Annotated in this window: 224 protein-coding genes, 2 tRNA genes and 1 riboswitch (2 of these 227 running past the window's edge); of the genes, 128 read left to right on the forward strand and 98 right to left on the reverse strand. The window is 48.4% G+C overall.

The annotated features are described in order from the left end of the window. The 29 genes from rplC to ACO05Z_RS05570 form a co-directional block, all read left to right on the forward strand. On the forward strand, positions 1–463 hold the 3' portion of the coding sequence (gene rplC / locus ACO05Z_RS05430; protein WP_421901146.1) for a 50S ribosomal protein L3. Its footprint begins 170 nt before the window's first position; 463 of the gene's 633 nt are visible here — the last part of the coding sequence; the start codon falls outside the window, past its left edge; its stop codon occupies positions 461–463. 12 nt (positions 464–475) lie between these two features. Next, a complete protein-coding gene (rplD, locus tag ACO05Z_RS05435; protein WP_421901147.1) occupies positions 476–1,096 on the forward strand; it encodes a 50S ribosomal protein L4 in 621 nt (206 codons plus the stop codon). 2 nt (positions 1,097–1,098) lie between these two features. After that, entirely contained in the window at positions 1,099–1,389 is a 291-nt protein-coding gene (gene rplW, locus ACO05Z_RS05440) for a 50S ribosomal protein L23 (protein ID WP_015851069.1), read from the forward strand. Between the two features lie 3 nt (positions 1,390–1,392). Next, positions 1,393–2,223 (forward strand): 50S ribosomal protein L2, encoded by an 831-nt coding sequence (rplB, locus tag ACO05Z_RS05445; RefSeq protein WP_421901148.1) that lies wholly within the window; start codon positions 1,393–1,395, stop codon positions 2,221–2,223. Between the two features lie 9 nt (positions 2,224–2,232). Further along, positions 2,233–2,514 carry a 30S ribosomal protein S19 gene (gene rpsS / locus ACO05Z_RS05450; RefSeq protein WP_015851071.1) on the forward strand — a complete coding sequence of 94 codons (282 nt, stop codon included), beginning with the start codon at positions 2,233–2,235 and terminating at the stop codon, positions 2,512–2,514. A 13-nt stretch (positions 2,515–2,527) separates the two neighbouring features. Beyond that, positions 2,528–2,860: a 50S ribosomal protein L22 gene (gene rplV / locus ACO05Z_RS05455; protein WP_015851072.1), complete on the forward strand. Its 333-nt coding sequence runs from the start codon at positions 2,528–2,530 to the stop codon at positions 2,858–2,860. A gap of 9 nt (positions 2,861–2,869) precedes the next feature. Further along, positions 2,870–3,511: a 30S ribosomal protein S3 gene (gene rpsC, locus ACO05Z_RS05460; RefSeq protein ID WP_015851073.1), complete on the forward strand. Its 642-nt coding sequence runs from the start codon at positions 2,870–2,872 to the stop codon at positions 3,509–3,511. Beyond that, complete coding sequence (gene rplP / locus ACO05Z_RS05465) at positions 3,511–3,924, forward strand: 50S ribosomal protein L16 (RefSeq protein WP_163352555.1); 414 nt, start codon at positions 3,511–3,513, stop codon at positions 3,922–3,924. The genes rpsC and rplP overlap by 1 nt, the downstream gene beginning before the upstream one ends. 1 nt (position 3,925) lies before the next feature. Further along, a complete protein-coding gene (gene rpmC, locus ACO05Z_RS05470) occupies positions 3,926–4,120 on the forward strand; it encodes a 50S ribosomal protein L29 (RefSeq protein ID WP_015851075.1) in 195 nt (64 codons plus the stop codon). A 3-nt stretch (positions 4,121–4,123) separates the two neighbouring features. Continuing rightward, complete coding sequence (gene rpsQ, locus ACO05Z_RS05475) at positions 4,124–4,390, forward strand: 30S ribosomal protein S17 (RefSeq protein WP_015851076.1); 267 nt, start codon at positions 4,124–4,126, stop codon at positions 4,388–4,390. Positions 4,391–4,401: 11 nt separating this feature from the next. Further along, positions 4,402–4,770, forward strand: a complete 369-nt coding sequence (gene rplN / locus ACO05Z_RS05480) for a 50S ribosomal protein L14 (protein WP_015851077.1) — start codon at positions 4,402–4,404, stop codon at positions 4,768–4,770. A gap of 25 nt (positions 4,771–4,795) precedes the next feature. Beyond that, positions 4,796–5,113: a 50S ribosomal protein L24 gene (rplX, locus tag ACO05Z_RS05485; protein ID WP_015851078.1), complete on the forward strand. Its 318-nt coding sequence runs from the start codon at positions 4,796–4,798 to the stop codon at positions 5,111–5,113. Between the two features lie 9 nt (positions 5,114–5,122). Then, complete coding sequence (gene rplE / locus ACO05Z_RS05490; protein ID WP_421901149.1) at positions 5,123–5,662, forward strand: 50S ribosomal protein L5; 540 nt, start codon at positions 5,123–5,125, stop codon at positions 5,660–5,662. A gap of 12 nt (positions 5,663–5,674) precedes the next feature. Then, positions 5,675–5,860: a type Z 30S ribosomal protein S14 gene (locus ACO05Z_RS05495; RefSeq protein ID WP_015337847.1), complete on the forward strand. Its 186-nt coding sequence runs from the start codon at positions 5,675–5,677 to the stop codon at positions 5,858–5,860. A gap of 15 nt (positions 5,861–5,875) precedes the next feature. Next, positions 5,876–6,259: a 30S ribosomal protein S8 gene (rpsH, locus tag ACO05Z_RS05500; protein WP_421901150.1), complete on the forward strand. Its 384-nt coding sequence runs from the start codon at positions 5,876–5,878 to the stop codon at positions 6,257–6,259. Between the two features lie 12 nt (positions 6,260–6,271). Beyond that, positions 6,272–6,808, forward strand: a complete 537-nt coding sequence (gene rplF / locus ACO05Z_RS05505; protein WP_421901151.1) for a 50S ribosomal protein L6 — start codon at positions 6,272–6,274, stop codon at positions 6,806–6,808. 12 nt (positions 6,809–6,820) lie between these two features. Continuing rightward, positions 6,821–7,180 carry a 50S ribosomal protein L18 gene (gene rplR, locus ACO05Z_RS05510; protein ID WP_015851082.1) on the forward strand — a complete coding sequence of 120 codons (360 nt, stop codon included), beginning with the start codon at positions 6,821–6,823 and terminating at the stop codon, positions 7,178–7,180. A 16-nt stretch (positions 7,181–7,196) separates the two neighbouring features. Then, positions 7,197–7,688: a 30S ribosomal protein S5 gene (gene rpsE / locus ACO05Z_RS05515; protein WP_015851083.1), complete on the forward strand. Its 492-nt coding sequence runs from the start codon at positions 7,197–7,199 to the stop codon at positions 7,686–7,688. A gap of 12 nt (positions 7,689–7,700) precedes the next feature. Beyond that, positions 7,701–7,874 carry a 50S ribosomal protein L30 gene (gene rpmD, locus ACO05Z_RS05520; RefSeq protein WP_421901152.1) on the forward strand — a complete coding sequence of 58 codons (174 nt, stop codon included), beginning with the start codon at positions 7,701–7,703 and terminating at the stop codon, positions 7,872–7,874. Beyond that, positions 7,871–8,317, forward strand: coding sequence for a 50S ribosomal protein L15 (gene rplO, locus ACO05Z_RS05525; protein ID WP_421901153.1), 447 nt, complete (start codon positions 7,871–7,873; stop codon positions 8,315–8,317). The genes rpmD and rplO overlap by 4 nt, the downstream gene beginning before the upstream one ends. Positions 8,318–8,320: 3 nt before the next feature. Next, the gene (gene secY / locus ACO05Z_RS05530; protein WP_421901154.1) at positions 8,321–9,631 is read left to right on the forward strand and encodes a preprotein translocase subunit SecY; all 1,311 of its coding nucleotides are present in this window, start codon (positions 8,321–8,323) and stop codon (positions 9,629–9,631) included. A gap of 5 nt (positions 9,632–9,636) precedes the next feature. Beyond that, the gene (gene map / locus ACO05Z_RS05535) at positions 9,637–10,404 is read left to right on the forward strand and encodes a type I methionyl aminopeptidase (RefSeq protein WP_421901155.1); all 768 of its coding nucleotides are present in this window, start codon (positions 9,637–9,639) and stop codon (positions 10,402–10,404) included. A 190-nt stretch (positions 10,405–10,594) separates the two neighbouring features. Continuing rightward, complete coding sequence (gene rpmJ / locus ACO05Z_RS05540; RefSeq protein WP_015851088.1) at positions 10,595–10,708, forward strand: 50S ribosomal protein L36; 114 nt, start codon at positions 10,595–10,597, stop codon at positions 10,706–10,708. Positions 10,709–10,720: 12 nt separating this feature from the next. Beyond that, the gene (gene rpsM / locus ACO05Z_RS05545; protein WP_421901156.1) at positions 10,721–11,092 is read left to right on the forward strand and encodes a 30S ribosomal protein S13; all 372 of its coding nucleotides are present in this window, start codon (positions 10,721–10,723) and stop codon (positions 11,090–11,092) included. 73 nt (positions 11,093–11,165) lie between these two features. After that, a complete protein-coding gene (gene rpsK, locus ACO05Z_RS05550) occupies positions 11,166–11,555 on the forward strand; it encodes a 30S ribosomal protein S11 (protein WP_015851090.1) in 390 nt (129 codons plus the stop codon). A 19-nt stretch (positions 11,556–11,574) separates the two neighbouring features. After that, positions 11,575–12,201, forward strand: a complete 627-nt coding sequence (rpsD, locus tag ACO05Z_RS05555; RefSeq protein ID WP_015851091.1) for a 30S ribosomal protein S4 — start codon at positions 11,575–11,577, stop codon at positions 12,199–12,201. Positions 12,202–12,214: 13 nt separating this feature from the next. Next, complete coding sequence (locus ACO05Z_RS05560) at positions 12,215–13,255, forward strand: DNA-directed RNA polymerase subunit alpha (protein WP_421901157.1); 1,041 nt, start codon at positions 12,215–12,217, stop codon at positions 13,253–13,255. Further along, complete coding sequence (rplQ, locus tag ACO05Z_RS05565) at positions 13,245–13,670, forward strand: 50S ribosomal protein L17 (RefSeq protein WP_015851093.1); 426 nt, start codon at positions 13,245–13,247, stop codon at positions 13,668–13,670. The genes ACO05Z_RS05560 and rplQ overlap by 11 nt, the downstream gene beginning before the upstream one ends. Before the next feature lie 84 nt (positions 13,671–13,754). Beyond that, positions 13,755–14,648 carry a selenium metabolism-associated LysR family transcriptional regulator gene (locus tag ACO05Z_RS05570; protein ID WP_421901158.1) on the forward strand — a complete coding sequence of 298 codons (894 nt, stop codon included), beginning with the start codon at positions 13,755–13,757 and terminating at the stop codon, positions 14,646–14,648. Between the two features lie 71 nt (positions 14,649–14,719). Here the strand turns inward: ACO05Z_RS05570 and ACO05Z_RS05575 are convergent, their stop codons facing one another. Genes ACO05Z_RS05575 through mqnE form a run of 3 tightly spaced genes read right to left on the reverse strand, consistent with a single transcriptional unit; the run spans position 14,720 to position 17,724 of the window. After that, positions 14,720–15,544 (reverse strand): menaquinone biosynthesis protein, encoded by an 825-nt coding sequence (locus tag ACO05Z_RS05575; RefSeq protein WP_421901159.1) that lies wholly within the window; start codon positions 15,542–15,544, stop codon positions 14,720–14,722. Further along, positions 15,537–16,634, reverse strand: coding sequence for a cyclic dehypoxanthinyl futalosine synthase (gene mqnC / locus ACO05Z_RS05580; RefSeq protein ID WP_421901160.1), 1,098 nt, complete (start codon positions 16,632–16,634; stop codon positions 15,537–15,539). The genes ACO05Z_RS05575 and mqnC overlap by 8 nt, the downstream gene beginning before the upstream one ends. Position 16,635: 1 nt before the next feature. Beyond that, positions 16,636–17,724 (reverse strand): aminofutalosine synthase MqnE, encoded by a 1,089-nt coding sequence (mqnE, locus tag ACO05Z_RS05585; protein WP_421901161.1) that lies wholly within the window; start codon positions 17,722–17,724, stop codon positions 16,636–16,638. Positions 17,725–17,815: 91 nt separating this feature from the next. Here mqnE and ACO05Z_RS05590 point away from each other — a divergent pair, with 91 nt between their 5' ends. Then, entirely contained in the window at positions 17,816–18,664 is an 849-nt protein-coding gene (locus ACO05Z_RS05590; protein ID WP_421901163.1) for a 1,4-dihydroxy-6-naphthoate synthase, read from the forward strand. Between the two features lie 168 nt (positions 18,665–18,832). On the opposite strand, the gene ACO05Z_RS05595 is transcribed toward ACO05Z_RS05590, so the two are convergent. The 5 genes from ACO05Z_RS05595 to ACO05Z_RS05615 form a co-directional block, all read right to left on the reverse strand. Further along, entirely contained in the window at positions 18,833–19,720 is an 888-nt protein-coding gene (locus ACO05Z_RS05595; protein WP_421901164.1) for a DMT family transporter, read from the reverse strand. A gap of 140 nt (positions 19,721–19,860) precedes the next feature. Beyond that, entirely contained in the window at positions 19,861–20,118 is a 258-nt protein-coding gene (locus ACO05Z_RS05600) for a hypothetical protein (protein WP_421901165.1), read from the reverse strand. Between the two features lie 94 nt (positions 20,119–20,212). After that, positions 20,213–20,728, reverse strand: coding sequence for a ribosome biogenesis factor YjgA (yjgA, locus tag ACO05Z_RS05605; RefSeq protein ID WP_421901166.1), 516 nt, complete (start codon positions 20,726–20,728; stop codon positions 20,213–20,215). 71 nt (positions 20,729–20,799) lie between these two features. Further along, complete coding sequence (locus ACO05Z_RS05610; RefSeq protein WP_421901167.1) at positions 20,800–21,681, reverse strand: DMT family transporter; 882 nt, start codon at positions 21,679–21,681, stop codon at positions 20,800–20,802. Position 21,682: 1 nt separating this feature from the next. Next, positions 21,683–22,120, reverse strand: coding sequence for a C-GCAxxG-C-C family protein (locus ACO05Z_RS05615; protein WP_421901168.1), 438 nt, complete (start codon positions 22,118–22,120; stop codon positions 21,683–21,685). A gap of 578 nt (positions 22,121–22,698) precedes the next feature. Between ACO05Z_RS05615 and ACO05Z_RS05620 the strand changes: the two genes are divergently transcribed. The 6 genes from ACO05Z_RS05620 (at position 22,699) to ACO05Z_RS05645 (ending at position 30,232) form a co-directional block, all read left to right on the forward strand. Continuing rightward, positions 22,699–23,178, forward strand: coding sequence for an Lrp/AsnC family transcriptional regulator (locus ACO05Z_RS05620; RefSeq protein ID WP_421901169.1), 480 nt, complete (start codon positions 22,699–22,701; stop codon positions 23,176–23,178). 140 nt (positions 23,179–23,318) lie between these two features. After that, positions 23,319–26,342 (forward strand): proline dehydrogenase family protein, encoded by a 3,024-nt coding sequence (locus ACO05Z_RS05625; RefSeq protein WP_421901170.1) that lies wholly within the window; start codon positions 23,319–23,321, stop codon positions 26,340–26,342. 138 nt (positions 26,343–26,480) lie between these two features. After that, positions 26,481–27,596, forward strand: a complete 1,116-nt coding sequence (locus ACO05Z_RS05630; RefSeq protein WP_421901171.1) for an ABC transporter permease — start codon at positions 26,481–26,483, stop codon at positions 27,594–27,596. A 1-nt stretch (position 27,597) separates the two neighbouring features. After that, positions 27,598–28,395, forward strand: coding sequence for an ABC transporter ATP-binding protein (locus ACO05Z_RS05635; RefSeq protein ID WP_421901173.1), 798 nt, complete (start codon positions 27,598–27,600; stop codon positions 28,393–28,395). Further along, positions 28,392–29,549 carry an MlaD family protein gene (locus ACO05Z_RS05640; protein WP_421901174.1) on the forward strand — a complete coding sequence of 386 codons (1,158 nt, stop codon included), beginning with the start codon at positions 28,392–28,394 and terminating at the stop codon, positions 29,547–29,549. The genes ACO05Z_RS05635 and ACO05Z_RS05640 overlap by 4 nt, the downstream gene beginning before the upstream one ends. Further along, entirely contained in the window at positions 29,549–30,232 is a 684-nt protein-coding gene (locus ACO05Z_RS05645) for an ABC-type transport auxiliary lipoprotein family protein (protein ID WP_421901175.1), read from the forward strand. The genes ACO05Z_RS05640 and ACO05Z_RS05645 overlap by 1 nt, the downstream gene beginning before the upstream one ends. Here the strand turns inward: ACO05Z_RS05645 and ACO05Z_RS05650 are convergent. Then, the gene (locus ACO05Z_RS05650; protein WP_421901176.1) at positions 30,214–31,365 is read right to left on the reverse strand and encodes a diguanylate cyclase; all 1,152 of its coding nucleotides are present in this window, start codon (positions 31,363–31,365) and stop codon (positions 30,214–30,216) included. The genes ACO05Z_RS05645 and ACO05Z_RS05650 overlap by 19 nt on opposite strands. A 193-nt stretch (positions 31,366–31,558) precedes the next feature. On the opposite strand from ACO05Z_RS05650, the gene ACO05Z_RS05655 reads away from it, so the two are divergent. The 3 genes from ACO05Z_RS05655 to ACO05Z_RS05665 all read left to right on the forward strand — a co-directional run bounded on the left by ACO05Z_RS05655 (position 31,559) and on the right by ACO05Z_RS05665 (position 34,196). Next, positions 31,559–32,161, forward strand: a complete 603-nt coding sequence (locus tag ACO05Z_RS05655; protein ID WP_421901177.1) for a DUF445 domain-containing protein — start codon at positions 31,559–31,561, stop codon at positions 32,159–32,161. A gap of 212 nt (positions 32,162–32,373) precedes the next feature. Then, positions 32,374–33,345, forward strand: a complete 972-nt coding sequence (locus tag ACO05Z_RS05660; protein ID WP_421901178.1) for a tetratricopeptide repeat protein — start codon at positions 32,374–32,376, stop codon at positions 33,343–33,345. Continuing rightward, positions 33,342–34,196, forward strand: a complete 855-nt coding sequence (locus ACO05Z_RS05665) for a hypothetical protein (protein ID WP_421901179.1) — start codon at positions 33,342–33,344, stop codon at positions 34,194–34,196. Before ACO05Z_RS05660 ends, ACO05Z_RS05665 begins: the two co-directional genes overlap by 4 nt. A 58-nt stretch (positions 34,197–34,254) precedes the next feature. On the opposite strand, the gene ACO05Z_RS05670 is transcribed toward ACO05Z_RS05665, so the two are convergent. Beyond that, on the reverse strand, positions 34,255–34,962 hold the full coding sequence (locus tag ACO05Z_RS05670) for a substrate-binding periplasmic protein (RefSeq protein ID WP_421901180.1): 708 nt from the start codon (positions 34,960–34,962) through the stop codon (positions 34,255–34,257). A 225-nt stretch (positions 34,963–35,187) separates the two neighbouring features. On the opposite strand from ACO05Z_RS05670, the gene ACO05Z_RS05675 reads away from it, so the two are divergent. Then, a complete protein-coding gene (locus tag ACO05Z_RS05675; RefSeq protein ID WP_421901181.1) occupies positions 35,188–36,111 on the forward strand; it encodes a hypothetical protein in 924 nt (307 codons plus the stop codon). Between the two features lie 81 nt (positions 36,112–36,192). Here ACO05Z_RS05675 and rpe read toward each other — a convergent pair whose 3' ends face one another. The 6 genes from rpe to ACO05Z_RS05705 form a co-directional block, all read right to left on the reverse strand. Next, positions 36,193–36,861: a ribulose-phosphate 3-epimerase gene (gene rpe / locus ACO05Z_RS05680; RefSeq protein ID WP_421901182.1), complete on the reverse strand. Its 669-nt coding sequence runs from the start codon at positions 36,859–36,861 to the stop codon at positions 36,193–36,195. Beyond that, a complete protein-coding gene (locus ACO05Z_RS05685; RefSeq protein WP_421901183.1) occupies positions 36,862–37,326 on the reverse strand; it encodes an AsnC family transcriptional regulator in 465 nt (154 codons plus the stop codon). A 12-nt stretch (positions 37,327–37,338) separates the two neighbouring features. After that, complete coding sequence (gene ahbD, locus ACO05Z_RS05690; protein ID WP_421901184.1) at positions 37,339–38,532, reverse strand: heme b synthase; 1,194 nt, start codon at positions 38,530–38,532, stop codon at positions 37,339–37,341. Position 38,533: 1 nt separating this feature from the next. Beyond that, positions 38,534–39,517 (reverse strand): porphobilinogen synthase, encoded by a 984-nt coding sequence (hemB, locus tag ACO05Z_RS05695; RefSeq protein WP_421901185.1) that lies wholly within the window; start codon positions 39,515–39,517, stop codon positions 38,534–38,536. 135 nt (positions 39,518–39,652) lie between these two features. Next, positions 39,653–40,837, reverse strand: coding sequence for a 12,18-didecarboxysiroheme deacetylase (gene ahbC, locus ACO05Z_RS05700; RefSeq protein WP_421901186.1), 1,185 nt, complete (start codon positions 40,835–40,837; stop codon positions 39,653–39,655). A gap of 343 nt (positions 40,838–41,180) precedes the next feature. Next, entirely contained in the window at positions 41,181–42,338 is a 1,158-nt protein-coding gene (locus tag ACO05Z_RS05705) for an OmpA family protein (RefSeq protein WP_421901187.1), read from the reverse strand. A gap of 205 nt (positions 42,339–42,543) precedes the next feature. Between ACO05Z_RS05705 and ACO05Z_RS05710 the strand changes: the two genes are divergently transcribed. Continuing rightward, positions 42,544–43,422 carry a substrate-binding periplasmic protein gene (locus ACO05Z_RS05710; protein ID WP_421901188.1) on the forward strand — a complete coding sequence of 293 codons (879 nt, stop codon included), beginning with the start codon at positions 42,544–42,546 and terminating at the stop codon, positions 43,420–43,422. A gap of 40 nt (positions 43,423–43,462) precedes the next feature. Here the strand turns inward: ACO05Z_RS05710 and ACO05Z_RS05715 are convergent, their stop codons facing one another. The 11 genes from ACO05Z_RS05715 to ACO05Z_RS05765 all read right to left on the reverse strand — a co-directional run bounded on the left by ACO05Z_RS05715 (position 43,463) and on the right by ACO05Z_RS05765 (position 54,949). Continuing rightward, positions 43,463–43,798, reverse strand: coding sequence for a hypothetical protein (locus tag ACO05Z_RS05715; protein WP_421901190.1), 336 nt, complete (start codon positions 43,796–43,798; stop codon positions 43,463–43,465). 19 nt (positions 43,799–43,817) lie between these two features. Then, complete coding sequence (locus tag ACO05Z_RS05720) at positions 43,818–44,867, reverse strand: zinc-ribbon domain-containing protein (RefSeq protein WP_421901191.1); 1,050 nt, start codon at positions 44,865–44,867, stop codon at positions 43,818–43,820. An 87-nt stretch (positions 44,868–44,954) separates the two neighbouring features. Continuing rightward, positions 44,955–46,139, reverse strand: a complete 1,185-nt coding sequence (locus tag ACO05Z_RS05725) for a glycosyltransferase (protein ID WP_421901192.1) — start codon at positions 46,137–46,139, stop codon at positions 44,955–44,957. Positions 46,140–46,142: 3 nt separating this feature from the next. Then, the gene (locus ACO05Z_RS05730; protein ID WP_421901193.1) at positions 46,143–47,228 is read right to left on the reverse strand and encodes a glycosyltransferase family 4 protein; all 1,086 of its coding nucleotides are present in this window, start codon (positions 47,226–47,228) and stop codon (positions 46,143–46,145) included. Between the two features lie 138 nt (positions 47,229–47,366). Next, positions 47,367–47,909, reverse strand: a complete 543-nt coding sequence (gene fliS / locus ACO05Z_RS05735) for a flagellar export chaperone FliS (protein WP_421901194.1) — start codon at positions 47,907–47,909, stop codon at positions 47,367–47,369. Between the two features lie 79 nt (positions 47,910–47,988). Beyond that, the gene (fliD, locus tag ACO05Z_RS05740) at positions 47,989–49,722 is read right to left on the reverse strand and encodes a flagellar filament capping protein FliD (protein ID WP_421901195.1); all 1,734 of its coding nucleotides are present in this window, start codon (positions 49,720–49,722) and stop codon (positions 47,989–47,991) included. Positions 49,723–49,928: 206 nt separating this feature from the next. Continuing rightward, positions 49,929–50,801 (reverse strand): flagellin, encoded by an 873-nt coding sequence (locus ACO05Z_RS05745; protein WP_421901196.1) that lies wholly within the window; start codon positions 50,799–50,801, stop codon positions 49,929–49,931. 215 nt (positions 50,802–51,016) lie between these two features. After that, entirely contained in the window at positions 51,017–51,820 is an 804-nt protein-coding gene (gene tsaB / locus ACO05Z_RS05750; RefSeq protein ID WP_421901197.1) for a tRNA (adenosine(37)-N6)-threonylcarbamoyltransferase complex dimerization subunit type 1 TsaB, read from the reverse strand. Further along, the gene (gene rseP / locus ACO05Z_RS05755) at positions 51,821–52,888 is read right to left on the reverse strand and encodes an RIP metalloprotease RseP (protein WP_421901198.1); all 1,068 of its coding nucleotides are present in this window, start codon (positions 52,886–52,888) and stop codon (positions 51,821–51,823) included. Positions 52,889–52,897: 9 nt separating this feature from the next. After that, entirely contained in the window at positions 52,898–54,100 is a 1,203-nt protein-coding gene (locus ACO05Z_RS05760; RefSeq protein WP_421901199.1) for a 1-deoxy-D-xylulose-5-phosphate reductoisomerase, read from the reverse strand. Positions 54,101–54,145: 45 nt separating this feature from the next. Next, a complete protein-coding gene (locus ACO05Z_RS05765; protein ID WP_421901200.1) occupies positions 54,146–54,949 on the reverse strand; it encodes a phosphatidate cytidylyltransferase in 804 nt (267 codons plus the stop codon). A 480-nt stretch (positions 54,950–55,429) separates the two neighbouring features. On the opposite strand from ACO05Z_RS05765, the gene ACO05Z_RS05770 reads away from it, so the two are divergent. Further along, positions 55,430–57,145 (forward strand): HD domain-containing phosphohydrolase, encoded by a 1,716-nt coding sequence (locus tag ACO05Z_RS05770; protein ID WP_421901202.1) that lies wholly within the window; start codon positions 55,430–55,432, stop codon positions 57,143–57,145. A 32-nt stretch (positions 57,146–57,177) separates the two neighbouring features. On the opposite strand, the gene ACO05Z_RS05775 is transcribed toward ACO05Z_RS05770, so the two are convergent. The 12 genes from ACO05Z_RS05775 to ACO05Z_RS05830 all read right to left on the reverse strand — a co-directional run bounded on the left by ACO05Z_RS05775 (position 57,178) and on the right by ACO05Z_RS05830 (position 68,426). Further along, positions 57,178–57,816 carry a hypothetical protein gene (locus ACO05Z_RS05775; protein WP_421901203.1) on the reverse strand — a complete coding sequence of 213 codons (639 nt, stop codon included), beginning with the start codon at positions 57,814–57,816 and terminating at the stop codon, positions 57,178–57,180. 33 nt (positions 57,817–57,849) lie between these two features. Continuing rightward, complete coding sequence (locus ACO05Z_RS05780; protein ID WP_421901204.1) at positions 57,850–58,965, reverse strand: hypothetical protein; 1,116 nt, start codon at positions 58,963–58,965, stop codon at positions 57,850–57,852. A 4-nt stretch (positions 58,966–58,969) separates the two neighbouring features. Further along, entirely contained in the window at positions 58,970–59,182 is a 213-nt protein-coding gene (locus ACO05Z_RS05785; protein ID WP_421901205.1) for a hypothetical protein, read from the reverse strand. A 21-nt stretch (positions 59,183–59,203) separates the two neighbouring features. Further along, complete coding sequence (locus ACO05Z_RS05790) at positions 59,204–60,976, reverse strand: SH3 domain-containing protein (protein ID WP_421901206.1); 1,773 nt, start codon at positions 60,974–60,976, stop codon at positions 59,204–59,206. Between the two features lie 216 nt (positions 60,977–61,192). Then, positions 61,193–61,888, reverse strand: a complete 696-nt coding sequence (gene uppS, locus ACO05Z_RS05795) for a polyprenyl diphosphate synthase (RefSeq protein WP_421901207.1) — start codon at positions 61,886–61,888, stop codon at positions 61,193–61,195. Positions 61,889–61,892: 4 nt separating this feature from the next. Continuing rightward, positions 61,893–62,450, reverse strand: a complete 558-nt coding sequence (gene frr / locus ACO05Z_RS05800) for a ribosome recycling factor (protein ID WP_421901208.1) — start codon at positions 62,448–62,450, stop codon at positions 61,893–61,895. Positions 62,451–62,452: 2 nt separating this feature from the next. Next, the gene (pyrH, locus tag ACO05Z_RS05805; protein WP_421901209.1) at positions 62,453–63,172 is read right to left on the reverse strand and encodes a UMP kinase; all 720 of its coding nucleotides are present in this window, start codon (positions 63,170–63,172) and stop codon (positions 62,453–62,455) included. Positions 63,173–63,609: 437 nt separating this feature from the next. Next, on the reverse strand, positions 63,610–64,230 hold the full coding sequence (gene tsf, locus ACO05Z_RS05810; protein WP_015851144.1) for a translation elongation factor Ts: 621 nt from the start codon (positions 64,228–64,230) through the stop codon (positions 63,610–63,612). A 2-nt stretch (positions 64,231–64,232) separates the two neighbouring features. Continuing rightward, on the reverse strand, positions 64,233–65,006 hold the full coding sequence (gene rpsB, locus ACO05Z_RS05815) for a 30S ribosomal protein S2 (protein WP_421901210.1): 774 nt from the start codon (positions 65,004–65,006) through the stop codon (positions 64,233–64,235). 154 nt (positions 65,007–65,160) lie between these two features. Continuing rightward, complete coding sequence (locus tag ACO05Z_RS05820) at positions 65,161–65,928, reverse strand: fumarylacetoacetate hydrolase family protein (RefSeq protein ID WP_421901211.1); 768 nt, start codon at positions 65,926–65,928, stop codon at positions 65,161–65,163. Positions 65,929–66,010: 82 nt separating this feature from the next. Beyond that, a complete protein-coding gene (locus tag ACO05Z_RS05825; RefSeq protein WP_421901212.1) occupies positions 66,011–67,714 on the reverse strand; it encodes a ribonuclease J in 1,704 nt (567 codons plus the stop codon). Then, positions 67,707–68,426 (reverse strand): lysophospholipid acyltransferase family protein, encoded by a 720-nt coding sequence (locus ACO05Z_RS05830; RefSeq protein WP_421901213.1) that lies wholly within the window; start codon positions 68,424–68,426, stop codon positions 67,707–67,709. The genes ACO05Z_RS05825 and ACO05Z_RS05830 overlap by 8 nt, the downstream gene beginning before the upstream one ends. 282 nt (positions 68,427–68,708) lie before the next feature. Here ACO05Z_RS05830 and ACO05Z_RS05835 point away from each other — a divergent pair, with 282 nt between their 5' ends. Both ACO05Z_RS05835 and ACO05Z_RS05840 read left to right on the forward strand, forming a co-directional pair. Then, positions 68,709–69,212, forward strand: coding sequence for a bacteriohemerythrin (locus ACO05Z_RS05835; protein ID WP_421901214.1), 504 nt, complete (start codon positions 68,709–68,711; stop codon positions 69,210–69,212). Positions 69,213–69,453: 241 nt separating this feature from the next. Beyond that, positions 69,454–72,042, forward strand: coding sequence for a FecR domain-containing protein (locus ACO05Z_RS05840; protein ID WP_421901215.1), 2,589 nt, complete (start codon positions 69,454–69,456; stop codon positions 72,040–72,042). A gap of 72 nt (positions 72,043–72,114) precedes the next feature. Here the strand turns inward: ACO05Z_RS05840 and katG are convergent, their stop codons facing one another. The 4 genes from katG to fusA all read right to left on the reverse strand — a co-directional run bounded on the left by katG (position 72,115) and on the right by fusA (position 77,394). After that, complete coding sequence (gene katG, locus ACO05Z_RS05845) at positions 72,115–74,307, reverse strand: catalase/peroxidase HPI (protein WP_421901216.1); 2,193 nt, start codon at positions 74,305–74,307, stop codon at positions 72,115–72,117. A 121-nt stretch (positions 74,308–74,428) separates the two neighbouring features. Continuing rightward, a complete protein-coding gene (locus tag ACO05Z_RS05850; RefSeq protein WP_421901217.1) occupies positions 74,429–74,695 on the reverse strand; it encodes a hypothetical protein in 267 nt (88 codons plus the stop codon). A 55-nt stretch (positions 74,696–74,750) separates the two neighbouring features. Next, positions 74,751–75,161 carry a hypothetical protein gene (locus ACO05Z_RS05855; protein WP_421901218.1) on the reverse strand — a complete coding sequence of 137 codons (411 nt, stop codon included), beginning with the start codon at positions 75,159–75,161 and terminating at the stop codon, positions 74,751–74,753. 169 nt (positions 75,162–75,330) lie between these two features. After that, a complete protein-coding gene (fusA, locus tag ACO05Z_RS05860; RefSeq protein ID WP_421901219.1) occupies positions 75,331–77,394 on the reverse strand; it encodes an elongation factor G in 2,064 nt (687 codons plus the stop codon). Positions 77,395–77,597: 203 nt separating this feature from the next. Between fusA and ACO05Z_RS05865 the strand changes: the two genes are divergently transcribed. The 5 genes from ACO05Z_RS05865 (at position 77,598) to ACO05Z_RS05885 (ending at position 81,609) form a co-directional block, all read left to right on the forward strand. After that, positions 77,598–78,551: a ParB N-terminal domain-containing protein gene (locus ACO05Z_RS05865; RefSeq protein ID WP_421901220.1), complete on the forward strand. Its 954-nt coding sequence runs from the start codon at positions 77,598–77,600 to the stop codon at positions 78,549–78,551. Next, positions 78,552–79,652 carry an SPL family radical SAM protein gene (locus ACO05Z_RS05870; protein ID WP_421901221.1) on the forward strand — a complete coding sequence of 367 codons (1,101 nt, stop codon included), beginning with the start codon at positions 78,552–78,554 and terminating at the stop codon, positions 79,650–79,652. Between the two features lie 248 nt (positions 79,653–79,900). Further along, positions 79,901–80,140 (forward strand): hypothetical protein, encoded by a 240-nt coding sequence (locus ACO05Z_RS05875; RefSeq protein WP_421901222.1) that lies wholly within the window; start codon positions 79,901–79,903, stop codon positions 80,138–80,140. Between the two features lie 164 nt (positions 80,141–80,304). After that, the gene (locus ACO05Z_RS05880) at positions 80,305–80,775 is read left to right on the forward strand and encodes a hypothetical protein (RefSeq protein WP_421901223.1); all 471 of its coding nucleotides are present in this window, start codon (positions 80,305–80,307) and stop codon (positions 80,773–80,775) included. A gap of 165 nt (positions 80,776–80,940) precedes the next feature. Further along, the gene (locus ACO05Z_RS05885; RefSeq protein WP_421901224.1) at positions 80,941–81,609 is read left to right on the forward strand and encodes a hypothetical protein; all 669 of its coding nucleotides are present in this window, start codon (positions 80,941–80,943) and stop codon (positions 81,607–81,609) included. 61 nt (positions 81,610–81,670) lie between these two features. On the opposite strand, the gene ACO05Z_RS05890 is transcribed toward ACO05Z_RS05885, so the two are convergent. The 5 genes from ACO05Z_RS05890 to panC form a co-directional block, all read right to left on the reverse strand. Beyond that, positions 81,671–82,198, reverse strand: coding sequence for a hypothetical protein (locus ACO05Z_RS05890; protein WP_421901225.1), 528 nt, complete (start codon positions 82,196–82,198; stop codon positions 81,671–81,673). Between the two features lie 136 nt (positions 82,199–82,334). Next, on the reverse strand, positions 82,335–82,925 hold the full coding sequence (caiE, locus tag ACO05Z_RS05895; RefSeq protein WP_421901226.1) for a carnitine operon protein CaiE: 591 nt from the start codon (positions 82,923–82,925) through the stop codon (positions 82,335–82,337). Positions 82,926–83,197: 272 nt separating this feature from the next. Continuing rightward, the gene (locus ACO05Z_RS05900; RefSeq protein ID WP_421901227.1) at positions 83,198–83,704 is read right to left on the reverse strand and encodes a hypothetical protein; all 507 of its coding nucleotides are present in this window, start codon (positions 83,702–83,704) and stop codon (positions 83,198–83,200) included. A 168-nt stretch (positions 83,705–83,872) separates the two neighbouring features. Next, the gene (metK, locus tag ACO05Z_RS05905) at positions 83,873–85,042 is read right to left on the reverse strand and encodes a methionine adenosyltransferase (RefSeq protein WP_421901228.1); all 1,170 of its coding nucleotides are present in this window, start codon (positions 85,040–85,042) and stop codon (positions 83,873–83,875) included. Between the two features lie 126 nt (positions 85,043–85,168). Continuing rightward, positions 85,169–86,017, reverse strand: a complete 849-nt coding sequence (gene panC / locus ACO05Z_RS05910; RefSeq protein WP_421901229.1) for a pantoate--beta-alanine ligase — start codon at positions 86,015–86,017, stop codon at positions 85,169–85,171. A 455-nt stretch (positions 86,018–86,472) separates the two neighbouring features. Between panC and ACO05Z_RS05915 the strand changes: the two genes are divergently transcribed. Continuing rightward, a complete protein-coding gene (locus tag ACO05Z_RS05915; RefSeq protein WP_421901230.1) occupies positions 86,473–86,817 on the forward strand; it encodes a hypothetical protein in 345 nt (114 codons plus the stop codon). A gap of 327 nt (positions 86,818–87,144) precedes the next feature. After that, the gene (locus tag ACO05Z_RS05920) at positions 87,145–87,588 is read left to right on the forward strand and encodes an Lrp/AsnC family transcriptional regulator (protein ID WP_421901231.1); all 444 of its coding nucleotides are present in this window, start codon (positions 87,145–87,147) and stop codon (positions 87,586–87,588) included. Between the two features lie 35 nt (positions 87,589–87,623). Here ACO05Z_RS05920 and ACO05Z_RS05925 read toward each other — a convergent pair whose 3' ends face one another. Continuing rightward, complete coding sequence (locus ACO05Z_RS05925; protein WP_421901232.1) at positions 87,624–87,878, reverse strand: hypothetical protein; 255 nt, start codon at positions 87,876–87,878, stop codon at positions 87,624–87,626. 204 nt (positions 87,879–88,082) lie between these two features. After that, the gene (locus ACO05Z_RS05930) at positions 88,083–90,131 is read right to left on the reverse strand and encodes a chemotaxis protein CheW (protein ID WP_421901233.1); all 2,049 of its coding nucleotides are present in this window, start codon (positions 90,129–90,131) and stop codon (positions 88,083–88,085) included. A gap of 395 nt (positions 90,132–90,526) precedes the next feature. Here ACO05Z_RS05930 and ACO05Z_RS05935 point away from each other — a divergent pair, with 395 nt between their 5' ends. Beyond that, positions 90,527–92,941 carry a tetratricopeptide repeat-containing diguanylate cyclase gene (locus tag ACO05Z_RS05935; RefSeq protein ID WP_421904169.1) on the forward strand — a complete coding sequence of 805 codons (2,415 nt, stop codon included), beginning with the start codon at positions 90,527–90,529 and terminating at the stop codon, positions 92,939–92,941. 33 nt (positions 92,942–92,974) lie between these two features. Here the strand turns inward: ACO05Z_RS05935 and ACO05Z_RS05940 are convergent, their stop codons facing one another. After that, a complete protein-coding gene (locus ACO05Z_RS05940; RefSeq protein ID WP_421901234.1) occupies positions 92,975–93,823 on the reverse strand; it encodes a hypothetical protein in 849 nt (282 codons plus the stop codon). 129 nt (positions 93,824–93,952) lie between these two features. Here ACO05Z_RS05940 and ACO05Z_RS05945 point away from each other — a divergent pair, with 129 nt between their 5' ends. The 7 genes from ACO05Z_RS05945 to ACO05Z_RS05975 all read left to right on the forward strand — a co-directional run bounded on the left by ACO05Z_RS05945 (position 93,953) and on the right by ACO05Z_RS05975 (position 103,185). Further along, entirely contained in the window at positions 93,953–94,555 is a 603-nt protein-coding gene (locus ACO05Z_RS05945; protein WP_421901235.1) for a lytic transglycosylase domain-containing protein, read from the forward strand. A gap of 5 nt (positions 94,556–94,560) precedes the next feature. Further along, positions 94,561–95,046 carry a chemotaxis protein CheW gene (locus ACO05Z_RS05950; RefSeq protein WP_421901236.1) on the forward strand — a complete coding sequence of 162 codons (486 nt, stop codon included), beginning with the start codon at positions 94,561–94,563 and terminating at the stop codon, positions 95,044–95,046. After that, entirely contained in the window at positions 95,039–96,589 is a 1,551-nt protein-coding gene (locus tag ACO05Z_RS05955) for a CheR family methyltransferase (RefSeq protein WP_421901237.1), read from the forward strand. The genes ACO05Z_RS05950 and ACO05Z_RS05955 overlap by 8 nt, the downstream gene beginning before the upstream one ends. 24 nt (positions 96,590–96,613) lie before the next feature. Continuing rightward, positions 96,614–97,192 (forward strand): chemotaxis protein CheW, encoded by a 579-nt coding sequence (locus ACO05Z_RS05960; protein ID WP_421901238.1) that lies wholly within the window; start codon positions 96,614–96,616, stop codon positions 97,190–97,192. A 26-nt stretch (positions 97,193–97,218) separates the two neighbouring features. Next, positions 97,219–99,516: a hybrid sensor histidine kinase/response regulator gene (locus ACO05Z_RS05965; RefSeq protein ID WP_421904170.1), complete on the forward strand. Its 2,298-nt coding sequence runs from the start codon at positions 97,219–97,221 to the stop codon at positions 99,514–99,516. A 133-nt stretch (positions 99,517–99,649) separates the two neighbouring features. Further along, positions 99,650–100,717 carry a chemotaxis-specific protein-glutamate methyltransferase CheB gene (gene cheB, locus ACO05Z_RS05970; protein WP_421901239.1) on the forward strand — a complete coding sequence of 356 codons (1,068 nt, stop codon included), beginning with the start codon at positions 99,650–99,652 and terminating at the stop codon, positions 100,715–100,717. Next, entirely contained in the window at positions 100,717–103,185 is a 2,469-nt protein-coding gene (locus tag ACO05Z_RS05975; RefSeq protein WP_421901240.1) for a response regulator, read from the forward strand. Before cheB ends, ACO05Z_RS05975 begins: the two co-directional genes overlap by 1 nt. A 79-nt stretch (positions 103,186–103,264) precedes the next feature. On the opposite strand, the gene pgm is transcribed toward ACO05Z_RS05975, so the two are convergent. The 5 genes from pgm to ACO05Z_RS06000 all read right to left on the reverse strand — a co-directional run bounded on the left by pgm (position 103,265) and on the right by ACO05Z_RS06000 (position 107,615). Then, a complete protein-coding gene (pgm, locus tag ACO05Z_RS05980; protein WP_421901241.1) occupies positions 103,265–104,914 on the reverse strand; it encodes a phosphoglucomutase (alpha-D-glucose-1,6-bisphosphate-dependent) in 1,650 nt (549 codons plus the stop codon). Between the two features lie 226 nt (positions 104,915–105,140). Beyond that, entirely contained in the window at positions 105,141–105,587 is a 447-nt protein-coding gene (locus ACO05Z_RS05985; RefSeq protein WP_421901242.1) for a hypothetical protein, read from the reverse strand. A 209-nt stretch (positions 105,588–105,796) separates the two neighbouring features. Continuing rightward, on the reverse strand, positions 105,797–106,417 hold the full coding sequence (locus ACO05Z_RS05990; protein WP_421901243.1) for a tetratricopeptide repeat protein: 621 nt from the start codon (positions 106,415–106,417) through the stop codon (positions 105,797–105,799). A 67-nt stretch (positions 106,418–106,484) separates the two neighbouring features. Further along, positions 106,485–106,787, reverse strand: a complete 303-nt coding sequence (locus ACO05Z_RS05995; RefSeq protein WP_421904171.1) for a hypothetical protein — start codon at positions 106,785–106,787, stop codon at positions 106,485–106,487. A 54-nt stretch (positions 106,788–106,841) separates the two neighbouring features. Then, on the reverse strand, positions 106,842–107,615 hold the full coding sequence (locus ACO05Z_RS06000; RefSeq protein ID WP_421901244.1) for a YkgJ family cysteine cluster protein: 774 nt from the start codon (positions 107,613–107,615) through the stop codon (positions 106,842–106,844). A 99-nt stretch (positions 107,616–107,714) separates the two neighbouring features. Between ACO05Z_RS06000 and ACO05Z_RS06005 the strand changes: the two genes are divergently transcribed. Next, the gene (locus ACO05Z_RS06005; RefSeq protein ID WP_421901245.1) at positions 107,715–107,858 is read left to right on the forward strand and encodes a hypothetical protein; all 144 of its coding nucleotides are present in this window, start codon (positions 107,715–107,717) and stop codon (positions 107,856–107,858) included. Positions 107,859–107,953: 95 nt separating this feature from the next. Here the strand turns inward: ACO05Z_RS06005 and ACO05Z_RS06010 are convergent, their stop codons facing one another. Then, positions 107,954–108,142: a ferredoxin gene (locus ACO05Z_RS06010; protein WP_015851179.1), complete on the reverse strand. Its 189-nt coding sequence runs from the start codon at positions 108,140–108,142 to the stop codon at positions 107,954–107,956. Between the two features lie 354 nt (positions 108,143–108,496). Here ACO05Z_RS06010 and ACO05Z_RS06015 point away from each other — a divergent pair, with 354 nt between their 5' ends. Together ACO05Z_RS06015 and ACO05Z_RS06020 are read left to right on the forward strand one after the other, a co-directional pair. Beyond that, positions 108,497–109,696, forward strand: coding sequence for an aminopeptidase (locus ACO05Z_RS06015; RefSeq protein WP_421901246.1), 1,200 nt, complete (start codon positions 108,497–108,499; stop codon positions 109,694–109,696). A 314-nt stretch (positions 109,697–110,010) separates the two neighbouring features. Further along, positions 110,011–110,601: a VPLPA-CTERM sorting domain-containing protein gene (locus tag ACO05Z_RS06020; RefSeq protein WP_421901247.1), complete on the forward strand. Its 591-nt coding sequence runs from the start codon at positions 110,011–110,013 to the stop codon at positions 110,599–110,601. 65 nt (positions 110,602–110,666) lie between these two features. Here ACO05Z_RS06020 and ACO05Z_RS06025 read toward each other — a convergent pair whose 3' ends face one another. Continuing rightward, a complete protein-coding gene (locus ACO05Z_RS06025) occupies positions 110,667–111,908 on the reverse strand; it encodes an APC family permease (protein ID WP_421901248.1) in 1,242 nt (413 codons plus the stop codon). A 118-nt stretch (positions 111,909–112,026) separates the two neighbouring features. On the opposite strand from ACO05Z_RS06025, the gene ACO05Z_RS06030 reads away from it, so the two are divergent. The 3 genes from ACO05Z_RS06030 (at position 112,027) to glyA (ending at position 114,896) form a co-directional block, all read left to right on the forward strand. Next, complete coding sequence (locus tag ACO05Z_RS06030; protein ID WP_421901249.1) at positions 112,027–112,902, forward strand: LysR family transcriptional regulator; 876 nt, start codon at positions 112,027–112,029, stop codon at positions 112,900–112,902. An 84-nt stretch (positions 112,903–112,986) separates the two neighbouring features. Beyond that, complete coding sequence (locus tag ACO05Z_RS06035; RefSeq protein ID WP_421901250.1) at positions 112,987–113,430, forward strand: hypothetical protein; 444 nt, start codon at positions 112,987–112,989, stop codon at positions 113,428–113,430. 67 nt (positions 113,431–113,497) lie between these two features. Continuing rightward, positions 113,498–113,586: riboswitch (ZMP/ZTP riboswitch) on the forward strand. A gap of 53 nt (positions 113,587–113,639) precedes the next feature. After that, positions 113,640–114,896: a serine hydroxymethyltransferase gene (glyA, locus tag ACO05Z_RS06040; protein ID WP_421901251.1), complete on the forward strand. Its 1,257-nt coding sequence runs from the start codon at positions 113,640–113,642 to the stop codon at positions 114,894–114,896. A gap of 202 nt (positions 114,897–115,098) precedes the next feature. Here the strand turns inward: glyA and ACO05Z_RS06045 are convergent, their stop codons facing one another. Next, a complete protein-coding gene (locus ACO05Z_RS06045; RefSeq protein WP_421901252.1) occupies positions 115,099–115,698 on the reverse strand; it encodes a phosphatase PAP2 family protein in 600 nt (199 codons plus the stop codon). 161 nt (positions 115,699–115,859) lie between these two features. Here ACO05Z_RS06045 and ACO05Z_RS06050 point away from each other — a divergent pair, with 161 nt between their 5' ends. Further along, complete coding sequence (locus ACO05Z_RS06050; RefSeq protein ID WP_421901253.1) at positions 115,860–116,966, forward strand: glycosyltransferase family 4 protein; 1,107 nt, start codon at positions 115,860–115,862, stop codon at positions 116,964–116,966. 34 nt (positions 116,967–117,000) lie between these two features. Here ACO05Z_RS06050 and ACO05Z_RS06055 read toward each other — a convergent pair whose 3' ends face one another. The 6 genes from ACO05Z_RS06055 to ACO05Z_RS06080 all read right to left on the reverse strand — a co-directional run bounded on the left by ACO05Z_RS06055 (position 117,001) and on the right by ACO05Z_RS06080 (position 121,368). Further along, complete coding sequence (locus ACO05Z_RS06055; RefSeq protein WP_421901254.1) at positions 117,001–117,762, reverse strand: substrate-binding periplasmic protein; 762 nt, start codon at positions 117,760–117,762, stop codon at positions 117,001–117,003. A 277-nt stretch (positions 117,763–118,039) separates the two neighbouring features. Next, positions 118,040–118,819 carry an imidazole glycerol phosphate synthase subunit HisF gene (hisF, locus tag ACO05Z_RS06060; protein WP_421901255.1) on the reverse strand — a complete coding sequence of 260 codons (780 nt, stop codon included), beginning with the start codon at positions 118,817–118,819 and terminating at the stop codon, positions 118,040–118,042. Beyond that, on the reverse strand, positions 118,812–119,450 hold the full coding sequence (gene hisH, locus ACO05Z_RS06065) for an imidazole glycerol phosphate synthase subunit HisH (RefSeq protein ID WP_421901256.1): 639 nt from the start codon (positions 119,448–119,450) through the stop codon (positions 118,812–118,814). Before hisH ends, hisF begins: the two co-directional genes overlap by 8 nt. Before the next feature lie 240 nt (positions 119,451–119,690). Further along, a complete protein-coding gene (locus tag ACO05Z_RS06070) occupies positions 119,691–120,500 on the reverse strand; it encodes a J domain-containing protein (protein WP_421901257.1) in 810 nt (269 codons plus the stop codon). Between the two features lie 8 nt (positions 120,501–120,508). After that, positions 120,509–120,946, reverse strand: a complete 438-nt coding sequence (locus ACO05Z_RS06075) for a YkgJ family cysteine cluster protein (protein WP_421901258.1) — start codon at positions 120,944–120,946, stop codon at positions 120,509–120,511. Beyond that, positions 120,946–121,368 carry a CoA-binding protein gene (locus ACO05Z_RS06080; protein WP_421901259.1) on the reverse strand — a complete coding sequence of 141 codons (423 nt, stop codon included), beginning with the start codon at positions 121,366–121,368 and terminating at the stop codon, positions 120,946–120,948. The genes ACO05Z_RS06075 and ACO05Z_RS06080 overlap by 1 nt, the downstream gene beginning before the upstream one ends. Before the next feature lie 120 nt (positions 121,369–121,488). Between ACO05Z_RS06080 and ACO05Z_RS06085 the strand changes: the two genes are divergently transcribed. Further along, entirely contained in the window at positions 121,489–122,718 is a 1,230-nt protein-coding gene (locus tag ACO05Z_RS06085) for a M24 family metallopeptidase (RefSeq protein WP_421901260.1), read from the forward strand. 66 nt (positions 122,719–122,784) lie between these two features. On the opposite strand, the gene ACO05Z_RS06090 is transcribed toward ACO05Z_RS06085, so the two are convergent. The 6 genes from ACO05Z_RS06090 to ACO05Z_RS06115 form a co-directional block, all read right to left on the reverse strand. Beyond that, positions 122,785–123,444, reverse strand: a complete 660-nt coding sequence (locus tag ACO05Z_RS06090; RefSeq protein ID WP_421901261.1) for a nitroreductase family protein — start codon at positions 123,442–123,444, stop codon at positions 122,785–122,787. A 165-nt stretch (positions 123,445–123,609) separates the two neighbouring features. Beyond that, the gene (locus ACO05Z_RS06095; protein WP_421901262.1) at positions 123,610–124,506 is read right to left on the reverse strand and encodes an AMIN domain-containing protein; all 897 of its coding nucleotides are present in this window, start codon (positions 124,504–124,506) and stop codon (positions 123,610–123,612) included. Positions 124,507–124,698: 192 nt separating this feature from the next. Further along, positions 124,699–125,886, reverse strand: coding sequence for an iron-containing alcohol dehydrogenase (locus ACO05Z_RS06100; protein WP_421901263.1), 1,188 nt, complete (start codon positions 125,884–125,886; stop codon positions 124,699–124,701). Between the two features lie 87 nt (positions 125,887–125,973). Continuing rightward, a complete protein-coding gene (locus tag ACO05Z_RS06105) occupies positions 125,974–126,495 on the reverse strand; it encodes an AAA family ATPase (protein WP_421901264.1) in 522 nt (173 codons plus the stop codon). After that, on the reverse strand, positions 126,495–126,890 hold the full coding sequence (locus ACO05Z_RS06110; RefSeq protein WP_421901265.1) for a VOC family protein: 396 nt from the start codon (positions 126,888–126,890) through the stop codon (positions 126,495–126,497). Before ACO05Z_RS06110 ends, ACO05Z_RS06105 begins: the two co-directional genes overlap by 1 nt. Before the next feature lie 9 nt (positions 126,891–126,899). Next, positions 126,900–128,810: a cytochrome c biogenesis protein CcdA gene (locus ACO05Z_RS06115; protein WP_421901266.1), complete on the reverse strand. Its 1,911-nt coding sequence runs from the start codon at positions 128,808–128,810 to the stop codon at positions 126,900–126,902. Between the two features lie 110 nt (positions 128,811–128,920). Between ACO05Z_RS06115 and ACO05Z_RS06120 the strand changes: the two genes are divergently transcribed. Then, positions 128,921–128,996 (forward strand) — tRNA-Lys (locus ACO05Z_RS06120). Positions 128,997–129,041: 45 nt separating this feature from the next. Here the strand turns inward: ACO05Z_RS06120 and ACO05Z_RS06125 are convergent. The 4 genes from ACO05Z_RS06125 to ACO05Z_RS06140 form a co-directional block, all read right to left on the reverse strand. Continuing rightward, entirely contained in the window at positions 129,042–130,100 is a 1,059-nt protein-coding gene (locus ACO05Z_RS06125) for a tyrosine-type recombinase/integrase (RefSeq protein ID WP_421901267.1), read from the reverse strand. A 72-nt stretch (positions 130,101–130,172) separates the two neighbouring features. Continuing rightward, positions 130,173–130,796, reverse strand: a complete 624-nt coding sequence (locus ACO05Z_RS06130) for a hypothetical protein (protein ID WP_421901268.1) — start codon at positions 130,794–130,796, stop codon at positions 130,173–130,175. A gap of 70 nt (positions 130,797–130,866) precedes the next feature. After that, positions 130,867–131,049 (reverse strand): hypothetical protein, encoded by a 183-nt coding sequence (locus ACO05Z_RS06135; RefSeq protein WP_421901269.1) that lies wholly within the window; start codon positions 131,047–131,049, stop codon positions 130,867–130,869. 361 nt (positions 131,050–131,410) lie between these two features. Further along, the gene (locus ACO05Z_RS06140; protein ID WP_421901270.1) at positions 131,411–132,286 is read right to left on the reverse strand and encodes a helix-turn-helix domain-containing protein; all 876 of its coding nucleotides are present in this window, start codon (positions 132,284–132,286) and stop codon (positions 131,411–131,413) included. Positions 132,287–132,471: 185 nt separating this feature from the next. Between ACO05Z_RS06140 and ACO05Z_RS06145 the strand changes: the two genes are divergently transcribed. Then, positions 132,472–132,645, forward strand: coding sequence for a hypothetical protein (locus ACO05Z_RS06145; RefSeq protein ID WP_421901271.1), 174 nt, complete (start codon positions 132,472–132,474; stop codon positions 132,643–132,645). Positions 132,646–132,727: 82 nt separating this feature from the next. Here the strand turns inward: ACO05Z_RS06145 and ACO05Z_RS06150 are convergent, their stop codons facing one another. Next, positions 132,728–133,051, reverse strand: coding sequence for a hypothetical protein (locus ACO05Z_RS06150; RefSeq protein WP_421901272.1), 324 nt, complete (start codon positions 133,049–133,051; stop codon positions 132,728–132,730). A gap of 534 nt (positions 133,052–133,585) precedes the next feature. Here ACO05Z_RS06150 and ACO05Z_RS06155 point away from each other — a divergent pair. The 42 genes from ACO05Z_RS06155 to ACO05Z_RS06360 all read left to right on the forward strand — a co-directional run bounded on the left by ACO05Z_RS06155 (position 133,586) and on the right by ACO05Z_RS06360 (position 178,957). Next, positions 133,586–133,759, forward strand: a complete 174-nt coding sequence (locus ACO05Z_RS06155) for a hypothetical protein (RefSeq protein ID WP_421901273.1) — start codon at positions 133,586–133,588, stop codon at positions 133,757–133,759. A 399-nt stretch (positions 133,760–134,158) separates the two neighbouring features. After that, positions 134,159–134,911: an ERF family protein gene (locus ACO05Z_RS06160; protein ID WP_421904173.1), complete on the forward strand. Its 753-nt coding sequence runs from the start codon at positions 134,159–134,161 to the stop codon at positions 134,909–134,911. Continuing rightward, a complete protein-coding gene (locus ACO05Z_RS06165) occupies positions 134,912–135,562 on the forward strand; it encodes a ribonuclease H-like domain-containing protein (RefSeq protein WP_421901274.1) in 651 nt (216 codons plus the stop codon). Beyond that, positions 135,562–135,984, forward strand: a complete 423-nt coding sequence (locus ACO05Z_RS06170) for a single-stranded DNA-binding protein (RefSeq protein WP_421901275.1) — start codon at positions 135,562–135,564, stop codon at positions 135,982–135,984. Before ACO05Z_RS06165 ends, ACO05Z_RS06170 begins: the two co-directional genes overlap by 1 nt. 14 nt (positions 135,985–135,998) lie before the next feature. Continuing rightward, the gene (locus tag ACO05Z_RS06175; protein ID WP_421901276.1) at positions 135,999–136,397 is read left to right on the forward strand and encodes a hypothetical protein; all 399 of its coding nucleotides are present in this window, start codon (positions 135,999–136,001) and stop codon (positions 136,395–136,397) included. 319 nt (positions 136,398–136,716) lie between these two features. Beyond that, positions 136,717–136,884, forward strand: coding sequence for a hypothetical protein (locus ACO05Z_RS06180; protein WP_421901277.1), 168 nt, complete (start codon positions 136,717–136,719; stop codon positions 136,882–136,884). Continuing rightward, a complete protein-coding gene (locus ACO05Z_RS06185; RefSeq protein ID WP_421901278.1) occupies positions 136,881–137,339 on the forward strand; it encodes a hypothetical protein in 459 nt (152 codons plus the stop codon). The genes ACO05Z_RS06180 and ACO05Z_RS06185 overlap by 4 nt, the downstream gene beginning before the upstream one ends. After that, positions 137,323–138,606 (forward strand): replicative DNA helicase, encoded by a 1,284-nt coding sequence (locus ACO05Z_RS06190; protein WP_421901279.1) that lies wholly within the window; start codon positions 137,323–137,325, stop codon positions 138,604–138,606. Before ACO05Z_RS06185 ends, ACO05Z_RS06190 begins: the two co-directional genes overlap by 17 nt. Next, positions 138,599–139,255 carry a helix-turn-helix domain-containing protein gene (locus ACO05Z_RS06195; protein ID WP_421901280.1) on the forward strand — a complete coding sequence of 219 codons (657 nt, stop codon included), beginning with the start codon at positions 138,599–138,601 and terminating at the stop codon, positions 139,253–139,255. Before ACO05Z_RS06190 ends, ACO05Z_RS06195 begins: the two co-directional genes overlap by 8 nt. Next, positions 139,245–139,655 carry a hypothetical protein gene (locus ACO05Z_RS06200; RefSeq protein WP_421901281.1) on the forward strand — a complete coding sequence of 137 codons (411 nt, stop codon included), beginning with the start codon at positions 139,245–139,247 and terminating at the stop codon, positions 139,653–139,655. The genes ACO05Z_RS06195 and ACO05Z_RS06200 overlap by 11 nt, the downstream gene beginning before the upstream one ends. A gap of 124 nt (positions 139,656–139,779) precedes the next feature. Continuing rightward, a complete protein-coding gene (locus ACO05Z_RS06205) occupies positions 139,780–139,995 on the forward strand; it encodes a hypothetical protein (RefSeq protein WP_421901282.1) in 216 nt (71 codons plus the stop codon). Between the two features lie 141 nt (positions 139,996–140,136). After that, positions 140,137–140,292, forward strand: a complete 156-nt coding sequence (locus tag ACO05Z_RS06210) for a hypothetical protein (protein WP_421901283.1) — start codon at positions 140,137–140,139, stop codon at positions 140,290–140,292. Further along, a complete protein-coding gene (locus ACO05Z_RS06215) occupies positions 140,285–140,572 on the forward strand; it encodes a hypothetical protein (protein ID WP_421901284.1) in 288 nt (95 codons plus the stop codon). Before ACO05Z_RS06210 ends, ACO05Z_RS06215 begins: the two co-directional genes overlap by 8 nt. Beyond that, positions 140,565–140,978, forward strand: coding sequence for a DUF5675 family protein (locus ACO05Z_RS06220; RefSeq protein WP_421901285.1), 414 nt, complete (start codon positions 140,565–140,567; stop codon positions 140,976–140,978). Before ACO05Z_RS06215 ends, ACO05Z_RS06220 begins: the two co-directional genes overlap by 8 nt. Positions 140,979–140,998: 20 nt before the next feature. Continuing rightward, positions 140,999–141,196: a hypothetical protein gene (locus ACO05Z_RS06225; protein WP_421901286.1), complete on the forward strand. Its 198-nt coding sequence runs from the start codon at positions 140,999–141,001 to the stop codon at positions 141,194–141,196. 178 nt (positions 141,197–141,374) lie between these two features. Further along, positions 141,375–142,661 (forward strand): AAA family ATPase, encoded by a 1,287-nt coding sequence (locus ACO05Z_RS06230; RefSeq protein WP_421901287.1) that lies wholly within the window; start codon positions 141,375–141,377, stop codon positions 142,659–142,661. Continuing rightward, complete coding sequence (locus tag ACO05Z_RS06235; RefSeq protein ID WP_421901288.1) at positions 142,661–143,302, forward strand: hypothetical protein; 642 nt, start codon at positions 142,661–142,663, stop codon at positions 143,300–143,302. The genes ACO05Z_RS06230 and ACO05Z_RS06235 overlap by 1 nt, the downstream gene beginning before the upstream one ends. A 161-nt stretch (positions 143,303–143,463) precedes the next feature. Then, on the forward strand, positions 143,464–146,526 hold the full coding sequence (locus tag ACO05Z_RS06240; protein WP_421901289.1) for an NACHT domain-containing protein: 3,063 nt from the start codon (positions 143,464–143,466) through the stop codon (positions 146,524–146,526). A 149-nt stretch (positions 146,527–146,675) separates the two neighbouring features. After that, positions 146,676–147,848, forward strand: a complete 1,173-nt coding sequence (locus tag ACO05Z_RS06245) for a ComEA family DNA-binding protein (protein WP_421901290.1) — start codon at positions 146,676–146,678, stop codon at positions 147,846–147,848. A 168-nt stretch (positions 147,849–148,016) separates the two neighbouring features. After that, positions 148,017–148,154 carry a hypothetical protein gene (locus ACO05Z_RS06250; protein ID WP_421901291.1) on the forward strand — a complete coding sequence of 46 codons (138 nt, stop codon included), beginning with the start codon at positions 148,017–148,019 and terminating at the stop codon, positions 148,152–148,154. A 147-nt stretch (positions 148,155–148,301) separates the two neighbouring features. Then, a complete protein-coding gene (locus ACO05Z_RS06255) occupies positions 148,302–148,472 on the forward strand; it encodes a hypothetical protein (RefSeq protein WP_421901293.1) in 171 nt (56 codons plus the stop codon). Then, positions 148,472–148,882: a hypothetical protein gene (locus ACO05Z_RS06260; RefSeq protein ID WP_421901294.1), complete on the forward strand. Its 411-nt coding sequence runs from the start codon at positions 148,472–148,474 to the stop codon at positions 148,880–148,882. The genes ACO05Z_RS06255 and ACO05Z_RS06260 overlap by 1 nt, the downstream gene beginning before the upstream one ends. After that, positions 148,882–149,124, forward strand: a complete 243-nt coding sequence (locus tag ACO05Z_RS06265) for a hypothetical protein (RefSeq protein WP_421901295.1) — start codon at positions 148,882–148,884, stop codon at positions 149,122–149,124. Before ACO05Z_RS06260 ends, ACO05Z_RS06265 begins: the two co-directional genes overlap by 1 nt. An 8-nt stretch (positions 149,125–149,132) precedes the next feature. Next, a complete protein-coding gene (locus tag ACO05Z_RS06270) occupies positions 149,133–149,345 on the forward strand; it encodes a hypothetical protein (protein ID WP_421901296.1) in 213 nt (70 codons plus the stop codon). A 133-nt stretch (positions 149,346–149,478) separates the two neighbouring features. After that, a complete protein-coding gene (locus ACO05Z_RS06275) occupies positions 149,479–149,991 on the forward strand; it encodes a terminase small subunit (RefSeq protein ID WP_421901297.1) in 513 nt (170 codons plus the stop codon). 70 nt (positions 149,992–150,061) lie between these two features. Beyond that, a complete protein-coding gene (locus tag ACO05Z_RS06280; RefSeq protein ID WP_421901298.1) occupies positions 150,062–151,450 on the forward strand; it encodes a hypothetical protein in 1,389 nt (462 codons plus the stop codon). Further along, complete coding sequence (locus ACO05Z_RS06285; protein ID WP_421901299.1) at positions 151,450–153,534, forward strand: portal protein; 2,085 nt, start codon at positions 151,450–151,452, stop codon at positions 153,532–153,534. Before ACO05Z_RS06280 ends, ACO05Z_RS06285 begins: the two co-directional genes overlap by 1 nt. A 96-nt stretch (positions 153,535–153,630) precedes the next feature. Next, complete coding sequence (locus ACO05Z_RS06290; RefSeq protein ID WP_421901300.1) at positions 153,631–153,819, forward strand: hypothetical protein; 189 nt, start codon at positions 153,631–153,633, stop codon at positions 153,817–153,819. 30 nt (positions 153,820–153,849) lie between these two features. Then, positions 153,850–154,743: a hypothetical protein gene (locus ACO05Z_RS06295; RefSeq protein WP_421901301.1), complete on the forward strand. Its 894-nt coding sequence runs from the start codon at positions 153,850–153,852 to the stop codon at positions 154,741–154,743. A 49-nt stretch (positions 154,744–154,792) separates the two neighbouring features. After that, positions 154,793–155,755 (forward strand): SU10 major capsid protein, encoded by a 963-nt coding sequence (locus ACO05Z_RS06300; RefSeq protein ID WP_421901302.1) that lies wholly within the window; start codon positions 154,793–154,795, stop codon positions 155,753–155,755. Between the two features lie 54 nt (positions 155,756–155,809). Beyond that, positions 155,810–156,124, forward strand: a complete 315-nt coding sequence (locus ACO05Z_RS06305; protein WP_421901303.1) for a hypothetical protein — start codon at positions 155,810–155,812, stop codon at positions 156,122–156,124. A gap of 6 nt (positions 156,125–156,130) precedes the next feature. Next, entirely contained in the window at positions 156,131–156,748 is a 618-nt protein-coding gene (locus ACO05Z_RS06310; protein ID WP_421901304.1) for a hypothetical protein, read from the forward strand. Next, positions 156,749–157,261 (forward strand): GNAT family N-acetyltransferase, encoded by a 513-nt coding sequence (locus ACO05Z_RS06315; protein WP_421901305.1) that lies wholly within the window; start codon positions 156,749–156,751, stop codon positions 157,259–157,261. It abuts the gene before it with no gap. Further along, entirely contained in the window at positions 157,251–158,846 is a 1,596-nt protein-coding gene (locus ACO05Z_RS06320; RefSeq protein WP_421901306.1) for a hypothetical protein, read from the forward strand. The genes ACO05Z_RS06315 and ACO05Z_RS06320 overlap by 11 nt, the downstream gene beginning before the upstream one ends. A 78-nt stretch (positions 158,847–158,924) precedes the next feature. After that, positions 158,925–160,526 (forward strand): hypothetical protein, encoded by a 1,602-nt coding sequence (locus ACO05Z_RS06325; RefSeq protein WP_421901307.1) that lies wholly within the window; start codon positions 158,925–158,927, stop codon positions 160,524–160,526. A gap of 19 nt (positions 160,527–160,545) precedes the next feature. Next, positions 160,546–162,036 (forward strand): hypothetical protein, encoded by a 1,491-nt coding sequence (locus ACO05Z_RS06330; protein WP_421901308.1) that lies wholly within the window; start codon positions 160,546–160,548, stop codon positions 162,034–162,036. A gap of 141 nt (positions 162,037–162,177) precedes the next feature. Beyond that, entirely contained in the window at positions 162,178–163,008 is an 831-nt protein-coding gene (locus tag ACO05Z_RS06335; protein WP_421901309.1) for a hypothetical protein, read from the forward strand. Positions 163,009–163,120: 112 nt separating this feature from the next. Then, positions 163,121–166,723 (forward strand): hypothetical protein, encoded by a 3,603-nt coding sequence (locus tag ACO05Z_RS06340; protein WP_421901310.1) that lies wholly within the window; start codon positions 163,121–163,123, stop codon positions 166,721–166,723. Between the two features lie 33 nt (positions 166,724–166,756). Then, entirely contained in the window at positions 166,757–170,461 is a 3,705-nt protein-coding gene (locus ACO05Z_RS06345) for a LamG-like jellyroll fold domain-containing protein (protein WP_421901313.1), read from the forward strand. A gap of 71 nt (positions 170,462–170,532) precedes the next feature. Continuing rightward, positions 170,533–174,591, forward strand: a complete 4,059-nt coding sequence (locus tag ACO05Z_RS06350; RefSeq protein ID WP_421901314.1) for a hypothetical protein — start codon at positions 170,533–170,535, stop codon at positions 174,589–174,591. 71 nt (positions 174,592–174,662) lie between these two features. Beyond that, positions 174,663–178,727: a LamG-like jellyroll fold domain-containing protein gene (locus ACO05Z_RS06355; RefSeq protein ID WP_421901315.1), complete on the forward strand. Its 4,065-nt coding sequence runs from the start codon at positions 174,663–174,665 to the stop codon at positions 178,725–178,727. Next, complete coding sequence (locus ACO05Z_RS06360) at positions 178,727–178,957, forward strand: hypothetical protein (protein WP_421901316.1); 231 nt, start codon at positions 178,727–178,729, stop codon at positions 178,955–178,957. Before ACO05Z_RS06355 ends, ACO05Z_RS06360 begins: the two co-directional genes overlap by 1 nt. Before the next feature lie 270 nt (positions 178,958–179,227). Here the strand turns inward: ACO05Z_RS06360 and ACO05Z_RS06365 are convergent, their stop codons facing one another. Genes ACO05Z_RS06365 through ACO05Z_RS06380 form a run of 4 tightly spaced genes read right to left on the reverse strand, consistent with a single transcriptional unit; the run spans position 179,228 to position 183,217 of the window. Then, the gene (locus ACO05Z_RS06365; RefSeq protein WP_421901317.1) at positions 179,228–180,961 is read right to left on the reverse strand and encodes a RuBisCO large subunit C-terminal-like domain-containing protein; all 1,734 of its coding nucleotides are present in this window, start codon (positions 180,959–180,961) and stop codon (positions 179,228–179,230) included. 35 nt (positions 180,962–180,996) lie between these two features. Beyond that, positions 180,997–182,016: a GNAT family N-acetyltransferase gene (locus ACO05Z_RS06370; protein WP_421901318.1), complete on the reverse strand. Its 1,020-nt coding sequence runs from the start codon at positions 182,014–182,016 to the stop codon at positions 180,997–180,999. After that, positions 181,997–182,620, reverse strand: a complete 624-nt coding sequence (locus ACO05Z_RS06375) for an NUDIX hydrolase (protein WP_421901319.1) — start codon at positions 182,618–182,620, stop codon at positions 181,997–181,999. The genes ACO05Z_RS06370 and ACO05Z_RS06375 overlap by 20 nt, the downstream gene beginning before the upstream one ends. Positions 182,621–182,629: 9 nt before the next feature. Continuing rightward, positions 182,630–183,217, reverse strand: a complete 588-nt coding sequence (locus tag ACO05Z_RS06380; RefSeq protein WP_421901320.1) for a dTMP kinase — start codon at positions 183,215–183,217, stop codon at positions 182,630–182,632. Positions 183,218–183,776: 559 nt separating this feature from the next. Between ACO05Z_RS06380 and ACO05Z_RS06385 the strand changes: the two genes are divergently transcribed. From ACO05Z_RS06385 to ACO05Z_RS06430, 10 genes are all read left to right on the forward strand, one after another. Then, positions 183,777–185,033, forward strand: a complete 1,257-nt coding sequence (locus tag ACO05Z_RS06385; RefSeq protein ID WP_421904174.1) for a [FeFe] hydrogenase, group A — start codon at positions 183,777–183,779, stop codon at positions 185,031–185,033. A gap of 12 nt (positions 185,034–185,045) precedes the next feature. Beyond that, on the forward strand, positions 185,046–185,384 hold the full coding sequence (locus ACO05Z_RS06390) for an iron hydrogenase small subunit (protein ID WP_421901321.1): 339 nt from the start codon (positions 185,046–185,048) through the stop codon (positions 185,382–185,384). Positions 185,385–185,598: 214 nt separating this feature from the next. After that, the gene (locus ACO05Z_RS06395) at positions 185,599–185,841 is read left to right on the forward strand and encodes a TM1266 family iron-only hydrogenase system putative regulator (RefSeq protein ID WP_320008982.1); all 243 of its coding nucleotides are present in this window, start codon (positions 185,599–185,601) and stop codon (positions 185,839–185,841) included. 14 nt (positions 185,842–185,855) lie between these two features. Next, on the forward strand, positions 185,856–187,280 hold the full coding sequence (gene hydG, locus ACO05Z_RS06400; RefSeq protein ID WP_421901322.1) for a [FeFe] hydrogenase H-cluster radical SAM maturase HydG: 1,425 nt from the start codon (positions 185,856–185,858) through the stop codon (positions 187,278–187,280). 18 nt (positions 187,281–187,298) lie between these two features. Beyond that, on the forward strand, positions 187,299–188,735 hold the full coding sequence (locus ACO05Z_RS06405; RefSeq protein ID WP_421901323.1) for an aspartate ammonia-lyase: 1,437 nt from the start codon (positions 187,299–187,301) through the stop codon (positions 188,733–188,735). Continuing rightward, a complete protein-coding gene (locus ACO05Z_RS06410; protein ID WP_421901324.1) occupies positions 188,735–189,340 on the forward strand; it encodes a hypothetical protein in 606 nt (201 codons plus the stop codon). Before ACO05Z_RS06405 ends, ACO05Z_RS06410 begins: the two co-directional genes overlap by 1 nt. Next, positions 189,321–190,328, forward strand: coding sequence for a [FeFe] hydrogenase H-cluster radical SAM maturase HydE (gene hydE, locus ACO05Z_RS06415; RefSeq protein WP_421901326.1), 1,008 nt, complete (start codon positions 189,321–189,323; stop codon positions 190,326–190,328). The genes ACO05Z_RS06410 and hydE overlap by 20 nt, the downstream gene beginning before the upstream one ends. Continuing rightward, positions 190,318–191,520 (forward strand): [FeFe] hydrogenase H-cluster maturation GTPase HydF, encoded by a 1,203-nt coding sequence (gene hydF, locus ACO05Z_RS06420; RefSeq protein ID WP_421901327.1) that lies wholly within the window; start codon positions 190,318–190,320, stop codon positions 191,518–191,520. Before hydE ends, hydF begins: the two co-directional genes overlap by 11 nt. A gap of 567 nt (positions 191,521–192,087) precedes the next feature. Next, entirely contained in the window at positions 192,088–194,040 is a 1,953-nt protein-coding gene (locus ACO05Z_RS06425; RefSeq protein ID WP_421901328.1) for a DUF262 domain-containing protein, read from the forward strand. A gap of 139 nt (positions 194,041–194,179) precedes the next feature. Continuing rightward, positions 194,180–194,470, forward strand: a complete 291-nt coding sequence (locus ACO05Z_RS06430; protein ID WP_421901329.1) for a hypothetical protein — start codon at positions 194,180–194,182, stop codon at positions 194,468–194,470. A gap of 87 nt (positions 194,471–194,557) precedes the next feature. Here the strand turns inward: ACO05Z_RS06430 and ACO05Z_RS06435 are convergent, their stop codons facing one another. From ACO05Z_RS06435 to thrS, 8 genes are all read right to left on the reverse strand, one after another. After that, positions 194,558–195,358, reverse strand: a complete 801-nt coding sequence (locus tag ACO05Z_RS06435; protein ID WP_421901330.1) for a hypothetical protein — start codon at positions 195,356–195,358, stop codon at positions 194,558–194,560. Beyond that, complete coding sequence (locus ACO05Z_RS06440) at positions 195,340–195,957, reverse strand: TetR family transcriptional regulator (protein WP_421901331.1); 618 nt, start codon at positions 195,955–195,957, stop codon at positions 195,340–195,342. Before ACO05Z_RS06440 ends, ACO05Z_RS06435 begins: the two co-directional genes overlap by 19 nt. Before the next feature lie 206 nt (positions 195,958–196,163). Next, a complete protein-coding gene (gene pheT / locus ACO05Z_RS06445) occupies positions 196,164–198,563 on the reverse strand; it encodes a phenylalanine--tRNA ligase subunit beta (RefSeq protein WP_421901332.1) in 2,400 nt (799 codons plus the stop codon). A gap of 32 nt (positions 198,564–198,595) precedes the next feature. Continuing rightward, a complete protein-coding gene (gene pheS, locus ACO05Z_RS06450) occupies positions 198,596–199,642 on the reverse strand; it encodes a phenylalanine--tRNA ligase subunit alpha (RefSeq protein ID WP_320176151.1) in 1,047 nt (348 codons plus the stop codon). Continuing rightward, positions 199,643–199,996 carry a 50S ribosomal protein L20 gene (rplT, locus tag ACO05Z_RS06455; protein ID WP_421901334.1) on the reverse strand — a complete coding sequence of 118 codons (354 nt, stop codon included), beginning with the start codon at positions 199,994–199,996 and terminating at the stop codon, positions 199,643–199,645. Positions 199,997–200,106: 110 nt separating this feature from the next. Beyond that, complete coding sequence (gene rpmI, locus ACO05Z_RS06460; protein WP_420246524.1) at positions 200,107–200,304, reverse strand: 50S ribosomal protein L35; 198 nt, start codon at positions 200,302–200,304, stop codon at positions 200,107–200,109. Positions 200,305–200,350: 46 nt separating this feature from the next. Further along, the gene (gene infC / locus ACO05Z_RS06465) at positions 200,351–200,899 is read right to left on the reverse strand and encodes a translation initiation factor IF-3 (RefSeq protein WP_421904175.1); all 549 of its coding nucleotides are present in this window, start codon (positions 200,897–200,899) and stop codon (positions 200,351–200,353) included. Continuing rightward, positions 200,886–202,814, reverse strand: a complete 1,929-nt coding sequence (gene thrS / locus ACO05Z_RS06470; protein ID WP_421901336.1) for a threonine--tRNA ligase — start codon at positions 202,812–202,814, stop codon at positions 200,886–200,888. The genes infC and thrS overlap by 14 nt, the downstream gene beginning before the upstream one ends. 313 nt (positions 202,815–203,127) lie before the next feature. Here thrS and ACO05Z_RS06475 point away from each other — a divergent pair, with 313 nt between their 5' ends. Then, a complete protein-coding gene (locus ACO05Z_RS06475) occupies positions 203,128–204,072 on the forward strand; it encodes a PhzF family isomerase (RefSeq protein ID WP_421901337.1) in 945 nt (314 codons plus the stop codon). Between the two features lie 70 nt (positions 204,073–204,142). Here ACO05Z_RS06475 and ACO05Z_RS06480 read toward each other — a convergent pair whose 3' ends face one another. The 5 genes from ACO05Z_RS06480 to ACO05Z_RS06500 all read right to left on the reverse strand — a co-directional run bounded on the left by ACO05Z_RS06480 (position 204,143) and on the right by ACO05Z_RS06500 (position 210,827). Beyond that, entirely contained in the window at positions 204,143–205,807 is a 1,665-nt protein-coding gene (locus ACO05Z_RS06480) for a sulfatase-like hydrolase/transferase (RefSeq protein ID WP_421901339.1), read from the reverse strand. Positions 205,808–205,956: 149 nt separating this feature from the next. Next, positions 205,957–207,201, reverse strand: coding sequence for an anaerobic sulfatase maturase (locus ACO05Z_RS06485; RefSeq protein ID WP_421901340.1), 1,245 nt, complete (start codon positions 207,199–207,201; stop codon positions 205,957–205,959). Between the two features lie 100 nt (positions 207,202–207,301). After that, positions 207,302–208,027: an acyl-[acyl-carrier-protein] thioesterase gene (locus tag ACO05Z_RS06490; RefSeq protein WP_421901341.1), complete on the reverse strand. Its 726-nt coding sequence runs from the start codon at positions 208,025–208,027 to the stop codon at positions 207,302–207,304. Between the two features lie 2 nt (positions 208,028–208,029). Further along, a complete protein-coding gene (gene shc / locus ACO05Z_RS06495) occupies positions 208,030–210,147 on the reverse strand; it encodes a squalene--hopene cyclase (protein ID WP_421901342.1) in 2,118 nt (705 codons plus the stop codon). 71 nt (positions 210,148–210,218) lie between these two features. Then, positions 210,219–210,827: a TetR/AcrR family transcriptional regulator gene (locus tag ACO05Z_RS06500; protein WP_421901343.1), complete on the reverse strand. Its 609-nt coding sequence runs from the start codon at positions 210,825–210,827 to the stop codon at positions 210,219–210,221. Between the two features lie 256 nt (positions 210,828–211,083). Here ACO05Z_RS06500 and ACO05Z_RS06505 point away from each other — a divergent pair. The 6 genes from ACO05Z_RS06505 (at position 211,084) to ACO05Z_RS06530 (ending at position 217,125) form a co-directional block, all read left to right on the forward strand. Continuing rightward, positions 211,084–211,160: transfer RNA gene (locus ACO05Z_RS06505), tRNA-Arg, on the forward strand. A 247-nt stretch (positions 211,161–211,407) separates the two neighbouring features. Continuing rightward, positions 211,408–211,986: a hypothetical protein gene (locus ACO05Z_RS06510; protein ID WP_421901344.1), complete on the forward strand. Its 579-nt coding sequence runs from the start codon at positions 211,408–211,410 to the stop codon at positions 211,984–211,986. A gap of 57 nt (positions 211,987–212,043) precedes the next feature. Then, positions 212,044–213,333 (forward strand): hypothetical protein, encoded by a 1,290-nt coding sequence (locus tag ACO05Z_RS06515; protein ID WP_421901345.1) that lies wholly within the window; start codon positions 212,044–212,046, stop codon positions 213,331–213,333. A 470-nt stretch (positions 213,334–213,803) separates the two neighbouring features. Next, positions 213,804–214,193 (forward strand): glutaredoxin family protein, encoded by a 390-nt coding sequence (locus ACO05Z_RS06520; protein ID WP_421901346.1) that lies wholly within the window; start codon positions 213,804–213,806, stop codon positions 214,191–214,193. Continuing rightward, positions 214,193–214,525 (forward strand): ferredoxin-thioredoxin reductase catalytic domain-containing protein, encoded by a 333-nt coding sequence (locus tag ACO05Z_RS06525; protein ID WP_421901348.1) that lies wholly within the window; start codon positions 214,193–214,195, stop codon positions 214,523–214,525. Before ACO05Z_RS06520 ends, ACO05Z_RS06525 begins: the two co-directional genes overlap by 1 nt. A gap of 281 nt (positions 214,526–214,806) precedes the next feature. Then, the gene (locus tag ACO05Z_RS06530) at positions 214,807–217,125 is read left to right on the forward strand and encodes a response regulator (protein ID WP_421901349.1); all 2,319 of its coding nucleotides are present in this window, start codon (positions 214,807–214,809) and stop codon (positions 217,123–217,125) included. 43 nt (positions 217,126–217,168) lie between these two features. Here ACO05Z_RS06530 and ACO05Z_RS06535 read toward each other — a convergent pair whose 3' ends face one another. The 5 genes in view from ACO05Z_RS06535 to ACO05Z_RS06555 are tightly spaced (at most 17 nt apart) and all read right to left on the reverse strand, a layout consistent with a single transcriptional unit that may run on beyond the window. Further along, positions 217,169–217,930 carry a thioesterase II family protein gene (locus tag ACO05Z_RS06535; RefSeq protein WP_421901350.1) on the reverse strand — a complete coding sequence of 254 codons (762 nt, stop codon included), beginning with the start codon at positions 217,928–217,930 and terminating at the stop codon, positions 217,169–217,171. Positions 217,931–217,947: 17 nt separating this feature from the next. After that, on the reverse strand, positions 217,948–222,321 hold the full coding sequence (locus ACO05Z_RS06540) for a thioester reductase domain-containing protein (RefSeq protein ID WP_421901352.1): 4,374 nt from the start codon (positions 222,319–222,321) through the stop codon (positions 217,948–217,950). Next, positions 222,318–225,449 (reverse strand): beta-ketoacyl synthase N-terminal-like domain-containing protein, encoded by a 3,132-nt coding sequence (locus ACO05Z_RS06545; protein ID WP_421901353.1) that lies wholly within the window; start codon positions 225,447–225,449, stop codon positions 222,318–222,320. The genes ACO05Z_RS06540 and ACO05Z_RS06545 overlap by 4 nt, the downstream gene beginning before the upstream one ends. A 16-nt stretch (positions 225,450–225,465) precedes the next feature. Then, positions 225,466–228,834, reverse strand: a complete 3,369-nt coding sequence (locus ACO05Z_RS06550) for a non-ribosomal peptide synthetase (protein ID WP_421901354.1) — start codon at positions 228,832–228,834, stop codon at positions 225,466–225,468. After that, positions 228,834–230,686: the 3' portion of a non-ribosomal peptide synthetase gene (locus tag ACO05Z_RS06555; RefSeq protein ID WP_421901355.1), read on the reverse strand. 1,447 nt of this gene lie beyond the right edge of the window; the window shows 1,853 of its 3,300 coding nt (coding positions 1,448–3,300); its start codon lies beyond the right edge, outside the window — the gene reads right to left on this strand; its stop codon occupies positions 228,834–228,836. Before ACO05Z_RS06555 ends, ACO05Z_RS06550 begins: the two co-directional genes overlap by 1 nt.

A 230,686-nucleotide genomic window follows, 5' to 3' on the forward strand; every position in this document is an offset into this window, starting at 1 on the left:
TCTTCCCGAGCGCAAGGTTAACAAGCCCGCAAAAGGTCATCAGGAAAAAGCTGGTAAAGGCTATTTCCGTCACCTTCGTGAGTTTCCCCTTGACACTGTAGCTGACTACGAACTGGGCCAGGAAATCTCCGTGGACATCTTTGCCGCAGGTGAAAAGGTAAAAGTTACCGGCACCTCCAAGGGTAAAGGTTTCCAGGGCGTAATGAAGCGCTGGAACTTCGCAGGTTCCCGTGCATCCCACGGTGCTGAAAAGGTACACCGTTCTCCTGGTTCCATCGGCCACGCTACTTTCCCTGGCAAAGTATTCAAAGGCAAAAAAATGCCCGGTCAGATGGGTAACGAGCGCGTTACTGTTTCCAACATTGAAATCGTAGACGTTCGTGCAGACGAAAACGTTCTCGTGGTAAAGGGACAGGTTCCCGGTCCTAAGAACGGTCTCGTTATGATCCGCAAGACCAGCTAGAGGAATTAAAAAATGGCTACCATTACTATATATGATCAAACTAAAAAGGAAGTCGGGAGCATGGATCTTGCTCCGGAAGTTTTCGAAGTTCCGGTCAAGCCTGAAATCCTGCATCTCGTAGTACGTTCCCAGCTTGCAGCCAAACGCCAGGGTACTCATGCCACTAAAACTCGTGGTATGAAACGCGGCGGTGGTGCAAAGCCCTGGCGCCAGAAAGGCACCGGTCGTGCTCGCGCAGGCTCCACACGTTCACCCCTGTGGCGTGGTGGTGGAACCACTTTTGGTCCCCAGCCCCGCGACTACTCCTTCAAGGTAAATAAAAAGGTCCGCCGTCTGGCTCTCAGAATGGCTCTCACTTCCAGACTCTCCGAAGAGAAGATGATGGTTGTGAAGAACATCGACCTTCCCGAAATCAAGACTAAGCTCTTCGTAGAAGTTGCTGAAGCTCTCGGTCTCGAAAAAGCCTTGGTCGTTGTTAAGGACGCAGATAACAAACTCCTCCTTTCTGCGAGGAACATCCCCGGCATTAAGCTTATCACTGCCGATCAGCTGAATGTTTATGACATTCTGAAAGCTCGTCAGCTGGTAATGCTTGAGAACGCAGCACAGGATCTGCAGGAGAGGTTAAAATAGTCATGGACTATACTCAGATTCTTATCAAACCGGTAATATCGGAAAAGGCTACTGACATTAAGGAAGCAGCCAATCAGGTTGCCTTCTACGTGCTGCCTTCTGCCAATAAGACTGAAGTCAAAAAAGCAGTTGAATCTGCTTTCGACGTCAAGGTTGATTCCGTACGCATCGTACGTAAAAGACCTGGTCTTCGCAGAAAGTTCGGCCGTGTTGTCGGTAAATTGTCCGGCTACAAGAAAGCTTACGTAAAGCTTTCTGAAGGCGAAAAAATCGAATTCTTCGAAGGAGTTTAAGAGATGGCTACTCGTAAACTGAAGCCGACCTCCCCCGGTCGCCGGTTCCAGACTATCTCCACCTTTGAGGAGATTACCAAGTCTACTCCGGAAAAAACCCTTACCAAGGGTTTGACCAAGAAGGCCGGTAGAAACAGCAACGGCCGTATTACTTCCCGTCGTCGTGGTGGCGGTACTAAACGTTTGTACCGTATCATCGACTTCAAACGTAACAAAGTGGAAGTTCCCGCAACTGTTGCCTCAATCGAATATGATCCCAACAGGTCTGCTCGCATCGCTCTGCTGCACTACGCAGACGGTGAAAAGCGCTACATCCTTTGTCCTGTAGGACTGAACAAGGGTGACAAAATTCTCGCTGGTGAGAAAGCCGACATCAAGCCCGGCAACGCTCTCCTGATGAAGAACATCCCTGTTGGTACTATCGTTCACAATATCGAATTGTATCCCGGCAAGGGCGGACAGTTCTGCCGCGCTGCCGGTACCTACGCACAGCTCATCGCGAAAGAAGACAAATATGCTCTTCTGCGTATGCCTTCCGGTGAAGTCCGCAAGGTTCTCGCAACTTGTTGCGCTACTGTAGGTCAGGTTGGTAACATCCATCACGAAAACATTACCATTGGTAAGGCCGGACGTAACCGCTGGCTGGGTCGCAGACCTAAAGTTCGTGGTGTTGCCATGAACCCGATCGATCACCCCCTCGGTGGTGGTGAAGGTCGCAGTTCCGGTGGTAGACACCCCGTTTCTCCTTGGGGTATGCCTGCTAAGGGATACAAGACCCGCAGTAAGAAGAAACCTTCTTCCAAGCTCATCGTTAAACGCCGCGGGCAGAGGTAGGAGACTGTAATGCCAAGATCACTGAAAAAAGGCCCGTTTATTGACGATCATCTGCTTAAAAAGGTCGTAAAAGCTCAGGAATCAGGTGACCGCAAGGTTATCCAGACCTGGTCCCGTCGCTCCACTATCATTCCCGAAATGGTAGGTCTGACCTTCGCAGTACACAATGGCCGTAAGTTTATCCCTGTCTTCGTGACCGAAAACATGGTAGGACATAAGCTGGGCGAATTCTCCCCCACCCGTACCTACTACGGCCACGCTGCTGATAAGAAAAGCAAGGCCAAACGCTAGAAGGTGTTGAGCAATGGAAGCAAGAGCTATTGCAAAATATATGCGCATTTCTCCTAGGAAAGTGCGCTTGGTAGCGGAAAACATCAAGGGAAAGCCTGTTGAGGAAGCCCTCAACATTCTGAAGTTCACTCCCAAAAAGGGTGCTGAAATGCTCAGTAAAGTGCTTTACTCTGCAGTGGCTAACGCCGAGCAGATTCCCGGAGTGGATGTTGACTCTCTCTGCGTAGACATCGTCAAAGTTGATGAAGGTCCTACCTGGAAGAGAATTCAGCCCAGGGCTATGGGTCGTGCGTATCGCATTCGCAAGCGCACCAGCCATATAACCGTCGTAGTAAAAGAAATGTAGGGTAGTGTCATGGGTCAGAAAGTACATCCATACGGCTTCAGACTTGGATACACCAAGAACTGGCTTTCCAGATGGTTCTCCAGTAAGGACTATCCCGCTTTCGTCTACGAAGACGACAGCATTCGTAAATATGTAAAAGAGAAGATCTTCCACGCAGGCGTCTCCAAAATTGAGATCGAGCGTGCTGGCGGCAAAATCCGTCTGATCATTCACACTGCACGTCCCGGTATCATCATCGGCCGTAAAGGTGTTGAGATCGAAAAACTTCGTGAAGACCTTCGTAGAAAATTCAATAAAGAATTCGCTCTTGAAGTAAGCGAAATCCGCCGTCCCGAAACCGACGCGCAGCTCGTTGCTGAGAACATCGCTCAGCAGCTTGAGCGCCGTGTGGCTTTCCGTCGCGCTATGAAGCGCATTGTGGGTCTTGCTCGCAAATTCGGCGCAGAGGGTATCAAAGTGGCTTGTGCCGGTCGTCTTGCTGGTGCAGAAATCGCACGTACCGAATGGTACCGCGATGGCCGTGTGCCCCTTCAGACTCTCAGAGCTGACATCGATTACGGTGTAGCACGCGCTAACACCACCTACGGTGTCATCGGCATCAAGGTCTGGATCTTCAAAGGTGAAATTCTCGACCACGAGGTGGAACAGTAATGCTATCACCTAAGAAAGTTAAATTCCGTAAGCGTCAGAAAGGTCGCCTGAAAGGTAAAGCTCAGCGCGGTTCTACTATCGCTTTCGGCGATATCGCGATTAAGACTCTGGAACACGGAAAACTTACCAACAACCAGATCGAAGCAGCTCGTGTCGCTATCATGCGTCACATCAAGCGTGGCGGTCAGGTATGGATCAGGGTTTTCCCCGACATGCCTATCACTGCCAAGCCTGCTGAAGTCAGACAGGGTAAAGGTAAAGGTTCCCCGGTTGGTTGGGTTGCCCCGGTTAAGCCCGGTCGCATCCTCTACGAAGTGAAGGGCGTTGACATTGAACTGGCCAAAGAAGCTTTGGTCCGTGCATCTCACAAGCTTCCTGTTAAAACTACCATCGTAGTCAAGGAGGGATTGTAAAATGAAAGCCAAAGAACTTCGTGAACTCGACAACGCTGCTCTGAATGAGAAGCTTGCAGAAGCTCGTCAGGAGCTTTTCAACCTTCGTTTCCAGCATGCTACTGCACAGCTGGAAAACACCCAGAGACTGTCCGATGTTAAAAAAGACATCGCAAAGATCCTCACCGTGCAGCGTGAAAAGGAACTGGGAGCATAAGCCATGGCAGAGCTTAATCTGAAAGGAAACAGGCGCGTGCTGACCGGCGTGGTTGTCTCTGACAAAGCCGACAAGACTATTGTTGTGCGTTGCGAGACCCTCGTTAAGCATTCCCTGTATAAAAAATACATCCGTCGCCACACCAAATTCATGGCACACGATCCGTCCAATGAATGCGGTATCGGCGATAAGGTACAGATTGTTGAATTCCGCCCCCTTAGCCGGCGCAAAAGGTGGCATCTCGATAAAATTCTGGAAAAAGCAGTTTAGGGGTATTAGCTATGATTCAGGTAGAATCTAAACTTGACGTAGCAGATAACTCTGGTGCCAAAAAAGTATCTTGCATCAAGGTACTTGGCGGTTCCAAGAGACGCTACGCCAGTGTCGGAGACATTATTGTGGTTTCCGTTAAGGAAGCGATGCCCCATTCCAAAGTGAAGAAGGGCGCTGTGATGAAAGCTGTCGTTGTTCGTACCAAGAAAGAAATTGGTCGTCCTGACGGTTCTTACATCAAGTTCGACAATAACTCTGCCGTTCTTCTGAACAACTCCATGGACCCGGTAGGGACTCGTATTTTCGGTCCCGTAGCAAGAGAACTTCGAGGCGCAGGCTTCATGAAGATCGTTTCTCTCGCTCCCGAGGTTCTGTAATCCTTATCACAAGAAGGTAAACGGCATGAACAAGATACATGTTGATGACAAAGTAATGGTCATCGCCGGCAAGGATAAGGGGAAGATCGGTAAGGTCCTCAAGATCAACCGCAAGAAGGACACTGTCCTCGTAGAGCAGGTTAATATGGTTTCCAGGCACACCAAGCCGAACCCCTATGCTAACCAGCCCGGCGGTATCGTTGAGAAAGAAGCCCCTGTTCACATCTCCAACATTCAGGTTGTGTGCCCCGCTTGCACAAAAGCAACCCGCGTTGGCGTACGTGAGACCGAAGACGGAAAGAACATCCGTTTTTGTAAAAAATGTAACGAAATCATCGACTAGGGTTTTGCGATGACACGTCTCGAAAAAATATATACGGACAAGGTCGCCCCGGCTCTGAACAAAGAGTTCGGGTACAAGAGCTCGATGGAGATTCCTGGTATTAAGGCAATCTCTCTTAACATCGGACTCGGTGAAGCAAGCCAGAACGCTAAGCTCATCGACGGTGCTGTTGAAGAACTGACCGCTATTGCCGGTCAGCGCGCAGTAGTCACCAGAGCGAAAAAGTCAATTGCAGCTTTTAAGCTGCGCGAAGGAATGCCTGTAGGTTCCCGTGTTACTCTTCGCAGAGACATGATGTGGGACTTCCTGGACAAGCTGATCAGCTTTGCACTTCCTCGCGTTCGCGACTTTCGCGGTATTCCTGACAAAGGCTTCGATGGACGCGGTAACTTCACTCTCGGAATCAAGGAACTGACTATCTTTCCTGAGATTCAGCTCGACAAAATCGAGATTCCCAAGGGTATGAACGTGACTATCGTCACCACTGCTAAAACTGATAAAGAAGGCAAGATGCTCCTCGAGCTTCTTGGTATGCCCTTCAAGAAATAGGAGGATATCGTTTTGGCCAGGACAGCTTTAAAAGTTAAGGCGAAACGTAAGCCTAAGTTCAAGGTGCGCGAATATAACAGATGCCCCATTTGTGGTCGTCCTCGTGCATTCCTGCGCAAATATGGCATCTGCCGTATCTGCTTCAGGGAAAAGGCCCTTGCGGGTGAACTTCCCGGCGTGCGTAAAGCCAGCTGGTAATATAAGGAGTTTAAAATGCCTGTTGTCGATCCTATCGCCGATATGCTGACCCGCATTCGTAATGCTCACGGTGCTTATCACAAGACCGTGGCCATTCCCGGGTCCAAGATCAAAACAGCTATCGCCGGGATTCTTAAGGAAGAAGGTTACATCACTGACTTCACTGCTGAAGACAATGAAATTAACGTCACCCTTAAGTATGTTGATGGAAAAGCCCTCATTAGCGGCATGAAGAAAATCAGCACACCCGGTCGTCGCGTGTTTGTAGGCGTTGAAGATATTCCCTCTGTCCTCAATGGACTTGGGATTTGCATACTTTCCACTTCAAAGGGCGTAGTTGACGGCGTTAAAGCGAAAGAGCTTAACGTTGGCGGCGAACTCTTGTGCGAAATCTGGTAGAGAGGTTTTATTATGTCCAGAATTGGAAAAAAACCTGTTGAAATACCTTCCGGAGTGGAAGTAACTGTTGGTGCTGACGTGGTTTCCGTAAAGGGCCCCAAAGGCACCATCACCACCCCGGTACACCCCATGGTCAGCTTCACCGTTGCTGATAATGTGGTCGAGGTGAAGAGGTCTGGCGATTCCCGTCAGGAACGTGCTCAGCACGGCCTGCACCGTTCCCTGCTTGCCAACTGCATTGAAGGAGTCTCCAAAGGCTTCTCCAAGACTTTGGAAGTAGTCGGTGTTGGTTACAAGGTTAACGTACAGGGTAAGAACATCGTTCTGAACGTTGGTTTCTCCCACCCCGTTAACTATGAACTGCCTGCTGGAATCGAAGCTAGCGCAGAAGGCAACACCAAGCTCACCATCAGCGGCGTAGATAAGCAGCTGGTTGGTGAAGTTGCAGCGCAGCTTCGTCGTGTACGTCCGCCGGAGCCTTACAAAGGCAAAGGCATCAAGTACATTGATGAACAGATCAGACGTAAAGCCGGTAAGTCCGGTAAATAGTAGGGTAAAGCCATGAAAATGACTAAAGAACAGGCAAGACAGCGTAAAAAGATCCGCATCCGCAAGAAAATTAGCGGTACTGCAGCTCGCCCGCGTCTTGTTGTATTCCGTTCAAATAAGCACATCTACGCTCAGCTCGTAGATGATCTGATTGGCAAAACCGTGACCGCATCATCTTCCAAAGCACTCGCTAAAGATGGTGAAGCTCTCAAGCTCACCTGCGAGACTGCAGCTAAAGTCGGTAAAGACATCGCTGCCAAGGCTAAGGAACTGAAGATCGAAACTGTTGTTTTCGACCGCAGCGGTTATATCTATCACGGCAGGGTTAAGGCCCTGGCAGACGGCGCTCGTGAGGGTGGCCTGAAATTCTAAACTTATGGGAATATCCATGGAACAGAATGATCTGGGTCTGATTGAAAAAATCGTTTACCTCAACCGAGTAGCTAAAGTTGTTAAGGGTGGTAGAAGGTTTTCCTTCAGTGCCCTGGTTGTGGTAGGTGACGGTAAAGGTCAGGTCGGTTTCGGACTTGGTAAGGCAAACGAAGTACCTGAAGCTATTCGTAAAGCATCAGAGAAAGCCCGTAAGGAAATGATCTCCGTACCTCTGCTGGACGGTACCCTTCCTTATGAAGTCCTCGGCCGTTACGGTGCAGGACGCGTAATGCTCAAGCCCGCATCCAAGGGTACCGGTATCATTGCCGGTGGTCCTGTGCGTGCGGTACTTGAAGTTGTAGGCGTACACGATATCCTTACTAAGGCTATCGGCACCAACAACCCGCATAACGTCCTTCGCGCGACTATCGCCGGACTTGCTTCCCTGCGCAGCGCTGATGAAGTAGGTCAGCTCCGCGGGAAGAAAGTTGTGACTCCCAGAAAGTAGGAGGACATAGTTATGCTTAAGGTAAAACTCGTTCGCAGCATGATCGGCTGCAATCCCAAACAGCGCGCTACAATCAAGGCGCTGGGACTGCGTAAGATCAGGCAGGAAAAGAGCTTTGAAGATAATCCCGTAGTACGTGGGATGATCAAAAAAGTTGAGCACCTTGTGGAGGTAACTGAATCATGAGGCTGCACGAAATATATCCGTTCCAAGAGGAACGTAAAAATCGCAAGCGCGTAGGTCGCGGTGGCGGATCCGGCTGGGGTGGAACCTCCGGTAAGGGTCACAAGGGTCAGAACGCCCGCTCCGGCGGCGGTGTCCCCGCCTGGTTTGAAGGTGGTCAGATGCCTCTGGCTCGCCGTCTGCCTAAGCGCGGTTTCAAGAATCCTTTCCGCGAAGAGTATGTAGCTCTTAACGTTGGTCAGATTCTTGGTGCCTTCGAAGGCAAAACTGAAATCTCCCTCGAAGACATTTACGAAAGAGGCCTTTGCAAAAAAGGTGCTCTCGTGAAAGTTCTCGGCATGGGTGAAGTTAGTGCTGCTGTTACCATCGAAGCACACCGCTTCAGCGCATCTGCGACTGAAAAGATCACAAAGGCAGGTGGTACTGCCAAAGCCCTGGAAGGATAAAACGTGGCATTGTCTGGAGTTGATAATCTTTCCCGACTGCCGGAACTGAAGAAAAAGCTCTTCTGGACTTTTCTTCTTCTGGCTGTCTACCGGATCGGGATTCACATCCCGGTCCCGGGCGTAGACAGCTCAGCATTGGCCGATTTTTTTGAGAGTGTTTCTAACACTCTCTTCGGCCTTTTTGACATGTTCTCAGGCGGCGGGTTGCGTAACTTGTCCATATTCGCGTTAGGGATCATGCCCTATATCTCCGCGTCTATTATCGTTCAACTTCTAGGTGTGGTTAGTCCCACCATTAAGCGACTTCAAGAAGAAGGGGCTCAGGGACGCAAGAAGATTACCCAGTACACCAGATACGGCACTGTGCTGATTACATTAGTTCAGGGTTTCGGCATCGCTGTCGGGCTGGAAAGTATGACCAGTCCTACCGGTGCTCCTGTTGTACTGCATGCAGGTTGGGCCTTTAGAGGCATCACCATCCTGACTCTGACAGCAGGTACTGTTTTCCTGATGTGGCTCGGTGAACAAATGACCGAGAAAGGCATCGGTAACGGTATCTCTATGATCATTTTTGCCGGTATTGTTGCAGGCCTTCCGGCTGCGATTTTCAATACCGTCAGACTGATGCAGGCTGGAGAAATTACTCTCTTCCTGCTCCTGTTTGTTCTGGCATTCATGGTCGCCATTCTCGCTTTTATCGTTTATATGGAGCGTGGACAGCGCAGGATTCCAATACATTATGCCAAGCGCATGATGGGACGCAAAATGATGGGCGGTCAGACCACACATCTGCCGCTGCGAATCAACACCGCCGGTGTTATTCCCCCCATTTTCGCATCTTCTATCCTGATGTTCCCTGCAACCTTGGCAAGCTTCTCCAATAACGAGATTCTGTCCAAGTTCTCTGCGTACTTCGCTCCATCTTCCGTAGTATATAACGTAGTATACATCGCCCTGATCATCTTCTTCTGCTATTTCTACACTGCGATCATGTTTGATCCTAAAGGAATTGCAGAGAATATTCAGAAGCAGGGCGGTTTTATCCCCGGTATTCGTCCCGGTACCAGAACCCGTGAATACATTGACCGCGTTCTGACCAGGATCACTCTCTGGGGATCTCTGTACGTTGCAGCTATCTGCGTACTGCCTATGATTCTTATTGCCCAGTTCAACGTGCCTTTCTATTTCGGTGGAACCGCACTGCTCATCGTTGTCGGTGTTGCAATGGACTTTATGGGTAAAATTGAATCCTACATGATTTCTCGTCAGTACGAGGGACTCATGGGTAAGGGTAGCAAAGTCAAGGGCAGGTAATTGCTTTGAAAAAGTACAGAGGTATCTACCTCAAGAATGACAAGGAGATTGGCCTCATGCGTGAGGCCAATCGTCTTGTTTCAACCATACTGGATATGCTGGGCGAGGCTATCAAGCCGGGTATCACTACCATGAGTCTTGAAGATATCGCCTGCAAGGCCTGCGAAGATTTCGGCGTTAAGCCTGCCTTCAAAGGTTACCATGGGTTTCCATTTGCCCTTTGCTGCTCCGTGAACGAGGAAATTGTTCACGGATTTCCTTCTGAGAAGAGGATTCTCGACGAAGGTGATATCGTCAGCATTGATATGGGCGTTATTTATCAGGGGTTTTACGGGGATTCCGCCCGTACTTACCCGGTCGGCACGATTGCTGATTCTACCCGCAAGCTTCTCGATGTTACCCGTGAATCTCTCATGTTAGGTATCAAGCAGGCATTGCCGGGTAACAGTCTTTATGATATTTCCCGGGCAGTTCAGGAATATGCTGAAGGATCTGGATTCGGAGTTGTGCGTCGCTTTGTGGGGCATGGCATCGGACGCAATCTTCACGAAAAGCCTGAAGTTCCCAACTTTGTACCCTCGGGTCTTCCTGGTGTGCAACTCAGAACGGGAATGGTAATTGCCATCGAACCGATGGTGACCGAAGGTTCGCATGACATCGAAATTCTCGATGACAAGTGGACTGCAGTGACCAAGGACAGGAAGCTGTCCGCCCATTTTGAACACACCATTGCCATTACAGCTGACGGGCCTCAGATATTGAGCCTTTCCTGATTTTATTTTTAGTGTATAGTAGGGGTTGATTTTTCTGAAATCATCCTTTATTGTGCACGTCTTGAATTTCGCGGCAACGAAAGACTGGCATGGTACGGTTACCCTTTAGCCGGGTAGCTGAGGCATTAGGCCCACAATCGGCTAGCTCCCGATTGTTGAAACTGTTTAACTGCATTATTTGGAGACGGTCATGAAAGTAAGACCATCTGTTAAGAAGATTTGTCCCAAATGCAAAGTAATCAGACGCAAGGGTGTTCTGAGGGTTATTTGTGACAACCCCAGACACAAACAGCGTCAAGGATAGAGAGGTATAACTGTGGCTCGTATCGCTGGAGTAGACCTTCCGAAAAATAAGCGTTTGGATATTGCACTGACCTACATCTACGGAGTAGGCCGGACTACCGCTCTCAAGATTCTTGATACTGTTGGTATCGACTGGACCCTCAAAACTGATGATCTCAGTGGCGACCAGGTAAACACCATCCGTAAGGAACTTGAAGATAATTACAAAGTTGAAGGTGACCTTCGCCGCGATCAGATTGCTGACATCAAGCGTCTGATGGATATCGGCTGTTACCGTGGACTGCGTCACCGCCGCGGACTGCCCGTGCGTGGTCAGAGCTCCAAGACCAATGCTAGAACTCGCAAAGGTCCCCGTCGCTCTGTAATGAGCAGGAAGAAGAAATAATATAATCCGCAGTTGTCAGACCATGTAACGGTCCCACGTGCTGCTGATATAAATTCATTCTGGAGAGAATGGTATGGCTAGACCTCGCCGTTCCGGCAAGAAAAAAGAGAAAAAGAATGTTCCCGTGGGCATCGCTCACGTAAAAGCAACATTCAACAATACCATCATCACCTTCACTGACCTGAAGGGTAACGTGATTAGCTGGGCAACTTCCGGTGCTTCCGGTTTCAAGGGATCCAGAAAATCCACCCCCTTTGCTGCTCAGGTAGCTGCTGAAACTGCTGCTAGAAAAGCTCAGGACCAGGGTATGCGTACCGTTGGTATTTTCGTCAAAGGCCCCGGCTCCGGTCGTGAAGCAGCAATGCGCGCCATCGGTAACGTCGGTATGAAGGTTAACTTCATTCGCGATATCACACCCATCCCGCACAACGGCTGTCGTCCGCCGAAACGTCGCAGGGTCTAATTTCGAAGGAGTAATAACCTTGGCCAGATATACTAAAGCAAAATGCAGACTGTGTCGTCGTGAAGGCGAAAAGCTTTTCATCAAAGGCGACCGCTGCTTTACTGATAAGTGCTCTTATGAACGTCGTCCTTATGCTCCCGGTATTGCCGGTCGCATGAGAAAGAAAATGAGCGACTACGCAATTCAGCTTCGTGAGAAGCAGAAAGTGCGCCGCATGTACGGTGTCCTCGAAGGCCAGTTCCGCAGCTACTTCAAGCGCGCAGACGGCATGAAAGGTGTAACCGGTGCGAACCTGCTCATGCTTCTTGAGACCCGCCTTGACAACACTGTTTACCGTCTTGGTTTTGCCAACTCTCGCGCGCAGGCTCGCCAGCTCGTGAAACACGGTATCTTCACCAAAAACGGCAGACGTGTTAATGTTCCTTCCATGCATGTAAAACCCGGTGATGTAATCGAGGTTCGTGAAGAATCCCGCAAAATCCCCGTGATTGCAGAAGCACAGGAAGTTATTGCCCGTCGTGGCTGCCCTGAGTGGCTTGAAGCTGACGGTGCTAATTTCAAAGGTGAAGTTAAAGCGATGCCGACTAGGGAAGATATCCAGTTCCCTATCAACGAACAGCTGATTGTCGAGCTGTACTCCAAATAAGAAGGATTAGTGCATGCTTATTCAAGACGGTGACAAACTCATCAACACCCGCAACTGGGCCGAGCTGGTTAAGCCGGAACAGCTTGTGCGTGACCCCAAGTCTAACGAGCTTTATGGTAAGTTCATTTGTGAACCCCTTGAGCGCGGATTTGGAACAACCATCGGTAACTCTCTCCGCAGAGTACTGCTCTCTTCAATGCAGGGAGCTGCCGCGGTTGCTGTAAAGATCGAAGGAGTTCAGCACGAATTCACCACTATTGAAGGTGTGATGGAAGATGTGACTGAGATTGTTCTGAACATCAAGCAGATCAGATTCGCAATGACTACAGATGAACCCCAGTTTCTTACCCTCCGGGTAAACAAGCAGGGCGTCGTCACCGCAGCTGATATTCAGGAAAACCAGAACGTCAAAGTCCTCAATCCTGAGCAGATTATTGCGACTCTGTCCGAGAAGATGGACATGGAGATGACTTTCGAGATCCGCATGGGTAAAGGCTACGTGCCCGCAGACATGCATGAAGGTCTTGTTAATGAAATCGGTCACATCATTCTTGACTCCAGCTTTTCTCCCATCCGTAAGGTTGCTTACAGTGTGGAACAGGCTCGTGTCGGACAGATGACCAACTACGACAAGCTTATTCTCGAAGTTTTCACCGACGGTTCCGTTACCCCTGAGGATGCAATTGCCTACAGCGCAAAGATCCTCAAGGATCAGCTCTCCGTATTCATCAACTTTGATGAAATGGGATCCGAGCAGGAAGAGTCCAAAGAAAGCGACCTCGATCTCAACCCGAATCTGTTCAAGAGCATCGACGAACTCGAACTCTCCGTTCGTGCTACCAACTGCCTCAAGGCAGCCAACATTCGCATTGTTGGTGAACTTGTGCAGCGCACTGAGCAGACCATGCTTAAAACCAAGAACTTCGGACGTAAGTCTCTCGACGAAATCCGCCGCGTTCTCGACAGCATGGAACTTAAGTTCGGTATGGTCCTCGAGGATTTCGATAAAAAGCATCAGGAATGGCTGAAGAGGAAAGAGAAAAATGAGGCATAAAAAGTCCGGAAGAAAGTTCAACAGAAGTGCTTCCCACAGGAAGGCCATGCTGAGAAACATGGTTCGCTCTCTGCTGACCTATGAACATATCCGTACCACCGAGCCTAAAGCAAAGGAACTGAGAAGCTCTTGCGAAAAGCTGATCACCCTTGCTCTCCGCAACGACCTTCACTCTCGTCGTCTTGCTTACAAGACTCTTGAGAACCACGGTCTTGTTAAAAGGCTTTTCGATGAAATCGGCCCCCGCTACGAAGGCGGCGGCGGTGGTTACACCCGCATCATCAAGCTCGCTGAACCCCGTAAGGGTGACTGCGCTCCCATGTGCATCATCGAGCTGACCAAACGTGCTGAAGCTCCTGCTGAAGAAGCTGCGGCAACCACTGAAGCTCCCGCTGAGGAAGCTCAGGAAGCATAAATCAATGCTTATCCAAAGGGGCGGAAACTCTTCCGCCCCTTTTTTTTATAAATACATATAGATATTTTCGATACGAGAGATTACATGGACTTACGTCGACTCGAAGCCTTCTGCAAGGTTTATGAATTAAAGAGTTTTTCCAAAGCAGGTAAAGAGCTTTTCCTTTCCCAGCCCACTATTAGTGCCCATATTTCTACTCTTGAAGAAGAGCTGGGAGTTCCTCTTTTTGATCGTCTGGGCAGGTCTATTATGGCTACTCAGGCCGGTGAGGTGCTTTACCGCAACGCTAAAGATATTTACAGCCTGATTGGAAAAGCCCAGTCAGAGATCAACATTCTGCGTGATAAAGTTGTCGGAGATCTGGAGATTGGTGGAAGTACTATTCCTTCACACTACCTGCTCCCCGAAATACTTTATAATTACTGCAAGAAGTATCCTGACGTGAGCGTACATCTTTCTGTCGGTGACACTGCTGAAATTCTTGAAAAGGTTCGTTCCGGAGAACTGATTATCGGTGTTGTGGGTGCCACTGCGGATGTTCCCAATATCGAGTTTGTTCCCATTATGCGTGACGAACTGGTTATTGTTGCACCCCCGGTATTGGTTCGCAATTATGACGGTATCGATGACATCCAGCATCTTGCTGAACTGCCTTGGGTTATGCGTGAAGGCGGCTCTGGTACCCGTAAAGCTCTTGAAGCCGGGTTATCTGAAATGGGTACCAGCGTCCGTGAACTCAATGTCACTGTCTGGGTCGAATCCACTCAAGCCGTTGTTCAGTGCGTCAGGGCCGGCCTTGGTGTCAGTGTTACCTCACGTCTTGCAGCGCAACCACTCATCGATTCTGGCGAACTTGTGCACATCAGCGACTTGCCGCTTAATCTTGAAAGAAGTTTTTACCTCGCCCACTTACAGGGCAGGGAGTTCTTTCCCGCGGTTCGTTATTTTATTGAACATGTTAAGAACCTGTCCAATTAGTATTTTGAAAATTGAAAAGGCCGGATATGCGTGGAGCATATCCGGCCTTTTTTTGTTTCATAGTTGGAATTCTAGATATCAATGAATTCCAGATCAGGTATATGGTCGATTTGACCAGTCTTTTTCAGATACTTTGAAAAGACCTTCAGTCCTTCAATTTCTGTTTTGCCGAGATCATAAACCAGACCGTCATAGTATGAGCGGCTTTCTTCAAGATTGAGCATGGTTTTATCGGCGGTCATTTGGCAGATTTTTTCAATATTTGCCTGACCCCATTCCTTGGCCCGGATCAAATCACGTACAGCCTGTTTTACGTCTTCACGCTCTGCTACGTCGCGGCGCACAGTCCAGATACCGAATATAAAGGGCAGTCCTGTCCACCTGATCCATTCTTCACCCAGATCAAAGATGTACGGGTACTCTTCATGCCTACGCAGGTTCAGGGCTTCATCACCGATACAGAGGATCGCTTCAGGTTTATCCCCGGATTTGAGTCTTTCCGTAGCATTACCAGTCTCGTAAGTTGCATTGAGAGGAATGTACTCGGAAAGGAGAATCTTGAGCAGGGCAGCAGATGTATGAGTCTGGGCGCTGACCAGCACATTACAACCCTTGAGTTGTTCCAGCGGTTTGCGGCTGATCATAATTACTGACTGAACCGGGCCACGGCTACCAATGGCAAGATCGGGCAATAGCAGGTATTGCTCAGCATGGCGCAGGTATTCAATACTGGAGTTGGATGCAATATGCATTAAACCCTCAGACATCATTTTGTTCAGCTGTGCAGGAGGACCGTAGACAAATTCGAAGTCGTTGGCGATCAGCCCTGCTTCTAGGGGATGATAGATCGGTAGAACGTTCAAATAGGAAATACGACCGACTTTTACTTTATCCATCAGCGTTCTCCGCAAGGGTGTAATCCATGAGACGCTGTTTGGGAACGAATCCGGCTTTCTTGATCAGATTGTGGATTTCAGCTTCAGAGAGTCTGAAGCTGACTCCAGCGGCTTTTACAACGTTTTCCTCAATCATGGTTGAACCGAAGTCGTTACCACCGTAGAAAAGGGCCAGCTGTGATATTTTCGGTCCCATAGTAACCCACGAAACCTGAACATTGTCGAAGTTGTCGAGCACGATACGTGAAACTGCGAGCATACGCAGATATTCGACGCTGGTCATTTTGCGGGCGTTGGGAATATTGGTATTGTCCGGCTGGAATGTCCAAGGAATAAAAGCGGTAAAGCCACCTGTGCGGTCCTGCACTTCGCGCAGGGCGAAAAGATGCTTGATGCGGTCAATAGGCTGTTCCTCATGACCGAACATCATGGTCGCAGTAGTGCGCAGTCCCAGATTGTGGGCAGTCTCCATCACTTCCAGCCATTTAGCTGTGTTGCATTTCTTGGGCGCAATATGGCTGCGGACTTCATCCACAAGAATTTCAGCACCACCGCCGGGTATGGAGGCCAGTCCGGCATCAATCAGCCGCTCAAGCACTTCCTTGATGGAAATACCGTTCAACTCACTCCAGTATACTACTTCCGGCGGAGAGAAAGCATGGATATGTACCGGATAATTTTCTTTGATGAACCGGAGCATATCTTCATAAAAAGAAAGCGGCAGGTCTGGGTGGTGTCCACCCTGCATCAGAATCTGGGTTCCACCGAGATCGAGAGTTTCCTGAATTTTCTGGCCCAGCTCTTCTTTGCTGATTACGAAACCGCCATCTTTTCCGGGAGCAACGTAAAAGGCGCAGAAGCGGCAACCGCAATCACAAATATTGGAATAGTTGATGTTGCGGTCAATTACGTAAGTGACGTTCGGCTCAGGATGCTTTTTCATCCTGATAGAATGGGCAAGGCTACCCAGATCAAAAAGATCAGCCTTTCCCATTAAAGTTACGGCTTCATCAAAATTGATGCGTTCCCCAGCTTCCACTTTTTCGCCGATGGCACGAACTTCAGCGGGGCTTTGAGTTAAATTTTCCATATTACACCTCATTAAAAGCCGCATCGCGTTCAACTGGTGTGAACCCGCAACCGACGATCATTTCTTCAAGTTCAGTTCGGCTCAGGCCTTGTTCAGACTCAGCCCCGGCCATATGCCCGATCTTTTCCTCGATCACGGTTCCGTCAAAGTCATCTGCTCCGAAATGAAGCGCAGTTTGAGCCTGCTTAACTCCGAGCATTACCCAGTAAGCCTTGATGTGCGGGATGTTATCGAGCATGAGTCGGCTGACAGCAATGGTGCGTAGTTCATCGACTCCAGTGAGCGGATTATCGATCTTGAGCCTGCTGTTTTCGGTCAGGAAGGGCAGGGGGATCAGGCAATTGAATCCGCCTGAAATATCCTGCTGACGGCGCAGCTGGTCCAGATGGTCTACGCGGTCGGCATAGGATTCGACGTGTCCGTAGAGCATGGTGCAGTTCGTGGTATAGCCGAGTTCGTGTGCTTCTCCGTGGATGCGCAGCCATTCCTTGCCGGGAAGTTTTTCAGGGCAGATTTTGGCACGTACTTCGGGATTGAAAATTTCAGCACCGCCCCCGGTGAGCATCTCTGCACCGGCAGCTTTAAGACGTTTGAGAACCTCAACAGTGGAGATTCCTTCTGCACTGGCAAGATGTTCAATTTCCACTGCGGTGAAAGATTTGATCACTGCCTGTGGGAGAAGTTGTTTGATTTCAGCGAAGGTCTCTTCGAAAAATGAAAGCGGAATGTCATGATGGCATCCACCGACCACATGTACTTCGCGGGGCGGGATGGGCGCTTCTTCTAATTTTTTGAGAATATCTTCTTTGCTGAGCTTGAAAGAACCGTTCTCTTCCGGCTTGCGTGCATACGCGCAGAACAGGCAGCCGTTCACACAGATATTGGTGTAATTGATGTGGCGGTTGATTACGTAGAAGGTCTTGTTGCCGTGCAGTTGGCGTCTGCGGATGGAAGCCAGAGCGCCAAGCGCGTTAAGATCGGGACAGTTGAAAAGGGTAAGTCCGTCCTCGATGGAAATCCTTTCCTCGGCAAGTACCTTGTCAAGGATGGACCCGAGTCCGGCATTTTCGAAATAATTTTTTGATATCATTTATATTCACCTTTGTTCAGCCGTAAATAAAAGTCGCTTCCAGCCATGTCAACACTGGATTTCCGGCTCTTAAAAATATAAAACCTTGTCCATGAGCAAAATATTGAAATTGGGCTATTCGCCCTGTCCGAACGATACATTTATTTTTCACGCCCTCGCCAGCGGGGCCGTTAGCATAGACCCTTTCAAACTGGACGTCACCCTTGCTGATGTGGAGGAACTCAATTCCATGGCCCGGTCTGGGAAGATGGATATCTGCAAGGTTTCTGTCCATGCTGCTGCGCATATTATGGATGATTATATCCTGCTGCGTGCCGGAGGAGCCATGGGCCGGGGCGTCGGTCCGTTGCTGCTCACCGGAGCACCTTGCACCATAGCGGACCTCAATGGCAAGCGTATTGCCATACCGGGGCGCAATACCACTGCTAATTTACTGTTTAGTCTTATGTGCCGCGAAGCCGGAATCAAGGTGGAGCTGGTAGAAATGGTCTTCGATCAGGTTATGCCCGCTATTAAAAATGGAGAAGTTGACGCCGGGGTAGTCATTCACGAAGGCCGTTTCACTTATGAGGCCCTTGGCTTATCCAAACTCGCCGATCTCGGCCAGTGGTGGGAGGATTTTTCCGGTCTGCCTATCCCGCTCGGTTCTATTGCCATTAAGCGCTCTCTCGGCGTGGAAACAGCAGCCATGATCAATGCTGCCATCCGTAAATCCCTGACTCTTTCCTACGTAGATGAAGAAGCCGCATGGCCCTACATCAAAGAACACGCACAGGAAATGGATGATGAGGTCATTCATCAGCACATCAAGACTTTCGTTACTGATTATTCTGATGATGTGGGTGAAGGAGGTGAACAGGCCGTAGCCAGACTGCTGCAGGAAGCTGCAAGGCTGGACGGGATTGAGTTGCCCGATATACCCATATTTATTGATATGTAATGAATTAAATATAGCCCAAAATTAAATCGCAATATCTCGAAAGATATTGCGATTTTTGCTTTGAAAGTAGTTTTATAAAGCTAAATGCGAAGCTTATTGAAAAAGTTTGGGAGCCTTAAACCCTTTTTAAAGGGTTTAAGGCTCCCGGTAGGGCCGTCGGAGACATTCTTAACCGCTCTTTTTATCCTGACTCAAAATAACCCCGCCCATAACCAGGGCGGCGGCTACGAATTGCATGCTGGTGAATGTTTCATCGAGAATCAGCCAGCCTAGGAAGAGGGTGAATACCGGAATCAGGTTAACGTAAGCTGTGGTCTGGTTGGCCGGGAGTTTGGACATACCGAAGTTATAAAGTCCGTAGGCACCGATGGTGATGCAGATGCCGAGATAAACGATACTTCCTGCTGCCAGCGGATCAAATACCGTAGGGATATCGGTAGATGGCAGAGCCAAGAGCGGCAGGTAGAATATGGCACCCATGAAGGCCTGAAATGCGGTCAGGAAGAGGGTGGAGTAGTGGGCGGTCATCTTTTTGAGTACGGTCATGTAGCCGACAGCGCAACACATGGCCAGAAATTCTAAGAAGTTACCGAGTGCAGGGTTAGGCGCGTTTTCAGTAGACTCGGAAGAAAGGGAAAGCCAGATCCCTCCGCAGACGGCTAGCGTAAATCCGACCAAAGTTCTGCGGCTGAGTTCTTCATTAAGTATAAAGCGTGCAGCAACAGCCATGAGCAAGGGCAGCGTGGCACAGATCATTCCGGCCTGTGAAGCGGATGTCATGGTCAGGGCCTGACTCTCGAATACGAAATACATGCACGGTTCGCAGAAGGCCATGAAGACAAGCCATTTGAAATCACCTTTACGTATAGGCTGTTTCTTGAAATTGGGAATGAAGAAGAGAAAGCAGAGAGAGGCCAGCATCATCCGGCCGAAAATTACGAAAGTGGGGTCATAAACCGCCATGGCAATCTTGAGCGCAATAAAGGAACTGGACCAGAGCAGCACCGCTGTGAGCAGGGCAACAACCGCAACATATTGGGATTGAAGAAAGGACATTGTGACCCTCACGGGAAAGATATTTGAGATTAGGGGAACCCTGAAATAGAAGTTGTGATTTGCTTTGTCAATACAACACTAAAAAATCCCCGCAGGCCGGAGCTTGCGGGGATTTTAATTATTGTGGTTACAGCTGTCAGCTATCGTGTCCACGCAAGGAGGTTGAACGGGGTGTATTTGTTGTCAGGGTTTTCCGCGTAGCGGCAACCGAGGTTGGAGTCGTCTCGTTTGTTAACGATATCGCAGTCGGAACCAACATAGTGCGGGCATTCATTATTGTTGCAGACAACGATTACTCCCCAGCCGGATTCCGGCGGTGCAATCCAAGGGCTAAGCTCTTGTCCGCAATGGGGGCAGGTTCTTTCTTCCAGTTCAACACCACTAAAAGTATAAGTCACGGTATCTCTCCTTGATTGTTTTCTTGGAAACGGGAGTGTGAATTAATTCACAACATAAGTAAAGTAAGATTATATTTTACCGAGTCAAGCCCGCTTATTCAGATAATTCGCGCAGGGCTTTGAAAAGGGCGCGTGATGCCTTGGGGGGCTTCTTTTTGTCCTTTTCCTTCTTGGCATTGCGTGCCAGTTGGGAAAGGCGCTGGCGGTCTGCCTGCGGATGAAGTTCCATGATTTCATCAAATACGGAGAAATCGCCGTCAATCAATCTGCTACGCCATACTTCAAGAGCGTGGAATTTCATATTGTCGGCCTTATTGCCGGTTTCGATGTCTTCAAGGAAATCAATAAGCGGCTGGGTATCAACATCGCGGATGAGCTTGCCGATGTACTGGACTTTGCGGCGCTTGGCTTCGTGGGATTTGATAGCCATGGCGTCCAGCACTTCTTCAATGAAGTAATCCGGGAGTCCGCACTTTTTGACCAGTTCCGGGCCAAGGGTCATCAGCTTTTCGGCCAGCTTCTGCAAGGCGATCATCTCACGCTTTTTCTGCGATCTACTCGGACCGGAATATTCCTCTTCCTCATTATATAAATCATCTGCGTCGTACATATATTGATGCCTCCGGAGGCTAAAATCGTTTATGGATGGATGGGCAATCTTCCATGTTTTTAAAAACAAGTCTAGTTGCGGTTGGTCAGCCAGACTCCGAAGATGGTCAGTGCCCCTCCGGTTACGAGAAAGAGGTCCACGGGTTCGCCAAGCATGATTGCTCCGAGGATGACTGCAACAACCGGGACAAGGTTGATAAAAATACCGGTTTTTGAAGGTCCGATTACCTGCATTGCTTCGAAATACCAGCTGAATCCAAGTCCTGTGCCAAGCAGGGCCAGATAGAGGATACAACTGTAGTCCACGAGGGAAGCGTTTACAATTTCAGAGGCCAGACCATGGTACAAGGCCGGTCCTAAAAGCATCCCTGTTCCGAACAGGCAGCACCAGTAGACCATCTCGATGGGGTGAATTTTTTTCATGACCGGCTTTCCTGCCAATGAGTATGCCGCCCAGCTTATCACACAGCCGATGATACATAAATCTCCGTAACTGGTTCCTTCAGTTATTATGGAGATGGGGTTGCCGTGTCCGATGATGGTGCTGACCCCGGTCAGAGCCAGAATGAATCCGGCGATTTTCCAGAGCGTGAATTTTTCCTTGAAAATAAGAGCTGATCCGAGCGCAATGAAAGTCGGGGTGGCGGCAATTATCAGTGCGGCTCTGCCTGCTGTGACCGTCTGCAGTCCGCTGAAAAAAAGAATGTTATACAGGAAAACCCCGGTGAGTCCGAGGAATGCCAGCGGCAAAATATCTGCTTTGGTGCAGCTTGGCTTTTTCCCTGTAGCCCGGCAGGTCAGGAAAAACATGAAAATGGTCGCGAAGAAAAAGCGTAGGAAAGCTGCAGAGTACGGGGTCATGTCCCCGGCAAGGATTCTTCCTGCAATCCAGGTGCCGCCCCAGAATATTACAGAGCCGATAAGTTTAAAGTAGAGCAGTGCGGGTGATGACATGTTATGCTTTGTTGTGAAGTAGGTTAATTGTGAAGTCTGTTATTTCTTCAACGATGGGTAAACATTTGTTCTGTTTAACTCTATTTTCCTGAAAATATTTCTGACCTTGAGTGGTGGATAAGTCGCAGGTGGTTATGTCGAAGCAATTGATGGATTCATTACGTTCATTGAAGTGATCCGTCAATTTTTGAACTAAGCTGTAGCAATCGGCAATATTCTGTTCCGGTGAATTTCGACCATGGGTAAGGCTTATCGCAAGAATGGCTCCTTGCAATGCACCGCATACTCCTTTTGTTCTTGAGGTGCCTGAACAAAAGGCCGTTGCAACTGCCGGTATGCATGGATTCTCCATATCTGTGGCTTCGGCTATAGCCAGCAGTACACTTTCAGCACACAGATATCCGTTGGTGAAGTAGTGGCATGCTTTTTCCCCATTCACGATTTTTCTCCAGTTTAAATGTTCTATGCTGATTTTAGTAAAGTAATACCCTGCTGTTATTGCGGATTGTATTGGTAAATAATGATATGATTGTTTTATGCAGTGAAAAAGAAGATCAATATTCAGAAATCCGAAGATTGTTCGGGAAGCTTGCTTTGTTCTGCTTTATTACATAATATACGAACTTAATTCGTCAAGATCCATTTGGCCCTAAAATACCTCCGATTCTTGTATAGTCGCTTTCTGTACTTCCGAAATCAGACTTTTGTATTAATTGTTTTTAAGTATTGCAGCATTTATGTGTGTTGTTCAGTGTTTATTGTTATATCAATTTCCTACAAAATTGTATGTTACTTGATGAATGTCTGTGTTTTTGATTGATCAATTAATCAATTGGCGGCTTGCATGTTATGCATGTTTTGGTGTGCAGCAGTCGAAAATTCAGGTATAAGGGCCTGTAAGTAGAAAATGATTCGGTTACATTGTTGTTTTGCTTAACTTTTGATGTTTAGATGCGTGTCGTTAGGTGATTTCTTCTTGACAAAACCTTAAAAATTGAATTTTATTCTAAAAGACAAATGAATAAGAGAAAGATTGACGAAACTGATCGTAGAATTCTGACAATACTTCAGAATAGTGGCCGAGTCTCCAATGCTGACATCGCAAGAAAGGTCGGCATGGCTCCTTCAGCAGTGCTTGAGCGTGTCCGTAAACTGGAACGCAAGGGCGTGCTAACCGGATATGAAGCTATCGTTAACCCCAAGGCCGTCGGGCGTTCCCTCACCGCCTTTATTTTTGTGAATGTAAATGAAGGCGTGGGTGCCACCTCAACCGGTGAAGAGCTCTCCCGTGTCCCCGGGGTTCTGGAAGTGCATTACTGTGCTGGACGCGACAGCTATCTCATTAAAGTCCGTTGTGAAGATACTGATGGATTAGCCATTATGCTGGGGCAGATTGGAAGGATCGAAACCGTCAGGGACACCAACTCAACAATCGTATTAAACACCATCAAGGAGTCTCGGGCAATCCCTCTGGAAGAGGAAGATTACGAATCATAGCAGACTGTAAAATATCCCGTAAACAGGCTCGGCAGTGTGGGCCTGTAATTTCCTGTTGATTCAGGGTCGGAGTGATTTTTGATCGGTCTGCAAAATTTATGATTTTGAAGAACCATTAAAAATCTCAAGGAGAGTCAGGTATGAACGCAGAAGTCTCCACTCTGGACAACAAAGTAATCGAACGCGGGAAACAGTTTTTTGATTCCATATCCGGTGAAGCGCCTTCAGTCTTTAACAAGGGCTGGTGGACAGGTAAGGTTATGGACTGGTCCATGAAAAATGAAGATTTCAAGGTCCAGATGTTCCGCTTTGTTGACGTCCTGCCATACCTGAACACCTCCGAGTCTCTTTCAAGGCATATTGAAGAGTACTTTGCCGGGGAAGACAGCAATATTCCCGATGTTCTCAAATGGGGTGCCACCAAGACCGGATTCGGCGGGGGCCTTGTGGCAAAGGTGCTCAACAAGACCATCCGTTCCAACATTGAAGGCATGGCCCGCCAGTTCATTATCGGCCAGAAATCCAAGGAAGCAGTGAAGGGTATTCGCAAGCTGCGTAAGGACGGATTCGCATTCGTTCTTGACCTGCTTGGCGAAGCTACCGTTTCCCATGAGGAAGCTGCAGCCTATCGTGATGGTTATCTGGAAGTCCTCGACGCCATTGATAAAGAATACAAGAAATGGGATGCCCTTGATGCATCCGGCGACCTTGATTGGGGTCATGCTCCCAAGATTAACGTAGCTGTTAAGCCTTCCGCTTTTTATTCCCAGTCCAAGCCTGTAGATCTTGAAGGTACTGTGCAGGGTATGATGGATGCCATCGAGCCTGTTTACAAGAAGATCATGGATATGGGCGGCTTCATGTGTATCGACATGGAAGCTCTTAAGTACAAAGAGCCCACTGTTGAAATGTACAAGCGGTTCAGGAAAAAATATCCTGATTATCCGCATCTCGGAATCGTTTTTCAGGCCTACCTGCGCAGTGTAGACGATGATGTTTCCGATATGATCGAGTGGGCACGGGGCGAGAACCTGCCTATCTCCATCCGTCTGGTAAAGGGTGCTTACTGGGATTACGAAACCGTACTCGCCAAGCAGAATGATTGGCCCGTTCCCGTCTGGACTCATAAGCCGGAATCCGACATGGCTTTTGAACGTGTTTCCAAGATGATTCTGGAAAATCATGACATCTGCCACTATGCCTGCGCATCTCACAACATCCGGTCCATCTCTTCAGTAATGGAAGTTGCCAACGATCTGAATGTTCCCGAAGAAAAATACGAATTTCAGGTTCTCTACGGAATGGCTGAGCCTGTACGTAAGGGCTTGCGCAATGTTGCAAAGCGCGTTCGCCTTTACTGCCCCTATGGTGACCTTATTCCCGGTATGGCTTATCTGGTACGCCGTCTGCTGGAAAACACCGCCAACGAATCCTTCCTTAAGCAGACCTTTGCTGATGAAGCTGACGTAAGCCGCCTGCTTGAGAATCCTGAGTTGACCCTTGAGCGTGAACTTGCAGCCAAGCCCAAAAACAATCCGGGCAACAAGACTCCTGAAGGAGAACTGCCTCCATTCAACAACTATCCGCCAGCTGATTTTACTATTAAAGATGAGCGTGACGGTTTCCCCGCATCCATGGCTAAGATCAGGAAGGATTTCGGCAAGCGTTATCCTCTCTATATCGGCGGACAGGATATTGTTACCGACGATACTCTCGATTCTTACAACCCGGCGGATACTTCTGAAATCATCGGTTCTGTTTGTCAGGCCGGAACGGCAGAGGTCGATAAGGCTGTTGCCACCGCTAAGGAAGCTTATCTTGAGTGGCGTGATGTTGAGCCCAAAGAGCGTGCCCAGTACCTGCTCAAGGCTTCCCAGTATCTCAAAGACAACATGTATGACCTTTGCGCATTGCAGGTTCTTGAAGTGGGTAAGCAGTGGGATCAGGCTCAGGCTGATGTAGCAGAGGCCATTGACTTCCTCGAATATTATGCCCGCGAAATGATCCGCCTCGGCGCACCCAGACGTATGGGCAATGCTCCGGGTGAATACTCCCAGTATTTTTATCAGGGCAAAGGCGTTGCCGCAGTTATCGCACCGTGGAACTTCCCGCTGGCAATCAGTGTGGGCATGGTTTCCGCAGCTATTGTTTCAGGTTGCCCGGTTGTTTACAAACCCGCCGGAATCTCTTCCGCAGTGGGTTATGGCATCGTGGAAATGTTCAAGGCCGCAGGGCTTCCGGACGGCGTATTCAACTACTGCCCCGGTCGTGGTTCTGTAATGGGTGACCATCTGGTTGACCATCCCGATGTTTCAGTCATTGCTTTCACCGGATCAATGGAAGTCGGCCTGCGCATTCAGGAACGTGCTGCCAAGGTTCATCCCGGTCAGGAACAGTGCAAGAAGGTTATTGCTGAAATGGGCGGTAAGAACGGTATCATTATCGATGATGATGCTGACCTTGATGAAGCCGTACTCGGCGTGCTCTATGCGGCCTTCGGTTTTCAGGGCCAGAAATGCTCGGCTTGTTCCCGCGCTATTGTCCTTGATTCCATCTATGACCGCTTCATCCACCGCCTTAAGGAAGCTGCAGCATCCATTAAGCTTGGACCCGCTGAAGATCCTACCAATTATATGGGGCCGGTTGTCGATAAGGCAGCTCAGAAGAACGTGCTTGAGTACTGCAAGATTGCTGAAGAAGAAGGTAGTGTGGTCATCAAGCATGAAGCTCCTGCCGAATACCGCGACAAAGGCTGCTATGCTCCGTTGCTGGTAGTGGACGGTATCACCAAGGAACACCGCATAGCTCAGGAAGAAGTCTTCGGGCCTGTTCTTTCCATCATGCGGGCCAAGGATTTTGATGAAGCTCTTGATATCGCCAACTCTACCAGATTCGCGCTTACCGGTGCGGTTTATTCCAGAAGCCCCAAACACCTTGAAAAGGCTTCCCGTGAATTTAGAGTCGGTAACCTCTACCTGAACAAGCCCAGCGTAGGTGCTCTGGTTGAACGTCACGCATTCGGTGGATTTAAGATGTCTGGCGTCGGCTCCAAGGCCGGTGGCCCCGACTACCTGCTCCAGTTCATGGATCCGCGCCTTGTCTGCGAAAACACTATGCGTCGCGGCTTTGCTCCCATCTCTGAGGATGATGACTGGGTCGCATAGTATTCCGCTATAATCAAAACATTCAGGCCGCAGTATTCTCTGATACTGCGGCCTGCTTTTGTTCGAAACATATTCGTGCTTTCCATTCTTGGACGCAACTGCTAATTATCACGCTATATCAATGTAAAAGAGTGAAACATGGCAGCAGGTAAAGTTAAATTTCAAAAATCAGGTTCAACCATGACCGTATCCGGTCGTCTGGATGCCGAAGGGGCTGGGGAAGTCTGGGAACAGGCTCGTTCCGCTGTGGCGGCAGGGTGTTCGGAAGTTGAATGTTCCGGAGTTGATTATCTGGATGGCGGTGGTGCCTCACTCTTTATTATGATGAAGGCCGGGTGCCGTGATCGGGGCAGAGTCCTATCAATTAAAGGGTTACGTTCAGAATTCGCTTCTTTTCTTGATTTGTTTGATCTTGATAAAGCAGCTCCGCCTCAAGAAAAAGATAAAGGTAAAGGCGGTATACGTGGCTGGATAACATCTATCGGGCTGTCCGGTCAGGCCGTAGCCGCAGATATGCGCGAGCAGATTGAATTCACCGGAAACTGCGTCCTTGCTTCCCTTTCCACCGCTACTTTAAAAAACAGACTGCGCTGGCCTGATTTCTGGCTGACCTGCGAAAAAGTAGGTGCTGACGGGCTGCCCATCATTTTGTTGATCGGATTCCTAATGGGCTTGATCATGTCTTTTCAGTCCGCTGTTTCCCTGATGCGTTTTGGGGCTGAAATTTTTGTACCCAATATGCTCGGGCTGGTCATGTTCCGCGAGCTTGGTCCCATGGTTACAGCCATTCTGCTGGCCGGACGGACGGGATCTGCATTTGCCGCCGAGATCGGGACCATGAAGGTCAACGAGGAACTTGATGCATTGAATACAATGGGTCTTAATCCGGTCAGCTTTCTGGTTCTGCCGCGGGTGTTGGCGACAGTCTGCATGACTCCGTTGCTGACCCTCTTCTTTAACTTCATGAGTCTTGTGGGCGGGGCATTGGTCATGCTTTCCATGGGCTATCCCTTGGCGACATATTGCGGGCGTGTTTTTGAAAATGTGCAGTGGATGGATTTTTCCGGCGGTATGATCAAGGCCGTGGTCTTCAGCTTTCTTGTGGCTGGGATCGGTTGCCAGCGTGGTTTGGTTACCAAGTCCGGGGCCAGTGCGGTGGGTGATTCCACCACCAGTGCCGTAGTCAGTGGGATTATCCTCATTGCCGTGTTTGACGGAATTTTTGCAGTAATCTTTTTTCTTACGGGGATATAAATTGGTTCGCACAAATGAAAATATAATCAATGTGCAGAACCTTACCTGCGCCTACGGTGATGCGGTCATCATCGACGATATTTCTTTTGATATCCGGCAGGGAGAAATTTTTGTTATCCTCGGCGGTTCCGGGTGCGGTAAGAGTACCGTGCTTAAACATATGATCGGTCTTTATCCTCCGGCATCCGGTGAAATCTTCATTGATGGAGATGATATCGGTTCTGCATACGGCCAAAAGCGGTTGGAAATATTACAGCGCATCGGGGTTATGTACCAGATGGGAGCCTTGTTCGGGTCCATGACCCTGCTGGAAAATGTACGTTTGCCGCTGGAGGAATTTACTTCCATGCCGCGTGAAGCCATGGATTATACAGCGCGTATGAAGCTTTCCTTGGTAGGGCTTGAAACTTCTGCTGATAAGATGCCTTCCGAGCTTTCAGGCGGGATGCTCAAGCGCGGTGCTATCGCAAGGGCCATGGCTCTTGATCCTAAAATACTTTTTCTGGATGAGCCTTCTGCTGGGCTTGACCCCATCACTTCGGCAGAGCTTGATGAGTTGATTCGTAGTTTATCCCGCTCACTGGGAGTGACATTTGTAATTGTAACCCACGAGTTGCAGTCAATTTTTTCCATTGCTGACCGGGTGATTATGCTCGACAAAAGTACTCGCGGCATTATTGCCGAGGGTGATCCCCGTGTGCTCAGTGATGAATCGGAGCATCCACTGGTGCGTAGATTTTTTCATCGTGAAGTTGAAGGCAAGGCCACGGAACAGACCTTGGCTACGGAGAATATATGAGTCGGAAAACCAATCCTTTCAGGCTGGGACTTTTCATAATTATCGGCACCATACTTTTTGTCTCGGTGCTGGCAATCCTAGGCGCGGGCAAGATTTTTGAAGATAGTGTAAAAATGGAAACCTATCTCAATGAATCTGTGAATGGCCTTGAGGTCGGTTCACCCATTAAATTTCGCGGTGTTAAAATCGGCACAGTGAGCCAGATCGGTTTTGTCACCGATCATTATGTGGACTTAAGGCAAAGTGCCTTGCGCTATGTTTATCTTCTTGGTGATCTTAACCATAAGATGTTTAAAACCAAGGAAGGTCAGGAACTTGTTCATGCTCTGAAACGTGAAGTTGATCGTGGCTTACGCGCCCGTCCTGTTTCCCTCGGACTGACCGGTCAGCTTTTCCTTGAAATTGATTATGTTGATCCGAACAAAAATCCTCCGCTGGAAATTAGCTGGAAACCGGAGCATATCTATGTCCCTTCAGCTCCGTCCATGATGAGTAAGGTGGAGAGCGCGGTTGCTTCCATTAGCGATACGCTGGAAGACATTAATAAGGCCAATATTTCCGAAGCAATCGAGGATGTTCGTTCTGTGGCCAAAAGCATGAGCAACTTCCTCAAAAATTCAGATACAGGGGAGATCAGCAAGCGGTTGACCGGAACCCTGACCGAAGCTGAAAAATTTATTGCCCGGGTAAATCAGCTGCTGGCTGATCCGGAAGTGGACAACCTTATGCCTGACGTGGCTGCTGCGGCCCGTAATTTACGGACGGTCATGGAAAGTTCTTCCGGGGATATTGTGGCTGCAATGAAGGATATCCGTAAGGCTTCCGAAAGTGCGAAAAATGTGACCGGAGGCATGGAAGAGTATCTTTCCGGACCTAAAGGCAAGCAGACTCTGGCTGATCTCTCGACTACCCTTAACAATATCAGTGAAGCATCTAACAAGATTAAGGGCGCGGCCGCACGCTTTGAATCAACCCTTTCAAGGGTGAATATGACCGTGGCCGGGCAGCAGGGTAATATTGAAGCTATTCTGGATAATGTACGCAGGCTGATGGAAAATCTGCGAGAACTCAGTAATGAAGCCAGACAATATCCTTCAGGTGTCCTCTTCGGTGATCCGCCGAGAAAGACTCCGCTTAAACAGGGGAGCGAGTAATGAATAAATATAAATCCAATAAGTCTTATTTGTGTAGATTTGCAGTTCTGTTGGTGGTTGTAGCAGTATGTGCTGTCGCCGGGTGCGTAAAGCTGGAAAGGCCCAGTCTTGACCGTAAATATTACACTCTTGATGTTGTCCGGGCTGAAAAGCAGAAGAATGAGGTTAAGGCTGTAAAGAACCTTATTGTGCGCCGGGTCAAGATTTCTCCTCGCTACGAGGATCGCGACCTTGTCTATAAGATGGGGGATAACGTTTTTGAGGCCGACTACTACAATTCTTTTTTTGTGCCGCCAGCAGCACTGGTAACTCAGGAATTGCGGGTTTGGATGGGTAATTCCGGTATTTTTGCCAATGTATTGGGTCCGGAAAGTCTTGGTACTGGAGAATTGCTGCTGGAAGGTGTTGTGAATTCTATTTACGGTGATTATTCCGGGCCGGAACCAAAGGCGGTTATCAGGATGCAGTTTATCCTGCTTAACAACAGCAATCCTGATCTACCCATAGTTTATTCACGTGATTTCAGCCGTGACATAGTAATAGGAGCAACCGGTCCTGCTGCTCTGGTGAAAGCCATGAACAAGGGGCTTACTGAAATTTTTGTTGAGCTGGAAAAAGACTTGGCTGAAACAGTTCGTGCAAACCATTTTGACAGCGCAGCGGGTTATTCACAGGAAAAATAAACTCTGTTTTTACCCTTTATCTTGCAGCGGTACATGTTGTCGTCAGCACGCTTGATCACTTTTTCCAGTGACTCGTCATGCGAGAATTCAGCGACACCGATGCTTATTGTTTTGTGAATGGGTGAGCCTTCTTTCGGTTGGTATTCATATGCCGCCAGTGCAATACGTATGTTTTCGGCAACCTTGATGGCTTCCAGACCGTTTGTCTCGGGCAGGATGACCATGAATTCTTCGCCGCCGTAACGAAAAGCCTTGTCCTTGCCTCGGATATTGTCTTTGATGATTTTGCCGATGGCTTCAAGAATGTCGTCTCCGGCAGCATGACCGTAGGTGTCGTTAAACATCTTAAAATCGTCGACATCCATGAGCATTATGCTTAGTGGGCGTCCGGTGTTCCGGCTTTTGAAAATTTCTTTTTCTGCAACATCGAGCATATGGCGGCGGTTGAAAAGTCCGGTCAGCTGGTCGGTTATGCTCAGGTTCTTGAATCGTTCTTCGCTTTCTTTAAGTTTTTGTTCCGCTTTTTTTCTTTCAGCTATTTCCAGTTCCAATGCGTAATTTTTTTCATCAAGTTCATGGAGCAGGGTGGCTAATTGCGCTGCATTATCCTCTTGGAGTTCTTTTACTTCCATCAGCTCTTCAATCAGCTCTTCGCGGCGGTGTTCGGCTTCTTTTTCAGTGGTGACATCCTGCATGATGCAGATACAATTTTCAGGGGTGTCACAAGTAGCTGCAATATTAGCAACTGACATATCGATAAAATGAGGTTCATCATTTTTATCGTTAATTGCCAAGCTCAGGTTGGCTTTGCCCGCAGGACCACAAAAAAGACTGTGCAGATATTTTCTGCCCTCGGCATCTTCTTCGGATACGAGTAATTCATTCAATAGCTTACCGATAACCTCTTCCTGGTCATAGGAGGTTATTGTGGTGAAAGCAGAGTTGGCAAAGATGATTTCACCGTCTTTGTCCAGAATCACCATGGCAGAGGCGGCATTGGAAAAAAGGTCACGGAACCGGAATTGTCCGCAATCCGGACACTTGGAAAGCAGGGAATTTCTCAGGACTTTATTCTTATCCCTGAGTTCCGCGAGTTCAGAATAGATCGATCTTGAACAGCTTAAATTTTTCATATCATAATACCCCTCTACTTTACTCCACCCTATTAGGGTGAGTACTTTACGTTGATTTGAGAACTAATCAAGTGATTTTTTCTTTAAGGAGGGCGTTTGCCTTAATTTGCTTGCACTTTGTCAGAATTTAGACAAATATATCCGCGCACTTCTTTTGAGAGTAACCAGAAAAAATAATTCAGGAAAAAATATAATGATTACAATGAAGCTTCTTCTTTCACCCGTAATTTGCGCCTTGATCGGCTGGTTTACAAACTTTCTTGCGGTAAAAATGCTTTTTCATCCGCACAAGCCCATCAAAGTCGGGCCGTTTACCATTCAGGGTATCTTTCCCAAGCGCCAAAAGGAATTGGCTTTACGCCTTGGTGAAATGATCGAAAGAGAGCTTATTTCCCATACTGATATTAAAAATGTAATTCAAGATCCGTCGTTTATCGATAAGCATAAGGAAGTTGTGCTTGAGTATCTGGATGTCTTTTTTCGTGAAAAGCTTACTTCCCTGCATCCCATGGTCGGAATGTTTCTCAATGATGAGACAATGAAGACTGTAAAGGGCATGCTTTCTCAGGAACTTGATTCCATGTTGCCCAAGCTTATCGAAACCACTTCTTCACAACTTGAGTGTTCCCTTGATTTCAAATGTATTGTTCAGGATAAAGTGGAATGTTTTTCCATGGAACAGCTTGAGTCCATTCTTTTTTCCATCATGAAGAAAGAGTTCAAGTTTATTGAAGTTATCGGCGGTATTCTCGGTTTCATTATTGGTTTGATTCAGGTTGTGATTTTTATGTTATAAGTTTCTTAAATGATTAGTTGTTTGTCCCGTCTACAGATGTTTTCTGTGGACGGGATTTTTTTGAGCAACAGAGCTCTGTTAGCTCCTTGAGCTATTAGTGTATTCTTGTCGGTTAGTATTAAGAATTATATAGTTCCACCAAGAGTTCGTGTTTTTCTGTTATTGTCAGAGTTGGATTTGGGGAGTCCGCGATTACGGTTTTGGAGGTCTACTTGCGATTTATATTTGTGCTGGGGCAGATGTTCTTGATTCTGCTTCTATCCGGGTGTGCCCAATTCGCCGGGCCTTACTATTTAAATCACGGTGAGTTTGAGGACGGAATCAGTGTCCTCAGCGAAGAACTCCGCAAAGATCCCGAAGATGCCACGGCTGCATATTATCTGGGACGCTATTACCTTGCCCTTGGAGAACCTGAGCAGGCCGTATCATTCTTACAGGTTGCAGCAAAGCTTGAGCCGGATAATTCTGATTATCGGTTTTGGGTCGGCGTTGCCTGTTGGGCTTTAGATGATTTCAAGGAAGAGCAGGAAAATTACAAGCGGGCTTTATCTATAGATGGAGATAACATTTCAGCGAATCTTTATCTGGCTCATAGTTATCTTGATGAAGGTAAACTTGATCAGGCTTTGGCCCTTTATGATAAAGTCCTCAAGATGGACACCTATAATCCGCAGGCTTTGTATAATCGGGCCGATATCCTGACCAGACAGGGTAAGAGGGATTCCGCTCTAAAAGAATGGAAAGCATTTTTGGAATACTACCCGGATGGAAGCCTTGCTGTTTACGGAACAGAACAGCTTAACCGTTTGGGTGATTTTACTTACCGTAATTTCATTCTGGGCAACCGTAATGTGACTTTGCGGGCAATCAGATTCAGGCAGGGTAGTACTAAATCTGATCTCGAAGGTAATCTTTCACTGCGGGTGCTTTCGGCCATCATGGAATCTGACAAGGATTCCGCATTTCATATTGTTTCTTATTGTAAAGGAGATGCCGCACTGGCCGAAGAAAGGGCTAAGAAAATTAAGGCCCACATTCTTAATGCCCATCCCGGCATAGATTCCGGGAGATTGCCACTCAGTTGGTTCGGCGTACCGGAGAAGGTTAAGCGTAAAGGGCAGACCTACAGTTTGGACGATTCCATTCGTTTCATCACAGTTCTCAAGCAGGAGAATCCATCATGAAGAATATTATGATCAGATTCGTATGTCCGCTTTTGGTTGTGATTTTGTTTTTGATTTCATCAATTCCATATTTGCATGCTGCAGGAGCAACCGACGATATTTCCTATTTTTCATCTCCGGAGCAGGCTGATGCCGCGGATGACGAAGCTCACGATGTTGCTGTTGCCGAGTCCGAAAAAATTGCTGCAGAAGTTACCGCTGTTGCGGGAGAAGTTAAAGCTGCCAAAGGTGAGTTTCGGGAAGCGGTATTAGGTGTGGTTGCTGCTGAACGGAATGGAAGGGAAGAGATGTTCGCTACTGCCCAGGAACGGTTGAGCATTGCCCGTACAAACCTTGATAAGACAGAACGCAAGGCAGCAAGAGTGTTGGCAACCATAACTGCTGTTAAGCAGTCAACAATCTCATCCATGCGCAGCCAACAGATGGAGTGGGGCGAGATTGCTCGTGAGCTTGGAGTTTCAAGAGATACCGTTGATCCTGCAAAGAGTGTGGATGCAAAGTCTTCCAGACGTTCAGATTCCGGGGAGGCTTCCGGTAAAGATGGTTCATCCAGTAAAAAGATTGGGACTGTCCGTGATTTAGTAAGCGGAATTTCCAAAACTCCCGGTGCCATAGGTGGTAAAGGAGATAAGGCTCTTGGGTTGAGTCGTGTTTCATCCAAGGCCAGAAACGGGAGCAAGAATTCCCGGTCTGTCCGCGATATAGCAGCCAATGGCGGGCGGGGTAACGCTCCTACAACTCAGGAATCAGCCTTAGCTGCAATTAATTCTGCGAAGGCGAAAGCGCGGCTGGCAAAAGCACGGGCAAAGGCTGCTGCGATCAAAGCGCGGACAAAACAGGCTCGGCAATAAAATTTGGTTAATTTGGAAAATGATCGCAATCAGTAATGATGTTGCGGTCATTTTTTTATTATTTAGTTGAACTGGCCTCCTCTTGCCGCGCGAGAGCCTTAGTCAATATTTCCAGAACACGGTCACTATATTCTGATTTTCTGATCGCCACTACCAGCGGTGTGGTGAAAAGTTTTTTTAGTACGACAATGTTCTCTATTCCATTTTGGGCAGCATAATATTTCATTACTGAAGGGTCTGTGATTGCAACTTCACACCTTCCACGGGCAAGTTTGCGGACAAGAGAATTCTCGTCCGGGGCTTGGTCCACGTTATCACTATACCGCTTGGCTGCTTCGGCGATTTCTTCAGGGTATTCGTATGTCTTAACAAGTCCGACAATATGGCGGGCAAACAATGAGTCGATATTTTCCGGGATGCAGATTCTTCTGCGGGCCATGATGGATATTTTTGACCAATCAACAGGAGGTGAAGCAACAAAATCATCTTCTACTTCTTCCGGCCAAGCAGGGAAGTAGCCTATGTAACCAGGCTGAGTCGCCATGGTTTTGGCTCTGGCCCATGGAAGAAATTCCACTTCCAGCTTTATCCCGCTTAATTGTAAAGCTTGCCTTAATTTTACAATTGATTTGCCGTGATCAGGTAAGTTCTTGCCTGAATATGGCTCCCAGTCCAAAGAAGTTATTTTCCACTTTTCGGCAGCCTGTGCGGGCATAGCTATAGCGATAGCCAAGAAAAATGTGAGTAATGATTTTATGAACAGCATGCTGCCGTTGCTCCCGTATAAATTGAAAATTCAAATGGATATTCAGCTGCACTATAACATCAGAACCGACTGGATAGAAGTTTTATTGAGAGTTTGAAGGTGCCAACACGCTTGGGTCTTCTTCCAATGTTTGGTTGTGTATGTGGATATATTATAGTGATTATGATATATACTGCGTTAGTTGTGTTATGTGTTTGTTTTGGTGGATATAACTAAGGAGTATGTATGGATATCAAAAATCTAGAAGCTGGTGATGTTCTGCTGTTTTCTGCAGAGAAAGGCAGTTTTATTTCGTGGGCGATTACTTTTTTAACTGATGCTCCAGTAAGTCATGCAGCAATGTTCTATGACGTTCCCAAGCAATTGATTATCGAAGAAAGTCCACCTCAGGTCGCAACTAATAATGCCCTTGATCGATTTAAAGGCAGGGAGATTACTGTCCGGCGCTTAAAAGAGGAAATGCCTATGGTTCCGGTCATCGATGTCGCAAATACTTACTTGAATAATGAGGAGCCCTACGATCAAAGCGGTTTGTACTTTGTAGGGTTGTTGCTGTTATACAGGAAGTTTACCCCCAGTTCAGTGAAACAGCGGATTGTGATCAAAATTTTAAAAAAGATTACTGCTTCAATAGTCGAATATATTCATAAGCATCAAAGTCCCGGCAAGTCTCCAATGGTTTGTTCACAGTTTGTGGCTCAATGTTATGCCAATGCAGGTCCTAAGTATGAATTAAAATTTAAAGGTGGACTCCTGCAAAAGTCGGTAAATGCTAAGAATATGATTGAGCTGGTTATGGACAAGCTGGATCAGGTAGAGCTGCCGGAAACACAAAGATTGCTGGCTTCCACTTTTGAACCGCCGGAAGAGATTCTTGCTTCAGGTGAAGAATTGTGCAGGGAATTGCAAAAGGCATTTTTAGATGAAACTGATGACGTTTCGATGCCCATTTCTGATGAATTTGTCGAGGCTGTTTCGCAGTTTGCTTATGCGCATAACCTAGCAAGTACCGGGCAGGAATTAAGTCTCTCAATGGAGAATGTGCCCCAATTATTGAGTAACTTGAATGACTATGAAAACATGTTCACCACACCGGGAGATCTGCTGAAATCATGCGTAAGTCTTAAGGATGTTTGTGTGATAAAATAAGGAGAGGGTCTTTGGGGAACGGTATTACTGCTGGTTAAGGGGAGCTTATGCATAAGACTCCCCTTAACCAGCTCAGAAGACCTAGCCTGCGCAGGTCTCCAGAAAGAGCTTATGCCGCTCAGCATAGGGCGGATATTTGAAGAACGCGGAACCGGAAACAAGCACATCTGCACCAGCCTCAACCAGTTCACGGCAGTTGTCCATGGTCACGCCACCGTCGAGCTGAATGAGGGTGTCAGCACCCATTTCATCAATCATGGCCCGCAGGTCACGTACCTTCTGGGTACAGAAGGGGATGTATTTCTGACCGCCGAAACCGGGGTTAACGGACATGATCAGCACCATGTGCAGCTGCGGAAGAAGGTATTTGATGGATTCCAGCGGGGTAGCCGGGTTCAAGGCGACAGCAGGCTTAACTCCCTTGTCAGCGATTGCGGCTACTGCGCGCTCGAGATGCACGGTGGATTCAGCGTGGATGCAGAGCAGGTCAGCTCCGGCATCGCAGAATTCATCGATGTAACGTTCGGGCTGCTCGATCATGAGATGGCAGTCAAAGAACAGGTTGCACTCCTTTCGCATGGACTTGATTACCGGAGGCCCGAAAGTAATATTGGGCACGAATTTTCCATCCATTACGTCGAGGTGCGCCCATTTGAGTCCTGCTTCTTCCAGTGCTTTCAGCTCATCGGCAAGACGGCTGAAATCGCAGGAAAGCAGGGACGGGGAAATTATGGTTTCCTTAGCTGCCATTTATTTTTTCTCCTTGTCTTCCTTCATGTCAAAATCAACCTTGATCTTGAACATCTTGGTCGCGGGCAGGTAGAGCACGCGGATACCGGTTTTCTCGGTGATGGCATCGAGAGTGGCAACCACGGTTTCCTTGTCCGGACCGATGAAGGTAAACCAGATGTTGAAGTCATTTTCACGCAGGTAGTTGTGGGTAACGCCGGAGTGGCGGTTAACCTCGGCTACGAACTCATCCATTTTGTCTTCGGGTACGCTGGCTGCGCAAAGGGTGGAGTGCCAGCCCAGTTCGCGGGAACCGAAGTTTGCGCCTACGCGGCGGATAACGCCGTCTTCACGCATAGCGTTGACCCTTGCAAGGGCCTCGTCTTCGGATACTCCCACCAGTTTTCCGATCTCTTCATAAGGACGGGAAACAATGGGGAAGTGGGACTGGATGATGCCGAGAATATCTTTATCTACTGCGTCCATTTATATTTCCTTTTATTTTTTAGGCTTCTTTTTGGGCTCGTAGGAACAAAGCGGTTCCGGTCCGAGATAGCTGCCTTCCATGGTCTGGGCACGTGCACGGCAACCGCCGCATACTTTTTCGTATTCACAGTGACCACATTTGCCGTCATATGTGTCGGGGTTGCGCAGGTTCAGGAACTGTGGGGACTTTGCCCAGATTTCCGGGAAGGGAATCTCTCGCACGTTACCGCAGTCGAGGTCAAGGTAGCCGCAGGGCTGAACCTGTCCGCGATGTGAGATAAAGCAGAAGCCTACGCCGCCGAGGCAGCCGCGGCTGACCGCATCAAGACCGAAGTTTTCAAAGTTGACCGGGATACCGTCTTCCTTGGCCCGCTGGCGCAGGATACGATGGTAGTGAGGTGCACAGGTCGCTTTGAGCTGCATGTCGGTGGTCTTCTGGAAATCGTAGAACCAGTTGAGGACCTCTTCATATTCTTCAGCAGAAATTACTTCCGCGCCCAGTTCAGCTGCACGTCCGGTGGGTACCAGCAGGAAGATGTGCCATGCGGATGCTCCAAGATCTTTGGCCAGCTTGAAGATATCCTTAAACATGTGCAGGTTGTTTCGGGTCACGGTGGTGTTGATCTGGAATTCGATTCCGGCATCTTTCAGGTACTGAATACCCTTCATGGCCTGATCGAATGCGCCCTGTTCACCGCGGAATTCATCGTGGTATTTGGCCTCGGCAGCATCAATGGAGATGGAGCAGCGCTGGATGCCCACTTCCTTGAGCTGAACGGAATTCTCTGCGGTGAGCAGGGTTCCGTTGGGTGCCATTACGCAGCGCAGACCCTTGTCGTTGGCGTAGGAGACCAGTTCGAAAACATCGTGGCGCAGCAGCGGTTCGCCGCCGGTAAATATGATGATCGGGTCTCCGGTCTCGGGAAAGGTATCGATAAGCGCTTTTGCTTCCTCGGTGGAAAGTTCGCCAGGGTAAGGTTCGGGGTGAGCTTCAGCTCTACAGTGCTTGCAGGCAAGGTTGCAGGAGCGGGTAATTTCCCATGCGATGAGTCTGAGCGGCGGTGAACCGTCAGCGTTCTTCTGGGGGATGGGATGTACGCCCGGATGACCACCGGGATGACCCGGTTTACCGCCGGGATGACCTCCCGGATGTCCACCACCTGGGTGTCCGCCGGGGTGACCAGCTGTCATTTTTTTATCGCTCATATTATTTCTCTTTCAGTTTTTTGAGTACGTCTTCAGTGAAGTAAGTCAGGATCAGATCAGCACCGGCACGCTTGAGGCCGATGAGAGATTCCCAGACCACCGATTCTTCGTCTACCCAGCCGTTCAAAGCCGCCGCCTTGATCATGGAATATTCACCGCTGACCTGATAAGCCGCAACGGGCAGATCGAAATTGTCGCGGGTCTGACGGATGATGTCCATGTAGGGTCCGGCGGGCTTGACCATAAGGATGTCCGCGCCTTCGATAACGTCCGCTGCTGCTTCGCGCAGACCTTCGCGGGCATTTGCCGGGTCCATCTGGTAGGTTTTGCGGTCGCCGAACTGGGGAGCGCCTTCCGCTGCTTCACGGAAAGGACCGTAGTAGCCGGATGCATATTTTACAGAGTAGGACATTAGCGGCAGGTCTTCGTAGCCGTTTTCATCCAGAATCTCGCGGATGGCGGCTACTCGTCCGTCCATCATGTCCGAAGGTGCAACCATGTCCGCGCCTGCTTTGGCGTGTGAGAGGGCAGTTTTTGCCAGCAGGTCAAGGGTTGCATCGTTAAGGATAATTTCGTCCTTAACCAGTCCGCAGTGGCCGTGGGAAGTGAATTCACACAGGCACACATCGGTGCAGACCAGCAGTTCGGGCCAGCGTTTTTTGATCAGACGTACGGCCTGTTGTACAATGCCGTCCTCGGCGTAAGCCTGAGTGCCTGCGGGGTCCTTTTCTGCGGGGATGCCGAAGAGAATCAGGCTTTTGAGGCCGTTTGCTACAGCTTCCTCAATTTTGAGTTCCAGCTGTTTCAGGCTGAGCTGAAACTGTCCGGGCATGGAGGAAACTTCTTTTTTGAAATTTTCATCGTCTGTTTCATAGACGAAGTAGGGCATCATAAGATCATTGGCGGAAAGGGTGGTTTCCCTTACGAGATCGCGGATGACAGGTGTTCTGCGGAGTCTGCGTCCACGGTGGAAGTCAAATACCATTTCAGGCCTTCCTTATAGTAAAATTTTATATTGATATAACGACAAATCCCGGCAGACCTAGTGGCCCGCCGGGATTCAATAATATCTATCGTCGACAGGACGACCGTCTTGAAACGTTTTTCAAAACAGGCGGGCCTAGTCCTTCTTGATTTCCTCGTCAGTGAGGTAGCAAGCAGGATCTTCAGCCCAGATGTCGCCGTGGTATGCTTCTGCACGGGCACGGAAGTTACCGCCACAGATGTTCAGGTAACGACATTCTGCGCAGCGTCCGCCCACGTATTTTTTCTTGTCTTTGAGTTTGTGCAGCAGTTCGATGTTTTCGTCAGTCCAGATTTCGGAGAAAGGACGTTCGAGAACATTACCGAAAGTGTGGTTGCGCCAGAACTGATCAGCGTGAACCTGACCGTCCCAGGAAATACAACCGATACCGCGGCCGGAGTTGTTGCCTTCGTTGAACTGGAGCAGTTCGAGCACTTCCTTGGCGCGAGCGGGATCTTCTTTCAGCAGACGCTGGTAAACGTAAACACCGTCAGCGTGGTTATCAACGGTGAGGATTTCCTTGGGCATACCTGCATCGTAGAGCGCTTTGGTCTCGTCCATGATCAGGTCGAGGAGCTGGCGGGTTTCAGCGTGGCTCAGATCCTCTTTGATGAGTTCGGAACCACGGCCGGAGTATACCAGATGGTAGAAACATGCTCTGGGAACTTCGAGGTCTTTCAGAACCTGAAATACGGAAGGAACTTCAGTCCAGTTGCGCTTGTTGATGGTGAAACGCAGACCGACTTTCAGACCTTCGGCTTTACAGTTCTCAACAGCTTGAAGAGCTTTTTTGTAAGAACCGGGAACGCCGCGGAATTTGTCGTGGGTTTCTTCGGTACCGTCAATGGAGATACCTACGTAGGAAAGGCCGACGCTTTTCAGTTCACGGGCTTTTTCCTTGGTGATCAGGGTTCCGTTGGTGGAGATAACAGCACGCATCCCTTTGCTGGTGGCGTAGCTTGCCAGCTCAACGAGGTCTTTACGTACCAGCGGTTCACCACCGGAGAAGAGCATTACCGGTGCGCCGAATGCGGCGAGATCGTCAATGATCTCTTTGGCTTTTGCGGTGGAAATATCATCTTTCCCGTCAGGATCAACAGCCTGTGCGTAACAGTGTACACATTTCAGGTTGCAGCGTTTGGTCATGTTCCAGACAACTACGGGCTTTTTGTCTTTAGAAAACTGCAGAAGGTGAGAGGGCAACTTGCCGGACTCACGACCGTAGCGCAGGGCGTCGGAAGATTCTACTGCACCACAGTAAAGTTTAGAAATACCAATCATTTATAAATTCCTCCCTAGCTGCTGAAATGGCGCCAGGCTATCAGTTTTAACGATGTTTCCCCGTGTTCTGGAAGTAATAATAATTACTGTTTGTAATCCGTCAACCGGGAAAATCAATCGATTATGCGTAACGAGAGAGCGAGTTTTGGAGTAACACAAATGTAAGCGGGGGAAAAGGGCAAAATAATAGCTTGTGTGGTGTAATTTAACACTTTGAAAAGTATGAAAAAATAATTGAAATTTATTATCATTTGGCTGCGATGGTTAATGAAAAACCTCCCCACTCGGTGTGTTATTGGAGTGGAGAGGTCAGATTTGTTGTTTATAACTTGTCTATGCGGACTTAAGGGGCAATGGAAACCTGTACTCGTCGGTTTAGCAGTTTGTTGTACTTTGTGGTGTTGGGAACCAGAGGATTGGATTCACCAAAACCTGTAGTACCGATACGTTGCGGGGCAATGGGAAAGTTATCGGTCAGGTATTTCTTGACTGCTTCAGCCCGTTCTTTACTGAGCTTGAGGTTATACTCAGGGGATGCGTCGGAATCCGTATGTCCACCGATTATAACCCGTTTATCTTTGAGTCGGTCGCTGATCAGGGCTTTACCCAGTTCGTTCAGAAGTGAATATGATTCCGGCTTAATCTGAGATGAATCTACATCAAATTGCACTGCAAGGTTGATGGAACGCGGTTTGGCCTGCGCTTTTGGTGTCTGGGCAGGTGCTTGAACGGGAGCAGGAGCAGCTTTCGTAGTAGCAGGCTTTGCTGCAGGTTGTTTTTGCTGCATTGGTGTGTTTTGTTGCGTTTGCTGTCCACTTTGCGGAGGAGCCTGTATTTGCACCATATTGGGCATCAGAGCTGCAACCATACCCTGGTTCGTATTTTCATAACGTGCCCATGAGGTCAGAGGTACCGCCATATCCGTGGCAATGGCCTGGATTATTTTATAGAAAGCAGAATCCGGCATGCGGTGTTCACGCTTTACTATGATAAAATCGTCGTCCATTTTCTTTTCAATGCGTCCGCCTTGTTCAAAGGAGCAGACCAACTGCCCTCGTTTGGTTTCGTAAATTTTAATCTGAACGGTTACAGCGGAATCGTCCATGGTATGCCCCAGATAGAGGTAGGGAACGAATCCTACTACCAGCAGGTCGTAGCCGCGTGAACGGGCAACGAAAAGGGCTTCATCCAATCCCCTGTAGGTCAGGTTGTCATCGTAGACCATTGATGGAAATATTTGCAGGCTGGTCCAGTTTTGCCAGACTCCTTTGGCGACCCGTTTTCCCCAGTCGCTGCCTTTGTACATGGTCTGGGTTACATGAAAAGGATAGAAAAGAGCGGAAAGCGGTCCGTAGTGTGGTTTTTCCGGTCTTGAGTAGACCATCAGCTGCGATAGCTGCACCTCGGCATCTTTATAATAGACGGACTGGGTGGCGATCTGCGGTTCAAAATGGGTGCAGGCGGATAAAGCCAGCAAAAGGATCAGCAAATATTTTTTCATATCAGCAACCGGGATTGGGTTTAATGTGTCTGAAATTTGACCAAAATTATCTGTGCCCAATGTAAAGCAATTTACGTGCCGCTACTCGCATTGATTATATCCAGTAAACATTGTTTGCTGGGTATACTTGTTTTATTTTATATTAGTCTGGTATGGTAAAATTAACAAATTTTGCCAGTTATTGTTTTTGCTAAGGAGGATCTGCATGAATAAGCTGCGTTTAGCTTCATTCATACTCATATTGATCTGTGCATTTAACTTGTTATTTGTGTCGGCTCTCCGGGCAGAAATAAGAGTAATCTACCCGGCACCTGAATACTGGGCCGATGAACGGCATAGTGATGTCATTGAAATATTACGTACTGCGCTTGCAAAAACTGAAAAGGATTATGGACCGTATGAGCTTGCACCGTATTCTGCGGTGATGAATACGAGGCGGGTGGTTAACAGTCTTAAGCAGCGTAAGTATATAAATATCGCTTGGGGATCTACTTCAGAAGAAAAGGAAAAGAGCTTGCTGCCAATAAGAATTCCGTTACGTAAAGGGATTCTTGGTTACAGGATGATGCTAACTACTCTCGAAGGACAGGATAAGCTGGCAAGGGTTCGAGATCTGGATGGTCTTAAGACGTTGAGTATTGGTCAGGGACTCGGATGGGGGGACGTGAAAGTTCTCAGACGTGCGGGATTGAAGGTTCTTACCGCCAATTACGAAAATATTTTCAAAATGTTGAATAAGGGCCGGGTGGATCTTTTTTCCAGAGGGATCAGCGAAGTGTTTGATGAGCTTGAACTTCACTGGGAAGATTATCCAAATTTAATTATCGATCAAAACATAGTGCTTAAGTATCCTTGGCCTTACTATTTCTTTTTCAATAGGCAAGACAGTGAGTTAGCCGGAAGGGTAGAGGCCGGACTAAGAATTATGATCGAAGACGGTAGTTTTGATGAGATTTTTGAGAAGTATAACCGGGCGGATATTGAGCGGGCGTGTTTAGCGGACCGGAGGATGATTGAGTTGGAAAATCCTCTGCTGCCCGTAGATACTCCCCTTGATGATGATCGGTTATGGTTCAAACCGTAAATGAATAAAGGCGGATTTTCCTAAGAAAATCCGCCTTTTTCTATTGCATCAATTTGGTCGGGGATGGTGCTGCCTGCATGGACTCAAGTATTTGTTCCTTGGATTGGATCATGCTTTCCCGTAGTTCCATTCTACGTTGTACCGAGAGTTTTTTGAACTCCGGTTGATGGGTTAGCTCGGTAAGCTGCTCCATTTCGCCTTTTATTCTTTCTACTTTTTGCAGCATTTCGCTTTGTGGCGAACAGACTTGAGAACATGCGTCTGCTAGTTCGGAAATTTCCCTGGCCATGATTCTGAAACTCTTGGGGTTAATTTCTTTGGCAATGCGGACGCGCTCTTTGGCGTTGGCAACTTTTCCTTTGATCCATCCAAACATAAACTATCCTCGGAAGCAGCTAGATTGTGGGCTGGTTGAACTGCATGTAGAAGCCCAGAATGACTAATAGTAACACAATAGGCATTACCATTGAAAGCACAACCCGCATGTATGTCGTATTATGGATGTTTTTGTAGGCAATAATGGAGATTGCCACGCTAATCAGTGCGCCGATCATATCGCCCACAATGGGGACAATGCAAAGGATGATCGGGGCGTATGAGTACGTGGTAGCCCTGAAAGTGGCCTGATACCCCCGTTCTCCCGCTCCGAATATCATGAGCAGGATGTGGGTCATGCCTATCAGCGGAAAGCTGATCCCCGCCAGCATAAGCGGGTAAAGGAGCAGGGACAGGAGTGCCGGACCTGTTCCATCCTGCAGGGAGTCTGCAATCATGGAGTCGTTCATGATTCTGCCGACATCAGCGCCCATTGAAGTGTCTACCCCGGTCATAGCCCAGACAAAATTACAGATCTCCTGAAATTCTGCCAGAATGATAAAGAAAAACAGGGGCATCAGGTAGCCTTTAAGCGGCATCCCCTTAAAGAATGTTGCCGGGGAAAGGATTACCTGCTTGATAGTCAGGAAAAGTCCGGGGAAAAAACCGTATTTTTCCAGATTTTCAAATGGAACTTCGTTCTCAGTACTATAGCTTTCACTTTCATAGCCGTGCTCTTCCTCATGAAGGTCCTCTTCGGGTTTCATGGAGTCAAGGCGCTGCCAGATATCTGATTTTTCTTCCTGAATCTTTTCTTCGCGGATGGTTTCAGGTTGTTGGTTGAATTGTTCATCGTAAGGCTGGGGCTGTTCATCGCCGTAACCTTCGGGATGCTGTTCCTGTGCATGTTGTTGCGCATAGGCTGCTGCATCCTGATAACCGTCTTCTTCCGGGGCAGGATGGCTGATATCCTCAGGAGCTAATCCCGGAACCGGGGCATTTTCCCCGTCAAGGTCTCTGAATTTGAATTTGGCCTGACATTTGGGACAGGTGGCAAGTTGGGCAGTTGCCGGAATTTTATCTACCGGAATTTCACTGCTGAAATCGCACTCGGGACAAGTAACTTTCATATTAAATCCTTGAAGCTGATTGTCTGAATATTTCGGTCAGACCTAATAAATTTTATACTGTTAGGCAATGCCAATTGTACATGAACATTATGAGATACTAATAGTCGGAAGCAGTATCGGCCCGACTTTCCTGTCTTTTCGGGGGCTGAGCAATTTGTTTGTAATGTGGGGGAATTCGCTGCCCAGCCTATGGCTGAAATGTCCCCCGGTCGAGCGGTTGAAGTTTTTCAGTTTGGATTCAATTTTTTCCCTGCTTTTTAAGAGATGGGTCAAATGTTGAATCGGGCAGTTTGGCAGGATTCCCGATACTCCCTGAAGTCCGGTTAATTGCTCATGGATTTTATTTACGAACTTGAGATTCGGGTTGTTCTTAAAAAACCTGAGTTGCAGGTCCGGCCAAAGTCCATAGCCGATGCGGCAGTGATCCTGATCAGGATAAAAAGTCATCCGCGGAAGATACCATCCGTCACACTCCCGGCAGGATGTCATTAACCTTATTTCATCCCAGCATTTGGGATCTAATCTTTCGTCTGCATCAAGATAAATTATCCATTCCCCGGAACAATTTTCCAGCATGCGGTTGCGCTGCGCTGAAAAATCAGCATCAAGGGGGTGGCGGATATTGATAATTTCGGCCCGGTGAAATTCCTGAAGTATCGGGACAGGGACTGACTCTTCACAATCCCAGACCAATATAATCTCATTAATCCAATCCGGGAAGTTGGTGATGAAATTTTCAAGTTCAGGTTCATCCGGGCTGAGGATTGCTGCTGCAGAAATTTTGCGAGGCAGAGGTTGTACTGGGGTGGTAATCTCTTTGCTGCCGGAAAAGAGTTTTTGCAGCTCTTGGTGTCTTTTTTTACTTTTGCCGTCCAGTCCCGGATTGAGGATCAGGTGTGAATCTGTTGCAGTGTATCCGTTTTGAATGAGAAGCAAGAGTATTGCCCAGATCGATGAGTCGGTCAGCAGGGTGCAGTCTTCTTGAACCTTATCAAAACCGTTTTGTTTCAGCAGGCGGATATACTCAGGATAAAGATCGCAGATCAATAGTTCCTGCCCGGTTGTCTTGTTCTCAGCCAATGCCTTGCCCAGAAGCCCATCTCCAGCACCGAAAAGAATGATGGTTTCAGCATTGCGCCGTGCTGCGAAACGTAGATGTTTATCTGCTGTTTCTTCAGGTGTGGACGGAAGAACCCTTAGAGTTTCTTGTTCTTGACCTGAAAGCTGGTAACTCAGGATTTGTTCGCTATATTTATTAAAAGGATGAGACATGGTTTACAGGACCTTTTTCATTTTAAGCAGGGCTATATAAATATCACCCAGTTTGGCGGCGATGTCTTGCGCCCGAAAAAGCTTTGCTGCTTTGGCTCGTCCGTTTTCGCCCATCTGCCGAGCTTCTTGTGGATGGGTGAGCAGAAAGTAGACGGCTTGCGCAAATTCCTGTGCATTGCGGGCCACAAATCCGGTTTCGCCATGGTCAACAAGTTCCAATTGGGCGTTGTCCCGCATTTCTTTGCTGGGATGGGTTATGACCGGAAGTCCGGCAGCCATAGCCTCGGCAATGACCAGCCCGAATGATTCCCCGGTGTCGTTGGCATGGACCAGAAAGCTGATAGAATTCAGGAATTCTGCAATTTCGCTATCAGTCAGTACCGGTGGTAGGAAGTTTACGAAATTTTGCAGATTGTGTTCTGTAACAAATTGTTCAGCTTCCGGGATTCCTCCGATGATTCGGTATTGGAAGGGAGTTAGTTGCTGATTTTCAACCTGTTCTTTTAAAATGGGCAGGAACTCCAGAGCAAGTGGGGACCACTTCCCTTTGTCCGCCCGGGAAATCCTTCCAAAGGAATTGGCAGACCTTTCACGTTCAATAGGACAGTTCTTACGGAAAAAGTCGGTATCTACCGGGTTATAAAGAACAGAGTATTTCGGTTCCACTGTAGGTATGGAATTTACCTTAGCATATCGGTCTGCACAGAATTTGGAGACAAAAAGGTGGCGGTCAATCAGTTGTCCTTCGGGGCTGGGGTCATGATGACCGAATACATTTGTTTCAATCAGTACAGGGATTTTCGCAAGCTTTAAAGGACGCAGGGAACCCGGTTCTGCCCAGCCTGCGCGGTGGATGTGAACGACATGGGGACAGAATTTATCGAGTATAGAAAACAGGTCCGCTCCTATAAAGGTTTCTATCTCCTGTTCGCGGATCAGTTTACCACGGGGACCGTTTGAGGGAGAGTAAATAGCAGTGTGAAAAGTTTTCCTGTCCAGATTGACAGCAAAGGATTGCATGACTTTTTCAGTGCCGCCCAAGCCTAGTGAGGGGGAGACCTGAAGTACCCTGATTCTGTTTCTTTCCATGATTGAAATAGATGACAGATACACGGTGCTAAGTAAAGAGGGGAGGTTTTCCTATATTGTTTTAATTCATAAAAAAAGCCCCTGCTTGTGCAGGGGCTTGTCTATTCGAATTAGCCGGAGCAAATTTCAGTTAACTCGCTATGCTCCGCCTCCGTATGCGTTTGCTGCTTTTTTCAAGCGCAAAGCGTTGGGGGCAGGGATGTTCTGGGCTTTAGGCAATCCATAGCCTGCATCGTTTACAAAACTGCGGTTTACGTTAGTAGTACCACTGTTTGCTGTCGCAGTTGTCTGTAGGGGAACTGCGGCCTGAGCTTCTTCTGTGGGGATAATTTCCCGGTAGGCTGAAGCAATGCCGTCAATGATCTTGATGACTTCATCAAGCTTTTCCGTATCCATTTTCAGGTTGGCCTGCAGCAGTCTTGTATTACAGTAAATATAGAGCCTGCTGAGGTTTTCTGCCAGCTCTCCGCCTTTTTCCTTGTTCAGGCTGGCGGTGAGTTCAGAAATGACTTCAATGGCTTTGGAAATGAGAATCCCTTTGGCAGCATAATCTTTCTCATTGATTTTCACTTTGGCCTGCTTCATGAACTTGATTGCAGCATCATAAAGCATAAGGAGAAGTTCTCCTTTTGAAGTGGTATGGACCTGAGTTGAAAGGTATGCTTGAGCGGCTTTGTGCATATATTTGCTCCTCCTGACTTACTGATCGGCAGGCTTTTCCGAAAACCTTAGGCTTTTTTTAAATTTTTTTTTATTCAAGTTAGCCCTTCATCAACTGGGTCACGCTGGCAGTCAACTGGGCTGACTTACCCTGATAGTTACCGAGCAAGGCATCAAGTCTGGAGTATTTTTGTACCAGCATTCTTTTTTTAAGCTCAATACGGTCTTCTTCTGAGGCAATCTTTTTATCGATATTCCTCATGATGGTATCGTAGTTATCCTGAAGAATTTCAAGAGGACCGCTTTCGCCGGTCATGTCTTCAAGTGCTTCAACCATCTCACCGGTTTTACCGAGTTTCAGATGGACATTGATAGCATCTGAAGCGTCACTGTTGGAGTTGCCGTAAACCCCGTTAGCGCGGTTTTCAACACGGATTGCCATACCTGCTGCATCTGTACCGCCGGCACCGGTAATCTGCCAGTTGGCGGCGTCGACCAGGGCGGTTTCGCCGTTAATTGTAGCTGAAATTATCTGTCCGCCGGACACTTCATATTGAACGTTGTAGTCACCGGCCTTGGTGGTTCCGTTAATATGTGAGACATACTGAACATTAGGTGAATCACTGACACCTTCATAGTTGGCTGCAAAAAGCATCGCCACAGCCATGGGGTCTGCATCCAGAGCTTTATTCAGCTCGTCAGTATCAAGTTCCAGCAATCCCATATTGGCGCCGCCACTATCTGCGTTGGTCAAAATCCCAAGCTGCGAAAGCGCGGAATAGCGGTCGCCGGTAAAGTCGCCGTTAGGGAGCTCCTCGTACCAGCTGAAACCGATGCCCTTACTGGCAATAATATCTTTCATCCGCTGGCCGACAAGAAGTTCAACCCCGTAGTTACCGGTAAGGATCGATCCTTTTGCTGAGTCTGATGAAGTCGTTACCGAGGTCAGGTCCTTGATCATTTGCCGGATTTCGTTGTTCTGATCGACAAATTTCTGGACATTTTCTTTCATGCCCTCTTTATCGGTAACAATACCGATGGTGGTCGTCGTACCGGCGGCATTCGTTTTTTTTAGATTAAGGGTGATTCCGTCAATAACATCACTTACCGTGTTGGTGTCACGTTCTATCCAGTCTCCCGGATTGGGAGGATAGCCATCCACCTTTATTTGCGAATTTTGAGCATTCTGGGTTTCATTGAAATCGGCATTGCTAAAGACCATGCCTACAGTGTTGTCGACGGAGACTTGATTATCTGATCCGAGATCAAGACCGTAGATCTGCAGGTGGTAGCTGGTTCCGTCGTTAATTGTCGTTGCCCTGATTTTTTCTCTGGAATCAACATGGGAATTGATCAGGTTAACGAATCCCTGCAGAGAAGTCCCGGCACTGATGCCGCTCAGGGTGATGGTTTCGGAACCGTAGGTAAAAGTGAATTCACCTGTAGAGCTGAAAATTGATTCTGTCAGGCTTGAAACACCTGAGTCAGTAACATGAATATCGTTAGTGGCAAGCTGGCCGATTTCGATTGCATGCGAAGACACCAATGCTTCTGCCGAAGCAGTGGCGGTCAGAGTGTCGGAGTCGGAGGTGGTTACGGTCTTGCTCATGAATTCATCAAGTGTATCCATGGACTTGAGCGTAGTCTGCAGGCCAAGGAGAGCGGTGTTCAGTTCCTGAAATTTCTCAACTTTATCACTCCACGTGCTTTTCCAGCTTTCGAGTCTATTAATATGAACTCGTTCAAGCTTGATCAGCCCGTCGATAAGTGACTGGAAGTCGGTTCCGGAGCCGAGTCCGGTAAAGTTGATATTTCCTGAGGTGTAGTCTGACATAATATTCTCCGGGAATTTTTTTCCCTGGTTCTATTCTCACCTCATCCGTTGCAATCAGGATGCCAAACGTTAATAATTGATTAAGTAATGTTAATGGTTCTGAAGTGTTTAGTCTTAGCTAAGCTGAAAGCCGGGACCGGTTGGACCGGGCCCGGCTTTCCTCTTTAGTCTGACTTGGTCAGAATGTTCTATGCTGCGCCGGTTTATTAACCGATGAGCTGCATTGCCATTCTGGGCATGCTGTTCGCCTGCGAGAGCATAGCCACTGCGGACTGGGTCAGGATCTGGTTGCGGGTGAACTCAGTCATTTCAGTTGCAACGTCAACGTCGGAGATACGGGATTCCGCAGCCTGGACGTTTTCTGCCTGGATAGACAGGTTGGTAATGGTGTTTTCCAGTCTGTTCTGGAGAGCACCGAGGTTCGCGCGGATCTTATCCTTGGAGATGATAGCCTTGTTCAGCTTATCCAGGGATTCCTGTGCCAGAGCCTGAGTTGAAATGGAGTTACCTGCAGCAATACCAACACCAAGTGCTGATGCAGTGGAGGTGTTAATGGAAACGTAATAGTAGTCTTCTGCGGAGTCGTTACCGGCGCCGAAGTGAACCTTAACCTTACCAGTAGACGATAAGCCGGCTCCGCTGTGAGAACCAGATACGTTACCATTGAGCAGGTGAATGCCGTTAAAGTCAGTAGCATTCGCAATACGGGTGATTTCTGAAGCCATAGCCTGATATTCGGAGTCGATGATCAGACGCTGGTCAGAGTTGTAGGTACCGGTTGCGGCCTGAGTTGCAAGTTCCTTCATACGAATGAGCTTTTCATCAATAACACCGAGAGCGCCGTCAGCGGTCTGGATCATTGAAATTGCATCGTTGGCGTTACGGATACCCTGGTTGAGTGACTTAATGTCAGCGCGCATAAGTTCGCGAATTGCGAGGCCTGCAGCATCATCGGCCGCGGTTCCAACGCGAAGACCTGAAGACAGGCGACGGGTTGATACACCGAGGTTACCATATGATTCCTGCAAGTTACGCGAGGCATTCATAGCCATCAAGTTGTGGTTAATTACTAAAGACATGTTTTCCTCCTTGAAAAGTGATCTTTGGCTTCCTTGCCAAAAACATTGCCTTGGAACTAAAGGTTCACAAAGCTCTACTGGTCCTTCGTGCCTACCTGATCGTCTGAAACTTAGATTACTTTAGGGTTTGGAGGATTTTTTTGTTTTTTTAATAAAAAAAGGGACCTCCGTTTATGGAGATCCCTTTTTCAAATATTAATTTTTATGAAAAATAATTAACGGGGCGTAATGTTCTTGAGTTGTTCCTTTGCCGCTTCAAGGGATATTCCCCGCTTGCGGGTTATGGCTTCAAGGTTCTCTTCAGCATCTGATCCGCGCAGGTACATGGGCATGGGCATTTCTTCTGAATAGTCAGCAGAAACAGCAGCATCCAGTATATCCTGTTCCGCAGGGACATTGAATCTTTCCGGCATGGCTGAGTACTGGGAATGCTCGGCGAGAAACTCATCAAAGAAAGCTTTATTCTTCAGCAATCCACTGCCGAGAAGAACGGCCTTTTCCTGTTTGTAGGAAAGAATTACTTCTACTGCTTCCTGAACTGTAACAGGCAGGGGCGGGGTCATAGGAGTCAGGTCTCCGGTTCCATTGAGAGCTTCAAAACCTTGCAAATATACCTGCATCCTACGCGAATGGGTAACCGCCCATACTGGCAAGCCGCTGATAAGGGCTGCTCCTTTAGCAAGGATCGGCAGGTAGTCCATTGCAGCTACAGGACAACCGTTTCCAGCGGAAAGCCCCGCTGCAGCAGCAAAGGTAAGGCGTAACCCGGTAAAGCTTCCCGGTCCTGCTGTAAGAGCAATCCGGGATATGTCCCCGGCTTCGTAGCCGAACAGCTTCAGGGAATCCCGGATTGACGGAATCATGAAGTTGACCGAGCGTCCCGGTACAACCAGCTTTTTGGCTTCAAGCAGGGAATACGGCTCATCACTTTCTTCACGGCGAGCCAGTATTATCTGTAAGGTTTCCTCTGTGCCGTTTATAGCCAGCAGGAGGTCTTCTTTTTCTGTTTCTAAATTCATTTATTTCAATGCTTCTCTGGTCAGGTCATTTATGATGGCGAAAGCCATAAGACAGAGTAGGAAAATTAAGCCCATTTTAGTTGCAACCGCCTGAAGTTTTTCATTCAAGGGGCGGCGCATTATGGTTTCAAGGCTGAAAAAGAGCAGGTGTCCGCCATCCAGTACAGGGATGGGCAGCAGGTTGAGCAGCCCGAGGTTGATACTGATGAAGGCCGTGAACTGGAGCAGTTCCAGCAGGCCGCGTTCGGACTGTTGTTTAATAGCCTGCGCGATCATGATCGGTCCGCCGATGGAATCCATGGGTACGACCCGCTCAACCATTTTGACAATACTTGTGCAGATCAGCTTGGTAACGTTCCAAGTCTGTTCCGCTGCAGCCACAGCACCGTCGATTCCGTCCATTTCAACTGTTTTGGAATCTCCGGAAGCTACGATGCCGACTACAGGTCTGCGGATAGTTTCACCGAAAATATTCTTGAGTTCCTGAACCTGCGGTTTGATGGCTATTTCTTTAGTACTGCCGTCTCTTTCAATTACAAAATCAAGGGTGTCGGACTGGCTGTTCTGGATTGTTTCGGCAAGATCGGACCAGAAGACGATCTTGTGACCTTCAATGGAAAGGACGTTGTCTCCTACCTCTATTCCGGCATGGAGGGCCGGACTGCCCGGTTGTAATTTACCAACCTTGGGGGCAAGGCCCATCTGGCCGTGACTGATGATGATTCCCCAGAAGATGACCCATGCAAGGACGAAGTTGAATAAAGGTCCTGCGGCAACAACTATCATGCGGTGCCACGGGGGACGGTTCATGAAAAGTTCATTTTCATTGAATCCGTTGTCCTCGGTCATGTCCCGTTCTTCTCCGGCAAGGCTGACGTAGCCGCCAAGGGGAATCAGGGAAAGACGATAGTTGGTAGCTCCCCATGTGAAGCCGGCCAGTCTGGGGCCGAAGCCCAGTGAAAAAGTTTTCACCCCGATGCCGAGCATGCGTGCTGCAAGGAAGTGCCCAAGCTCGTGGAAGAAAATAAGCCCGCCGAGGACCAGAATAAAATCAACTATCCAAGACATAATTTTTCCTTAGACGATGGAGTCCATCACATCCCGTCTGGTTTTGATATCCAGTTCAAGGACTGCTCCGGCTTCGCTCACATCGCACCCGGCATGGCTGTCCAGTGCCTTGCCGATGATAGCCGGAATGTCCAGAAAACGGATTTTTTCTTTCAGGAAAAGGTCGACCGCAACTTCATTTGCCGCGTTGAGAACAATTGGGTGGCTCTGTCCGGCTGCAAAGGAATCCGCTGCATGCTTCAGGCAGGGGAACACTTCGAGGTCCGGTTTTTCAAAAGTCAGAGTCCCTATTTCCGCAAGGTTCAGCGGCTTGAGTTTCAAGGGTACACGCTGGGGGAAGCACATGCAGAAAGCAATGGGGATCTGCATGTCCGGTACACCGAGGTGTCCGAGCTGAGAGCCATCTACATACTCAACCAGTGAGTGGATGATGGACTGGGGATGAACCACTACGTCCACCTGTTCCGGCGGCAGGCCGTAGAGGTGGCAGGCTTCAATAAATTCCAAGCCCTTGTTCATGAGGGTTGCGGAATCAATGCTGATTTTTGCGCCCATGTCCCAGTTGGGGTGGGCCAGAGCCTGTTCACGGGTTACAGTTTCGAGAAATTCTTTTGATTTGCCGCGGAAAGGTCCGCCGGAAGCAGTCAGGATCAGCCTGCTGACTTCTTCACCGTCGTGTCCGGCCAGCCCCTGAAACAGGGCGTTGTGCTCGGAATCTACCGGAAGGATGGTTGCCCCGGTGCGGTGGCATTCTTCACGGATGATGTGTCCGCCGAGAACAAGGGATTCCTTGTTGGCAAGAGCAATCATCTTTCCTTTTTTAGCAGCGGCAAGGGTAGGTTCAAAACCCGCAGCCCCGACAATGGAGGAGAGTACAACGGATACTTCTTCCAGTTCGGCAAGGGTGATGTAGGCGGAAGGTCCGGTCAGGATTTCCGGTTTGTAGTCAGCCGGAAGGAGGCAGCTCAGTTCTGCTGCTGCCTCATCGTTGAGTACCGCTAAGTACTGGGGGCGGTGCTTGACAGCCTGCTCCGCCAGAAGTTTTGCGTTTCTTGCTCCGGCAAGGGCGGTGATCTTGAACAGGTCCGGGTGCTGTTCAATTACTTTGAGAGTGCTGGTACCAATGGAGCCGGTGCTGCCCAGAATGGAAATTGATCTGGGAAAATCCGGTAATGTCGCTTTTGCCGGCCATGGAGAAATATATGTTTGCAAGTCTTTATATCCGTCTAGTTTGTGGGCTTGGGATTGAGGCCCGGTTTAGAAGAAAGAGTGAATTTGTCTTGCCAGAATATATACAGGCAGAGCGAGCACAAGGCTGTCGATCCTGTCCAGTACTCCTCCGTGTCCCGGAAGGATTTTTCCGGAATCTTTAATCTGGAGTTTGCGCTTAAGGGCAGACTCGAAGAAATCGCCCATCTGGGCTGCAATGTTGAGCATTGCCGCAAGGCCTATCCAGTAAAGAACCGGTGCATGGCCGAAAAAGTGTCCGAACAAGGTACAGCAGAGGATACAACCAGACATTCCGCCGATTGATCCGGCCCATGATTTCTTGGGGCTGATCTGAGGCCAGATTTTCTTTTTGCCAAAGAAGGTTCCGGCATAGAATGCAGCAGTATCCGAAGAAGATGCTGCGAGAAGTACGAAAAGAATTTCCCAGCTGCTCATGGAGGTCATGAACTGCATGGTCACTGGAATATAAACCAGTCCTGCAAAAAGGATCAGGCTGTCCAGATAGGTGGCCTGGGCGGGTTTGGCGCTATATGAAAACAGGAACCGGAAGTTGAATAACCAGAAAGCACCCAGCATGATCAAAAGCATCCAGACCGGGGATACTGTTGCGGAAGTCAGGATTATGCCCGCTCCGGCGGCCATACCTACAATTCTTGATAAGAGGTGTGATTTGTCCTGCCAGAACATGGCATAAAATTCGTGAAGAGCGATGGTGCAGAATATAGCCAGCCCGCCGGTTAAAACCGGGCCCCCCATGATAAGGGCTGTGGCAAGGGCTGCAACTAGGAGCAGGGAAGTGATGATTCGTTTCTGAAGGCTGCTTAGGGACATGAAATCCTCGGTTAAAAATTTTCCACAAAAATGCAATTAAAATATATAGGTACTGCTTTTGAAAGATGGTTCTCCGCATGTTTGTGAAGCTTCATGTCTCGAAAGAAGTAAAAAGTCAGTGCCAGTTTGAAGCAGATTTTGATTAATCGTGCAAAAAACTCCATTTTTATAATTCATTAATAACTGGCGGGCAAGCCGTTGACAGTTATTTTTCCATATTAATTATCCAATAGTCATGAAGAATTTACATGTAGGGCAATCTTTTTCATAAATTCCGGAGAATGGTTCCAGAACTTTATTCTTTATGCTATGGGTAGATAAATATTGTTGTAGTCGTGTTTTTTGTTGCGAATATAGTGTGATTGTATAAAAATTACCAATGTTGTTCTGAACTTGTATTCTTTAGTTGTGATTTATCCAGTGGGTGTTTCTTGGGATGTATATCCTTGCAGGGAGGGGATGGTGTCACGGAATGGAAAAGTGTCTTCAGGAACAGAAGGGTTACAAAAGATTTTGGGAAAAGCATTAAATGATTTGCAGGGGACTGACTGTCATGAAGTTGTAAGTCAGTTGAGTTTTGATATTGAAGCAGCTTTTGCCCAGGATTCAGATGCGAAAGAAGATCTTGTCGAGCGGTTGACTGAGATCGGGTTAGCCCTGTCTGGGGAGACCCGGCTTGAGCGACTGCTGGAGATGATTGTTGACGAAGCGCGTGTTTTGACACGGGCCGATGCAGGAACCCTGTATATTGTTGATCGTGATGGCCGCAAACTTGAATTTTCCATCCTCCAGAATGATACCATGCAGGTCCGTATGGGCGGAACCAGCGGCAATGAAATTACCCTGCCTCCGGTACCTCTTTATAATTCAGGCAATGCTCCTAACAAGTCCAATGTTTCCTCTTACTGCGCCCTGACCGGCGAAACAATCAATATTGCTGATGTCTATGAAGCCGAGGGGTTTGATTTCACAGGCCCGCGTAAATATGACGCAGCAACAGGTTACCGTTCAAAATCTATGCTTGTGCTGGCCTTGAAAAACCACGAGCAGGATATTATCGGGGTTTTGCAATTACTCAACGCCCTTGATGAAGAAGGGGAAATTATCGAGTTTTCTCCTGATGTTGTGGATATTGTCGGTTCTCTGGCTTCGCAGGCAGCTATCGCATTGACTAACGCCCAGCTTATTCAGGGTCTTAAAGATCTGCTCTATTCGGTAATCCAGAGTATTGCCGCAGCCATTGATGCCAAATCTCCTTACACCAACGGCCATATTGAAAGGGTGGTGACCATCACCATGATGATTGCCGATAAGGTCAATTCTATTCATGAGGGCAAATATGCGGATGTGCATTTTACACATGATGAGCTGGAAGAATTGAAGCTGGCCGCATGGATGCATGATGTGGGTAAGATTTCTATTCCGGAGCATGTGGTTGACAAATCCACAAAGCTGGAAACTATTTTTGACCGTTCTAAAATGGTGGATGCCAGATTCAGGCTTATTTCCGAGACTATAAAGAACAGACAGCTTGAGGAAACTGTTGCTGCCCTTACAAACGGTTCTGACCCTGCTAAACTTGTTGAAATAGAAATGCGTTATGCCGTTGAACAGGAGCAGGCTGAGGAGGACCGCCAGTTCATTAATTCTTGCAATATTCCAAAGGAATTTATGTCCGATGATCGTATTGCAAGGGTTGAGGAAATCGCGGGCCGTACTTACGAGAGCAATGGTGAGACTTTTAATTGGCTGACCGAGGACGAGGTCAAGAATCTCTGTATTCGCAAAGGAACACTGACAGATAAGGAGCGTAAGGTTATCGAAAGCCATGCGGCGATCACCCATGAAATGCTCTCGCGTCTGCCGTTTCCCAAGCGGCTTTCCCGGGTTCCTGAATTTGCAGCCGGCCACCATGAAAAACTGGATGGTTCCGGGTATCCAAATGGACTATCCGGCGACGATCTGCCTTTGCAGGCCCGGATCATGGCGGTAGCAGATATTTTTGAAGCCCTGACAGCCAAGGACAGGCCGTACAAGAAACCCATGAAGCTTTCGCAGGCGATCAAGATTTTAGGATTTATGATCAAGGACAAGCACATTGATGAGGATGTCTGTAATCTCTTTATCGATTCCGGCTTGTATCTGGATTACGCCAAGTCCGAGCTTGACCCCTCGCAATTGGAAGAGGATGAATAAAAAAAAGGGAGTGACTCAGTCACTCCCTTTTTTTATCTTTTTTTATTATTTTCTTTCCAGTGGGTCAGCACCGTATCAATGGTTCTTAAGCGGGCAATCTTGCGGGCGATATCGATAACTGCCAATTTGATTAGGCGGTCCTTCTTGGGGTGCATATACTCCCCGGTCAGGTTCAGGGCGTAAGAGGTGGGCGGATCGAATTCTACTCCGAGAAAATCCCCGTTGATATCAACCAGTGCGGAGTACTGTTCGTAATCCTCATCATATTCGATATCTACTTCAGATGCGCCGATAACTACGTAATCAATTAAATTGTCGCGGGCTATGGAGATGATTTCATCTTCGGTTACGGTCTGTTGCGAGGTGGCGTAGGACCGTTTGCAGGAGTCGAGCAGGAACCCGGTGATCATGCGGTCACGGTGGGTTTCAAATCCGGATTCGTTAAATTCCTGCTGTAATGATTTGTTCAGGTTGCGGATCAGGTTTTCGCATTCCTGCGGGGAAAGGTTTTCTCCTTTGATGCGTGGAACCAGCGAAAATACAATGGTCGGTTTACCTGTCTTTTTGTAAATTTTGTATCCGTCTTTGCTTCCGCATATTCCAGAGGTGGCAAGGGACAATATAAGTAGGGAACTGAGCAGCGCGCAAAGCAGAATTTTGGATGTTTTCATTTCGCCTCCATCTGGACCGTTGCGGTCCGGTTTTTACCTTTTACACTGGTCCAGATCACTCAGGGAGTTGATCAGGCTGTTGTATAAGTTAACATCTGAAACTTTGGTATGTTGTTTGGCTATGGTCGCTGTTACGCCCTTGATGCATTTTATGACCTCGCCGCCGCCCTGAAGGATGGCCGCAGTCGTGTAGTTGCGTTCTATGAATGCTCCGAGATCGTTGTCTTTGGTCCCGGTCTTAATGATCAATTTGTAGACTACCTGCGGTTTTGGTAAGCGCATGGAGGTCTGGTATACGTTGTCCCGCTCAGAGAAACCGGATTTTTCCGCTCCTTGTTGGAATGATACGCCGAACATGGATACCGCAGCATGCAATCCGCGCCTGAATGCAGGCCCCCGAGACTTAGGTGGCAGTACAAGGCTTTCTTCTGATAGCGCCTGTGATGCCAGCATCTGGGCTAGAGACTTGTACTTGGCGTGATTCTCGATACGCTTTTGCGTGCCTTTGGAGAGTTCGATTTGCTTGATTTCACATGTTTTTGTGGAAAAAAGATAATCAAGATCAGCAAGGCATTTACCCAGTTCGTTCTGGGCGTCAGGCTTAAGCCGTTTCTTGTCGGTGAAAAAGGCCACGATAGCCGACCTTATTTGTCCGGCAAGCGGATTCAGGCTGAAGTTCGGGGTCTTATCAAGATAGGGGACTGAGATCAGCATGGGTGCCGAATATATCAAGGATTCCGATTTTGCCTGGAAAAGCAAAAAGTTGAGTCCGATATAGACTCGTCCTTTGTTGAGTCTCTGTTCTTGTGAACCGTATTCATCAACAAAGGAAATCACATTGTCCACAAAAAGTAAGGGCACGAGAATGGATTCCGGGTCGAATTTTGTGTTGAACCCGGCCCTCTTGATATTCACGCCCTCATTTTTTGCAGCAGCACGTTTTAGGAATCCCAGCACCCCTTTGCGGAGTGCTTTCTTGAATTCCTTGTCTTTAAGTATAGTTTCCAGTTCAGCCTTGTGGCGATCTTTTTCCTTATTGCGCACCTTACCGATGGCGGAAGGAATAATATACAGCTCCTTGGCCGCGGACCATGCCGGGGTGAGCAGTATTGCCAGCAGGACCGGAAGTATACAGAGTAGGCGGATCATGGTCTTACCACTGATACCCTTCAGTTGAATCTTGGCTTTCTTCCTGCTTGATCTCCTCAGTACGATCCTTGGCTGACTGGGTTTCGTCCTTAAGGTCTCCTGCGGACTGGTGCACGCCTTCCATGGATTGTTTTGCGGAATCTGCCTGCTTGAATCCACAGCCGGAAAGCGCGAGCAATGCCACTACACAAACTAATAATATTTTGAATTTTTTCATCAATCAATCTCCTTGTCCCGATTAGTCTAACATGTCTTCGGCTAAAGCAACAGAGGCAGCTTTCTTCTCAACAGTTTTAAATCCTTGAGCTGTCTGGCTGGCCATTTGGTTTTTGAGCCGCTTACTCAGAGCCAGTTTGTTTTGATAGTAAGATTCAAGCATGGTAGTAATCTGAGTGTTTTTCCTACGAGCTGTCATAATAATTTTACTGATTTCTCTACCCTGACCGCTGATAACTACTGAATTATCTTCAATATACTCATAGTCTGCCTGAAAGTCGGCAAAGAGAGAGGTCAGGTTGGTCAGCTCTTCCTGAATTTCAATCAAGCGGGGCAGGGCAGTCAGTGCACGAATGGGGTCATTCTGGGCATTGCTGATGATTGATACCAACTCAGCTGTCGCAAGAGCGATTACCCCGGCCTGCTTGGCTGCTTCTGCTGCCATGGGGCCGGCTTTTTCATCATAGGCATTAATGGCCCGGTCGATTCGCAGGATAACATTGTTTGCCTTATCAATGCTGAAATCATACAGGGCGTTCGATGCGTGCAGGTTGTTTGAGAAAGAGCTGATAACCGAATCAAGATTCTGGACCTGTTGGGCATTCAGATTTGAAAATTCAGCAGCTTCAGATTTAATCTTGGTTTCAAGGGCCCTGAGCATCTTACCGTTTTGGGCAATTTTTACTGCCGCGCCTTCGATAGAGTCAGTCGGTTCGTATGAAAGGTCTTTGATAAAGGCTTTGATGGATATCTTCTTCATTCCCGTGGTTTGTACACCCCGGGCAGTGTCTGCCGCGATTTTGTAATTGTCATTCATAGCGACAACGGTAGCTCCTACCAATGACTGCAGTGCTCTGGTTTCATTCAGGGCTTGCAGCATCTGCTCGCGGATTTCCACTGTCTTGGCTGCCAATTCCTTACCGACACTTACGCTTTTGAGAATTTCTTTGAGCTGGTCGTTGGAAGATTGAACAGGAACAGCATTTGGACTCGCACTTGCACTACTGCCTCCACCGCCTCCGGTGAGCAGGGCCTGTGCGAAGGCACCAAACAGGGCGGCCCCGGCACTTTGTCCGCCGCTGCTTTTTTTAACGGTGGTTTTCTTTTTGGTTCGAGTGCTGGTCCTGATCTTTATTTTTTCTTTTTTGGGTTTGGCGGAGACAGATTTTCTGGGTTTTGCCGCAGCAAGATTGGTTGATCCGGAATCTTCCGGAACGATCTTGGCCGTGATGGTTCTGGTTTCTGTTTTAGCAATAGGGCTGAGTGGATTGGCCACGCACACTTTTGTTGGAGCGTAGCCTTCGAAGTCCTCACCTTTGATCAGGTAAAAATTGTTATCAATGCCGATGATATCAAAAGTAGTCTGGGGAGAAATGACGCGTACGGTGGGAGATTTCTTGTTCGGAGCTTGGTAGACGACCGTTTTTTCTTTGTTCCTGCCTCTTGTGCCGAGATAGTTGCCGAAATCAAGATTGATAAGTTTATGATAAACAAACCCGGGCCTGCCGTTGCCATTCATACGTTTGACCTTATACCAGTTGCCGTTTTTGCCGATAAGTTCCACTTGAGTATTCTTAGCCAGAATATCAACTATGTCAGCTTTGGAGGAAGAAACCTCACGAACGTTACTTTTTACAAGGGCATTACCTGTGACGATAGGTGTTACAACAACTGTTTCGGTTCTGACTGTTGTCTTAACCGCATTGTTTTGTGTGTTTTTCTTGGGAACACATCCTACCACAAGCAGGCAAGCAAGCAGGCTTATTGTTAGGCCGGAAACCAATCTTGATGACATGAAATACCTCCCTTTATTCATGCGAACGCGCTGGTTGTTAAGTAATATATGGTTGAACGATTTTAGAAATCATTCCAAGGTTCGCTTTATGGCATATTTTCTAAATAGAATAAAGTAGTTTACCTGATTTTGTCGATAAAAAAATGAATTTGTCGGAAGATATTTTAAAGAGAGGAAATAAAAAAATCCCGCAGAGTTTTTCTCTGCGGGATTTACTTAAACTTGTTCGCCGGTTTTGCCGAATCTTCGTTGTCTTCCGGCAAAATCTGCCAGAGCTTTATCCAGCTCATCTGGAGTGAAGTCCGGCCAGTAGACATCGGTGAAATATAGTTCCGAGTAGGCGGCCTGATAGAGCAGGTAGTTTGAAAGTCGCTGCTCGCCGCTGGTGCGGATGATCAGGTCCGGGTCAGGCTGTCCAGCTGTATAAAGATAGTCGGACAGGGATTCCTCGGTAATCTTGTCTTCACTGACACCTTCGGAGATCATTTTTTTGCAGGCCCGTACCAACTCGTCCCGTCCCGAATAGTTCAGGGCCAGGTTGAGGGTCATGGACTTGCAGTTTTCCGTTTTTTTTATGGTGTGGGCTACAACCTGCCTTACGCCAAAGGGGAACTCAGAGAGTTCCCCCAGTATTTTCAGGCGTATGTCCTGCTCGCGCAGGCTGGACAGTTCCTTTTTCAGGAAGACTGTCAGCAGGTCGAAAAGCGTGCTGATTTCATCTTTGGGCCTGGCCCAGTTTTCCTTGGAGAAGGTGTATAGGGTCAGATGTTCGATGCCCAATTCCCGGCATCTGGTAACGATGTTTCTAGCTGCTTCTGTCCCGGCCCGGTGGCCTTCACTTCGTGAAAGTCCGCGGGCCTGTGCCCACCGTCCATTGCCGTCCATAATAACGGCGATATGTCGGGGCATCATTGTATTAGATTTCCAGAATTTCCTTTTCTTTTTCGCCGCATGCTACATCGCATTTCTTGACGTAATCATCAGTGAGTTTCTGAACGTCATCCTGAGCCTTACGCTGCTGGTCTTCGGAGATTTCCTTGTCCTTTTCCAGCTTTTTCATGGTGTCGTTCATGTCGCGGCGAACATTGCGCAGAGCGATTTTGGAATCTTCAGTGTACTTTTTAGCGATTTTAACCAGTTCCTTACGGCGTTCCTCTGTGAGGGGAGGAATGGTGATGCGCAGTACGGTTCCGTCGTTAACTGGGTTCAAGCCGAGATCGGACTGCTGCAGGGCTTTCTCAATAAGGGGGAAAGCGCCTTTGTCCCAAGGCTGGATGGAGATAGTACGGGAATCCGGGATGGAAACGGATGCCAGCTGGTTAATGGGAGTAGGAGTTCCGTAGTAGTCAACGGGAACGTTATCCACCAGCGAAGTGGCTGCGCGACCAGTGCGCAGTTTTGCAAAATCGTTTTCCAGAGCGGTCAGCGCGCCTTCCATTCTTTTTTTGCCATCGGCAAGAACTTCATTAATCATTATTATCCTCCGTGAACAATTGTTCCGATCTGCTCACCTTTAACAACCCTTTCAATGTTTCCTTTTTCGAAAAGGTTGAAAACAATGATGGGCATGTTGTTGTCCATGGCCAGCGAGGTGGCGGTGGAGTCCATTACGCCCAGTCTCTTTTCCAGAGTCTCAAGGTAGGTGATAGATTCAAATTTAACTGCATCGTCATGCTTCATCGGGTCCTTATCGTAGACTCCGTCCACTTTAGTCGCCTTGATGATAGCTTCGGTCTTAAGTTCCATGGCCCTGAGTGCAGCTGCGGTGTCGGTAGTGAAGTAAGGGTTACCGGTACCGGCTGCACAAATTACCACCCTGCCTTTTTCAAGGTGGCGTACGGCCCTGCGGCGGATGTAAGGCTCGGCCACGGCCTGCATGGGGATTGCGGACATTACTCTTGTATCACATCCCAGCTTTTCAAGAGCATCCTGAACAGCAAGAGCGTTCATGATGGTTGCGAGCATACCCATGTAGTCGGCGGAAGCGCGATCCATGCCTTTGGCAGAATCAGACATGCCGCGGAAAATATTACCGCCACCAATGACCAGGGCAACCTGAAGTCCTTTCTTTGCTACTTCTGCAATTTCGCCTGCGAACTGGCTGATTGCTGAAGGCTGGATACCGAACTGCTGGTCACCTGCGAGTGCCTCACCGCTGAGTTTGATCATTACCCGTGAATAGCGCAATTTGTCCATAGTTTCTCCCGTTTTTCCGCGGATCTTGTCCGGTTATGAGTAGATAAGCTGGCCGGAAGTTGATTTTACTGGCGCGGGAGGGGACTCCCTCCTGTTTCCGGCTGTATTAAAATCGTTGTTATCCGTTTCCGTTCAGTTGCCCGATGTTACCAGAAATCCCGCTTCCGGTAATCGATCAGGTGAAAATTGCCCCTTTAAAAAGCTCAAACCCATACGGCCATGTCCGTATTGATTTGAGCTTAGAAAAATATCCACCGCTGAACTTCCTTCAATTTTATTCGCTGGATTCGCTTATGAAGGTCGGTTCGTTTTTGCGGTTTTCCGGTGCTGTGAGGAGCAATTGTTTTCTGTTTCAAACTTGTCCTTGGTAAGTGTGTAGCCGCTTGTTAAAAAACGGACAAAAAAAACGGGCCTTGCGGCCCGTTTTCAATGAAGTCTTATTCGGCTTCGCTTTCTTCAGCGACTGCTTCCGCCAGATTGATGCGGGCGAAGCGACCGATCTGCATGTTCTCGCCGAGAACCGCGATGGTGTCGTTGAGGAGGTCTTTAATGGTCTTCTTGTCGTCCTTGATGAAGGGCTGCTCAAGAAGGCATACTTCTTTGTAGTATTTGTTGACACGGCCTTCAACGATCTTTTCAGCGATGTTTTCGGGCTTGCCTTCAGCGATAGCCTGCTGCTTGTAGATTTCTTTTTCTTTCTCAAGCATTTCCTGAGGCAGATCTTCGGGCTTTACACAAACAGGGCTGGTTGCTGCAACCTGCATTGCGAGGTCTTTAGACAGCTGGATGAACTGTTCAGCCTTAGCAACGAAGTCGGTTTCACACTTGAGTTCAACCATAGCAACGAGTTTGCCGTTGCTGTGGGTGTAAGTGCCAACCAGACCTTCACTGGTAGCGCGACCTGCTTTTTTAGCAGCCTTGGCGAGACCTTTTTCACGAAGGTATTTGATTGCGTTTTCTTCGTTGCCGTCGCATTCAGCGAGAGCTTTTTTGCAATCCATCATTCCTACGCCGGTTTTCTCACGCAGGGCCTTAACCATCTGTGCGGTAATAGCCATGATTATTTTGCCTCCTGAGGAGTTTCTTCTTTAGTTTCTACAGCTTTCTCAGCAGCTTTGGTTTCTTCTGCTTCCATAGCTTTGTCTTCCTTGCGGCGAGCAGCGCCTTCGAGGCAAGCATCAGCCATGTGGGAAGCGAAGAGTTTAATGGCGCGGATAGCGTCATCGTTACCGGGAATGATGTAGTCAACCATATCGGGATCGCAGTTGGAGTCTACTACTGCAACTACGGGGATACCGAGTTTGCGGCATTCCTGAATAGCAATCTGCTCACGCTTGGGGTCGATGACGAAAGCAACTGCGGGTGCACCGTTGAGGTCTTTGATACCGCCGAGTGCGAGGTTGAGTTTTTTAACCTCACGACCCATCATTACGATTTCCTTTTTGGGGAAACGGTTGATGGTACCGTCTTCGAACATTTCTTCGAGCTTTTTGAGGCGATCGATGCTTTTCTTGATGGTCTGAAAGTTAGTCAGAGTACCACCCATCCAGCGGTGGGTCACGTGGAACATGCCTGCGCGGGATGCTTCAGCAGCGATGGCTTCCTGAGCCTGACGCTTGGTGCCGATGAAGAGAACCTTACCGCCTTTAGCAACGGTGTCAGCGATGAAGTCGTGAGCTTTACGGAAAAGCTTTACGGTCTGCTGCAGGTCCATGATGTGGATTCCGTTACGTGCGCCAAAGATGTAAGGACGCATTTTGGGATTCCAACGACGGGTCTGGTGACCGAAGTGAACACCGGTCTCCAGCATCTGTTTCATAGTTACGTATGCCATAATTTCCTCCAGGGTTTTTCCTCCATTCCGGCGGTAATGAACCTGCAACCGCTGCAGGCACCCATATTGAGGCCGGAATGTGTGATTTGGCTACGCACCATTACGGGAATTAGCCTGAAAAGGCAACCCTTGGTGCGTTCTTTTTTGAAAATATTTACTGAACCGGTGCTTTCAGCGATTCATCGTCAACAACCGGGTTGCTGAGCTTGCCGATTCCTTCAATCTCCACTTCAACCCGATCTCCGGCCTTGAGGGGGCCGATTCCCGGAGGCGTTCCGGTCAGGATGACGTCTCCCGGATTGAGGGTCATGTGGTGTGAAATATAGCTGACCAGTTCTGCGGGGCTGTGCTGCATGTCGGCAATGGTGCCTTCCTGCCGGACCTTATCATTAACTATAGTACGGATGCCCAGACCGCTGACATCGATGTCGGTCTCAATACAGGGGCCGATGGGCGCGAAAGTATCAAAACCTTTGGCTCTGGTGAACAGGGTATCCTTGCGCTGGAAATCCCTCGCGGTAACATCGTTTGCACAGGAATATCCGAAGATCATGGGATCGATATCATGCGGCTGTACGTTCTTGGTTGTCTGGCCCATGATGATGGCCAGTTCGCCTTCATAGTCTACCTGCTCTGATACGGAGGGGATGACAATTGCATCATTGTTGCCGATGACTGCAGAGGGCGGCTTCAGGAATATCATGGGCTCATCTGGAATTTTCATGTCCAGTTCAGCTGCATGTGCTTTGTAGTTCAGGCCTACGCAGACAATCTTGGAAGGAACCACGATGGGCAGGACCGTGCAGTCCGAAGCCGGAATAGGTTCGGAACCGGGCTGCCCGGTTACCAGACTTTTAAAATGTCCGTCTTCCAAGGTTGCATAAAACACCTTTTCGCTATGTCTTATCCTGTAAACTTTCATTTAGTCTCCCGGCATGATCTGGTTCAGTCGCAATTATAAAAATAGCACAAATGGAAAAAACAGCCAAACAGGGTTTGAATTTTTAGAGCATACATTTATCGCATTTAGCGTCGATATCCTTTTCCTCATCCCCGGTCAGGGAGATTACAAGGGGGATGACCACGGGGTCGCGGCCAAGAACCTTGCGGAAAAAGCGGCGCAGTGCGGAGCGGATACGTTCCTTGAGTTTGTTGGTGTGTCCCGGAGGGATGTTTTCAAACACATCGAGCACAATGCACTTGGCATCTTCCAGAAGATGGGAATACTGCTGCTCAAAGACAAAGCCCTTGGAAGTGACTTCCGGTCCTTTCAGGATTTCCCCGGTGTTGACATCGACAACAAGTGCCACGATGACCAGTCCTTCCCCGGCGAGCAACTGGCGCTCTTTGAGTACCGTCTGGCCTACGTCTCCAACACCTTTGCCGTCAACAAGTGTGCACTGCACTGGGACATTCTCTTCAAATCGTATGCCGTGCAGCAGGAAGGTTACAGGTTCGCCGTCCTCAATTACCAAGGACCGTTCCGGTGCAACTCCAGTCTCCACAGCAAGGCGTGAATGCTTGATCAAATGTCTGTATTCACCATGTACGGGGATAAAATATTTCGGACGCACTGTTTCGAGCATGGTGCGTAGTTCTTCACGGTGGGCATGTCCGGATGCATGGATGCCCTGAACTTTCTCGTAAAGGACTTCTGCACCGAGTTTATACAGCCTATTGATGACCCGGGTGATTGCTTTGGTGTTGCCGGGGATAAAACGCGAAGACATAAGCACAAGGTCGCCTTCTTTGATGGAAAGCTGACGATGGTCCCCGGTGGAAAGCCGTGAAAGGGAGGCAAGTGATTCGCCCTGAGAGCCGGTTACAAGCAGTACTATTTCTTCATCACGATAATCTGGAAGGTCTTCTAGGTCGATAAGTGTTCCGCCCGGAAAGCGCAATTTGCCCAGATCGCGGGCCAGATCGATATTGCGAGCCAAGGATTTTCCGCTGACTCCAACCTTGCGTTTAGACTCCACGGCAAGGTCGAAAATTTCCTGCATGCGCTGAATATGGCTGGAAAAGAGAGTGACCAGAATACGACCTTCCGCTTCTATGAAAAGGTCGCGCATGGTGTTTTTGATTTCATTCTCAGTGAGGGCGTATCCGTCCTGTTCCACGTTGGTGGAATCAGAGAAAAGCAGGGTGACACCCGGCTCGGAAAATTTTGCAATGGCTTCAAGGTCGGTAGCGTGACCATCCAGCGGATTGCGGTCGATTTTGAAATCGCCGGTATGGATTACGCGTCCCACCGGGGTCTCAATGCCCAGCGCATATCCTTCAATAATGGAGTGGCAGACCGGGAAAAAGTTAAAAGCCAGATCACCCATTTCCACCCGGTCATGGGGATTCACTTCGCGCAGATCCACATAGCCTTCAAGGTTATGCTCGCGGAGTTTGTTCTCCACCAGTCCGAGGGTGAACTTGGAGCCGTAGACAGGTACATCTATATAAGGAAGCAGCCACGGAAGGGCGCCGATGTGGTCCTCATGCCCGTGGGTTAGGACAATCCCTTTAAGGGTGTCCTTCTTGGTCAGGATATGGTCAAAGCGGGGAATGGCGATATCCACTCCGAAAAGGGCGTCATCAGGAAAAATAAGCCCGCAGTCGACTACTACAGCACTTTCCGCAGTGCTGAGCATCATACAGTTCAGACCGATTTCACCAAGGCCCCCTAGCGGACATACTGTAAGCTGGGGATCATTCATCTTTCAGCTCCGCGTAGGCTGCGCCCATTACTTCTTCGAGCTGTTCTTTGAGTTTGACGCGGTCACGGACTTTGTATTCGGAAATATCAATGGGAGGCAGGGCCTTAATTTTTACTTCCTGAAAAGGATTCATCCACAGGCTGTGTTTTTTGCAGACCCGGTTGACTCCATACATGACTACTGGAGCAATGGGTTTCTGGCATTTGAGGGCCAGTACCATTCCGCCGGTCTTGAACTCCATAAGACCGTCTTTTTCCGGGGCCGGATTGCGGGTGCCCTCTGGAAAGATTAGCGGGGAAAGTCCGCTGTTGGCAACATTAATGGCATTCTGAATGTCGCGCATGCCCTGCCTGCGGTTTTCGCGGTCGATGGAGATATGATTTCCGGCAGTCATGGCGTGGCCGAATACCGGAAAGTCGAAAAGTTGTTTTTTAGCTACGAATTTGAATTCCCACGGTGCAAGGTATTTGAAAAGAAGAGGGATATCGTAAAAACTCTGATGGTTTACCATGAACACGTAAGTTTCATTTTCATCCAGCGCGCTCAGGTCTACCCGGTTTGTGCTGGCACAGAGCCAGACAACCAGCTTGCCCCAGTTCCGTTCGCACCAGTGACTGGAGGTCTGGTTGCGTCCGATAATAGCCACGATGGAAAAGAAAATGGTGGCCGGAAAAAATACAAGATAGAAAAATAAGGTTCTAAATAGGCTCACGATCGTAATTAAGGTTAAACTGTTTTTGTGGAGAAATATGTTGAAGGCCGTGGATTTCTGAACCCAGCCGACCAATCATTAATTAATAACAAATAAACCACCCATTAAGTAGTTTAATTTTTCACGCTGGACAAGGGGAAAGGGAAAATAATGAAAATAACGTCTTGTTCGAATTTAATTGCTTTTAGGTTGTCTTTTATTTTTGTGAATCAGCTACAAAGCGATTGAACTATTTTTTTTATGTGACATATTGAGACAGTAATTATTAAGTGAGGATTTTTTATGGTCAGTGAAAAGGTCTCTTTGTGGAAGGCTAAGTATCTTTTGGATATTGATGAGGTCGATGCCCAGCACCAACATTATTTCTCTATTTGCAATAGGATCGTGAATCTTTGTGATATGGCACGGACTGGCAAGGAAGTCCGTTTTGGTCCTTTCATTCTTGTTATTTTTGAGTTGCGTAGTTATGCCTTTAAACATTTTCTTACTGAAGAAACTCTGCTTGCAAAGTATAAATATCCTCAGGTCTTTTCCCATATTGAATTACATGACCAGTATTTAGAGGTCATTCGAGAATTTAACAGGAAGATTAAAATTTATCATGCCCAAGCCAAAGATCCGGTTGATGACGTTTTTCTCACTGAGGTTGAAAAAGTTATCGAATTTGCTTTAAACTGGTGGGTGAATCATATTATGGAAGAAGATAGAAAGTATGCTGATTTTATAAAGCAAGTTGGTAAAGAGCAGGATAAAAATGAGCGTTATTTTGGGGTGGAAAAAGCGTAGTTGATGCTCCTTGGTGGGTTAATTTGGTTATAGTTAGTTGAGGCGTTGCCAATTTAGCACTTCGTGGGGTTTGCTTACTGTGTAATATACGTACGAAGATGTATTTTTTATTTGGTTTTTTTATTGTAACTATAGGTGTTGTGGTTGCAAGAAATGTATGTTTTCCCTGTCTCGTCCAATCTTAAAGCACTTCTTTCTTTATATCAGCAATATATGTGATTGATTTATTATACGAGTTTACATGCCTTCAGATATTAATGTCATCGGTGTGGTTACGTCCGCTACCGGTGATGTCCACGCTGTCGTCAATGGGGAATTACGTCTTTTAGAAACCGGAAGTCCTGTTTATCAACATGATGAATTGGTAACAGGGGCCGGATCCAGTTTAGAAGTTAGATTTCAAGACGATACGCTCCTGTCACAAGGACAGGAATCAATTCTTTCCGTTAGTGATTATGTCTTTGATTCTTCCGATTCCTCTGAGCTTCTCTTTGAGATGGCTCGGGGGACTTTTCGCATGGTTACAGGGAAGATTGCGGAACAGAATCCCGAAAGGTTTAAAGTCGGTACACCCTTGGCAACAATCGGGATCCGTGGAACTACGACTGTTCACGAAATCAATGCAGATGGAGAGAAACACGGTATTGAGCAGGTCCACAGCGGCAAGGCTCTTGTTATTCAGGGGGCTGATGGTTCTGTTCGCATGATTGCAGCTTCTCGGGAGCTGGTGGATATAAGTAGCACAGGGACTTTGAGTTCCGTTCGGCCTATGTCGGTGCAGGAGTTTGTTTCTTTTCGTGAAATTGCTCCTTCTGCCATAAGGCAGGAGCAGGAAATCAACGAAGAGCGGATGCAGGATTCTCAGATTGAAGATTCCGAACAACTGAATCATTTAGATATTGATGATGTGACTGATGAACCCGGAGGTGGGGATATTTTTCGCCCTGATTTTGCGGGTGAAGTTGATTCTGATCAGAGTTTGCTTCAGACTAGTCATTTTACAGGGGATTCCAGTGTTAAGGGCGTAGAACCGTTATCGGCAGGTCCTAGTGAAAGGCTGCCAATACGGCCGGGTGAAGTTCCTGCCAGTGGTTTATTATCTATAGCTGCTCCGCCAGAGCCGCTTGATCAGGAAAAAGAAAATGTTTCAGTGGAACAGCAGGTGGAAGAACTCATTCTCTCGGAATCTGATAATACAGATGTTCCTGCTCCCACTGAGGAAGATAGTAATAACGTTTTACCTGATCCTGCTGCACAGTCTGTTATCCGCGGAACTAACTCGAGTGATAATCTTAAAGGATCAGATATCGCTCAGACCTTTATAGGGTTAGATGGTAATGATGTTATTAATGCGGAGGGTGGAAATGATCTTCTGCTGGGTGCTGGCGGTAACGATACCCTGAATGGCGGGTACGGCAATAACATTCTTAATGGTGGTGACGGGATTGATTTTGCTGATTTCAGCTTTCTTGATGCTGCAACTCCGGTGACTGTCAATCTTGCTTCTTTTGTTGCCGACCGAAATGGTGAACAGGACGAGCTGCGTAGTATTGAGGGAGTTATCACCGGGACTGCTGCGGATACCCTTTTGGGTGATGATGAATCAAATACATTTGTCTATGGTGGTGGTCGTGACGTTGTGAAAGGTTACGACGGGGATGATGTCTTGGATTTGAGCTCATTCGACGCTGAGTCTGGTTTTGTGATTAGTTCGCTTGATTCTTTTGCCGCCATTATAGGAACTGATGCTCATTGCTCTCTTGAGAGTATTGAGATTGTAATCGGTAGTAATCAGGGTGATACCTTTGATGGTGATGCCGGAAAAGATACATTTTACGGATCAAGCGGCAACGACATATTAAATGGTCTCGGTGGTGATGACAGGCTGTTTGGTGATCAGGGTCTGGATAGACTTTCGGGTGGAACAGGTTCCAACTACCTTGATGGTGGAGATGGGGTGGATTTTGCCGACTATACTTTTCTTGATGCCGCAACATCGGTAACAGTGAATCTGAAAACATTTACAGCTGACCACTGTTCCGATCAGGATGAATTACACAATATCGAGGGTGTAATAACAGGTGGAGCCGATGACGTACTCACTGGGGATGACAATGCCAATACCTTTATCTATGGCGGCGGTAACGATTTTATTGACGGTGGAGAGGGTGTCGATACTTTAGATTTAAGCAAGTTTTCTACTGCTTCAGGATATGAGGTCGGATTAAGCGATGACTATGTTCGTATCAATGGAACTTCTGTTCAGGTTGATATAGAGAACATCGAATGTTTAATCGGAAGTAGCCATGACGATACAATGGGTGGTTCTACTGCATCTGAAACGTTTTATGGCGGTGATGGAGCGGATAATATTCATGGCAGTGGAAATATTGACACTATTTACGGCCAAGGCGGAGATGATAATCTTGAAGGTGGGGGAGGAAATGATCTTCTGTTTGGTGGAATCGATAACGATTTTCTGATGGGAGGGCTTGGCCACGACACCTTAACTGGTGGTGCTGGGGCTGATCAGTTTTATTTTGAAACTCCCAGCTCTGACGAGTGTGGAGATACCATAACCGACTTTATGTCTGGAGAAGACAAGATCAAGTATTCCTCTACTAATTTCGACCCCGTAAATGACCTGTACAAAACCTCTTCATATGATGGTGTCAGTGGTGATGCTTCCGGGGCACAATTTGTATATGATACCACTGTAAATAAACTGTATTATGACGCAGACGGAAGCGGTATCGGAGAGTCCGGGGTTTTAATTGCAACCTTTACTAATGATGCAGATATTTCTGACAGCGATATTGAGTCCTTATAATGTAAGATTTTCTTTGTATGAAAAAAAGGCCGGAGCGAAAGTTCCGGCCTTTTTCGTGTATGATTTAATTTTCTAGTTAATGTCAAAGCGATCCAGATTCATTACCTTGCTCCAAGCGGCAATGAAGTCAGTCACAAACTTTTCCGCAGAATCCTCGCAGCCATAAACTTCGGCAATGGCACGGAGTTGGGAATTGGCTCCGAAGATAAGGTCAATGCGGGTCGCGGTCCATTTGAGTTCGCCGCTTTCCCGGTCGCGACCTTCAAAGAGTTCTGCATCTTCGGAAGTCGGTGTCCATACGGTATCCATGTCGAGCAGCTTGCTGAAGAAATCGTTGCTTAATGATTCCGGTTTGTCAGTGAAAACTCCATGTTTTGAGCCGTCAAAGTTGGTGTCCAGAACACGCATACCACCGATTAGGACGGTCATTTCCGGAGCGGTCAGGGTCATGAGTTGAGCCTTGTCCACCAGTAGTTCTTCCGGAGTGACGGAGTATTTTACTTTCTGGTAGTTGCGGAAACCATCCGCAGCAGGTTCAAGCACGGCAAAGGAATGTGCGTCGGTCTGTTCTTGCGATGCATCGGTGCGCCCCGGAGTAAAGGGCACTGTTACATCAAAGCCTGCATTCTTTGCTCCCTGTTCCACTGCGGCACAACCGCCGAGCACGATCAGGTCGGCAAGGGATACCTTTTTGTTGTCGGATTTATTGTTGAATTCCTGCTGGATTGTTTCGAGTTTGCCCAGCAGTTCCGAGAGTTGCAGGGGTTGGTTGACATACCAGTCCTTTTGCGGGGCAAGGCGGATACGTGCGCCATTGGCGCCGCCCCGTTTGTCGGAATCGCGGTAGGTGGAAGCGGATGCCCATGCTGCGGATACCAGTTTGGAAACGGATAAACCTGAAGCAAGGATTTTTGCCTTTAAATTTGCAATATCCTTGTCGTCGATGAGTTCATGGTCAACAGCCGGAACCGGGTCCTGCCAGATGAGTTCTTCATCGGGAACCATGGAACCGAGGTAGCGTGAGCGCGGCCCCATGTCGCGGTGAGTCAGCTTGAACCATGCCCGGGCAAAGGCATCAGCGAACTCTTCCGGTTTTTCATGGAACCGTTTAGCGATAGGTGCGTATATCGGGTCCATGCGTAGGGAGAGGTCCGCAGTGGTCATCATTGGAGGATGGGTTTTGGACGGATCATGTGCATCAGGCACGGCTTTTTTTGCTTCGGGGTCAGAAGGATGCCACTGCCATGCTCCGGCAGGGCTCTTTTCCAGATTCCATTCATAACCGAAGAGAGTCTCGAAATAGCTGTTGTCCCACTTGATGGGAGTTGGAGTCCACGCGCCTTCGATGCCGCTGGAGATGGTATCACCACCCTTACCGCTGCCGAATTTGCTCTTCCAGCCCAGTCCCTGCTGCTCAAGGGGCGCACCTTCGGGGTCTGGCCCGACATTGGCTGCGTCTCCGGCTCCATGGCATTTACCAAAAGTGTGTCCGCCTGCAACGAGGGCCACGGTTTCTTCATCGTTCATGGCCATGCGGGCGAAAGTCGTGCGGACGTCCTTGCCTGAGGCGACGGCATTGGGTTCGCCGTTGGGGCCTTCCGGGTTAACATAGATCAACCCCATCTGCACTGCTGCCAGAGGGTTATCCAGTTTGCGGTCACCCGAGTAGCGGGTATCGCCGAGCCAAGTGTCCTCGTCACCCCAATAAATATCATCTTCCGGTTCCCAGATATCTTCACGGCCCCCGGCAAATCCGAAGGGTTTCAGTCCCATGGATTCAATGGCGCAGTTTCCGGCGAAGATCATTAGATCGGCCCATGAAATTTTGCGTCCATATTTTTTCTTGATTGGCCAGAGCAGTCTGCGGGCTTTATCGAGGTTAACGTTGTCCGGCCAGCTGTTCAGCGGGGCAAGTCGCTGGCTGCCTGATCCGGCTCCGCCGCGTCCATCACCAATGCGGTAAGTTCCGGCACTGTGCCATGCCATGCGGATGAACAGGGGACCGTAATGTCCGTAGTCAGCAGGCCACCAGTCCTGTGAGTCGGTCATCAGTTTGAAAAGGTCTTTTTTCAGTGCTTCAAGGTCTAATTTTTTGAATTCTTCAGCGTAGTTGAAGTCCTCATCCATGGGGTCTGATTTGGCTGAATGCTGATGCAGAATGTTCAGGTTAAGTTGGTTCGGCCACCAGTCTTTATTCTTTGTACCGCTACCGGCAACCTGACTTGAAGTGTGTCCGGTTACCGGACATCTTTTTTCGTCACTCATGTTTTTCTCCCGTTTCGTTGAATTCGGAATTTTCAGACTGTTGCCACGATATCACTTATTTGTGGTTTAAGTCACGGGAGAAATCGTTTTCCGGTTTTGGATTTGAGTGTGGTTTTAATGGCTAGTATATTTGGATTTCTTTTCGTCCGTCTTTTTCTATTACTACAACACTGGTTGCCTTTACGGAAAACAGTGTCCGGTAGTCTGATTTTCCGTCATATGGTCCGAATTCTTTGTTCAGTGCTTCGAGGGCGTTTGCGAGGCCCTCTATCTTGCCGGTATTTCTTCCAAGGTCGAACCATTTTTCCCGTATATGCATGTAGAACGGAACATATCCTGTCAGAGTGATTAATACGCCGAGAAGAAAGGCTGCGATTGTTTTTCTCATGATGTTCTCTTAAGTGGTGAGGTGATTTAAGTACAATGAAGTCAGAATGTTAATGTTAAATTGTTTTTTTGTGATTTCTTATTCTTATCCATGCCGTGAGCAGTGAGCCTGCGCAAACAGCAATTGTGAAAAGGATATGGGCTCTCTGGCTTTCATCAACCCCTGCTGCTCCGAAAGAGGATAGTGCCTCTGCGTTTGTTATTTTTAGTTTAGTGATAAGTTTGCCTAATTGATCTAGCTGCTCTTGATATTTTAACAATGCATCATGATTTTTAAAGCAGAAAATGAGGTAGGCCCCAATAATAATTAGTGGTTCTTTTATTGTTCGTACAGCCTTGTCACTGTTCAGTATTATTCCCACAACGGTCAGAGACACAACGCTGAAGTAGTTCCAGATTTTATCAACTTGGTCTATTTGAGCCTGGTATACACTGACGGCGTTCAAAACTAGTTCTAGATTTTCCATTTTGACCTCCATTATTGGAGTCTATGAGAGCTTGGTTGTTTTCACAATATCAAGTTGTTTTTTCGAGTCTGTTAGGTTGGAAAGATAAGAATTGATTGTCGTATGGTCATAAAAAAGGCCGGGACTCACGTCCCGGCCTCAACTTTTTAATCTTTATGGAAGTGTAGTCTTATTCTTCCTTGCCCGCATTGAATTCTTCAATGACTTTTTCCGCTATGGGCGGCGGGCATTCTTCGTAGTGGGACAGTTCCATGGTGAATGTTCCCTGTCCGCCGGTCATGGAGCGCAGGTCCGGCGCGTATTTGAGGATTTCAGACATGGGTACGTGTGCTTTGACCTCGGTCACGCCTGCGGTGGAGTCGGAACCGAGCACCTTACCGCGGCGGGAGGAAAGGTCACCGATGATGTCGCCCATGAATTCGTCAGGTACTTCAACCACAACGTTCATCAGCGGTTCAAGAAGGGCAACCCCGGCCTGTTCGCAGGCTTTCTTGAAAGCCATTGATCCGGCAACCTTGAAGGCCATTTCCGAGGAATCAACGGAATGGTAGGAACCGTCGTAAAGAGTGACCTTGAAGTCAATAATCTGGGAGCCGGAAAGAATACCTTTTTGTGCTGCTTCCTGTACGCCCTTGTCTACAGCGGGAATGTACTGCTTGGGAATTACACCGCCAACAATTTTATTGACGAATTCATAGCCTTCACCCTTGGTTTGCGGCTCAAGCTTGATCCAGCAGTCACCGAACTGTCCGCGTCCACCGGACTGTTTCTTGAAACGGCCCTGAACTTCAGCAAAGCCCTTGATGGTTTCGCGGTAGGGAACCTTGGGTGCGTTGAGTACTATTTCAGCTTTGTAGCGGCGCTTTGCTTTCTCAACGGAGATTTCAATATGGTTCTGGCCCATACCGGAAAGCAGGATATCACCAGTTTCCTCGTCGCGGGAAAGGCTGAGGTTGATATCTTCGGCAAGCAGTTTCTGGATAGCCTGAAAGACCTTGTCCTCGTCGCCTTTTTCCGCCGGGGAAAGGGCGAAGGTGATCAGCTGCGGAGCCAGCTGCGGTTTTTCCATGGTAAACTGGTTGCCGTCATCGCAGAGGGTGTCGCCGGTGAAAGTCTCCTTGAGCTTGGCAAGGGTAATGATTGCACCGGGGCCTGCGGGATTCTTGAGCGGCTTCTGTTCCTTACCGATCATAAGCTGGATGTTGCCCATTCTTTCCTTGGCACCGGTATTGGTGTTGGTCAGGGTCAGGTCGCCGCTGACGGTTCCCGAGAGAACTCGGCAGACGGTAAGCTGTCCGGCAAAGGGGTCGGCAATGGTCTTGAATACAAAGCAGGCCACGGGGCCGTCTGCGGAAGATTCACGGGTTGAGCCGTCTTCGCCCTGCCATTCGGCATGGTCAAGCGGGGAAGGCAGGTAGGTCTGGATCATATCCAGAAGGAAGGAACCACCTTTGTTTTCCAGTGCTGCACCGACGCATACGGGGAACAGGCTGCGGTTTTTTACACCGGCGGTAAGGCCTTTTGCGATTTCTTCAGGGGTAAGTTCACCTTCTTCGAGGTATTTTTCCATGAGATCTTCATCACTTTCCGCGATGTTTTCGATCATGGTTTCGCGCAGAACTTCTACTTCGTCTGCGATATCGGCGGGGATATCACCCTTGGCAACCTTTCCGTCCTCTTCGAACAGATAGGCCTGACCGGAGAGCATATCCACTACGCCCTTGAAATTTTCCTTGATTCCGATTGGATAATGCAGCAGTACGGGGCTGATGCCGAGAGAAGAGTTCAGGCTGTCGAAGGCAGAATCGAAGTCTGCACGGTCTCGGTCCATCTTGTTGATGTAAATAACTGTGGGGAGGTTTGCTTTTTCAACTGCTGCCCATGCTTTGCGCGAAAGGGGCTTGACTCCGTCCACGGCGTCAATGGTAAAGACAACGCCGTCGGACGCGGCTAGAGAGTAGGGCAGGTCTCCGCAAAAGTTTGCATCACCCGGAGTGTCGATCAGATAGTGGTCGTTTTTGTCCCACTTGTACCCGGCGAAACCGGACTGGATGGAACCGCGGCGCTTAATTTCTTCAGGTTCGGTATCGAGGGCGGTGGTGCCTTCCTCGATCTTACCGAGTCTGTCGATGACACCGGCATTAAAAAGAATCATCTCGGCGGTAGAGGTTTTGCCACAACCGCCGTGGCCCACAAGTGCAAAAGTCCTTTGGTTTTGTAAAGCTTCAGACATTCAACAACTCCGTTTCTCTGAATGTTCACAGCCGGGACCTGACGACCCGGCCAGTACAGGTCTAAAGGTGCAACTTATAATTCTTCCTAATAATCCCTATAGGTACAGCCTCGCTAACATGTCAAGCGTAGATAATTAATTAAATTTCGTGCATAACCAATAATTGAGCACGACCTTATTCCGTTTTTCGGAGGTTAAATAAATTGAATAATCCCAATGTTTGCAGCCTTTCCCCGGCTGATATCGACTGTTCCGGTCCATGGCTCCTGCACCCTGAATCCCCGGTTGAAAATCTCATTCCCTCGCTGAAAAAGTACGGACAGCTTGTTCCGGTGCTTGCAGTGGAAGAATCCGGCAAAACTCTGCTCATTGCAGGCAGGGCAAGGGTTGCCGCTGCTGCAAAGCTCGGAATGGACGTTTTGGTCCGTTATATAGATGCAGCTGATGACATTTCAAAAGCGGTGTTACATCTTGAGGAGAATAGCGCTCGTCCGGCAGACGAATCTTTCAAGCTAGGTGTGATGCGTTTTTTTGCCGCCCGTATGGAAGCGTCCGAACTTGCCAAAGCAGTGGCTCCGCTGCTCGGTGTTAAGCCCAAATCACGGGATATGAAATTCTGGCTGGATTGGATGGAGTTAGAGCTGGAATATGATGAGCTTCTCAAGCTCGGCCATATTCCGCTGGCTGCTGTTGGTGTACTCATTAAGCTTGATGATACTGATCGCGCCGCGCTTGTTCGTTTTTTCGAGAAATTGAGTTGGTCCCGTTCCAATGCGATTAATTTCCTGACTTGGCTCTACGAGACCTCCCGCCGCGAGAACAAGTCCATTGTTGAACTGATTTCCGCTCCCGCATTTGAGTCTGCGGGTGAGAGTGAATCACCTAAAGATGCGGTTACCCGTTTCTGCAAGGCTGCAAAGGAATTGCGCTATCCTACCCTCAGCGAGCTGGAGAAGGTCCACAACAAGATCGTTTCCGAAATATGTGCCGGAACCAAGTGGCGGGTTGAGCCTGTGGGCAGCTTCGAGACTGGAGAAGTTATGATTCAGACCCGGTTCAAGAGTCGTGAGATGATGGAAAAAGCCATGGCTGATCTGGAAGCAATCGCCAAATTCAGCGGCTGGGAAGATTTATTTGAGGTAGGCAGGGATAAGTAGATGAGTGAACAATTCGTACTTCCCGATCATCTAAAGGGAATTGAAAAAATCTACATAGATCGCAGTATGCAGAAGGTCCCGCTTACTGAGAGGGTGCTTTCGCGTATGCCCGACCTCCCGGTGGAGATTGTCGATCCAGATAATTTTCCGCATGGGGAATTGGGCGGCAAGCAGTCCCTGTACCTTAAAGAATACAAGGGCAAATTCCTGCGCTTCTGCCCCGGAACCCGTTACTACCACTGTTGCGGATACAGGATCATCCACATCGGCGAAGGTTGCCCCATGGCCTGTTCCTACTGTATCTTGCAGGCTTACTTTCAGGACAACGTACTCAAGGTCTGGGCCAACCAGAATGATCTGTTCGACGAACTGGGCAAGGCTTTTTCTGCGGATGTATCTACTCGCTACCGTGTCGGTACAGGTGAATTCACTGATTCTCTCGCTCTTGAAGCGGTTACCGGATATAGCCGTGATCTGGTTGAATTTCTCGGTGACTATCCCAATGTCTGTCTTGAATTGAAGTCCAAGATTATCGATCTTTCATGGATGGATGTGGTCAAACGCACTGACCGTTTGCTCCCGGCATGGTCGCTGAATGCCCCCTTCGTCAACGAGCATGAGGAGTTCGGTGTTTCCACGCTCAAGGAACGCCTTGAAGCTGCCCGCACTTGTGCTGAGGCCGGGTTCCGGGTTTGCCTGCATTTCGACCCCATTATCCGTTTTGACGGCTGGCGTGAGGGATACGCCGAAATCATAGATATGATTTTTGATTATGTGAAGCCGGAGCAGATTGCCTATTTCAGCCTCGGTTCATTCCGCCACATGCCACACCTCAAGCCCATTATAGAGCAGAATTTCCCGGATACAACCTACATCTTTGATGAGTTCATTACCGGGAACGACAATAAGATGCGCTTGCTGCGGCCTCTGCGTCTGCGCCAGTTCAAGTTCATTGTCGACCGTCTGCGCAAGCACGGTATGGGCAAGCAGCTCTACTTTTGCATGGAATCCACCGAAAACTGGCAGGATGTGTTCGGCTATACGCCTAAGGATCTGGGCGGACTCGGCAAACATCTTATGAAGCAGGCTTTCAACGATTAAAGTCGGTTTGCGTAGCTTTATCAGCAGTCTGAAACCCCGCAGCATTTATGTTGCGGGGGTTTCTTTTGCACAAAATCGAGCGCCGGGCTGCACATGTATTTTGTGACCAGTGCAAAATATTGCATATAGTAAAATTTAGATAATATTAACCGTATATTAAGGCGTTTTCATAATTCCCGTAGATCAAACGATTTTTCATGTCTGGCATGTCCCGTGTAATTCTATTCATAAAAATCATGAGGTTGAAAATGGAATTATACAATGTTGCAGTTGATGTTTTAGGCGTACTTTTCTCTGACGGCATGGCGGGGACAGTCTTTTGGGTTCTGCTTGCGCAGTTGATATTTGCAGTTGTCGCCATCTGGTCTGCGATTCGTTTTTTCCGTAAATCAGCGGATGCTTCAGAATTTTCCACGGCTTTCTACGTAAAGAAAAAGCGTTATGGAGTAAATGTGATGGATGATCGTCCTTATGATTACCTGAAGTAGTTGTGAGGGAAGTACCATGTTTACGCTGAATGAGCTTTTCGCTTTAGTCTGTTTTTTGCTGTTCGCATATCATGCCTTGTTTACCGGGACATAGGTTAAGGAATAATCGGTTTGATATGGAATAAAACTTGGTGTAATAACTCGATTAAAGGGGGATTACACCAATGTCCTTACAAGATTATAAAGTTCGAATTGATCGCCTTCAGGAAGGCTTGGGCAAAGCCTTTGTAGAAAATCCTTTTATCCTGAACATTCCGGGCAAATCCATCGCACTAAAGGTGGACCCCTATTATTACGTGGCCTTTGAGCCTGCATTCTCCGAGAATCTGAGCCGTTTTGCGGTCATGTTGCCCAAAAACGTGCGCGACACTCTAGTACGTACGGGTAACCTTGTTACTGATCAGGAGACCCGTAACCCGATCATAAAAATTCGCATGAAGTGGAATGACCGCACCTATGCCATGAATGTCTGCTTCGTTGAATCCGGTTTCATAGACCAAGCCTTGAAAATTTACGGCGGGGTCAAAGAGGAAGTCGGCCTGTCCGAAATCCGCATTCTCGAATCCGAGCGCGAAAGGCTGGAAGAGTTTTTTGGTGAGCGTACTCTTTTAAAAAGTGTGGCGTTTGTGGAGTAGGGATTATTTTTGAAGTCTGAAGAAAATAGCCGCAGCATCGATTGATGCTGCGGCTTTTTGTTTTTGATGATCCTAGGCCATATTTCCCCAAAATTCTGGCACTCCCCACCTGTTTATGCTTTTATGAGTTATGTCTTTTAAATTTGTGGGGGGATACGTCAATTTATGTTGAAAAAGATAGTTGTGATTGTTTTGGTAGCCTCTTTGGCTGTTGTGGCTGGCTTGTTTGTTTTGGAAAGTAAGCAAGCGGATACAGATGTTGGTGCGAGAGTCATGAAGTCTGAAAACGGAAATGACGGACTGGATAAATTTAAAGAGATCGTTGAAAAGAAAAAGTACGAACATGAGCAGGGAAAAGATTTCGAAAGCAACACAGAATTTTTTGATGGTGTTGGTTATACAAAAATAAATGTCTATGAACTTTTTGATATTTGTGAACGCAAGGATGCAAAGCTGGTCGGTAATCGTTTTGTCATGCGTGGGGTTGTCTATAATGCGGGACAGCAGGATACAGGCAGTTCATTTATACTCATGAGGCACACCCTATGGTGTTGTGAAGATCATGCTGTTTCGTTTGGGTTCTGGGTTGATTCTCCAAAGGCTGAATCTTTTGAAAATGGACAATGGGTCAAAGTTTACGGGAAGCTTGAAAAAGGCGGGCAAGACGTGACAGCGATTAAGACGGACAGTGATGATATGAAAAAGATTAACTTGGCACCCAACGTTGATATAGAAAAGAATTGGGTCTTTGCAGCTACCAGGATTGAGAATGTGAAAGCTCCTGAGCAATTACACATCAGTTACTGGAACACAAAAGAGCCATTTTATTACTAAGAAAATAGCCGCAACATCGATCGATGTTGCGGCTATTTTTATTTTCTGTCTTTCAAAAATCTTAGTGCTTGCGGGTCTGGCTCTTAGGACAGGTGTCCTCAAGATAACAGACTTCGCAGCCGCCGGAGTAGGGGAAGGGGGTAAACACCGCGTACTGGCGGTTAATGGTACCTTCCTGATTCCAGGTGAGTCCGAGGGATTCGAAGGCTTTGAGCACTTCTTCACCCGGCTTGGGCAGCGGTGCACATTTACCTTCTTCCAACTGCGGAATAAGGGACTGTGCTGCGGACATTACAAGGGTGATGGCGAGGTTGTGGTGTGCAAGGCCCTCGGTGGGGGTCTCCTGCCAGATTTCCTCAACGGAATCTTCAACATCCTTCTCAAGGTAGAGCAGCAGGAAGTCGGTGCCTTTGGCTCCTTCGGGCTGCTTCAGGGTGTAAGCTTTGAGATAGGGCAGCCATTCGTTCCAGTATTTTTCGAGGCTTTCCATAAGGGAATGCTCAAAGCGAGTGGTTCCGTGTAGCTCCGCGAAATAAAAAATATTAAAATCCGGATTCGGTTTTGCTTCAACGATTTTAAAAGCGCTCATATTTATATCTCCTGACTTGCTGTTCTGGTTGGTGAACAGTTTCTTTACATGCTTCCGCGAATTGCCTCAAGTCTAAAAAGAAACCCCGGAAACCAGAAGGTTGCCGGGGTAAGGAATGAGATATTCTAATTTATAGCTACATCTTGGGTTGCACATCAGTAACCCCGGCTAAACGGGGACGGTTTGCTTCCACCTCAGTCAGTGGCTGCACCTCTTTGATTGATTGTGCTGAGCGTGTTGCCAAGGCCTGATACTCCTTAATGTTTAATCCATGCCAGTGCATATCCTGATCTGTTACTTTGCGGAGTTCTTTGGCTGGTGAGCCGACCAATAACTGCCGTGCTGATCCTTTAAATCCGGCCTTAACAAAAGACATGGCGGCAACAATGCTTTCTTCTTCAATGACTGCTCCGTCCATGACCACGGCATTCATGCCTACGAGAGAGTTCTGCTTGACGATACAGCCATGCAGGACGGCACCATGACCGACTGAGACATTTTGTTCGACAATGGTATCTACATCGCAATAGCCATGCATGATGCAGCCATCCTGAACATTGGACCCCTTCTCGATTATCAAGCGACCATAATCACCCCGCAGAGAGGCACAGGGGCCTATGTATGCACCTGCCCCGACGATGACATCGCCGATGAGGACTGCTGTTGGATGAACATATGCAGTGGGGTCTACTACCGGCACCAATCCTTCAAATTCATAAAATGGCATATAACTAATTCCTTACAAAACCCATAAATTGATTGCTGGAAAATGAAATCAGCACCGTTGGTGCATTTCAGGTTTTTATCTGAAACGCACTTTCTCATAATCAGATTTGTTTTTCAATCATGATTTTTAATAAATCGCGATTGAAAAAATATGAAATTTTGTCGGAATAAAAAGAAACCCCGGAAACCTTTTGGTTTCCGGGGTTGAATATACTGAGTGATTCAGCGCTGCTTAGATTTTGCAAGCAGTTTTGAGATCTCGTATGCATTTAATTAAAATGGTCTCCCATCGTTAATAAGGTATTCGCTTCCAAAGGTTACGTCTCCATTTCTATAAAAATATTGAGATGATCCAATTAAAGGAGTAGCTAGGGACGGTTCTTGGCTGCACCACTCAAGGCTTCCGTAGCCTATGAGATGGATACCTATGTTGCTGACTGTTACTCGCCGAGATGATTTTGCAGGGAGAGTAAAGGTATCAACGTTTTGAGCAACGACCGGGCCGTAGGTTGCAGAGGAAATATTACCTGTTTGAATTGTAAGTTTGTTGCGCACTCTGTTTCCGTTATGGTCATAAATTTTAAAGGTGCAATCAACATCACTATTTGAAGTGTTAGTAAGGAAGAATGCTGTCATTTGATACTTCGGTGATTCATAGTGGGAAACAACGCGCGGCAGCATTACGCTTCCTGACGATCCGCATGTGTTTTGAGCAAAAGCAGACCCGCCCAGTAACAGTGTAACAAGAGCAGCCATAATCATAATTTTGAGATGCTTCATTAGATCCTCCAGATTATTTATGTTGTGATTTTTGAGCTAGCATTCTTGGTTTTATGGGTCAACTAATCAAGTGGTTTGCTAGCCGTATAGACTGCTTGTCGGAATAAAAAGAAACCCCGGAAACCTTTTGGTTTCCGGGGTTGAATATACTGAGTGATTCAGCGCTGCTTAGATTTTGCAAGCAGTTCTGAGATCGTCTACAGCGTCGGTCTTTTCCCAAGTGAAGTTGGGGTTGTTGCGACCGAAGTGTCCGTAACAAGCGGAAGGCTTGTAGATGGGACGACGGAGGTCCAGACGCTCGGAGATGTACCAGGGGCGCAGGTCGAATACTTCCTTGACTGCTGCAGTCAGGGTTTCATCGGAAACTTCGCCGGTACCGTGGGAGGTAGCCAGAACGGATACAGGCTCTGCAACACCGATTGCGTATGCAACCTGAACTTCTGCGCGCTCAGCAAGGCCGGCAGCTACGATGTTCTTGGCGATGTAACGTGCCATGTATGCGCCGGAACGGTCAACTTTGGACGGGTCCTTACCGGAGAAAGCACCACCGCCGTGGTTACCCATACCACCGTAGGTGTCGTTGATGATCTTACGACCGGTCAGGCCGCAGTCACCCATGGGGCCGCCGATTACGAAACGACCAGTGGTGTTGATGTAGATTTTGGTAGCATCGTCGATCATTTCTGCGGGCAGGGAAGCCAGCACAACTTCACGCTTGATATCTTCGTAAATCTGTTCCTGTTCGATGCCGTCATCGTGCTGTGCAGCGATAACAACGTCAGCGATGCGGACGGGTTTGCCATCAAGGTATTCGAAAGCAACTTCGGTCTTTCCGTCAGGACGGAGGTAATCGAGAGTTGCGTCCTTGCGAACTTCAGTCAGTCTGCGGGACAGCTTGTGAGCGTAGTGGATGGGAGCAGGCATGAGGGTTTCAGTTTCTTTGCATGCGAAACCGAACATCATACCCTGGTCACCGGCACCCTGGCTTTCGGGGGTGTTGCGGTCAACGCCCTGAGCGATGTCAACGGACTGCTTGTCAATAGAAGAAATAACAGCACAAGTATCAGCGTCGAAGCCCATATCGGAGTGTACGTAGCCGATTTCACGAATGGTGTCGCGAACGATCTGCTGAAAGTCAGCGTAACCGGTGGTGGAGATTTCACCTGCGATGAATGCCATACCGGTGGTTACCAGTGTTTCACACGCTACACGGGCATCTTTATCCTGAGCGAGAATGGCATCAAGGATTGCATCGGAAATCTGGTCAGCCACTTTATCAGGGTGACCTTCAGTTACTGATTCAGAGGTAAAAAAGTACTTGCCTTTGCTGCTGATCATTTAAATGTTCCTCCTGGAATTAATTGGCGGGGTAAATGTTGTTCGAGACCGTTTCCCGGTAACGCCCCAAAATATATAGTTTAAATTCACTATATAAATAAATTTGCATATAAGAATGAAGTCACCTTACACTTTTATGAGCAAATTGTCTATCAATCTCGCATTACCAAGTTGTAATGCTACCGCACAAAGTGCAGATTCGCCCACATTTTTAAGGATATTGATATTTTCCGGGTGCACAATTTCGATATAATCAACGCGGGCGGTCGGAATCGTCTCAGTGTAGAATTCAATTAGGTCAGATTTCAGTTTAGCCACATCGGACTCTCCGGCAGCGACCCAGTCGCGCATTTTCTGTAATCCTTTCTGGATATTAGGGGCTACGGATTTTTCTTTCTCGGTGAGATAAACGTTGCGGGAGCTCATGGCCAGTCCTGACTCTTCGCGCACAATTTTATGCCCCTGCACATCAACTGGGATGTTCAGGTCGCGGACCATTCTTTTAATGATTGCCAGTTGCTGCCAGTCTTTTTGACCGAATACGGCTACATGGGGCTGGGCGGTCATAAAAAGTTTGGTGACAACGGTTGCAACTCCCCGGAAATGTACTGGCCGTGATTTGCCGCAAAGGTTGGTGGCAAGCTCGGGCACTTCCACCCAGGTGGAGTGGTCGTCAAAATACATGTCGTCGCGGACCGGGGTGAAAAGAATATCTACACCGCGTTCTTCGGCAAGTTTTGAGTCCCGTTCCAGATCATGGGGATAGGCGTCGAGGTCCTCGTTCTCCCCGAACTGGGTGGGGTTCACAAAGAGGCTGACGATGAGCACGTCGCATTGTTTGCGGGCGGCGTCCATGAGGCTCAAGTGGCCTTCATGAAAATATCCCATGGTCGGCACAAGGCCTATTTTTTTACCCTCAGCACGAAGCATGAGGCATAAGTTCTGAAGTTCCTGCGGATTACTGATTGTTTCCATTTTATAAACCCTGATAATTGGTTTTGATGGCCGGAGGCCGTCATTAACATATGGAAGGCTGGGAAATCCGTTTACGCTGATCAGTACCTGCTGTCTATAACATATGGAGGATTTCGTTGTCGACGATGGCTGCTTAAATTTACAGTGTGTGCTAATATATTAAAAACGTGAATTAAAATTCTGGTCGGAGTTTGTTTATGAGTTTATGGCCCAGACGGATCGTCCTATGCATTATACTGTCAGTTGTTGCCTTGGTTGCGGTATGGTTCATGGTGCCGAAGCCTGAGCTGCTTGTTTCTATCTTTGTAAGGGTTCTTGCTTGCGGGGTTGCTGTGTATATTGCAATCAGATTCCGGGAGTGGAAGATCCTTCTTCTTGCAGCAATGTTTTTTTTAATGGCTTCAAGGCAATTATTGACTTTTCTGATTTGGACCGGGGTATTGCAAAGGAGTTCCTTGACTAAAACTATGAGTGAACTGCCCGGTTTTGCGGTTACATTTCTGTCGCTTATTTCTATTATTTATCTGGGGGTTCTTCTTTCAAAGAATGCGAAACTGCTGGAGTTGAAAGAAGAGGATATCCGCACTCTGAACAGCTTGCTTCCCATGTGTTCCAAATGCAGGAAGATCAGGGACGATGACGGATATTGGAGTGAACTCGAATCATATGTGGAAAGCCATACTGGGTCACAATTCAGTCATAGTCTTTGTGAAGAATGTGCTGATGAAATGTACGGTGATCAAGAATGGTATCAGAAAGGGAAAAAGAAGCGTAGGCAAAAGGTTGGGAAGAAGTCTTAGGTATGGCGCGAAATTTGTGACTGATGGGATTACTGATTTTTACAAAAGCCGCGCAGCAGGTTTGTCTGCAAAAGGGGATGAATGCATCTTGTGTGCTTGTGCTGCTGCGCGGCTTTGATTCCAGAACTTCATCGCCGGGGAAGGTCGATGTGAAAAGCCCTGCGGGATGTTGGAAATTTCTTTCTATTTACTTCTTTTTGGAATCTTTTTGCAAATATTTTTCGCAAAAGCTTTGTTTTTTCAAATAGTGTGCATGGGTTTGACTAAATTTGCGTGAGATGTGAAATAGGAATTCAAAACAAACCTGTAATCGCAAAGAGTTTGCATATGACAAAGCTTGATAATGTGGATCGGCAGATAGTTGCCGCGCTTCAGGAAAATGGAAGAATCTCAAATAAAGAAGTGGCTGAGTTGGTGAACCTTACCCACTCGAGCTGTTCGCGCCGGATTGCACGTTTGGAAAAAGAGGGAGTTATTGTCGGTTACCGTGCCCGGACAGATCGCATGAAACTTGGGTATTCTGTGCGTGCTTATTGTGGGGTGTTCCGTAATCCAAGTGTAGGTTGGCAGGAGCTTGCCGAAGATTTAGCTCAGATTGAAGGGGTAGTCAGTGTGTACGCAGTCTCCGGTGAAGTTGACATCATGGTTGAGATAGTTGCCCGTGACATGCAGCACTATTCATCTGTGGTGATGAAAGAATTCGCTAACACCAGAGGGGTCAACGCCACCCGGAGTACGTTCGTACTGGAAGAAGTAAAATCTATTTACTAAAGATTTTGAATTGTATTTATTGCTGACACTTTTTCTCAATCATTATCCCGATTACGGACATTGTCGCGCCATGTCATGAGTGGTGCGCAACAGCCGAGTCCTTCGAATAACTGGCGCTTTGCGTCCTCTCCTTCGTTAGGATCACTCATCAACAGGCAAACGTAGCGATTCATAGAGTCGTCCCAGAACAGATCCGGGCATCGTTTCATGTATCCGTATTTACGGTGTGAAACTTCACATTGGTCGGAAATACAGCACCATCCGCATCCTACACATGGCTTACCGGACAATGTTCATGCCGCCTCTGCGGACAGCATGTGACATATTTTGAAAATGGAATAAGCGGACTGCTACTGCCCGAACATGAGATAGGTTCATAAAAGGAAATCCTGAAAAAAGTGGGCAGTATTGCTGTGGCGATGTTAATTGATGTGCGGACGCTACACCCGGCAACAATGAAAAGCAAGAGGTCTTATCTATTGTTTTTTATGATTTTAAATCAATATTCTTACTACACAAAGCACATCATTCTTATAGCTGCCGTCTCGCTTATATTCCCGGTAACCGGCGGAATGGGCGCAGCCAACAGCGTAGAGTGATCCGTCTTCTTCTACCAGTTTGACTGTGGATTCCCCTTCGTTCAACTGGGTGAAATCCGGGTCCAGATTTATTGTATCACCCGGTTTGCGTTCCGGGTTGGTGGTGGAAATCAGTTTGCCGTCCGGTTCAACGAACATCCCTTCCGCGCCTTCAATTATTCTGCCCTGACCGTCCTGTGGAAGTACATCCCCAAGCATGGCTTTGAATTCCGGTTCCGAATCAAATACAATGCCTATACCGCCCAGCACGTGGGATGAATCCTCGTGCGCAGTGATGGATGCATTATATATGTATGTGTGGCGATCCTGCTCTTCGGTGGCATAGAGGTCGGTCTTGAAGAAGTCGGAAACACAGTAGAGCTGCGAGTCTGTGATTCTTAGAGCCTCAGCAACGTAGCCTACATTTAGTACCCTGCCTTCTTTGTTGTATTCTCCGGGATTGGAGCAGGCCAGTATCTTGCCTGTCCGGTCATAGATGAACAGGTTGGTGTAAACTGTGTATAGGCTGTTGATATAGCCCAGAATTTTACGCATCTGGTCGCGGTCCGCATCATCTATATTCGGTTTAGCGAGAATGGTTTTGAAGTCGGAAGTCAGTGCCCACCAGCGGCAGTCGTTGGCCCTTTCGTACAGGTTGCGGTCCATTATATCGATGGCGAGCTGGGCAAGGAACTGGGTGTCATGCAGCCTTGAAGCTGTGACGAGCTGGAGCAGTTCGTCAGTGGAGTGCTGAAATACGCTCTGAACCTGATCGCCGATTTTTTTAATTTCATTAAGGATATGCGGAAGTGCGCGACCTTCCATCTGTTCTACCGGATTTGGTTCAATGCATTTTTTTGCAGCCATGATTTCGCCGTTCTGCACAACCAGCTCAAGGTCGGAGAGCACGTTTTCAGAAGCTTCTTCCACATGGGTCAACCGTCCTGAAAAATGGGCTTTGTCTCTGATGGCCGCTGCGTCAAATGAGTTGTCGTTGCTACCATTGAAGGCTGTATCCAGTTTTTTCAGTACATGACCATACCACGGTAAACCGAAGAATCCCTGATATCCTTTGGTTCTGACGGTTTTGGAAAGGTAGGGAGTGTTGTTGATGCTGATAATCTGAAAATCGTCATCAAGATTCATGTTTATTTTTTTACCTGCAGGGATTGAGTCCGTGTTGCTGGAAGCGATCGCGTGTCCACGTTCGTCGAGCACAATTAGAACAGTGTCTTTTGAGAAGTCGTTTAGATGTTTAAAAACTCCTTCCATTTCTCCCGCAAAATCAAATATCAAGCACAGGATTCCAAGGTCAGTTCCCGTGTCCGGGCATTTAATGGCCTGCGAGTAGATAAGTACTTCACCTGCATCCGGGGCCAGATCGCTGGTTCTGTAAGTTTCCACATAGTCTTTCGCTGCAAGGGTTTCAGCGATAAGCGGGTCTCTTGAGCTCGTGATGCTGTTGTCCTGGTCGAGGTGGGCGCAAACCCGTCCTGCGGTGTCTAGGATGATGATTTCATTATATACAGTGTATTTATCCCTGTATTCACGAAGCCTGTCTTCAATTATGGATATGTCATGGAGATCTCTTTCCGGGTTTGACAGAAAGCGGACAAGGTCATCGTCGGTGGCAAGGAAGCCGACGTCTGCCGTTCTTTCGAAGAGATTTCGTTTAAGAATGTCGATAACGACCTGCGCTACTGCAGATATTTCCTGAACTACTTTACTCGTGTTTTCTTTGATTAGTATTTCAATCAGGTTCTGTCTGAGGCCGGAGAAGTTCTCCTGGGTTTTGATAATAAAATCGATGAGTGTCTGGGCAATTCTACTGCAATTGATTTTTCCGGTCATGGTGGCCATGGTCCACTGTCTGTCCAGTCGTGTCAGGCGGGACATGCAGTTGGAAGTGGCGGGCATTACCTGTAGCAGCTGTTTGGAGTGTTTTTCGATCAAGGTAGGGTTCATTGAAATCTCACTTACGAAGCTTTTTTGAAATATATAATTTCAAAATTGTATAAATTTGTTCTACGGAAATGTATTTAGTGGTAGGAATTTGCAAATAGTGTGCAAAGAGTCCGTTAGAGGTGCTTTTTGCAATTTGAAATTGTGGTTAGTGATTGATTGAGTAGTCAAAATTAGAAAAAAATAATTATCAATCTAAGTGTAGTGAAGTTTGAATTTCCTAATATATAATGGAAAATATCTCAAATTTGTATTTGGCTACAAAGTAGTTTTGGTTCTATTGACAAAAATGTTTAAATTGTAAAAGGCTGTAATTGGCACTTATAAAACTAATTAAACAGTCCGCCTCTGCAACTCCCTGCTTGTCTTGAATCCCCATGCGGGTTATGTCCGTGCCTATGAACAAGGACAACCTCTTCACCTCCGGAATCAGTCTTTCCCCGCAGGATTTGATCCTCTACGAGCACACCCTTAAGGACCTCATCCAGGAATTCCTGCCCTTCGAATCATACAGCCTCTATTTTCCCAAGCCTGCCAAGGGACAATTTCGGGCCAAGCTTGAGGCAAGTTACAATGCCGAGGAAGCCCAGTTGATGCTTCCCTTGCGTTTACGCGGCCGGGACCTCTGCTACTTCATTGCTCGAGGAGTGGATCTGGAAGCCCCGGAAGCTTTGCCTCCTTATCTTGAAGCCTTGGCAGCCTGCTCGCTGGAAAAGATTCTACTCTATAAAGGTTCCATTACCGATCGGCTGACCGGAATGGCTACCCGCGACTATTTCATGTCCAAGCTTAACAAGGAACTGGACCTGATCCAGAACTGCATGATGCCCACTACTGGTGGTTGTAAAGACCCCGGTATCCCTACTTTTAGTGGATCAGTTGGCGTTGTTGTTCTCGATCTGGATCATTTCCAGCGCATTAATGACCGCTACGGCTACGGGCTGGGCGATTCCATAATCGCTGATCTTGCAGCGCGTATTAATGAAGTGGTTGTTGAATCGGTAATCTGCGCCCGTATTTTTGATGATAAATTCGCTTTTCTGATTCCGGATGGTCGTCCCAAAGCCTGTGCCAAGCTGGCGGAAGAGTTGCGTGCACTGGTCGAAAGTTTTCCGGTTGAGGACCCTGTTACCGGAGATGTGCTCAAGATCAGCGTAAGTGCCGGGTATGCCAACTATCCGCAATCTCTTTCCGGCCCCCATTTCAAGCGTTCAGCAGACGAACAGGCCCGTATTCTCATGCGCAAGGCCGCCAAGGCTGTGGCTACAGCCAAGGATTTTGGGCGTAATTGCGTTTTTGCTTATTCCGATATTTTGCAGAAGGGTGCCAAGGTTCTGGAAGTATTGCCTTTGCAGCGTCTGGCTTTATCCATCGGGCAGAGTGTTGATGCCCGTGAAGGTGCGCGGTTTCTGGTCTGGTCTCCTGATTACCAGTCCGGCACTCAGGCTCGCCTAACTGAGGATGAGCGTATTTCCGGAACATATCCGACTATGTACAAGGCCGAGGTTGTTATTATCGAGGTGCAGGAAGAGATAGCCTTTGCGGAAATCCTGCATTTAAGTGATCCGGCATGGCCTGTCACTGATGGAGACCGTCTAACCCTGCTTAATGAAAAGGATAGTTTTTTTGATGCGCAGGCCGGACCGGAGGCCAATGTCTCTCCGCAGCGGGATATTGTTACCGGGCTGTACAGCTACAAGGAATTTATCGGGCGCTACAGCCGGATGCGTCAGAATATGGATAAATTTTCCGTGGCTGTGCTGCGGCTTGCCGCTAATCCGGCGGAGCAGGGCGGTAATTTCCAGAAGTTGACTGACGCTCAAGTTCAGAAAGTGGCTTCAAGGGCGGAAACTTTCTTTGATGAATCCTGCATGGGGGGACGCTACAGCCTGAACAGCCTGATTTACTTCTTCCCGGACGGGGAATCCGATGCGGTGATGGAAAATGTCCTGCGGCTGGTGCGCGAATGTTCGGACGATTTTGAAATCGAGCTTGCCGCCGGAGTGGCTTCATTCCCCTTCCTTAATTATCGGCGCAGTGAAATCCTTGAAAACTGCCGTAAGGGGCTGGACCATTCACTCATGCTCGAAAAGCCCATGGTGGCTCAATTCGATTCTGTATCGCTTAACATTTCCGCAGACCGTTTTTACGTGGACGGTGATATTTACGGCGCAATCGAGGAATTCCGCCTTGCTCTGCTGGCAGATTCCGACAACATCCTTGCCCGCAACTCCCTTGGTATCTGCTACGCGCAGGTAGGCAAGCCGGAGCAGGCCCGCAAGCAGTTTGAGGAAGTTCTCAGCATCACTCCCAAGAACATCATGGCTCTCTATAACCTTGGCTGGACCTGTCAGATGCTGGGCAGCATGGATAAGGCCCGCGAGGCTTATGAGAAATGCCTAGAGTTGGAGCCGGAGAATGTCTTCTCCCTTGTTCGTCTCGGGGTGCTTTCCGAACAGGACAAAGGTCTGGACGAGGCTGAACAATATTACCTCAAGGCTGCCAAGCTCAAAGGCGGGGACGCCCTGAGCATGCGTCATCTGGCCCGGATTTCTTACTCCCGCGGAGATATGGACAAGGCCCGTGAATATCTGCATCAGGCCCTGAACGCCAACCACAATGATGCCGCAGCCATGAACATGCTGGCCCGCATTTACCTTGAAAGCGGGGAGGACCCGCAGGTCGCTGAGGTTTTGGCCCGTCAAAGTGCGGCTCTTAAGCCCGCCAAGCAGCAGTTCTGGGAAACCCTTGCCAAGGCTCTTGAAGTGCAGGAAAAACACGAAGAAGCCGAACAGGTAAGATCTAGATTTTAAGGCCCCCGGCAGGGTCGCCGAAGGCCTATATGCTTATTTGGTAATTGAAGCTGCGATCTTGTTGAGTGATTCGCTGTTTTCGAGATTGGGGTAGGCGTTGTTCATGTATTTAATGATGTCGGAGGCGGATGAGGTTTGGCCTGCTGCTTTTTTTAGGGACTGCAGGTAGCCGACGAGGAAATCTACGTCAGCTTTGTTGCCTTTTCCGGGAAAATGGGAGCCGACATAGATTTCGTAATTGCCCTGCTGAGCCATTTTTGCGTCAGCCAGAGCACCGTCAATGGAAGCTTTGGAGTTGATCAGGTGCTCGGAAACATGGGAGCCTGCTGCCGGGGCGAAGTGGGTGTAGAGCACTTTATCGTTGATGGAGATGTTGGAGCCGGGCATGCCGGGAACTGCGCTGGGTGAGTACTGATAGGAAACGCCGTCGATGACCAGCTTGGCATTGGCTGCTATTTTTTTATCGTAGGTTGCCGGGTCAAGGTCCATCTGGCCTTTGAAAATCTTGCCGAAGTAACTGACCATGCCTTGACCGTGTTCGCTGTGCATGAAACCGTCCATGGGCTTGGTGATGATTTTTTCGCCGTCATAATGATTTACACCGCCGGCGTGGTAGGAGACGAGTACCGCAGCAAGGGGCTTGTTCAGCTTGGCGGCGTATTCATTGAGTTCGGTGATGTTTTTGTTGAAAGCCTGCGGTTCAAGGATGACCAGTTTGTTCTTGGATTCAATTATGAAGGACACATCGCCCAATGGGTCATCGGATACGTAGGTGTGCAGGGTGAAATCTTTGAAAGAGTTTTTGCTGAAGCTGGTAGCAGCCTGAGCGGAAGCAGCAACAAGCAGGATACATAGCAGGGACATAATAATTAATTTCTTCATTTTTTAATTCCTTTTTTGAATGTTTCGGTCAAAACCAACTGACTGGCATAATGGAACAGGAGTGGAATTTTGAGGAGGTGATTTTTAACTGCTTTATGGTACTTTTTTCTGACAGGATTTTAATCGCTAATGACCAGATTTATTGTTGCCTTGTATCTCATCCTCAGCGGGGCTATTGTATTCCGCATGATCATTCCGTTTGATGTGGAGCGTGAGTTTTCGCCTTCACAGCGGCATGAGGTCCAGCAGCGTATTAAGGTTGCAGACCGTGAAAAGGTTCCGGTTCCACCGCTTTTTGGACAGGTTGCCGAGGAATTTTCCCTGCATCCGGAAATCCTGAATGCCATTGCGGACCACGAGAGCGGTTACAACCCTTGGGCCTTGAATATTGAGGGACGAAGTGTGTATCCTGATTCCCGGGAAGAGGCTCTTGCCATTATCGAAAAATACAGGGGTAAGAGTTATGACGTGGGACTTATGCAGGTTAACTCTTACTGGATCAGGAAATTTGATCTTAGTCCTGCCGAGGCCCTTGAGCCGGAAGAAAATTTACGATTGGGTGCGTGGATTTTACGGTATTGCCTTGATCGATATGGCTACAATTGGCGGGCTATCGGGGCTTACCATACCGGTTCGCCCAAGAATCTGCCGGGTCGGGCGCGGGCTTATGCGGTGAAGGTAATGAAGAAATATAATGCGCTGATGAAAAAATCTGCAGCTGCCGGGAAGTGATTTCTATGTCGAATACTGAGTACGTAATTTTTGAGGTTGATTCCTGTAAGTTTGCCTTGCCTTCGGTTGCTGTGGACCGTGTTGAGCGTGCGGTGTTGTTGACCCCTGTCCCTGATGCACCGGCTCCGGTTCTTGGAGTGGTCAATCATCGTGGTGATATTGTACCGGTTCTTGGTTTGCGGGGCAGGATCGGTGTAAAAGAGCGTGACGTAATCCTCAGCGACAGGCTTATTTTCAGCTCTGCCAATGGACGGCGCATGGCGGTGCTAGCGGACCGTATCAGTGATGTGCTTGAAATTGAGAATGAAATTACTCGTGATGCGGATGAAATCTGGCCCGGAATTTCACTTTTGAAATCTTTTGCCGGATTGGCCGCTGATGTTGTGTTGGTTCAGGATATGGGGCAACTCCTTGATTCGGAACAGGAGCAGGATCTGCTTGCAGCTATAGCAGCAATGAATGAAGCGGAGGATTCCGCAGCTGATGATTAATTTTCTGACTGATGACAAGGTTAGCGAGCTGGCGGATATGGTCCGTGACAGGTTCGGCCTGAATTTCGCCTCGGAGAGGTGGAAGGATCTGCGCAGTGCAGTGGTCCGTTTTCAGAGGGAAGATTCATCATTTAAAACTCCGGCCGAGTGTCTTGATTACATTCTTTCGCCTACTGTTGGAAATGAAGATCTTGAGCAATTTATCAACAGACTGACCATCGGCGAGACATTTTTCTTTCGTGATACCAATGCCCTCAGAGTTCTGGAATATGAAATTTTACGTAAGTTGAGCGCCAAGGGCAGTGGCCTGAATGGTGCTGTCAGGGTCTGGTCTACGGCCTGTTCAACAGGTGAAGAACCGTACACAATTGCCATGATCTGCCGCAGGTCTGGAATTAGTGCTGAAATCTTCGGTACGGATATCGACAGCAAAGCTTTAGTCAAAGCCCGCGAAGGCTGTTACCGTAAATGGTCGTTCCGCTCAGAGGATACGAGCTTTAAGGATATTTTTTTTCGTAAGGTCGGTTCCAATTCATTCCTTATTGATTCGTCCATAAAAAGGATGGTCAATCTTTCCCGTTTGAATCTTATGGATGCAGCTGTTCCTGTGGCTTTGCAGGATATGGATGTTATTCTTTGCCGTAATGTGCTCATGTATTTTTCCTCAGAGGGAGTCAACTCTGTGCTCGATAAACTCTGGGATTGCATGACTTCCGGTGGTTGGCTTGTTGCTACGCCCAGTGAGTCAGGATTGCTCAGCAGTTATGGGCGCTTTGAACCCGTTAATATTGGCGGGGTTCTGTTGTACCGGAAGAATGAGGATTATGAACCGCAATGCCAACTGGGCTTTGATGGTTTTAAATTTCGGGACGATCCCGAATATTCTGTAGCAGAAGTAACAGAACAGTTTGATTTTAATGCGCAATTGGAGTCTACTCCGGTTGAGGATGGTTTCGGGTTTGATGAACTGGAGATTTCTGAGCCGAAGATTGAAGTTGTGCTGGAACCTCCTGTCTTGCCGAGAGCAGGGGATGAAGGAGCCACCCTGCTTAAGCAGGCTGAAGGGCTGCGGATGCATGGGGATACTTTTGAGGCTGTGTCCGTATATAAAAGAGTTGCTGAGCAGGAGAATCCTCGGGAAATCAAAGCTGCTGCATTTCTTGGAATCGCCTGGATCAAGGCAGACTCAGGGCTTGCAGATGAAGCAGCGCAGTGGTGCGCCAAGGCTCTTGAGTTAGACCGGGTTTCCCCTTGTGCTCATTTTCTGCTCGGACAAATTTGCTTTCAGCAGGGTGATTTGGCTACTGCATTAGCCCATATGCGTAATGCGGTTTTTCTGGATAGTGAATTTATCATGGCTCATTTTCTGCTCGGTAATATATATATGGAAAACAACGATACGAATGGGGCAGCGAGGCATTTTCGTATTTCCATGCAGGAGTTGGAGAAAATGGATCAGGATGAGCCTGTCCCATGTTCAGACGGCATAACAGCCGGGCGTCTGATGGAAATGGTGCGTTTAGTTCAGCAGCAGTTGGGTTAGCAGTATTTGACCAGAGGTGAGATAATGGAAAGTGATACCTTGGATTATTTCAAACGCGAAAGTGACAGGGAGCTTCTTCGTAACAGAGCGGAAAAGCTGGCCTTGAAGATTTCTGCTGAATCAACCGGTGAGGAACAAAAGTCCGGTGCGCGCGAATATGTTTTTTTTCGTATGGGTCCCCATACCTACGGTTTCGAGACTTCTGCGGTCAAAGAAGTAATGATTCCTGAAGATATTGTTTCCGTTCCTTGTACCCCTGATTTCCATCTTGGGGTGATGAGTGTGCGCGGTCATCTTTGGGCCGTTGTTGATTTATGTATTTTTCTTGGAACCGGGGATAAGCTTGAGTCGGAAAACCCCGGTGTAGTTCTGTTGGCGAATGATGAGACTGAATTCGGTATTGCAGTTGATGAGGTTGTCGGGGTCATTCCTGTTGCCGATGCAGAGATAAAGCCACTGCCCGGTGGTGAAAATCAGCTGACCAGTTTCAGCCTTGGACTTACTGGCGATCGCAAGACCATTCTTGATGGGGCTGCCTTGTTGCGGGAAGAATCATTCACCATCAATGAATTTGTTGGCGGTAGCCAGCATGGGCTGTCTTAACGGGAACACGGAGAGTTGATGTGGGTATGATTGACGGTGATCTCAAGCAAAGACTGCTGGCCGCGTTCAGGGGGGAAAGTACTGATCGCATGCGGGTCCTTTCTGCCGATTTTCTGAGGCTGGAAAAAGGGTGCGGTAAGGAAGATCTTTCTGCTGTTATTGAATCCTCTTACCGGGAATTGCATAGCCTGAAGGGTGCGGCTAGGGCTGTCGGCCTCGGAAAGGTTGAAGAATTCTGTCAGGCTTTTGAATCTTTTTTTGCGGTGTTGAAAAAGGATGGGCTGTCACCTTCCGGCAAAATTTGCTCAATTATGTTGGGCTGGCTCGATTTATTGGAGGATATGCTCCGTGAGGAGGATGATTCTCTGGATGGTAGAGCCACGCCACAGGTCCAGTTGGCCATTGCCCGCATGAAAGAGTTGGCTGAATCTCCGCAGCTGATTGAAGCAGAAGGTAATTTTCTGGAGCCCGACAGAGAACCCTCTGTGGATAAAAAAGATTTCGAAGTTCCCGCTGCAGAGGTTAGAGCCGATGTGGACAGTGGTACCGAACCTGTTGAGCAGCCTAAACACGATATTGCTTCCAATCATACCTCCATGGGCGATACTGTCAGAATAAGCTCTTCTTTTCTGACTGGCCTTCTCTTGCAGACAGAAGAGTTGATTTCTTCCCGAAATTCACAGCGCAACCGGGTACAGGATATTTCGGAAATGGATACCCTTCTGAGGGAATTTAAGATGTTTTTCAATGATTCTCAGGAAAAACGGATTGATTCTTTATCTGAAGAAGAGATGAAACTGAATGCGCTCATGGATAAAAAACTGGATGATCTTTCCAGACGGTTTAATGTGCTGACAATCTCGGCCCGGCGTGCAGAGCGTGATCTCACCTCCAAGATTGATTCCCTGCTTGGTGACTTTAAAAATTCCATGCTGCTTCCCTTTTCGTCTTTGCTGGATGTTTTTCCGCGTATGGTACGGACTTTGAGCATTGAGCAGGGCAAGGAATGCAGGATGGAGAGCAGCGGCGAAAATGTGCGCATTGACCGCAGAATACTTGAAATGCTGCACGATCCGCTTATGCATATGATGCGCAACTCCATTGATCATGGAATTGAGAACATGGATGCCAGAATAGCAGCGGGTAAAGACCCTGTGGGCAGGATATTTTTCTCTATCACTCAGACTGATAGAGACGTGGTTAAGATAGTCTATGGAGACGATGGCCGGGGAATTGATCTGGATCGCTTGAAAGCTGTTGCGGTCAGCCGTGGAATTCTTTCAGTTGATGATGCGGAGAAGATGGACCGCCGTGCCGCACTGGAGCTGGTTTTTGTTTCCGGTATGTCCACCAGCGAGATCATAACCGATATTTCCGGACGCGGATTGGGGATGGCTATTGTTCGCGATAAGGTGGAGTCCCTTGGCGGCAGTGTCGTTTTAGCCAGTCCGGCGGGTAAAGGTTTCAGGGTGATTTTGAACATCCCCGTGGCCCTGACATCCTTTCGGGGAATCGTTGTCGGGTCCGGCGGAAAAAGCTTTGTGGTCCCCAAATCCGGGGTGCGCAAGGTCATGCTGGTCCGGCAGGCTGATATTGTTAACACTGGTGGCAAGGAGACGGTCTTTGTTCTTGGCAGGCCGCATCCTCTGGTGAGTCTGGCAGATATTCTCGAATTGGACAGTCAGAAGAATCAAAGCCAGGCTTTTCCCGTGCTGATTGTAGGTAAAGGCAGCAAGGCCGTAGCTGTTAGTGTTGATGAGTTATCCGGTGAACAGGATGTAATGGCCAAGAGCATGGGACCGTTACTCAAAAGGGTGCGTAACGTTTCAGGCTTTTCCATGCTGGGGTCCGGAGAACTTGTTCCCATATTGCATACACCGGATATGGCTCGTACCGCTATGGGAATGCATGTGGCGGGCAGAGTCAGGTCTGTTGTGCACAGGCAGGGCGTACAGGAGCGCAAGACTGTGCTTGTGGCTGAGGATTCCATTACTTCACGTATGTTGCTCAAGAATGTTCTTGAGGCAGCCGGGTACAAGGTTGTTACCGCTGTTAACGGCCTTGATGCTTTGCAGAAAATAGAGTCTTCACTGCCGGATGTTCTGGTTTCAGACGTTGAAATGCCGCAGATGGACGGTTTTACCCTGACCGCAAAAGTTAGGAAAATGAACAATAGTTCAAGTCTGCCCATCATTCTTGTTACTTCCCTTGGTTCGGCTGAGGACCGGGAGCGTGGCGTTGATGCCGGTGCGGATGCCTATATTATTAAGTCAAATTTTGATCAGGGTAATTTATTGGAAGTTATCAAGCGTTTAGCTGGCTAGTCTTTGCTTAACTATAGATAAGTATTGAGCTTATTTGGTGTATTATAGCGTTAAGTTTGCATGCAGGATAATTAGCGTGTAGAGGATACCTCCGGGTGTGGATGTTTTAGAGTGTTTTAATTGGAGTGGGTAAGTGATTAAGGTTTTGATCGTGGATGACTCGGCATCTGTGCGTACATTGTTTGCAGAGATGTTTAAGCGCGAGCAGGATTTCGAAGTAGTCGGCTGTGCCGAAGACGGCTACTCCGCGCTGCGCATGGTCCGGGAGTTGAATCCGGATGTAGTCACCATGGACGTAAACCTTCCTGATTGCGACGGATTCCGGGTCACCAGAATGATCATGGAAGAGAATCCGGTTCCCATTGTAATTGTCAGCGCTATATACCGGGCTTCGGATGCTGAAATCGGTTTTCGCCTTATTGATACCGGGGCCTTGGCTTTTCACAACAAGCCTGCATTGAAAGATGAAAATTTTGAAGACCAGATGCAGGATATTATCGTCTCAGCGCGCTTAATGTCCGAGGTCAAGGTTGTCCGACGTAAGACCCGTTTCAGCAGCAAAGCCATTAAAGATTCCGTTATCCCGCCAAAACCGGTATCCCGACCAGAGCCATCGTCTGCTAAAGGTAAAGTCGTGTCTATCGGTGCTTCTACTGGTGGACCGCAGGCCATAAAACAGATTCTCATGTCAGTGCCGCAGGGCTTTCCCGCTCCCATTCTTATTGTGCAGCATATGTCGGAAGGTTTTACCGAAGGGATGGTCAACTGGCTGAAAAACAATACAGGGCATGATATCAGGATTGCCGCCCAGGATGATGAATTGAAGCCCGGAGTGGTTTATTTCGCACCTGAAGGTGTGCACATGGAAGTCTCGGCCAAAAGACGCATAGTTCTTACTGATGCGCCAAACGTCAATGGTATCAAGCCTTCCGCATCGATTCTTTTTAATTCCATTGCCCGTAATATCGGACGGTCCGCTGTCGGGGTGTTGTTAACCGGAATGGGCAGGGATGGTGCTGACGGACTGCTTGAGATAAGACGAAATGGCGGCTACACTATCGCTCAAGATAAAGAGAGCTCAATTGTTTTTGGTATGCCCGGAGAAGCGGTAAAAATTGGTGGTGCTGTTTCGGTTTTACCGCTGGATAGTATTGGGGGAGAGCTCTGCAGGATTTTTTTGGGATTGCTGGAGGATAAATAGTGGGAAGCAATCATATTCTAGTCGTTGAGGATAGTCTGACTCAGGCGGTTAAGCTGGAATATATTTTATTTGAGAAAGGATTCAAGGTTTCCCTTGTCTCCAATGGTGATAATGCCCTCCAGCTATTGGAGGAAAAGGAAGTTGATCTGGTTATCAGTGATGTGGTCATGCCCGGAATGGATGGCTACGAACTGTGCGAGAAAATCAGGATGAACTCCCGCTACAAGGATGTTCCGGTCATTTTACTGACCAGTCTTTCCGAGCCCGGAGATATCATCAAGGGCTTGAAGAGCGGGGCTACCAACTTCGTAACCAAACCTTATGATGAAACTTTTCTGATCTCACGCATTGAGTCGGTCCTTAAGAATAAATATTTTGATTCTGAGAAATCCACTGTACAGGAAGTGGATTTTGAATTTCAGGGTGACAAGCATGTTTTGAAGGCTGATTTCAGTCAGGTCTTTCATTTGTTGCTTGCTACTTATGAAAATACTCTTCTGCAGTCCCGCCAGCTTGACGTAGCCAACCGTAAATTGCTTGCTCGTGAGGAGCAGCTCAGTTCCGTATTGGCTTCCATGTCCGCCAAAATCGCCGTATTGGACACGGATATGAAAGTTATTGCCGCCAATGATTCGTGGCGGGATATTTTTCTACCCGGAACGAGTGAAGAAGCTATGGATGGTATTGATTTCAAGGATGCCGTTTTTTCTTCAGGTTGTTTGCGTGGTTCCCTTAATGAGCTGGTGGATGGGGTCCGTTCCGTGGCGGAAGGAAAGAGTCGTAAATTTTCCTACGAATATTCTTTTGAGCAGGATGGTGAACCCTGCTGGTATCTGTTGGAAGTAACCCCGATGCAGGGTGAGTCCGGTGGTGCTGTTGCCTCGTTTATTGAGATCACTGAGCGTAAAGAGATGGAGCGGGAGATTATTAAGGCCCGTGATGTCGCTGAAAAGGCCAACCGGTTTAAATCCCGTTTTTTGGCTTCCATGAGTCATGAAATTCGTACACCGCTCAATGCCATAATCGGCATGACCGACCTTACTTTGCGTTCCGAGCTTTCATCAAAGCAGACTGAAAATCTTGAATTGGTTAAAATTTCCGCAGACCAGCTGTTAACTCTCATTAATGATATTCTTGACCTTTCCAAGGTCGAAGCCCGTATGCTTACCTTGGAAGAGACTGATTTCAGTCTTGTTGAGGCAATGCACGACGTGGTCAGAAGTATGGAACAGCAGGCCCGTGACAAGGGGTTGGCCTTAAATATTGAGGTTGATGCGGATGTGCCTGAGGCTGTCTGCGGAGATCAGGGCAGGCTGAAGCAGATTTTATATAACCTTATCGGTAATTCCATTAAATTCACCGAACAGGGTGGTGTTTTTGTTCAGGTCAGCAATTTTGAGGATCGTAAGGAATCCGGGGAAGCTGTGATTCAGGTTTCAGTTCGTGATACCGGGATCGGAATTCCTGAAGAGAAGCAGAATATTGTTTTCGAGAGTTTCCGTCAGGCGGATGATTCGACCACCCGTAAATTTGGCGGTACCGGACTGGGATTGGCAATATCCCGGGAACTGGTTGAGATGATGGGCGGTCAGATCGGAGTCAAAAGCTCTGAAGGTTTCGGCAGTGTCTTTTCTTTCCATGTTGTCCTCAAGTATGGTGATTCCGGGAAACTTGCTGTCGAGCAGGGAGTTGACTGTGTTCTTGACTCTTCTGCGGTCCCTGCTGAATATTCCATTCTTCTGGTTGAGGATAATCCCATCAATGTCCTTGTCGCTACAAGTCTGCTGGAGAAGATGGGGCATTCTGTTGAGGTGGCTTCCAACGGTCTGGAAGCGGTCAGCATGCTTTCCGGTCTTGATGTAGATTTAGTGCTTATGGATCTGGAAATGCCTGAAATGGATGGTTTTAGCGCGTCTGAGAGTATCCGTAACGGAAAGGCTGGGGAAGCTCCCCGCAATATTCCGATTGTCGCTATGTCAGCCCATGCCATGGCCGGGGTCAAGGAAAGATGTGCGAAGGCCGGTATGAATGACTACATTGCCAAACCCGTGCAATACGTGGCTCTGCGGGAGGTCATTCTGCGGACTATGAGTGAAAATTGCGGAGCGCCCGTAGTTACTCCTGAATCAACTTCGACGAATGTGAAGGTCCTTGATCCTGACAAAGCAAACGCCATGTATCAGGGGGACAGTTCTTTATATAATGAGTTGTGCTCCATGTTCATGAGTGACGTGTCCAGTGATATTGTGAAATTCAAGGAAGCACGCGAAAGCAACAAGATTTCTGTTGCCAAGAGGATCGTCCATACCTTGAAAAGCAGTTGTGCAGCTATTTGTGCTCCCCGTGCAAGGGATGCGGCTGTGCAGCTTGAAAAGGCTTTGCTTAATGAAGATGCTCAGGCGGTTGAAGAGTGTCTTGCCAGATTTGAGGATGAGGCGGGCAGAGTCTGTGATGAATTATCCGATTAAACGGATTTTTGAAAAGTTAATAAGGAAGGGCGGAGAGCTTAAAGCTTTCCGCCCTTTTTGTTGTCAGGATAACTGAGGACTATTTCAGGGCTACTTCAAAAGCGGCATTAACGATGCTGGCAGCTTCTTCCTGAATAGCTACAAGATGAGCCAGCCCCTTAAAGGATTCAGCATAGATTTTGTAAATTGATTCCGTACCGGAGGGACGGGCTGCAAACCAGCCGTTTTCAGTCACAACCTTAAGACCGCCGATTGCTTCCCCATTACCGGGGGCTGCGGTGAGACGTTCTTCAATTGTTTCTCCGGCAAGTGTCTTGGCTTTTACCATGTCCGGGGTCAGAATGCTGAACGCTTTTTTCTGTTCCTCTGTGGCCGGGGTATCAATGCGCTTGTAGACCGGATGTCCGAATTTCTTTTCAAGGGAGGTGTAGTGCTCTCCGGGGTCCTGCTCGGTGATGGCGGTAATTTCCGCAGCCAGCAGGTTCATGATGATTCCGTCTTTGTCGGTAGTCCATACGGTACCGTCTTTGCGGAGGAATGATGCGCCCGCACTTTCTTCGCCGCCGAAACCGCAGGTGCCGTCCAGCAGCGGGTCTACGAACCATTTGAAACCAACCGGGACTTCCATGAGCGGACGATTGATGGAATCTGCCACCCTGTTGATCATGGAACTGGATACAAGGGTTTTACCTACGGTGAGCTTGTCGCTCCACTGAGGTCTGTGCTTGTAAAGATATTCAATGGCAACGGCCAGATAATGGTTGGGGTTCATCAGTCCCCGGCTTTTGGTGACGATGCCGTGCCTGTCAGTATCCGGGTCATTAGCAAATGAAATATCATACTGGTATTTCAGCTCAATAAGACCGGCCATGGCATAAGGGGAGGAACAATCCATACGGATTTTGCCGTCCTTATCCACATGCATGAAAGAGTATGAGGGATCGAGCTTTTTGTTCACCACATTTATGTTCAGGTCATATCTTTCAGCGATAGGCTCCCAGAAATCAATGGCAGCTCCACCGAGTGGGTCTACACCAATACTGAGTCCTGCGGATGCGATAGCCTGCATGTCAACGATGTTTTGCAGGTCTTCAACATAGGGAGTGATGAAATCAAATTCTTTAGTGGTGTCAGCTTTTATAGCTCTGTTGAAAGGAATCCGTTTTACATCCTTGAGGCCGTTTTTGAGAATTTCATTGGCCCGGTTCTGGATGGTGCTGGTTGCAGCGGTCCCTGCAGGTCCTCCACTGGGCGGGTTGTACTTGAAGCCCCCGTCTCGCGGCGGGTTATGCGACGGAGTGATTACGACTCCATCTGCAAAACCGTCTTTCCTGCCTTTGTTGTAAGCGAGAATGGCGTGGGAAATTGCGGGGGTAGGAGTGAAGCCCGCATCGTTGAGCAGCACGGTAACGCCGTTTGCTGCAAAAACTTCAAGGGCTGAAATCTGAGCCGGTTCTGAAAGGGCGTGGGGGTCCTTGCCCATGTAGAGCGGACCTGTGTAACCCTTGGATTTTCTGTATTCGCAGATAGCCTGAGCGATTGCGAAGATGTGGGCTTCGTTAAAGGACCCGTCAAGGGCTGAGCCCCTGTGGCCGGAAGTTCCGAAGGCAACAAGGTGAGAATCAAGGGAAGGGTCAGGTTTTACGGTATAATACGCTGAAACTAATCTTGGTATGTTTTCCAGAATGTTCGCAGGAGCCAATTGTCCTGCCAGTTTGCTAAGTGCCATTTAAGCCTCCGTATTTTGAATGCCGATAAAGAATATCAAAGAAATATAAAAAAACAACAGTTAACAGATGTTTTTAAGCTGATTGTAACCTGCATCAAGACAGGAATCCTTGTGTGACAATTAACAGGTTGATATTCCCTTTGTCTATCATTCTCGGCATATATGGACGTTCTTTTGTCAATAATTTGGGCAGTACTGGTCAGCGGACAAAGAAGGTGTTGGATTATTATGAGATAAAAATAAAGTCCCAATTCAAGACTGTTCCGTAGAGCAGGCATATTCCGGTCAGCAGGGCGATGACGGAAAATATGATTTCTTTTGTTTCCGTCCTATGCGGATTTTTTAGTAGATTGAAAAGTTGTACAGGCAGGATCAAGCCCCGGATGCTGAAGATCGTACCTATTATGATCAGTACGGGACCGAGCAGTGGCAAGCGGGTGAATTTACCTGCTCCTGAAAATGCATAAAGGCCGAATGTTGCAATCACTGTGGCAATGAATGCGGTCAGTAGCGGGGGGATGACTGAGTGTTTTTCCGCAAGGGAGGTCAGGTCTTCCCCGGCACCGAAGTAGCGGTAAGCCTTGGGGCCGACAACAATTATCACGATATGCAGGATGGCGATCAGAAAGCAGACTATGCCACTGAAGGTAAGTAAATCAGCTGCGTTATGCATATGAACCCGATTGTGCCGTTAGGGAGTGTGTCGCAGGGGCAGGCGTGTTCAGCGTGCCGTATTTTTATCATTAAATTGCTTTTACGGCACAATAGCACAATTCATTTTTATTTACGAGAGTAAGTGTTGGTTTGATTTTGGATATGCAAAAACAAAGGCTCCCCTGTCATATAGACCGGGGAGCCTTTAAATTTAATGTAAATAGAATCTTAGCGATGCTTCTCAAGTTCCTTGAGGAAGTCGTCGGATACGTCAAAGCCAGTTTCGATAGCTTTGTCTACGCATTCGATTGCTTTTTTGTAGTCTTCTTTTTCAGTGTAGCAGAGGGCGAGGTTGTTCCATGCGGGACCGAAGTTGTCTGCCAGCTTGAGAGCTTTTTCGCAGACTTCGATGCAGTCATCCAGTTCGCCTTCGTTGAAGTAGGCAGCACCGAGGGTGGAAAGAGCCTGTACGAAGTTGGGATCGTACTTGATGGCGCGTTTCAGAGCCTTGATAGCCTTATCGGTTTCGCCCTGTTCCATGTATACGTAGCCGATGTTACCCCAGGGAACTGCGAAGAAAGGACGCTGCTGGGTAGCAGTGATGTTGTAACGCAGGCAGCCTTCGAGGTCGCCACGCTGCATGGCGATACCGCCGAGCTGCACGTATGCTTCTGCCATTTTGGGGGATTCGTCGATGGCTACGAGGAACTCGCGCTCAGCTTCCATGAAGTCCCTTTTGGACAGGTAAGCAACACCGAGGTTGTAACGGGTGTTACTACAGGTGGGGCTGGCTTCTTTTTTCTTTTTCAGGTCTTCGATGTAGTCATCAATGTTGTCAAATTTCTGCATGGGAAAAACCTCTTATATTACAAAAGTTTTGTCGTTGTTGGTCTACTGCCGATGTCGCTGGCTCACGCTAAACGTGTTTGCCTTCTTTTCTCAGCAGTTCTTCGTACCAGACGCAAAAGTCATAAATGGGGCGAACTTTTTCAAAGTTCATGACCAGCATTACTCCGAACTCGGCAGCGGCCTGTGCGTATTCCGAGTTACGGTTTACGTGGACTTCACGGATGAATTCTTCACAGAGCTGCTGTGAAGTCCTTCCGGTTACATCCTGACGCAGGTCAATAGGATCGAAAGGTTTCGCAAAGGGGTCCCATTCGTCGTAACCGATCTTGTCGACAAACCTGCGCCTGCGCGGCGAAAGTTTCTCGTACATGTATCGTTTTTGTTCTTCTATTTCTTCCGGAGTAAGGGTGCCCACGTTTATCTCCTAAGGATTCTCGGGCATTGCGCCGAGTTCAACAGAGTAGTTGCAGGTGGCACAAGCGGACTTGTCTTTGTCGCAGGTTCCGCATGCTTCAGAAGGTTCTGCCGCAGGAGCTTCAGGCTCCGGCTTGTCTCCGGTATTGGCGCCGAGGTATTCCGGGGTGTAGTCGGTTACCAGTGCCATGGAGAGGGGAACCAGTACTTCCGGCAGTTCTTTCAGGGAAGAGTTGATGGAAGCTGCAAGTTCTTCACTCAGCTGCATCAGCTTGGACTGCAAGGTGTCCATGTTGATGGTGGGGTAGGATTTACCCGCAGTGAAGCCTGATTTCTGACAGGAGTGGGCCTGTCCGCCGATGTTCATGGGAACACCGTAAATGCGGCAGGTCAGCGGTCTGTGATCATAGAGGGCACAGAGGTTATCTTCCTGCAGGAAAGGACATTTAACCCTTGCGAGGGATACTTCCTTGAGGATTTCTGTTGTGGAGGCTCCGGACTGGCTGGCTTTGAAAGCCCTTCTTTTGATCTTGTGGATCAGGCGGTCCGCTTTATCAGCATCCTGCATGATAACGGAACGTTCCATGCCGCTGTAAGTTTCGTTGAACTTGCGGTTGATGTAGATCGCTTCCACAAGAGTCAGATCGAAGAGGGCGTGACAACAGTCACTGCAACCTTTGGCGCATTTGATGCCGTCTTCAGTCTGTTCGGATATTTTATTGAAAGTCTTGTCTACTTCAGCGACAAGAGCTTCGTATTTTTGAAAAATTTCTTTGAACTCCAAAGCAAAACCTCCGTAAAAAAAATATGTTCAGAGCTTTGGCGGATAAACCGCGTAAACTCGTATAAGCTAAGTATTATTGTTCAGCAGTCAATTGTTTGCGTGAAAATAATTACTGATTTTATCGAACCGGTCCCGCATGACGGTTCAATCGGCACTGACAGCATGCCGGGGATGGCGCATAAAAAAAGGAAAGTAGAGAGGGAGGAGAAAAAGAAATCCGGCTCCGGCAGGCTGGTCCACTGAACGATATTAAATTCGCTGACCGTTAATTAAAGAGCAGGCGGGAATCTGGGCTAACCCTGATTCCCGCCTTTAAAACTTCGTTAATGAAGAATTTTCTACTGCTCTTCGATGGTGATAGCATCCTGTTCGCAAACTTCGATACAGGATTCACAACCGAGGCATTCGTCTTCGTTAACAGCTACTGCTTTGCCGTCCTGAAGTTCGTAAACTTCGGTAGGACATACATCAACACATTCGCCGTCGCCGTTACATTTGTCATTATCAATGGTAATTACGTAGCTCATAGAGTTACCCTCCAAAAAGATTGATTTTTTAGCCTCTGGTAGCCTGCGTACAAAAGCCTACAGGCTACGCAGTCTTTTTACAATTAGGATTGAGCCGGATTAATTCCAGCTTTGACCCCCGACTCAGGGCTATTGAAATGTGGATAGCCACAAGCCTTCCGCATGTCAAGAAGGCAGGTACTAAAAAGTACAAGAAACATCTTAATTATCTAGATTAAGATTTTCAAGCAGGGATTATGATTTTCAGTCCAGAGGGTGGACTTTACTTATCTATAGATGATGACATTAGTTGCACATTGAATTAATAGGTGACTTTATCTCGCAATAATAGATGTTATAATTTTAGGAGTTTTTATGCTGACAGAAGAACAGCTCGATAAATATGTTGATGCTTTGTGGTGGGGGCTTACCACCGCCCGTACCAAGCCCTATGAGAAGGGTGACCTGATCATGGTCCGCTATGAAGCGGAGGCCCTGCCTCTTGCGGAAGCAGTATTCAAGCGTCTCATTGACGAAGGTTTGAACCCCGTACCGAGGATGACTCTGACTCCGGAAATGGAGAAGAGTTTTTACGGGGACGGTAATGACGAGCAACTTAAATATATTGCTCCCGGTGAAGAGGAATTTACCGAAGGCCTTAATGGTTTGATCGTTCTGCTGGCACCTTCTTCCCTGACCCATCTGGCCGGAGTTGAGCCTTCCCGCATGGGCAAATGCGCTGTGGCCCGTAAATTCCTGCGTGACATCATGGAAAAGCGGGAACAGAAAGGCGAGCTGGGCTGGACTCTCTGTTCCTACCCCACAAGGGCTCTTGCTGAATCCGCCGGGCTTACCATCAAGGAATTCACCGACCAGATCGTGAAAGCCTGTTACCTTGATGAAGATGATCCGGCTTCCTGCTGGAAGGGCGTTTTCGACAAGGCTTCCGAGGTCAAAAACTGGCTGAACGGTTTGGATATCGAATCCTATCGTGTTGTTACCGATGATATGGATCTTACCGTGAAGCATGGTGAACTGCGTCAGTGGATCGGCGTTTCCGGACACAACATCCCCAGTTTCGAGCTTTTCATCTCTCCTGACTGGCGCGGCACTTCCGGCGTATACTACGCTGACCAGCCCTCCTACCGTTCTGGTAACTATGTTGAGGGTGTGCGTCTTGTCTTCGAAGATGGCGTAGCCAAGGAAATCACTGCCAAGGAAGGCGAAGAATTCGTCAAAAAACAGCTGGCAATGGACGAAGGTGCTTCACGTCTCGGTGAGTTTTCCCTTACCGACCGCCGTTTTTCACGCATTGACAAATTTATGGCCAATACCCTCTACGATGAAAACTATGGTGGCGAATTCGGTAACTGCCACGTTGCAGTAGGGTCTTCCTACCCTGATACCTATGCCGGGGATCAGGCCGAGCTTAATGAACTGATGAAAGAAGAACTTGGCTACAATACTTCCGCCCTGCACTGGGATTTGGTAAATACTCAGGATAAAACAGTTTATGCTAAATTGAAGGATGGCAGTGAAGTGGTCATCTATAAATCCGGTGAATTCCAGATTTAATCTTTTTACCCGCATAACTATTCAATAAAGTATCCCGGCTGGATTTATTCAGCCGGGAATTTTTTACCCCTTTTTATTTGGCATCAGGTTTGCTTACTACAAGTGTTTGCTGTCGCTTTTTCGGCAGTGAGCACTTGTTTTTGTTTGAAGAATGAATATTTAATTTATATATGCTTGTTTTTGCATAAATAAACAGTCGAATTATTAGCCGGTTAGGTTTAAGCCAAGTCTTCCGTGGGTTAATCTGGATTTCTTGACTGATATTATCATCCGGGTTATTTTTCTTCTCAGGGAAAACGGTGGAGGTGATCCTCATGAAGAAGTTTTTAAGCGTATTAGCCTTGCTGGTGATTATGGTTTTACCGGCACAGGCATTTGCATCATATTATTATACCCTTGAAGGTACAGTTGGCGCCTTAAGTGATGGTGGAGGGCTGGCAAGTGCAGCCGGAATCTCTATCGGTGATACCGTAAGGTATGTAATTGAAATTGATACCGACCGGGCCGGGTATAGAACCGTTGGTAATGGTCAAACTAAGACTGTAAATAATTCGTATTACACTTCTTTGTATTCCGGTACACTTAATGGTTATGGCTCTACTGCTAATGGTTACTTAAAGGATAGGGGCTATGGCTATTCTGCTTATACTGGAAATGATAATTCAGCAGTGTATATGAATGGTTGGGGCTCCAGTTTTGCAAATCTCGGCATAGGGGATACTGTGCAGCAGATTTACGAGTCTGCTTATAATGCTGATAGCAACTGGCAGTACAGTCAGGTTACAGCAATTAATTTGAAGATTACCAACATATCCAACGTTGCACCTACCCCCATTCCTGCAGCCGCATTTCTGATGCTCGGCGGGCTTGGAGTGGTTGGATTCGTAAAGCGTAGATTCTTTTAATATCTACTGAAGTTAAAAAGTAAGGCCGGAACCATGATCTTTTGTGATCGCGGTTCCGGCTTTTTTTATTTTCTTGCGAATGCAAATGATTGGCTTCGGTTAAAGCTTAATGTGATTATGCTGATTGCGGCAAGTGCCAGCAGCGGCCAGATGGATGAAAATGCCAGCAGGGTACTGAAGCCGATGCAGAGTATCATGCAGGGAATGCGCACCGCCAGCGATTCAAATATTTTTAAGGCGGCTCCCACGGCAATCAGTGAATTGGCGAGAAAGAATACATTGGCAAATGATACCAGATCTTCAAGGGTGACTACTCCCGTATGGATAAGGAACAGGTCTAGCATATGGATGCAGAGCAGGATCAGGATTGCCCGGTAGGGGGCGTTGTTAGCGTTGGCCTTCGCCAGAATGGAGGGTAATTTACCCTTGGCTGCTAGCGTTGCGATAAGCCGGGAAACCCCGCCGATAATCATCAGGTAGGTGCAGATGCACAGGGCGCAGGTAACCAGCATGACTGTGAAGTTCGCATATCCGCCCAGTAATGGTTCGACTGTCCGGGCAACGTTAAGAGAACCGTGTTTGCTGCTTTCAATCGAATGCATGGCCCAGCCGACCAGCAGATATACTACGCTTACAGCGGTGACTCCGATAATGGTTGCCAGTGGGATTGTCCGTTCAGGGTTGCGCACTTCCATTGAATAATTGCCGATGATCTCCCAGCCGATGATGGCCCAGAAAAGTAGCAACAGGGTGGAGCCCAGTGCCGGGATATCCGGCGCATTAACCGGAAGAGGGCTTACCGGACTGGTGCTGATGGTGGTGAAGCTACCGCTGATCATAATCAGTCCGATGGCGATGCTGGCAATGAGCGAGATGGTGCTGACAAAGGTTACCCTGCGCAACAATATGGTGGCGCACAAAAGGAGCATGGCTGCTGTGGCTCCTGAAGTCTGGGTGGCAGACAGTGCGAAGGTGTGGGCGATGGAGTCCGCTGCGGTCATCAGTACCGGGACCGGCCCGACGCAGACCGCGCAGATGATATAGTTGGAAGCCAGTTGTCCGGCTTTTTCACCGAATGCTTCGCGGATAGCAATAGGAACCCCTTCTGATCCGGGGTAGGCAACGGCCAGCCGTGCGAAAAGTGAAGCAAAGACCGCCCCCAGAACCATAATGATCAGCCATGCTGCCACGGACCATTCTCCAAGTCGTGCCTCCGCCATGGGCGGCAGCAGGATTACCCCCGACCCGAGCACGGCCCCGGCCAGCAACCCGCCTAATTGAATGGGACCCATTCGTTTGTTTTTCATTTCTAGACCTTCCTGAATTTGATTGTCTGAATTTAGCAGTAATTTTGTTATCTGAAAAACTGAATATTCAGATTGAAATGTTCACTAAAACAGATAAGAGTGTAGGCAGGAGGACAGCATGGAAATCCGACACTTACTTTCGTTCAAGGAAATTGTAGAGCAGGGTAGCTTTATTAAGGCTTCGCAGGTGCTCAATTATGCCCAGTCTTCGGTCACATCCCATGTAAGGGCTATTGAGGACTTTTATGGTCGGCCTGTCTTTGACCGTCTTGGTAAGCGGGTGGTCCTTAATTCTTTCGGGGAGCGCCTTTACCGCAGGGTTCTACCTTTGCTGGCCGGGTATGATGATCTGTGCGGATTGAAAAACGAAGTGGGAGAACCTGCAGGGCAATTACGTATCGGCGCGCCGGAATCAACCATGCTTTACCGGCTTTCCCCGGTGCTTCAGAAGTACAAATCCATGTATCCTAAGGTGGATTTGATCATGCACAATTCCACCTGTCCGGCTATGCGCGGTCTGCTGCGCGATGGAAGTCTTGATATGGCGGTATTGCTGGATCAGGTGGTGGAGGAAGAAGAGCTGATCTGCAAACCGCTCTTTGATGAACCCATGTGCGTGGTCCTGCCTCGTGAATATCCGGCTGACGAACTTATCAATTCTCCGGCCCATGCGGTGCTCTATACGGAGGCCGGATGCAGCTACCGCCAGATTTTCCAGCAACTGCTGGCTGATAAGAATATCAAGGCTGACAACATCATTGAGACCGCCAGCGTGGAAGTCATTAAGCAATACCTGCTCTGCAATATCGGGGTTTCATTCCTGCCCGAAGTTGTGGTTCGTAAGGAACTGGCAGATGGCATGCTCAAGGGTATTCCATGGGAATCTCTCGACCCTATCCGGGTTCAGACTGTCCACCATAAGGACAAATGGCTTTCCCCGGCTATGGAGGAATTTATGCGTTTGCTTGAGGATGCTGCGGTGGGATGGGGATAGTTTTTCCTTGACCTTGTTATCTCCATTCAATTGGAATAGGTTGGCGTTGAATAATTAAGTAAGTCAAAGAAAAGGACGTTCGACATGGCAAAACAATATCAGCCCCGCATGCATTCTGCGGAGCATATTTTGAATCAGGTGATGGTGCGCAAATTTGATTGTGACCGCTGTTTCAGCGCACATATCAACAAGAAGAAATCCAAGTGCGATTACAATTTCGAGCGCGGTTTAACCGATGCTGAGGCTGGCGAAATTGAGCAGGGCGTTAACGAGGCGATTTCATCAAATCTGGTAGTGACTGAACAGATGATCAGTCTTAAAGAAGCCGATGAACGCTTCAATTTGACCCGCCTTCCTGAAGGAGTGACCGAAGTGCGTGTGGTCAATATCGGTGATTTTGATGCCTGCCCCTGTATTGGTGATCATGTTGAAAATACCAATGAAATCGGAGAGTTCAGGATGGTTTCACACAGCTTTGATGATGGAGTCCTGCGTATCCGCTACAAGCTCGGTGAGCCGGAAATTTAAGCTTAAGTTGAAAAACTTGTTTACAGAGCTGAAATCTGTTGCTAGTTATAGATCAGCTTTTTGAATACACATTCCGTGCAACTGGCGATGTAATGTGGAATTAACCACAGGGAAACACGGAATTTATTTTACCAGCCGCTCGCCTGGGCCTCGTCTTTTTCAAGACGTGCATCCTTACCCCTCCACGGGGTGAATCACAAGGAGTGCCCATGCAGCAATATCGAAATCTTCTCCAAGCTAACGATCCTGACATTTTCAATGCTCTTTCCGGCGAGGAATCCCGCCAGAGAGCAGGTATTGAACTGATCCCTTCTGAAAATTACACCTACCCCGAAGTGCTCTGCACCCTCGGCAGTGTTTTCACCAACAAATACTCCGAAGGTTATCCCGGCAGACGTTACTACGGCGGTCAGGAATTTACCGATACCATCGAAGACATTGCCCGCGAAAGAGCGAAGCAGGTCTTCCGCTGTGAGCACGCCAATGTGCAGCCGCTTTCCGGTTCTCCCATGAACCAGGCTGTATATCTCGGTTTGCTTGAACCCGGCGATACCATTCTGGCCATGGATCTTTCCCATGGCGGACACCTCACTCACGGTGCCCCGGTTTCCTTTATGGGCAAGCTTTTCAATTTCATCCGTTACAAAACCGATCCGGTTGACGGTAGCATTGATTTTGATGATCTGCGCAAAACAGCCCTTGAGCACAAGCCGAAAATGATCCTTTGCGGTTACACATCCTACCCCCGCGATCTGGATTACGCCGCTTTCAAGAAAATTGCCGACGAAGTAGGGGCCATTACCATGACCGATGCTTCGCACTACGGCGGTCTCATTGCAGCCGATGTCATTCGCAACCCCTTTGACTTCGGTTTTGATGTAGTCACTTCCACCTCACACAAATCCCTGCGCGGTCCCCGTGGCGGAATGATTCTTTGCAAGAAGGAATTCGCGCCCAAGATCGACAAGGCTGTCTTCCCCGGTCTGCAGGGTGGGCCGCACATGAATACCATTGCCGGTATTGCGGTCACTCTCAAAAAAGCGCTTGAGCCGGAATTCAAGGAATACGGCAAGCAGGTGCTGCTTAATGCAAAAACACTGGCGGATGAACTGCTCAAATCCGGTGCTTCCCTTGTTACCGGAGGAACTGACAATCACATGATGGTCCTTGATACCGAGAAGAGCTACGGCATTAACGGCAAAGTCGCCGAAGAGCTGCTCGACGAGGTTGCCATCACCACCAATAAGCAGATTATCCCCGATGATCCCAATCCGCCCCTGAAACCCAGCGGTATCAGGATTGGTACTCCCGCTGCTACTTCCCGCGGCATGAAGGAGTCCGATATGGTCAAGCTGGCGGGCTGGATTACCACCATCCTCCAAAATCCTGAAGATAAGAATCTGGCCGTTACCACCCGGTCGGAAATTGAATCTTTCTGCTCAAGGTTTCCGGTTCCGGGAATCTAGTTGAAAACTCCTTCCTTCCCATGTGTCCGGGATTCCATGCATCCCCGGGAATCCCGGACAAAGATTTCTAACCGGGCTGGCTGAAAATTTTATTGTAAATTGTCTTGTGGGTAACAACTTTTTTAGCCAGTCCGGTAATTTTTCATCACCCCATCCTCCAAATAAAAATCGACTTGAACCATCAGGATCAAGTCGATTTTTTTTACGGCCTGTATTTCTCCGGCAATTTATATTTCAGCCAATAACTCCAAAGTAGCCAGACTGAAACAGCCACACATGCCCCAAAGGCCCAGCCGGCCATGACATCGGTGGGGAAATGCTTGCCCAGATAGAGGCGGGAGTAGCCGACTCCGATGGGCAGGAAGAGCATCCACGGGCGCAGCTTACGGAAAAAGAACATGAGCATTACCGCAAAGGCCATGGAGTTTGCCGCGTGTGCAGATGGGTAGGAGTTGCCGCGCTCTTTGGTCTGCTGGTAGTCAAGCGGTCTGCGCTGCCAGATTCCGTCATCGCGGAAATAGGTCAGGGCGATGGAGTTCAGCGGGCGGACCCTGCCGATGGATTTTTTGGTGATGTTGGTGGAAAAGTCGGACAGCCCCATGGTGGCAGATATGAGCAGGATGATGACCAGAAATTTAGCTCCCTTTTTCCAGACTCCGATAATAGTCACCACAGCAATGATGGACCAGAGCAGGGCGGCGGATGAAAGCAGGGGCATTACTATATCCAGCCAGTGCTTGCGGAATATCTGGTTGACCAGAATGAATATCTGCATATCCAGCGGTTGAGTAAGAAACGGCACTTATTTCTCCTGTATGAGCGTTTTCCTTGGCAAGACGGTTGTTTCCGAATAACATCCCCGTCCGTTGCAATGAATTTAGCTCGTATGGTTTATTGGTCTGCGAGTATCAATATAAATAAAAGTAAAAGCCCGCAAGGGATATACATTACATATAAATTACAATGAAAAAAATTTCCCTGATTCTGCCTCGTTTCAGTCGTTACGGCGGGGTGGAGCGTTTTGGATATAATTTAAGCACGGCCCTTGCTGATGCCGGATACTCCGTTGATTTTATCTGTGCCCGTGCTGAGGATGAACCGCCGCAGGGCGTCAACATCATCAAAGTAGGCCGTTACGGGGTCTGCCGGGTCGGGAAGCTGCTTTGGTTTGTTATGGCGGCAGAAAAGGCACGCAGGAAAGGCAATTACGACCTGACCATCAGCCTTGGTAAATCCCTGAATCAGGACATCCTGCGTATTGGTGGCGGACCGCTTGAATCTTTCTGGTCCCTTTCGCAACGGGCTTGGCCTGCGGGATTTGCGCGTTCCTTTAAAATGTTCCGCCGCCGCACAGCTCTGGTCAATATGCTCATTAAGTATATCGAGCGTAAGCAGGCTGCATCGGATTGTCGCATGGTCTGCGTTTCCCATCGTGTGCGCGACTGGATGGTGGATTCCCATCCCTCACTTAGCGGACGCAAAATTGATGTCATTTACAACAAACCGGACCTGTCCCTGTTCAGCCCGTTAAGTCTGGAAGAACGAAACTTCGCACGCGCAGAATTTTCATTATCTGAAAAAGATGTCCTCATCTCCACCGCGACAACAAACTTTGCGCTTAAGGGTGTCTCTTTCCTGATTAAAGCACTTGCCGAGCTTCCCGCTAATTACCATTTGCAGGTTGCCGGGGGCCGCAACCCTTCCAAATACATCAAGCTTGCCGAAGAGCTGGGCGTTGCCGAACGGGTGCGTTTTCTTGGTAAGGTTGAAGATATGCCCGCGCTTTACGGGCGTTCCGATGTTTTCGTGCTGCCCTCATTTTACGATGCCTGCTCCAACTCAGTGCTCGAAGCGCTGGCCTGTGGAGTTCCGGTAGTCAGTTCCCGCGATAACGGCAGCAGCTATTTCCTGCCTGAAGAACAGATCATTGATGATCCGTCAGATTATATGAAGCTGGCAGAAATGATCAGTAAAGTAGCAGCGCAGAAAAGTGGGGAAGCGTTCAAATGGCCGGATGATGTTCCGTGCGGGATTGAACCTTACCTGAAGCTGGTGAAGCAGATGCTTTGAGCAAAAACAGCGAACTTGATTAAAGGGCGGAAGGTTAATTCTTTCCGCCTTTTGTTTTTTTGAGTGTCGAATTATCAGCAGGAAGGCTTTGCATCATACAATCCAGAAGATTCCATTTGGCGTACATTTTGTGAAGTTCGCCGCTTTCATAAAGCTGCTTGAATCCAGAATCGTAGATTTCGCGTACTTGTCTGCCTCGTTCGGTTTTCGGGAAAACCATGACCCATTCTCGTCTGGACAGCTCTTGAATTGTAAATTGTGACCAGTCCATGTGGCGTAATTCGGAAGCATCCTTGCCTTCCTCGAATGCAATCCCGTTGCCTTTGTTTTTCATGACATCTTTAAGGATTGTGCAGTCATCAAGGTAGTATTTTACCCTGCCCATAAAAAGAAGCTTTAAGGCAGCGTAACGGGTGCGGATTTCTTTGGTATTGATGCCGTATTCCTTGCCTTGCATGGGTGGGGCAACTGTCTGGTTTATATTGTCAGTAATTGTTTTTATGCCCTGCCAGCTGGGTAGCAGCTTTTTGTTGAACATTACAGCGATGCGGTAAACCCAGGTTGGGTAACGGCTGTAAAGATAGTCATCCGAAGTTTTTTCTATTCCGCCGGAGATATCAGCTCCGCCTTTGCGTATATTCATCAAAGCCCGTTTGAAAGGGAAATAGCTGGTTTCAACTTTGTATCCTTTGTCCGTGAAGATGGCTTTCATAATGTCATGATAAAGCCCTGTCCCATTACGGTTGGTTACGCCTTTCCACTCCTGAGTGTGGTATTGAATAATATTGGGGTTCAAGTCCTGCCCGGAGGCAATGAGCGGCATTGAAAAAATGTATAGAATGCAGAACATAAGCAGCAAACTTATACTGCGGAATCTGATATTGAACTGGAGGAAGGACATACCTATTTTATCTCACCGAACATGCAAATAGGCAAGTATAATCACACGAAGAAAGGCGAAGCTGGAAATCCAACTTCGCCTTTTTATTTTTAAGTCACATTCTGCCAAGCTGGCAACTCTTTAAACAACTTAAAGGGTTTAAGCCCTCGGAGAGCCGCCGGAGGCATGCCTTTTACCAGCTGTTGCGGACGCGCACGCCTTTAGAAGCCATGTGCTCCTTGAGCTGGGGGATGGTGTAATCTCCGTAGTGGACGATGGAGGCGATGAGCGCGGCAGTGGCGCGGCCTTCGGTTACGGCCTCTACCATGTGCTGCGGATTACCGGCACCACCGGATGCGATGACGGGAATCTGTACGCTTTCAGCTACCAGTCGGGTAAGTTCGAGGTCGTAACCTGTCTTTACGCCGTCAGCATCAATGGAGTTAAGGCAGATTTCGCCTGCGCCGAGGGATTCCCCGGTCTTGGCCCATTCGAGGGCGTCGATGCCCATGTACTTGCGGCCGCCGTTGATGACGATTTCGAAACCGGAAGGAATCTTCTCGGATTTCTCAACACGCTTAACATCCATGCCGAGCACGATGCACTGGGAACCGAACGCTGCGGCCCCTTCGCTGATGATGTCCGGGTTCTTGACCGCACCGGAGTTGACGGAAACCTTTTCCGCTCCGGCGAGGAGTACGTCACGCATATCCTGTACGGAGTTGATACCGCCGCCCACGGAGAAGGGGATGAAAATTTCAGAAGCTACGCGCTCGACCACGTCGAGGAAAATACCGCGACCTTCGGAAGATGCGGTGATGTCGTAGAAGACGATTTCGTCCGCGCCCTGTTCATAGTAGAGGCGGGCAGTTTCCACGGGATCACCGATATCAACATTGCCTTTGAATTTAATGCCCTTGGTGAGGATTCCGTTCCTTACATCGAGGCAGGGGATGACTCTTTTACTAAGCATCGGAAACCTCCTTGCAGTATTCGTAGAAATTGGAAAGCAGCTTCAGGCCGGGGCGTCCGCTCTTTTCCGGGTGGAACTGAACGGCCCAGAGACCTTCGCGTCCGTGCAGGGAGCAGAAGGGGCGGCCATAGATGGTTTCACCGATGATGTATTTGTCTTCGGGTGCAGGATAGTAGCTGTGTACAAAATAGAAATGTGCTTCAGGATCGATGTCCTTGAAAAGAACACAGTCCTGCTTAAGCTCAATCTGGTTCCAGCCCATGTGGGGCACGCGGATGGCAACGCCTTCGTAATCTTCCCAAGAGGGATTGAAGAGGCGGCATTCACCGGGAATTACGGAAAGAGCCTGAGTGTCGTTTTCTTCGCTGTAGTCGAGCAGGATCTGGCAGCCGACACAGATACCGAGCAGCGGCTTTTTCTGCTGCACGAGATCCTTGAGAAGTTCATCCAGTCCGCCGGATGTGAGTTCATCCATGGCCTGACCGGCAGCTCCGACACCGGGAAAGATGATGCCTGTAGCTTCGGACAGGACTTCCTTGTCGGAAGTAATCTGGTTTGGAATGCCCAGTTTGTTCAGCGCGCGCTGTACACTGGTCTGGTTTCCGGCCTTGTAGTCAAGAATAGCCAGCATGAGAGGGGCCCCCTTCTGTTTGTTAAATACTTATTGAACCGCAGAAGTCTGTAACTTTAATGAGGGTATATTTTCCGGATGCAGAAATGTATCCGGAAGAACGGCTGCCTTTGCCTTAAGGCGGCAGTATATAACGGTTCTGTTCTATATATAGGAGCTAGTCAAAAAAACGAAGGAAAACAAGTGAAAATGTAACCGGAATATATTTTTTTCAAAAAAAAAGAAGCTGGCTGTAAAAGATTACTTTGCCATTATGCGCAGATAGAGATCGCCCTTGAAAGGACCAAGTTTACGGCCCTGTCCTTTTAGGCGGATGGGGCGCCCGATGACGAAATCGCGGGGCAGGGTGATCTCAAGGGTTTTGCTCTTTTTGCGGAGACCCTGTTGCAGGGTGATGCGTACGCTCCGGCCGGGATGCAGGGCAGAGGCCGGGAAGTAGACAGTCTGTTCATCATCCAGCTGGCCCTTGAACCAGCCCTTGATTCCTGATCCGAGACCGGAGGAAACATCAACCGATGCGCTTTTGTCGCCCCAGTTTACATTGAGCTTGCGTTCCTTGATGGGTGCGGACGGCTTGCGGAAGGGCTTGTCCTTGCTGATCTGGCTGTAGATGTCTTCAAAGACCTGCCGTGCAAAAGGATCGTTCAGGATATCCTTGAGCACATCTTCTTCCTTCTGGAAAAAGTAGCGGCTCTGCTGGGCACTGGAGGTACCGTTGTTGCGCGCTTCGGTTTTGGCTTTGGATTGCTGCGCCCGGTAGGCGCTGGCACCTTCGCGGGCGGTCTTGCGTTCTGATTGAGATTTGAAGTTTGATTTCTGGCGGGTGTATGAACGTTTATCCGCAGAAGCTTTTCCAGCCCCGGTATTGCCGGCTACGTTTTTAAGAAAGACGTAGGCCTCGTTCAGTTCCCGGAACTTCTTTGCGGCATCAGGGCTGGGGTTCAAGTCAGGGTGCATGCTGAAGGCCAGCTTGCGGAAGGAACGTTTTATGTCCTCCTCGCTGGCGTTGGGTCCGACTTTTAGAATGCTCTGTGCCTGTCTTGTGTTCATAGTGATTATTAGTCTTCGTCAGTGATCAGTGCGTTGGGTGCAACATCAGGATCATGCTGGCGCAGTCCTTCGGCGCGGATGTATGCCTTGCCTTCTTCAACGAATTTGGCATGGCCAGCTTCGTTGTTAACGCCGGGACAGTATTCCTGAATCATCTCCCAGCTCATCTCATCAATAAGATTGCCCCGGAAAAAGGGCCATGCGCGACAGATATCAGGGCGTCCGGGATGGACACCGCAGCCTTCATTATAAAATACACAGTATCCGTCCTCGCGGGATTGGAGACGGATTTTGCCGTTTACGGTTTCGCTGTGTTTTTCAATAAGTTCCTGTTCGGAGATGCCGAGGTGATCGGCGAGACGGTTACGGTCCTTGGCGGTCATGATGATACCGCCTTCGCCCTGGCAGCAGTGGCCGCACATCCGGCATTCAAAAGCCTTGCTCATTATTTCTTGCCTGCTAAATTTTTATGGTCAACCATTATGCAACGGTCTTCGATTACGGTGATGTCTTTGCCTTCGAGTAGTTCGCGTGCTTCGGGGCTGAAAATATCCTGCTGCATCCAGAAGCATTTGGGCAGGGTTTCAAGCTCCAGTACTTCACGGGCGTGGTCAGCGCAGAACTGGGAAGCCCGGAAAAGGTTTACGAGATCGACCGGAACAGGGATGTCCTTGACGGATTTGTAGGTCTTAAGGCCCCAGACATTCTCCCTTTTTGGGTGAACCGGGATAATTTCAAAACCTGCATCCATCATATAACGGCAGACCCGGTCAACAGGGCGTCCGGGCTTATCCACCGCGCCGATTACGGCTATTACCTTGACCTCATCAAGAAGTGCGGCTAATTTTTTTCCGTCAAATATAAGCATATTTTGATCTCTCCGGGCAATTGATTTCAGCATGCTACAGTAAAGCCCGGTTACTTGCAAAGTTCTCTTTTCCAAGAATCCTTATTTATATGAATCCGATACATCCAAGGAGTATAGCCCATGTCTGATCTGGAATCCAATGTAGTTGTTCCGCGCAGTGAGCTTGAAGCCCGCTGGGCAAAATGCCGCCGTTTCCTGCCCGAAGTAGCTCCACAGGCAGGGGGCATGCTCTGCTTTTCGCGTTTGCAGATTTATTACCTCTCCGGCTCATTTGTCAACGGTGCAGTATGGCTTCCGCTGGAAGGGGAACCGATTCTTTTTGTCCGCAAGTCCTGTGACCGGGCAAACATTGAAAGTTCCATTAAAAATATCGCCAGCTTCAAGTCTTTTAAGGATCTGGCTCCCATTGCCAGACAAATGGGCCAGCCGTTGAGTGAAGTTATGGGCGCAGAAACCGCAGGCCTCACATGGCAGCTGGGTGAAATGCTCACATCCCGCATGTCCGAATATAAATTTGTACCCGGCGATAAGGTGCTGGCTATGTCCCGTGCGGTGAAGTCCGAGTGGGAACTGGAGATCATGCGCGAAGTGGGACACCTGCACCATACCGCGTTGTTTGAAATCCTGCCGGAGCTGCTTGAGACAGGCATGAGCGAGATGGAGATAGCAAAATATCTCTGGAATATCTTTTTCGAGCTGGGCCATGAAGGGCACATGCGCATGCAGACTTTTAATGAGGAGATTTTCCTCGGTCATATTTCCGCCGGGGATTCCGGTATCTACCCCAGTTCATTTAACGGTCCGCTGGGGCTGCGCGGGGTGCATCCGGCTTCACCGTTTATGGGCAGCGGCGACAAGTTCTGGGAGAAGGGCGCGCCCCTTTCCGTGGATTGCGGATTTGTAATGCAGGGTTACCATACCGATAAGACACAGGTTTACTGGGCCGGACCCAAGAGTTCCATTCCCAAGGAAGTTCTGGATGCGCAGTATTTTTGTCAGGATATGCAGGCTCTGGCTGCTGATCATCTTTATCCCGGAACCATGGTCAGTGAGGTCTATGCCAAGGTCATGGAACAGGCAGAGAAAGAGGGCTTCATGGAAGGTTTCATGGGCATCGGCGAATGCAAGGTCCCGTTTATCGGGCACGGCATCGGCCTGACTGTGGACGGCTTTCCACCCATTGCCAAGGGCTTTGATATCCCCATTGAAGAAGGTATGGTCTTCGCCCTAGAGCCGAAGCAGGGCATTCCCGGAATAGGCATGGTCGGGGTGGAAAATACTTTTGAAGTCACCGCAGACGGGCCGGAGTGCCTGACCGGTGATGATTACGATATTATTTGTATTGAGTAAGTTATTGGTTTGAAAAATCAAAAGGGTACGCAGATGGTTTTGGCTGCCTGCGTACCCTTTTTTTATTTATATAACGGTTATGACGTCTTCTCTCGCCAGCCGTGCTTTAGGCTGACCGTGGTTGTAATCGCCGCCTTTCAGATGATATCCCAGTGCCAGTGCTACTTCGCAGACGTAGCCGTTAAGCTCTTTCTTGAAGGTCTCACCAATAAGTTCAGAATCAACACCCTCCATAGGGGTGGACTCTAGTCCCAGCCGCGCAATCGTATGCATGGTGTTGCCCAGTGCGAGATAAGTCTGGGCTTTGGTCCAGCTGCCGTTGAATCCGGTTTCATCAGTATTCAGTCCGGCAAAGAACATCCCTTTTTCCATCATCTCGTCATATTTATCCGCTGGTAGATGACCCGACTTGACCTCGGCATCTACAACTTTTTTATATTGTTTTTCTGTGAAGTAGGGATTGTAAGCGAATAGAATTATGTGCGAGGCCTCCGTAGCGTGAGGCTGGTTGAATTCAAATTTATTGGCAAAAGTATCGTGGAAGCGCTGTTTTGCTTCGTCACTTTCGATAATAATAAATTTCCATGGCTGCGAATTAACGGATGAAGGCGACAAGCGCATGGCCTCTTTGATGATAGCTATTTTGTCGGCTGGAATGCGTTTAGCAGCATCGTATTTTTTGCAGGCATAGCGAAAGTTAAGGTCTTTAATGATAGGGTGATCCATAATTGTCTCCGGTTAAGGATTTAAGAGTATCAATTTTAGGCCGAGTTTAACCCGACATGGCGGACCCGTTCAATCCATTTCTTTTTATAAGCTTACGGTACTAACGAAAAATCCCCCGCAACTATCAGGCTACGGGGGATTCGTTTTGTCTTCTGTCTGTAAAAATTACTTCACATCAATATCAAGTCCGCTTCCGGTCTTGTTAATAACTGGGGCCGGGGTCTGACCTTTGAGGTCCATGACCATGCGGATTTTGTCATCGTAGATGCCGATCCTGAAGCGTGAGAAGATCGGGTTCTCCGGCTTGAGCACGGTAGGCCCGAAGTAATCCCATTTGCCTTGGATATCGACCACAAGGCGGTTGGGGTCTTTCAGGAAAAAAGATGTGTAGGACAGGGGCGAGCCACCGAGATCGAGGCTGATTCTGGTCTTGTTGTCCACTTCCTTGAAATAGATGGACTTGAGCTTGCCTTCCTGCAGACCGTGCTTTTCGTCTTCCGGCTTTGGTGCTTCTTCAGCTTTTTCAGCTGCGGTTGTGGCGTTGCTGACATCTGTGCCGTTGAAGGCCAGAATGGTTTTTGAAGTAGCGTTGCCCTTTGTGGCGTTACTCTGTGTGGCATTGATTAGAGTTGCATTGGCTGTGCCGTTAGCAACCGGGATGGCAACAGTTCCGTTTTCAACTTCAACACTGCTGTTGGTGGCATTGGCAATAGCCATGGAAAGCAGGGGAAGCTCGTTTTCCGGCTCGGCTTCAATCAATTCTGTTTCTTTAGCAGGTGCAGTTTCGGACTGTTCCTCCTGGAGCATCCAGCTTTCGGGAAGAAGCAGTTGCGGATTGATGAAGGCGAGAATTGCCAATGCGCCGAAAATGTGGATCAGGGCCTGCTTGCTGGTGAAGTAGTTGCCATAGCGGCGGAAGCTGCGGCTGCATGAACCGCAGGAGTAGGACCTGACCGGTACGAGCAGTGAAATAAGGACGTCAGCAACCAGCCCCCGCCTGAAATAAAGGCGGTTGCTATCGCAAAACGGGCACTGAATTATTCTTTTCTGCTTTTTAGTCATTGTGCGGTATTTTCCTCCGATCCCCATCTACCAACACTTTGAAACATGCCAAAATTCTTTAATTGTCTGTAGTTATACTTATAAAAGAGCACACTAAAATGTCAATTAGCAGTTTCTACGAAATTAAGGGGAACCCATTAGATGAGTTCCCCCTTGAATAATCAAGTCTGGCAGCGCGAAGCTAACAACTGATTAACCCGCAATAGCTTCGGACATGATGCATTCGAGATCTTCGCGTTCCATTTTCGCGGGGGTGAACTCGAAGAGCTTGCCCATGGTCTGCTCGGCGATGTCGACCAGCTCGGCAACATCTTCTTCTTTTGCACCGTAATCCTTGAGGGATTCCTCGTTGAATCCGGCACGTTCGAGCAGGGAACGCAGTCCTTCGAGGAATACGGTAGCACGCATGTTTTCATCAAATTGCTGGGTATCGTAACCCATGGCCATGGCGAGGTCTTCGAAACGTTCCGGGCTTTCCGGGATCAGGCGCTTGAAATAGGGCACGGAAAGCTTGGCAAGGCCGAGGCCGTGCGGCAGTTCGGGATATTTTGCGCTCAGCGCATGCTCAAGTGCATGCTGGGAAATACAGCGGGACAGGGTTTCGCACATACCGGCGGCAGTGCTGGACCATGCCATTACTGTGCGCGCTTCGATGTTGTCGCCTTCAGCAATTGCCATGGGCAGGTAATGGCTGCTCAGGTGCACTGCTTCAAGGGCGAGCATGTCGCTCATGGGCTGGTGCGCGGTGGAAAGGAAGGTTTCCACTGCATGGAAAAATGCATCGATGCCGGTGTAGGCGGTTGTGCGCGGGGGCACGCTGACCATGAGTTCCGGGTCAACGATGGAGATGGCCGGGAAGGTAGAATCATTACCGAGGCTGATCTTTTCAATGCCGCCGGATTTGTTGATCACTGCCCACTGGTCCGCTTCGGTGCCGGTACCCGCTGTGGTGGGGATAGCGATGAGCGGTGCTGCGGGATTTTCAGGATTTACTCCGCCGCCGGAACCGGACTGCATGTAATCCCAGCATTTACCCACGTTGGTGGTCAAAAGGGCGATAGCTTTGGAAGCATCGATGGTGGAACCGCCGCCAAGGGCAACGATAAAGTCGATTCCTTTTTCACGGGCAATCTTTGCGGCCTCGTCAACCTGATCGGATTTCGGGTTGGGGGAGATATTATCGAAAACCACGGTGGAAACATCCTGCTTGGCGAGGAGGGCCTGTACTTTATCGAGATAGCCGTTCTCGATCATTGCACCGGATTCACCGATGATGACCATGGCTTTTTTGCCTTTGGGCAGGGATATGGTTCCCAGTTCTGCAAGTTTGCCGGGACCAAAAACAATACGGGTGGGAATAAATATCTGAAAATTGAGCATGCGCTTCCTTTTATATATGTAGTTTTAATGTTGCTGTTGAGCCACGTGATAACTGACTGCGGGCCAGTCGTAAAGGGTGGCGCAGCACTAAATCCTGCCTTGCCATTCCTTAATGGATAAAATCAGCTCTTGAAGGCTTTGGTTTTGGGTTTTGCCAGCTGTATCCAGCACAATCCTGTCCGATTCCCAAGCGTGGTATTCTCTAGCTTCTACCTGCTGCCAGGTAGGCAGTTTCAGCCCCGGAATACTCGACTCCCGTTGCTCAATCCTTTCTTTGTGTTCTGTCTTGTCAGAGCAGATAACTTCGATGTTGATAAATTTTGAGCCTGTATTGATAGCAACCTGTTGCCACTCTGTACGGGTCAGTTCAATGGGATTGCAGGAGTCCGAAACAACACTGATACCTTGGCTAAGGTTGTCTGAAGCAACCCGGTAGGCAAGGCGGTATCCTTCTCCTTCGACTTTGAACTCACAGAGGTCACGTATGGCCTGCTCAATTGTATCTATCCTGAGATAGGCACAGTTTAGTTCAGAACTTAAACCTTGAGCCAGAGTGCTTTTACCTGATCCCGGTAAGCCGGAAAAGATGTATAAGATCTTTGAATCCATTAGTCTTTTTTGTCGTAGGTGATAAGATTCAGGTAAATTCCCTGCGGGTCCTGAATCACGCAGAACCGCCCGACATTCTCAATCCGGGTGGGGGGAAGGACAACCTTGCCGCCTGTATCCTCAACCTGCGCTGCTGAGGCTTCCACGTCATCGACTGTGATGTACGGGTCCCAGCAGCCCTTGATGTGCTCTGGTGTTCCGTCAGGCTTGAGCATCATGCCTGCTGCCATGCGCCCGTCCTTGAAGGCGGTCAGGTAGGTGCCGCCGTAAATGGTTTTCGACTCCTTGAATGTCCAGCCCAGAAGGTCGCCATAGAATTTCTTGGCTGCTTCAAGGTCAGTGGTCAGCAGTTCGTTCCAGCTGAAGAATCCGTGTGTTGATGAATCGTTTTGCATGGTCTTTCCCTATTTAAGTGTCTGACTCAAAGCTTCGTCCATCTGACCTGTGGTGTAGAGGTCGCGGATGACCGTGGGGGACGATGAATCATCCCCGGGTTTGAATATGGCTGCCAGCGGGATGGAGCGGCTGCCCAGTGCGCGCAGGAATTCGTCGGCTACTTTGTCCGGCGCGGTGAGGTCTACCTTTATGAAGGTCAGGTTGTATTTTTCCTGCCAGCGGTTGAGGTTGGCCGGGGTCAGTACGGTCTGTTTCAGTACCTTGCAGGACGGGCACCAGTCGGCGGTGAATTCCACCAGCATGGCTTCTTTCCCAAGGCGGGCGGTGAAATCCTGCTGCTCAAAGCCGATCCAGTGTGCGGTGCGTTCCTGCGGTGTCGCGGCCCAGAATCCGGCTCCGATGCAGATTGCCAGCGCGCCGATGCGCAGCAGGTACATGACGGATTTCTTGTCCGCGCCGGCGGAGAGTCCCCACATCCACGCTCCCACGGAAGTGAACCAGAGGAAGATCAGGGTCGGGATGTACATATCCTCGGGCAGGATGCTGAACAGGTAGATGCATGTCCCGGCAAGGAAGAACCCTGCGGCCCGTTCAATCCAGATGGTCCACGCTCCGGGCTTGGGAAACTTGGTGGCCAGTGCCGGGAATATAGCCATTAATATGTAAGGCAGGGCCATGCCTGCGCCCACGCTCAGGAAAACCGAGCTGATCACGTAATGCTGCTGGACCATGGCCCATCCGAGCACACCGCCGAGGAACGGCCCACTGCACGGGGTCGCCAGCAGGGTGGCAAGTATCCCGGTGAAAAGGGCCTGCCTGCGGGGCCCGCTGTTATCGGAGCCGAGCTTGAGGTCTACGATGGGTAGGTTGAACAACCCAAACAGGCTCAGGCTAAGCGCAAAAACGACCCCGGTCAGCCCGATGACTACCGGGGGCTTTTGGAAAATCTGCCCCCAAGCCATTCCGGTCATGCCGAGTATGCCGCTGAGGACCCCGAAGTAGAGCAGGATGCCCAGCGCAAAGAAAATATTGTGTTCCCTGAAACCGCGTTTTTGTTCTTCCGCGCTTTCGTGTCCGGCTCCGGCGAGCAGGGTGGAGAGCTTTAGGCTGATCACCGGAAGCACGCAGGGCATGAAGTTGAGCAGGAAGCCTGCCAGCAGTCCGAAGAGGATTGCGGTGGTCAGGTCAGTCACTTCAAGGCCCGGGGTGAAGGAGCGGGGCTTCAGGGAATCGAATGAAAACGCGGAGTCGGTTTTGCTTCCCGTTACATCCTGAACCGGAGGAGCTGTTTTTTGCGGTTGGGATTTAGTTGCCTTTTCAGCGTTTTTCCCTTCAACTTTGGACGCAATATCCTTCAAGGAAATCTTGATGGTCTTGGCGCCTTTGCGCATCTTCACGAATTCCGGCCACCATGGTTGCAGGCTGGCCTGCGGCAGTTTGTCCGGGGATACAGCCATACCGAAAAAGCTGAGGTCGGTCCTGAAAGGCTGGCAGGCTGTCTTGGAGCACATGAGCAGGGATAGCTTGGCCTTGAGGGTGAAAGATTTCAATGACGCGGGAACCGGAACCAGAATCGGGGTCGGCCCTGAATAAGTGGCAACCTTTTTCCCTTTGTTGAAAGGATCATCCTTGAGTTTGCCCGGAAGGTAGATGGCCGGAAGGATAGTGTTGTCCGGGGTAAGGGTGACTTTCAGGGTAGTCGGCTGACCCAGCTTGCCCGGATTGTGGGAATATGTGTACCAGCCGTTTTTAGGCGTAAGCATCAGCCCGACTAGAATATTGGTTTTCAGTCCGGTTTGTTTCTGGTCATCCTTGGTTAAGCTGTAGAGCTTCCATTTTGTATCAAGGTTGGGATTCTGATTTTGGGCACTAAGAACCGTTTGCGGACAGATAAGCGCAAAGGTTGAAATGAAACTCAATAAAATTAAACAAATTAGCTTAAAGCGCATTTAGTTGCCTTTTTTAAATAAAAAAATAAAAAACCGATTGACATCCATAGTGAATATCTCTAAACCCATTCTCACGACACGGGTCACTGGCTCAATTGGTAGAGCAGCGGACTCTTAATCCGTTGGTTCAAGGTTCAAGTCCTTGGTGGCCTACCACAGAAAATACAGGGTGTTATGGTTAATTTAGCTCTTCTCATGGAGTTAACCATTCACCCTTTTTTTTGTTCTACTCACCTTTTTGCTCACCTTCCGTTCTCCATGAACTGCATCAAATGCTCCCTCTAGAGATAATCCTTGGAACCCTAAAGAGTGGACATATTTTTGCGTTGTGGTGGTGTTTTTATGTCTCAACATAGACTGAACATCAGTTAAGCTATACCCCTTACTTACCAAAACCGATGCTGACAAGTGCCTGATAGCATGGAAGTTAAAAGACTTTTCCAGCCCGGCTTTTTTGCACCAGTTGTTCATGACTTTTGTTGTCGGGCCATAAGGTTTCCCGGTGCGGTGGCAAATGAAGACATATTCTTTAAAGCCCGTTTCAAGCCGCTGGGCCTGTAGCAGCTCCACCAATTCCGGAGCCATGGGGATGGGGTCCCTGTGGAGTCCGCCCCCCTTTCTTTTGCGGGTATCCAGAAACACAACTTTATTCTTCAGCTCTACTGCATCCCATTTCAAGGCCAGAAGCTCATTGCGTCTTGCCGATGTGTAAAGGAAGGCCATAACAAGCCTTTCTTCATGTGGGGCGAGTACTTCGATCAGCTTCCAGAAATCTTCAACCGGGGGAACATATACAGGCGCTTTGTCTGTTGTGTATCTCTCGATTAAGAAGGGGTTGTCCTGCGGAATTCTGAGTCTCTTCATTCCCCAGTTCCACATAGAGTTAAGGTGCGTCAGGTGAACGTTTGCCCGATGCGGAGACATCTTTTCCGCAATTTCGTTCATTGTTTCTTGAACCGTTTCATACTCAAGGTCATCAACTGAGGTTCTGGCGGTCCTGCTGACTTTGAGGAACGTTAAAAAGGTACGTTCCTTGTCGTCAACGTGCTTTTTACTTTGACCGAGTTTTTCGCAGTGAGCTACATATTTGTCGATCAAAACATGCAGAAGTATGCCACCGCCGGACTTTGAAGAACTCTTCTTGTCCTTCATTGCTACTTCCCATGCCACGGCATCCCTTTTTGTCGGGAATTTCTTCTCCTTCCTCAAGCCGTTCAAGGATACCCTTCCGTACCATTTCCCATTTCTCCTAACTGGCATAATTTTCTCTCTATATTTTCAAAGAACGCGCTTACAGGTCAGTATAAGCGCGTCCAGTGCCAATGTCTAATTCTAGTCGCTTAAGACCATCTTCACGGCTTCCGGAAGTTGCTCATGGAACCAGTCCAGGGGGCTGAACCGGGCATCCGGCCTGCCTGATCCGTAAAGGGTTTGCACCATGCCCCGTTCATAGGGACAGGAGAACATGAATTCAGTCTGGCCGCGCTCTTCAGAGGGGATGTAATCAGGCAGGTTCTTGTGGAACACTTCCCGGTATGCCTTGAAGAGGGCCATCTTGCGTCCACCAGTGATCCCCTCGTAGAAAATAGGGTTTCCCTTTTGGCTGAGCGTGGGCCGGTAGGCCGTGGCTTTGTCCGTTTTCTTTCTAAGCAGTCCGCAATCGGAAAGTTCCACTTTCGGGAACTCCGGGTGCGTTCTCCATTCAGCCTCTGGCGGCGGGGGAACTACCGCGCCCCAGTAGCCGGATCGCTCAAGCTCAAGGCGGCTGGCTTTTCGCTGCTCAATTTCAGCTGTTCTTTGAGCTTTTTTGATTGCGGCATATTCCCGTGTCGCCAGCCACCAGTGCTGGTCGAAATCAATCTCGGCTTCAGGCCACACCTTGTTCATCAGGGTTTTCACAGATGAGCCATAGGAGAAGCTGTAGTAGTAGCGTCCCTTGGTCGTCGTCGGCATCATGTAGTTGCCGGTCTTGATGTTCTTCAGCCTCCCCAGCGCATCAATGTTGAAGTCCGTTCCCGGCACGGGTCTACTTTCCAGCATTGTTGCTCCAGTATATGTTTGCGCCCTTGGCTAGATGGGCGGATTCGTTAAAAGCCTGTATCGCGTCCAGCTTTGAAGCCGGGATACCGTGCTCTTCCAATATCTGCCCGGCCTCTTTCCGGCCCAGCTTGGTGGCGGCTTGATTTTTTTCTCTCAGCATAAACGGCATTTTGTAGTTCCCTGTAATTTCAATAGGTTATAAATTTTGTTTGATAAAAAAAGAGAGTGGCTGGTTCTCTGGCCTTTAACGCACCGATCCAATAAACCCTGCGTTTGTCCTCGGTTCGGAATTCACCTTTAGCGCTGTCTGGAGGGGTCCTTGCTTTGCTCGGCTCTCCATCTCCTTATCTGACAACTGGGCTAATAACCGTTCCTGCCGACCGGCTGGGTAACTCGTGCTGGCGGGTTTTGCAGTGACCTACTTTTCGGAAGCTGTATCCGGGCGTGTTCGGTGTGCCTTTCCCTGACGTGTTGAGAAAAGGCTAAGTAGATTTTACTTATGTGTCAACCTGAAAAAATACTGAGATGGGTTATTTTATGTACATGCTGCCCCTGCCGGAATCCAGCCATTGCACCGAGGCCCTGCACTGGCGGTAGCAGTTCATCAGCCATGAGTCGGGCACCCGGTTTTTTTTCTTGGCTGCGGCTATGGCCGGAGGGCTGACACCAAGTTTCTTGGCCAGCTGGGAGTCTTTTTCAACATTGAAAGCTATGCGGAGCCGGGAGATGATCTGCCGTGCCGTGCTGTGTCCGGAGTTGAGGGCGCATAGGTAGCGATCATTATAGAAAGGGTCCGGTGCGTAGAGGGTGTTTAATTCTGTCTCTATGTTTCCTTCCGGGGAAATGATGGTCAGGGTGGCGGGGGTCAGTTCATAGGGGCTGAGTCTGGCCTGAGTAAGGTTTTGACGCAACATGGAGTGTTCTGAGGCTGGGAAGGCATCGTAAATATTAAAGGGGGAGGCACTCATTTGGAGTGGGCAGGCCGGGGTGGGGTGCATATAGGTTACTTCCAGTTTGCTGTTCAGTATCCAGAAGCAGTCGTGTTGAGGGGTGTGCAGGTTCTGGAGTAGTGAGCATTCCAGTTTGTGCCTTATATTGAGGTTGTCGAATATCAGGCAGACCTGATCATTGCTTTTCAGGGGTATGGCTCGAGTAATCAGGATAGTATTTGTTGTGAACAGGCTTGTCTCAAATTTGAAGTTTAATTTACAGCCGGCGGCCAGGCATTCATGCAGCTTGTTGAGTATCAGTGGTTGAAACTCGGTGGTGCATATTTCCGATATATTAATTGGCTTACTGTTGTCTTGTATAAGTCTTTCGAATGCTTTGTTGTAGAAAGATATTTCACCTGAAGGGCGGCATAGCAGCGCATACAAGGGAAGGTCTTTAATTAGTGCTCTTTCCATTTGAATTCGTCTGTAGTGATTGTTGTTGCTAATATATTATTAATCTGAGGTTAAATAAGTTAACCTTTAGTTAAGCTATTGAAAATGTTGATTTTTTATTAAGATAAGTATTGACCAGTTATTCGCGCTATAGTATCTCTCTACTTCTCAAACGGGTAAATTAAAAGTGTGATTGAGGAGGTTATATGTTGGTATTAAACGGGGACGGGGACCCTCTACATGTGATTATTGATCTTGCCCGTGTCGGCGAAGATTTATGTCGCTCCATACCAGATGCGGAGCACCCCGAGACATTGTCAGACTTCCTTAGAATCATAATGAAGTCGATTCGTGATAATGCGGAAAAGCTGGAATCTTGAAGCACTCAGCCAGTCAGGAAGTTAAAAAAAAACCCCGGTCATTGATAGCCCGGGGTTTTTGCTTTGTTTTGTGGCGGAAGGATCAATTCTTGATCGTGTCGTCCTTGTGGTAGTCCCATCCCTTTTTCAGTTCCAGTTCCACCTCGGCGCAAAGTTGAATGAAGGATAATTGTAGCGTCTGGGCCATGGCGACAAGGTCGCGCAGGGGCATTTTGCGCGGAGCCTCGTTTTTTCTGGCATTTCTGGCTCTACGCCAGTGGTCGGCAGGGCTTTTCAGGTAGGGCCATGCCTCGCGCGCAACGGCAGAGTGGGTTAGTCCTTTCTCGTTAATGGTCCGGTTCAGGATACTGACCATGCACCGTTCGTAGTTGAGGACCCGGTCGTGGGTTTCTTCGCTGTTTGGCATCTGGGGCTCCTTCTGGTTCATATGTAAGTAAAAATTACTTGATTAAGAAAGATGGACTAAGTAAAATATACTGAAATGTCTGGCTAAAAAAAGTTCTCAGTTTCACCCTGTGGCTAACCGGAACTCCGAGACTAAAAGCAGGCAGATTTTGCACTGTTTTTTTTGTGTCTACATGATGACACTTAACTTACATATTTCTTGTGTCAAGAGAAAGTAGCTTAAAGTGTTAATCACTGTTCCGTTCTCAGAAGGTGAATAAAGCCGGGTAAATTTAGAAAAATAAGTAAAAAATACTTATCGGCAGTTTCAGTTTATAAATGGGTGCCAAAGCTCGGACGGCCAGTAGATTGCGGGCTTCCGCGTTGCCGAATCGTTTTTTAGTTTAAAGTGGTTTACTTTAGATAAACAGGGTGCTAGGTTTCCCTATCGCTCATTTCTTCAATTGGTTTGGTGTTCCATTTTTATCCTAAAACATGTTGATAAGGTGTGTTGGCTAAGTCCCGTGGGTAAACAAATATTGACATGGAGGGAATTTTGAAGATTTTGATTGAAGGCGCAGATCCTGTAGAGACCGTAATCAGTCTCAGCAGTGTGGCCAAGGATATTGCAAAGGCTATGACTTCAGCAGAAAATCCGGAATTACTGCTGGATACGCTGCTGGCTATGCTGACCAGTGTTGTGGAAGCCGCAGAGGTTCTTGAGCGTTGATGGTGAAAGCCTGATTTAAAGTTCCTATTGTGCGGAAGGGATAGAACCTTCCGCGTTCGCTTCTGGCATCTTGCCCGGGGCGGATATGGTCCCTGAAAGATCCCGGCTGTATTTTACAGCGGTTTTTTCAGGGACTTTTTTTATGCTCTGGTTATTTTGAGTTAACTTTTTTTAAACAGTTGGCTTTGTCTCCGGCAATCCCTTTTTGGGTATGGAGGGGCGGTTTGCAGCTATACTATATGAAGAGAAAATTCTTTTTTTTGTGGTTGACTGGTCAGTAAAATCTACTTAGGCTTTTTCTCAACAACGCGATTGAATCTTACGGCATGCGGCGGAATGGCTTATGCGCTGGTGCTGACTCAGGTCTCAATCAATATTCATTCGGAGGGAAATCATTTGATGGAACTACAAACCAAAATGGTTGCGATCCAGTCCAAGCTGAACTGCCCCAAGAATCAGCGCAACAAGTTCGGTAACTATAATTACCGGAGTTGTGAGGACATTCTCGAAGGCGTGAAGCCGCATCTTGCTGAACACGGTGTGGTGCTGGTTGTCTCGGACAAGATCGAGGTGATCGGGGACCGTGTTTATGTGAAGGCCAAGGCCAAGGTGACACTTGGGGAAAGCTCCATGTCGGCAGTGGGCTGGGCAAGGGAGCCGCAAAACAAGAAGGGCATGGACGAAAGCCAGATCACAGGCGCTGCAAGTTCATACGCCCGGAAATATGCCCTGAACGGGTTGTTCTGCATTGACGACAACAAGGACGCAGACAGTCAGGAGCCGCCGGATTCAGGGCAACAGGCTAATCAGAATCGGCGTCCACCCCGGCAGGGCCGGTCGCAAGCCCAGAACCAGCGCCAAGGGCCGCCCCCGCAGGGAATGCCGCCAAATGATCCGGCAGTGGATCGGGTGCAGCAGCAGTTTCCCGGATCACAGGTAACCGGTCATGAAAAGCTGGCGCAGGAAGGGCAGGTTAAGCGGGTAAACATTATCTGCACTAATGACTTGGGCCAAACAGACCGGGCAATCCGGATCAAATATATCAACAACTGGCTGCTGGGCAGGTTCCCGAATCACCCGAACCCCATCGACTCAACCAAGCAGCTGACTTTTGATGCTGCGAGCGCCTTCATACAGGCGGGAGGAAGATAGATGCTGAACGTATTTATCGACATTGAAACCATCCCCGGAGCGGAGAAGCCGAAGAAAAGCGAAATATCCCCTCCGGGCAGCATGAAGAAACAGGAAACCATTAAGAAGTGGTTTGCGGAAAAGGGCGATGCCGAGCTGGAAAAGTTGTGGCGCAGGCAGGCTCTTGAAAGCCTTAAGGGGCGTATCCTGTGCATTGCCTTTGCCGTGGAAGATCATCCGGTTGAGATTCTTTACGGCGGAGCAGAAGAGCAGTTGATCCGTACTTTCTGGACACGGATAAAAAAGTTGAACCGGTACGGGGATGTTGTCTGCTGGATCGGGTTCAACAACCGCTCCTTTGACATGAACTGGATCTATCACCGGGCGGTTAAATACGGGCTGAAGGATCTGGCCATCCAGATTCCCCGCAAGCGTTATTCTGATCAGATTATCGACATCAGGGAAGTCTGGAACGGTGCGGATTACCAAGCCAAGGGCAGGCAGGATGAGATAGCCGCTTTCCTTGGGACTAAACGGAAAACAAAGGGGCTTGACGGCTCCAGGGTGTTTGACCTGTGGCGTAAGGGGCAGGTTGAAAAGATAGGCGCATATTGCGGAGAGGATGTGGAAAGCATCCGTGATGAATACCGGAAACTGGAGGGAACATTTTAATGGCAGGCAGCATGAACAAAGTAATCATTATCGGCAGGCTGGGGCAGGACCCGCAGCTTAATTACACCCAGTCCGGGCAGGCGGTAGCAAATCTCTCCGTTGCCACAGACGAGGGCTACAAGGACAAGAATACCGGCCAGAAGGTGGAAAAAACCGAATGGCACCGGGTTGTGGCTTGGCGGCAGACCGCAGAATTTGTGGGCCAGTACCTGAACAAGGGCCGCTTGGTCATGGTTGAAGGCAAGCTGGAAACCCGCAAATGGCAGGACCAGAACGGACAGGACCGCTACACCACCGAGATTAACGCCCAGAACATTCAGGCTCTGGACAGCCAGCAGAACGCGGGAGGCCAGCAGGGTAACGGCGGCTACGATCAGCAGGGTTATCAGGATCAGGGCCAGTACAACGGGAACTATAACTAAGGGAGGTTGGAAGCATGTCCAAGCAAAAATTCCCCACCATCAAGGAAAGTAAATACATGGATCATCTTCAGTATCGTTTCACTGAAGAAGAGCTGCATGAAAAGGCTCAGATAATGGCGGAAAAGTCCACACTCAAGGCGGAGCTTGAGGATCAGAAAAAAGCGGTCATGTCTGATTTCAAGGCCCAGATTGATAAATGCGAGGCTGACTTGAATCTCGCGGCCAAGCATTACCGGGATGGCTGGATGATGAGCAACGTGGAATGCATCAAGCGGCTGAATTACAAGACCGGAATGGTTGAGTTCATCCGCACCGATACCGGGGAAATGTACAAGTCCCGTCAGATGGAAGGGGAGGAGCTTAAGGTTCCCCTGCCTATGGATGAGTCCGGGAAAGATGAGCCGGTTCAGTAACAAAAACCGTATCCGGAACTTGTCAAGGCAATAGGTGTCCGTTTGATTTTTTAGTTTGCCTTAATTGGCTGGGCGAAGGTTAGAGCGTGCTCGTGTTCTTAAATGGCAAATTAGCCCTGTTTTGGCCCTTATTTTCAGTGAAAAGGTGCTCGGGAAATATGGTATGGGCGAAGGCCTTACTTCATATAAGATGCAATTCTTTTTCTTGGAAATAGGGCGGAATAATGGGGCTTATTGAGCAAAACTTTGCCGAAGCCCTGTGGCATTATCTGGGAAATTTTAACAGGGGCTGCTCCGGCGGCCCCGGCAGGAGGTAGATTTGAATTACGAAGAAATTGATAAGATTGCGGAACTTGAAGGCGAGGTCCGTGATCTTAGAGGCGAAAGCAATACGTATATCAATGCCTTGCAGCGTATTGAGCGGGGGGATGATCCTATCTCCTCTGAAATCGCAAAGCAGGCACTGGTTATGGGGGCAAGGTCATGAAGGCTGTAATCGGGATCGATCCCGGAAAGACCGGAGCCATGGCCCTGCTCTCCGCCGAAGGTGACCTTGAAATTCAGGACTGGGTGGATGCTCCCACGGTGTCCGGCAAGCTGCTGGAATGGCGCAGCTTCTACCAGATCACAAATGTGGGGCTTGAGCGGGTCCACTCCATGCCCGGACAGGGCGTCAGTTCAACATTCAAGCTGGGTGAGAATTTCGGAATCTGGCAGGGGCTGCTGCTGGCTTACGGGTTGCCCTTCGAAACAATTACCCCGCAAACATGGATGAAAAGCTATTCCATGGTCAAGAAAGTTAGGAATGACAAGCCTTCTCTGACCGTTGCGCGGCAGCTTTTCCCGGCGGCACCGCTGGAAAGGAAAAAGGATCACGGCAGGGCGGATGCTCTCCTGCTGGCTGAACATGTGAGGAGAAATACGCATGCTTTCCGCTCCTGAGTCTGAAAGGACGGTCCTTGAGGGTATCCTGAACAGGGCCGTGGAGATTGATGATGTGCTGGAAGTCGTGAAGCCGCAGGATTTCTCGGCAGGAGTATTAAAGTCGGTCTTTGAAACAATTAAAAGCCTGCATGAGCAGAGCAAGCCCACAGACATTGTGACCATCAATGCAGAGGCAAGGGGCAGTCTGGATGCTGTCATGCTGGCTGAACTCAGCGGAGGCATGACCAGCAGGCATAGCGCACTGCACAATGCCGGGCTGGTTAAAGAGGCGGCCATCCGGCGTACCGTGGCCGAAAAGGGTGAAGAGTTGATCCGGGCTGCAAGGTCCGGGGCTGAGACTTCCGTACTGATTGAACAGGCCACCACCGCGCTTTCCGGAATAGCCACTGCAGAAGCCGGGGAGCAGGGCATGGACGTTCGATCTGTGGTCCAGCAGGTCTGGAACGAAACCACACAGAAGATGGAAAATCCTACAGCCACCACTGGAATCCCTACCGGATATCAGCAACTGGACAGGCTGCTTGGCGGTTTTATGGATGAGCGGTTCATCATCATTGCAGGCCGTCCGGGCATGGGCAAGACAACACTTGCCTTGAACTCGGTCTACAGGGGCGGGATCCCGGCGCAGGTCTTCAGCATTGAAATGGCTGCCAACCAGTTGGTGAAGCGGCTGATTTGTCAGGACCAGCACATAAACACTCTGGCTGTTCGGGATGCCCACCTGAATGATGCCCAGTTCCAGCAGTTCTCAGACGGATGTGAAGCCGTAGGGGATTCGGGGCTCAGGATTGACGACTCACCCATTCTCACAGTGGAGGAAATCAAGGTCCGGTCCCGCATAGCGGTCAAGAAATACGGCTGCAAGCTGATTGTCGTTGACCATATCGGGCTGGTCAAGCCCACGAACAACAGGGACTCAAGGGAACGGCAGATAAGCCACATCTCATGGCAGTTAAAAAGCCTGGCAAGGGAGCTGAAAATACCGGTTATCGGGCTTTCGCAGCTGAACCGGGGGGTTGAGCTACGGCCGGACAAGCGGCCCATCCTTGCCGACCTGCGCGACTCCGGGAGTCTGGAGCAGGACACGGATATCGTCATCATGCTCTACAACGACAGCTACTACACCAACAACAAAACCTACAAGGCAGGGGTGCTGACCACTACAGAAGTAATTGTCCGTAAGCACAGGGACGGGCCGCTGGGAGTTGTCCCGCTGATCTTCCGCCCTGAGTTTTCGGCCTTGGAGGAAATCGGGAATGGCTGAGCAGCGCGAACGTAAGTTCCTGGGAGTTTGGATACCGAGAGAAATCTGGCTTTCCAAGAAACTGACCCTGCAGGAAAAGGTCTTCCTCGCTGAAATTGAATCCTTGGACAACGAGAAAGGCTGTTTTGCCTCCAATGCTTACTTTGCCGAATTCTTTGACCTGTCCAAGACACGGGTTTCTCTGGTGATCAGGTCCCTTGTGAAAAAGGGCTGTGTTACTTCGGAAATTCACTACAAAGAGGGTAGTAAAGAAATATTAAAGAGGGTGCTCAAGGTTTGTTACAGACCCCCTTTAACAAAAGGTAAAGAACCTATCCAACTAAAGTTAAAAGAGAACAATACAGTTAACAGTACAGAGAACAATAAAACCATAATTGAACTTCCCTTGAATGATGGCAGCAGCTTCGTTGTTGATTCAACTTTTCATGAAGAACTGAAATCTCTCTATGAGAAAACAGACATTCTTGCTGAGCTGAAAAACATGAAAGGCTGGCTGCTGGGGAATCCCGGCAAGAGGAAAACCAGAAGGGGAATCAAGAGGTTCATCACTTCATGGCTTCAGCGTTCAAATGAGAAGAATAAGCCTGTGGAATTTGCCGGACCTGAATACATAACCGATCAGACGGATCTCTACGGCAATGGCTGCTGATCCGGTGGAACAGATGTTCCGGCAAGGAGCTGAGTTCCACGAAATGGTAATAAATATGAAGAAACTCACACCGTTGAAGGCAATTCGGGCCAAGTGCGTTGATTGCTGTGGCGATAACCGGAGAGAGGTAGCGTCCTGCCCGGTGGAGACATGTCCGTTGTGGATATTCCGCGCTGGCAAGAGACCCAAGGAAGGCTATGAAAAATCCCCGCTGAAGACCATCCGGGCTTACTGCCTGCAATGCGGGGAACTGAACAGCAGCAACGATGTCCGCCTGTGCGCGGTGAAGGACTGCCCGCTCTATCCCAGCCGGTCCGGGAAATCGGGCCGCAAGCTCTCAAAAGCGGAAAGAGAGAGACGCACAGCACGGTTGAAGGAAGCACGAAAGGCCAGAAAGTAAAGTTTTAGCGCAGAACCAATATCAAGAACCCGCAATAAGCGCATTAACACATTGAATCCGGCTCAGTGTTCAGGCTGAAGGTGTTGATAAAGAAAGCGGGTGCTTAGCACAGGAGAAAATAGAAATGAAAAAATTAGTGTTCGGGGTTCGGAACGAGGAAAGCGGCAGCGGTGAAATCTTCCATCCTGAAAGCGGCAAGACAGTGGCATTCGGAGTGGACCTTGAAGGGCTGGTGGAATACGGCGGGCCGATTCCGGTTGATGAACTGGTCAAGCTCAGGACCGCAGGTTTCGGGGCCGGGGACATTGTGAGGATGCACAATGAGGGTGTGTTGGGATGACCGGAGCGCATCCGTCCGAGGCAGGAATCAAAAACAGAACAGCCCAGACGCATCAAGCCGCCAAGCAAAAACACGTCTGAGCCATTCAAGAAACTACAGCCTCCCCGGTACCAGCCGGGGAGCATACAGGTAAAGCAAAAAATGAAAGAAGGACTGATTGAAGCCCTGCAGGGTGTTTACAAGGACCGTTTCACTTCCCAGCAGTACGCAGCATATGCCGCATTTGTTGAGGAGAATCCCGAATATATTGAAGATGGTGGAAATATGATGGATTGGGCCGGAGGCGTTGATGAGTAGCATTTGTCAGGAAGCGAATCAGGAATTTGGCCCCACTTTAACCATCGTTAAAGCCGCGGAGGAAGCCGCCGAACTTTCCGCAGCCTGCGCGAAGCTGGCCACAACCAAAGGAATCGCCCTGAAGGAATGGGACAACGTTGTGGATGAAACCGCAGACGTGGAAATCACCAATGAAAGGGTGGCCCTGCTTTATCCCCATGGCCCGGAAGAGTTTGAAAGGCTGGTGCATGAGCGCAAGGTTTATAAGCTCAAAAGATTGGAGGGAATAATCAATGCATAAGCTCGAACTGATCCGGGTAGAACAGGACGATGAAGTTACCCTTGGAGTGCTCAAGGCTGACGGCAGGGCCATATGCTGGACCCTTGAAGAGCCATGGCGGGACAACCGCGTTGATGTGTCCTGCATCCCTGAGGATGTGTACGAACTTGAGTATGAATATTCCCCGAGCAGGGGCCGCGCCCTCTGGACCATCAAGGACGTGCCGCAGCGCACTTATGTACGTATCCATTCTGGTAACACGGTCGAAGATACTGAAGGTTGCCCCCTGACCGGAACAAAGCCCGGATACCTGAACGGGAAAAGGGCGGTACTCAGCAGCCGTGAAGCATTCAACAAGCTCATGGAGGCCACTAAAGAATGGACAGGCCCGGCGAAGATCGTGATTGTCAATGTGACCGCAGCTTAGAGTTTGAGGATTTACGTTTATTGCTGGGGGAGGCCAAAGCAAGGGAGCTGTGCAGGGAGTATGGCCGGGAGATCCTGCCCAACGCCCCGCCCGACCCCAGAGTTGAACGGAACCTGCGGATTGAGCAGCTCTATTTTCAGGATGGGCTGACTCAGGAAGCCATAGCCAAAAGAGTCGGATTGTCACGGGTGTGGGTGAACCGCATCATAAATAGATAATATTGGTAACCCCCGCTTTCCAGAAATGGAGGGCGGGGATCATCTATATTGATGATTTTCAAGTGTGGTGGTTGACTCGTATTTGAAAAAAAACTAACAGCTAGGGTGTATTTCGCGGCGTTTTTGGCGTATATTGTCCGAAAAAGGCTTTAAGCGCGAATTCTATAAGGAGTTTTAAGTGAAAATTCTGTCTTTTTGTTTTGATAACGCATGGTCGTTCAAGGGCGAACAGTGCCTTGATTTTGATTTCAAAAGTAAAGATAAAAAATATGCCAGCGACCCGAGATTTATTGAGCTGGCTGAAAACCATTATGTACCTTCCGTAATTACCTGCATCGGAGCAAATGCCTCCGGTAAGTCCAACCTGATCAAGGTACTCATCGCCCTGATTAGTTTCATGATTGATAGAAAGAGCAGGCTTGCCGTAGATTTCTTCAAGCTTTGCGAGGAACCGGAAGAACTGTCTGAATTTGAACTGAGATTTGAAGTTTCAAATGTTATTTACCGCTACTATCTCAGCTATGATCACGAAGAGAAAAGAGTAGAATATGAATCTCTTGATGAGGCCAACCCTGAGACCGGCCGCTGGAAGTATGTTTTCAGGAGAAAGCTTAACTACGATACCGGGAACATTCATATCAGCAAGGGCGGGCGCTCCAAGTTCAGTATTGATAAGATGAAGCGTGAACTGGAGCATAGCGAATCCCTGCTGGCTGTTTCCAGATCCTTGAAGCATGAAACCGGGCTGGAAGAAATTCTTAAAGGACTGTCTCAAACTTTCTCTTACAAGTTCGAAACCGTTTTCCCGGTGGAACAGGTTATCAAGAGATTTCAGGATATTGAGGTCATCGATAAGGTCTCCAGCTATCTGAAATCTTTTGATGTGGGCATTTCCAGAATTGAGCATACCCAAGTTGATATTGAGGAGGATGTGCTTAACTCCAGCCCCATGAAGCTGCTCAAGGGATTTATCGAGTCCATACCCAGCGAGTTGGGGCCTCCCCCTGAGCAGCTTAAGAATATTATGGCCGGTAAAACGTCCTTTTGTGAAGCGGTCCATGAAATTGATGGCCAGGAGTACAAATTTGATATCAATTTTGAATCCGATGGAACCAGACAGCTGATCAAGGTCCTGTTCCCGATTATTCTGGCTTTGAGTTCCGGCGGTGTTGCGATCATTGATGAGATTGAAGTGGGGCTGCATCCCATTGTTGTGGAAAGGATTATTGAATTCTTCAGGGAAGATATGGGCTATGGGGAGCGTGGACAGCTGATTTGCAGCAGCCATAGTGTCAATGTCATTAACCAGCTCAGCAAGAGGCAGATCGTGCTGGTGGAAAAAGACCGCAAGACCCAGCAAAGCGAGGCCTGGTCCCTTAATGACGTCAAGGACGTTAAGGAGCGTGACAACTTTTTCATGAACTATATTACCGGCAAATATGGCGCGATTCCGCAGGTGGGCTGATGGCAAAGAGACGAGAGGGGGCGCGCAAGGCCAGAAGTTTTGAGCGTAAAAAGGCTAGGGCTGCAAAGTCACAGAAATCATCGGTCCTTATTTTTGGGGAGGATCAGGCCTGCCGGGAACTATATAAACTGATTGCGCATTTTTATCCGCCGGATAAGTTCGATAGTGTAAAGCCTCAGTTTGGCAACGGGGGTAGTCCGGTGGACGTGATTCAGAATGCTTTCCTTTATAAGGGAAACTGCTACAACAAAATCGTTGTAATCATGGATTACGATTTCATTGAATCCGGTGGTCTGAGCGTGGACGAGATCATCGCCAAGGCGATAAAACGGATGCCAAATAAAAGATCTTTGGACAAAATGCCGGATAAAAATGATATCAGGGTCATCGCGGTGACCCCGAACTGCTCGGAGTGCTTCCTGCTCAGGCTGACCAAAGAAGGAAAGGTCTCTACAAGGAAATGCGGCGATTGCAAGGACCAGTGTATCCTCAAGAAAATCGAGTCCAATGATTTTCAGAAATACATAGGACTGGTTGATAAAGAGCAGTTAGAAAACCTTCGCAAGCAGCCTCAGTTCCGCTGGATCAATGAACTGCTTGCCGAGATTCAGAAAGAACCCGGCAAAATGAAAGGCTCATAGCCTAGCGCCCATCCCTGTTTTTTTATAATGCCTGCATAACCCCCGCTTTCCAGAAATGGAGGGCGGGGGGTTTGTTTTAACTTATATGCTTTGTATTGCTATTTAATTTGTGGTAGCTGGATAGTTATTTTGATTAACAAGCTAAGTAAAGGACTGAAATAATGCTCCCAGCTCAATATCGATTTAAAGCTTTTATCTTTATCTGCCTGCTTATGGTTGTTGTTGCTACCATGATCGCAATTTTCGTGAGTCCGCTTTGGGGGTTTTTGTCTACATTACCGATACTGGCAGTTGTCTACTGGTTGCGCAGGATGTTTATTCCCGGCCTGTCGGGGCAGACCCGTGTTCAGTTGTATAGCTTGGTGGTGCTGTCTGGTGCTTCAGGTCTATACTGGGCTCCGCCAACTACCTTTACTACAAAGGTGGGTAATTGGGTTTTAGGGGTTGGCAATCTGGTTTTGCAGAAATTCGATCTGCCTCAATTTGTGCTTGTAGACGGAAGTCAGGTGTTCAGTCTGACAGCTTTTGCATTGCTGCTTTTTGCCGTCATAGTGATAAATGTTATTGCCCAGCGTAGAAATGTAAGCCTGCCCAGTGAAAACTTGCCTGATGATTCCAGTTTAAATTCCATTGCTGACCGTGCTGAAAGTCTTAAACGGTACACTGGGGCACTCATTGCCGCGTTGGACCGTTATGATCGGGATGTTAACTGGAGTGACCGGGAATTTACCCCTCTTGAGGCTGAAATCGAATCGGAAAGGACAAGCAGGCATCGTCCCAGAATAGTGAAAGACATTGTTGCTTCCATCAAAAAGAATAAAGAATCACAGGTTTTTATTCTTCTTGGAGATCCCGGGTCCGGAAAGAGTGTGTCCTTGCGCAGGCTGGTTCGCGAGCTTTGCAAGAGGGCTGCAAGCAGTGGAGTGGTTCCGGTTTACGTCAATTTGCGTGAGTTTCCGGTAGGCATAGATCCGACCGAAGAAACCCTTATGCAGTTCATTAGGGATAATGTGCAGGAGCAGACCGGAAAAGACGGCAGGGCATTCCTTGAGTCTTGTTATGATGAATACCGCAAAAATGGGCGGCTCTTTTTTGTGATTGATTCTTTTGATGAAATGCCGAGCGTGCTTGATTGCGATGATAAAAGTGAATCGCATAGAGACATTTCCGCTGCATTCGACCGTTTTTTTACTCAGGATATTCAATCATGCAGGGCCATTGTTGCCTCAAGGGTTTTCAGGGCTCCGGTAGGCGTTAAGGGCACGATGTTGATGCTGCGTCCTTTCCGTGAGCAGCAGATCAGGGCGGCCATGAAGAAATGGCTGATCGGTAAGGGGCTCGATACTGATGAATACGTTAAGAGGCTGTTCCGGGAGCGTCCGCAGCTGGTACCGTTGTTGCGAAACCCTTTTACTGCAGAGCTGATTTCAGAATATGCCCGCTACCAAACCGGCGAAAATCTGCCTGAGAATATGTTTTCCATATTCGACTGTTACGTAACAAAAAGGTTTGAGACAGATTTGCCCAGCTATAGAAAGTTCGGCTTCACCGTAGACTTACTGCGCGAAGCAGCGTCCATAATAGCCAGGGGGATGTATGAGAGCGGGAGCCTCGGACTGGAAGCTGATGTAGAGATGATAGAAACGATTTTAACGGAAAATGGGTTTAGCGAAGACGATGCAAAGAACATCATCTATGCCTTGGAGTTTTCCAGAATCGCAAGGGGCGGTGGGTACGGCGGTAGAAAATTTTCCTTTGTGCACAGGCGTTTTGCTGAATTTTTTGTAGTTAATCACTTCCATAATAAAAAAGAGGAAGTCCCTTATACGGATATTCCAAAGGATTCCCGCTGGCGTGATTGCATTGTCATGTATTGCGGTATTGTCGGTTTAGAGCAGCGGAAACGCATCGCGAAGTTCTGCTGGCGGGAAATACATGCGGCAAAAGATACCCTGCTGTCCGGCGATATCGAGTCTTCAAGGGAGGCGATCCATTGCCTGCGCTTTTTGGCGGATGCTTTCCGTGCTGATGCTGATGCCTTGGAGGATTTCAGAGATGATCTTGGAGAAATTGTTTTAGAGTTGCTCGATTTCCCGGACCTTTTGATTGCCAAGATCGGGTCTGAGGGTATTCTTTTGCTCAATGAGCAGGACCAGCAGAAAGCCATCGTCAAAGCTTTTGAAACGGAAAGTAGCTGGGTCTGTGATTCAACACTCAGGTCATGTCGACATCTGAGTAGTGTTAATGAGTCAACACATCGTGCGGTGCGCTCGTATCTTTCTTCTATTCCTTCTTTGCAGTTGATCCGTAATTTTAGCGATTTGAATTTTACTTTGGGTCTGTCGGATGCATTTCGTAAGCAGAAGCGTGCAATATGGGCTGATGTGGTTGAACTCGGTTTGCTGTCAGCCTTTTTTGTGTTCGTCTTGACTTTTGATCTTGCTTTTAAAAGTTCTTTGTTTTTGGCTTTGTGTGCTATGTCTTTAATTTGTGTTTTGGTGCTAAGTTGTCTTCGGTTACAATCAAATCAATTCGCTACTTATATTGCTTTTGTTAAAATACCCACAGCAATGTATATAGCTATGGGTACTTATTTTTTATATTGGAAATATCCTGATTATGATTTGTCTAGGGCTGCTGATGCGCCTACTGTGTTGGCTTTTATATACATCGGTTATGTTGCTATTGTTCCTATTATCTTTTTCTATGTGCTTTTGTTAATTGGCTGGGAAAATCTTTTAAAATTAATGAGTATAAAAAGAATTAAAAATTTCTTTTTAAAGTTTAATTTAAAAGGACTCGCAATAACATTTGGTTTTGCCGCTGCCTCTCTTGGTCTTGTTCTTCTTACATTTAAATTTATCGGATTTATGGAGGATAGATTTGGCGAGATGGCTAGTAGTGTGGTCCTGCTGGTGGTTGCCTCTCCTAGTCTCTTTTACATTTTTTCAAATGTAATTTGGCAGAATGTGCAGGAAGCACTAGAGACAAGAAGAATGAGAAGGCTTGGTTTGCCGGAGATAGTCACATGCTCCTTGGTTTATGATAATTGTATGTCTTTTAAGCATGACGTCACCCGCAGGAAGTATCTTGAAATGATTAGGGTACACCAAATTCCGTTTGAAGGGGAAGTTACTAGGCCGCCGGCAGAGTTGATTCTTTCAAAGATTGTAAGGGATGAACTGGCTAGATTAAGAGGGCAGTGGGCTGAACTGACAAACTGACTTGCGGCCTGATAATATTAATAGTCTCCCCCCGCTTTCCAGAGATGGAGGGCGGGGGGTTTTGTTGGTTGTTTGACTTATTATACTGGTCTTGCTTAATTGTAGAAAACAAAAATTCTATGTTTATTGATGCGTATAAAGGGGGGGATATGCGCGAGCAAGGTGTTCTGGATTATGATGTTGCAATAAATACTGCAAACGCTGAAGAGATATCCCAGCTGTATGGTGTCGGGCTTGTTGTTGCTGAGAGGATCGTTACATACCGTGAAGAGAACGGCTTTTTCACAAGGCATGATGAACTTGCGCAGGTAGAGGGGATTAGTAAGGCCCATGCTTACACATTGGCCCCTCATATTGACTGGTCAGTGCCTGAAGAGAATGCAAAATCATTTATGAATGGAGTCTCGGTTTGGGGCGGGTTGATTTTGCTTTGGGTTATTGGTGTTGGTAGTAGTAAAGATGTTGTTTTAGATTTATTTAATTATATTTCATTGTTGGTTTTAGGTAAGACAGTTGGTGTTCCAGGTTTTATTTTTTTCTTCACATATCGTTTCTTGCAATTAGTGTTAGATGTCTCTATTGTGCTTGCTATGAGTATATGTATTATTAGAGATAGATATAATATAAGTTTTTTCTCAAGGAGAAAATTTTTATTTTGTTTTGCGTTTTATGCGATAAGTCAATTTTCGATTTGTATATTAAATTTTTATTATTATCAATGCATGGTGGGGTGGGAAAGTTTTGGGAGTAGTGATGTAAGGGTAATTGCTGCATTCTTTTCCTTTCTCTGTGTAATAATTATATTTATGCCTTCGCTTCTGTATTATGCTAATTGTGTAAAGGTCTTAATGTCACAAAAATTTAAAATTCTATATGGGGTAGCATGCCTTTTTTTTCTGGCTATTGGTTTTTTTAGTTATCCTTTTTTGTATGGTCTCTATGACTTCTTTTGGTGGAAGATTCTGTGCCTCATCTACTTGTCTCTTCTTGTATATTTTTCCATTTACTTTTTGTATGCGTATGTAAAGGGCGTGTCTATGTACAAGATCTCCTTTGAACTCATCCCGGTTGATGAGAATTTAAATTCAAGGACAGGACGCCTGCTAAAGAAGATAAATATTGATTTCCCTAACCCCGAAGACCAGAAGAAAGTCCTTCATGAACTGCAACGGATACACAGTAGGCCGGGGAGCGGGGTAGTTAAGGTGCTGGGGTCAATTGTGCTCACCGCAATGACCACAGCAGTTGGCCTTTATCCGAATGAAACAAAAAGTTTTTTGTCCAATGCTTTTGATTACTTTATGAAGCTTATATTCAGTTGAGTGAGCGGTTCCTAGCCATAACGCCTGCCCCCCCTGCTCATTACAATACCCGCTAATCCCCCCGTCTTCCATCTCTGGAAGGCGGGGGTTTTTGTTTTGAGCCAAATATAAACATGTAAACTCCCGCCCCTTACAGAGTTTACACCAATTTCCCTATAAATCTTTCCCATGAAGAACGAACAAACCAAGTCAGTCTGTGAAGCCATGGAGGGTGGCTTTAATTCTGAAGCCTTCCGGGACTGGGAAGCAGAGCAGGAGCTTTACGAAGACTCCGAAGACATTGACGGAGTGCAGCAGGCACTATGAAACACGGCTTTTGTGATCGACTACGCCATTTTTTAAATCCACTTCATGTGAAATGCAGGCTGCTGGATGCCGTTGATGTCTTTTGTGCGTTCTACGAGAAAATTTTTCGGGTGGTGTTTCGATCATCATAAATAAACTGGAGTGAACATGGATATAGTTCAGATTATCGAGATTGCAGCCGAGGTTGTCGGCGTATGCGCCACCATTGCTGCTATAACCCCCAGCCCTAAGGATGACGCGATTGTCAAGCCGCTGGTCAAGCTGGTTAACGTGCTGGGAATGAACCTGCGCCACGCTAGGAACGCAGGGGACAAGTAATGCGTAGAATACATATTTTTTTCATTTGCCTTGCGCTGGCCTTCATAATGGCTCCCGGCTGCGCGCTCAAGAAGCTCTCCGACCTTCCCGCTGAGGATCAGGCCGTAGAGTACGCGAATATGCTGCTGGGAGCCTACAATGCGACCCACCATAAGTATCTGGAAATAAAGCCTTCATTGACTGCGGAGCAGCGTGAGAAGGCCGTTCCCTTTGTGCGGTCCATGAACATTGCAAGACCTGCGGCCCTGTTGCTGGCGAAGAATGCTGAAGCATGGAAAACCATAGCCGCCAGCCAGAATGCAACTCTTACCGAAAAAGCCCGGCTCAAGTACCGGGACCAGAAAGTTCTTGCTGCTGAAATCTGGTCTGAAACCCTCGGGCTCTGGAACAGGATCAGGAGGCAGGAATAGTGGATTTTAATATTGAAGATATCGAAATTTCTGATGAATCCGCAAAAGCCCTTGGTGATGTTGCCGGAGCGCTCGCCGGACTGATCGCAACCGGAACACCTGCCTCACCACTGGCACCCATTGTAGCAATGATAGTTGCCGGGGGGCTGAAGCTCACCAACGCCGGCTATAAGGTGCAGGGGCTCACCGCTCTCCGGAAAAAGGCCGCAGCCATTGAGAAGCTGGACGACCTGACTGCATAGGGGGCTTTGTGGGTAATGACGAACGAGATGAGCTGAGGGACATGCTGATCCGCATTGATGAGCGGGTTAAGTCCATTCAGGAAGATATAGCAGAAATCAACGGGGCCAGACGTTGCCACACCCACGCTGAGAAGTTCCGGAATCTGGAACGGGCAGTCTGGGGAACAGCCACAGTGGTGGCGGGCCTGGTTGTAAGGATCATTTACGACACATTTAAATAATCCCTCCTGTGTGGGGTGGCAGGTGTCTCTCGCCTGTCGCCCCCTATTATAACGCTGGCATTTTGGCTGGCTATTGCGCGGGGCGGTGGGTGTTCCTCACCTGCCGTCCCGCCCCGATAACGGTTGGCATTTTGTGGATAGCAAAGGATGGAAAGGGAAGAATATGGCAAAAATGGGCAGACCCTTGGCGTACAAGAACGCAAAGCGGATGCAAGCGGCAATCGACAGCTATTTTGAGCAGTGCAAAGCTGAAGATATTACGCCCACAGTTACAGAGCTTGCCCTTGCCCTCGGTTTTTCCAGCAGACAGGGGTTGTTGAATTATGAGCGGGGAGAGCGCGGCGAATGCGAAGAAGTCCGGCAGGATTTTGTGTACGTCGTCAAAAGGGCGAAAGCCCGCATCGAGGCCCATATTGAACGGGAACTGATCGACGGGAAAGGTAATGCCGTAGGCAAGATCTTTCATTTGAAGAACAATTGCGGGTGGATAGACAAGCAGGAGGTCGAGCAGACAGGCGGCGTGACCGTGAATATCGCGGCTTTTGGATCACCTGAGCAGGCCCGGCCGGAGCCACTGGAACTTAAAACCGGTGTGCAGGCCATTGAGACCATTACGGTTGAGGGCGTTTACGAGGATGATGAGTAGCCTGTCCACGCTCTTCTAATTTTTAACCACAGGCGGGACAGTAAGTCCCCAATGCATAGGATGTGCAGCCTTGGCAAAGAAACGAGAGATAACCATACCTTATGGTTTCATTCCTCGTGCTTACCAGATTCCTAAATGGAATTACATTGCAAACGGCGGGAAACGTGCGGTTTCGGTGTGGCACAGGCGTGCCGGTAAGGACCTGACCGAATGGAACCTGTTGATTTGCGAAGCCTTCAAGCGTGTTGGCTCATATTACTACTTCTTCCCCTATTACAAGCAGGGCAAGAAGGTCATCTGGAACGGGATTGACGGCTCGGGAAGGCAGTTTCTTTCCTACATACCCAAGCAGTTGATTGATGGGAAGCCGAACAGCACCGAGATGTACGTCAAGCTCGTCAACGGCTCCCTGATTCAGATCATCGGTACAGACAACATTGACGCGGTTGTCGGAACCAACCCCGTGGGCTGTATTTTTTCAGAGTATTCCCTGCAGGACCCGCGTGCATGGGACTATGTCTCCCCGATCCTAAGGGAGAACGACGGCTGGGCGGTATTCAATTTCACTCCGCGCGGTATGAACCACGGCTGGGATTTATTCCAGTCCGCAATGAAGAACCCGAACTGGTATTGTGAACGGCTGGCAGCCTGCTATCACCCGGAATTCAACCCTCAGGGAGCAGGCAACGGCCTTGGTGTCACAGGTGTCCTCACTCCGGAACAGATTGATGAAGAGCTTGCTTCCGGACGTTCTGAATCGCTTATCAGGCAGGAATACTTTGTCGATTTTCAGGCCAGCTCTGACGATATCCTCATTCCGCTGAACCTTATTGATCAGGCCATAGACCGCCCCGTTGCTTATAAGAATGCCCCGCTGGTTGCCGGACTTGATGTCGGCCTGTCCCTTTCCGGGGACCCTACCGCGCTTGTGATCCGGCAGGGCGGAAAGATTGTGGCAATGGAAGAGGTCAGGCTTGACGATTACGACCAGATTGCAGGGTGGGCCTACCGCCACATGATGGAGCACAAATGCTTCACGGTCATGGTTGACGGTATCGGCTGGGGGCAGGGAGCTTTTCAGGCTCTGCGCCGCTTGTATCCTTCACTTACAGTCCAGAGTGTCAACGTAGCTGAAAAAGCGTCTGCGGATGACAGGTTCGCACGCTTGAGAGATGAAATATGGTGGAAGGTACGGGAATGGTTTGAAGAAAAACAAAACTGTATTCCTTCCGGCTTAGCCTTGACTGACAAACTCCGGGCGGAACTGTCCAACGTAAAATATGATTTTACCCCGTCCAGCAAGATCAAGGTGATGGGCAAGCGGGAGATGAAGAAAGTGGAGAACGGTGGAAAATCCCCTAACTTGGCGGACGCTTTGGGATTATCCCTTTATGGCGGTGCCATTGCAATGAAGCAGACCTTTGAACGGGTTAAGAAAACATCGAGGCTGTGCGCTTAATGAGTAAAGATATCAAAATTAAAGATTCAGAAGTCATCCGACTGATCGGCCCTTTGCAGACTAAGGCCGAGCGTTGGCAGGAACAGCTTTCGGAGCAGCGTAAAAAGTGCTCTGAGCTGTATCACATGGAAAAGCTTGGTAACGAGCAGAAAGGGTGGTCTCAGGCCGTGGCTTCTGTGGTCTGGGATGCTGTGGAATGGCTTAAGCCCGGTTTGTCCAGTATTTTCGCGCACCCTGACTTCGCTGAAATCAGGATGGACGATCTTGAAAGGGCCAAACGTATCAAAAAGGCCGTACGTTTTCAGATGTTCCGCAAAAACAAGGGTAAGCGGGAAATTCGTGCCTGGCTGCACGACACCCTGCTTTACCACTACGGCGTGTTCAAGGTTTACCACAAGACCGACTTCGATCTTGAAACCTTGTATTTTGAGCGGCTGAGTCTGGAGGAAATGGAACAGTTGGTGAATGATCCTGATATTCAGATCACCAAGTACAAGGAAGTTGAAACGGAAGTTCCCCTCCGGCCGGATGAGTGGCTTGTGGAAGGGGAATCCGAAGTTGTTTCCGAGGTCCATTACGAAAAGGTCAAGGCGGTCCGCAGGGAAGTGAACTATGCCGGCCCCTGTGTTGAATGCGTGCCTGCTACTGAATTTTACTATGTTCCGGGCCATAAGGATCTCGATACCAATCCGTTTGTAGCCCACCGTAAAAAGAAAACCCTGCATGATATCAAGCGCGGGGAAGTTGCCGGACAGTACGCAAAGGGCAGCCACGAAAAGGTTGCGGCCTATATTCAGGAAGGCGGGGAATCCAGCGAAATCGAGCATGAAATCAGCGCACTGTACGGCGCGGATGATCTGGTTATCGATGAAACAGGTGACCTGTCTATTGGCATGAACGAGGAAGACAAGCCTATTTCTCCCAATTCCGAGGTTTACGTTTGGGAATGTTACCTCAGGATGGATATTGATCAGGACGGGCTGCTTGAACCGGTGATTGCCACAATTTGCGGTGATGTTGTCCTCCAGCTTGAGAAGAACCCCTACAAGCGTCCTCCGTTCAGGGTCGGCAGGCTGTATGAAGTGGCCCACCGTTTTGAGGCCAAGCCTCTGCCGCTGGTGCTGCGTGATGACCAGATGGAGCTTACCAACCTTCAGCGTATCCTCGTGGATGCCGCAGCGGACAGCACTTACGGAAACATCGTTACCTCTGATCCGGAATTCGCCAAGCAGTGGTCCGGCCGCCAGATAGGCGATGTTATTCTCTCGCAGGCTTTTGACAAGTTCAGCGAGGTAAGGCCCAGTCAGCCCGGAGGAATCCTGTTGCAGGCTAAAGAGGCTGTGCGGCTTGGTTCAGAAAGGAAGACAGGTGTTTCCAGCCTCAATCAGGGCATTGACGACAACTCATATGGCAAGACTGCCACCGGAGTAATGGCCTTGCAGGGAGCAGCACAGCAGCGCCAGAAATTCAATGCGGATGTCCTTGCCGATACCATGGAAGAGGTCTTCAGGGACTGCGTGGAGATCAACAAGCTTTTCCCTCCCAATTCAATATCCCAGCCCGGCCTGAAACAAGAGCACCGGATTCAGCCCGGAGATTTCGATATCAACGACGATTACGACATCAAGGTGAATATCGGAATCGGACTACAGGACAGGCATAATCAGGCAAGCATTCTGGAGAATCATTTCAAAAAAGTTGTGCAGGTTCTCCTGCCGATGGGCCTTGCCAAGCCGGAACATCTTCTCGCCATTGAGAATGCCATTGGAAAGCTGCTCGATACACCTGTCGATGGCTTCCAGTGTTCGGAAGACGAGTTTAACGAATTTCAGAAAGTAAGAAATCAGTGCCAGCAACTGGCAGGAGAATTACAGAATGCAAAACAGCAACTCGCAGCCGTCCATGGAGGAACTGCGCCAGCGAATGGAAATAGGGGAGCAGGCCCAGAACCTGCTGGACAACCCGTATTTTACGGACCTGCTGGATCGAATCGATCTGGGACTACAGGGGGAAATCCTGTCTCTGTCCGCAGACCGGAGGGACCAGTTCAGCTTCCGGCAGGCACAGCGGGACCTGTTGGCTGATTTGAAGAAGAACATTTCTCTTGATGCTCACCGGGGCGAGGAAGCGCAAATGCAGCTTTCGGGAGAAGAAATCAAAACGAACAGGAGGGTTGCCGGATGATAGCGGCACTCAAAAGCAAACTGTCGAAGGCCGAATATGAGCGTGGTGTGTTTAAGCACCAGCTCGGGGAAGCTGAGAAACGTATTGCTGAATTGGAAAAGCAGAATAGGGGCTTGAAAATTCAGGTCGGGAAGCTCAAGGCCAAAGGTAAGGGCAAAGCAACAAAGGCCACTGCTGAAAAGTAAGCCGTAACCAATACCAAGGAAGGTAAAAAAATGAAGTTTGATAAACATGGCAATCCTGTAAAAGGCACTGCCGATGAATCAAATGAGATGCAGGAAGTGTTGGAGGAGATTGAAAACGAATGCGCCTCCGATGAAGTCGGTACTCTCTTTGACAAGGCAGATGACGAAGATCCGGAAACTGATCCCGATTTTGCCCAAGGTCATTGCCAGCCCCGATTCAGAATCAAGGTGCAGGGCGTTGAAAAAGAGATTTCGCAGGATGACCTGATCCGTCTTGCCCAGATGGGCGACGATTATCACATCAAGATGCGCCATCTCAATGATGAGCGTATGCGTCTTGAGTCAATGCGTCCCCTGATGCAGGCATGGGAAAATGATCCTGCATTCCGCCAGCATGTAATGCAGTATCAGAAGGGATGTGCCCCGCATGAATCCTCCGCCCCGCATGAAGCTCCCCTGCCGGAAGATCCGATTGAAGCTTTCAAGGAAGAAACCATCCGCGAGACAATTGAAAGGATCGCGGTTTACCAGCAGCAGCAGATGAAGAAGGTTCTGGAGCATGCTTATGCCAGAAGAATCGAAAGTGCCCAGCAGGCCATTGCAGCCGATGAGCTGCGTGAGTCCGTTATGGCGGAAATGAAGAAAATCGCACCCGAAGGCTCTGTGCTCAGGGAACGTTTTAACAACGATCCGCAGTTGTTTTTCTCCTCTTACGTTCAGACCCGTAACAGTCTGATGGGTGCTGGTCAGGGTAAAAAATCCCTGTCCAAGAAAGAGACTTCCGTAGCCCCGATTCTGGAGCGTTGCGGAAGTGATGTTCCGGGCGGACAGCCCAGCAGGAAGGAAAGGGCCAGAGTGTTGAAGGAAAAAGCCGCTGGTGATTTCAAGGCGGCCGGACAGCTTTTCGATCTCGCAGCAGAATAAATTTTAACCACCGTACAGGAAGTGCGGTGTATTTACAGGACGTATAAATATGGCAGATGTAAGAACTCTTACTTATTCCGCAGGTTATGGTGATTCTATCGTTGATGAAGTTGATGAACTCATCACTAACATTGCACCCACTGAAACTCCCTTCATTTCCAGCATTGGTAAAGCGAAATGCGATACCACCACTCCTGACTGGCTGGAAGACGACCTCGAACCCGCAGCCAAGAACGCTCACGTGGAAGGCGACGACACTGAAGCCGAGGCCCTGAGCACTCCTGAGCGACTGAAAAACGTTACCCAGATCCTGAAAAAGTCCTTCTTCCTTTCCGGCACCATGCAGGCAAGCAAGATGAACGGCCGCAAGGATGAGCTGAACTACCAGTCCGGCAAGAAGACCAAAGAAATTGCCAAGGACACCGAGTACGCCGCCCTGAACAACGAAAGCCTCGTTGCCGGTGATACCTCCGTTGCCCGCGAGATGAAAGGCGCAGTCGGCTGGGTGGATAAAGCATCCGGCAGCTACTACGATTTCAATAACACTCCTGCGGCTACCAACCACATTACCGAAGACATTCTTACCGATGTTCTCCAGTCCATGTGGGAAAAGGGCGCTACCCCCACCACCGTGCTTGCTCCTCCTTCCCAGAAGCGCAAGATCAGCAAGTTCACTGACGGTGGCCGTATCGCCTTCAATGCCAATGCATCCCAGAAAAAAATCACCATGGCAGTACGCCTGATCGAAACCGACTTCGGCGTTGTTGCTGTTATCCCCACCCGTACCCTCGAAGCTGTCGATAAATCCGGCACCATGTACGACCGCGTGCTGATTTACGACAAGGCCCTCTTCGAAGTCCTGACCCTCAAGGGCCGCGGTCTTAAACGCGATACTCTGGCCAAGACCGGAGACGGCACCAAGTTCCAGCTGGTGACCGAGAAGACCCTCAAGTGCCGTAGCAAGAAGGCTGTCGGCCTGATCGACAACCTGACCCGCGTAAAAGTCGCGTAACCCTTCATTCCATACAGGCAGGGCCGCTCCGGCGGCCCGTCTTGGGAAATCTGCATGATTAAGAACGAAATTTCCATTGACGAGAAAACGCGCACTGTAACCCGGGTCACCACATATGATGCCGTACCGATCATGGAGCAGGCGCATTTTGAAAAAATGTCTGGTTGCAACGGTTTCTCCGATGAGCGCAACCAGCGTGTAATCGGTGAGGTTCCCCTTGCTGAGTTTTTCGAACTCCAGAGACAGGCAGATGCACACGGCGAACCGTTGACCGGGACACAGCTGAAATCATTTCTTGCTGAGAACCCGGAATACATGACTGTAACCCAGATCGACACCGGGCACACCGGGCGAATAATCGTAAAGTAGGTCCACATGGCAACAGTAGCAGCAGTAATTGAAAATATCCGTCAGGAGCTTTCAGACGAGTACAACACCCGCTGGAACAACGCGCAGTTGATCCGGTTTATTTCGCAGGCCGTCAACCGTGCCCAGCATGTGGGCAGGCGTAACAATCTGCAATTTCTCAAGGATAAGGCAGACCTTGTGTTTGCTCCCGGTGAATTTTCAAAACCCCTTCCCGATGGTTTCCTCACGGACATCGGTCTTTGGGATCTGAAAACAAAGGCCAAGGTATCCAAGGCTTCTGAAGAAGAGTGGGAAGGCAGCGCCAGCCCGCAGGAAGCCAGCCAGTACATGCTGGAAGGGTCAAACCTTGTGATTCAGTCCGTCCCCGCATCAGAGATCACACTAAGGCTCCGTTATTTCAAGGGATGCGACCTTGATACCCTGAAACAGGACGGCGCGGAAATGCCTTGGGGCGGTCTGCTCGATGAGATGATCCTTGAATATGCGTCACTCCGGGCAAGGAAGATTGACCGGGACGAATCGTCCGCTGACCTCGAACTGCTCAAGGATATCGAGAACAACATCCTGAGCACCTACGGCACCCAGTCCGTAAGGGTCGTGAAGGGCAAGGGCTGGATGGGGTAGATGAAAGTCATTGCTGGAGGGATGATGGATTACATAATCGATACGGATTTCCCGGAAAAAGAAGCATTGTGGGAGATGATCCAAGACTGCGCGCATGAATTTTTCGGAGATGACGGCGGCGTGGTTGATGCCGATAGCTTTCTGGACTGGCTGAAGCGTTATGCCGAGTATCCTTTGTTTGGATATATGGATGGCAAGCTCTTCAGCTGTTCATACCTGTGCGGAACCCAGCCGGGATTTAAGGCTGCCATCCATTGTTTTTCCCACCCTGATTACCGCACTCCCGAAATTATGATTCCTGCCAGCCGCACAGTTCTGGGTTTGTATTTCAAAGAGCTGGATCTCCAGAAACTGGAAGGCGTTGTCCCCGAATATAACCGGCCCGCAAGACTTTTTGACTTACGAATTGGAATGAAAAAAGACGGGCGATTCAGAGAGCATTTCCTTTATCAAGGCAAGATGCACGATTGCATTCTTTATACAATTTTGAGGAGCGAATTTTATGGGCAGTAATAATACAGGCAGTACACACGGTTCCGGTGGCGGAGACAGGGATTCCGCTGACATTGGTGCAGATATCGCCGCAGGCGGTTCCGGCTGGGGCGACGACGAAGATAACCCATCCGGTGATAAGCATGTCACTGAGAGTGGGAATGTATACAGTCGAAACGGAGATCTGATCGGAAAGCCCTCTGTGCTGGGCGGAACTATGACCACCGCAAAGGGCCATCACAGGTCTCCCGGTTCCCTTAACTCCTATGGCCTGCATGATCCCAGGAACCCGAACCATGACGCGTATAGAGCGGCTAAGTTTGGCTGGTCCGGCAAGAAGGAAGGAGCCTCCAAAGCCAACGGCGGGCAGGCTCTGCAGAATTCGGTGCTGGGTGCAAGTCAGACAAGTGATTTAGTGGATAGCTATGACTATTCCAGTATGTTCGGCGCTAAACGGGATGAAGATCACTTAAGCCTCAATTCTGATCTCTTTGGCTCACAGATGGATGATTTTAATAAATCCTTGGCCGGGATTAACGCCAGTGTCGAGGCTCTGGTTGCAAGCATTGGCCAGCCTGAGCAGGAACCCGCTGATGCTGTGCGGGAAAAAGCCAAGGCACAGCCCCAAGGGGGCGTTATAGCCGGAAAGAAAGATAACTCCACTCCAGAAGATACCGATATTTCAGCCATTGGTCAGGTGGGTGTTCATGGTGCTGTTGGGGCAGAATTACCCGCTGATGCCGCCCCTGCCGCTCCAACAACTTCTACTGGCTTCAATTTGTCTGACAACTACGAACTTTCTTATGATTTTGCGAACCATCAGTTCAATTTTGAGCGCCAGAAGGAATCTGATTTTGTAGAAAGTGCTCTGGAAAGTTGGAAAGAGCAGAAGCAGGAATCCATCTATAGTCCAGAGCTGCAATCTATTTTTGATGATATAGATAAACATACGGCTCATGCTGAGCAGATGAACGCGACTATAAATAAGTATGGGGTTGAAGGCCTTATAAATCCGGGGCGTGTTGATGCTGCTGAAGAAGAGAGTTTTGTCTCATCGATTATGGACGCTGTGGCCAACGTTTTTATTGGCAAAGCCGTTGATGGCTATAGACGAGCTGCCAAGCTGAATGATGTAGGAGAAATGATTTTTGGAGATAAATCATTCTCTTGGGGTGAAGTTTTGGATGCTATGAGTGACGTATTACACGGTTTATCTCCATCGGGGATGTTGCCAACGAATGGTATAAATCCCACTGCAATTACTATGGGTGGGCGAGGGCGTTCATGGGCTAATGGTCCAAAGTACGGAAATTGGGGGGGACAGCTGTTTAGTGGTGGACTCACCGGTGGCCTAATGGGGCTGGCTCCTGCTGTAGATAGTGCTGATGCGGCGTATGAACGACACGACAAAGCGTATGCAGCTGCCGAGAATGATTGGTCTTTAAGTCCTGAAGAAAGAAAGGCGGCAATAGAGAAGGCAGATAGAGAGCTGGTCAGTGATCTTGAGAAGATAGGCGTTAATTCAGATAACTGGGATAGTCCTCCAAAAGCAGAAGATAAATATGCTTCTGAGTTGTTTAGTGTTCTGGCTAGGATTTATTTTTAGTAATCGAATAGCCTCCTCTCTTTTCCAATACAAAACCCACCCCTTTCATTTTATACACAATCCTAAGGAATAAATCATATGAGCAGCAATAATACAGGCAGTACCGGCGGCAAATCCGATCAAGAAGATAAGAAAGACAATAAGAAAGGCGGTAAATATTCCGGAATGTCGATTGATGGCTCTGATCCCGGAGCCAGCTGGAGCGGAATAAAAGGCGGAACAGTCGTAAACGGCATCCGGTCGGGTAATGGCGAATTCAATAACGCAGGTGGCCCGCACGGCATAGGCGGGACAGAAGATAACCCTACGAATAGGGGGTTTTGTGGAGGAAGCACCCCCGCACGTGGCAATATGCCATCTGGTCCGGATAACAGTAAAAATGGCCGTATGGATGGCCAATACGGAGGGCAGAACGCCAGCTCTCAAAATGACGTCGACAAGGCTAACGCTAGTGTCGCGGACATGGCTTCATCTGGTCTTTTCGATGGTCCCGCGTCCACTGCTCAGGATGATCAGGCTTCAACCGGTCTGCTGGACGGTCCCGCATGTACTGCTAAGAATGTTGGGCAGGAATCTATTGAGGCTGCACTGGGAAGGCTCAACGATAAGCTCAATAAGGCAAATCCCACCAAGGCTGGCGGAAGGAAAGAGACAGCAAAAGGGGAAGAGGTAGCTGAAGAAAAGGCAGGTACGTCCTTGGGCACAGCATCTATGCCGGGAGATGTTGCGAATGCCGGACCCAATGTCGGTGCTCCCCAGAGGGAAATGGGCCTGATTGAGGGGCTTGTAGCTAGACAGAGAGCTAAGAATCCGGATGCTTACTCTTTGATGAGTCCAGAGATCAGAAATGATCTTGCCAAGCATCAGGCCCGTGCTGACCGGATGAACGAGGTTATAGATAATTTTGGGGTTGAAGCGCTCGTAAATACCGATGACTTCGATTTGGAGCGTGGTATTATAGGCGGGAATTTCGGTGCTGATCCTATGAAGGAAAACGGCCTGCTTGAAAGCATGGAGGCCAGTTTTTGGAACGGGTCGTTCATGACTCCTGCTGATGATCCCGACGCTGTTAACCGGGGTTTTGCCCTCTATGGGCATAGTGTGCCGGGCGAGTTGGATGTACCGCATCCTAACTCTCCGTATATGGGCATAGGCACACGTGAATACGGCCCGGATCTGGCTGAGCTTACCGATGACTTTCTGACGAATAATATCGATTCATATGCTGGTCTAAAATATGGAGTGCAGGTTTCATGGGGGCTTACGCCTACTGATATCGCTACTCCGGTTGATGAGTACGGTAATGTCCACCCGTCTGTTATGACCGGATACTGGACTGGATTTGCTCTTAAGGAATTTACTCCTTTTGGTTTGTTACTAAACGTCAAAGGCTTGAATGATTACTCGCAAGGTAAAGCTAAAGCGCATGATGCTGCTTACAATGCGCTTGGTCTTGCTCTTGCCGTTCCTAAGACGGCCTATAATGTTGTTACTTCCCCTTTTAAAGTGGCTAAGGCTGCGAAAGCTCTAGATACTTTTGTGGCAGCAAAGAATGTAGCCAAAGGTACAGCTGATATCCATACACTGTCTCATGTGGTCGATGACCTCGGTATGATCAAAAATAATACAGTAAAAGCAAGGAATGATAGCATGTACACAAACCGATATTTTGGCCGCTAAAACGAGAAGGTAAAAACATATGCCATCATCACTACACCTGACCCCCGTAGCCGGGGTGGATAAGTCCGCCTCTGCTGCGAATATATCTGATAAGGCTCTCAGCCGAGGTTACAATGTTTATTACGACCCCGGCACAAGTAAACTTTCTACCAGACCCGGCTTTAAATGCGTTACCGCCTCAGCTCTTCCCGCTGGAATTGATGCTTTGCATCATTTCGGGGGCATGGCAGGGGCCGCGCCCTTCAGTTACCTGATGTGCGTGTCTGCTGGGAAGCTGTACAAGCTGAACGGTACGGCATGGGATGAGGTGGCAACTCTGGATAGCAATAATCCGCAGATGGTCACCTTCAACTCAAAGCTCATTATCGCGGATGGTGGTGCGGGCCTGAAAGCCTACGACGGTACCAGTGTATCAGTCATTGACGGATCACCTGCAAAGCCGACAGCGGTTAAGGAAGTCAACAACCGCTTGGTGGCCAATAGCGCGGACATGCCGGACTACTTCTTCCTGAGCGCGGCGGAGCAGCACGATAAATGGACGGCAGACGCTGGCGGGTACAAGATTCCTGCCGGATACGGTGACGGGCTGAAGGTCAACGGCTTTGCGACCCTGCATAACAAGCTGGTCGTTTCCAAGTCCTCCAGCGATGAGAAAAGGCTTTATGGCGTGAGCATGGCCGGAGAGATTTCAGCATGGGCTACCGTGCTGCTCTCCGCTGAAAATGCCGCTATCGGTCCTCATGCTATCAAGAGCCTTGGCAGCTCTGTGTACTATCTGGATACTGACGGTTTTTCCCGCCTTTTTCCTACCGATACCTATGGTGACGTGGGCGTGGATTCCGAGGTTGGCTTCACCATGGCTTCCGAGTTCCGCAGGTTCTGCAAGAACGCAAGGAACATCTCCATGAGCTGGATTCCGTCTCTCGGCGCGCTGGCCTGCATCTTCAGGGGCGGCGGCGTGAAGGCTTTTCACCTCTTTAACCCGCGCCACGGCTTTACCGAATGGGAGGCCGCAGATTTCAAGGGATTGAATTGCGTGTGTGAATCCGGGGGAAGGATCTACCTTGGCTCCGATTCCGGCCATCTTTACCAGATGCATACCGCAGGAACAGACGAGGTAACTCCCGGTGACGTGCGCGAAATCTGGGGCGTGGCCCGGTTCAAGCTGTTTGAATCGAGCAGCGGGAAAGACCTTTTCCTTGAAGCCGGGACAAAGGTCAATGTCGACTACATCACTTCAGGATCATATAACCTTGAAGTCTACGCCGGGAACGCTGAGAACAAGGTTCTCTTGCAGGCGTTTGATACATTAAGCGGCTCAGCCCAGCAGGAACTTTACGATGCAGATACAGCCGTTGTTGATGCGACTTACGGCCTTGATTCCTCAACCACAGGGCAGGACGTCTGCCGCTCCCGGTTCCGGGCCAGAGGCTTGATGTTCCAGATCAGAACCCACTCAGGATGCCGGCTGGCAATCAACTCGGTTAGCGCGAGTGTGCGTGAGGTTTAGATGGGATGGTTCTTCGGGCTTTGAAGTGGCATTTTATATAAGAAACAATAGCCCCAGCTAGGACGGCAGGGGCTTTTACAAACCCTCCAAACCATATTTCTGCAACCGCACAGGACGTGCATAACTCACAGGAAGTGAATCATGGCAGATACCTACACTGCTTACGGCAGCAACAATGCTTCTGCGCAAAATGTCGTAACCTCAGCCTTGAACAAGGCCCAGTCTACTCTCAACGGGATGAAGACCCCGGAGTACCCCACCTATACGGGCAACCAGAAACAGGGCCCGGCCCAGATGGACTATTACCAGCATACTCAGGCACCGCAGTACCAGACTACCGGTGCGCTTATGGATGGTGATTATGACAAGCTCCAGCAGGCTTACGAGCAGCCCGCCTACGATGCCTATAACAAGGCCACAGCCAATACCCAGAACGTGTTCGGCAATAACGGTATGTACGGTTCAGTCGGCAACGGCCTTATGTCCGATGCCATGGGCTACAACCAGCAGCAGCTGAATAACGGGCTGTCCAATGCTGTTGCCCAGCGTTACCAGATGCAGCAGGCCGACATGGACCGCATGCGTAAGGAAAACGAGAACGCAGCCAAGTTCGGTCTGATGAATACCCAGATGCAGAACGAGTACAACAAGGGCAAGCTGGCATGGAATTACGGTCAGGCTGAAAGCCAGCGTAACTGGAATAATGGCCAGATCGACAGCAAGGCTGCTTATGACCTTGCTAAGAACATCTATGATCAGGCCGGGGAGCAGCGTATTTTCGATAATGCCGCAAACCTTGCCAGCGGTAGAGGCTCCACCGCAAGTACCCAGATGCAGTCTCAGGTAAATCAGTATGCATCAGGCAAGAATGTCAACGCGATCAGGAACACCAGCGGCACCACCAGCGGCAATAGCTGGCTTGGCTCAGGTGGCTCTGATTGGTTCGGCAACTGGGTAGGCAATCTTTTTTAAATTGGAAGTCAGTAAATAGGCATGCAGCAAATACCCCAAGGACGGGGTTTTAGTTATTTTCATAAATAATTAAATTATCACAGCTAATTAGCACAAGCACAGGACGTGAATAATGGCAGATAATGATTACAGTTACGATGCGCCCAGCATCGATAGCACTCCCGGTGGTGATTCGGTAAAAAGCTCAATCCTCGAAAAGAATCAGGCAAGGGTAGAACAAGCCTTGGTTCACCTGAACACTCATAAAAACCGTACCGATTCCCATGGGACTAATTCGCCCATTGTCGGCACGGATGATGAACAGACCCTGACCAACAAGACTCTTTTCGATCCGGTCATTACCTATTCCGGTGATCCGGATCAGAACTCCCCGGTTACCCGAGAATGGGTGGAAGGTCAGAGCGACCTTGCTGTAAATCAGGCCAGAACCGCAAGGGACGAGGCTGTGCAGGCCAGAGATGAGGCTGTAGCTGCTAAGGATATTGCTGTTGATGCTGCTAAAACTTTGAAGATTACTCCCGAACCTGTGCTGGTTGGTGACGCCTCTGGAAACGAGGGCGAAGAACTTGTTTTCACCGTCACCAACCATAAGGCCGGGGTCGAATATCAGGTCTCAGTGACAGGGGGAACCGTCAGCGTCACAAACGGGACTATTACTTGGATTCTGCCAAATGTTGATGTGGATACAGATTACACTCTTACCGCATACGCTTCCAAGCTGGGTTTCCAGCAGTCCAGCGCAGTGCTGAAGACTGTGTCGGTTAAGGATGTACCCATTCAGGATGGCCCGACCATGGCTTTTGCGGATAACGTTGAAGGCTACCCGGGCGCGACTGTGGTTGATGGAATTATCTCCGCTCCCGCCCATTCTGTCGGCCTGACCAACACCGACCAGCTTGTTTCCGCCAAGCCTGAAATCATGGTGCCCAGCGGCAGGCTGAATCTGCTTGAGGGCACTAGTAAGTCAGTCTTGAAGCTGGCTGCAAAGGTCACTGCCGGGGATGTAATTATTACTGATCAGGGTGAGTGTATGGTTGCGAGTGTGGATCAGTCCACAACCAATCAGGAGTTTATCCCCGTTGAAGATGCTAATGGGGCTGTTGTCTACAACAGCACATATAACAGTATTAATATTTCAACAACGCTGCCCACTGGTAGGTTGACCAAGCTAGGTTTAAAATCCGGTGGTGCGTATACTTCTAGTCGGAATCTTGGTGTGTTTAGAAAAGATTCTGCGACCACATACACAATGGTTGCCACATCTCCACTTTCGTCTCTTTCTGTTGGTATGAACTGGGTTGATATAGATTACATCGTTCCAGACACCGGAGAATATTATATCGGCGTGTGGGGGTCTGGCTCTGAAACTGTAGCAATAAATAACGTTGACTATCAAAACGCTGTATACTCTGCTACCCCTAGCCTTGGTGTTGCTGTAGCCACCCAGCCGGACCCCGGTTTTGGTGCTCCTGTTGTGGGATACGCATCGGATTCGGGAGTTTTACATTCCGCCACCCTCGCCCAACCCCTGTCCGGAGTTCCGACCAAGGCTTTTAAAGACCCTCTGAAATCAAAGCTAACTCTTATTTCAGCTACCACAACTTCAATAACTACTGCGGAAAAGGTGACTGAGGGTGAAACTTTATTTGTTAGACTTTCTGGTGTGTGGAATGAAGTAACAGCCGGGACAGTCACTAAGAACGATAACAGAGTAAATAAAATTGCGAGTGATTTAACTTTCTTTGCTACGGGATATGCTAAATTTAGTCTGTCCGGCACAACAATCAAGGATGTCAGCTCGCTTAATAGCCACATGAGATCCCCCATCAATAGTGACCATAAAGAACTAAGGGCTAAGATGGGTAACGCGCAATCTATAGGCCTTAGCTTTTATACAGCGAATGCATCATTTGCTTCAGGGGGGGGAGCACTACCTGATGGTGAGGCTGCTAAAATTGGCAGTATAATTTTCGCACCCGGATACGACACCCACGCCTTTGGATACCGTTTGTTTGATGCTGATCCCGTCAAGCTTACATATAACGCAGCTTCACAGTATGGCTTGCGTAGAACGGGTGATTCTGTAGATGTTTTAGTGGATGGTGTGGTTATTGATAGTTACGCGATCCAGTCATCATTGGAACTGGGCATGTGTGTTGGCGGTCCCGGTTCATGCCCTGATTATACCGATTGTGTGGTGCTAGAAGGCCCCGTTAGCTCTGTTACCGACTTAACTGCTGCCAATCTTTCTTCTACTCCCACCGCAGTTGCAAAACCCAGTGACTTTTCTCTCAAGCTTGGCGCAGGCGCTACCGGGGAATATCTGGGACCGAGGGAAGGATTAACTCTAGCCGTTTCCAATCCGGGAAGTAATATCATTCCAGCCATGACCGCCGAAACAACCGGTGGGTGGACTATCTCTGCAAACGAAGATGGAAGTGGGGCTTGGCCCGGATGGAAGGTTGCAGATGGAAGAAATGATTCTGGCCAGTGGCTCGCCTATAACGGCAACAACGCCCCGTCAATCCCGGTTCTAAATATTAAAGCTCCTTCTGCACAAGGAACCTCAAGGCTTAGGCTTAGGCCATATGTTACAAATATTAGCTTTGTGCCAAAGGATTTCACACTCAAAGCGAGGCTGGAAGGCGGGGAGTGGGTTACGCTCCTTGATGTAGTCGGAGCGGATTATATAAAAAATTATCCCAGCTCAAACGATTATTGGGGAGAGTGGGATTTCCCGGCAGGCAACTACGATGAATTTAGCCTTCGGGTAACAAAAGACAACAGAGGATATCAAAACGCTTGTTTAACGGGTTTTGAGCTTCTTGAGGCTGGCGAGGTTTTGTCTTCAGCCACATCAATAGTTGTCACCTCTGCCGAAACAGTCAAAGAGCAAATCTTAAAGCCCAGTGGTCTACATAACAAAATAGAGATTAGTGGACAATTGGTTGAGATTAATTCTGTAGCCGAGGAAGTTGAGACTACTCAGGTGGCAGGGGAACCGCTGATTCCGGTTATGACCTCTAATACACAGGATGGAATTACCGTTTCGGCGTCTAATTCATCTGCGCCATACCCACCGTACAAATCGACTGCAAGTTCGGTTGGAAGCACGGGTTGGATTCCTGATAACCCCGCACCGCAGGACTGGTTTATCGAATTCCCCGCGCCTGTTCGGCTAGCAAAATATGCTCTTACCGCCCCCTCTAATGACACTAACGCAAAGTATTACCACCCCAAAACATGGGAAATTACTGGATTAGGTACTGATGGGGTGACATGGGAGGCAGTCGATAACAAGGCCGATCAGCCTAATTGGACTCCTAGCGAGAAAAGGGAATACTCCATTTCTCCAGCTCAGTCATACGCGAAATATCGGGTCCGATGCTCAAATAACCAAGCTGGAGATAATCAGATCGGAATTGGCAAAATTCAGATGTGGCCGAAAGCAGACAAAGCAACCTATACGACTACTATCAACCTGAAAACAGCACTGCCAGCAGCCCCCACTATTGACACGGTTGTTGCTATCCCGGACCGCTGCACATTGGCTCCGGCAAGCTACACCTGCGATCTCAACGGTGATGACCTCAAGATCACCGGGGCGGAGATTGCGCTGGAAGATAACCCGGCTTTGAAACGGCTGGCGATGGCTGTAAGCGGTGATGATCTTACTTTCAAGGGCGGGAAAATTTATACCAAAGAGAAACTGTAGTTACAGTTTAAACTAAAGCACAGGACGTGAAAAATGGCAGATAATGATTACAGTTATGATGCGCCCAGCATCGATAGCACTCCCGGTGGTGACTCGGTAAAAAGCTCAATCCTCGAAAAGAACCAGGCAAGGGTAGAACAATCTTTGGTTCACCTGAACACTCATAAAAACCGTACCGACTCCCACGGGACTAATTCGCCCATTGTGGGTACGGATGATGAACAGACCCTGACCAACAAGACTTTTGTCGATCCGGTCATTAATTATTCAACTGAACCTGCAGGAACATCCCCGGTTACTCGTGAATGGGTGGAAGGTCAGGGCGACCTTGCTGTAAATCAGGCCAGAACAGCAAGGGACGAGGCCGTGCAGGCCAGAGATGAGGCTGTAGCAGCTAAGGATATTGCTGTTGATGCTGCTAAAACTTTAAAAATTACTCCCGAACCTGTGCTGGTTGGTGACGTGTCTGGAAATGAGGGCGAGGATCTTGTTTTCACCGTCACCAACCATAAGGCCGGGGTTGAATATCAGGCCAGCGTAACAGGGGGAACCGTCAGCGTTACTGATGGCGTTATTACATGGACCTTGCCAAATGTTGATGCGGATACGGACTTTATCCTGACCGCATACGCTTCCAAGCTGGGCTTTCAGCAATCAAGCGCAGTGACAAAGACTGTGTCGGTAAAGGAAGTTCCCATTCAGGACGGCCCGACCATGGCTTTTGCGGATAACGTTGAAGGGTATCCGGGCGCGACTGTGGTTGATGGAATTATCTCCGCTCCCGCGCATTCCGTCGGCCTGAACAACACGCACCAGATTATTTCCGCCAAGCCTGAAATCATGGTGGCTAGCGGTAAGCTGAACCTGCTTGAGGGCACAACCGAAAGTGTGCTCAAGCTTAGTGAGAAGTATACCGGACCGGTGATTACGGATCAGGGCGAAGGGGAGGTCATCAGTTGCAGTGAAGACGGGGAGGCAACTAACGTTGTGGACATTCTGGGGGACGGATCATGCAGGAGCTACTTTCCCTTTGACGGTAATGCTAATGACCTTGGTCCCAATGCTGCACACATCAGCGCCACAGCCACATATTCCGAAGGTCATAGTGGACAAGCCGCAATTTTTCCCACGAATGTTACCGACATGAATGTTCCATTCGATCCTTCCAGCGTTACTTTCTCATGGAGGGTCAAGTTCACAACGGCTCATTTTTACTCCGTATTTGCTACTTCAGCAGGTAACGTAGGCTTGAACTGGGTTAAGAATCCTTCGAATTATTACATCTATGGTCTGGATGAGGCTGGATATCAAACAGAGTTTGGCGACCTTTCCCACATAGTGGACGATGATAAGTTCCACCATGTGGTGTTTACTTTCTCAGCAAGCTCTATTCACGTATATGTAGATGGGGTTTTATACTACCATACTGATTCGTTTACCCCGCCCACTGGAAGTCACAAGATGACTAAGACCAGCATTATGGCCTCCGAAGCTCTGGATGAGCTGCGTGTGTTTAATAAGGCATTAACTTCTGATGAAGTTCAGAAGATATATAATGATGTCTGTGTATATAAGGCCACCCTCGCCCAACCCCTGTCCGGTGTTCCAACAAAGGCTGCGAAATCTCCATTCTGGTCTTCCCTTGAGCTTGAGGAAGGATCAACCACTACATCATTAAAATTATCAAAGGATGCTCCGGTTACTGAAGGTATGCACTTGCGTTTACCTGAGAAAGAAGTTTCCGCCGGTGCTGTAACGAATATGCCCGACGTATTTGGAAACACGCAGGTTGCTCCCATTGCTAGTTGTACCTGTAAGGTTACTGGTGGGTTTGATGTTCTGCTCTGGGGCGGGGAAGAAACTCCTGCTGGGCGGGGTATTGTTTCCGTAAGAATTCATCCTAGGGCCGCTCAAACTTTTGTGGCTGCTGTGGGCCGCATCAATGCCAACGGCACAGGTGAGCTTGTGGCGGCAGGTACAGTTCGCAACAAGTCTGCTTCCGGCATAGAGGAGCTGGTTTTAAATGAACCCTATATAATTCCCAATGATGGGCTAAAATATTATGTAGGTGTGTTAGCTTTGGCTGTTGATTCTTGGCATAAGATTCATGCTTGTCCTGGTAAAGTTCTTTACCTGTCCGGCATCTCAAGAGTGGGTGAAAAAACATCAGCGAATGTTGCGGTCCAGAATAACTATTTTTGTATTGATAATTATAAGTACAAGCTCAAGAACACCGGTGGTTGTAAGACTGTTGACCTCACTCACGAAAACCTTACTGAAGTTCCCACCTCCGCTATTAAGAAAAATGAAATAGCTCTCAAGCTCGGCGCTGGTGCTACCGGGGAATATCTGGGGCCGGAGAAGGAACTGCAACTCGCCGGGGGAGAACCAGTTGAATCACCCATTCCGACCGGGACAGAACTTGGCAATGGTAATCCCGCTCTCCTGATCAGCAAGTTGGCGATTCCTGCTGGGACAACAGTTTCACAGCTTGGAGCAGGCAACCCCAAGGGAACATATGCTCACGCAATAACTAATGAAAAAATTGGAATTGTTAAGCGTACCGGGGCCGATGCTTATGAAGTTGTCAAGTGGTGGTCTGGTTATTCTCACACAGGTTCTTCAAGTATTGAATATATGGACTTGGGTGAAAATTATACGCTTCCCAATGATGGTGGAGACTATAGGATTCTCTTCACCTCCCCGGATTATGTTGCCGCAATTGGCTGCACAGCGGGCGAAGCGGGCGGCAGAAATGATTGCATAAGTGGATATCCTGCTGCTGGCGAGTCTGTGGGAACATTGTCTTGGAACAGTTATGCAGCTTCAGTAGGGTATAAAAGGGTCAGCCTTTCAACAACCAATGAGATCGTCGTTGAATCCAACGATTCCATCAAGGACCAGATTTTCACCGCTGGCGGTCTGCATAATAAGCTGCTGGTGGATGGTCAGCTGGTTGAGGTTGAATCGGTTAGTGAAACCTCTTCAACAAAGCTGCCCAAGAACGAAGGATCTTGGAATTCTACTGTTAATGGTGATCGGCAAATGGGTAGTATTGGCGGTGGTATTCTTCGAACTCCAGCATTCTTTTTTACTGCATCCTTCGATAAACTTACCAGTGTAACCTTAAAGCATGCTCGCGATACGACAGACTGTGTTGTTTATGCCGAGGTTTATACGGTTAATAGTGAAAATAAGCCGGAAACACTTCTGGGGTCTACAAATCAAGTGCAGTTGGCATCACCAGCTGAACATACGTTTACCTTTTCTTCTCAGGTAGATATGACTGTCGGTTCAAAATATTGGATTGTTTTTAGGACTGCTTCTGGAACAGCCGATTGGTTTGTAGAAACCGTTAGCTATGATTATTCTGGTGAGTATTATGCTGCTTATTACGATTCATCCATAAGTGTTTTTGATTTGGCGCAGAACTGGTCAAATGCTTTTGGGAATGAGCTCCCAAGAGTGAATGTTGTTGGAATTCAAGGGACTAAATATACCACCACCGTCACCCCGAAAACCGAACTTTCAAAAATTCCTACTTCGGTTGCTATCCCGGACCGCTGCACATTGGCTCCGGCAAGCTACACCTGCGATCTCAACGGTGATGACCTTAAAGTCACCGGGGCGGAGATTGCGCTGGAAGATAACCCGGATTTGAAACGGCTGGCTATGGCTGTAAGCGGTGATGATCTTACTTTCAAGGGCGGGAAAATTTATACCAAAGAGAAACTGTAATGGCAGCAGATAAATAAAGCACAAGACGTGCGTAGCTTCACCCTCGGTGAACATTTCACAGGATGTGAATAATGGCAGAAAACGATTACATTTATGATGCGCCGAGTATCGATACCACGCCCGGTGGTGACTCGGTAAAAAGCTCCATTCTGGAGAAGAATCAGGCAAGGGTTGAGCAGAGCTTAACCCTCCTGAATTCACATAAAAACCGCACCGACTCCCACGGTACAACCTCGCCTATTGTTGGCGTTGACGATGAGCAGACCCTGACCAACAAGACTTTTGTCGATCCGGTCATTACCTATTCAGCGGAGCCGGCCGGGACTGCCCCGGTCACCCGTGAATGGGTGGAAAATCAGGGTGATCTGGCCGTAAATCAGGCCAGAACAGCAAGGGACGAGGCCGTGCAGGCCAGAGATGAGGCTGTAGCGGCTAAAGATATTGCTGTTGATGCTGCTAAAACTTTAAAAATTACTCCCGAACCTGTGCTGGTTGGTGACGTGTCTGGAAATGAGGGCGAGGACCTTGTTTTCACCGTCACCAACCATAAGGCCGGGGTCGAATATCAGGCCAGCGTAACAGGGGGAACCGTTAGCGCTATAAATGGCGTCATAACTTGGGCCTTGCCTTCCGTTGAAGTTGATACGGATTTTATCCTGACCGTATACGCTTCCAAGCTGGGCTTCCAGCAATCAAGCGCAGTGACAAAGACTGTGTCGGTTAAGAATGTACCTATTCAGGACGGCCCGACCATGATTTTTGCGGATACAACAGAGGGATATCCCGGTGCTGCTGTTGCTGACGGAATTGTTTCCGCCCCTGCGCATTCCGTCGGCCTGAACAACACCGATCAGCTTGTTTCCGCCAAGCCTGAAATCATGGTGGCTAGCGGTAAGTTGAACCTGCTTGAGGGCACTAGTAAGTCAGTCTTGAAGCTGGCTGCAAAGGTCACTGCCGGGGATGTCCTTATCACTGATCAGGGTGAGTGTGTCATAGCTAGTGTTGAATCTAATCCTACTGTTGGATTGCTGAATACAACAGATAAGCATGCTAATATCTCTATTGCAAATAAAGTAGCTACTTCAAACGCTGCTGGTTACAAATGGGGTAGTATGCTTCCAGAGTTTGCTGGCAAAAAAGTTTATGCTGAACTTAAGTCTACTGGAGCGTCTTTGGGTTCATACTATATGGGTATAGGTGTTTGTCCAGCTGACCTTGATTTAACTACAGCAGCGTATTCGCAGGCCACGGCACAGGGTACAGATGGGGTATACTTTCGAGTCGCAGTAAATCCCGGAACATCCACGTTTATGGCTGCCGTTGATGAAGCTGCTGGCAAGGGCTGGCTTGGACTAAACAGCACATGGGAAGGTGGCGGAAATCCTGCCACTGGAGCTGACCCAACGTTCACATTCACTCCTGGTACAAGTTTAAAATTTTGCTATTTGCTTGAAGGTGATGGTTATGTAGGGACAATAAAAACGAATCTTGTTGAAGCTACATACGTCAATCCTGAGGGTTTCGTGTATTTGGATCAGGTTAATACAACCCATACTGCAACGTTGACACAAGCGCTGCCCGGAGTTCCGACCAAGGCGTTCAAGCATCCATATAAAGAACCTTTGACCCTCAAGTCTGCTACCACAACTTCTATAACCACTGCGGAAAAGGTTACAGAAGGGGAGACGTTGTTTGTTCCTGAAAGGGTTACGGCAGGGGCGGTTACCGGGGGGATGATAGATAAGTGGAATGTACTTGCAGAAGTAACACCTTTGACTCCCAGTGATAGCTGGTACAGCATGAATATCATCAGCAATCCTAACCGCTCTGAAATGTATGCTTTTCGTTCTTTTACAGCGGATACTACTCTGTATAAATCTACAGACAACGCCCAAACTTGGGATGCTGTGTGTGTTATGCCGGAACCAACACGTGGGAATGCTGCAAAATTAACAAATCTTGGACATTTAGTCTGTGCAGGTAACCCCGGCGTTTTTGTTCTACTGGAGGGTGCCTCTAGCTTCACGACTCTTACTGCTGATGCGGGGCTTGGCGCAGCAGCTTATTGTATGGATTGTGACGACGACTATAAGAATATATACATCGGTTTATCTGGAGGCTCAATTCGTTACAGCAATAACTCCGGTTCAACCTTCGCTTCGTCTACACAAAATGTTCCGACTCATTGCCTGTGTGTCTTTATTTCAAGTACAGGTCGAGTCATGGGCTTCAGTGGATATTCCGCAGAAGAACCTATGATTTACAGTGACGACAAAGGAGCCCATTGGTCAACAGACACGGCAACAGGGCTTACGCAAGTCAGTGAATTACATCAGATATTGGAACACCATGAGAGCGGCAAGCTGTTCGCAATGGCCTACACCAATATATATGTCTCTACAAATGACGGAGACTCTTGGACAATGTTTTATGATAGCTCGGTTCTTACCAGTAATGCGTACAAAGCTGTCATGGTAGGGGATTATATTTTCACTGGCGGTAGTGACAGTAAGCTCCTTAAAATAAATGTACACACGGGTGCTGTTGAGACCGTTGCTCTACCTTCTGAAGGTGGATTGTCATACAACATGGCCTATAATGGACATACCATTGTAACTTCTGGTTTAGCGACATTTACTACTGGCTATTACACTTCAAGGTTTGAAGTTGGAAATTATGAAGTTAACATATCTTCCGCAAATCTCTCCGTGCCTCCTACTGTAGCATACAAAAAGTCTGGCGTTTCATTAAAAGTCGGCGCAGGTGCTACCGGGGAATATCTGGGGCCGGAGAAAAACCTGCAATTGAAGAAATCAAAAGCCATACCCGTAATGACTGCCGCCACAACAGGCGGATTTACCATGTCTCAGACTGGAAGTGGGACTGTGGTTTCTGCGCCTTGGGCTGCGTGGAATGCCTCTGATGGTGATCCCTCTACCACTTGGCAGCGTTCCGATGGAACAGGTGATGCGGGTATTGAAATAAGCGGATCTTTTAGTGACCCTGTTACTAGAATTGACATTCAGGCCCGTTCAAATACAACAGCTACCGCGCTAAAGCGCCTGCCTAAGGATTTCACAGTTAAAGGTTATAACGGCAGTTCTTGGGTTACGTTGAAAACTGTAACCGGAGAAACAGGTTGGCAGTCGGAAGAGAGAAGATCGTTCTCTTTTTCAAACGATACAAACTATCAGAAGTATTGGTTAAATGTCTCGGCGACAGAGGCAGGGACAGTATATCGCGAAATCGGCGAGCTGGCTTTGTTTTATGATAGTTCTTTAAGCACAACAGCTATTGTCGTTGAATCCAGCGACTCCATCAAGGACCAGATCTTCACCGCAAACGGGCTGCACAACAATCTGCTGGTGGATGGAAAAAATGTTAATGCAACTGGAGCATCAGAAGCTGTCGTCGCGTATTTAAAGGAAATTGATTTTCCCGGAGAAATTAAAGGGGCAACTCCCGGTTCTGGTTTTCAGAGCTGGCATATGAACAAGTCGGACAGAATAACCGGAGTTTCAGTTATCAACGGCATTGGTCTTAAGTCCAAAGACGCAATGGTGTCTGGTGACGGTTATCTTGGTTTGTTCAGAGAGAACACTGATGATGGGACATTGACGCTCGTTAAGCGTGTTCCGCTGGTTCATAGTGGGGGAGAAGCTTTTGAAACTGTAGAGTTTGACGCACCATATCAGGCTGATTCAAACTCCGGTTACATCATAGGGGCTGCAAATATAGCTAGTGCAAAATACATAAATTACACAAGCAATAAGGCCAGATTGAGTTATTCATTCAGTGAAAGCTCTCCTGTTGAGGGAACTACGTTTACCCCCAACGTTGTCTCTGACGGTAACACGCCGATGTTCTGCTACAGCACCCCAGCAAACAAATTTACAACAACGATTAACATTCCTGAACAGGAACAGATTCCTACTTCGGTTGCTATCCCGGACCGCTGCACATTGGCTCCGGCAAGCTACACCTGCGATCTCAACGGTGATGACCTTAAAGTCACCGGGGCGGAGATTGCGCTGGAAGATAACCCGGATTTGAAACGGCTGGCTATGGCTGTAAGCGGTGATGATCTTACTTTCAAGGGCGGGAAAATTTATACCAAAGAGAAACTGTAATGGCAGCAGATAAATAAAGCACAAGACGTGCGTAGCTTCACCCTCGGTGAACATTTCACAGGATGTGAATAATGGCAGAAAACGATTACATTTATGATGCGCCGAGTATCGATACCACGCCCGGTGGTGACTCGGTAAAAAGCTCCATTCTGGAGAAGAATCAGGCAAGGGTTGAGCAGAGCTTAACCCTCCTGAATTCACATAAAAACCGCACCGACTCCCACGGTACAACCTCGCCTATTGTTGGCGTTGACGATGAGCAGACCCTGACCAACAAGACTTTTGTCGATCCGGTCATTACCTATTCAGCGGAGCCGGCCGGGACTGCCCCGGTCACCCGTGAATGGGTGGAAAATCAGGGTGATCTGGCCGTAAATCAGGCCAGAACAGCAAGGGACGAGGCCGTGCAGGCCAGAGATGAGGCTGTAGCTGCTAAAGATATTGCTGTTGATGCTGCTAAAACTTTGAAGATTACTCCCGAACCTGTGCTGGTTGGTGACGTGTCTGGAAATGAGGGCGAGGACCTTGTTTTCAACGTCACCAACCATAAGGAGGAGGTTGAATATCAGGTCTCAGTAACTGGCGGTACCGTTAGCGCTATAAATGGCGTCATAACTTGGGCCTTGCCTTCCGTTGAAGTTGATACAGATTTTATCCTGACCGTATACGCTTCCAAGCTGGGCTTCCAGCAATCAAGCGCAGTGACAAAAACTGTGTCGGTTAAGAATGTACCCATTCAGGACGGACCGACCATGATTTTTGCGGATACAACTGAAGGATATCCCGGTGCGACGGTAACTGATGGAGTTGTTTCCGCCCCTGCGCATTCTGTAGGCTTGAACAACACAAAGCAGATTGTTTCCGCCAAGCCTGAGATCATGGTGACCAGCGGCAGGCTGAATATCTCCAACGTTTCCGAATCCGGCTTTGACCTAGATGTAGCCTACAAAGGTCCAATCGTTACCGATCAGGGCGAAGGGGATATTGTTAGTATAGCTGGAGGAGGTGGTGTTGTTGAGACGAAGCCTTTTGACGGGATATCCAGCAACGGCGTTACTCTTTATAATACACGTGTAATGCTGGATGCGCACATACCTAATGGTAAAACGGTCACAGAGCTTGGGGTACAGACTTCCACTACCCCAACAATTGGCGGACTTGGGATTTATCGCCGGGATGACACTAATAAATTCACACCTGTTGCTTTTGTGTCTGGTGTGGCTACCACTCCGGGAGGTGTTTATAACTATCTAGCGTTGGATAAACCGTATGCAGTTCCCAGTTCTGGTGAGTATTACGTTGGTGTCAGTAACACAGTAAACGCGTACAAAGCGGATGGGGTAGGCGGTGGAGTATACTCCATGACAGAAGCTTCTCCTGTCGAAGGAACACAATATACTTTCCCGACAAGTAACGAAGCCCGGATTTTCGTAGCATTTAAAGTACTGGACTCGTACACCGCAACTCTTGCCGAAGCCCTGCCCGGAGTACCGACCAAGGCGTTCAAGAATCCATATAAAGAACCTTTGACCCTCAAGTCTGCTACCACAACTTCTATAATCACTGCGGAAAAGGTTACAGAAGGGGAGACGTTGTTTGTTCCTGAAAGGGTTACGGCAGGGGCGGTGACTGAAGAAATGCTTACTGCTTCTGGAGTAGATAAAGCAGATTTTTTTAATGATGGTTCTGCCGTTCGTTTTTTCCAGTTTAACAATTCTCTTGTAGATGCCGTCTCAGGCAAGACAATGCAGCCTAATGCACATGGCTATGCATACAATTCTTCCGGCAAATTCGGTGGATGTATTACAGGCGGTGGTCATTCATTCACTGACGGTGAGTCTCTGGAAATCCCTTATGCGGATTCTACTATTTCCTACTGGTACAAAATTGCTAATGCAAACTATCAGGTTCAAGGTCTTGGGTGGGGGCCTCAGTCTACTGGTGGTTATATGTATTGTGGTGGGTCTGGGTATGTTGCTTTTGATCAGAAGCTTATTGATACAACTTTAAATAAGTGGAATCATATGTGTATTGTGACTTCTGCTGCTCAACAAAAAGTGTACAATAACGGAGTTCTTGTTCATACATTTGCAAAGGATTACACAAAGTCAGGGCCATATACCTTTGGTAGTGCTTATAGTGGGCAGAATGATTACTCTTATATAGATCAGGTGCGTGCCTTCAGTCGACAGTGCACGGCAGATGAGATCGCACAGCTTTATGCTGAAGAAAGCAAGAGCATGCGCTACAACACCGACCTTACCCACGAATCCTTATCTTCCGCTCCATCCTATGTGGCGCGCAAGAAAGAGTTAACCCTCAAAGTCGGCGCAGGTGCAGCAGGCGAATATCTCGGGCCGGAGAAAGAATTAGTCTTGGTGGAGAGTAAAGTGCTTCCGGTAATGACAGATACTACAACAGGCGGTTTTACGATGTCACAGACTGGTTCCGGTACTGATGCGCCTGCACCTTGGAGAGCTTGGAATGCTGCTGACGGCGATCCTGCCACTGTTTGGCAGCGCTCTGACGGAACGGGGGATGCTGGTATTGAAATAAGCGGACCTTTCAGTGACCCTGTCACTAGAATTGATATTCAGGCCCGCTCAGCCGCAACCGCAACTGCGCTGAAACGTTTGCCTAAGGACTTCACTTTTAAAGGGTACGACGGCAACTCTTGGGTTACGTTGAAAGCTGTAACCGGAGAAGTTGGCTGGCAGTCAGAAGAGAAAAGGTCATTCTCATTTTCGAACGGCACAACTTACCAGAAGTACTGGCTGGACATCACCGCGACAGAGTCCGGGACTGTATACCGCGAAATCGGTGAGCTGGCTTTGTTCTATGACAACTCTTCTAGCACGACAGAGATTACTATTAAGAGTGATAAATCCATCAAGGACCAGATCTTCACTGCTGGTGGCTTGCATAACAATCTTATAGTGGACGGAAGTAATGTCGTTGTTAACGGGGTAAGTGAATCTGTCGTTGTAATGCCAACAATCACGAATACCAATAAGAATGCCGTTCCGATTATGTCGGGCACAACCACCGGGAATTATACCGTTAAGTCAAATGCTTCCACGTCTGCAAATTACTTTCCCTACAAGGCGTTTGACGGCAGCTCTGGTAGTCTTTGGCTTACTAATACGCCCGGATGGCTCAAAATAGTAAAAACTTCTCCCTTTTCTATCTGGGCTTATACTCTTACTTGTAGAAATGCATCAAGCGGCCCATCGCAGATGCCGAAAAACTGGACTTTTGAAGGCTCAAACGATGGCTCCAATTGGACAGTACTTGATACACAGTCCGGGCACACTTGGTCTATGACTCAAAAGAAAGAGTTTCAACTCGCAGATGTAGCTACTTATTCGCAGTACAGAATAAACATCACTGCAACAGGCGGGGCTAGTCTTGAAATCTCTGGCATGGAGTTACTGGCGGTTGTTTCGGGGGCGGAACTTGAGGATCAAGGGACGTACATTTACGCTACACCTCAATACCCATCAAGTACTAGCAACCCGTTCGCCAATCCTGACAACGACACCAGCTCGTTTGGCTTCTATTATAATGCTACACCTGAGACTGATGCCGCTTGGTTTGGGGCTGAATTTCCTGTTGAGACAAAAATCACAGGGCTGAACTTCTTCCAGCATGCAACAACTCAATATGGTGTCACCTCTGCGATGATTCAGTCCTCTAGCGACGGCATTGTGTGGCAAGATCAGCAGTTGTTTACAGGGCTTTCTGTTGCGACTGATAATCTTAATGTGTTGACCCTGAACACTCCATTCACTGCGCGCTATGCCCGTTGTATAGCTAAAGCTGATACTACGGGTGTTGGCTGGGTTGTTTATCATGCTCGGTGGTATGGGCAGAAACGGGCAGTTATTACAACAACGATCAACCTGAAAACAGCACTGCCAGAGCCTCCCACAATAGATGGTAAAGTCGCCATTCCGGATCGCTGCACACTGTCACCGGACAGTTACGCCTGCGCTCTGGACGGCTCCGACCTGAAAGTTACCGGGGCGGAGATTGCGCTTGAAGATAACCCGAAAACGAAACGGCTTGTAATGGCTGTTAGCGGTGATGAAGTCACTTTTAAGAGTGGTAAAATTTATATCAAGGAGAAACCGTAATGGCTAAAATGAACCATACTGTAGATCAGCAGAAGGGCGGCGGGATTCATAGGGAAAGCCCAGCCAAAAGGAAATCAGAAGATTACGATGTAAGAAAGATTAGCCCGGTAACTAAAGAGGCTGTTAAGAGGATTTGTGGCAAATCTTCAGAGCCTGCAACACCGGAAGACTATCAGCATATGTTTGAATCAATCCTTGGAAGGGCTGTTGTTGCTGATATTCTGAAATAGATAATTTGATAGAGAAGTTAAGCGCGTTCTTTGACGTGTTTTTATCCCCTGTCCTGACTTGTTCCGGGCGGGGGATTTTTAGTTGTTTTCTACTCACCCCTTACTCACCTTTTAAGGTCTCAGAAGGGGGCTTTTGTGTTTGTTTAGTTTGTTATTTAAGTGGGTTACCCATTCAGATTGTAGACTCTTAATCCGTTGGTTCAAGGTTCAAGTCCTTGATTCAACCGCCCACTGAGACAAATCAGGAATTAAATGGGTGTGCCACTTATCTTATTTAAATTTATTGATAAGTGATGACCATACATGTTTAAGCGAAAATTTCATATCTAATGAAAGTTCTTTCTCATATCTAAAAATGTAAGGAACGATTGGGATAGTGATTTTGAGTTTGTCTTTGGCGTTGAGTTCAGGGTTAGTTGCCTGAGCTTTAGTGGATTCAATTTTAAAGCGTGGTATTGAGGACATGTCGGGTTTCGTATCAATTCGGCTAAGTACAGCTAAAATTTCAGAGGCTAGGCTCTCTGCCTCTTTGTCGCTAAGATACTTATCAACATTGTTAATAGCGTAGTCTAGTATTTTATTTTTGTCTTCATTCCAGAAGTTGTGTTCAACTTCACTTAGCTGTTCTCTTTGTTTTATGTCATCAATCTCAAGTAATGCTTGTTCAATCCTTATTCTGCATTGAGAAATGTTTTCTTTAATTTGTTCAGATTCAATAACACGGTTCTCTAGTCTCAGTTGATCTTCAAGTTGCTTAATAATCTGATATTCTTTGTAAATATTGCTGTTTATGTCCGAAATTCTCCCTTGAGAGATAGACTTTGTGAAAGATTCTTTTTTCATGTGGTGGTTCTTTTCTACTTTTCTTCTTTGTGTTGAACTAGATATAGCTTCAGTAATTGAGTAGACTTTAATACATGCTTTTTGAAAGCCTATTTTACTGTTTAGTAGTCCTCTTCCAAGTTGGAGCATACAGTCATCACCAAGTTCCTCGTGGTTTTGAACGATATCTCTTGTAGTGATTGCTCCAGATGAAACTAACATTGATTCTTTTATATGTGCAAAGTCGCCTTGCATTGCTTGGAGAACCGTATCTAACTGTGCTTCGTTAAAAGCATAGTCGGTTTGTGAAGGCCCTGTGTAGACTCCGTCAGCGCCTATCATCCTATTCAGTTTGCAGTACACAGCGTCGGAAACATGAAAGTCGGACATTCTATTGACTATGCCTTTGCCAATGTTGTTGATGATAAAAAAAGCTCTACCATCAAAGTAGTCAATAATATGTTTGGCGCTAGAAAAACCTTGAGTGATCGTGTTTAATAGATATCCTTTTACATTGTATTTCAATCCCGTTTCTATGATTTCTATGGCCTGTTCTTGTTCAGCGACTGCGTTAGCAATGAAAAATTTATTCGTGCCATGCTCTTTATTGTACTCGTCAATCGCCGACTGGATAACACTCATGCGATTTTGGATAGGTTGACAGTTTGAATTTGTATTGAGTTCGTCGTCAACGATATAGTCAATTCCAGAAGACAGTGCCGTCTTTATTGTAAGGGGGACAGCTTCCACATTAAGGGCCATTCTTGGTTTTAAAATTAAACCTAGAATTGGGCGCTCTAAGACACCAGAGGTATTTCGTATGCCATCAATACCAAATCTCGGTCCTGAGTAGGTGGCTAAAATTGAATCTGGGAGGTCTATTTCAAGGATATAGAACTTGCTAATAAAGGAAAAAACCGACATGTAAAAAAGGGAATTTAGCACTCCTGGAATGCCAGTATTTTCACCAGAAATACATTTCGGAATATTGATAATTATAATTGTTTGACCTAATTCTACTTGGTGTTGGGACTCGATAGTAATACCATTGGCACAAGTGCATTCACGTTTACTTTTTATGGATAGTTGATCAAAGTCACCAGATAGCTTGTCCAAAAATTTTTCTACACCAGACTCTACGTCTAGTCCTTTGAATTCTATAAATAGTTTAGCTTTTACCATGCTCATGTCTCACATAGATACAGGTGTTTTCGTTCTTATCTTGTGATTTCTAAATTATAAAGATTTTCTCTGTAATTACACCAGTAGTCTTTATACGTTTCATTGCCTCTCATAAAATCAAATATTGTGATTTCTGAGTCGATCAGGTGTTGAATGATCTCTTGTAATAGAACATTCCCCGGTGAAAGCTTTCTATTTGTTGTGTCATATGATGTGTTCCAGTCGTAATAAATGCTATTTCTTATTAAACCATATCGATATGATAGTATTATGTTATTAAGTGTTAAGCAAAATATTGTAAGCTCGCCAGTGTTAGAAAATATTTTTGTTATTTCTTTTAAAAAATGAACCCTTCTAGGGTCTGCAAATTGCGGGGTTTGAGTTCGTTTACACCAGTTTGCTGTGTGGATTAAGCAGAGTTCATTTAGGAGTGTTTTGTTGTATTGCTCACATATAATGAACTTTAAGTCACCCATTCTTGATAATTTGCGTTTTTTATACGCATACTCATTACATCTGCTTCTTTCTTTAAATGATTGTATACAACTGTTTGTGAGAATGGTCTTTTTTATCGGTGACCCCTTGCTGGTTGTTACACGTAGTGAGTGCTTTTGCGCTAGTTTTGTAATCGAATGAAATGCAGGATTTTCCTTTGATAAGTTGGAAAAATTACATTTATCCCAATGGGTTTGCGTTATAGCTCTTTCTAAGAGAGGCGTGACGTGTTTGATACCACTGCTGGTAAAGCATGGGCCTAAGTAATCACTGCAGGAATCTGTTAGAAAGCTAAGAATTGTTTTGTGATTTAAGCGCTTAGTCATTAGTGGCAAGACACAAATAAGCTGATTGTTAGCAAACGTCATATAGACTAACAGCTGGAATTTTGTGTCTGCATAAGAGTCCCACCATGAAAGGAGCCAATTAGGGTCAAATGAAGGCGCGAACCCTTCACGGGTACTCAAAGTTGACCATTGATCAAGGAATGGTTCCAAATCTTTAACAGTGTTAAAGGTAAACGTTTTAATGCTTCTATTGTTATACAAAAAGGAGTTCATCGCCAGAAAGGTATTTCTTTATGAGTTTTGGAACCTTGTAGTTGTAGTTGTCAATTGATTGAATGATAGATTCCGCAGATATGGATTTAGAGTAAGTCTCTTCGCCGTTATAAAAAACAGCATCGAATGTGATGTTTGAGTTGTATGTACTTAATATGTCATCAGGAGCTATAAGCCCAACTTCCGCTACCTCATTGGGCTCAATTTTGAGTTTGGAAAAATCGATGTCGAGTTCAACAATGATAATTTTTTGGAATTCTCTGTTGACTATGTCATCACTTAAAAAGCAGTCCCTTCTGAGGCCTAAGCTTACAATTGACTTTGTATCGATATCGATTCCAATTTCTTCGAAGCATTCTCGCTTGGCTGTTTCAGAGTAAGATTCCCCCGGATCACAATGTCCAGCAACACTTACGTCAAGCATGCCTGGGTATAGTTTTTTGTTGTCACTTCGTCGTTGGTACAATATCTTTTGAGTTTTTGTGTCAACGAGCCAACAATGAACCACTTTGTGCCATAAACCATTGCGGTGAGCCTTGTGTGAACTCTCAATTCCTAAATAATTAAAATTGTCATCAAAAATCTCGATCTTCTCATTGCTCATAATATTTCCTTATCTTAGTTGGTTTGCTGTTTTTAAATACTGACGGACAATGTCTAATGTTTGAACTTTAGCTTCATCAATATTGGTTGAGTCAATTTTTTGTAAACCGAAAGACTCGTAAATGGATTCAATTCTTAATCCAAGGGCGGTTTCTTTGATGAGTTGCTTCTCATACCAATCTAGCTCGTCTCTTTTTTGTAAGCGTGAGGTAATGGTTTTTGCATCCGTCGAAAGATATAGACTTAAATCAGGTTTTCGAAACGCATTAAAAATATTGCTAACTTCAATCTTGCAGCCATAGGCCGTGTGGTATGCCATAGTTGAATAATAAGACCTATCAAGAAGGACGACAGTGTGTTTTTTTGTTGCTTTCATCATCGAGTCAACGAATGATGCTAAGTAATATAGGTATTGTGTATCAATCGAAAATGAGTTGTACGCTAGTTTGTCAACGTATTTGTCAGGGACTCCTATAATTCGCTTGATTTCAACGCTATTTTGTAACTTATTTTCTAAGTATTTACTTATTGGCGTTTTCCCCGTTCCATCTAGTCCGTCAATGGAGATTATTATACTATTTAGCAGCTTGCTATCCATCTTCTTTTTTAACTTTTGGTATTTATATGTGCGCAGTTAATAGCTGTAGTATGCATATTACTGTATTAATATATTTCTTATTAGATATTAAATTAATTCTTTTTTTGCAAGTGGTTTTCTCTAAAAATACATCTGCCTCTCTTAAATAGTGTGCGATTTACTCAGGACATATGTTTTTGACTATGGTTGTAGACTCTTAATCCGTTGGTTCAAGTCCTTGGTGGCCTACCACCTCCTGATAAATCCTCCCACATCCCATCACGATTTTAAATTTTTCATAAAGTAATTAGTAGGCTATGAAGGTCTACCCAAATAATTCTGTATAGTTTGCAGTTATTCTGTCCAGAGTAGTGATGCTTTTGGATCATTAATTGACATGTATAATAGAAGTGTATTAGTGCATCTCTAGTGTTACTTTTTTTATATTTGTGTTTGGTGTGTTTGATTATTTGTTAACTAATTTTAACAAAGGAGGCCATGCATGTCAGGATGTGCGCCTAAGACCCCGCCTGCCGGGGTGGCAGCGGTCCAGCCTGCTGTGAATGAAAATGCCAAACGAATGGAGGGTGTTGAGTACAGTCTTTACGCTCCTCCTGTGGGAGTTGATGCTGACACTGTAAGGTTCGTGCGGGTGGACGAATCCAAATGTGAAGGCTGTGGGGCGTGTGAAGAGTATTGTGCGAGTGGTGCTATCCAGTCGATCAATGATGATGGCATTCATCGTATTGTTGATCCTGTTGCCTGCATGAACTGCGGTCAGTGCCTTACCAACTGTCCGTATGGTGCCATTTATGAGGGTGTTTCCTTCGTGGATGAGCTTGCAGCGAAACTTAAGGACCCGGACACTATTGTTGTATCCATGCCTGCTCCGGCTGTTCGTTACGGTCTTGGTGAATGTTTCGGTGCTCCCACCGGGACATATGTCGGCGGAAAGATGCATGCTGCATTGCGCAAACTTGGATTCGATTACATCTGGGATAACGAATTCACTGCTGACGTTACCATCATGGAAGAGGGGACAGAGCTTCTCAACAGGGTGAAAAGTCAGGGCAGCAAGGACGCAATGCCCCTGCCGCAGTTCACTTCCTGTTGTCCGGGCTGGGTAAAGTTTGCGGAGACATTTTATCCCGACCTGATCCCCAACCTGTCTACCTGTAAATCACCTATCGGTATGCTTGGTCCCTTGGCTAAGACATACGGTGCAAAGGAAACAAAAACAGACGGTAAAAAGATTTACACTGTTTCCATTATGCCCTGTATCGCCAAGAAGTACGAAGGTGTGCGCAGTGAGCTTGATGACGCCGGATATGACCGTGACATCGACGCTACCATCAATACCCGTGAGCTTGCATACATGATTAAGGCTGCCGGTATTGATTTCAACAGCCTGCCTGATGAAGACCCTGATCCGGTTCTCGGTGAATCCACAGGTGCTGCTACCATCTTTGGTAACAGCGGCGGTGTTATGGAAGCGGCTCTCAGGCTTGCTTACGAAGTCCTTTCCGGTACCAAGCTTGCTAACCCCGATATCAAAGTTGTCCGTACCCACGAGGGTATTAATACCGCTGATGTTGAGGTCCCCAATTTTGGAACTGTGAAAGTTGCTGTTGCCAGTGGTTTGGATAACGCTGCCAAGCTTTGTGATGAAGTGCGCGCGGGTAAATCTCCTTATCATTTTATTGAGGTTATGACCTGCCCCGGCGGTTGCGTTAACGGTGGCGGACAGCCTCTTGATCCTGAAATCCGGGCTTCCCTGTTCAGGTCTACCGTGGCTCAGATCAACAAGCGGTTCAGAGCCCGCAAAATCAAGGCATAAGGAGAAACTGATATGAAATTAAGCAGACGCAGTTTCATCAAGGCCGCAGGTGCGGTGGCCGGTTATGCGGTTCTGGGCGTTAACATCGCTAAAGAAGCAGCAGCAGAAGTCATGGACTTTGTTGCCCGCCGTCAGAACTCCGTTTATGCGGCTGATGCGAACAAAAATATCTACAAGTACAGAAAATCTCAGGATAACCCCATGATCGTTAAAATTTACGATCCCAAAAACGGTTTTCTGCATGATGGTCCTTGTGGACACGAATCCCACCATCTTCTGCATACTCATTACTATGATCGCAGCAAGAAGCTTAATGCCTTGAAAGAAAAGGGCATTGAGCTGAATCTCTAGAAAATTATATGCATGCGTTTGCCTGAGGTGAGGATTTATCTGGCCCAAGGGTTGGCGCAAGTTTTGGAGGCTGTTTTGTGAAAACAGCCAGTGTCTTTCTTACCGGCAAATTACCGAGGAAAAGGGTCCGTCCTGACTTCCTGCAGGAGTTTCTCCGGCAAGCTCCGGAAGCTGTCAGCTGCTTCTTTACTTCGACCATTGCGGAGCCTTCTTAATGGATAAGCGTTTGGGAATTATAGGAATAACCATCAAAGACAGATATAAATCTGCACCTAAGGTCAATCAGACCTTGAGTGAACATGGAGAAATTATTGTAGGTCGCATGGGACTTCCTTTCCGCGAAAAAGGCGTGAATGTCATCGGTATAATTATCGAGGCAACCACGGACGAGGTCGGGGCATTAACCGGGCAGCTGGGCATGCTTCAAGGCGTAAAAGTCAAATCACTTCTCGTGTAGGAAAGGATACAATCATGAATAAGAATGCAACCCTTGAAACCGGTCTTGAGTCATTTATCGATGAAGAGCTTATCTGGTCGGAAATTGAAAAAGCTACCGACCCGGAACCATCCCTTGTCCGTGACGTCATAGCCAAAGCCAAAGAGAAAAAAGGTCTTTCTCCTTTTGAAGCAGCGGTTTTGCTTAAAAATAAGGACAAAGAGCTGGATAATGAAATTTTTGAAGCCGCCATTGAAGTAAAAAAGGGCATCTACGGCAACAGACTGGTTCTTTTTGCTCCTCTGTATATTTCAAATGAATGTGTAAACCAGTGTGCGTACTGTGGATTCAATGCCACCAACAACGACCTCCAGCGCCGGACCCTTAGTGCTGAGGAAATTCACAAGGAAGTCGAGGTTCTTGAAGATCAGGGACATAAGCGTCTTCTGCTGGTTTACGGCGAGCATCCCAAGTACGATGCGGATTGGATTGCCCAGAGCGTAAGAGATGTCTATTCCGTAACTTCCCGCAAAAGCGGCGAAATCCGCAGGGTGAACATCAACTGTGCGCCGTTGGATGTTGATGGGTTCAGGAAACTGCATGAGGTGGGCATCGGTACTTACCAGTGCTTCCACGAAACTTACCATCAGGAAACCTACAAGAAATATCATCTCGCAGGACGTAAAACAGATTACAACTGGCGTCTTTATGCCATGCACCGGGCCATGGAAGCCGGAATTGATGATGTAGGCATGGGTGCTCTCTTCGGCTTGTTTGATCCGGTCTTTGAGGTCATGGGGCTGCTTTATCATGCTCAGCAGCTGGAAATTGACCATGGAGTAGGGCCGCATACCATTTCTTTTCCCCGTATTGAGCCTGCGCAGAATTCAGAGCTGGCCTTCAATCCTCCTTATCTGTCTTCCGATCATGATTTTAAGAAGATTGTCGCAGTACTCCGGCTGACCGTGCCTTATACCGGTTTGATTCTTACTACCCGCGAAAATGCCGAATTCCGCAAGGAACTTATTGAGGTCGGTGTTTCCCAGATGTCCGCCGGATCAAGAACCTACCCAGGTGCCTACAGTGATCCCGAATATGATCGCCCGGATGTACAGCAGTTCTGCGTCGGTGACAGCCGTTCCCTTGATGAAACCATCCGCTCCATTGTCGGCGAGCATGGTTACGTGCCTTCATGGTGTACCGCCTGCTACCGTCTTGGCCGGACCGGTGAGCATTTCATGGAATTGGCCAAGACCGGATTTATCCAGAAATTCTGTCTGCCTAACGGGCTGCTGACTTTTAAGGAGTATCTTGAGGATTATGCTTCTGAAGAGACCAAGAAAGTCGGTGAAGAATTGATCAGGAATGAAATTGAAACCTATGCTGATCCTGAGCGGCGTAAGCTGCTGACTGACCGTCTTGCCCGTATGGAAAAAGGCGAGCGTGATCTCTATATCTAACTAGAATCCGGAGGAAACATGTCTGAATCCGGAAAAACTGCTTTCCGTATAGAGAAAGACGCGCTGGGTGAAATGGAGATCCCGGCGGAAGCGTATTACGGCATCCATACCCGGCGGGCTATGCTTAATTTCCCGCTTTCCGATTCCCGAATCCATGAACGGTTCATCCGCGCATTCGGGCAGGTAAAAGAGGCATGCGCAGCCGTAAATATGAAGCTAGGCTTTCTCGATGACAGGATCGGAAGGGCGGTTCTGACGGCATGCAGGGATGTTTCCTTCGGTAAATTTAACAGCAGCATAGTGGTTGATCCCTATCAGGGCGGTGCCGGGACTTCCACTAATATGAATTTCAATGAAGTCATAGCCAACAGGGCAGTTGAAATATTCGGTGGTGATCTTGGTGACTACGGGCTGGTCCATCCCGTTGATCATGTAAATATGCATCAGTCCACCAATGATGTTTATCCCACGGCACTAAAAGTAGCGGTTCTTGCTTTGCTTGTTGATCTGGAAAAAGAGGTCTCAAAGCTTCAAGAGGAATTACAATTAAAAGAAGCTGAATTCTCGCGGGTCGTCAAAGTGGGACGGACGCAGTTGATGGACGCTGTGCCCATGACTCTGGGTATGACTTTCGGTGCCTTTGCCGATGCTGTTGCACGTGACCGCTGGCGTATTTTCAAGTGCCGGGAAAGGATTAAAAAGGTCAATCTTGGTGGTACTGCGGTTGGAACAGGGCTTGGTGCACCCCGTGATTATATCCTTCAGGTCGCAGGGGAATTGAAGAATATATGCGGTCTGCCTGTCTCAAGGGCGGAGAACCTTATTGATTCTACCCAGAACTGCGATTCTTTTGTGGAAGTCTCCGGCATGCTCAAGTCGTATGCAGCAAACCTGATGAAGATTTCAAACGATCTCCGTCTGCTGGGCAGCGGACCTGCTACCGGGCTTGGAGAAATCAAATTGCCTGCACGCCAGTGCGGTTCATCCATCATGGCAGGGAAAGTAAATCCGGTCATACCTGAATCTGTTGCGCAGGTGGCTTTGCAGGTTATGGGTAATGACCAGACCATCACCCTTGCCGCTTCCATGGCCCAGTTGGAGCTTAATCAGTTCATGCCTCTTCTGGCGCACAATCTGCTTAATTCCTTGAGTCTGCTGCTGAATGCGACTAGAAGTTTTACCCGTAATTGCGTGCAGGGGATATCTGCCGATGAGGACCGCTGCCGTAAGCATGTGGAGTCCAGCTACGCTCTGGGAACTGTTCTGGTTCCGGTTCTGGGCTATGACTTCGTGGAAAAGCTTGTTGATGCCTGCCGGGAATCCGGGCGTTCCTTACGCGATGAGATCATTTTTCAGGGTATTGCCGGGGCGGATGAGGTCGATGAACTTTTGTCTCCGCAAAGGCTTTGCAAACAGGGGTTCACCTTGGATGAAGTGAAGGGGGGTAATAAATAATGAAGCTAGTATGCGGTGTCGGGGAACTGGGGATTCCTGCAATGTTTGCCGAGGCGAAGAGAAGAATCATTCTCCATGCAGCGGTTTACGGACCTTTTTCAAAATCAGAAGTCCATATTCAAGGGTTGGAAAAAGCCTTGTCGCGGCCCAGCCTTAAGCGCCTTGATGTCATTGCCGTGCAGTCCGGTGGCGAAAACGGCTGGGATAATTCATTCTTAAATGCGCTCCGGTTCGGCATTTCCCGACAGTCTGTGGCGGATGAACTTGAGCTTTCAAAGTCATTTTTAGCTGAATTGGCTGAGCGTCATCCTGAAAAGGTAAATGTTTATCCTGCCAGTAACTTACCCTGTCTGCCGCTGGTCATTGTCGATGACACTATTTGCTTTGGGCAGTATGCCCATTCCTGTGTTCATGCCCCGCAAGGATTCTGGGGATGCGTAGAGGCAGATGTTGAAAAGCTTTTTAGCTGGGCTGAGTCTGGAACTGTGCCGCAGGGAGCCAGTGCTGAAGAAGTGGCAGCGTTCAGGCTGGTCAGTGATTGTTCAAGGGCCATGAAGTGCAGTGGAGCTATAGAAGGGGTTGGAAATGGCTGTGCTTGGGCGTGATGAAATTATTTATTACCTGAATGGCGGCAATGATACTGAGTTGTATTCAAAAGCCGACAGTCTGCGGGAAGATTCTTTTGGGCGTGAAGTATATTTGCGGGCCATTGTCGAGTTTTCCAATATCTGCAATAAAAAATGCAATTACTGCGGCTTGCGTGCTCCGAATGCAAAGGTAAGCCGATACCGGATGGATGTTGAATCCATCATTGAATCCGCCCGTCTGGCAGCTGATGCGGGGGCGCGTACCATTGTTCTGCAATCCGGTGATGACTTCAGCTATTCCCCCACGCAGATTGAGGACATCATTGCAGGGATCAAGGAATCCCATGACGTGGCGGTGACCCTTTCGCTGGGAGACCGCAGCGCCGCAGAATATGAGCACTGGTTCAATTGCGGAGCAGATCGCTGCCTACTCAAGCTGGAAACAACTGCCCCTGATATCTACAAAAAGATCAGGTGTGGCGAGGATTTTTATCAACGCATGGACCTGCTGCGGTCCCTGCAGGAGATAGGCTACGAGGTAGGCTCCGGTATCATTGTAGGATTGCCGGACTATACTGTGGAGCAGCTTGCAGATGATTTACTCTTTCTAAGCGGTCTTGAGCTGGATATGATTGCGGCTGGCCCGTTTATACCGCATCCAGACACTCCTTTCTCTTCAGCCGGAACAGGGGATATCGACCTTTCTTTCAGGTTTACTGCCTTGGCCCGCTTGTTAAACCCTCTCTCCAATATTCCCGCAACGTCCGCCCTTGATTCATTTGATTCAGAAGGCAGGGAAAAGGGCTTGCAGCGTGGCTGTAATGTCATAATGCCCTCGGTTACCCCTGCCGCCAAGCGCAAGGATTACAATATCTACCCCGGTAAGAATTCTGTTTCTGTAGATGTTGCCGATACTGTTTCCCGAGCTGAAGAATTAATCCGTGCACTGGGTTTTGTCCCCTCAGCTACCAAAGGTTCTTCAAGGAGAATGAATAATGTCGAATAAGGCTCCACGCGGTGTCCGTCTGGTGATAACTCTTGTCGGCAAGCGCAATGCCGGTAAGTCTTCATTAATCAATGCCATTGCCGGACAGGATGTGGCCATTGTTTCCGACCAGCCCGGAACCACCACTGATCCGGTGGCAAAGCATTACGAGCTGCTCCCCTTAGGTCCGGTTACGTTCTACGATACTGCCGGACTTGATGACAGTGGAGAAGTGGGCGAGCTACGCATAAAAGCCACCAACAAGGTCATGATGCGTACAGACCTCGCACTGGTTGTTGTGGGAGAAGACGGGCTGACCGATTATGAAGTTGATTTGATCAACAAGGTTTCTGAGCTGGAGATTCCTTATCTGGTTGCCTTCAACAAGAATGACCTTTGTGAACCGCTTGAGGCGGATATGAATTATTGCCGCCAGCGCGGTATTCCATACTACAAGACATCTGTTTTGGAAGCCTGTTCCATTGATGAACTCAAGGAAGCGATCATCACGCTGGCCCCGGAAGAGATGAAGCGTGATCCGGTACTTGCCGGAGACCTTTTTAGTGAAGGTGACTGGGTTGTCTGTGTGGTTCCCATTGACCTTGCCGCTCCCAAGGGAAGGCTGATCCTGCCTCAGGTGCAGGTTCTGCGTGAGATCCTTGATTGCGATGCTGTGGGGGTCACCGTAAAAGAGCGCGAGATTGAGGAAACATTATCATCAATGAAGCGTAACCCCGCGCTGGTCATAACCGATTCTCAGGTTGTTATGAGCGTTGCCGGGGATGTGCCGGATGAGATTCCGTTGACCACTTTTTCTACCCTGTTCGCCCGTTACAAGGGAGATTTACCCAGCCTTGTGGAAGGCGCTAAGGCCATTGATACTTTACAGGATGGAGATACTGTCCTGATGGGTGAGGCCTGTTCCCATCACCCTGTTGCCGATGACATCGGAAAGGTCAAGATTCCGCGCTGGATTCGCCAGTACACAGGTAAGGATATCAACTTTGTCATGTATTCCGGTCATGATTTCCCGGAAGATTTGGAGCGCTTCAAGCTGGTAATCCATTGCGGGGCCTGTATGCTCAACCGTAGTGAGATGCTGCGGCGCATCAAGGAGTGCCAGCGCAGCGGAGTTCCGGTAACAAACTACGGCGTGGCAATATCCAAAGTACAAGGAGTGCTTGATCGGGTCATCAGTCCATTCAATTTGTAATACTGTCCCAAAAAGTTAAGGCCGGCGTTCGTCTTTGATAGAGATGAACGCTGGCCTTTTTTATGTCCTTTGTATCCCCACGGGCCTGATAGCAGGGAGAGGCGCTATCAGGCCCGCGCTCGAATTTAGAGGTAGTAAGGTCCGAGTCGCCGTGGGATTTGAAAAACTGAACGCCCCGGGGATGGAGGTAGATCTTCTTGAGTGGAATCAAGAAGCCGGAAAGCACGCTGAGCAGTAGCGGCATCCCGGACTGGGGCCGTTTTTCTTGAGAAATATGTACGTGATTATGTGTTACTAGTCAAGAAAGAGTGTTACAAAGTTTGAAGAAAGTTAAAAACTTATTCATAAAATATGGGAGGGCGGGTTTTGATTAGGTAAAGAAAATCCGGTCCGAGCATGATGCTTGGACCGGATTTTTTATCTTCTTAGTTTGTTGCGGAGTGCGAAGGCGAAGAGGGCTAACTAGCTAGGCTTGTGATATTGTTTCAGCGCAATATTATAGGTTATTGATTTGTGTTAAATGGTTAGCTATGTTCTCAGTCTAAGTTCATAATTACCGGAGATATAATGAATAAAGCTACTTTTGGAACGGAACTGGTATCTCTTCCTGATCTTTTTGATGGTAATTTATTTATAATTCCTGACTACCAACGTGGATATTCGTGGGACGAAAAACAGGTTTTTGAGTTACTTCAAGATATTGATCATTTAGTGGGTGATAATGTTAATATTCGACATTATACAGGGACTATCGTGTTGAGTCAGGCTGCTGGGCTTGAGACGGGAGAGTTCCACATTGTTGATGGTCAACAGCGTTTGACTTCATTGATAATTATTATGCGGGTACTTATGGATTATATTCCCAGTGAGACTCAATTTGTAAGGGAGCGGTATTTAAAGCGTGGTGAATTAGGAAATGAACGTGCTGTTTTGTTGGTCAACTCTGATTCGAGGCTATATTTTGATCGAGTCATTCTTGGTGATGGGGATGATGTTGAGGAACAAGCAGTTTTAGAAGTACACAAACGGTTATTTTCAGCACGTGCAGTTGTCAAAAAATGGTTGAAGAAACGATTGAGTTCAGGTGTTCAAGCTCAAGATATCCTATCAGTCATCGAATCAGAGTTGGGTTTTCTTGTCTATGCCCCAAAGGAAGATGCCGAGACTGGTATCATGTTTGAAGTGATTAATAATCGTGGAAAAGCTCTCAGTGAACTTGAAAAAGTTAAAAATTTTCTTATTTACTGTTGTGTTAAACTACAGGCTCGGACAACGCGCAATATGATCAATGAAGATTGGACAGATATTTTAAAATACCTAACCTTCGCTAAAAAAACTACTACAGCTGATGAAGGTGCATTTCTGCGTTACTGTGTTGCTGTTCACTTTAAGCTCAACAAAACTGATAGTCAGTACGGGTATGCATCTTTAAAGAAGATAATAGATATTGATCATGCTCTCTCGAATAAAGTAAAAAAGAAAGAGGCTATAAATAAAATTATTGATTTTATGCGTTTTATGAAAAAATCGTCGATCTGGTATGCCCGTCTGTATGGTCGACTGCATGATGGGCTAGATTCTGAATTGAGTGGTGTATTAGATCAGATTCGGGCTCAGGATCGACATGCTTCGATTATGCCTTTATTCTTATCTTTGGTAGTAAAGTCTGGTCTTCATGCTGATCAAAGGCTGCATTTATTGGGGTTACTGGAAATATTAAATTTCCGTGTCTATATGGCTAGAAATATAACTAACCGTAATGATTCTGGGCAAGGAGATTTATATTACTATGCATCACGCTTTTATCATGACGAGCTTCTTGATGATTTTTGTAAAGAAAAAAGGGTTGTTGGAAAAAGAAGAATACAGAGTCAAGAGGATGCATTAGAGTACTGTCTAGTCTATTTTACTCTTGATTATGCTATAGATGAGAGGTTTTTGGGGTCATTCGTTCTTGAACAAGGATCTCCTTATGATTTTTATAAGTGGAGTGGCTTGCGCTTTTTTTTGATGAGTTATGAAGCATCATTACAGCCTAACAAGAGTATTCAGATTGATAAAATTTTGTTGAAACGGGCAGAAGGCAAATCAGCTGACTATTTATCTGTTGAACATATTTGGGCTGATAAGCATAGGAATAATGAGGGTGAGAATAATCGTATAGTAGACCGGTTTGAGAAAAGACGATTAGGGAATTTTGTCTTGCTTGAGTTGAGGTTAAATATCCAAGGGGATAATTTGTGGCTCGATGAGAAGTTGCCGATCTATCTAAAAGGAGTGAATTCAGAGCCGCCTTCAGACCTTACTCATGTTCGCAGTATGGGAAACAAGGCTAAGAAAATTTTGAAAGCATATTCAGGTATGAAACGTGCGAAAAATTATTATTTGAGTATTCATCGAGATCTAAATGACAGTCAGGAACGTAAGCTTATAAGGTTTGCAAAAAAGAGATGGTCTCTGGAGAAGTTTTTGGGATACTCAACTTTGCTCAAAAAGATGCTCGCTGCTGACGATGATTAGGGAGGATAATCTATTTGAATGCCATACTCCTAGGCAGAACCCCCATATTGTCCATACGAGAATATTATGCTTAATATGACAGCATATTTCATCGATTAGTACTATCTGGCTTCACTCACTAAATTTAAGGAGACTCAAAATGGATATTGTTCATGACATAGATGTGCCATGCATGGCAGAGGGGATTGGACTTGGAAAGCTGACTACTAAACATCCCGAAGGGGACATGGGTAAGCCCGTGTTTGTGGCTGAAGATTCCGATAAGGCTTACGGCCCCACTGAGGTTGATGCTCTTATGCCTATTGAAGGTCATACCTATTCTGAAGAGCAGCTTGAGTATGTGCGTGTGCATGGCTTGCAGATACAAGGCGATCGGGCATGGTACATGGATGGTTGGGCTCCCAGCAAACATGTTTGCAAAGGGCATTAAGTCCGGTTCGGTCTTTACGTAAGACGTAAAAAAAATCCCCTGCTGAACATCTCAGCAGGGGATTTCTATTTTTATTGAAGTGGGAATCTAGAACTTCACATATAAACGAAGACCGGACATGTAGAATTTGTTCTTGGGTTCCATGTATGTCCCGGTACTTACGGTGTCTTTTTTTGAGTCTTCAATGTGCCAGTAACGGAAGTAAGGCTCCATTCCCAGCGCGTAGTCATCGAAATCATATTCGAGGAAAGCTGAGACACGCCCACCGCCACCGGATGCGAACTCCTGTGTGTTGTTGACGTCTTCATAAGCAGGACCGACATCAGAGAGCTTGCTTTTAACCTTACCGCCCAACAGCAGGTCGCCTTCAAGGGTTCCGCCAATGGACCAGCCTTCGTCTAAGCGGGTGACGATATTAACGCCCACAGGCAGGTAAAGCTGCTTGATCTGGCGTTCGTATCCGCCAGTGGCTTTGATGTCGTCATTCCAGTAGCGTGCAGCAATACCGAGATAGGGGGTTACCCCTGTGTGGCCGTAGTCGATGCCCATACCGATGGTGGCGCGTCCGCTGATGAAGTAATCATCAGTGTCGCATTTGAGCGGGGTGCCGTCACTGTATTTACCGCTGTAGCGCAGTGATCCGGCAAGCCCTTCAAGCTCGGCGTTGAGCATGATGTTATAGTCTGTGAAATATCCGGTCCAAGAACCGAAACCGCCGTTAAGGAAACCTTTTTCATGCATCACATTGGGTTCATCGTAATACATGTACATCCCTTGGTAACCGAGCTTGAATTCGCTGGTGGGGAAGAGTTCCTTGTCGGCTGCAAAGGCAGAACTGGCCATGAGCAGCAGGCTGGTAATGAATATGATTAATTTTCTTTTAAGCATGAATGCATGAACATTTCGATTAAAGATTCGGATTCTTCATGGATGTTTACTTCTTCCGGGAAGAACTGAGAGTATTGGGCCAGACCCAAGAATAATGAAAAGTACTGAGCTGCAGCAACAGAGGGCTTTAACTCTTCTCTGAAGACACCGTCCTGCTGGCCCTGCTCAATAATCTGTTCAGTTCTTTTGATGAATTTATATTCATATTCCCTGAACTTGAGTTTAAAGGGCATGAGTTCTTCAGACCATTCGGTTTTATTGAACATGATGCCGAAAGCAGCCCGGAAATTGTCATTCTCTCCTGCATGCTCAAGCCAGACTTTCATCAGCCCGTCAATCATTTCTTTGGGTGAAAGGTCTTCTTCAAATTTGCTGAAGAGGAGATCCCGAACAGGCATGAATGCATAATCAAAGAGTTTCTCAAAAAGGTCGGTCTTATTCTTAAAGTGCCAATAGACAGCCCCGCGAGTTACTCCGGCGTCTTCAGCAATATCCTGCAGCGTGGTCTTGGCATATCCTTTTTCGTTGAATACCTTGAAGGCTGAGGCAAGCAACGCCTGCCGCGTTTTTTCTGCTTCTTCTTTGGTCTTTCTAGCCATGTCTGTCCCTGTTTTTTTGCTTATTTTCTCATTAATTCAGCTTACTCGCTTAACATTTATCTACTACAACCTGAGTGGCAGAAAGTCCAGCCGTGTATGTTTAGGGGAATTAGAGATGTTTTGTTTAAGCCTGCGGCTGGAGAGGGAATAAAAAAGGCCCTGCTGAACATGTTCAACAGGGCCTTTAAATCACTTCATTTCCAGAACTAGAAACGTACGGGCAGGGACTTTTCAAGTCCTGCGAGCACCTTCTTGTGTTCTTTGTCTACTGCCTTGTCGGTCAGGGTTTTCTGGCCGTGGCGGTAGGTGATGCGGAAGGAGAGGTTACGTTCGTCTTCCTGACCTTCAGGTACGAATACGTTAACCAACTCTACGGACTCGATCAGCGGCAGCTTAAGGCCGAGTATCGCGTCCTTGATGGTTTCCGCGTGCAGGGAAACGGGACCGATTACGGTCACGTCACGTCTGGACGGAGGGAATACCGGAAGGGTCTCAAACTTGATCTTGTGAGCCATGACGATGTCACGGAGCAGATCAGCGTTGAGGTCAGCCATCCATACTTCTTTCTTGGCGTGGTACTTGTCGGCAATGTCTGCCTTTACCATACCCATGAAGCCGATTTCCTGTTCGCCGAGGGTGATGTTCACACAGGGCTCAAGGTAGCTGTGGTCTTCTGCGAGGGAGAAGGTTGCTGCGCCAAGTTTGAGGTCAGCCAGCAGGTGCTCGACCAGACCTTTCACGTCCATGTAGTCTGCGTCGCCGTGCTCGTTGGGCCATTCAGCGCCGGAACGGGGGCCGTTGAGCATGATGCCCAGACGGGACTGCTCGCGGGTTTCGGTATCGGAAGTTTCATCCTTGATGAACTTCTTGGCGATCTCGAAGACACGGATGTGGGTGTTGCCCTGTGCGAGGTTGTGACGCACGGTATTGAGCAGGCCGGGAGCCAGCTCGGTACGCATTACGTTCTGGTCTTCGCTCAAGGGGTTGGCGATATTCACGCGGCCTTCTTTGGGCAGGCCCAAGAGGTCGAGATCATCATCACCTACGAAGCTGTAGTTGATTGCTTCGTGCAGACCTACGCCGCGACCCCAGTTCTTGATACGGCGGTAAAAGCCGTAAGGGGTTTCCGCAATAACGGAAGCGTCGAAGGTCTTGGAGATGCGGGGCAGTACGGAAGGAATTTTATCCATGCCGAAGTAGCGGGCTACTTCTTCGTACAGGTCGGCCTCTCGTTCGAGGTCCAGTCTGTAGGAGGGAGTGGATACCTTCCAGCAGTCTGCATCGCTATCATTAACTTCCAGTCCCATGAGGGAGAAAGCTTTTTTACTGAATTCAGGTTCGAGGTCCAGACCGAGCCAGCTGTTGCAGCGCTTGTGGCGGTAATCGTGGGTACGGTCCTGCCACGGAGTGGGTTCGTTCTTAGCCACGCCGGAAACAACTTTAGCACCGGACAGTTCGCTCATGAGCTGAGCAGCACGGTCCATGGCAAAGGTGTTCATCTGCTGGTCCACGCCGCGTTCGAAGCGGTAGGAAGCTTCGGAGGGCAGGGCCAGACGGCGGGCGGTTTTGCGGATGAGGCCGGGACGGAAAACAGCGGATTCGAGGACCACGTTGGTGGAACCGTCGTGAATCTCAGAGTTCATGCCGCCCATAACACCGGCCAGCGCAACCGGACGCTCGGCATCCCAGATGAGCAGGTCGGAGTCGATAAGCTTGCGCTCCTGTTCATCAAGGGTGGTGAATTTGGTTCCTTCAGGAGCAAGGCCGACGCGGATCTTGTCGCCTTTGAGCAGGTCTGCGTCAAAGGAGTGCAGGGGCTGGCCCAGTTCGAAAAGGATGTAGTTGGTCACGTCAACAATGTTGCTGATGGGACGTACACCCACGGAAAGGAGACGGTAACGCATCCAGTCCGGGGAAGGTGCGATCTTTGCGCCTTTCAGGATTCTGGCCTGATAGAGCGGGCAGAGGTTGGGATCGTCGATCTCAATCTTGAGCATGTCTGCTGCATTACCGCCGTTCTCAACAAGGTTGAGCTTGGGCATGGTGATGGGCAGGTCGAACGCCAGAGAGGTTTCACGGGCGATACCGAGCATGGACAGGCAGTCGGCACGGTTGGGGGTGATACCCAGATCCAGAACCGTATCTTCCATGTTCATTGCTTCGGTGAACTTCGCGCCGGGGGTAAGTCCCTCGGGCAGGATCATGATGCCGTCGTGCTCTTCGGAGAGTTCCAGCTCGCGCTCGGAGCAGATCATGCCGTGGGATTTAACACCGCGAAGTTTAGCTTTCTTGATTTTGAAATCACCGGGCATGGTCACGCCGACTTTAGCAACAGGCACGTTTATGCCCTGCTTCACGTTGGGTGCGCCGCAAACGATATCAAGAAGCTCGCCGTCACCGACGTCTACTTTACAGACAGACAGTTTGTCGGCTTCGGGGTGCTTGCCGCACTCCACAACGTGACCGACAACGATGTCTTTGATCGCTTCAAAAGGATTGAAAATTTCTTCAAGCTCAAGGCCGAGCATGGTCAGCCTGTCGCCAAGCTCCTGAACTTCGCCCTCATAAGGAACGAAATCCCGCAGCCATTGCATGCTTAAAAGCATTTGAGCCTCCAGCAGTATTTACTGCGTATATATTAGGAAAACTGTTCGAGGAAACGGATGTCGTTTTCAAAGAACATGCGCAGGTCGCCGATGCCGTATTTGAGCATGGCTACACGTTCAATGCCGAGTCCGAATGCGAAACCGGAGTATTTCTCGGTGTCGTAATCAACTGCTTTCATTACGTTGGGGTCCATCATGCCGCAGCCGAGGATTTCCACCCAGCCGGTCTGCTTGCACACACGGCAGGGTTTGCCGTCGATGGTACCTTTACCACCACACATTACGCAGGAGATATCAACTTCCGCGCTGGGCTCGGTAAAGGGAAAGAAGCTGGGGCGGAAACGTACGTCAGTCTTGGGTCCGAAGAGCTGGTGGACGAATGCTGTCAGTGTTCCGCGCAGGTCCGCCATGCTCACGTTCTGATCGACGAGAAAACCTTCGATCTGGTGGAACATGGGGGTGTGGGTCAGGTCGGAGTCCCTGCGGTAAACCTTACCCGGTGCGATAGCTGCCAGCGGAGGAGTTCTGTCCTTCATGGTGCGGATCTGCAGGGGGGAGGTGTGGGTGCGCAGCAGGATGGAGTCTGAGATGTACAGGGTGTCCTGCATGTCGCGTGCGGGGTGTTCCGGCGGAATGTTCAGTGCTTCGAAGTTGTACCAGTCGTTTTCAACTTCGGGTCCGGTTACGACTTCAAAACCCAGCCCGATGAAAACGTCACAGATCTCGTCCATGACGAGGGTAACGGGGTGGAGTGAACCTTCAGCAGGTTTGCGTCCGGGCATGGTGGGGTCGAAACGGGAGAGGCTCTCAGCGGTGGCGGCTTTTTCAAGCTCGCTCTGTTTTCCCTCGATGAGCTCGGTGAGAGCGGCCTTTACTTCATTGGCTTTTTTACCTGCGACAGGCTTGTCTTCGTTAGGAAGTGAGGGCAGACCGGACATGATTTTGGCAACACGGCCCTTGCGGCCGAGCATGTCGATCTTGATGTCTTCCAGTTCAGACAAAGAAGCCTGATCCAGGCGTGCAGAGCACTCCGGGACCAGGCCTTCAAGTTCCTGTAACAGGGACTTTACGTCCGACATTTAGCTTACCTGAGCTTTTGCGATCTCAACCACTTTGGCGAATGCAGCAGCATCGTTAACTGCCAGGTCGGCGAGAACTTTACGGTTCAGGGCAACGCCAGCGGTAGACAGGCCGTGAATGAGGCGGCTGTAGGACATACCGTTCAGGCGTGCAGCAGCGTTGATACGCTGAATCCAGAGTTTACGCATATCACGTTTGCGGAGCTTACGACCAACGTAAGCCATGCAGAGGGAACGTTCAACACGCTCTCTGGCGGTGCGGTAAAGGGTTGATCCGGAACCACGGAAACCCTTGGCCATTTTCAAATATTTTTTATGACGCCTCTTAGCGGCGACACCACGTTTTACTCTCATTTATTCCTCCTAGGGAATTTTCTCTAAAACCAGCCACGAACGTAGTTCCGTGGACAGGAGTGTTCAAATAAAGTGCTAATTACTCAAGTAAGCTATTTCTTATGAAGCAATTATGCGTAGGGAAGCATACGCTTAACCTGGCCGATGTTCGCACTGTCAACAGTTGCGCTCTTGCCAAGTCTGCTCTTACGCTTCGCGTTCTTCTTGGTCAGGATGTGACGCAGACCCTGCTTGCGACGTTTGAATTTGCCGCTGCCAGTCTTTGCAAAACGCTTTGCTGCGCCTCTTCTGGTTTTCATTTTAGGCATTTTTTATCCTCCTTGGGAAATACCGACACGTAAGTCGGAAAAAACCTTATTTTTTAATAGGAGCCAACATCATGTTCATGGTGCGGCCTTCGGACCTTGGAGCCTGCTCCATCTTGGAGATATCCATGGTTTCCTCTTTGACTCGCTCCAGAACTGCCAACCCTCTGTCCTTATGGACAATTTCTCGGCCCCTGAAAAATATAGTGACTTTGCACCTGTCGCCGCCTTCGAGAAACCGACGGATGTGCTTGAGCTTTGTCTGGTAATCGTGCTCGTCTGTCTTGGGGCGAAACTTGACTTCCTTGATCTGGATTACAGTCTGCTTCTTCTTGGCTTCCTGCTTACGTTTCTGCTGCTGATATTTGAACTTACCATAGTCCATAATCTTGCAAACAGGCGGGTCAGCCTTTTCTGCAACTTCAACCAGATCAAGACCCCGGTCCTGTGCAATTTCAAGGGCTTCACGTGTGGGAAGTACTCCCAACTGGTTACCCTCGTCATCAATAACCATGACCTTGGGAACTCTAATGCGCTCGTTTCGGCGGGCACCGTCATCCCTGCGATAGGGACGCCTACCGTCTCTATGAAAAGCTATAGCTCATGCCTCCGCGTTTGAATGGTTCGTCAATGGCGGTCGAAATAAGCTCTGCCGCTTCTTCAAGTGACTTGAGTCCGGGGTCTTCCCCGTCGCGGGCCCTTACATTGACCGATTCCGCAGCGACTTCTTTGTCGCCAATTACTAACATGTACGGGATTTTTTCAAGCTGGGCTTCCCGAACTTTGTAGCCCAGTTTCTCATTGCGATCGTCAACCTCGGCACGAATGCCTTTTTCTCGCAGAAACTGCAAGACTTTTTGTGCAAATTCGTTCTGAGAATCGGTAACAGTGAGAATTTTTGCCTGAACAGGGGACAGCCAGGCAGGCAGTGCGCCACCGGTGTGTTCAAGCAGAACACCGATGAAACGTTCGATGGAACCGAGAATAACCCGGTGGAGCATTACAGGTCTGTGACGCTCACCATCTTCGCCCACATAGCTTAAGTCAAACCGCTCTGGCAAGGTAAAATCACACTGGATTGTAGCACATTGCCAGCGACGTTCAAGAGCATCTTTAATAATGATGTCAATTTTGGGACCGTAGAACGCGCCGTCGCCTTCATTAATGGTGTATTCCATACCCATTTCTTTGAGTGCGCCTTCGAGTGCTTCGGTGGCTCTATCCCAATCTTCATCAGAACCGATAGCCTTTTCGGGCTTGGTGCTGACTTCTGCTTCATATTCAAATCCGAACAGGCCCATTACATCGCCTACGAACTTTGCAACGCCGATGATTTCATCGCGGAGCTGGTCCGGGCGGCAGATGAGGTGTGCATCATCCTGAGTGAAGGTGCGCACACGGAGCAGGCCGTGCAATACGCCGGATTTCTCGTGGCGGTGAACAACTCCATGCTCAAAGTAGCGCTGGGGCAGGTCACGGTAGCTGCGCAGTCTGGATTTGAATACCAGCATGTGAGAAAGGCAGTTCATGGGCTTAATGCCGTAGGACTGGTCGTCAATCTCAGTGAAATACATGTTCTCGCGGTAGTTGTCGTAGTGACCGGACTTTTCCCAAAGCTCACGCTTGAGGATCAGCGGGCCCTGTACAAACTGGTAGCCGCGTTTGAGGTGTTCCTTGCGTTCGAAGTCTTCAAGGATTGCACGGATCAGCGCGCCTTTGGGATGCCAGATGGTCATACCCGCACCCACTTCGGGGCTTACGGAGAAAAGGTCAAGCTGGGTTCCCAGTTTACGGTGGTCGCGCTTTTTAGCTTCTTCAAGCTGTGCGAGGTGCTTCTTCAAGGACTTGGGGTCGGGGAAAGCTGTTCCGTAGATACGCTGGAGCTGCTGGCGATTTTCATCGCCGCGCCAGTATGCACCTGCAACGGAAAGGAGCTTGAAAGCCTTGAGCATGCCTGTGCGCGCCACGTGGGGGCCACGGCAGAGGTCAGCAAACTCACCGTTGGTGTAAACGGAAACAGTGTCTTCACCAAGATCGTTAATCAGCTCGATCTTGTAGTCCTCGCCCATGTCTTCGAACTTTTTCAGCGCATCAGCACTGGAAAGTACTTCACGGGTAAATTCTTCGTTGGCACCCACACGGCGCAGCATTTCGGCTTCGATGGCCTCAAGATCTTCAGGTGTGAAGGGGCGTTCGTAGTCGAAATCGTAGTAGAAGCCGCTGGCTATGGAGGGGCCGATGGTTACCTTGGCTGTGGGGAAGATCTTCTTCACAGCTTCGGCCATAAGGTGTGCGGTGGAGTGGCGGATTACTTCCAGACCTTCTGCGGAATCAGCCATCACCGGCTCAAGGTCGGTACAGTCGGCAGGCACGGTGGTGGTGAGATCAAGAAGCGTATCGCCACATTTGGCAACTACAACGTTCTTGAACTGCTTCTTGGACAAGGCCTCTTTGAGAACCTCGCCGCAAAGCGCACCCTGCTGAACCTCAAGTTCTTTACCTGCAACTTGCATAATCCATTCTCTCTTTGCGGAAAAATTGTTTCTATGTCCGATTTTTTCGGACAACTAAAAAATGTCTTCATTCTGATGGAAAAGTTGCTTTTGCAACTCACCGTTATCCTTGAATTCATAAGGATCGAAGACGTAGAACATCATAAAGATCGCGCAATAATATTACTGCACGAAAGGCGGTATATTTAGCTGACAAATGATGGGAAGTCAAGCAATGTCGGGGCTTAGAGCGGAGAAAAGAAAGATTTTTGTGAACTTTAAGCTTATAATTCGTCTATTGTTTACATCTGGCTTGTAAGTTATCGTTCCAAGCATGAAAAAGCAACTTAAAGTACTGCTGGTTGATGCCTTTACCTCCACTCCCGACAAGGGAAACAGAGCGGGGGTTGTGTTGGATGCAACCGGATTAAACGAAGCTGAGATGCAGGCCATTGCAGCATTGGTAAATGTTTCCGAAACCGCTTTCATGATTCCTACCCCGGAAGCTTCCGGGCACGAGCTGCAGGTTCGCTACTTCACTCCTTCTATAGAAGTACCCACTTGCGGGCACGCCACTGTCGGAGCGCATTATGCCCGATCAATACATCTCGGTTTAGCTGATACAACAGTAACTGCTCTCATCGGTGCCGGACCGTTGCCGGTTGATATAGTTGGTTCCGGTGATCAGATGAAAATAGTCATGACTCAAGGGGCGGTTGTTTTTAGCGAACCCTATGAGGAAGCCATGACCTCTCGAATTCTGTCTGCACTGGGTCTCACTCTTAATGATCTTGAACCCGGGCTTCCAGTGCAGGAAGTCTCCACCGGGCATTCCAAAGTCATGGTTCCGATTCGGTCTGTTCAAAAGCTTGATGCTCTTACCCCGGACATGAAAGCTCTGGCGGAGTGCAGCCGTTTGATGAATTGCAACGGCTTTTTTGTCTTTGCAATTAATGGAGCGGAAAGCAGGTATCTGACCTGTGGGAGAATGTTCGCCCCTGCAATCGGTATTGATGAAGATCCGGTAACCGGAAATGGTAATGGACCTTGCGGTGCATATTTATCCAAGTATGGGAGATTGCCTGATCAGGCAGTGTTTTCTTATTTTGGACAGCAGGGTGTTGCCATGGGTAAAGAGGGTGAGATTGAAGTCACCGTGCATCGTAAAGACGGCCTACCGCACAAGGTTCAGGTCGGCGGTGTAGCTGTTGAGGCCGGAACCATGGATGTCGAGTTGTCTTTGGATGATGATGGTTGTGTGTTGGCGAATGAAGTGTAATATTTAGCGACAGAAAAAAGCTCAGGTAGCAATTATTCTTCCTGAGCTTATATTTTTTGTTAAGTGTGATTTATACCGACTTCACACCTGCTTTTGTCGGCCATTCGAAGCCCTTCGGGAAGGCATCGTATAGCTTCAGTTCTGCAGTCAGCATGTCATGCAGCTTCTGCATCTGGGCTGAGTTCGCTCTTGCCCGTGCTCTCCATGCCAGATTGACCATCTGCCCCGGATCTTCTGCCAGATTATATAACTCATATTCGAGCCTTGTGCCTTTGTTGGTAAAGTAAACGGCATACAGCCAGTCCTTGTAGCGGATGCTGCGGATTTTCCCCGGTATTGTCTCATAGACGTTTTGCATTCCCAGCAGTCCCGCAAAGAGTGTTTCGCAGTCATCGGTGAAGAACAAGGCCCTGTCACGGACACTAGCCTTAGGGTCATTCATAATAGGAACAAGGGATTTGCCGTGGATACCTGCTTCCTTCAATTCTTCCGGAGTCGCGGCTCCGGTCAGTTCTGCAATAGTGGGAACAAGATCGATCAGACTAGAAAAGGATTCGGTTTTCCTGCCCTTAGGAAATAGTTTCGGATTGGAAATGATCAGCGGGACATTGATGGTTTCCTGATAGCTGTTGACTCCTTTCTGAATCATCATGTGAGACCAGCTCTGTTCTCCATGGTCTGCGAAACGGAAGATTACAGTCTCCTCGGTGAGGCCCCGTTCTTCAAGCTTGTCCAGCACTGCTGAAATCTGTTTGTCGACCACTCTATGCAGGTGGGCATAGAAACGGCAGAAGTCAATCCGGTCTTTTTCAGTGGGGCAGCTGGATACCTTGTCGCAAAGTTTTTGGTATTCCTTCTGGGCCGAGGGCTTTTCATCCAGACTATCGTTGTAGTTTGGTGGCAGGTTGATTTCATCGAGATCTGCATAATCAGCTTTGTTGTAGCCCCATTTATCCTGATCCGGCCATGCACTTATGTCATGCGGGTTACCGAAAGAGGCAACCATAAGGAACGGCTTATCCGTTTCAGGGTCATGGTTGTCCAGATATTCAAATATGGTTTCCCCTTTTGTTATGGCGGGGGTCATGCGGTTATAGGTTTCCGGTACGCCGTCTACAAAGCGTTGGTCGTTACTGGGGTCGCCTCCGCCGATCCATGGATTGCCGCCGATGTCTACCGCACAGTCCGGTGGATTCCAACGGTGGGTACTGTAGTTGTCCGCGGCCCACTTGATGTCGTAGCTTGTGAAGTTGTCTGTGGAGGGATTGCTCTGGGGGGTGAATAGATGCATTTTGCCCTTGTAGGCGATGTCGTATCCTGCTTTTTCAGCCATCTTGAATATATTCGTAATATCGCTGCGCAGGGGAGGGTTGGGAGGAACCTGTGTTACGCCGTGTACACTGGGATAGACTCCGGTCAGGAAGGTTGCTCGACTGGGCGAACAGGCAGATGCGGCTATGAAATTGTTGCTGAAGGTGACTCCGTTTTTTTGCAAACGGGCCATACTGGGCATGTTCTTCTCCAGCCATCCGGAGGGCCAGTGCTGCTCCTGTCTTTGTTGGTCGGTGATGATCAGCAGGATGTTGGGCGGTTTCTTCCCGGTTCGTATTTGCGGAGGGGCTATGGCCCTGGATTTAGCCTTTGCAGTAGAACTCCCCAATACACCGGAGGCTACAGCTCCTGCTGTTAATGCTAAACCGTTTTTAAGAAATTCACGTCTGGTCTTTTCTTTCATTGCCTGCTCCTATTTTGGGAGTATCGTGCTTGCCGCTGGCAGCAAATCGACAAATTGGGTTCAAAGCCGCAATGGGAGTACGCAATAAGCCGATTTATGCAATTAGAACCACTATACGTGAAGAGTACGAGCAGGTGCAAGAATATTGATTATGCGCCGCAACACCGCTTGAATTTTTTTCCGCTTCCGCAGGGGCAGGGTTTGTTTCTTCCGGGTTTGCTCTTGGGATTCTGTTCTGTGTGTCGGTGTTTTGATTGCATGGCAGAATATTGTTTTTTCCATTTTTGGGCTAACTGGCGAAATCTTGTGTCAGAATATTCAAAGAATATTTTATAGGCTGGGCAGAGGTAGTTCTGTCTGTCGCCGTTGTGTCCCATAATCCAGTCCTTGGGACATCCGCCCCGGCATAATGCAAGCCAGCGGCAATTTACGCACTCGGCAGCCAGATTGGCTTTTCTTAGGCCGAAAGCTTGTTGTTTCCGGGAATTCAACAACTCGGTGAGATTGTCTTCCATAACATTGCCGAGGTGCCATTTAGGCTGGACAAAGAAGTCACAGGAGAACACATCGCCGCTATGTTCCACCACCACATAGTTTCCACATTCCCCCAGCAGGGTGCATTCAGGAGCAGGGTGGTTCATATATATGTGAAACAGAGAGTCAAACAGGCGTACGGAAGTGGTTGGTGTGAGTCCTGAAAAATCGTTCATCCAGAGGTCAAAAATCAGGCAGATAAAATGTCCGTATTCTTCTGCAGGCACTGAGAATGAAGATAGTTGTGAGGAATTGTCTCCGGCAGTTTCAACGCAAGGGATAAATTGCATGTGGGATAAGCCGAGATTTTTGTGAAATTGGTATATTTCGTCCGGATACCTGACGGAGTAGTCGTTTACGACAATAAGTGCGTTCACAGCCAGATCGGCGGCAAGCATCTTTTCGGCATTGGCTACTACTTTTTCCCAAGTGCCGTTTCCGCTGCGGCTTCGGCGGTAGTTGTCGTGTACGTGTTTAGGGCCGTCGAGAGATAAGCCCACCAGCCAATTGTATTCTTTGAGAAAATCAATCCATTTATTGTCGATGAGCAGTCCGTTGGTTTGCAGACCATTGCCAACCATTTGGCTGTGTCCGAAGCGTTGCTGCAACTCAACGGCTTTGCGGTAAAAGTCCAATCCCATCAACGTGGGTTCACCGCCTTGCCAGATGAAGCTGATTTGATCTGCGGATTGTTTCATCGCCTGTTGAATCAGCTCTTCAAGAATGTCATCGGACATGCGGTGGACCGGGGTTTCGTTAAAGAGCGAGTCTTTTTCCAAATAGAAACAATAGGTGCAACCCATGTTGCAGTCCGGGCCCGCCGGTTTAATCAGGATCGTTTGCAGTGGTTTTCGCATCATTTACAGTTATCATCTGTGCATGGCGATGTCTGCATTAAAAAAGCTCAGGATACGATCTCCGTATCCTGAGCTTTTAATCGAAACTTAATATATTGTTGGATTATTCCACTTTCAAAGCAAAAGCAGCTTTTCCTTCAGTCTCATTTAGACCGATCAATTCAAAACCGCCTTCATCACAATCGCAATCCATCAATTTAATGGAGTTTCCTTCGAAAACTTCAGAAAGGAAGGCGATGCGGATGGATTTTACCTTGTTCTGGTCAAAACCAAGCGGACGCAGTCCATCAAAGGACCAGCGCAGGTATTCGGTGTTGTTGACGTGCCCGTTGGCATCAAGGGAGCTGTAGCCGACATTCAGGGCACGGAGTTCTTTTTCAGGTGTGCCGGGGCGCAGCCGTTTCATTGCGTCTGGAAAAACGCAGCGGTCTTGCGCATGCAAGTTCAGCTTTTGATCAATGGCGATGGGCCTGCGAGTTTCGGAATCCAGCACCATCCATTCTGAGGTGGCACGGATAATTTCTCGACCGTCTTCATCACAGCCGGAGAAATCACGGAAAGCACGCAGCTTTTTGGCTCCGCGAGACCATGTGGTCAAAGCAAAAGTCTTTTCGCGCAAGGGCAGTTCAGCAATCTCAATGCGCATGGATGTCAGCACCCAGAAGCAGCCCAGTTGTGCCATATCTTCAATGCCGAAGCCGAGTGAGTCCGCATGGGCGGTGGCAGCTTCCTGCAGCCTGCACATGAGCCAGTGGCAGTGCATGCGGTCATCCGGTCCCGTCTCGTAAGCCGGGACCGTGTTGCTGATCAAAAGTGAATCGTTGTTCATTTTTACCACTTCCTGCCGAGGTCAAGGGGAGTGTCGCGGCGCATCATGATCTGTTTTGTGTCTTCATCTGCGGAAAAGCGCTGGTAGACTCCTAGTGCCCACATGGGGAAGTATTGGGAGTAGCCATGGTAACGCAGGTAGAAAACGCGGGGGAATCCGGTTCCAGTGAACAGGGTTTCGTCCCAGCTGCCGTCTTCCTTCTGGGTATCCAGCAGGTAGCGGACGCCTCGGCTGACAGCCTTGGAGTGGACCCGTCCGGCAGCCATGAGGCCCAGTAGCGCCCATGAGGTCTGGGATGCTGTAGAGTCACCGAGTCCGGCGTAGTTCTTGTCGTTGTAGCTCAGGCAGGATTCGCCCCAGCCGCCGTCTTTGTTCTGGTGGTTTTCGAACCATTCCACTGCCTTGCAAACGTAGGAAGAGTTCATATCTTCCCCAGCCTGACGCAGGCCGCAAAGCACGGACCATGTTCCATAAATATAGTTAACACCCCAGCGACCGAACCATGAGCCATCGTCTTCCTGTTCTTTTTTGAGGAATTCAATGCCTTCCTTGATGGGGCGGAAGCTCTTATCGTAGCCCAGTACGCCCAGTAGCTCGATTACACGTGCGGTCAGGTCCGAGGTGGGCGGGTCGAGCAGGGCACCGTGATCCGCAAAGGGAATGTCGTTCAGGTATTCGGCGCAGTTGTCGATGTCGAATGCTGCCCAGCCGCCGTTGGAGGACTGCATGCCGATGAGCCAGTTTACACCCTTAACGAAGTTTTCGCGGTGTTCAGGCTGGTCCAGAACCCCGGCGCGGCACATGGCCATGAGTACCATGGCGGTGTCATCGAGGTCGGGGTAGAAAGTATTTTCAAACTGGAATGCCCAGCCGCCGCCTTCGAGTTTGGGAGCCTTGGAAATCCAGTCACCACGAAAGAATATCTGCTGATCCCAAAGCCAGTTCAGCGCCTGCTGAGTGCTTCTGCTGTCCTGATCTTCGCCTGCTTCCATCATGGCAGAAAGGGTCAGGCAGGTATCCCAGATGGGAGAGTTGCAGGGCTGGCACATGGCCTGCTCAAGGTTCTCGGCAGTCCCGTGACCGGGGGAAATATCCAGCTCCGGTGCAGCAGAAAGCTCAGCTCCGCCAGTGATTACAGTGTGTTCCCAAGGGGATTTTTCAGGCACGTGGAACTTATCGACCATGAGATCGTCCACAGACTGCATGCCGCGGGCGAAATCCGGATCTGATTCATCGTATCCGAGCAGGCTCAGAGCCATAACAGCATTAGCCATTGCCGGGAAAATTGCACCGATGCCGCCGCGTCCGGCCATGTGTTCGCGGGTCCATTTTTCTGCAAAGTTCAGGGCCTTCCGGTTGATGGATTTGGGTACCATATGGATGGTTCGCTTGAGTATACGGTCCAGCAGGATGAAAAGATTCTTGCGCCAGCCCTTGTCACGGTACTTATCTATATGGATATGCTCTTCCGCAGGCTTGCAGAAAAGCTCGGGTACAGCTTCTTCAGGACGCAAACGGCAGACCGGCTGCTTGGCGTAGATGATTAGCAGCGGATAAATGACCGAGCGGGACCAGTAGGAAACCTTATCCAGATGGAAAAAGAACCATTTGGGCAGCAGAACGATTTCAATGGGCATAGCCGGAGGGCAGTGCCATGGAATCTGGCCGAAGGTAGCAAGGCAGATACGGGTGAACACGTTAGCTGTTTCAGCACCGCCCTTGGCAAGGATGATCTGGCGTGCACGGACCATATGTTCAGCGTCTTTGTCATCACCAAGCATCTTAAGAGCCATGTAGGCTTTGACGGATGCACTGATGTTTACCGGGCCGTCGTCGTCATGCAGGGGCCAGCCGCCATCGGGCATCTGTTTGGCGCGGATGTAGTTGCCAAGCCTTTCAGCAAGGCCCTTATCCATCTTGCGGCCCAGAAATCTGTTGAACATGATATATTCTGAAGGGATGGTTACATCCGCTTCAAGGGCAAATACCCAGTATCCTTCAGGGGATTGCAGGGAGCGGAACCTTTTCATGAGCCGGTTCAGGGCATCCTTTGGCTGCAGCAGCGAGACAACTTGATTTTTGGCCTTTTTATTGAGTTTCATGGCACTTTTTTTGTTCATGGTGAAATTCCTTATATAAACGGATTATTTTATCCGACCCGTGCGAAAAAAGATTTGTTCGATTATAGTAATCAGTCGATGGCGTCAACAGCGGAGTCAATTACCTGCGCTTTTAACCTGTCCAGCGGACCCCATTCAAAAGTAGGGTAGGTGATTAAAAGGGAGGTAAGCCCGTGGGTGGCGGCCACTACCGAATTTGCGGTAACCAGAATGTCTTCATCAGATGCGTTGGCTGGCAGGCAGTCCTTAACACATTCATTAATGCGGTTGTACATGGTCTTGCCCAGCGGATTATCCTGAAAGTGTGAGTTATGATCATTCCAGAGGTCGCTTTCCATCATGAACCCGACTCTGTATGCGTTAGGGTTCTCAAGTCCCATATCCACAAGGGTATAGAGTATGTCTTTCAGGGCTTCACGCGGGGGAGGCGTTGTCGCTATAATGCGATTGATACGGTGCAGGAAATCCCGGTAAGTCTCCTCTGTCAGGCAGAGGAAGAGTTCCTTTTTGTCCTTAAAATGATGATAGATAGTAGTGGGCGAGTAGCCGATAGTAGTAGCCAGCTTACGCATGGAAACCTGCGCATAACCGTGCTCTGCAAAGAGCTTGCGGGCGGCGTCCAGTATAAGCATACGCAAGGGCTGCTGCGGCGCATCCATAGTTTTTGAAGTAGTATTCATCGTTGATTCTCCTGCGCTTAACAGTGTTAAGCTGTCAAGCGTTCTGGCATGAATGTATGCGCCTGTCAACAAAATGTGACACTGGGTATGCACTTTTTCACATAAGGCTTTGAAGCCTGATTGTTTTAATCGGATTGCGTCGAAAAATAAGGAGAAAGATGAAAAAAGGACTTGCAATCAAAAACCGCTTTGGATATTAATGCTCGCCTCGGACGGAGAAATGCGCTAAAGTTCTCCAGCCGTTTTCACATAAAGTGGCCCCGTAGCTCAGTAGGATAGAGCACAGGATTCCTAATCCTGGTGCCGCAGGTTCGATTCCTGCCGGGGTCACCACTTGTGTACAGTAAGGTACAATATTAAAGGGTTAACTCGTTTTTGAGTTAACCCTTTTTTGCGTTTATTTGTGTTTTTTTAGGGTGCTGCCAACCTTTGGTGCCAACCGGGGGGGGGTAGTGTCATGATTGTGTATATAGTAAAATGTCCGTGTAAATTAGTTAGGTTGACCGAATAGTTTCAAGTTGTTTAATTGAGTCTTATTCGTATTTTATTGATAACTACTCGCTCTTGTGGAGATAACGTAATGGATAATGCGACCATAGCTGGAATAGCGCAAGCTATTGTAAATCAAACTAATTCTGTGTGGGATTGGAAGTTAATTGTTGCTGTTATCGGTGCTCTCTCTGCTGCTATTAGTTCTGTTGGTGCAGTCTTAGCTATTTGGTATAATTGGAGAAAGGCTCAACTGGAGCTGCGATCAGCAACTAATCAGAAATGGGCCAATAATTTGATTGATGTGTTTGCCGAATTTGATGCCAAAAATAGAGAAATGATGAAACGTGGGATGGGGCTAAAATATCTAGTACGGAAAGCCGTAACTGAAGGACGAGATGAGACAGTATACTTAGAACAACATGAGCATGAGACTGTTAAGGCAATTTATGAACATGGATTGCTATTGAATAAGTTTAGACTTTATTTTGATCCAACTAGTTCGGAATACGCTCAAATATCAGATGCATTGGATGGATATGATCAAAGTTGGAAGAATATCATTGTTGACGATGAGGTGGAAAAGAATCTTCCCATATTTGATGCTTATACGAATGAACTGTGCAGGTTAATTGCTCAAATTGTTCATCGAGAAATTAGATTTAAGTGAATTAGAGCCATTTGTCGTAATTACGCAACGATTTGAATTATATCATTGGAGTATAGTGTGCAGCCGTATCAAACAGATGAGAGATTGAAAGCTTTTTTGGATTCAAATCAGCTCAGTCGAGAGCGTATGTGCAGGGCTATTCTAGCAACCGATAAACGTTTTTCGGAAGTAAACCCTAGGCATCCGCATGGTGGACCTGATGGAGGAAGAGATATTCAAGCCATCTTTACTGGCGAACAGGTTGCATTTGGTGCAGTGGGTTTTGTGAATCATGCGAATGACTCAGATGAACAGAAGAAAAAGATAAAAGATAAGTTTTGTAGCGACCTTGAAAGTGCTCTCAAAGCCAAGAATGATTTAGAAGTATTTGTTTTCATGACAAATGTTAACTTGACTCTTGGCGAAAAAAACAAACTAGCAGAAGTTGGCTTGGCTACCAATCTCAAACATTGTGAGATTTTTGATCGTGAAAGATTGCGACTTTCTTTGGATAGTCCATTTGGGTTAGCGATAAGGTTTCAATATCTTAATCTTCCTCTCTCTGAGGCAGAGCAATCTTCTTTTTTTGCTCAGTGGGGAGATGAAATTCAATCCGTAATTTCAACTGGATTTCAGAAAATTGAAAAGACTTTGGATAGAATGTTATTCTTGCAAGAGTCAGAAGAGCCTCTTCGTTATTTTAATGTTTTATTTGAATTCGATCGTGTATATGACGCAGATGAAATTGGTCATTTTAGGCTTTTCTGCTCTATGTTTTTAAAAGAGCCCAAGAATAATGTCTGGCAGCTATTTTTTGGGTCATCGGATAAGCCGAGTAGGATGGTTGATGGGGATAAAGATGAAGAAGAACCATCTGGTATAAAATATGGTATTTCTGGTGGACAATGGGAAAAGAATTTAGAAGTCGGTGGTGAAGCCAAAGAATGTCACTATACTAAAGTAGGAAGTTCTTCCTCAATTGGACATAATAAAGTTGAACGACTGATTATTTCTCATAACAAGGATAGTTTTATACGGTTCAAGCCATGTTACAGTGTGCGTGATTTGGATAATGCTAAATTTATATTTATGTTGAATAAATCTCTTGCAGAAAAAGTTTGTTTCATCCGTATATATTCTAATGGGTACAAAATACGTGAACTTGGTAAAGAAGATTTTTCCATTGATGAAACTCCTTTTGATTCAAGTGCTCCTGTTTGTTTTTCTGAAGAAGAAATTAGTGATCAATGGGTCAGAATTCGTCCAAGTAGTGGCTCTTCTTGCTTTGATATTGATTATTCAGAATTTACTCCTAAAAGATTGTACACTCCTAAGGTGGTATTGGGAAATCTTATAGGTGAAGAGTGATTTACTTTGACGTAATTCGATTCGGTCAATCGAAGAAATCGAAGCAACCGCAACATTGCAAGCACCAAAGAATTCTTCACCAGAATAGCCCCTCCATCTGCTCCCCACCCCCCCCAGCACCCAAATCAAACCAATCAAAATAACCTTCAATTCCCAGAATTATATAATAATATACTGCGTATTTTAACCCGGATGATGGCTACGCTCGTTCCGATCATATCGAATAATATTTATGATCATCCCCAGACATTTCAGAATGCATTGCCAGCACTGTTTGGATGGTTTATCCTCACATCAATTATCATTTTATTGTATCTGTGATCTTCATTGCAGAACTGATATTCCAGATTCAGCATTTACTGAACTAAATTTCAATAAATATAGGTTCGGATTCTGTTGGTACATAATGAATTTTTGTATAAGACTGGTTAGTTATAGTGCTGGGTAGCAATCTTTATAGGAGCTGATAAGTGTACAAATATATCAAAGATTATTTTCAATCCATTTTTGACGGTAAAAATGAGGAGCAGCCCTCTGCTTCGGCAGCAAATGATACAACACAAGAAGAGAAAGCTATATTTGATAAGGAGTCTTTTGATATGGAAGATATCAGAGTTTATGCTCTTTCGACCTGCATTCACTGCAGGAATGCTAAGAGATACCTTGATGAGTGTGGCGTGAAATATAACTGCGTTTATGTCGATGAGCTTACTGGTGAGGATCGAACGAGAATTATACAGGAACTTAAGGAACACAATCCTTCTTTGTCCTTCCCCGTAATTATGATCAAAGATGCTGTGCTCGTTGGCTATAATAAGAAAGAACTCGACGAAGTCCTTACCAAGGAATGGAAAGAATAATGGATGCCAAAAAGCTGTATGAGACTTTGAAGAAACTCCAAGAGGCCAAGGGGTACTCTTTTAACTCCGACATGGACACTACCATGCCGCTTCTGGAATCGCTCCTGAAGAATAAGGAACGCTACGGTTACATGTCATGCCCTTGTCGCCTTGCAAGCGGGGAACAAAAAAATGATAAGGACATCATCTGTCCCTGTGTCTACCGCGAGGAAGATGTTAAGGAATATGGTGCTTGTTATTGCACCCTTTATGTCAGTGAAGAATATAATGAATGCAAGATTGAAAAGCAGGCGGTTCCTGAACGCCGCCCTCCTGAGAAAATTATTTTTTAGTCAGTCCGGGGAACAGGAAAATCGGTATCAAATCATTAGCAACGTATCCCTCAAGCAGGTTGAGGGATATGTGCTTTTTAAAGTGATTTAATCGCCATGAACCTCATTGTACTTCTTGTATAGGGAGATTTCCTCCTTTTTCATTTTTACGGAAGCTTAAGCGATGTGACCGAACAGGCAAATAGGCATTTGAACCATCTTTTTTTCATTCTCTCTTGTTAATATCTCTCAGAAAGAGTATTTTGCTTATAATGTGACAAGTGGTAGGTGGGGAGGTTTTTATGCCGGAATATAAAAATATCCAGACCCAGCTAAGATCTATTGTCCAGGTCATATCCTGTGAGTTGGAACGTGTAGAGGATTTTCTGTATTTCCTCGATTCGCTGACCTGTAAACTTTTCACCGAGACAGAAAGAAACGACGCTGCCATAGATAAATGGCTGAGTGACGATAAATTTGCCGTGGGCAGTGACGGATTCTATTTAAGCATTCCCCAGCTGGATGCTTTCAGGAAAGGAAAGCTGGCCGGGGACGCAGTAAGTTTTTCATGGCCTCCAGAGAAGATTGATGACCCGGTTGCCAGATTTCACCTGTATTGTCTCCACAATATCGGAGACATTTTCTCTGCAATGCATGAGAGGATTCCCAGTTCGGTCTGGATGTACTATCAGGACGTCACCAACACGGCACTGCAATTTCCCTACATTGACCAGATTGAAGCAATTCCGCCCGATTTTGACTGGTCCACCTACCATACTTTTGCTTCGGTTAATCCGGACGTAAATCCTGAAAGGGAAGTGCGATGGTCTGCCCCGCATATCGATTATGCCGGGAGCGGCCTGATCGTTGCTGCATCCATTCCGGTCTATATCGGGCATGAATTTGTCGGACTGTGGAGCATTGACGTTAAGGTCGAGGGGCTGGTGCGTCATGATGTACTGACTGCAAACCGCAAAAGCCAGTTGAATTGCATTGTGGACAAAAGTGGAGCGCTGGTTGCAAGAAGCAAGGGCGTTTCAATCACGGAAATGGATAAGGGAGAGGTTGCTCTTACTGAATTCAATGACATCCATGAGTGCTTCGAAAATATTAAACTGGAGGATCTGTTCGAATCCGTAAGCGGTTATGGCACTTTTGATTCCGAAAGCGAATCCTATCAGGTGCACTGGCAGACGATAAATTCCATGGGCTGGATCTGCCTGACCGTAATCTCCGTAAAAGAACTGATCACCACAGCCAAGGGTATTTTTCGCGAAGCATTCACCAGTCTGGGCAGGGGCGAGTGCGAGTCTTACATTGAAACGGATAATTTCCCGGCAGAAATGATGGAACTGGCCCACTCATACAACGAGATGGCCCATAGTCTTGATAAAATGCACAAGGAGATTTTGCGCAAAAACAGTGAGCTTAAGGAGCAGAAGGTCAGGGCCGAGTCTGCAAATATGGCCAAGTCCGCTTTTCTGGCAAACATGAGCCATGAGCTGAGGACTCCGCTTAACGGCATAATTGGAATGCATCAGCTGCTCAAGGGAACCCGCCTTGATGAAAAGCAGGACGGTTATGTGGATTTGACCATCCAATCCGCCAAAAGGCTGACTGATTTGCTTGGTGATATTCTGGATTTGACCATGGCTGAGTCCGGTCAAATTAAACTAAAAGAGCAGCCTTTTGAGCTCCGGCGAGTGCTGAACTCTCTGAGGCAGTTGTTCGGGCCGACATGTGATCAGGCCGGATTGAAGCTGGAGGTAACTTGGGATTCATCCATTCCGTCGTCCTTTTTGGGTGATTCCTTACGTGTCAGGCAGATTTTGAATAATCTGGTGGGCAATGCCGTGAAATTCACGGATAGCGGTACCATTAAAGTGGGTGCGTTCCTCCTGCCCGAGACAATTTTGGATATTCATCGAGTCCTGTTCATGGTTTCCGATACTGGCATGGGGATGCATGAAGATGATATCGTGAAGCTTTTTGATATGTTTACGCAGGCTGAGGAAAACTTCCAGCGTTTGTATCAGGGAGCAGGGCTGGGATTGGCAATCGTCAAGCAGCTTGTGTTTCTTATGGGCGGAGATATTTGTGTTGCCACCGAACTGGGGGTGGGGTCGACATTTTACATTTCCATCCCTTTTCAAAAGGATAACAGCCCTGTTGTTGAAGTTGCGGAAGGGGGTGATTTGTTTGCTCCCGGTTCGTCAAGGTATTCCATTTTGGTGGTAGAGGACGAAACCATAAATATGATTACCATGCAGGCGTTGCTGAAAAGAGGTGGATTCGAGGTAGGCACTGCTGAAAACGGTATTGAAGCTTTACGGGAATTGCAAAGGCGGGATTACGATCTGGTCCTGATGGATGTAAGGATGCCGCTCATGAACGGTATTGAAGCCACTGCTGAAATAAGGAAGGGCCGGGCGGGTGTTGAAAATGCAGACATTCCTATCGTTGCCGTGACTGCATATGTCACTGAAAATAGTGATGATGAATTTCTGGAAGCCGGGATGGACGGTTTTCTTGCAAAGCCGGTGGATCTGGAGTCGCTCTTAAAAACAATTATGACTTTGGTTGGTAAGGTCAGGTTAGGGGGAATCGATTTCCAGCATTGATTAGAGGAAGGGAGCATAATAAATTCTGCTCCCTTTCCTGATATTATAACGTGTTGTCTATCTGTTCCCGTATCTCTTCAAAGATGCTTTCACGGTTTTCATCAATGAAAAAGTGCCCACCGGGGAACATGCGGATGGTGCATTGGCATGAACTGAGCTCCTTCCAGTGTTCCATTGTCCATTCCGGAGAATCCTCGTCATCAATTCCGCCGAGAACTCTTATGGGAACATCTAGGGCTGCCGGAGGGAGGGGAGTGTAGGTTTCCAGAACTTGAAAGTCTGCTCGGACGACAGGCAGGAAGAATTGCTTGAAAGCAGGATCAATCAACACTTCTTCCGGTGTTCCGCCCAGTCTGCGTATCTCGTCGATCAGGCCATCATCGCTAAGTGTATGGCAGATGCGTCTTGCGTGCTGGAGGTGAATGGGGAAGCGTCCTGATGCGAAGAATAGTTTTGGCAGTGCGGCCCCCCTTTTGTGGAATTCCCGGACAACCAGGGAAGCAATACTGCTGCCCAGACTGTGTCCGAAAAAGATATATGGCTCATCGGTTAACGGCTGCAGTGCATCGGTTAACTCGGCTATGAGTTTGTCCATTTCTGTTGCCAAGGGTTCGTTATGACGGGAAGCCCTTCCTGGCAGTTCGACCGGGCATATCCTGACGTTGTTTTTTAGTTCAGGTTGCCACTGTCTGTAATATTCCGCACTGCTTCCGGCAAAGGGAAAGCAGAACATTCGGGGAATGCTCTCTGGTCCGGCAGGAAGATGCGGCAGGCAGGAAGGAGTATTGTGTGTGCAAGTCTGCATAGTGTACCTCGTCTTGTTTATTGTGCCGGTTCAAGCCAGCCCTGCTTGACCATGTGGTCCAGATAGCCCTGAAAAAGATCTTCGGATACCGGATTGATTTCGCAGTTTAATTGTTTCAGTGTCATATTAGTGGCATCGCAGCCCATGGTCAGGGATGTGTTTGCGTCATAGCCGTCATCATTGATCATGGACAGCAGGATTCGGACATTGCCATCCACTTTTTCAGGACTAAGATTTCTCAAGTGCTCGGCCCATTTTTCGGAGCTTGTCATTGTGATGTTGTAGCCTGCGTTGCTCAGGTATTTGTGGATGGTTTCCCAAGGCAGCTTTCGCGGGCTGTTCATGTGAAAGGCTCGACCATAGGAGTCCTTTTGTGATGCCAGAGTCACTACGGCCATGGCGGCTTCATCCACGGGCACAAGATCAATTACCCTTTTGCTTTGCGGTATAAGTCCAGTCTGGGTGAAAACCCTTACCAGACGCCAGTAAATTTCGTCCGTGTCGCAGTAGAGGCTGTCAGCATCACCACCCACTGTGGTCATGCGGTAAATGGCTACAGGCAGTCCCCGTTCTCCGGCACGGCGGATCATGTGGTCTGCTACCCAGCGGCTTAGGATGTATCCGGTTTGGATGCCGGTGCAGGTTGCGAAAGGATCGTCTTCCTGTACTGGGTTTGTTTCGTGGGCTCTGGTCACGAAATCGACAATGGAAGTGCTGCCTATGTAGTGCATCGGGATACTTCCTTCGCAGGCTAGCCGCAGCACCTCTCGTGTTCCCAGTACATTGCTTGGACGCAGTACCGTATAGCTTTGGGCCAGATTAACATGGAATCCGCTATGAACGATGATATCCGTTTCATTTGCCAGATTGTCCCACTGATTCTGTTGGAGTCCCAAGTTGGGTTTATCCAGAGCAGCACTGATCACAGACAATCTTTCAGAGTATGACTCCTTCCAGCAGCCTGCTTCCTTGAGTTTGTTTTGCAGGCTTGCCATACCTTCATCCGGGCTTTCGCAGGTTTCCATGCATTTGATGTGCAGGTCCCCCCGTTTGAGCAGAGTGCCCAGAATCCAAAGCCCTATGAAACCGGGGGCTCCGGTAACGAGTACATGTTGTCCGGGACTGAGTGCCGGAACAGGGGGCGGGAAGTTTTTCGGTTTCAAATCATCGGCCAGTGTCCTGTCTTCCATTGCTTGTGGAATTTCAGGAAGACTGTGCTGTCCCTGATCTACTGAGACGATGAATTCGGCCATGTCTTTGAGAACCGGATAAGCATATAAGTCTTTAATGGCTACAGACCTTTTAAGTGACTTGCGTAGATTGAAGGCCAGCTGAGTGATGGAAAGAGAATCTCCGCCCAGCTCAAAGAAATTGGCTTCGCGATGTGGGATGCTTTGTCCCAGAGTCTTTTTCCAGATTTCGGCCAGTTCGGTTTCCAGTTTTCCCTGAAATAAACCGTCTTCGACAGAATTTTGTGTGAAGGCTTCCGGCAGTGCCCGAAGATGAATCTTGCCGGACGGTGTGGTGGGCCATTCACGAATGAAGATAATTGCGTGGGGTTGCATGGCCTTGGAAAGGTTATTCTTGAGGTGTTCATGAATATCCTTGCGCAGAGAGTCCTGAATATCTTTATCAGACTCAGCGGTCTGGACATAAGCAGCTATGCGTTGTTGTTTGTTGTGTTCCGGGGTAACAACAACAGCTTCCAACACACTAGGGTGACTCATGAGGGCTTCCCGTATTTCCAGAGGCTCGATGCGTACTCCGCGTATTTTACATTGGCTGTCAGCGCGCCCTGCAAAGTGGATACGATTATCCTTATCCAGCCAGACCCGGTCGCCGGTGGCAAACCAGATTTCGTGTGGAGAGTCGAAGGGCATAAACTCAGCGCATATGAACGCTTTGCCGGTTGCTTCGGGATTATGGTTGTAGCCTGAGGCCAGATTCTGGCCTGCGATGTACAACTCACCTTCCTTTCCTTTGGGAACCGGTATCCGGTTTTCGTCAAGGATCACCGCTGCGGTATTGGCAATTGGCTGCCCAATGGGGACAGCATCTTTTGCATCAGTCGAGACTTCATGCCATGTGGCATCACCCATGACTTCTGTGGAGCCATAGAGGTTGAAGATTTGCACATGGGGGAGTGACTTTCTGGTTTTGTTTACCAGTTCCGGTCCCAAAGGTTCGCCGCTACAGGTCAGGTATTTCAAGTCCGGCAAATGTCCTTGAAGATCGTTGGCAGTGATATGTATGGCGTTGAGCAAGGAGGGAACTACTATTAGCCGGGTGACTTTGTGTTTCTCCAAAATATCCAACAGTTGTTGTGGATCACGGGAGGCGTCAGGGCTGGACAGCACCAGCGGTACTCCCTGTAGAATGGCTCCGAAAGTTTCCCAGAGGAAGTCTACAAAGGCTGGTGATGTCTTCTGGCAGGCCCGTTCCCCCGGTTGCCATGGAAGCTCTTCCCACATCCAGTGCAGTCTGTTTCCCAAAGCCCTGTATGAAAGTGTGATTCCTTTTTGGAGTCCTGTGGACCCTGAGGTATGCAGCATGCATGCCCGCTTCTCCGGGGTCAGATTTGGGACAGGAAGAATATCAACCCCGGCGTAGTCACTTCGAAGTTGATCGATATAGACAGTGTTTATGTTCAACTTTTGGTCGATGAGTTCTGTTACGGGAGTCCTGTGTTCCGGGGAGGTAAGAATGCAGTCGGCTTTAGCCCGTTGTACAAGTTTAGCCACCTGTCCCGGAGGATAGGAGGTCGGCATCGGCGTCCAGGCTGCGCCTAATTGCCAGACACCGAACATCGCAGCCACGAGATCAAGTCCTGCATCCATGCGCAGGACAACAAGGTCACCTGCCCGGACGTTATTCTCTTGCAGACCCATGGCAATGTTTTGTGCTTTTCTCAGAAGCTCCCGGTAGGAAATCCGTTCTGTGTCTCCCGGTATGATGAGTGCTTTATCTCCTCCTTTTTCCTTTGCAAGCGCTACCAGTTTTTCCCATGGATTCAGCAGGGGATATGAAGCTTCCCGTCCTTGTATTGTTTGGTTGGAATCGGCATGCAGGGTGAAGTAGTCGAGCAGGGTGCCGTAAAAATTCTCAGTGAGGAAAAGCAGAGCCTGACGCATGGCTGCAAGCAGTTCCGCTACAGCCGGAGATCCGAATTCGTCTTTGTTGTATTGAAGGTTGAGGCGTAGTTTTTTACCGGGAAAACCTACCAGTGTCAGGGGATAGCTTGTTTTTTCGAAGCTGCTGACATCATTGAAGGTGAATCCGAGATGTGTGGTGTCGGCTTCTGCCATGGGCATATTTTCGAATACTGCCAGAGTTTCCAGAAATGGTTCATCCGGTTTGGCACATAAGCTGCGGATGCTGTTGAGAGGCAGATGGTCGTGTTCAGATGCTTCAGCCAGATAGTCCTGTATGGAATGGAGCCATTTTTCAATATTTGTATCTCCCGTGCAGTCCAGATGCAGGGGAAGTATGTTTAGGAGTAAACCGAAAGTTTCTTCAATACCGGGAACTTCAGCAGGACGGGAAGCCACGGTGACGCCGGTAAGTATCTTTCGTTTGCCGCAATACTGCGCCAGCACCAGAGACCACGCTCCCAGAAACAGAGTATTGAGAGTCACGCCTACACGGTTTGCGCTGTTGCTCACCGCTTCTGTTTCCTGCGCGGATAATGATATAGTTTGTGCGGCGTATGTTTCAGCCGTATCCACAGACCGTTTTTTTTGAAGTTCTGACAGCGGCATGCATGGGGATACGTTTTCCAGCTGTTCCGCCCACCATTTAAGTGATTCTTCTTTCGGTTTGGCGGCTACGTGGTCAGCGTATTCTTTAAGCGATGGCGCTTCCGGGAGTTCTGCTGCTCCATATTGTAAAATCTGTTCGTATACCGCAATAAATTCGCTCAGGACAATGCCGATAGACCAGCCGTCGGCAATGATGTGATGCAGAGTCAGTGTCATTCTGAAACGGTTCTTGCCGAGTTCATGCAGGGCAATGCGGATAAGCGGTGCTTTGGAGAGGGGGAACCCTTTTCTGCTATCCGCTGCCAGGAAATCCCGGAGATGTTCATCCTGCGCTGTCTCATTCAGGTGAGCGATGGATTCATGGGTAAATGGTAGCTCCACCTGTGTTTGAATGACTTGATATGGTTTTTCCAGTCCTTCCCAGTGGAATGAGGTCCGCAGGGCAGGGTGCCGTTGAACAATTGCCTCCCATGCTTTTTGGCAGATTCTGGCGTCCATGCGTCCTTGTCCGTGCAGGCTGTATTGCTGAATATATTCCGAGCTTTCCGGGGCCTGTATGGCGTGGAAGAGCATTCCCTGCTGGAGGGGTGTGGGAGCAAATATTTTTTGTATGCCTTTTGGGGTTTTGGTCATTGATATACTCCTGTAGCGGCAAAAATGGCCTCAAGATCGGTTTGGGATATTTCGGATTCATCAAAATTCGAAGAGTCCTTTTGGCTGTTTGGTTTTGCCCCGGCTGTGTCTTCAGGGGCGGAGAGCTCCTGATTCTCGGCTATAATGTTGCACAAGGCGGCGATGGTTTTGGCTTTGAACACATCCTTGATGCTGAAGGTCATGCCGTGGTCCGCAGCCATACGCACCATGCGCAGTACGTGCATGGAGTTACCGCCCAATTCGATGAAGTTGTCCTGAGTACCGACAGGTTCGATTAGCAGTAGGTCTTCCCAGATCGTAGCCAGCAGCATTTCCTGAGTGGTGGAAGGGGCTACATAGCTGTCTGGGTTCGGTCTGGGTTGTTTTCGGATTCCACCGTAAGTCTGTGCTGGGGCTTCCTTTTGAATGTCTTCTGCAGGAAGGAATTGCGGTGTTGCGATCACATCACTGTGCATGCTTTCAATCCAGTGTTTCTGGCGTTCAAAGGCATAGCCGGGCAAAGGAATTTTACTGCCGGTTTTTATGGCTGGGCAGTTATCCCAATCCGGGGAGCCGCCTGAAACCCAGACTTTACCCAGAATTTCCAGAATTGAACCTGATTCATCTTCGCCCCGTCCTCCCAGAGCAGGGACAGCTATACCTTCGGCTTCCATTTCCTGACTGGCGAATGTGCACAACACTTTGCCGGGGCCGATTTCAACTCCAATGCATGGTTGTGCGAACAGAGTCTGCAGGCAGTCGGAAAAGCGTACTGTGTTGCGCAACTGGCTTACCCAGTATTCCGGTGTCCCCATTTTTTCTCCGGCCCATGTCCCGGTGAGGTTGCTGACTACAGGTATTTGCGGTGCCTGCATGGGTACGGTTTGGAGCACGTTTCTGAATGAATCCAGCACACCGTCCATGAATGAAGAATGGAAGGCATGGGATGTTTTGAGCATGGTGGCATGTTCTCCCGCTTCGTTCAGAGTTGAGGCGCAGGCCAGCAGGTCATGTTCATGTCCGGAGATAACGCAGGTCTGGCTTGTATTTACCACTGCAACCTCCACTGCGTTGCGCAGTGCTGAGGGCAGCATGGAAAGGCTTTCTTCACCTATGGTCAGGGCAAGCATTTTTCCTGCGGGTGCCATTTGCATTAATTTACCGCGTGCCACCACCAGCTTTGCAGCATCTTCTTCGGAAAAGACTCCAGCCAGACATGCGGCGCTATATTCACCTATGCTGTGACCGAGCAGATATTCCGGCTCAAGGCCGTTTTTCATGAGCAGACGTGCTAAAGAATATTCCAAAGTAAAGAGCAGGGGCTGAGTAACTTCTGTGCTGGTAATGTGCTCAGCGGCTGTTTTGTCTTTGTTCCAGCAGGCTTTCATCAGAGCGTTTAGGTCTGGGCCGCAGTGCTTTTGTATGAGTGCGGCGGTATGGTCGAAAAGTGTTTTAAATTCTGGTTCATTTTTGTAGAGGCGTCTGCCCATCTCCGGGTGCTGTGATCCCTGTCCTGAGAATATAAAAGCAGTCTTGCGTTTTTCGCCCTGAGCGACCAAGCGGGGTGGGGATAGCTTGTTCAACAGGGCAACTCTTGCCTCTTCGATTGTTGCGGCTACAACAGCTCTTCGTGCCGGAAGTTTTGCGCGTCCGTGAAGCAGGGTGTGCGCAATATCCTGTGGTACGTCTTTTGATAATTCAAGATGCTCAGCTAAATTCTCCTGCGTCCTGAAAAGTCCGGTCGTATCATGTCCGGAAAGCAGGAAAAGGTGTGCGTCTTTATGCTCATTTTGCGGTTCCGGTTGTTGAGGAGGACCCTGAAGTACTGCATGAACATTGGTTCCGCCAACTCCGAAGGCACTTACGCTTCCCAGTCTTGCATTGCTTTCTTCGGGCAGAGGAGTTCTTGTTGAGCGAACTTCGAAGGGGGCCATGCTCGCACCAAACAGCGGGTTGTGCTGTTTAAAGTTGGCAGTGCCCGGGACATAGCCATGGTGTAAGCTTAATACGGTCTTGATAAAACCGGCCAGCCCAGCTGTAGCATCCAGATGGCCTATGTTGCTTTTGACCGATCCCAGAAGGATAGAGTGTCCTGCTGGCGAACTGTTTTGGGCAGTTTCCACATAGGCCTGATGCAGGGCTGCGACTTCAATGGGGTCACCCATGGGGGTGGCTGTGCCGTGTCCTTCAATGAAATCCATGTCCCACGGGTCAATTCCTGAAAGATGCAGGGCCTCGGCAATGACCGCAGCCTGTGCATTAACGCTGGGGGCTGTGAATCCGACCTTGTCATTGCCATCGTTATTGATTGCAGTGGAGCGGATCACAGCCATAATGTGATCGTTGTCTTCTTGAGCATCAGCCAAACGCTTGAGGAGTACTGTGGCTACACCGGAACCGAATATTGTTCCTTTGCCTTCTGCGTCATAAGGGCGGCAGCAGCCGTCTGGGGAGCGCATGCCGCCTTCCAGATACATGTAGCCCAGCGGTTCTCCGAGCAGGGTTGCTGATGCAACCAGCGCCCTATCGCATTCCCCGGCCAGCAGGGACTGACAGGCCACATGCAGACTGCTCAAGGAAGAGGAGCAGGCGGTCTGCACCGTCATGGCGGGGCCGCGTAGTCCCAGTTTGTAGGCCAGTCGTGTTGCCGGATAGTCCTTGTCGTTGCCCAGCAGGGCCTCCGTCATATCCAGCCTTCCGGCCATGACGTGCCCGTACAGGTTTGAGAGCAGATAGGAACTCATGCTGCAACTGGCATAGACTCCGGTGATGGTTTCCTGAGTGTCGGCAGGAACATGCCCTGCATTTTCGAATGCTTTCCAACCGTATTCGAGCAGCAAACGTTGCTGTGGGTCGGTTATTGCTGCTTCATGAGGTGAAATACCGAAAAAGTCTGCATCAAAGTATTCGTATCCGTTGATTGCGCTGCACTTAGGTACATACTGTGGATCTTTGCTGTAGGCGGCATGTATGCTTTGTTCCAGATCGCTTTCATCCAGAGTGGTCATACTTTGCCGTCCGGCTTGCAGATTCTCCCAGAACCGGTCAATATTTTCTGCTCCCGGAAACCGTGCAGCCATGCCGATAACCGCGATGCAGGAATCCGTATAGTCGTATATCTTTTTCATTTGTTTTCTCAGCTGTTTATGATCTGAATCTTGTTCGTGCTTTTCGTTGTTGCTGTATTGTGTTTTGCCGTGCAGTACGTCGCGTTGTCGGTCGCGACATTGCTGCGTCCTTATTTTCATTGTCGAGCCATGACGCCATACTTTCCACGGTTGGGTTTTGGAACAATGCGGTCAGCGGGAATTTCCTTTTCAGCGCGCGTTGCAGCTGTTCGTGAACGCTGACAATCAGTAGAGATGTCCCGCCTACTTCAAAGAAGTTGTCGCGGACTCCGATTCCGCCTATTTCCAGCGTTGATTTCCAGATATTCAGAATCTCCGATTGAATGGGCGTGGTTTGTATTTTCTCGGAGCTACGAAACATGGTCTCCGGCTTGGGCAACTCCCGTGTACTGATTTTACCGGAGGGAGTTCTCGGCCATTCTGATACGGGGATAAACATATCCGGAACCATGGCCGCAGGGAGTTTATCGTGCATGTGGGGGCGCAGTTCCCCGGCTAGTTCCGGCGGGGAGTATTTCCTGTCCACCGTATTGAGCAGGAGATAGGCTACCAGTCTGTTGGTGCTTTCCGGGCCGGGAAGTACCGTGACGATAGCCTCCTTAACCAGCTCGTGCTGTTCCAGAATGTTCACGATTGCTTCTGGTTCCATGCGCACTCCGCGGACCTTGAGAAGACGGTCTTTACGTCCGTGATAGTAAAGCAGCCCGTCTGCGCCTTGTGAAATCCGGTCACCCATGCAGAACCACCTGCCAGAAGGAACGTTCATGGCCGGTATCTCGGGTGTGCTGAACAGATTGTTCTTTTCACGCGCCGCACCGTGGTAGCCATGGGCCACGCTTGGTCCGCAGACATAAAGAATTCCTTCTTCACCTATAGGCACAGGACGCATGGCCTCATCCAGAACAGCCACTATGGTATTGTGAATGGGAGAGCCAATGGGGATTGCTTCTGTGTCTTGCACTGAAGCTTCATGCCATGTGGCATCCATTACTTCTGTGGAACCGTAAAGGTTGAAAATACGGATTTCAGGAAGGGCCTGACGGGTTTTCCGGACCAGCTCGGGGGAGAGGATTTCACCGCTACTTAGGATGGAACGCAGGCAGGGAAATGTTATGTTCAGCCCCTGTCCTATTTCATGCATTGCCCTCAGTAATGATGGAACAAGCACCATCTGGGTCACCCCGTGCTCGCGAGTGATGGTCAGCAGACGGTTTATATCCCGTGCCGGGTTGGGGCCTGTAAGGACCAGCGGTGTCCCGCCTAGAATTGCGCCGAATGTTTCCCAGATGAAGTCCACAAAGCAAGGCGATGTTTTTTGGCAAGCCACATCGTTTGTTTTCCACGGCAGTTCCTGCCACATCCAGCATAAACGGGTATTTATAGCTTCGTGTGAAAGGGCAATGCCTTTAGGACGACCAGTGGAACCTGAAGTGTAGAGAATGCAGGCCGTAGAATCGGCAGCAGGTTTCTGAGCCATGGAAGGCTTCGTTTTGACAGGACTATCCAGCAAACACGGAGTTATTATTTCTCCGGTTTTCCTGCTGTGTTCTTCCCACAATACGGTTTCGGTCATTACGCAGCAGGAACCGGAATCTTCAATCACCCACTGGTTCATGGATGCCGGATGGTTTGGGTCCAGAGGCACCCAGGCACAACCCTGTCGCCAGACTGCAAGCATTGCCGCAGTCTGCTGGAGTCCGGGATGAAGCATGATGGAGATGGTACTTCCGGGCTTTATGGAATGCTCTTCCAAGCGAGCTGCCATTTCCATGGCCGTCTCGTGCAGTGCGGCGTAACTTATATTTTTTGAATCTTCTCTCTTGCCGGATTCTCCGGGAACAATGAGTGCTGTTGCCGCTGCATCCTTTTCCAGCTGATCTTTAAGACGATTCCAAGGTGGCTGGAATTTGTGTTCCTGTTCTTGTCCATGAAGGATGCTCTCATTTTCATGAGGCAGGATTTCGTGGATAGGGATATCGGGGGTGTTGCTGACTATACGGCTTATCTTTTGGATTGTTTCGGCCATATCATTAGCCCTGCGGGCACTTATGATGTCTGAAGCATATACCAGATAGCAGCGCAGGCCTTCTTGTTCCGGCCAGATAAGCAGCTCCACGTCCAAGTGGGTGGTCTTCATGGGGACCAGAACGGAGCGCAGGGTCAGTCCTTCGCCGATGCTCTCTAAAGCCGGAGTGTTTTGGTAGATGAATCCAGCCTGATAGAGCGGATTTTTGTTCAGGCTGCGTTCTTCGTTTACTGCGTCGGTCAGAATTTGGAACGGTAGTTCTTCGTGTTCCATGGAACTCAGCACTGTATTGCGCAATTGTTCCAGAAGTTCGACAAAAGGCATGTTCTCGACAAGTTTATTGCGTATCACCAGATTGTTGAGGAAAAATCCAATGATTCCCTCGGTGGAAGGGTGGTTGCGTCCGGCAACCGCGCATCCTACGGCAAAGTCCGTCTGACCGGAAAAACGGGAGAGCATTAGTCCGAATACGGTCAGCCAGACCATAAACGGAGTTGCATTGTGCTTCTGGGCGAGAGTGTCCATTTTTTGGGAGACGGAAAGAGGTACGCTGAACTCAATTGTATCTCCCGCAAAGCTTTGAGTTTCGGGACGCGGAGTGTCTGTGCGCAGTTCCAGTTCCGGCATATCTTTAAGTTGCTTACTCCACCATTGGCATTCCTGCTTGAGGTATTGCGGAGTCAGGCGTTGCCGTTGCCAGAGCGCGTACTGCTCATAAGTGGCTTCAACTTTCTTCAGTCGTGGACCTTTTCCCTGTCTGAGTTCATCGTAAATTTCAAACAGCTCTTTATAGAACACAGCTACTGACCAGCCGTCGAAAATGATATGATGGAAGGTGACCAACAGAGTATGGAGCGTTTCCTGTTGCTTGATCAAAGTGCCGCGCATGAGCGGACCTTCTGCCATATCAAAACCGGTTTTCCCTTCGTACTCCATTGCCGCTGTAAGGATTTTCTTCTGTTCGTTCATTGGCTGGGTAGAAATATCCTTGTTGTGCATGGGTAAATTGTCGGCGGGCAGCAGGGTTACCGTAGGTTTTCCTGATTTATCTCCGGGATAGCAGCTACGCAGGCAGTGGTGTCTTTCGATAACTATCCGCCATGCCTCGCTCAGTGCGTTCTGATCCAGTTCTCCCGTGATTTCGAGGCAGAACGGTATGTTGTAAAATGGATTGTTCGGGGAAAGCCTGTCCATGAACCAGAGGCGTTCCTGAGCAAAGGACAGTTCCGGTTCAGTAACTGTGACTGCTTCCGGCCCGGATGCTCTTTCCTGTTCCTGTCTGTTTTCTGCCTGTGCTTTTGCAAAGCTGAGCAGTTCCTCTAATGGAAGCTCTGCCAGACCAGTTTTGTCCATATTCATTACTGGCCTCCTGCTGCAGTTTTCTGCTGCCCGGCTTGGGCTAATTGTTCCAGTAGGGCGTCTGCAAGCTCTGCAATGGTGGGGGCGGAGAAGAAGGAAGCCAGAGGGTGTCTGATAAAAAGCTTCTCTTCAATCCGCGCCAGCACCTGCATGGCTTTCAATGAATTGCCGCCCAGTTCGAAAAAGTTACTCATGGCACCGTTGATTTCCAACTCAAGGACCTCTTCCCATAATTCTTTAAGAAACATCTCCATGGCGTTGGTCGGGGCACGTTGTTCTTCCTGAATTTGTACGGCCTTATCCAATGGGGTGGATTGTAGGGCTTTTCGGTCCAGCTTGCCGTTGGCGGTAAGCGGGAATTCGTCCAGTACGAAAATTGCCTTGGGCTGCATCTGTAATGGGAGGCGGCTAAATAACCAGGTGCGTAGTTCGCGTGCATCAAGTCTCTGTTCGCCGGGGACGATGAATGCACCAAGAATTTCGCTCCCTCTTTCGCCTACAGCGCTGACCACTGCGCGCTGAACGCAGGGGTGCAGGTTGAGTTCTTTCTCCACTTCTGCCGGGTCCAAGCGATACCCGTTGATATTGAGTTGAAAATCCTTGCGACCAAGAATCTCAATTAGTCCTTCCGGACGGTAACGGCCCATGTCTCCTGTGCGGTAGATCCGTTCTTCTGTCCGGGGGTGCTTGATGAAATTCTGTGCATCAAGTTCCGGGTCGGTGTTGCTGCACATGCACAGCGGGACTCCTCCGCAATACATTTCACCGCTTACCCAGTCCGGTGCATCCTGATGCTCAGTGGTTAATATGTAGTAGCTGCTGTTATCGATAGGCTTGCCGTAAGGTATGCTGTCCCAGCCATCCGGCTTTTTGGAAGCTTCGTTCATTATGTTCCAGACGGTAGTCTCAGTGGGACCGCCAATGGAAATCAATTGCGCGTTGGGCGCCATTGCAGTCAGACGTTCCGGGAGTCCGGGATCAAGCCAGTCGCCTCCGAGAATCACCAGACGCAGGTCTGGGAGTGTTTCCCCGGAGCATTGGTTCAGCAGGTGTTCCATGAGCATGGGGACGCTGTTCCAGAAGGTTATTTTTCCTTTTTGCATGAGGTCTGCCCAGTGGCCCGGGTCCAATGCTTTGTCTTGATCCATGCACACGAGTGTGGCCCCGGAGGCTGCGGCCCCGAATATGTCGAAAACAGAGAGGTCATGGTGCAGGGCGGTCACGGCCAGAATATTGTCCGATTCATCAATATTGAAACGGTTGTTGGTGTAGAGCACCAGATTGAGCAGAGCCTTCTGTCCCACTGTGACTCCTTTGGGGGTTCCCGTGGAGCCGGATGTAAATATCATGTATGCGGGGTCGTCTTTTCGCGCCCCGCGGGGCAAAGGCAGATTTGTGTCCGGAACAAGCAGTTCATCGATATGGAAAAAAGGAGTTGCGCTGTTACTGCCTGTCTCCATGAAATTGTCTTCGGTAATGACCAGATGGGGGCGGCCTGCGCTCAGGATGCGTTGCAGTCTTGCCGTTGGACTTCCAGTATCTAACGGAAGATATGCAAATCCTGCAGCCTGAATGCCCAGAACCGCCGCCACCTGTTTCCAACCGCGCTTAAGCAGCACGCCCACTGCCGGCGTTGGGCCGGGATCGGCATGGGTCTCGCCTTTTTCCATAGTCTTTAGGATTCGTGAACCGATGGTGCGGGCGTGATTCAGCAAAGCGCTGAAGGAAATTTGTTCATTACCGCTGACTACGGCGATTTTATCCGGATGTTCGGTTGCTTTGTTTGTGAACAGCTCAAATACCGTTGTATCCGGAAGTTCCAACGGAATGTTGTTCTGATCATCACGGCGGT

It is taken from the genome of Maridesulfovibrio sp. (assembly GCF_965230075.1).
In the GTDB taxonomy this organism is placed as follows: Bacteria; Desulfobacterota; Desulfovibrionia; order Desulfovibrionales; family Desulfovibrionaceae; genus Maridesulfovibrio.

Excerpts from the sequence above, each read along its gene's own strand:
- ACO05Z_RS06310 (WP_421901304.1), top strand. The coding sequence starts at position 156,131 with ATGGCAACAGTAGCAGCAGTAATTGAAAATATCCGTCAGGAGCTTTCA.
- ACO05Z_RS05825 (WP_421901212.1), bottom strand. The coding sequence starts at position 67,714 with ATGAATGATCCCCAGCTTACAGTATGTCCGCTAGGGGGCCTTGGTGAA.
- ACO05Z_RS05745 (WP_421901196.1), bottom strand. The coding sequence starts at position 50,801 with ATGTCTTTAGTAATTAACCACAACTTGATGGCTATGAATGCCTCGCGT.
- rpsE (WP_015851083.1), top strand. The coding sequence starts at position 7,197 with ATGGAACAGAATGATCTGGGTCTGATTGAAAAAATCGTTTACCTCAAC.
- ACO05Z_RS06020 (WP_421901247.1), top strand. The coding sequence starts at position 110,011 with ATGAAGAAGTTTTTAAGCGTATTAGCCTTGCTGGTGATTATGGTTTTA.
- rpe (WP_421901182.1), bottom strand. The coding sequence starts at position 36,861 with ATGGCAGCTAAGGAAACCATAATTTCCCCGTCCCTGCTTTCCTGCGAT.
- ACO05Z_RS06370 (WP_421901318.1), bottom strand. The coding sequence starts at position 182,016 with ATGAACTCCTTTTTGTATAACAATAGAAGCATTAAAACGTTTACCTTT.
- ACO05Z_RS06510 (WP_421901344.1), top strand. The coding sequence starts at position 211,408 with ATGGATAATGCGACCATAGCTGGAATAGCGCAAGCTATTGTAAATCAA.
- panC (WP_421901229.1), bottom strand. The coding sequence starts at position 86,017 with ATGGAAACAATCAGTAATCCGCAGGAACTTCAGAACTTATGCCTCATG.
- mqnE (WP_421901161.1), bottom strand. The coding sequence starts at position 17,724 with ATGATATCAAAAAATTATTTCGAAAATGCCGGACTCGGGTCCATCCTT.
- ACO05Z_RS06485 (WP_421901340.1), bottom strand. The coding sequence starts at position 207,201 with ATGATGCGAAAACCACTGCAAACGATCCTGATTAAACCGGCGGGCCCG.
- rplD (WP_421901147.1), top strand. The coding sequence starts at position 476 with ATGGCTACCATTACTATATATGATCAAACTAAAAAGGAAGTCGGGAGC.
- ACO05Z_RS05950 (WP_421901236.1), top strand. The coding sequence starts at position 94,561 with ATGTCGAATACTGAGTACGTAATTTTTGAGGTTGATTCCTGTAAGTTT.
- pheS (WP_320176151.1), bottom strand. The coding sequence starts at position 199,642 with ATGTCGGACGTAAAGTCCCTGTTACAGGAACTTGAAGGCCTGGTCCCG.
- ACO05Z_RS05855 (WP_421901218.1), bottom strand. The coding sequence starts at position 75,161 with ATGGAAAATCTAGAACTAGTTTTGAACGCCGTCAGTGTATACCAGGCT.
- ACO05Z_RS05995 (WP_421904171.1), bottom strand. The coding sequence starts at position 106,787 with ATGTACGAGAAACTTTCGCCGCGCAGGCGCAGGTTTGTCGACAAGATC.
- ACO05Z_RS06315 (WP_421901305.1), top strand. The coding sequence starts at position 156,749 with ATGAAAGTCATTGCTGGAGGGATGATGGATTACATAATCGATACGGAT.
- ACO05Z_RS05620 (WP_421901169.1), top strand. The coding sequence starts at position 22,699 with ATGAATAAGAGAAAGATTGACGAAACTGATCGTAGAATTCTGACAATA.
- ACO05Z_RS06195 (WP_421901280.1), top strand. The coding sequence starts at position 138,599 with ATGGCTGAGCAGCGCGAACGTAAGTTCCTGGGAGTTTGGATACCGAGA.
- ACO05Z_RS05670 (WP_421901180.1), bottom strand. The coding sequence starts at position 34,962 with ATGCTGTTCATAAAATCATTACTCACATTTTTCTTGGCTATCGCTATA.
- ACO05Z_RS06530 (WP_421901349.1), top strand. The coding sequence starts at position 214,807 with ATGCCGGAATATAAAAATATCCAGACCCAGCTAAGATCTATTGTCCAG.
- ACO05Z_RS06105 (WP_421901264.1), bottom strand. The coding sequence starts at position 126,495 with ATGGATTCAAAGATCTTATACATCTTTTCCGGCTTACCGGGATCAGGT.
- ACO05Z_RS06430 (WP_421901329.1), top strand. The coding sequence starts at position 194,180 with ATGGATATTGTTCATGACATAGATGTGCCATGCATGGCAGAGGGGATT.
- ACO05Z_RS06290 (WP_421901300.1), top strand. The coding sequence starts at position 153,631 with ATGATAGCGGCACTCAAAAGCAAACTGTCGAAGGCCGAATATGAGCGT.
- ACO05Z_RS05645 (WP_421901175.1), top strand. The coding sequence starts at position 29,549 with ATGAATAAATATAAATCCAATAAGTCTTATTTGTGTAGATTTGCAGTT.
- ACO05Z_RS06245 (WP_421901290.1), top strand. The coding sequence starts at position 146,676 with ATGCGCGAGCAAGGTGTTCTGGATTATGATGTTGCAATAAATACTGCA.
- ACO05Z_RS06075 (WP_421901258.1), bottom strand. The coding sequence starts at position 120,946 with ATGAGCAAGGCTTTTGAATGCCGGATGTGCGGCCACTGCTGCCAGGGC.
- ACO05Z_RS05840 (WP_421901215.1), top strand. The coding sequence starts at position 69,454 with ATGCCTTCAGATATTAATGTCATCGGTGTGGTTACGTCCGCTACCGGT.
- ACO05Z_RS05870 (WP_421901221.1), top strand. The coding sequence starts at position 78,552 with ATGAGTGAACAATTCGTACTTCCCGATCATCTAAAGGGAATTGAAAAA.
- pheT (WP_421901332.1), bottom strand. The coding sequence starts at position 198,563 with ATGCTTTTAAGCATGCAATGGCTGCGGGATTTCGTTCCTTATGAGGGC.
- mqnC (WP_421901160.1), bottom strand. The coding sequence starts at position 16,634 with ATGGAAAATTTAACTCAAAGCCCCGCTGAAGTTCGTGCCATCGGCGAA.
- ACO05Z_RS05710 (WP_421901188.1), top strand. The coding sequence starts at position 42,544 with ATGAATAAGCTGCGTTTAGCTTCATTCATACTCATATTGATCTGTGCA.
- ACO05Z_RS05705 (WP_421901187.1), bottom strand. The coding sequence starts at position 42,338 with ATGAAAAAATATTTGCTGATCCTTTTGCTGGCTTTATCCGCCTGCACC.
- ACO05Z_RS06360 (WP_421901316.1), top strand. The coding sequence starts at position 178,727 with ATGGCTAAAATGAACCATACTGTAGATCAGCAGAAGGGCGGCGGGATT.
- ACO05Z_RS05595 (WP_421901164.1), bottom strand. The coding sequence starts at position 19,720 with ATGTCCTTTCTTCAATCCCAATATGTTGCGGTTGTTGCCCTGCTCACA.
- rplO (WP_421901153.1), top strand. The coding sequence starts at position 7,871 with ATGAGGCTGCACGAAATATATCCGTTCCAAGAGGAACGTAAAAATCGC.
- shc (WP_421901342.1), bottom strand. The coding sequence starts at position 210,147 with ATGAACAAAAAAAGTGCCATGAAACTCAATAAAAAGGCCAAAAATCAA.
- ACO05Z_RS06255 (WP_421901293.1), top strand. The coding sequence starts at position 148,302 with ATGGATATAGTTCAGATTATCGAGATTGCAGCCGAGGTTGTCGGCGTA.
- ACO05Z_RS05725 (WP_421901192.1), bottom strand. The coding sequence starts at position 46,139 with ATGTCTCATCCTTTTAATAAATATAGCGAACAAATCCTGAGTTACCAG.
- ACO05Z_RS06215 (WP_421901284.1), top strand. The coding sequence starts at position 140,285 with ATGAGTAGCATTTGTCAGGAAGCGAATCAGGAATTTGGCCCCACTTTA.
- frr (WP_421901208.1), bottom strand. The coding sequence starts at position 62,450 with ATGATTAATGAAGTTCTTGCCGATGGCAAAAAAAGAATGGAAGGCGCG.
- ACO05Z_RS06240 (WP_421901289.1), top strand. The coding sequence starts at position 143,464 with ATGCTCCCAGCTCAATATCGATTTAAAGCTTTTATCTTTATCTGCCTG.
- ACO05Z_RS06525 (WP_421901348.1), top strand. The coding sequence starts at position 214,193 with ATGGATGCCAAAAAGCTGTATGAGACTTTGAAGAAACTCCAAGAGGCC.
- rplW (WP_015851069.1), top strand. The coding sequence starts at position 1,099 with ATGGACTATACTCAGATTCTTATCAAACCGGTAATATCGGAAAAGGCT.
- thrS (WP_421901336.1), bottom strand. The coding sequence starts at position 202,814 with ATGCAAGTTGCAGGTAAAGAACTTGAGGTTCAGCAGGGTGCGCTTTGC.
- glyA (WP_421901251.1), top strand. The coding sequence starts at position 113,640 with ATGCAGCAATATCGAAATCTTCTCCAAGCTAACGATCCTGACATTTTC.
- rplN (WP_015851077.1), top strand. The coding sequence starts at position 4,402 with ATGATTCAGGTAGAATCTAAACTTGACGTAGCAGATAACTCTGGTGCC.
- ACO05Z_RS05965 (WP_421904170.1), top strand. The coding sequence starts at position 97,219 with ATGATTGACGGTGATCTCAAGCAAAGACTGCTGGCCGCGTTCAGGGGG.
- yjgA (WP_421901166.1), bottom strand. The coding sequence starts at position 20,728 with ATGTACGACGCAGATGATTTATATAATGAGGAAGAGGAATATTCCGGT.
- ACO05Z_RS06250 (WP_421901291.1), top strand. The coding sequence starts at position 148,017 with ATGAAGAACGAACAAACCAAGTCAGTCTGTGAAGCCATGGAGGGTGGC.
- ACO05Z_RS05945 (WP_421901235.1), top strand. The coding sequence starts at position 93,953 with ATGACCAGATTTATTGTTGCCTTGTATCTCATCCTCAGCGGGGCTATT.
- ACO05Z_RS06540 (WP_421901352.1), bottom strand. The coding sequence starts at position 222,321 with ATGACCAAAACCCCAAAAGGCATACAAAAAATATTTGCTCCCACACCC.
- ACO05Z_RS05985 (WP_421901242.1), bottom strand. The coding sequence starts at position 105,587 with ATGCATAACGCAGCTGATTTACTTACCTTCAGTGGCATAGTCTGCTTT.
- ACO05Z_RS05955 (WP_421901237.1), top strand. The coding sequence starts at position 95,039 with ATGATTAATTTTCTGACTGATGACAAGGTTAGCGAGCTGGCGGATATG.
- caiE (WP_421901226.1), bottom strand. The coding sequence starts at position 82,925 with ATGCCATTTTATGAATTTGAAGGATTGGTGCCGGTAGTAGACCCCACT.
- ACO05Z_RS06260 (WP_421901294.1), top strand. The coding sequence starts at position 148,472 with ATGCGTAGAATACATATTTTTTTCATTTGCCTTGCGCTGGCCTTCATA.
- ACO05Z_RS06130 (WP_421901268.1), bottom strand. The coding sequence starts at position 130,796 with ATGATGCCGACGACGACCAAGGGACGCTACTACTACAGCTTCTCCTAT.
- ACO05Z_RS06030 (WP_421901249.1), top strand. The coding sequence starts at position 112,027 with ATGGAAATCCGACACTTACTTTCGTTCAAGGAAATTGTAGAGCAGGGT.
- rseP (WP_421901198.1), bottom strand. The coding sequence starts at position 52,888 with ATGTCTTGGATAGTTGATTTTATTCTGGTCCTCGGCGGGCTTATTTTC.
- ACO05Z_RS06500 (WP_421901343.1), bottom strand. The coding sequence starts at position 210,827 with ATGAATACTACTTCAAAAACTATGGATGCGCCGCAGCAGCCCTTGCGT.
- ACO05Z_RS06150 (WP_421901272.1), bottom strand. The coding sequence starts at position 133,051 with ATGCCAAACAGCGAAGAAACCCACGACCGGGTCCTCAACTACGAACGG.
- ACO05Z_RS06385 (WP_421904174.1), top strand. The coding sequence starts at position 183,777 with ATGGAGGGTGTTGAGTACAGTCTTTACGCTCCTCCTGTGGGAGTTGAT.
- ACO05Z_RS06300 (WP_421901302.1), top strand. The coding sequence starts at position 154,793 with ATGGCAGATGTAAGAACTCTTACTTATTCCGCAGGTTATGGTGATTCT.
- rpsC (WP_015851073.1), top strand. The coding sequence starts at position 2,870 with ATGGGTCAGAAAGTACATCCATACGGCTTCAGACTTGGATACACCAAG.
- ACO05Z_RS06350 (WP_421901314.1), top strand. The coding sequence starts at position 170,533 with ATGGCAGAAAACGATTACATTTATGATGCGCCGAGTATCGATACCACG.
- ACO05Z_RS06190 (WP_421901279.1), top strand. The coding sequence starts at position 137,323 with ATGCTTTCCGCTCCTGAGTCTGAAAGGACGGTCCTTGAGGGTATCCTG.
- rplV (WP_015851072.1), top strand. The coding sequence starts at position 2,528 with ATGGAAGCAAGAGCTATTGCAAAATATATGCGCATTTCTCCTAGGAAA.
- rpmD (WP_421901152.1), top strand. The coding sequence starts at position 7,701 with ATGCTTAAGGTAAAACTCGTTCGCAGCATGATCGGCTGCAATCCCAAA.
- ACO05Z_RS06395 (WP_320008982.1), top strand. The coding sequence starts at position 185,599 with ATGGATAAGCGTTTGGGAATTATAGGAATAACCATCAAAGACAGATAT.
- ACO05Z_RS05885 (WP_421901224.1), top strand. The coding sequence starts at position 80,941 with ATGTTGAAAAAGATAGTTGTGATTGTTTTGGTAGCCTCTTTGGCTGTT.
- katG (WP_421901216.1), bottom strand. The coding sequence starts at position 74,307 with ATGAGTGACGAAAAAAGATGTCCGGTAACCGGACACACTTCAAGTCAG.
- rpmJ (WP_015851088.1), top strand. The coding sequence starts at position 10,595 with ATGAAAGTAAGACCATCTGTTAAGAAGATTTGTCCCAAATGCAAAGTA.
- ACO05Z_RS05720 (WP_421901191.1), bottom strand. The coding sequence starts at position 44,867 with ATGAAAGTTACTTGTCCCGAGTGCGATTTCAGCAGTGAAATTCCGGTA.
- ACO05Z_RS06545 (WP_421901353.1), bottom strand. The coding sequence starts at position 225,449 with ATGAAAAAGATATACGACTATACGGATTCCTGCATCGCGGTTATCGGC.
- ACO05Z_RS06135 (WP_421901269.1), bottom strand. The coding sequence starts at position 131,049 with ATGCCGTTTATGCTGAGAGAAAAAAATCAAGCCGCCACCAAGCTGGGC.
- rpmI (WP_420246524.1), bottom strand. The coding sequence starts at position 200,304 with ATGCCTAAAATGAAAACCAGAAGAGGCGCAGCAAAGCGTTTTGCAAAG.
- ACO05Z_RS05785 (WP_421901205.1), bottom strand. The coding sequence starts at position 59,182 with ATGAAAAAATTCAAAATATTATTAGTTTGTGTAGTGGCATTGCTCGCG.
- ACO05Z_RS06175 (WP_421901276.1), top strand. The coding sequence starts at position 135,999 with ATGTCCAAGCAAAAATTCCCCACCATCAAGGAAAGTAAATACATGGAT.
- ACO05Z_RS05575 (WP_421901159.1), bottom strand. The coding sequence starts at position 15,544 with ATGGATAAAGTAAAAGTCGGTCGTATTTCCTATTTGAACGTTCTACCG.
- rplF (WP_421901151.1), top strand. The coding sequence starts at position 6,272 with ATGTCCAGAATTGGAAAAAAACCTGTTGAAATACCTTCCGGAGTGGAA.
- ACO05Z_RS05655 (WP_421901177.1), top strand. The coding sequence starts at position 31,559 with ATGATTACAATGAAGCTTCTTCTTTCACCCGTAATTTGCGCCTTGATC.
- tsf (WP_015851144.1), bottom strand. The coding sequence starts at position 64,230 with ATGGCTATTACCGCACAGATGGTTAAGGCCCTGCGTGAGAAAACCGGC.
- rpsK (WP_015851090.1), top strand. The coding sequence starts at position 11,166 with ATGGCTAGACCTCGCCGTTCCGGCAAGAAAAAAGAGAAAAAGAATGTT.
- ACO05Z_RS06210 (WP_421901283.1), top strand. The coding sequence starts at position 140,137 with ATGAAAGAAGGACTGATTGAAGCCCTGCAGGGTGTTTACAAGGACCGT.
- ACO05Z_RS05570 (WP_421901158.1), top strand. The coding sequence starts at position 13,755 with ATGGACTTACGTCGACTCGAAGCCTTCTGCAAGGTTTATGAATTAAAG.
- ACO05Z_RS05685 (WP_421901183.1), bottom strand. The coding sequence starts at position 37,326 with ATGGACGCAGTAGATAAAGATATTCTCGGCATCATCCAGTCCCACTTC.
- ACO05Z_RS06330 (WP_421901308.1), top strand. The coding sequence starts at position 160,546 with ATGCCATCATCACTACACCTGACCCCCGTAGCCGGGGTGGATAAGTCC.
- ACO05Z_RS06050 (WP_421901253.1), top strand. The coding sequence starts at position 115,860 with ATGAAAAAAATTTCCCTGATTCTGCCTCGTTTCAGTCGTTACGGCGGG.
- ACO05Z_RS06085 (WP_421901260.1), top strand. The coding sequence starts at position 121,489 with ATGTCTGATCTGGAATCCAATGTAGTTGTTCCGCGCAGTGAGCTTGAA.
- ACO05Z_RS06550 (WP_421901354.1), bottom strand. The coding sequence starts at position 228,834 with ATGAATATGGACAAAACTGGTCTGGCAGAGCTTCCATTAGAGGAACTG.
- ACO05Z_RS06035 (WP_421901250.1), top strand. The coding sequence starts at position 112,987 with ATGGCAAAACAATATCAGCCCCGCATGCATTCTGCGGAGCATATTTTG.
- ACO05Z_RS06390 (WP_421901321.1), top strand. The coding sequence starts at position 185,046 with ATGAAATTAAGCAGACGCAGTTTCATCAAGGCCGCAGGTGCGGTGGCC.
- rplX (WP_015851078.1), top strand. The coding sequence starts at position 4,796 with ATGAACAAGATACATGTTGATGACAAAGTAATGGTCATCGCCGGCAAG.
- hydG (WP_421901322.1), top strand. The coding sequence starts at position 185,856 with ATGAATAAGAATGCAACCCTTGAAACCGGTCTTGAGTCATTTATCGAT.
- ACO05Z_RS06185 (WP_421901278.1), top strand. The coding sequence starts at position 136,881 with ATGAAGGCTGTAATCGGGATCGATCCCGGAAAGACCGGAGCCATGGCC.
- rpmC (WP_015851075.1), top strand. The coding sequence starts at position 3,926 with ATGAAAGCCAAAGAACTTCGTGAACTCGACAACGCTGCTCTGAATGAG.
- ACO05Z_RS05790 (WP_421901206.1), bottom strand. The coding sequence starts at position 60,976 with ATGTCATCAAGATTGGTTTCCGGCCTAACAATAAGCCTGCTTGCTTGC.
- ACO05Z_RS05920 (WP_421901231.1), top strand. The coding sequence starts at position 87,145 with ATGACAAAGCTTGATAATGTGGATCGGCAGATAGTTGCCGCGCTTCAG.
- ACO05Z_RS06110 (WP_421901265.1), bottom strand. The coding sequence starts at position 126,890 with ATGCAAAACGATTCATCAACACACGGATTCTTCAGCTGGAACGAACTG.
- ACO05Z_RS06535 (WP_421901350.1), bottom strand. The coding sequence starts at position 217,930 with ATGCAGACTTGCACACACAATACTCCTTCCTGCCTGCCGCATCTTCCT.
- ACO05Z_RS06235 (WP_421901288.1), top strand. The coding sequence starts at position 142,661 with ATGGCAAAGAGACGAGAGGGGGCGCGCAAGGCCAGAAGTTTTGAGCGT.
- rplE (WP_421901149.1), top strand. The coding sequence starts at position 5,123 with ATGACACGTCTCGAAAAAATATATACGGACAAGGTCGCCCCGGCTCTG.
- ACO05Z_RS06160 (WP_421904173.1), top strand. The coding sequence starts at position 134,159 with ATGGAACTACAAACCAAAATGGTTGCGATCCAGTCCAAGCTGAACTGC.
- ACO05Z_RS06325 (WP_421901307.1), top strand. The coding sequence starts at position 158,925 with ATGAGCAGCAATAATACAGGCAGTACCGGCGGCAAATCCGATCAAGAA.
- rpsB (WP_421901210.1), bottom strand. The coding sequence starts at position 65,006 with ATGGCATACGTAACTATGAAACAGATGCTGGAGACCGGTGTTCACTTC.
- ACO05Z_RS06220 (WP_421901285.1), top strand. The coding sequence starts at position 140,565 with ATGCATAAGCTCGAACTGATCCGGGTAGAACAGGACGATGAAGTTACC.
- ACO05Z_RS05900 (WP_421901227.1), bottom strand. The coding sequence starts at position 83,704 with ATGAAGCATCTCAAAATTATGATTATGGCTGCTCTTGTTACACTGTTA.
- ACO05Z_RS05715 (WP_421901190.1), bottom strand. The coding sequence starts at position 43,798 with ATGTTTGGATGGATCAAAGGAAAAGTTGCCAACGCCAAAGAGCGCGTC.
- ACO05Z_RS06100 (WP_421901263.1), bottom strand. The coding sequence starts at position 125,886 with ATGCTCAATTTTCAGATATTTATTCCCACCCGTATTGTTTTTGGTCCC.
- ACO05Z_RS06095 (WP_421901262.1), bottom strand. The coding sequence starts at position 124,506 with ATGACTAAAAAGCAGAAAAGAATAATTCAGTGCCCGTTTTGCGATAGC.
- ACO05Z_RS06070 (WP_421901257.1), bottom strand. The coding sequence starts at position 120,500 with ATGAACACAAGACAGGCACAGAGCATTCTAAAAGTCGGACCCAACGCC.
- ACO05Z_RS06285 (WP_421901299.1), top strand. The coding sequence starts at position 151,450 with ATGAGTAAAGATATCAAAATTAAAGATTCAGAAGTCATCCGACTGATC.
- ACO05Z_RS06340 (WP_421901310.1), top strand. The coding sequence starts at position 163,121 with ATGGCAGATAATGATTACAGTTACGATGCGCCCAGCATCGATAGCACT.
- ACO05Z_RS05560 (WP_421901157.1), top strand. The coding sequence starts at position 12,215 with ATGCTTATTCAAGACGGTGACAAACTCATCAACACCCGCAACTGGGCC.
- hemB (WP_421901185.1), bottom strand. The coding sequence starts at position 39,517 with ATGGTATTTGACTTCCACCGTGGACGCAGACTCCGCAGAACACCTGTC.
- ACO05Z_RS06375 (WP_421901319.1), bottom strand. The coding sequence starts at position 182,620 with ATGAGCAATGAGAAGATCGAGATTTTTGATGACAATTTTAATTATTTA.
- ACO05Z_RS06345 (WP_421901313.1), top strand. The coding sequence starts at position 166,757 with ATGGCAGATAATGATTACAGTTATGATGCGCCCAGCATCGATAGCACT.
- pyrH (WP_421901209.1), bottom strand. The coding sequence starts at position 63,172 with ATGGACAAATTGCGCTATTCACGGGTAATGATCAAACTCAGCGGTGAG.
- ACO05Z_RS06380 (WP_421901320.1), bottom strand. The coding sequence starts at position 183,217 with ATGGATAGCAAGCTGCTAAATAGTATAATAATCTCCATTGACGGACTA.
- ACO05Z_RS06170 (WP_421901275.1), top strand. The coding sequence starts at position 135,562 with ATGGCAGGCAGCATGAACAAAGTAATCATTATCGGCAGGCTGGGGCAG.
- hisH (WP_421901256.1), bottom strand. The coding sequence starts at position 119,450 with ATGCTGGCTATTCTTGACTACAAGGCCGGAAACCAGACCAGTGTACAG.
- rpsH (WP_421901150.1), top strand. The coding sequence starts at position 5,876 with ATGCCTGTTGTCGATCCTATCGCCGATATGCTGACCCGCATTCGTAAT.
- pgm (WP_421901241.1), bottom strand. The coding sequence starts at position 104,914 with ATGGCACTTAGCAAACTGGCAGGACAATTGGCTCCTGCGAACATTCTG.
- fliD (WP_421901195.1), bottom strand. The coding sequence starts at position 49,722 with ATGTCAGACTACACCTCAGGAAATATCAACTTTACCGGACTCGGCTCC.
- fusA (WP_421901219.1), bottom strand. The coding sequence starts at position 77,394 with ATGTCTGAAGCTTTACAAAACCAAAGGACTTTTGCACTTGTGGGCCAC.
- ACO05Z_RS06090 (WP_421901261.1), bottom strand. The coding sequence starts at position 123,444 with ATGGATCACCCTATCATTAAAGACCTTAACTTTCGCTATGCCTGCAAA.
- ACO05Z_RS06490 (WP_421901341.1), bottom strand. The coding sequence starts at position 208,027 with ATGAACAACGATTCACTTTTGATCAGCAACACGGTCCCGGCTTACGAG.
- ACO05Z_RS05775 (WP_421901203.1), bottom strand. The coding sequence starts at position 57,816 with ATGAAAACATCCAAAATTCTGCTTTGCGCGCTGCTCAGTTCCCTACTT.
- metK (WP_421901228.1), bottom strand. The coding sequence starts at position 85,042 with ATGATCAGCAGCAAAGGCAAGTACTTTTTTACCTCTGAATCAGTAACT.
- ACO05Z_RS06295 (WP_421901301.1), top strand. The coding sequence starts at position 153,850 with ATGAAGTTTGATAAACATGGCAATCCTGTAAAAGGCACTGCCGATGAA.
- ACO05Z_RS06145 (WP_421901271.1), top strand. The coding sequence starts at position 132,472 with ATGTTGGTATTAAACGGGGACGGGGACCCTCTACATGTGATTATTGAT.
- rplT (WP_421901334.1), bottom strand. The coding sequence starts at position 199,996 with ATGAGAGTAAAACGTGGTGTCGCCGCTAAGAGGCGTCATAAAAAATAT.
- rpsS (WP_015851071.1), top strand. The coding sequence starts at position 2,233 with ATGCCAAGATCACTGAAAAAAGGCCCGTTTATTGACGATCATCTGCTT.
- ACO05Z_RS05930 (WP_421901233.1), bottom strand. The coding sequence starts at position 90,131 with ATGAACCCTACCTTGATCGAAAAACACTCCAAACAGCTGCTACAGGTA.
- ACO05Z_RS06480 (WP_421901339.1), bottom strand. The coding sequence starts at position 205,807 with ATGAAAGAAAAGACCAGACGTGAATTTCTTAAAAACGGTTTAGCATTA.
- ACO05Z_RS06410 (WP_421901324.1), top strand. The coding sequence starts at position 188,735 with ATGAAGCTAGTATGCGGTGTCGGGGAACTGGGGATTCCTGCAATGTTT.
- ACO05Z_RS05665 (WP_421901179.1), top strand. The coding sequence starts at position 33,342 with ATGAAGAATATTATGATCAGATTCGTATGTCCGCTTTTGGTTGTGATT.
- ahbC (WP_421901186.1), bottom strand. The coding sequence starts at position 40,837 with ATGATTGGTATTTCTAAACTTTACTGTGGTGCAGTAGAATCTTCCGAC.
- ACO05Z_RS05835 (WP_421901214.1), top strand. The coding sequence starts at position 68,709 with ATGGTCAGTGAAAAGGTCTCTTTGTGGAAGGCTAAGTATCTTTTGGAT.
- fliS (WP_421901194.1), bottom strand. The coding sequence starts at position 47,909 with ATGCACAAAGCCGCTCAAGCATACCTTTCAACTCAGGTCCATACCACT.
- ACO05Z_RS06165 (WP_421901274.1), top strand. The coding sequence starts at position 134,912 with ATGCTGAACGTATTTATCGACATTGAAACCATCCCCGGAGCGGAGAAG.
- rpsQ (WP_015851076.1), top strand. The coding sequence starts at position 4,124 with ATGGCAGAGCTTAATCTGAAAGGAAACAGGCGCGTGCTGACCGGCGTG.
- ACO05Z_RS05590 (WP_421901163.1), top strand. The coding sequence starts at position 17,816 with ATGAGCAAAATATTGAAATTGGGCTATTCGCCCTGTCCGAACGATACA.
- ACO05Z_RS06355 (WP_421901315.1), top strand. The coding sequence starts at position 174,663 with ATGGCAGAAAACGATTACATTTATGATGCGCCGAGTATCGATACCACG.
- ACO05Z_RS06425 (WP_421901328.1), top strand. The coding sequence starts at position 192,088 with ATGAATAAAGCTACTTTTGGAACGGAACTGGTATCTCTTCCTGATCTT.
- ACO05Z_RS05990 (WP_421901243.1), bottom strand. The coding sequence starts at position 106,417 with ATGCAGAAATTTGACAACATTGATGACTACATCGAAGACCTGAAAAAG.
- ACO05Z_RS06335 (WP_421901309.1), top strand. The coding sequence starts at position 162,178 with ATGGCAGATACCTACACTGCTTACGGCAGCAACAATGCTTCTGCGCAA.
- ACO05Z_RS06320 (WP_421901306.1), top strand. The coding sequence starts at position 157,251 with ATGGGCAGTAATAATACAGGCAGTACACACGGTTCCGGTGGCGGAGAC.
- ACO05Z_RS05960 (WP_421901238.1), top strand. The coding sequence starts at position 96,614 with ATGGAAAGTGATACCTTGGATTATTTCAAACGCGAAAGTGACAGGGAG.
- ACO05Z_RS06405 (WP_421901323.1), top strand. The coding sequence starts at position 187,299 with ATGTCTGAATCCGGAAAAACTGCTTTCCGTATAGAGAAAGACGCGCTG.
- ACO05Z_RS05630 (WP_421901171.1), top strand. The coding sequence starts at position 26,481 with ATGGCAGCAGGTAAAGTTAAATTTCAAAAATCAGGTTCAACCATGACC.
- ACO05Z_RS05650 (WP_421901176.1), bottom strand. The coding sequence starts at position 31,365 with ATGAAAAATTTAAGCTGTTCAAGATCGATCTATTCTGAACTCGCGGAA.
- ACO05Z_RS06365 (WP_421901317.1), bottom strand. The coding sequence starts at position 180,961 with ATGGTAAAAGCTAAACTATTTATAGAATTCAAAGGACTAGACGTAGAG.
- ACO05Z_RS06140 (WP_421901270.1), bottom strand. The coding sequence starts at position 132,286 with ATGGAAAGAGCACTAATTAAAGACCTTCCCTTGTATGCGCTGCTATGC.
- uppS (WP_421901207.1), bottom strand. The coding sequence starts at position 61,888 with ATGATGCCCCGACATATCGCCGTTATTATGGACGGCAATGGACGGTGG.
- ACO05Z_RS05820 (WP_421901211.1), bottom strand. The coding sequence starts at position 65,928 with ATGAAAGTTTACAGGATAAGACATAGCGAAAAGGTGTTTTATGCAACC.
- ACO05Z_RS05780 (WP_421901204.1), bottom strand. The coding sequence starts at position 58,965 with ATGATCCGCCTACTCTGTATACTTCCGGTCCTGCTGGCAATACTGCTC.
- rplR (WP_015851082.1), top strand. The coding sequence starts at position 6,821 with ATGAAAATGACTAAAGAACAGGCAAGACAGCGTAAAAAGATCCGCATC.
- ACO05Z_RS05625 (WP_421901170.1), top strand. The coding sequence starts at position 23,319 with ATGAACGCAGAAGTCTCCACTCTGGACAACAAAGTAATCGAACGCGGG.
- ACO05Z_RS05890 (WP_421901225.1), bottom strand. The coding sequence starts at position 82,198 with ATGAGCGCTTTTAAAATCGTTGAAGCAAAACCGAATCCGGATTTTAAT.
- ACO05Z_RS06440 (WP_421901331.1), bottom strand. The coding sequence starts at position 195,957 with ATGGCTAGAAAGACCAAAGAAGAAGCAGAAAAAACGCGGCAGGCGTTG.
- ACO05Z_RS06015 (WP_421901246.1), top strand. The coding sequence starts at position 108,497 with ATGCTGACAGAAGAACAGCTCGATAAATATGTTGATGCTTTGTGGTGG.
- rplQ (WP_015851093.1), top strand. The coding sequence starts at position 13,245 with ATGAGGCATAAAAAGTCCGGAAGAAAGTTCAACAGAAGTGCTTCCCAC.
- ACO05Z_RS05935 (WP_421904169.1), top strand. The coding sequence starts at position 90,527 with ATGAACAAGGACAACCTCTTCACCTCCGGAATCAGTCTTTCCCCGCAG.
- tsaB (WP_421901197.1), bottom strand. The coding sequence starts at position 51,820 with ATGAATTTAGAAACAGAAAAAGAAGACCTCCTGCTGGCTATAAACGGC.
- ACO05Z_RS06010 (WP_015851179.1), bottom strand. The coding sequence starts at position 108,142 with ATGAGCTACGTAATTACCATTGATAATGACAAATGTAACGGCGACGGC.
- hisF (WP_421901255.1), bottom strand. The coding sequence starts at position 118,819 with ATGCTTAGTAAAAGAGTCATCCCCTGCCTCGATGTAAGGAACGGAATC.
- ACO05Z_RS05730 (WP_421901193.1), bottom strand. The coding sequence starts at position 47,228 with ATGGAAAGAAACAGAATCAGGGTACTTCAGGTCTCCCCCTCACTAGGC.
- ACO05Z_RS05640 (WP_421901174.1), top strand. The coding sequence starts at position 28,392 with ATGAGTCGGAAAACCAATCCTTTCAGGCTGGGACTTTTCATAATTATC.
- rplP (WP_163352555.1), top strand. The coding sequence starts at position 3,511 with ATGCTATCACCTAAGAAAGTTAAATTCCGTAAGCGTCAGAAAGGTCGC.
- ACO05Z_RS06200 (WP_421901281.1), top strand. The coding sequence starts at position 139,245 with ATGGCTGCTGATCCGGTGGAACAGATGTTCCGGCAAGGAGCTGAGTTC.
- ACO05Z_RS06205 (WP_421901282.1), top strand. The coding sequence starts at position 139,780 with ATGAAAAAATTAGTGTTCGGGGTTCGGAACGAGGAAAGCGGCAGCGGT.
- hydF (WP_421901327.1), top strand. The coding sequence starts at position 190,318 with ATGTCGAATAAGGCTCCACGCGGTGTCCGTCTGGTGATAACTCTTGTC.
- ACO05Z_RS06435 (WP_421901330.1), bottom strand. The coding sequence starts at position 195,358 with ATGCTTAAAAGAAAATTAATCATATTCATTACCAGCCTGCTGCTCATG.
- ACO05Z_RS06305 (WP_421901303.1), top strand. The coding sequence starts at position 155,810 with ATGATTAAGAACGAAATTTCCATTGACGAGAAAACGCGCACTGTAACC.
- ACO05Z_RS05675 (WP_421901181.1), top strand. The coding sequence starts at position 35,188 with ATGGATATCAAAAATCTAGAAGCTGGTGATGTTCTGCTGTTTTCTGCA.
- ACO05Z_RS05610 (WP_421901167.1), bottom strand. The coding sequence starts at position 21,681 with ATGTCATCACCCGCACTGCTCTACTTTAAACTTATCGGCTCTGTAATA.
- ACO05Z_RS05880 (WP_421901223.1), top strand. The coding sequence starts at position 80,305 with ATGTCCTTACAAGATTATAAAGTTCGAATTGATCGCCTTCAGGAAGGC.
- ACO05Z_RS06025 (WP_421901248.1), bottom strand. The coding sequence starts at position 111,908 with ATGAAAAACAAACGAATGGGTCCCATTCAATTAGGCGGGTTGCTGGCC.
- ACO05Z_RS05940 (WP_421901234.1), bottom strand. The coding sequence starts at position 93,823 with ATGAAGAAATTAATTATTATGTCCCTGCTATGTATCCTGCTTGTTGCT.
- ACO05Z_RS05875 (WP_421901222.1), top strand. The coding sequence starts at position 79,901 with ATGGAATTATACAATGTTGCAGTTGATGTTTTAGGCGTACTTTTCTCT.
- ACO05Z_RS06125 (WP_421901267.1), bottom strand. The coding sequence starts at position 130,100 with ATGCCAGTTAGGAGAAATGGGAAATGGTACGGAAGGGTATCCTTGAAC.
- ACO05Z_RS06080 (WP_421901259.1), bottom strand. The coding sequence starts at position 121,368 with ATGCTTATATTTGACGGAAAAAAATTAGCCGCACTTCTTGATGAGGTC.
- rplB (WP_421901148.1), top strand. The coding sequence starts at position 1,393 with ATGGCTACTCGTAAACTGAAGCCGACCTCCCCCGGTCGCCGGTTCCAG.
- hydE (WP_421901326.1), top strand. The coding sequence starts at position 189,321 with ATGGCTGTGCTTGGGCGTGATGAAATTATTTATTACCTGAATGGCGGC.
- ahbD (WP_421901184.1), bottom strand. The coding sequence starts at position 38,532 with ATGAGCGATAAAAAAATGACAGCTGGTCACCCCGGCGGACACCCAGGT.
- ACO05Z_RS05765 (WP_421901200.1), bottom strand. The coding sequence starts at position 54,949 with ATGTCCCTAAGCAGCCTTCAGAAACGAATCATCACTTCCCTGCTCCTA.
- ACO05Z_RS06475 (WP_421901337.1), top strand. The coding sequence starts at position 203,128 with ATGAAAAAGCAACTTAAAGTACTGCTGGTTGATGCCTTTACCTCCACT.
- ACO05Z_RS05850 (WP_421901217.1), bottom strand. The coding sequence starts at position 74,695 with ATGAGAAAAACAATCGCAGCCTTTCTTCTCGGCGTATTAATCACTCTG.